Source organism: Streptomyces sp. 378 (genome assembly GCF_030124145.1).
GTDB lineage: Bacteria > Actinomycetota > Actinomycetes > Streptomycetales > Streptomycetaceae > Streptomyces.
Map to the genome: position 1 here is coordinate 56,191 of NZ_JASKMS010000001.1, position 228,352 is coordinate 284,542.

General features: G+C 71.0%; 205 protein-coding genes, 2 tRNA genes and 6 pseudogenes (2 of these 213 running past the window's edge). 80 read left to right on the plus strand and 133 right to left on the minus strand.

Annotation, left to right across the window (positions count from 1 at the left end; genetic code table 11):
* The 5 genes from folP to QNO09_RS00275 form a co-directional block, all read left to right on the plus strand.
* Positions 1-320, plus strand: partial view of a dihydropteroate synthase gene (gene folP, locus QNO09_RS00255; protein WP_283967941.1) — the 3' end only. It extends 568 nt beyond the left edge of the window; 320 of the gene's 888 nt are visible here — the last part of the coding sequence; its start codon lies off the left edge, out of view; its stop codon occupies positions 318-320.
* Positions 317-823 carry a nuclear transport factor 2 family protein gene (locus tag QNO09_RS00260; RefSeq protein WP_283967942.1) on the plus strand — a complete coding sequence of 169 codons (507 nt, stop codon included), beginning with the start codon at positions 317-319 and terminating at the stop codon, positions 821-823. Before folP ends, QNO09_RS00260 begins: the two co-directional genes overlap by 4 nt.
* Before the next feature lie 236 nt (positions 824-1,059).
* On the plus strand, positions 1,060-1,419 hold the full coding sequence (folB, locus tag QNO09_RS00265) for a dihydroneopterin aldolase (RefSeq protein WP_283967943.1): 360 nt from the start codon (positions 1,060-1,062) through the stop codon (positions 1,417-1,419).
* Positions 1,416-2,027, plus strand: coding sequence for a 2-amino-4-hydroxy-6-hydroxymethyldihydropteridine diphosphokinase (gene folK, locus QNO09_RS00270; RefSeq protein WP_283967944.1), 612 nt, complete (start codon positions 1,416-1,418; stop codon positions 2,025-2,027). Before folB ends, folK begins: the two co-directional genes overlap by 4 nt.
* 59 nt (positions 2,028-2,086) lie before the next feature.
* Entirely contained in the window at positions 2,087-2,575 is a 489-nt protein-coding gene (locus QNO09_RS00275; RefSeq protein WP_283967945.1) for a DUF3180 domain-containing protein, read from the plus strand.
* A gap of 20 nt (positions 2,576-2,595) precedes the next feature.
* On the opposite strand, the gene folE is transcribed toward QNO09_RS00275, so the two are convergent.
* From folE to dacB, 6 genes are all read right to left on the minus strand, one after another.
* A complete protein-coding gene (folE, locus tag QNO09_RS00280) occupies positions 2,596-3,201 on the minus strand; it encodes a GTP cyclohydrolase I FolE (RefSeq protein WP_283967946.1) in 606 nt (201 codons plus the stop codon).
* Between the two features lie 126 nt (positions 3,202-3,327).
* Positions 3,328-5,367, minus strand: a complete 2,040-nt coding sequence (gene ftsH / locus QNO09_RS00285; protein WP_283968389.1) for an ATP-dependent zinc metalloprotease FtsH — start codon at positions 5,365-5,367, stop codon at positions 3,328-3,330.
* Positions 5,368-5,553: 186 nt separating this feature from the next.
* On the minus strand, positions 5,554-6,114 hold the full coding sequence (gene hpt / locus QNO09_RS00290; protein ID WP_175437120.1) for a hypoxanthine phosphoribosyltransferase: 561 nt from the start codon (positions 6,112-6,114) through the stop codon (positions 5,554-5,556).
* Between the two features lie 62 nt (positions 6,115-6,176).
* Positions 6,177-7,214: a tRNA lysidine(34) synthetase TilS gene (tilS, locus tag QNO09_RS00295; protein WP_283967947.1), complete on the minus strand. Its 1,038-nt coding sequence runs from the start codon at positions 7,212-7,214 to the stop codon at positions 6,177-6,179.
* A 196-nt stretch (positions 7,215-7,410) separates the two neighbouring features.
* Entirely contained in the window at positions 7,411-8,538 is a 1,128-nt protein-coding gene (locus tag QNO09_RS00300; RefSeq protein WP_283967948.1) for an Rv3626c family coenzyme F420 biosynthesis-associated protein, read from the minus strand.
* A 92-nt stretch (positions 8,539-8,630) separates the two neighbouring features.
* Positions 8,631-10,217: a D-alanyl-D-alanine carboxypeptidase/D-alanyl-D-alanine endopeptidase gene (dacB, locus tag QNO09_RS00305; protein ID WP_283967949.1), complete on the minus strand. Its 1,587-nt coding sequence runs from the start codon at positions 10,215-10,217 to the stop codon at positions 8,631-8,633.
* Between the two features lie 79 nt (positions 10,218-10,296).
* Here dacB and QNO09_RS00310 point away from each other — a divergent pair, with 79 nt between their 5' ends.
* Together QNO09_RS00310 and QNO09_RS00315 are read left to right on the plus strand one after the other, a co-directional pair.
* On the plus strand, positions 10,297-10,788 hold the full coding sequence (locus QNO09_RS00310) for an inorganic diphosphatase (RefSeq protein WP_007452023.1): 492 nt from the start codon (positions 10,297-10,299) through the stop codon (positions 10,786-10,788).
* A 120-nt stretch (positions 10,789-10,908) separates the two neighbouring features.
* Complete coding sequence (locus tag QNO09_RS00315) at positions 10,909-12,606, plus strand: threonine/serine exporter family protein (protein ID WP_283967950.1); 1,698 nt, start codon at positions 10,909-10,911, stop codon at positions 12,604-12,606.
* Positions 12,607-12,642: 36 nt separating this feature from the next.
* Here QNO09_RS00315 and QNO09_RS00320 read toward each other — a convergent pair whose 3' ends face one another.
* A complete protein-coding gene (locus tag QNO09_RS00320; RefSeq protein ID WP_283967951.1) occupies positions 12,643-13,512 on the minus strand; it encodes a DedA family protein in 870 nt (289 codons plus the stop codon).
* Between the two features lie 144 nt (positions 13,513-13,656).
* Between QNO09_RS00320 and QNO09_RS00325 the strand changes: the two genes are divergently transcribed.
* Positions 13,657-14,022 carry a YbjQ family protein gene (locus QNO09_RS00325; protein ID WP_283967952.1) on the plus strand — a complete coding sequence of 122 codons (366 nt, stop codon included), beginning with the start codon at positions 13,657-13,659 and terminating at the stop codon, positions 14,020-14,022.
* 19 nt (positions 14,023-14,041) lie between these two features.
* Here the strand turns inward: QNO09_RS00325 and QNO09_RS00330 are convergent, their stop codons facing one another.
* The gene (locus QNO09_RS00330) at positions 14,042-14,803 is read right to left on the minus strand and encodes a MerR family transcriptional regulator (RefSeq protein WP_283967953.1); all 762 of its coding nucleotides are present in this window, start codon (positions 14,801-14,803) and stop codon (positions 14,042-14,044) included.
* A 102-nt stretch (positions 14,804-14,905) separates the two neighbouring features.
* Here QNO09_RS00330 and QNO09_RS00335 point away from each other — a divergent pair, with 102 nt between their 5' ends.
* Together QNO09_RS00335 and gad are read left to right on the plus strand one after the other, a co-directional pair.
* A complete protein-coding gene (locus QNO09_RS00335) occupies positions 14,906-16,192 on the plus strand; it encodes an ion channel protein (protein WP_283967954.1) in 1,287 nt (428 codons plus the stop codon).
* Between the two features lie 35 nt (positions 16,193-16,227).
* Positions 16,228-17,634, plus strand: coding sequence for a glutamate decarboxylase (gene gad / locus QNO09_RS00340; protein ID WP_283967955.1), 1,407 nt, complete (start codon positions 16,228-16,230; stop codon positions 17,632-17,634).
* On the opposite strand, the gene QNO09_RS00345 is transcribed toward gad, so the two are convergent.
* The 16 genes from QNO09_RS00345 to QNO09_RS00420 form a co-directional block, all read right to left on the minus strand.
* Positions 17,631-18,233, minus strand: coding sequence for a PadR family transcriptional regulator (locus QNO09_RS00345; RefSeq protein ID WP_283967956.1), 603 nt, complete (start codon positions 18,231-18,233; stop codon positions 17,631-17,633). The two genes, gad and QNO09_RS00345, sit on opposite strands and share 4 nt — an antisense overlap.
* Before the next feature lie 24 nt (positions 18,234-18,257).
* A complete protein-coding gene (locus QNO09_RS00350; RefSeq protein ID WP_283967957.1) occupies positions 18,258-18,806 on the minus strand; it encodes a DinB family protein in 549 nt (182 codons plus the stop codon).
* A gap of 150 nt (positions 18,807-18,956) precedes the next feature.
* Positions 18,957-21,242 (minus strand): ATP-binding cassette domain-containing protein, encoded by a 2,286-nt coding sequence (locus QNO09_RS00355; RefSeq protein ID WP_283967958.1) that lies wholly within the window; start codon positions 21,240-21,242, stop codon positions 18,957-18,959.
* Between the two features lie 53 nt (positions 21,243-21,295).
* A complete protein-coding gene (locus QNO09_RS00360; RefSeq protein WP_283967959.1) occupies positions 21,296-21,778 on the minus strand; it encodes a glutathione peroxidase in 483 nt (160 codons plus the stop codon).
* Positions 21,779-21,938: 160 nt separating this feature from the next.
* The gene (locus QNO09_RS00365; protein ID WP_283967960.1) at positions 21,939-22,769 is read right to left on the minus strand and encodes an ABC transporter permease; all 831 of its coding nucleotides are present in this window, start codon (positions 22,767-22,769) and stop codon (positions 21,939-21,941) included.
* Complete coding sequence (locus QNO09_RS00370) at positions 22,766-23,755, minus strand: ATP-binding cassette domain-containing protein (RefSeq protein ID WP_283967961.1); 990 nt, start codon at positions 23,753-23,755, stop codon at positions 22,766-22,768. The genes QNO09_RS00365 and QNO09_RS00370 overlap by 4 nt, the downstream gene beginning before the upstream one ends.
* Before the next feature lie 74 nt (positions 23,756-23,829).
* Positions 23,830-24,813 carry a dTDP-glucose 4,6-dehydratase gene (rfbB, locus tag QNO09_RS00375; protein ID WP_283967962.1) on the minus strand — a complete coding sequence of 328 codons (984 nt, stop codon included), beginning with the start codon at positions 24,811-24,813 and terminating at the stop codon, positions 23,830-23,832.
* A 21-nt stretch (positions 24,814-24,834) separates the two neighbouring features.
* Positions 24,835-26,115 carry an activator-dependent family glycosyltransferase gene (locus tag QNO09_RS00380; protein ID WP_283967963.1) on the minus strand — a complete coding sequence of 427 codons (1,281 nt, stop codon included), beginning with the start codon at positions 26,113-26,115 and terminating at the stop codon, positions 24,835-24,837.
* A gap of 34 nt (positions 26,116-26,149) precedes the next feature.
* Positions 26,150-27,400, minus strand: a complete 1,251-nt coding sequence (locus QNO09_RS00385) for a cytochrome P450 family protein (RefSeq protein WP_283967964.1) — start codon at positions 27,398-27,400, stop codon at positions 26,150-26,152.
* A gap of 146 nt (positions 27,401-27,546) precedes the next feature.
* Positions 27,547-28,599, minus strand: coding sequence for an acyltransferase domain-containing protein (locus tag QNO09_RS00390; RefSeq protein WP_283967965.1), 1,053 nt, complete (start codon positions 28,597-28,599; stop codon positions 27,547-27,549).
* The gene (locus QNO09_RS00395) at positions 28,596-29,630 is read right to left on the minus strand and encodes a ketoacyl-ACP synthase III family protein (RefSeq protein ID WP_283967966.1); all 1,035 of its coding nucleotides are present in this window, start codon (positions 29,628-29,630) and stop codon (positions 28,596-28,598) included. The genes QNO09_RS00390 and QNO09_RS00395 overlap by 4 nt, the downstream gene beginning before the upstream one ends.
* Entirely contained in the window at positions 29,627-30,871 is a 1,245-nt protein-coding gene (locus QNO09_RS00400) for a ketosynthase chain-length factor (RefSeq protein WP_283967967.1), read from the minus strand. Before QNO09_RS00400 ends, QNO09_RS00395 begins: the two co-directional genes overlap by 4 nt.
* Positions 30,868-32,136 (minus strand): beta-ketoacyl-[acyl-carrier-protein] synthase family protein, encoded by a 1,269-nt coding sequence (locus QNO09_RS00405; protein WP_283967968.1) that lies wholly within the window; start codon positions 32,134-32,136, stop codon positions 30,868-30,870. The genes QNO09_RS00400 and QNO09_RS00405 overlap by 4 nt, the downstream gene beginning before the upstream one ends.
* Positions 32,133-32,468 (minus strand): antibiotic biosynthesis monooxygenase family protein, encoded by a 336-nt coding sequence (locus QNO09_RS00410; RefSeq protein WP_030545954.1) that lies wholly within the window; start codon positions 32,466-32,468, stop codon positions 32,133-32,135. Before QNO09_RS00410 ends, QNO09_RS00405 begins: the two co-directional genes overlap by 4 nt.
* Positions 32,469-32,602: 134 nt before the next feature.
* Positions 32,603-33,514: a hypothetical protein gene (locus QNO09_RS00415; protein ID WP_283968390.1), complete on the minus strand. Its 912-nt coding sequence runs from the start codon at positions 33,512-33,514 to the stop codon at positions 32,603-32,605.
* Between the two features lie 115 nt (positions 33,515-33,629).
* Positions 33,630-34,193 carry a PadR family transcriptional regulator gene (locus tag QNO09_RS00420; RefSeq protein WP_283967969.1) on the minus strand — a complete coding sequence of 188 codons (564 nt, stop codon included), beginning with the start codon at positions 34,191-34,193 and terminating at the stop codon, positions 33,630-33,632.
* Positions 34,194-34,436: 243 nt separating this feature from the next.
* On the opposite strand from QNO09_RS00420, the gene QNO09_RS00425 reads away from it, so the two are divergent.
* The 4 genes from QNO09_RS00425 (at position 34,437) to QNO09_RS00440 (ending at position 38,837) form a co-directional block, all read left to right on the plus strand.
* Positions 34,437-35,729, plus strand: coding sequence for an activator-dependent family glycosyltransferase (locus QNO09_RS00425; RefSeq protein ID WP_283967970.1), 1,293 nt, complete (start codon positions 34,437-34,439; stop codon positions 35,727-35,729).
* A gap of 71 nt (positions 35,730-35,800) precedes the next feature.
* Positions 35,801-36,427: a dTDP-4-dehydrorhamnose 3,5-epimerase family protein gene (locus QNO09_RS00430; RefSeq protein WP_283967971.1), complete on the plus strand. Its 627-nt coding sequence runs from the start codon at positions 35,801-35,803 to the stop codon at positions 36,425-36,427.
* A gap of 8 nt (positions 36,428-36,435) precedes the next feature.
* A complete protein-coding gene (locus QNO09_RS00435) occupies positions 36,436-37,398 on the plus strand; it encodes an NAD-dependent epimerase/dehydratase family protein (RefSeq protein WP_283967972.1) in 963 nt (320 codons plus the stop codon).
* Positions 37,395-38,837 carry an NDP-hexose 2,3-dehydratase family protein gene (locus tag QNO09_RS00440; RefSeq protein ID WP_283967973.1) on the plus strand — a complete coding sequence of 481 codons (1,443 nt, stop codon included), beginning with the start codon at positions 37,395-37,397 and terminating at the stop codon, positions 38,835-38,837. The genes QNO09_RS00435 and QNO09_RS00440 overlap by 4 nt, the downstream gene beginning before the upstream one ends.
* Positions 38,838-38,914: 77 nt before the next feature.
* Here QNO09_RS00440 and QNO09_RS00445 read toward each other — a convergent pair whose 3' ends face one another.
* The 3 genes from QNO09_RS00445 to QNO09_RS00455 form a co-directional block, all read right to left on the minus strand.
* A complete protein-coding gene (locus tag QNO09_RS00445) occupies positions 38,915-40,024 on the minus strand; it encodes a DegT/DnrJ/EryC1/StrS family aminotransferase (protein ID WP_283967974.1) in 1,110 nt (369 codons plus the stop codon).
* The gene (locus tag QNO09_RS00450; protein WP_283967975.1) at positions 40,021-40,749 is read right to left on the minus strand and encodes a class I SAM-dependent methyltransferase; all 729 of its coding nucleotides are present in this window, start codon (positions 40,747-40,749) and stop codon (positions 40,021-40,023) included. Before QNO09_RS00450 ends, QNO09_RS00445 begins: the two co-directional genes overlap by 4 nt.
* 299 nt (positions 40,750-41,048) lie before the next feature.
* Positions 41,049-41,828 carry a cyclase family protein gene (locus QNO09_RS00455; protein WP_283967976.1) on the minus strand — a complete coding sequence of 260 codons (780 nt, stop codon included), beginning with the start codon at positions 41,826-41,828 and terminating at the stop codon, positions 41,049-41,051.
* A 148-nt stretch (positions 41,829-41,976) separates the two neighbouring features.
* Here QNO09_RS00455 and QNO09_RS00460 point away from each other — a divergent pair, with 148 nt between their 5' ends.
* Positions 41,977-42,402, plus strand: coding sequence for a nuclear transport factor 2 family protein (locus QNO09_RS00460; protein ID WP_283967977.1), 426 nt, complete (start codon positions 41,977-41,979; stop codon positions 42,400-42,402).
* 55 nt (positions 42,403-42,457) lie between these two features.
* On the plus strand, positions 42,458-43,189 hold the full coding sequence (locus tag QNO09_RS00465; RefSeq protein ID WP_283968391.1) for an SDR family NAD(P)-dependent oxidoreductase: 732 nt from the start codon (positions 42,458-42,460) through the stop codon (positions 43,187-43,189).
* An 87-nt stretch (positions 43,190-43,276) separates the two neighbouring features.
* Here the strand turns inward: QNO09_RS00465 and QNO09_RS00470 are convergent, their stop codons facing one another.
* The 5 genes from QNO09_RS00470 to QNO09_RS00490 are packed head-to-tail and all read right to left on the minus strand — an operon-like array spanning position 43,277 to position 49,205.
* Positions 43,277-44,635 carry a nuclear transport factor 2 family protein gene (locus tag QNO09_RS00470; protein ID WP_283967978.1) on the minus strand — a complete coding sequence of 453 codons (1,359 nt, stop codon included), beginning with the start codon at positions 44,633-44,635 and terminating at the stop codon, positions 43,277-43,279.
* 8 nt (positions 44,636-44,643) lie between these two features.
* A complete protein-coding gene (gene fabG / locus QNO09_RS00475; RefSeq protein ID WP_283967979.1) occupies positions 44,644-45,429 on the minus strand; it encodes a 3-oxoacyl-ACP reductase FabG in 786 nt (261 codons plus the stop codon).
* 7 nt (positions 45,430-45,436) lie between these two features.
* The gene (rfbH, locus tag QNO09_RS00480; RefSeq protein ID WP_283967980.1) at positions 45,437-46,738 is read right to left on the minus strand and encodes a lipopolysaccharide biosynthesis protein RfbH; all 1,302 of its coding nucleotides are present in this window, start codon (positions 46,736-46,738) and stop codon (positions 45,437-45,439) included.
* Positions 46,739-46,749: 11 nt separating this feature from the next.
* A complete protein-coding gene (locus tag QNO09_RS00485; protein WP_283967981.1) occupies positions 46,750-48,069 on the minus strand; it encodes an activator-dependent family glycosyltransferase in 1,320 nt (439 codons plus the stop codon).
* Positions 48,066-49,205, minus strand: a complete 1,140-nt coding sequence (locus tag QNO09_RS00490) for a cytochrome P450 family protein (RefSeq protein ID WP_283967982.1) — start codon at positions 49,203-49,205, stop codon at positions 48,066-48,068. Before QNO09_RS00490 ends, QNO09_RS00485 begins: the two co-directional genes overlap by 4 nt.
* Before the next feature lie 209 nt (positions 49,206-49,414).
* Between QNO09_RS00490 and QNO09_RS00495 the strand changes: the two genes are divergently transcribed.
* The gene (locus QNO09_RS00495; protein ID WP_451520768.1) at positions 49,415-50,422 is read left to right on the plus strand and encodes a Gfo/Idh/MocA family protein; all 1,008 of its coding nucleotides are present in this window, start codon (positions 49,415-49,417) and stop codon (positions 50,420-50,422) included.
* A gap of 411 nt (positions 50,423-50,833) precedes the next feature.
* Here QNO09_RS00495 and rdmE read toward each other — a convergent pair whose 3' ends face one another.
* From rdmE to QNO09_RS00520, 5 genes are read right to left on the minus strand one after another with little or no spacing between them, the layout of a single operon-like run.
* Positions 50,834-52,429, minus strand: coding sequence for an aklavinone 12-hydroxylase RdmE (gene rdmE / locus QNO09_RS00500; RefSeq protein ID WP_283967984.1), 1,596 nt, complete (start codon positions 52,427-52,429; stop codon positions 50,834-50,836).
* A 43-nt stretch (positions 52,430-52,472) separates the two neighbouring features.
* Complete coding sequence (locus tag QNO09_RS00505; protein WP_451520769.1) at positions 52,473-53,186, minus strand: class I SAM-dependent methyltransferase; 714 nt, start codon at positions 53,184-53,186, stop codon at positions 52,473-52,475.
* Positions 53,187-53,218: 32 nt separating this feature from the next.
* Positions 53,219-54,115 carry an anthracycline biosynthesis tailoring methylesterase RdmC gene (gene rdmC, locus QNO09_RS00510; RefSeq protein ID WP_283967986.1) on the minus strand — a complete coding sequence of 299 codons (897 nt, stop codon included), beginning with the start codon at positions 54,113-54,115 and terminating at the stop codon, positions 53,219-53,221.
* 4 nt (positions 54,116-54,119) lie between these two features.
* Complete coding sequence (locus tag QNO09_RS00515) at positions 54,120-55,223, minus strand: methyltransferase (protein ID WP_283967987.1); 1,104 nt, start codon at positions 55,221-55,223, stop codon at positions 54,120-54,122.
* A gap of 41 nt (positions 55,224-55,264) precedes the next feature.
* A complete protein-coding gene (locus QNO09_RS00520; RefSeq protein WP_283967988.1) occupies positions 55,265-55,702 on the minus strand; it encodes a SnoaL/DnrD family polyketide biosynthesis methyl ester cyclase in 438 nt (145 codons plus the stop codon).
* A 186-nt stretch (positions 55,703-55,888) separates the two neighbouring features.
* Between QNO09_RS00520 and QNO09_RS00525 the strand changes: the two genes are divergently transcribed.
* On the plus strand, positions 55,889-56,746 hold the full coding sequence (locus tag QNO09_RS00525; protein ID WP_283967989.1) for a class I SAM-dependent methyltransferase: 858 nt from the start codon (positions 55,889-55,891) through the stop codon (positions 56,744-56,746).
* 359 nt (positions 56,747-57,105) lie between these two features.
* On the opposite strand, the gene QNO09_RS00530 is transcribed toward QNO09_RS00525, so the two are convergent.
* Together QNO09_RS00530 and QNO09_RS00535 are read right to left on the minus strand one after the other, a co-directional pair.
* On the minus strand, positions 57,106-57,876 hold the full coding sequence (locus QNO09_RS00530; RefSeq protein WP_283967990.1) for an AfsR/SARP family transcriptional regulator: 771 nt from the start codon (positions 57,874-57,876) through the stop codon (positions 57,106-57,108).
* A 254-nt stretch (positions 57,877-58,130) separates the two neighbouring features.
* On the minus strand, positions 58,131-58,385 hold the full coding sequence (locus tag QNO09_RS00535; protein WP_283967991.1) for an acyl carrier protein: 255 nt from the start codon (positions 58,383-58,385) through the stop codon (positions 58,131-58,133).
* A gap of 286 nt (positions 58,386-58,671) precedes the next feature.
* On the opposite strand from QNO09_RS00535, the gene rfbA reads away from it, so the two are divergent.
* Complete coding sequence (gene rfbA / locus QNO09_RS00540) at positions 58,672-59,547, plus strand: glucose-1-phosphate thymidylyltransferase RfbA (protein WP_283967992.1); 876 nt, start codon at positions 58,672-58,674, stop codon at positions 59,545-59,547.
* A 61-nt stretch (positions 59,548-59,608) separates the two neighbouring features.
* Here rfbA and QNO09_RS00545 read toward each other — a convergent pair whose 3' ends face one another.
* From QNO09_RS00545 to QNO09_RS00565, 5 genes are all read right to left on the minus strand, one after another.
* Positions 59,609-60,463 carry an aldo/keto reductase gene (locus tag QNO09_RS00545; protein WP_283967993.1) on the minus strand — a complete coding sequence of 285 codons (855 nt, stop codon included), beginning with the start codon at positions 60,461-60,463 and terminating at the stop codon, positions 59,609-59,611.
* Positions 60,464-60,489: 26 nt separating this feature from the next.
* Positions 60,490-62,097 (minus strand): FAD-binding oxidoreductase, encoded by a 1,608-nt coding sequence (locus QNO09_RS00550; RefSeq protein WP_283967994.1) that lies wholly within the window; start codon positions 62,095-62,097, stop codon positions 60,490-60,492.
* A gap of 180 nt (positions 62,098-62,277) precedes the next feature.
* Positions 62,278-62,727, minus strand: a complete 450-nt coding sequence (locus QNO09_RS00555; protein WP_283967995.1) for a nitroreductase family deazaflavin-dependent oxidoreductase — start codon at positions 62,725-62,727, stop codon at positions 62,278-62,280.
* A gap of 255 nt (positions 62,728-62,982) precedes the next feature.
* A complete protein-coding gene (locus QNO09_RS00560; protein WP_283967996.1) occupies positions 62,983-64,446 on the minus strand; it encodes an aldehyde dehydrogenase family protein in 1,464 nt (487 codons plus the stop codon).
* Positions 64,447-64,561: 115 nt separating this feature from the next.
* On the minus strand, positions 64,562-65,386 hold the full coding sequence (locus QNO09_RS00565; protein ID WP_051715698.1) for a Sco1979 family transcriptional regulator: 825 nt from the start codon (positions 65,384-65,386) through the stop codon (positions 64,562-64,564).
* Here QNO09_RS00565 and QNO09_RS00570 point away from each other — a divergent pair.
* Both QNO09_RS00570 and QNO09_RS00575 read left to right on the plus strand, forming a co-directional pair.
* Complete coding sequence (locus QNO09_RS00570; protein WP_283967997.1) at positions 65,385-65,555, plus strand: hypothetical protein; 171 nt, start codon at positions 65,385-65,387, stop codon at positions 65,553-65,555. The genes QNO09_RS00565 and QNO09_RS00570 overlap by 2 nt on opposite strands.
* Positions 65,556-65,729: 174 nt before the next feature.
* Entirely contained in the window at positions 65,730-66,245 is a 516-nt protein-coding gene (locus QNO09_RS00575) for an ATP-binding protein (RefSeq protein WP_283967998.1), read from the plus strand.
* An 86-nt stretch (positions 66,246-66,331) separates the two neighbouring features.
* Here QNO09_RS00575 and QNO09_RS00580 read toward each other — a convergent pair whose 3' ends face one another.
* The 5 genes from QNO09_RS00580 to rpmG form a co-directional block, all read right to left on the minus strand.
* The gene (locus QNO09_RS00580) at positions 66,332-66,547 is read right to left on the minus strand and encodes a DUF397 domain-containing protein (protein ID WP_283968392.1); all 216 of its coding nucleotides are present in this window, start codon (positions 66,545-66,547) and stop codon (positions 66,332-66,334) included.
* 1,127 nt (positions 66,548-67,674) lie between these two features.
* Complete coding sequence (gene rpsR / locus QNO09_RS00585) at positions 67,675-67,908, minus strand: 30S ribosomal protein S18 (protein ID WP_283967999.1); 234 nt, start codon at positions 67,906-67,908, stop codon at positions 67,675-67,677.
* Positions 67,909-67,912: 4 nt separating this feature from the next.
* Entirely contained in the window at positions 67,913-69,106 is a 1,194-nt protein-coding gene (locus tag QNO09_RS00590; RefSeq protein ID WP_283968000.1) for a CobW family GTP-binding protein, read from the minus strand.
* A 4-nt stretch (positions 69,107-69,110) separates the two neighbouring features.
* Positions 69,111-69,359 carry a type B 50S ribosomal protein L31 gene (locus QNO09_RS00595; protein WP_283968001.1) on the minus strand — a complete coding sequence of 83 codons (249 nt, stop codon included), beginning with the start codon at positions 69,357-69,359 and terminating at the stop codon, positions 69,111-69,113.
* 2 nt (positions 69,360-69,361) lie between these two features.
* Positions 69,362-69,526, minus strand: a complete 165-nt coding sequence (gene rpmG, locus QNO09_RS00600) for a 50S ribosomal protein L33 (protein WP_003991959.1) — start codon at positions 69,524-69,526, stop codon at positions 69,362-69,364.
* A 63-nt stretch (positions 69,527-69,589) separates the two neighbouring features.
* Here rpmG and rpmB point away from each other — a divergent pair.
* The 4 genes and pseudogenes from rpmB (at position 69,590) to QNO09_RS00620 (ending at position 71,476) form a co-directional block, all read left to right on the plus strand.
* Positions 69,590-69,827: pseudogene (gene rpmB / locus QNO09_RS00605) on the plus strand (50S ribosomal protein L28).
* A complete protein-coding gene (rpsN, locus tag QNO09_RS00610) occupies positions 69,827-70,132 on the plus strand; it encodes a 30S ribosomal protein S14 (protein WP_283968002.1) in 306 nt (101 codons plus the stop codon). The pseudogene rpmB and the gene rpsN overlap by 1 nt, the downstream one beginning before the upstream one ends.
* 131 nt (positions 70,133-70,263) lie before the next feature.
* On the plus strand, positions 70,264-70,770 hold the full coding sequence (locus QNO09_RS00615) for a hypothetical protein (protein WP_283968003.1): 507 nt from the start codon (positions 70,264-70,266) through the stop codon (positions 70,768-70,770).
* 172 nt (positions 70,771-70,942) lie between these two features.
* The gene (locus tag QNO09_RS00620; protein ID WP_283968004.1) at positions 70,943-71,476 is read left to right on the plus strand and encodes a DUF4232 domain-containing protein; all 534 of its coding nucleotides are present in this window, start codon (positions 70,943-70,945) and stop codon (positions 71,474-71,476) included.
* Positions 71,477-71,513: 37 nt separating this feature from the next.
* Here the strand turns inward: QNO09_RS00620 and QNO09_RS00625 are convergent, their stop codons facing one another.
* Positions 71,514-72,614, minus strand: coding sequence for a DUF2786 domain-containing protein (locus QNO09_RS00625; RefSeq protein WP_283968005.1), 1,101 nt, complete (start codon positions 72,612-72,614; stop codon positions 71,514-71,516).
* A gap of 96 nt (positions 72,615-72,710) precedes the next feature.
* On the opposite strand from QNO09_RS00625, the gene QNO09_RS00630 reads away from it, so the two are divergent.
* Positions 72,711-73,451 carry a Clp protease N-terminal domain-containing protein gene (locus QNO09_RS00630; RefSeq protein WP_283968006.1) on the plus strand — a complete coding sequence of 247 codons (741 nt, stop codon included), beginning with the start codon at positions 72,711-72,713 and terminating at the stop codon, positions 73,449-73,451.
* A 128-nt stretch (positions 73,452-73,579) separates the two neighbouring features.
* The gene (locus tag QNO09_RS00635) at positions 73,580-75,286 is read left to right on the plus strand and encodes a bifunctional 3'-5' exonuclease/DNA polymerase (RefSeq protein WP_283968007.1); all 1,707 of its coding nucleotides are present in this window, start codon (positions 73,580-73,582) and stop codon (positions 75,284-75,286) included.
* On the opposite strand, the pseudogene QNO09_RS00640 reads toward QNO09_RS00635, so the two are convergent.
* Both QNO09_RS00640 and QNO09_RS00645 read right to left on the minus strand, forming a co-directional pair.
* Positions 75,285-76,589 (minus strand): annotated as a pseudogene (locus QNO09_RS00640) (AfsR/SARP family transcriptional regulator); the annotation flags it as partial. The gene QNO09_RS00635 and the pseudogene QNO09_RS00640 sit on opposite strands and share 2 nt — an antisense overlap.
* Positions 76,590-76,822: 233 nt before the next feature.
* Positions 76,823-77,716, minus strand: a complete 894-nt coding sequence (locus tag QNO09_RS00645; protein WP_283968008.1) for a glycosyltransferase family 2 protein — start codon at positions 77,714-77,716, stop codon at positions 76,823-76,825.
* 207 nt (positions 77,717-77,923) lie between these two features.
* Between QNO09_RS00645 and QNO09_RS00650 the strand changes: the two genes are divergently transcribed.
* The 7 genes from QNO09_RS00650 to QNO09_RS00680 all read left to right on the plus strand — a co-directional run bounded on the left by QNO09_RS00650 (position 77,924) and on the right by QNO09_RS00680 (position 86,004).
* Positions 77,924-78,805, plus strand: a complete 882-nt coding sequence (locus QNO09_RS00650; RefSeq protein WP_283968009.1) for an AraC family transcriptional regulator — start codon at positions 77,924-77,926, stop codon at positions 78,803-78,805.
* Between the two features lie 919 nt (positions 78,806-79,724).
* Positions 79,725-80,882: a radical SAM protein gene (locus QNO09_RS00655; protein WP_283968010.1), complete on the plus strand. Its 1,158-nt coding sequence runs from the start codon at positions 79,725-79,727 to the stop codon at positions 80,880-80,882.
* Between the two features lie 2 nt (positions 80,883-80,884).
* Complete coding sequence (locus tag QNO09_RS00660) at positions 80,885-81,799, plus strand: phosphotransferase family protein (RefSeq protein WP_283968394.1); 915 nt, start codon at positions 80,885-80,887, stop codon at positions 81,797-81,799.
* Positions 81,778-82,881, plus strand: a complete 1,104-nt coding sequence (locus QNO09_RS00665) for a GNAT family N-acetyltransferase (RefSeq protein WP_283968011.1) — start codon at positions 81,778-81,780, stop codon at positions 82,879-82,881. Before QNO09_RS00660 ends, QNO09_RS00665 begins: the two co-directional genes overlap by 22 nt.
* Positions 82,878-84,113: an MFS transporter gene (locus QNO09_RS00670; protein WP_283968012.1), complete on the plus strand. Its 1,236-nt coding sequence runs from the start codon at positions 82,878-82,880 to the stop codon at positions 84,111-84,113. Before QNO09_RS00665 ends, QNO09_RS00670 begins: the two co-directional genes overlap by 4 nt.
* Entirely contained in the window at positions 84,113-85,312 is a 1,200-nt protein-coding gene (locus QNO09_RS00675) for a GNAT family N-acetyltransferase (protein WP_283968013.1), read from the plus strand. Before QNO09_RS00670 ends, QNO09_RS00675 begins: the two co-directional genes overlap by 1 nt.
* Before the next feature lie 11 nt (positions 85,313-85,323).
* Entirely contained in the window at positions 85,324-86,004 is a 681-nt protein-coding gene (locus QNO09_RS00680) for an HAD family hydrolase (protein ID WP_283968014.1), read from the plus strand.
* A gap of 625 nt (positions 86,005-86,629) precedes the next feature.
* On the opposite strand, the pseudogene QNO09_RS00685 reads toward QNO09_RS00680, so the two are convergent.
* A pseudogene (locus QNO09_RS00685) lies at positions 86,630-86,841 on the minus strand (hypothetical protein); the annotation flags it as partial.
* A 102-nt stretch (positions 86,842-86,943) separates the two neighbouring features.
* Between QNO09_RS00685 and QNO09_RS00690 the strand changes: the two are divergent.
* Together QNO09_RS00690 and QNO09_RS00695 are read left to right on the plus strand one after the other, a co-directional pair.
* Positions 86,944-87,222 (plus strand): hypothetical protein, encoded by a 279-nt coding sequence (locus QNO09_RS00690; RefSeq protein WP_283968015.1) that lies wholly within the window; start codon positions 86,944-86,946, stop codon positions 87,220-87,222.
* On the plus strand, positions 87,219-87,611 hold the full coding sequence (locus tag QNO09_RS00695; RefSeq protein WP_283968016.1) for a type II toxin-antitoxin system VapC family toxin: 393 nt from the start codon (positions 87,219-87,221) through the stop codon (positions 87,609-87,611). The genes QNO09_RS00690 and QNO09_RS00695 overlap by 4 nt, the downstream gene beginning before the upstream one ends.
* A 1,362-nt stretch (positions 87,612-88,973) precedes the next feature.
* Here QNO09_RS00695 and QNO09_RS00700 read toward each other — a convergent pair.
* The 10 genes from QNO09_RS00700 to QNO09_RS00745 form a co-directional block, all read right to left on the minus strand.
* A complete protein-coding gene (locus QNO09_RS00700) occupies positions 88,974-90,134 on the minus strand; it encodes a hypothetical protein (RefSeq protein ID WP_283968017.1) in 1,161 nt (386 codons plus the stop codon).
* Between the two features lie 117 nt (positions 90,135-90,251).
* Positions 90,252-91,907: an amidohydrolase gene (locus tag QNO09_RS00705; RefSeq protein WP_283968018.1), complete on the minus strand. Its 1,656-nt coding sequence runs from the start codon at positions 91,905-91,907 to the stop codon at positions 90,252-90,254.
* Entirely contained in the window at positions 91,904-92,917 is a 1,014-nt protein-coding gene (locus QNO09_RS00710) for a methyltransferase (protein WP_283968019.1), read from the minus strand. Before QNO09_RS00710 ends, QNO09_RS00705 begins: the two co-directional genes overlap by 4 nt.
* Positions 92,914-94,227, minus strand: a complete 1,314-nt coding sequence (locus QNO09_RS00715; RefSeq protein WP_283968020.1) for a tryptophan 2,3-dioxygenase — start codon at positions 94,225-94,227, stop codon at positions 92,914-92,916. The genes QNO09_RS00710 and QNO09_RS00715 overlap by 4 nt, the downstream gene beginning before the upstream one ends.
* Positions 94,224-94,613, minus strand: coding sequence for an adenosylmethionine decarboxylase (speD, locus tag QNO09_RS00720; protein WP_283968021.1), 390 nt, complete (start codon positions 94,611-94,613; stop codon positions 94,224-94,226). Before speD ends, QNO09_RS00715 begins: the two co-directional genes overlap by 4 nt.
* Positions 94,610-95,824, minus strand: a complete 1,215-nt coding sequence (locus tag QNO09_RS00725) for an ATP-grasp domain-containing protein (RefSeq protein ID WP_283968022.1) — start codon at positions 95,822-95,824, stop codon at positions 94,610-94,612. Before QNO09_RS00725 ends, speD begins: the two co-directional genes overlap by 4 nt.
* Positions 95,811-97,040: an MFS transporter gene (locus QNO09_RS00730; RefSeq protein ID WP_283968023.1), complete on the minus strand. Its 1,230-nt coding sequence runs from the start codon at positions 97,038-97,040 to the stop codon at positions 95,811-95,813. Before QNO09_RS00730 ends, QNO09_RS00725 begins: the two co-directional genes overlap by 14 nt.
* On the minus strand, positions 97,037-98,458 hold the full coding sequence (locus QNO09_RS00735) for a coproporphyrinogen-III oxidase family protein (protein ID WP_283968024.1): 1,422 nt from the start codon (positions 98,456-98,458) through the stop codon (positions 97,037-97,039). The genes QNO09_RS00730 and QNO09_RS00735 overlap by 4 nt, the downstream gene beginning before the upstream one ends.
* Before the next feature lie 8 nt (positions 98,459-98,466).
* Positions 98,467-99,639, minus strand: coding sequence for an ATP-grasp domain-containing protein (locus tag QNO09_RS00740; protein WP_283968025.1), 1,173 nt, complete (start codon positions 99,637-99,639; stop codon positions 98,467-98,469).
* A gap of 47 nt (positions 99,640-99,686) precedes the next feature.
* Positions 99,687-100,943: an ATP-grasp domain-containing protein gene (locus QNO09_RS00745; RefSeq protein ID WP_349636939.1), complete on the minus strand. Its 1,257-nt coding sequence runs from the start codon at positions 100,941-100,943 to the stop codon at positions 99,687-99,689.
* Positions 100,944-101,076: 133 nt separating this feature from the next.
* Between QNO09_RS00745 and QNO09_RS00750 the strand changes: the two genes are divergently transcribed.
* The 5 genes from QNO09_RS00750 (at position 101,077) to QNO09_RS00770 (ending at position 105,952) form a co-directional block, all read left to right on the plus strand.
* Positions 101,077-101,799, plus strand: coding sequence for an AlkZ-related protein (locus QNO09_RS00750; protein ID WP_283968027.1), 723 nt, complete (start codon positions 101,077-101,079; stop codon positions 101,797-101,799).
* 266 nt (positions 101,800-102,065) lie between these two features.
* The gene (locus QNO09_RS00755) at positions 102,066-102,254 is read left to right on the plus strand and encodes a hypothetical protein (RefSeq protein WP_283968028.1); all 189 of its coding nucleotides are present in this window, start codon (positions 102,066-102,068) and stop codon (positions 102,252-102,254) included.
* Between the two features lie 1,041 nt (positions 102,255-103,295).
* Positions 103,296-103,526 carry a FitA-like ribbon-helix-helix domain-containing protein gene (locus tag QNO09_RS00760; protein WP_283968029.1) on the plus strand — a complete coding sequence of 77 codons (231 nt, stop codon included), beginning with the start codon at positions 103,296-103,298 and terminating at the stop codon, positions 103,524-103,526.
* A complete protein-coding gene (locus QNO09_RS00765; RefSeq protein ID WP_283968030.1) occupies positions 103,523-103,945 on the plus strand; it encodes a type II toxin-antitoxin system VapC family toxin in 423 nt (140 codons plus the stop codon). The genes QNO09_RS00760 and QNO09_RS00765 overlap by 4 nt, the downstream gene beginning before the upstream one ends.
* Before the next feature lie 837 nt (positions 103,946-104,782).
* Entirely contained in the window at positions 104,783-105,952 is a 1,170-nt protein-coding gene (locus tag QNO09_RS00770; protein WP_283968031.1) for a hypothetical protein, read from the plus strand.
* 24 nt (positions 105,953-105,976) lie between these two features.
* On the opposite strand, the pseudogene QNO09_RS00775 reads toward QNO09_RS00770, so the two are convergent.
* From QNO09_RS00775 to bldG, 14 genes and pseudogenes are all read right to left on the minus strand, one after another.
* Positions 105,977-106,078 (minus strand): annotated as a pseudogene (locus QNO09_RS00775) (IS982 family transposase); the annotation flags it as partial.
* Positions 106,048-106,392 (minus strand): UPF0158 family protein, encoded by a 345-nt coding sequence (locus QNO09_RS00780; RefSeq protein WP_349636940.1) that lies wholly within the window; start codon positions 106,390-106,392, stop codon positions 106,048-106,050. The gene QNO09_RS00780 and the pseudogene QNO09_RS00775, both read right to left, overlap by 31 nt.
* A 497-nt stretch (positions 106,393-106,889) precedes the next feature.
* Positions 106,890-108,980 carry a hypothetical protein gene (locus tag QNO09_RS00785; RefSeq protein WP_283968032.1) on the minus strand — a complete coding sequence of 697 codons (2,091 nt, stop codon included), beginning with the start codon at positions 108,978-108,980 and terminating at the stop codon, positions 106,890-106,892.
* Between the two features lie 669 nt (positions 108,981-109,649).
* Positions 109,650-109,723: transfer RNA gene (locus QNO09_RS00790), tRNA-Thr, on the minus strand.
* A 106-nt stretch (positions 109,724-109,829) separates the two neighbouring features.
* Positions 109,830-111,452: an alpha/beta hydrolase gene (locus tag QNO09_RS00795; protein ID WP_283968033.1), complete on the minus strand. Its 1,623-nt coding sequence runs from the start codon at positions 111,450-111,452 to the stop codon at positions 109,830-109,832.
* Positions 111,453-111,576: 124 nt separating this feature from the next.
* Positions 111,577-112,782 (minus strand): DNA polymerase III subunit delta', encoded by a 1,206-nt coding sequence (locus QNO09_RS00800; protein ID WP_283968034.1) that lies wholly within the window; start codon positions 112,780-112,782, stop codon positions 111,577-111,579.
* A 131-nt stretch (positions 112,783-112,913) separates the two neighbouring features.
* On the minus strand, positions 112,914-116,171 hold the full coding sequence (gene tmk / locus QNO09_RS00805) for a dTMP kinase (protein WP_283968035.1): 3,258 nt from the start codon (positions 116,169-116,171) through the stop codon (positions 112,914-112,916).
* 154 nt (positions 116,172-116,325) lie between these two features.
* Positions 116,326-119,181 (minus strand): type I DNA topoisomerase, encoded by a 2,856-nt coding sequence (topA, locus tag QNO09_RS00810; RefSeq protein WP_283968036.1) that lies wholly within the window; start codon positions 119,179-119,181, stop codon positions 116,326-116,328.
* Between the two features lie 246 nt (positions 119,182-119,427).
* The gene (locus QNO09_RS00815) at positions 119,428-119,625 is read right to left on the minus strand and encodes a hypothetical protein (RefSeq protein ID WP_283968037.1); all 198 of its coding nucleotides are present in this window, start codon (positions 119,623-119,625) and stop codon (positions 119,428-119,430) included.
* Positions 119,626-119,871: 246 nt separating this feature from the next.
* Positions 119,872-121,401: a DUF7059 domain-containing protein gene (locus QNO09_RS00820; RefSeq protein WP_283968038.1), complete on the minus strand. Its 1,530-nt coding sequence runs from the start codon at positions 121,399-121,401 to the stop codon at positions 119,872-119,874.
* 366 nt (positions 121,402-121,767) lie between these two features.
* Entirely contained in the window at positions 121,768-122,358 is a 591-nt protein-coding gene (locus QNO09_RS00825) for a small secreted protein (RefSeq protein ID WP_283968039.1), read from the minus strand.
* 193 nt (positions 122,359-122,551) lie between these two features.
* Positions 122,552-124,957, minus strand: a complete 2,406-nt coding sequence (locus QNO09_RS00830; protein ID WP_283968040.1) for a sodium-translocating pyrophosphatase — start codon at positions 124,955-124,957, stop codon at positions 122,552-122,554.
* Between the two features lie 274 nt (positions 124,958-125,231).
* Complete coding sequence (locus tag QNO09_RS00835; protein WP_283968041.1) at positions 125,232-125,669, minus strand: ATP-binding protein; 438 nt, start codon at positions 125,667-125,669, stop codon at positions 125,232-125,234.
* Positions 125,670-125,786: 117 nt separating this feature from the next.
* Complete coding sequence (bldG, locus tag QNO09_RS00840; RefSeq protein ID WP_003991900.1) at positions 125,787-126,128, minus strand: anti-sigma factor antagonist BldG; 342 nt, start codon at positions 126,126-126,128, stop codon at positions 125,787-125,789.
* A gap of 78 nt (positions 126,129-126,206) precedes the next feature.
* Between bldG and QNO09_RS00845 the strand changes: the two genes are divergently transcribed.
* The gene (locus QNO09_RS00845) at positions 126,207-128,717 is read left to right on the plus strand and encodes a DEAD/DEAH box helicase (protein WP_283968042.1); all 2,511 of its coding nucleotides are present in this window, start codon (positions 126,207-126,209) and stop codon (positions 128,715-128,717) included.
* Here the strand turns inward: QNO09_RS00845 and QNO09_RS00850 are convergent.
* The 7 genes from QNO09_RS00850 to ssd all read right to left on the minus strand — a co-directional run bounded on the left by QNO09_RS00850 (position 128,626) and on the right by ssd (position 133,719).
* Positions 128,626-129,069 carry an Rv3654c family TadE-like protein gene (locus tag QNO09_RS00850; RefSeq protein WP_283968396.1) on the minus strand — a complete coding sequence of 148 codons (444 nt, stop codon included), beginning with the start codon at positions 129,067-129,069 and terminating at the stop codon, positions 128,626-128,628. The two genes, QNO09_RS00845 and QNO09_RS00850, sit on opposite strands and share 92 nt — an antisense overlap.
* A 44-nt stretch (positions 129,070-129,113) precedes the next feature.
* On the minus strand, positions 129,114-129,473 hold the full coding sequence (locus tag QNO09_RS00855; protein ID WP_283968043.1) for a TadE family type IV pilus minor pilin: 360 nt from the start codon (positions 129,471-129,473) through the stop codon (positions 129,114-129,116).
* Positions 129,460-129,669, minus strand: a complete 210-nt coding sequence (locus QNO09_RS00860; RefSeq protein ID WP_283968397.1) for a DUF4244 domain-containing protein — start codon at positions 129,667-129,669, stop codon at positions 129,460-129,462. The genes QNO09_RS00855 and QNO09_RS00860 overlap by 14 nt, the downstream gene beginning before the upstream one ends.
* Before the next feature lie 70 nt (positions 129,670-129,739).
* Positions 129,740-130,531, minus strand: coding sequence for a type II secretion system F family protein (locus QNO09_RS00865; RefSeq protein ID WP_283968044.1), 792 nt, complete (start codon positions 130,529-130,531; stop codon positions 129,740-129,742).
* A complete protein-coding gene (locus QNO09_RS00870; RefSeq protein WP_283968398.1) occupies positions 130,528-131,382 on the minus strand; it encodes a type II secretion system F family protein in 855 nt (284 codons plus the stop codon). The genes QNO09_RS00865 and QNO09_RS00870 overlap by 4 nt, the downstream gene beginning before the upstream one ends.
* A gap of 1 nt (position 131,383) precedes the next feature.
* Positions 131,384-132,610 carry a TadA family conjugal transfer-associated ATPase gene (locus QNO09_RS00875; protein WP_283968045.1) on the minus strand — a complete coding sequence of 409 codons (1,227 nt, stop codon included), beginning with the start codon at positions 132,608-132,610 and terminating at the stop codon, positions 131,384-131,386.
* Positions 132,607-133,719, minus strand: a complete 1,113-nt coding sequence (ssd, locus tag QNO09_RS00880) for a septum site-determining protein Ssd (protein ID WP_283968046.1) — start codon at positions 133,717-133,719, stop codon at positions 132,607-132,609. Before ssd ends, QNO09_RS00875 begins: the two co-directional genes overlap by 4 nt.
* A 575-nt stretch (positions 133,720-134,294) precedes the next feature.
* Between ssd and QNO09_RS00885 the strand changes: the two genes are divergently transcribed.
* Positions 134,295-135,128: an HAD family hydrolase gene (locus QNO09_RS00885; protein ID WP_283968047.1), complete on the plus strand. Its 834-nt coding sequence runs from the start codon at positions 134,295-134,297 to the stop codon at positions 135,126-135,128.
* A gap of 335 nt (positions 135,129-135,463) precedes the next feature.
* Here QNO09_RS00885 and QNO09_RS00890 read toward each other — a convergent pair whose 3' ends face one another.
* Positions 135,464-136,288 (minus strand): Fic family protein, encoded by an 825-nt coding sequence (locus QNO09_RS00890; protein ID WP_283968048.1) that lies wholly within the window; start codon positions 136,286-136,288, stop codon positions 135,464-135,466.
* An 89-nt stretch (positions 136,289-136,377) separates the two neighbouring features.
* Positions 136,378-137,643: a polysaccharide deacetylase family protein gene (locus QNO09_RS00895; protein WP_283968049.1), complete on the minus strand. Its 1,266-nt coding sequence runs from the start codon at positions 137,641-137,643 to the stop codon at positions 136,378-136,380.
* Positions 137,644-137,935: 292 nt separating this feature from the next.
* Here QNO09_RS00895 and QNO09_RS00900 point away from each other — a divergent pair, with 292 nt between their 5' ends.
* From QNO09_RS00900 to QNO09_RS00925, 6 genes are all read left to right on the plus strand, one after another.
* On the plus strand, positions 137,936-140,305 hold the full coding sequence (locus tag QNO09_RS00900; RefSeq protein ID WP_283968050.1) for a bifunctional SulP family inorganic anion transporter/carbonic anhydrase: 2,370 nt from the start codon (positions 137,936-137,938) through the stop codon (positions 140,303-140,305).
* Positions 140,306-140,873: 568 nt separating this feature from the next.
* A complete protein-coding gene (gene acs / locus QNO09_RS00905) occupies positions 140,874-142,829 on the plus strand; it encodes an acetate--CoA ligase (protein WP_283968051.1) in 1,956 nt (651 codons plus the stop codon).
* Between the two features lie 196 nt (positions 142,830-143,025).
* The gene (gene nhaA, locus QNO09_RS00910; protein WP_283968052.1) at positions 143,026-144,462 is read left to right on the plus strand and encodes a Na+/H+ antiporter NhaA; all 1,437 of its coding nucleotides are present in this window, start codon (positions 143,026-143,028) and stop codon (positions 144,460-144,462) included.
* A gap of 121 nt (positions 144,463-144,583) precedes the next feature.
* On the plus strand, positions 144,584-145,072 hold the full coding sequence (locus tag QNO09_RS00915) for a phage holin family protein (protein WP_283968053.1): 489 nt from the start codon (positions 144,584-144,586) through the stop codon (positions 145,070-145,072).
* Complete coding sequence (locus QNO09_RS00920; protein ID WP_283968054.1) at positions 145,069-146,007, plus strand: alpha/beta fold hydrolase; 939 nt, start codon at positions 145,069-145,071, stop codon at positions 146,005-146,007. The genes QNO09_RS00915 and QNO09_RS00920 overlap by 4 nt, the downstream gene beginning before the upstream one ends.
* Before the next feature lie 129 nt (positions 146,008-146,136).
* Positions 146,137-146,319, plus strand: a complete 183-nt coding sequence (locus tag QNO09_RS00925) for a hypothetical protein (RefSeq protein ID WP_283968055.1) — start codon at positions 146,137-146,139, stop codon at positions 146,317-146,319.
* A gap of 286 nt (positions 146,320-146,605) precedes the next feature.
* On the opposite strand, the gene QNO09_RS00930 is transcribed toward QNO09_RS00925, so the two are convergent.
* From QNO09_RS00930 to nth, 3 genes are all read right to left on the minus strand, one after another.
* Positions 146,606-147,805, minus strand: coding sequence for a MarP family serine protease (locus QNO09_RS00930; protein ID WP_283968056.1), 1,200 nt, complete (start codon positions 147,803-147,805; stop codon positions 146,606-146,608).
* A gap of 13 nt (positions 147,806-147,818) precedes the next feature.
* Positions 147,819-148,514 (minus strand): NUDIX hydrolase, encoded by a 696-nt coding sequence (locus tag QNO09_RS00935; protein ID WP_283968057.1) that lies wholly within the window; start codon positions 148,512-148,514, stop codon positions 147,819-147,821.
* A 148-nt stretch (positions 148,515-148,662) separates the two neighbouring features.
* Positions 148,663-149,541: an endonuclease III gene (nth, locus tag QNO09_RS00940; RefSeq protein WP_451520742.1), complete on the minus strand. Its 879-nt coding sequence runs from the start codon at positions 149,539-149,541 to the stop codon at positions 148,663-148,665.
* Between nth and QNO09_RS39820 the strand changes: the two genes are divergently transcribed.
* Together QNO09_RS39820 and QNO09_RS00945 are read left to right on the plus strand one after the other, a co-directional pair.
* Entirely contained in the window at positions 149,489-149,902 is a 414-nt protein-coding gene (locus tag QNO09_RS39820) for a hypothetical protein (RefSeq protein ID WP_502962225.1), read from the plus strand. The two genes, nth and QNO09_RS39820, sit on opposite strands and share 53 nt — an antisense overlap.
* 193 nt (positions 149,903-150,095) lie before the next feature.
* A complete protein-coding gene (locus QNO09_RS00945) occupies positions 150,096-150,770 on the plus strand; it encodes a Crp/Fnr family transcriptional regulator (protein WP_283968059.1) in 675 nt (224 codons plus the stop codon).
* A 75-nt stretch (positions 150,771-150,845) separates the two neighbouring features.
* Here the strand turns inward: QNO09_RS00945 and QNO09_RS00950 are convergent, their stop codons facing one another.
* The 4 genes from QNO09_RS00950 to sp36 all read right to left on the minus strand — a co-directional run bounded on the left by QNO09_RS00950 (position 150,846) and on the right by sp36 (position 153,255).
* A complete protein-coding gene (locus QNO09_RS00950; protein ID WP_283968060.1) occupies positions 150,846-151,676 on the minus strand; it encodes an MBL fold metallo-hydrolase in 831 nt (276 codons plus the stop codon).
* The gene (locus tag QNO09_RS00955; RefSeq protein ID WP_283968061.1) at positions 151,673-152,542 is read right to left on the minus strand and encodes an NUDIX hydrolase; all 870 of its coding nucleotides are present in this window, start codon (positions 152,540-152,542) and stop codon (positions 151,673-151,675) included. The genes QNO09_RS00950 and QNO09_RS00955 overlap by 4 nt, the downstream gene beginning before the upstream one ends.
* 93 nt (positions 152,543-152,635) lie before the next feature.
* Positions 152,636-153,097 carry a RidA family protein gene (locus QNO09_RS00960; RefSeq protein ID WP_283968062.1) on the minus strand — a complete coding sequence of 154 codons (462 nt, stop codon included), beginning with the start codon at positions 153,095-153,097 and terminating at the stop codon, positions 152,636-152,638.
* Positions 153,097-153,255 (minus strand): Sp36 family protein, encoded by a 159-nt coding sequence (sp36, locus tag QNO09_RS00965; RefSeq protein WP_093708112.1) that lies wholly within the window; start codon positions 153,253-153,255, stop codon positions 153,097-153,099. The genes QNO09_RS00960 and sp36 overlap by 1 nt, the downstream gene beginning before the upstream one ends.
* Before the next feature lie 221 nt (positions 153,256-153,476).
* On the opposite strand from sp36, the gene bagA reads away from it, so the two are divergent.
* Positions 153,477-154,454, plus strand: coding sequence for an ATPase BagA (gene bagA, locus QNO09_RS00970; RefSeq protein WP_283968063.1), 978 nt, complete (start codon positions 153,477-153,479; stop codon positions 154,452-154,454).
* 49 nt (positions 154,455-154,503) lie between these two features.
* On the plus strand, positions 154,504-155,913 hold the full coding sequence (gene bagB / locus QNO09_RS00975; RefSeq protein ID WP_283968064.1) for an ATPase BagB: 1,410 nt from the start codon (positions 154,504-154,506) through the stop codon (positions 155,911-155,913).
* A 220-nt stretch (positions 155,914-156,133) separates the two neighbouring features.
* On the opposite strand, the gene wblA is transcribed toward bagB, so the two are convergent.
* Positions 156,134-156,472 carry a transcriptional regulator WblA gene (gene wblA / locus QNO09_RS00980; protein ID WP_283968065.1) on the minus strand — a complete coding sequence of 113 codons (339 nt, stop codon included), beginning with the start codon at positions 156,470-156,472 and terminating at the stop codon, positions 156,134-156,136.
* 408 nt (positions 156,473-156,880) lie between these two features.
* Here wblA and QNO09_RS00985 point away from each other — a divergent pair, with 408 nt between their 5' ends.
* A complete protein-coding gene (locus QNO09_RS00985; protein WP_283968066.1) occupies positions 156,881-159,175 on the plus strand; it encodes a transglycosylase domain-containing protein in 2,295 nt (764 codons plus the stop codon).
* An 81-nt stretch (positions 159,176-159,256) separates the two neighbouring features.
* On the opposite strand, the gene QNO09_RS00990 is transcribed toward QNO09_RS00985, so the two are convergent.
* Positions 159,257-159,721 carry a GatB/YqeY domain-containing protein gene (locus QNO09_RS00990; protein WP_031105819.1) on the minus strand — a complete coding sequence of 155 codons (465 nt, stop codon included), beginning with the start codon at positions 159,719-159,721 and terminating at the stop codon, positions 159,257-159,259.
* Positions 159,722-159,890: 169 nt separating this feature from the next.
* Here QNO09_RS00990 and QNO09_RS00995 point away from each other — a divergent pair, with 169 nt between their 5' ends.
* From QNO09_RS00995 to QNO09_RS01015, 5 genes are all read left to right on the plus strand, one after another.
* Positions 159,891-160,829, plus strand: coding sequence for a metallophosphoesterase (locus QNO09_RS00995; RefSeq protein ID WP_283968067.1), 939 nt, complete (start codon positions 159,891-159,893; stop codon positions 160,827-160,829).
* A 353-nt stretch (positions 160,830-161,182) separates the two neighbouring features.
* Positions 161,183-161,953, plus strand: a complete 771-nt coding sequence (locus QNO09_RS01000; RefSeq protein ID WP_283968068.1) for a Pr6Pr family membrane protein — start codon at positions 161,183-161,185, stop codon at positions 161,951-161,953.
* Positions 161,954-162,000: 47 nt separating this feature from the next.
* Positions 162,001-162,074: transfer RNA gene (locus QNO09_RS01005), tRNA-Pro, on the plus strand.
* A gap of 252 nt (positions 162,075-162,326) precedes the next feature.
* Positions 162,327-162,503 carry a hypothetical protein gene (locus tag QNO09_RS01010; protein WP_283968069.1) on the plus strand — a complete coding sequence of 59 codons (177 nt, stop codon included), beginning with the start codon at positions 162,327-162,329 and terminating at the stop codon, positions 162,501-162,503.
* A gap of 185 nt (positions 162,504-162,688) precedes the next feature.
* On the plus strand, positions 162,689-162,880 hold the full coding sequence (locus QNO09_RS01015) for a hypothetical protein (RefSeq protein ID WP_283968070.1): 192 nt from the start codon (positions 162,689-162,691) through the stop codon (positions 162,878-162,880).
* Between the two features lie 88 nt (positions 162,881-162,968).
* Here the strand turns inward: QNO09_RS01015 and QNO09_RS01020 are convergent, their stop codons facing one another.
* Positions 162,969-163,439, minus strand: coding sequence for a DUF5615 family PIN-like protein (locus tag QNO09_RS01020; RefSeq protein ID WP_283968071.1), 471 nt, complete (start codon positions 163,437-163,439; stop codon positions 162,969-162,971).
* The gene (locus QNO09_RS01025) at positions 163,436-164,080 is read right to left on the minus strand and encodes a DUF433 domain-containing protein (RefSeq protein ID WP_283968072.1); all 645 of its coding nucleotides are present in this window, start codon (positions 164,078-164,080) and stop codon (positions 163,436-163,438) included. Before QNO09_RS01025 ends, QNO09_RS01020 begins: the two co-directional genes overlap by 4 nt.
* 167 nt (positions 164,081-164,247) lie before the next feature.
* On the opposite strand from QNO09_RS01025, the gene QNO09_RS01030 reads away from it, so the two are divergent.
* From QNO09_RS01030 to QNO09_RS01045, 4 genes are read left to right on the plus strand one after another with little or no spacing between them, the layout of a single operon-like run.
* Complete coding sequence (locus QNO09_RS01030; RefSeq protein WP_283968073.1) at positions 164,248-165,888, plus strand: TIGR02677 family protein; 1,641 nt, start codon at positions 164,248-164,250, stop codon at positions 165,886-165,888.
* On the plus strand, positions 165,885-167,210 hold the full coding sequence (locus QNO09_RS01035; protein WP_283968074.1) for a TIGR02678 family protein: 1,326 nt from the start codon (positions 165,885-165,887) through the stop codon (positions 167,208-167,210). Before QNO09_RS01030 ends, QNO09_RS01035 begins: the two co-directional genes overlap by 4 nt.
* On the plus strand, positions 167,207-171,463 hold the full coding sequence (locus tag QNO09_RS01040) for a TIGR02680 family protein (RefSeq protein WP_283968075.1): 4,257 nt from the start codon (positions 167,207-167,209) through the stop codon (positions 171,461-171,463). The genes QNO09_RS01035 and QNO09_RS01040 overlap by 4 nt, the downstream gene beginning before the upstream one ends.
* Complete coding sequence (locus QNO09_RS01045; protein WP_283968076.1) at positions 171,460-172,731, plus strand: TIGR02679 family protein; 1,272 nt, start codon at positions 171,460-171,462, stop codon at positions 172,729-172,731. The genes QNO09_RS01040 and QNO09_RS01045 overlap by 4 nt, the downstream gene beginning before the upstream one ends.
* Positions 172,732-172,915: 184 nt before the next feature.
* Here the strand turns inward: QNO09_RS01045 and QNO09_RS39825 are convergent.
* The 11 genes and pseudogenes from QNO09_RS39825 to QNO09_RS01095 all read right to left on the minus strand — a co-directional run.
* Positions 172,916-173,185, minus strand: a pseudogene (locus QNO09_RS39825) (helix-turn-helix domain-containing protein); the annotation flags it as partial.
* 84 nt (positions 173,186-173,269) lie between these two features.
* Complete coding sequence (locus tag QNO09_RS01050) at positions 173,270-173,803, minus strand: Pycsar system effector family protein (RefSeq protein ID WP_283968077.1); 534 nt, start codon at positions 173,801-173,803, stop codon at positions 173,270-173,272.
* 75 nt (positions 173,804-173,878) lie between these two features.
* A complete protein-coding gene (locus tag QNO09_RS01055; protein ID WP_283968078.1) occupies positions 173,879-175,327 on the minus strand; it encodes a DUF4407 domain-containing protein in 1,449 nt (482 codons plus the stop codon).
* Positions 175,320-176,390, minus strand: a complete 1,071-nt coding sequence (locus QNO09_RS01060; protein WP_283968079.1) for a hypothetical protein — start codon at positions 176,388-176,390, stop codon at positions 175,320-175,322. The genes QNO09_RS01055 and QNO09_RS01060 overlap by 8 nt, the downstream gene beginning before the upstream one ends.
* Positions 176,387-178,651 (minus strand): hypothetical protein, encoded by a 2,265-nt coding sequence (locus QNO09_RS01065; protein ID WP_283968080.1) that lies wholly within the window; start codon positions 178,649-178,651, stop codon positions 176,387-176,389. Before QNO09_RS01065 ends, QNO09_RS01060 begins: the two co-directional genes overlap by 4 nt.
* Positions 178,644-179,435, minus strand: coding sequence for a hypothetical protein (locus QNO09_RS01070; RefSeq protein WP_283968081.1), 792 nt, complete (start codon positions 179,433-179,435; stop codon positions 178,644-178,646). The genes QNO09_RS01065 and QNO09_RS01070 overlap by 8 nt, the downstream gene beginning before the upstream one ends.
* Positions 179,436-179,524: 89 nt before the next feature.
* Positions 179,525-180,166, minus strand: coding sequence for a Crp/Fnr family transcriptional regulator (locus QNO09_RS01075; protein ID WP_283968082.1), 642 nt, complete (start codon positions 180,164-180,166; stop codon positions 179,525-179,527).
* A 298-nt stretch (positions 180,167-180,464) separates the two neighbouring features.
* On the minus strand, positions 180,465-180,875 hold the full coding sequence (locus QNO09_RS01080) for a Pycsar system effector family protein (RefSeq protein ID WP_283968083.1): 411 nt from the start codon (positions 180,873-180,875) through the stop codon (positions 180,465-180,467).
* Between the two features lie 64 nt (positions 180,876-180,939).
* The gene (locus tag QNO09_RS01085) at positions 180,940-181,650 is read right to left on the minus strand and encodes a TIGR03943 family putative permease subunit (RefSeq protein WP_283968084.1); all 711 of its coding nucleotides are present in this window, start codon (positions 181,648-181,650) and stop codon (positions 180,940-180,942) included.
* On the minus strand, positions 181,647-182,672 hold the full coding sequence (locus tag QNO09_RS01090; RefSeq protein WP_451524823.1) for a permease: 1,026 nt from the start codon (positions 182,670-182,672) through the stop codon (positions 181,647-181,649). Before QNO09_RS01090 ends, QNO09_RS01085 begins: the two co-directional genes overlap by 4 nt.
* Before the next feature lie 578 nt (positions 182,673-183,250).
* The gene (locus QNO09_RS01095; RefSeq protein ID WP_283968086.1) at positions 183,251-185,110 is read right to left on the minus strand and encodes a S9 family peptidase; all 1,860 of its coding nucleotides are present in this window, start codon (positions 185,108-185,110) and stop codon (positions 183,251-183,253) included.
* Positions 185,111-185,212: 102 nt separating this feature from the next.
* Here QNO09_RS01095 and QNO09_RS01100 point away from each other — a divergent pair.
* Positions 185,213-185,572 (plus strand): annotated as a pseudogene (locus QNO09_RS01100) (class I SAM-dependent methyltransferase); the annotation flags it as partial.
* Between the two features lie 58 nt (positions 185,573-185,630).
* Entirely contained in the window at positions 185,631-186,425 is a 795-nt protein-coding gene (locus QNO09_RS01105) for an SURF1 family protein (RefSeq protein ID WP_283968087.1), read from the plus strand.
* A 196-nt stretch (positions 186,426-186,621) separates the two neighbouring features.
* Here QNO09_RS01105 and QNO09_RS01110 read toward each other — a convergent pair whose 3' ends face one another.
* The 4 genes from QNO09_RS01110 to QNO09_RS01125 all read right to left on the minus strand — a co-directional run bounded on the left by QNO09_RS01110 (position 186,622) and on the right by QNO09_RS01125 (position 191,253).
* The gene (locus QNO09_RS01110) at positions 186,622-187,671 is read right to left on the minus strand and encodes a hypothetical protein (protein ID WP_502962233.1); all 1,050 of its coding nucleotides are present in this window, start codon (positions 187,669-187,671) and stop codon (positions 186,622-186,624) included.
* Between the two features lie 128 nt (positions 187,672-187,799).
* Positions 187,800-188,375 carry a SigE family RNA polymerase sigma factor gene (locus QNO09_RS01115; protein ID WP_283968399.1) on the minus strand — a complete coding sequence of 192 codons (576 nt, stop codon included), beginning with the start codon at positions 188,373-188,375 and terminating at the stop codon, positions 187,800-187,802.
* A 524-nt stretch (positions 188,376-188,899) separates the two neighbouring features.
* Entirely contained in the window at positions 188,900-189,976 is a 1,077-nt protein-coding gene (locus QNO09_RS01120) for an aspartate-semialdehyde dehydrogenase (RefSeq protein WP_283968089.1), read from the minus strand.
* The gene (locus QNO09_RS01125) at positions 189,976-191,253 is read right to left on the minus strand and encodes an aspartate kinase (RefSeq protein ID WP_031140483.1); all 1,278 of its coding nucleotides are present in this window, start codon (positions 191,251-191,253) and stop codon (positions 189,976-189,978) included. Before QNO09_RS01125 ends, QNO09_RS01120 begins: the two co-directional genes overlap by 1 nt.
* A 233-nt stretch (positions 191,254-191,486) precedes the next feature.
* On the opposite strand from QNO09_RS01125, the gene QNO09_RS01130 reads away from it, so the two are divergent.
* Together QNO09_RS01130 and QNO09_RS01135 are read left to right on the plus strand one after the other, a co-directional pair.
* Entirely contained in the window at positions 191,487-192,197 is a 711-nt protein-coding gene (locus tag QNO09_RS01130) for a response regulator transcription factor (protein WP_283968090.1), read from the plus strand.
* Positions 192,194-193,588 (plus strand): sensor histidine kinase, encoded by a 1,395-nt coding sequence (locus QNO09_RS01135; protein ID WP_283968091.1) that lies wholly within the window; start codon positions 192,194-192,196, stop codon positions 193,586-193,588. The genes QNO09_RS01130 and QNO09_RS01135 overlap by 4 nt, the downstream gene beginning before the upstream one ends.
* Before the next feature lie 6 nt (positions 193,589-193,594).
* On the opposite strand, the gene QNO09_RS01140 is transcribed toward QNO09_RS01135, so the two are convergent.
* The gene (locus QNO09_RS01140) at positions 193,595-194,119 is read right to left on the minus strand and encodes an SgcJ/EcaC family oxidoreductase (protein WP_283968092.1); all 525 of its coding nucleotides are present in this window, start codon (positions 194,117-194,119) and stop codon (positions 193,595-193,597) included.
* A 172-nt stretch (positions 194,120-194,291) separates the two neighbouring features.
* Between QNO09_RS01140 and QNO09_RS01145 the strand changes: the two genes are divergently transcribed.
* Positions 194,292-195,128, plus strand: coding sequence for a PhzF family phenazine biosynthesis protein (locus tag QNO09_RS01145; RefSeq protein WP_283968093.1), 837 nt, complete (start codon positions 194,292-194,294; stop codon positions 195,126-195,128).
* Between the two features lie 4 nt (positions 195,129-195,132).
* On the opposite strand, the gene QNO09_RS01150 is transcribed toward QNO09_RS01145, so the two are convergent.
* From QNO09_RS01150 to QNO09_RS01160, 3 genes are all read right to left on the minus strand, one after another.
* Positions 195,133-195,792 carry a DUF5063 domain-containing protein gene (locus QNO09_RS01150; RefSeq protein WP_283968094.1) on the minus strand — a complete coding sequence of 220 codons (660 nt, stop codon included), beginning with the start codon at positions 195,790-195,792 and terminating at the stop codon, positions 195,133-195,135.
* Positions 195,785-196,384, minus strand: coding sequence for a recombination mediator RecR (gene recR, locus QNO09_RS01155; RefSeq protein WP_248510666.1), 600 nt, complete (start codon positions 196,382-196,384; stop codon positions 195,785-195,787). The genes QNO09_RS01150 and recR overlap by 8 nt, the downstream gene beginning before the upstream one ends.
* 94 nt (positions 196,385-196,478) lie before the next feature.
* On the minus strand, positions 196,479-196,820 hold the full coding sequence (locus QNO09_RS01160; RefSeq protein ID WP_078885280.1) for a YbaB/EbfC family nucleoid-associated protein: 342 nt from the start codon (positions 196,818-196,820) through the stop codon (positions 196,479-196,481).
* Between the two features lie 276 nt (positions 196,821-197,096).
* Here QNO09_RS01160 and QNO09_RS01165 point away from each other — a divergent pair, with 276 nt between their 5' ends.
* Positions 197,097-197,855: an SLATT domain-containing protein gene (locus QNO09_RS01165; RefSeq protein WP_283968095.1), complete on the plus strand. Its 759-nt coding sequence runs from the start codon at positions 197,097-197,099 to the stop codon at positions 197,853-197,855.
* Between the two features lie 6 nt (positions 197,856-197,861).
* On the opposite strand, the gene QNO09_RS01170 is transcribed toward QNO09_RS01165, so the two are convergent.
* The 4 genes from QNO09_RS01170 to QNO09_RS01185 form a co-directional block, all read right to left on the minus strand.
* The gene (locus QNO09_RS01170; RefSeq protein WP_283968096.1) at positions 197,862-199,415 is read right to left on the minus strand and encodes a substrate-binding domain-containing protein; all 1,554 of its coding nucleotides are present in this window, start codon (positions 199,413-199,415) and stop codon (positions 197,862-197,864) included.
* Positions 199,416-199,545: 130 nt separating this feature from the next.
* On the minus strand, positions 199,546-201,933 hold the full coding sequence (locus tag QNO09_RS01175; RefSeq protein ID WP_283968097.1) for a serine/threonine-protein kinase: 2,388 nt from the start codon (positions 201,931-201,933) through the stop codon (positions 199,546-199,548).
* Positions 201,934-202,012: 79 nt separating this feature from the next.
* Entirely contained in the window at positions 202,013-202,489 is a 477-nt protein-coding gene (locus QNO09_RS01180; protein ID WP_283968098.1) for a MarR family winged helix-turn-helix transcriptional regulator, read from the minus strand.
* A complete protein-coding gene (locus QNO09_RS01185) occupies positions 202,486-203,115 on the minus strand; it encodes a type 1 glutamine amidotransferase family protein (RefSeq protein WP_283968099.1) in 630 nt (209 codons plus the stop codon). The genes QNO09_RS01180 and QNO09_RS01185 overlap by 4 nt, the downstream gene beginning before the upstream one ends.
* A gap of 161 nt (positions 203,116-203,276) precedes the next feature.
* Here QNO09_RS01185 and QNO09_RS01190 point away from each other — a divergent pair, with 161 nt between their 5' ends.
* The 3 genes from QNO09_RS01190 (at position 203,277) to QNO09_RS01200 (ending at position 206,225) form a co-directional block, all read left to right on the plus strand.
* Positions 203,277-204,632 carry an aspartate aminotransferase family protein gene (locus tag QNO09_RS01190; protein ID WP_283968100.1) on the plus strand — a complete coding sequence of 452 codons (1,356 nt, stop codon included), beginning with the start codon at positions 203,277-203,279 and terminating at the stop codon, positions 204,630-204,632.
* A gap of 118 nt (positions 204,633-204,750) precedes the next feature.
* On the plus strand, positions 204,751-205,452 hold the full coding sequence (locus QNO09_RS01195; protein WP_283968101.1) for a GntR family transcriptional regulator: 702 nt from the start codon (positions 204,751-204,753) through the stop codon (positions 205,450-205,452).
* A gap of 122 nt (positions 205,453-205,574) precedes the next feature.
* A complete protein-coding gene (locus QNO09_RS01200) occupies positions 205,575-206,225 on the plus strand; it encodes a putative DNA-mimic protein (protein ID WP_283968102.1) in 651 nt (216 codons plus the stop codon).
* A gap of 9 nt (positions 206,226-206,234) precedes the next feature.
* On the opposite strand, the gene QNO09_RS01205 is transcribed toward QNO09_RS01200, so the two are convergent.
* Both QNO09_RS01205 and QNO09_RS01210 read right to left on the minus strand, forming a co-directional pair.
* The gene (locus QNO09_RS01205; RefSeq protein ID WP_283968103.1) at positions 206,235-206,528 is read right to left on the minus strand and encodes a hypothetical protein; all 294 of its coding nucleotides are present in this window, start codon (positions 206,526-206,528) and stop codon (positions 206,235-206,237) included.
* A gap of 135 nt (positions 206,529-206,663) precedes the next feature.
* Complete coding sequence (locus QNO09_RS01210; RefSeq protein ID WP_283968104.1) at positions 206,664-207,947, minus strand: adenylosuccinate synthase; 1,284 nt, start codon at positions 207,945-207,947, stop codon at positions 206,664-206,666.
* A gap of 185 nt (positions 207,948-208,132) precedes the next feature.
* Between QNO09_RS01210 and QNO09_RS01215 the strand changes: the two genes are divergently transcribed.
* The gene (locus QNO09_RS01215) at positions 208,133-209,011 is read left to right on the plus strand and encodes a diacylglycerol kinase family protein (protein WP_283968105.1); all 879 of its coding nucleotides are present in this window, start codon (positions 208,133-208,135) and stop codon (positions 209,009-209,011) included.
* 50 nt (positions 209,012-209,061) lie between these two features.
* On the opposite strand, the gene QNO09_RS01220 is transcribed toward QNO09_RS01215, so the two are convergent.
* Positions 209,062-209,559, minus strand: a complete 498-nt coding sequence (locus QNO09_RS01220; protein ID WP_283968106.1) for a GbsR/MarR family transcriptional regulator — start codon at positions 209,557-209,559, stop codon at positions 209,062-209,064.
* 73 nt (positions 209,560-209,632) lie between these two features.
* Here QNO09_RS01220 and QNO09_RS01225 point away from each other — a divergent pair, with 73 nt between their 5' ends.
* Both QNO09_RS01225 and QNO09_RS01230 read left to right on the plus strand, forming a co-directional pair.
* A complete protein-coding gene (locus tag QNO09_RS01225) occupies positions 209,633-210,538 on the plus strand; it encodes an ABC transporter ATP-binding protein (protein WP_283968107.1) in 906 nt (301 codons plus the stop codon).
* Positions 210,535-212,133, plus strand: a complete 1,599-nt coding sequence (locus QNO09_RS01230; RefSeq protein WP_283968108.1) for an ABC transporter permease — start codon at positions 210,535-210,537, stop codon at positions 212,131-212,133. The genes QNO09_RS01225 and QNO09_RS01230 overlap by 4 nt, the downstream gene beginning before the upstream one ends.
* A 26-nt stretch (positions 212,134-212,159) precedes the next feature.
* On the opposite strand, the gene QNO09_RS01235 is transcribed toward QNO09_RS01230, so the two are convergent.
* From QNO09_RS01235 to QNO09_RS01270, 8 genes are all read right to left on the minus strand, one after another.
* Positions 212,160-213,380 carry a cytochrome P450 gene (locus QNO09_RS01235; RefSeq protein WP_283968109.1) on the minus strand — a complete coding sequence of 407 codons (1,221 nt, stop codon included), beginning with the start codon at positions 213,378-213,380 and terminating at the stop codon, positions 212,160-212,162.
* 53 nt (positions 213,381-213,433) lie between these two features.
* A complete protein-coding gene (locus QNO09_RS01240) occupies positions 213,434-214,099 on the minus strand; it encodes a response regulator (RefSeq protein ID WP_283968110.1) in 666 nt (221 codons plus the stop codon).
* Entirely contained in the window at positions 214,096-215,442 is a 1,347-nt protein-coding gene (locus QNO09_RS01245; RefSeq protein ID WP_283968111.1) for a sensor histidine kinase, read from the minus strand. The genes QNO09_RS01240 and QNO09_RS01245 overlap by 4 nt, the downstream gene beginning before the upstream one ends.
* 267 nt (positions 215,443-215,709) lie before the next feature.
* The gene (locus QNO09_RS01250) at positions 215,710-216,393 is read right to left on the minus strand and encodes a response regulator (RefSeq protein ID WP_283968112.1); all 684 of its coding nucleotides are present in this window, start codon (positions 216,391-216,393) and stop codon (positions 215,710-215,712) included.
* Positions 216,390-217,769: a sensor histidine kinase gene (locus QNO09_RS01255; RefSeq protein ID WP_283968113.1), complete on the minus strand. Its 1,380-nt coding sequence runs from the start codon at positions 217,767-217,769 to the stop codon at positions 216,390-216,392. Before QNO09_RS01255 ends, QNO09_RS01250 begins: the two co-directional genes overlap by 4 nt.
* Entirely contained in the window at positions 217,762-219,150 is a 1,389-nt protein-coding gene (locus QNO09_RS01260; RefSeq protein ID WP_283968114.1) for an acyltransferase family protein, read from the minus strand. Before QNO09_RS01260 ends, QNO09_RS01255 begins: the two co-directional genes overlap by 8 nt.
* Complete coding sequence (locus tag QNO09_RS01265; RefSeq protein WP_283968115.1) at positions 219,143-220,126, minus strand: alpha/beta hydrolase; 984 nt, start codon at positions 220,124-220,126, stop codon at positions 219,143-219,145. The genes QNO09_RS01260 and QNO09_RS01265 overlap by 8 nt, the downstream gene beginning before the upstream one ends.
* Positions 220,127-220,534: 408 nt before the next feature.
* Entirely contained in the window at positions 220,535-221,401 is an 867-nt protein-coding gene (locus QNO09_RS01270) for an alpha/beta hydrolase (protein WP_283968116.1), read from the minus strand.
* Between the two features lie 281 nt (positions 221,402-221,682).
* On the opposite strand from QNO09_RS01270, the gene QNO09_RS01275 reads away from it, so the two are divergent.
* Genes QNO09_RS01275 through QNO09_RS01295 form a run of 5 tightly spaced genes read left to right on the plus strand, consistent with a single transcriptional unit; the run spans position 221,683 to position 226,309 of the window.
* Entirely contained in the window at positions 221,683-222,693 is a 1,011-nt protein-coding gene (locus QNO09_RS01275) for a Bug family tripartite tricarboxylate transporter substrate binding protein (protein WP_283968117.1), read from the plus strand.
* Positions 222,690-223,223, plus strand: a complete 534-nt coding sequence (locus tag QNO09_RS01280) for a tripartite tricarboxylate transporter TctB family protein (RefSeq protein WP_283968118.1) — start codon at positions 222,690-222,692, stop codon at positions 223,221-223,223. The genes QNO09_RS01275 and QNO09_RS01280 overlap by 4 nt, the downstream gene beginning before the upstream one ends.
* Positions 223,224-223,233: 10 nt before the next feature.
* Positions 223,234-224,736 (plus strand): tripartite tricarboxylate transporter permease, encoded by a 1,503-nt coding sequence (locus QNO09_RS01285; RefSeq protein WP_283968119.1) that lies wholly within the window; start codon positions 223,234-223,236, stop codon positions 224,734-224,736.
* Positions 224,737-224,753: 17 nt separating this feature from the next.
* Positions 224,754-225,149, plus strand: coding sequence for a universal stress protein (locus tag QNO09_RS01290; RefSeq protein WP_283968120.1), 396 nt, complete (start codon positions 224,754-224,756; stop codon positions 225,147-225,149).
* Between the two features lie 2 nt (positions 225,150-225,151).
* Positions 225,152-226,309, plus strand: coding sequence for a DUF475 domain-containing protein (locus tag QNO09_RS01295; protein WP_283968121.1), 1,158 nt, complete (start codon positions 225,152-225,154; stop codon positions 226,307-226,309).
* A gap of 243 nt (positions 226,310-226,552) precedes the next feature.
* On the opposite strand, the gene kynU is transcribed toward QNO09_RS01295, so the two are convergent.
* Together kynU and QNO09_RS01305 are read right to left on the minus strand one after the other, a co-directional pair.
* Entirely contained in the window at positions 226,553-227,746 is a 1,194-nt protein-coding gene (kynU, locus tag QNO09_RS01300) for a kynureninase (RefSeq protein ID WP_283968122.1), read from the minus strand.
* A protein-coding gene (locus tag QNO09_RS01305) for a tryptophan 2,3-dioxygenase family protein (protein ID WP_283968123.1) crosses the window boundary here: on the minus strand, positions 227,739-228,352 show its 3' portion. The gene runs 217 nt beyond the window's last position; 614 of the gene's 831 nt are visible here — the last part of the coding sequence; the start codon falls outside the window, past its right edge; the stop codon is at positions 227,739-227,741. Before QNO09_RS01305 ends, kynU begins: the two co-directional genes overlap by 8 nt.

Here is a 228,352-nt window from a genome sequence, read left to right on the forward strand (position 1 = left end):
CCGGCCTCGGCTTCTCCAAGGACGCCGAGCACGACCTCGCCCTCCTCGCCCACCTCGACCGGGTCCTCGCCCTCGGCCACCCGCTGCTCGTCGCCGCCTCCCGCAAACGCTTCCTCGGCCGGGTCCTCGCCGCCCCCGACGGCCCGCCACCCCCCGCACGCGAACGCGACGCGGCCACCGCCGCCGTCTCCGCACTCGCGGCGCACGCCGGAGCATGGGCGGTCCGCGTCCACGAGGTACGCGCCACGGCGGACGCCGTCCGGGTCGCCCGCGCCCTCACCGCAGCACGCGGAACGAGCAGCGCGGAAGGAACCCGGTGAGCGCCCCGCACACCGACGTCGAGCAGGTCGAGGCCGCCAACACCGCCTTCTACGAGGCACTGGAACAGGGTGACTTCGAAGAACTCGCGTCGCTCTGGCTGACCCCCTCCGACCTGGGCGTCGACGAGACCTACCACGACCCGGCCGACACCGGCGTGGTCTCCTGCGTGCACCCCGGCTGGCCCGTGCTCACCGGCCGCGGCGAGGTCCTCCGGTCGTACGCGCTGATCATGGCGAACACCGACTACATCCAGTTCTTCCTCACCGACGTGCACGTCTCGGTCACCGGCGACACCGCCCTGGTGAACTGCACCGAGAACATCCTCAGCGGCGGCCCCGCCCCCGAGGGCGCCGGCGAGGAGCTCGGCCCGCTCGTCGGACAGCTCGTGGTCGCCACCAACGTGTTCCGGCGCACGCCCCAGGGGTGGAAGATCTGGTCGCACCACGCATCCCCCGTCCTCGCCGAAACCGACGAGGACGAACAGGACGACACCCCCACCTGAGTGGGTACGCGCCAGGAAGTGGTTGGAAGCACCCAGCCACGGGTAGGGGCGGCTACCAGCCTGTGAGCCGACGGGTTCCCCCGGGAAAACGCCGGATGAACCCTGCCGGACCCGGCCGAATCCCCCACCCCGTGACCCGGCCCCGTCGGTGCGCGCAGGTAGATTCGACCGAGGCCGGTGTGCCGACCGCACACGGCACCGCCCGGCCCTGACCGACGATTGCAGGAGTGATTCGCGTGGATCGTGTCGCGCTGCGCGGCCTGAAGGCCCGCGGGCACCACGGGGTGTTCCCGAAGGAACGCGAGGAGGGCCAGACCTTCATCGTGGACCTCGTCCTCGCCCTGGACACCCGCCCGGCCGCGGCCGACGACGACCTGGCGAAGACCGTGCACTACGGCATCGTGGCCGAGGAGGTCGTGGCCGCCGTCCAGGGCGAGCCCGTCGACCTCGTCGAGACCCTCGCCGAGCGCATCGCCCAGGTCTGCCTGAAGCACGAGGTGGTACAGGAGGTCGAGGTCTGCGTCCACAAGCCGGACGCCCCGATCACCGTCCCCTTCGACGACGTGACCGTCACCATCACCCGGAGCCGAGTATGACCGCGCCCTTCATCAAGGGTCCGACCGACCCGACCGTACAGCCGGTGCCCGCCGCCGTCGTCGAGAAGGTCGACGCCGCCGACACGACGCTGTCCAACCCCAAACGGGCCGTGGTCGCCCTCGGTTCCAACCTCGGCAACCGCCTGGAGACCCTCCAAGGGGCCATCGACGCCCTGGAGGACACGCCCGGCGTCCGCGTCAAGGGCGTCTCCCCGGTCTACGAGACCGAGCCCTGGGGCGTGGATCCCGGCAGCCAGCCCGCCTACTTCAACGCCGTCGTCGTCCTCAAGACCACCCTCCCGCCGTCCTCGCTCCTGGAGCGCGCACACGCGGTCGAGGAGGCCTTCCACCGCGTCCGGGACGAGCACTGGGGCCCCCGCACCCTCGACGTCGACATCGTGTCCTACGCCGAGGTCGTCTCCGACGACCCGCGGCTCACCCTCCCCCACCCCCGCGCCCACGAACGCGCCTTCGTCCTGGCCCCCTGGCACGACCTGGACCCCGAGGCGCAGCTGCCCGGCCACGGCCCCGTCGCCGGTCTGCTGGACTCCGTCACCCGCGACGGCGTGACACCCCGCGCGGACCTGGAACTCCGGCTGCCCGAGTAGCCGTTAAGGTCAAGACGGCCGCGAACCGGGCCGGAAGCCGGGGGAACCGAAGGGACACCGTGAGAGAGCTGCGTATCCGGGTGCTGGCCGGCGTCTTCGTCGTGGCCGCAGTCCTGTCCTGGGCGGGCGCCCGCCTGTGGAACTCGGTCGGAACGCTCCCCAGCGTCCCCCTGGCCGCCCCCGTCGTCCTCGCCGTGATCGCCGTGATCCTGCTGGCCACCGCGCTCTCGATCCGCGCCCGGCTCAAGGCCCAGCGCGAGCGCCGCCCCGAGGCCAAGGGCGTCGACCCCCTCATGGCGGCCCGCGCGGTCGTCTTCGGCCAGGCCAGTGCCCTGGTCGCCGCCCTCGTCTCCGGCATGTACGGCGGCACCGGCGTCTTCCTGCTGGAGTCCCTCGACATCCCCGCCCGCCGCGACCAGGCCGTCTACGCCGGCCTCTCCGTCCTCGCGGGCATCGGCGTCATAGCGGCAGCGATCTTCCTGGAACGCGTGTGCAAGCTCCCGGAAGACGACGAGAACGACGGCACGGGGGTGGCCCCGACGGTCTGACGCGGGGCTTCGGCGGGGCGTCAGCGGGCCATGATGAGGCTCATCGCCTCGTTCCGCGTCGCCATGTCCCGCAGCTGTCCCCGCACGGCCGACGTCAGCGTCTTGGCGCCCGGCTTGCGGATCCCCCGCATCGACATGCACATGTGCTCGCACTCCACGACGACGATGACCCCGCGCGGCTCCAACATCTCCATCAGGGAGTCCGCGATCTGCGTGGTGAGGCGTTCTTGTACCTGGGGGCGCCGGGCGTAGACGTCCACGAGACGGGCCAGCTTGGACAGCCCGGTGATCTTGCCGTTGGTGGCCGGGATATACCCGACGTGTGCGACTCCCCGGAACGGTACGAGATGGTGCTCACAGGTCGAGTACACCTCGATGTCCTTCACCAGCACCATCTCGTCGTGCCCGATGTCGAACGTCGTCGTCAGCACGTCCTCGGGCTTCTGCCACAGCCCCGCGAATATCTCCTTGTACGCCCGCGCCACCCGCGCCGGCGTCTCCCGGAGGCCCTCGCGGTCCGGGTCCTCACCGACCGCGATCAGCAGTTCGCGTACGGCGTTCTCGGCGCGCTTCTCGTCGAACTCGCCGATCCGGCCGTCGCCGTCCAGCGTCACGGGGTCGGTCATCTGGTGCCTCGTTCCTGTGTCTTCACGGGGCGGCCTGCGGAAATGGCGAAAAGCCGCGCCCCCCAGGCTAAAACCTGGGGGGCGCGGCATCCATTCCGGGGCCGTGGGCCGCCGGGAGAGCCGGGATCAGCTCTCGGGGCGGTCCTCCGGGGTCCGCTCGGGCGCCGGGGCGGGCTCCGCCGCGGTGCTCTTCGCGGTGGAGATGGCCGGCGTCGCGCCGTTCGCACCGTTCGTCAGGGCCAGCTCCTTGGGGGAGAGGACCGGCGGGCGGGTGGACGGCGTGCGGCGGGAGGAGCCGGTCCAGGCGGGCCTGGGCGGGCGCTTGACGATGGGGGCGAAGATCTCGGCGATCTGCTCCTTGCCCAGCGTCTCCTTCTCCAGCAGCTGCAGCACGAGGTTGTCGAGGACGTCGCGGTTCTCGACCAGGATCTCCCAGGCCTCGTTGTGCGCGGTCTCGATGAGCTTCTTGACCTCTTCGTCCACGAGCGCGGCGACCTCTTCCGAGTAGTCGCGCTGGTGAGACATCTCACGGCCGAGGAAGGGCTCGGTGTTGTCGCCGCCGAACTTGATCGCGCCGAGACGCTCGGTCATGCCGTACTGCGTGACCATCGCGCGGGCCAGACCGGTGGCCTTCTCGATGTCGTTCGCGGCGCCCGTGGTGGGGTCGTGGAAGACGAGCTCCTCGGCCGCGCGGCCGCCCAGCATGTAGGCGAGCTGGTCCAGCATCTCGTTGCGCGTGGTCGAGTACTTGTCCTCGTCCGGCAGGACCATCGTGTAGCCGAGAGCACGGCCTCTCGACAGGATCGTGATCTTGTGGACGGGGTCGGAGTTCGGCGAGGCCGCCGCGACCAGGGCGTGTCCGCCCTCGTGGTACGCGGTGATCTTCTTCTCCTTGTCCGACATGATCCGGGTCCGCTTCTGCGGGCCCGCGACCACACGGTCGATCGCCTCGTCCAGCATGTGGTTGTCGATCAGCTTCTGGTCGCTGCGGGCCGTCAGCAGGGCGGCCTCGTTCAGCACGTTGGCCAGATCGGCACCCGTCATGCCGGGCGTACGGCGGGCGACGGCCGACAGGTCGACGTCGGGCGCGACCGGCTTGCCCTTCTGGTGGACCTTGAGGATCTCCAGACGGCCCTGCATGTCCGGGCGGTCGACGGCGATCTGCCGGTCGAAGCGGCCGGGGCGCAGCAGCGCCGGGTCGAGGATGTCGGGCCGGTTCGTGGCGGCGATGAGGATCACGCCGCCCTTGACGTCGAAGCCGTCCATCTCGACGAGGAGCTGGTTCAGGGTCTGCTCGCGCTCGTCGTGACCGCCGCCGAGGCCGGCGCCGCGGTGGCGGCCGACCGCGTCGATCTCGTCGACGAAGACGATCGCCGGGGCGTTCGCCTTGGCCTGCTCGAACAGGTCTCGGACTCGGGAGGCACCGACACCGACGAACATCTCGACGAAGTCGGAACCGGAGATCGAGTAGAAGGGAACGCCCGCCTCGCCCGCGACGGCGCGTGCGAGCAGGGTCTTGCCGGTGCCTGGGGGCCCGTAGAGCAGGACGCCCTTGGGGATCTTGGCGCCGACGGCCTGGAACTTGGCCGGTTCCTGGAGGAACTCCTTGATCTCGTGGAGCTCCTCGACGGCCTCTTCGGATCCGGCGACGTCGGAGAAGGTGGTCTTGGGGGTGTCCTTGGTGATGAGCTTCGCCTTGGACTTCCCGAAGTTCATGACCCGGGAGCCGCCGCCCTGCATCTGATTCATCAGGAACAGGAACACGACCACGATCAGCACGAAGGGCAGCAGGGAGAGCAGGATGCCGACGAACGGGTTCTGCTTGGACGGCGAGACGGTGTAGCCGTCCGGGATCTGCTCGTCCTGGTACTTGTTCTGCAGCGTATTGGCGATGGCAACGCCTTGATCGCCGATGTAGCTCGCCTGGATCTTCGAGCTGCCCTCGATCTTTACGCCGTCTTTGAGCGTGGCCTTGATGGTCTGCTCGTCACCGGTGGTCAGCTTGGCCGACTCGATCTTGTTCTGGTTGATCGCCTGGACGACCTGGCCGGTGTCCACCGTCTTGTAGCCGCCGGACGAGCCGACGACCTGCATCAACACGACCACGGCAAGGACGGCCAGCACGATCCACATGACCGGCCCACGGAAGTATCGCTTCACGTCCATCCATACGGAGCGGTGCCGCCCCGTCCCTCCTGCCATAGTGAGTTTGATAAAGACTGTTCTTCGGACGGTACCCCAGCATTGTCACCTGAAGCCGCGAGGGACAACTGGCGATCCGCCTACGCATGCTCCAACGGCGGGAAGTCCGCTGGGGTTCCCGATCACCGGCACGGCACCCCGGCCGGGGTGTCAGCCGCCGTACACGTGGGGCGCGAGCGTACCGACGAACGGGAGATTGCGGTACTTCTCGGCGTAGTCGAGGCCGTAGCCCACGACGAATTCGTTGGGGATGTCGAAGCCGACCCATTCCACGTCGATGGCCACCTTCGCGGCCTCGGGCTTGCGCAGCAGCGTGCACACCTTGAGGGATGCGGGCTCGCGCGAGCCGAGGTTGGAGAGCAGCCAGGACAGGGTCAGGCCGGAGTCGATGATGTCCTCCACGATCAGGACGTGCTTGCCCTTGATGTCGGTGTCGAGATCCTTGAGGATCCGCACCACACCGGAGGACTGGGTGCCCGCCCCGTACGAGGATACGGCCATCCAGTCCATGGTGACGGGGGTGGACAGCGCCCGCGCGAGGTCGGCCATGACCATCACCGCGCCCTTGAGGACTCCGACGATCAGAAGGTCCTTGCCCGCGTACTCCGCGTCGATCTTCGCTGCCAGCTCGGTCAGCTTGGCGTCGATCTCTTCCTTGGTGATGAGCACCTTCTCGAGGTCGGCACCCATGTCTTTCGCGTCCACCCGCATCACTTTCGGTCGTCCCACCGGCCGAACGGCCCCTCCTGGCGACTGCGGGGAGGGGTCGTGGTTCAGCCTTGCCGAATCACCAGTCTGCCACCCTGCCGCTGTGCCACGACTTTGCCGGGGAGGTTGATGGCTCCCTGACCGCGCCAGCCGGTGATCAGCCGGTCGACTTCCTCGATGTGGCGGGCGAACAGCGATCCGGCGGGCGCACCGGCCGCGATGGCGGCCCGGCGCAGGACGCGGCGGCGTACGGCGGGCGGCAGGGCGTAGAGCTTGGCGCATTCCAGGAGTCCGGCGTCGTCGCGGACGGTGGCCTCGGCCTGACCGGCCCAGGAGTCGAGGGCGTCGGCGTCGTCGCGGGAGAGCCGGGCCGTGCGGGCGAGGGCTTCGACGACGCCTTTGCCGAGGGCCTTCTCCAGGGCGGGCAGGCCTTCGTGGCGCAGCCGGGAGCGGGTGTAGGCCGGGTCGGCGTTGTGCGGGTCGTCCCAGACGGGCAGGGACTGGACCATGCAGGCCTTGCGGGCGGTCTGCCGGTCGAGTCCCAGGAAGGGGCGGCGGTAGCGGCCGCCGGCCCCCGAGACCGCGGCCATGCCGGACAGGGAGCGGATGCCGGAGCCCCGGGCGAGGCCGAGCAGGACGGTTTCGGCCTGGTCGTCGCGGGTGTGGCCGAGCAGGACCGCGGCGGCGCCGTGGCGTTCGGCGGCGGTGTCGAGTGCGGCGTAGCGGGCGTCGCGGGCGGCGGCTTCGGGTCCGCCGGCGCGGCCGACGGTGACGGCGACGGAGTCGACCGGGTCGAGGCCGAGTTCGCGCAGGCGCTGGACGACCTCCGCGGCGCGGGCGTCGGAGCCGGGCTGGAGTCCGTGGTCGACGGTGACGCCGCCGGCCCTGATGCCGAGCTTGGGGGACTCGAAGGCGAGGGCGGAGGCGAGGGCCATCGAGTCGGCGCCGCCGGAGCATGCCACGAGCACGAGCGGCGGCTGCTGCGGCTCGTGCGGGGAGGCGTGCGGGACCGCGGCGGGGGCGCGGTGGTGTTCGGTGAGGAGGTCGTGGAGGACGCGGCGGACCGCCAGGCGTATCGCCGCGACCGCAGGATGGGGACCCATGTCCGGTTCCCTTCATGAAGTTTTCGGGGGGTGAGCCCGCGTGACGGTCACGCAGAGTGTGTAGATGGTGACAGAACCGGGCCGTTCCCCGAGCATTGCACGCCTACCCCTCCGTCACGGTCCCTCGGACGGGTGATTGGAGGGGCGTTCGCCTGCCGTCGGCCGATTTCCTTTCACGACCGTGCCGCGATGTTCACTACTCCGCCCTGCGATGCACCCGCGCGACCCAGTCCGCCGGTTTGGCGATCTCCGACTTGGTGGGGAGGGTGTTGGGCGAGGTCCACACACGGTTGAAGCCGTCCATGCCGACCTCGTCGACGACGGCCCGCACGAAGCGTTCGCCGTCGCGGTACTGGCGGAGCTTGGCGTCCAGGCCGAGCAGCTTGCGCAGGGCCAGGTCCAGGCGGGAGGCGCCCTTGGCGCGGCGCTGCTGGAACTTCTCGCGGATCTCGCCGACGGACGGCACGACGGACGGGCCGACGCCGTCCATCACGAAGTCGGCGTGGCCCTCCAGCAGGGACATCACGGCCGTGAGGCGGCCGAGGATCTCACGCTGGGCGGGGGTCTGGACGATCTCGACGAGGGAGCGGCCCCCGTCGTCCTCCTCGGCCTCGGGGCGGCCCCCGGCGAGGGTCTGGGCGGCTTCCCGGACGCGTTCCAGGACGGTCATGGGGTCGACGTCGGTCTCCGCGAGGAACGACTGGATTTCACCCTCAAGGTGGTCCCGCAGCCAGGGCACGGCGGTGAACTGGGTGCGGTGCGTCTCCTCGTGCAGGCACACCCAGAGCCTGAAGTCGTGCGGGTCGACGTCGAGTTCGCGCTCCACGTGCACGATGTTCGGGGCGACGAGCAGCAGCCGGCCGCCGCCGTTCTCGCCGGAGGGGAGTTCGCGGGTGGCCGGGGCGAAGGTCTCGTACTGGCCGAGGACGCGGGAGGCCAGGAAGGACAGCAGCATGCCGAGTTCGACGCCGGTGACCTTGCCGCCGACGGCGCTCATGACGGAGCCGCCGGGGGTGTCGCCGCGCCGTTCCTGCATCTTGTCGAGCAGGGGCCTGAGGATTTCCCGGAACCCGGCGACGTTGGCCCGGATCCAGCCCGCCCGGTCGACGACGAAGACGGGGGTGTCGTGCCCCTCCTCGGTGCCCAGCCGGGTGAATCCGCGGACGTGTTCCTCCGAGGTCTTGGCGTGCCGGCGCAGTTCCGCGACGACGGCCCGGGCCTCGTCGCGACTGACCTCGGGGCCCGGCCGCACGAGCCGGGTCGCGGTCGCGACCGCGAGATTCCAGTCGACCATGCCGGTTGAAGCGCCACCGATGCTCGTCATGCGTCAACCGTACGTGAGCGCCGCCCGCTGGGGCAGGGCGGCGAGGGCCGGGTGACGCCGGGTCCGTCGTCCGGTGCCCGGCGCCGGGGCCGTCATCTGCAGCCGCACGCCGCCAGGGCGCTGGCCACTCGGTCCAGGGCCTGCTGGGTCGCCTGCGGCCGGCCGGGGTCGGTGTCCGCGGCCAGGAACGCGAAGGCCAGCAGGCGGCCGTCCTCGTCGACCAGGGTGCCCGCGAGGGCGTGGACGCCCGAGAGGGTGCCGGTCTTGGCGCGCACGACGCCGGCCGCGCCGTCCGCGTAGCGGCTGGTCAGGGTGCCGGTGAAGCCGGCGACGGGGAGGCCGGTGAGGGCCGGGCGGAGCTCGGGGTGGGCGGGGTCGGCCGCCTTGGCGAGCAGCGCGGTGAGGAGGCCGGGGGTCAGTCGGTCGGCGCGGTTCAGGCCGCTGCCGTCCTTGAAGGCGGCGTCTTTCAGGGGGAGGCCGAGCTTGCGCAGCCGGGAGCTGACGGCCTTGCCGACGCCGGCGAAGTCGGCCCGCTCGCCCGTGGCGATCGCCGTCTGGCGGGCGAGGGCCTCGGCGATGTCGTTGTCGCTGTTGGTCAGCATGCGTTCGACGAGGGCGGAGAGCGGGGGCGAGGAGACCGCGGCGAGGGTGTCGGCGCGGGTGGTGGCCTTGGACGGGCCGGGGGCCGTGGTCTTGACGCCGTGGGACTTCAGGAAGTCCCCGAACCGGCGGGCCGCGTCCGCCGCCGGGTCCCGCACGCGTTCGGCCGGTCCGCTGGTCGAGTCGTTCGTGCGGCCCTCGTCGGCCATCAGGGGGGTGACGCGGGCGAGGTTGCCGTCGACCCCGATCGGGTGCATCTCGTCGCCCGCGTAGAGGGTCGTGTCGTAGGACAGGGTGACCTCGCGGACGCCCCGGTCGGCGAGGGCGGCGGCCGTGTCGGCGGCCAGGGTGCGCAGGCTCGCCGAGTCCCCGGCCTTCTCGCGGGCGGTGAGCGTGGGGTCGCCGCCGCCGACCAGGACGACTTCCTTCGTGTCGGGTTCCAGCGCGGCGCGGGTGGTGAGGCGGTGGTCGGGGCCCAGGGCGGACAGCACGGCGACGGCTGTGGCGATCTTCGTGGTGGAGGCGGGGGTGAGCCCGGTGTCCGGGTTCTTGCCGTACAGGCGCCTGCCGGTGGTGACGTCGATGACCGAGGCGGCGGGCCGGGGGCCGAGGGCCGGGTCCTTCAGCAGGGGTGTGAGGGCTCCGGCGAGGGCCTTGCCCTCCGGGGCGGACTTCACGGTGCTGACGCCGCCGAGGCCGGTGAGCACCGGTCCGGCGCTGGGGGCGGGCCGGGGCCGGCCGGGCGCGCCGGGGGCGCTGCCGTGATCTGTGCCACCCGGGCGGCCCAGGGCCACTGCCCGGTCCCGCTCGGCCGTACGCTGACCCGAGGAGTCCCAGGGACCGGCGGCGGTCACGGCACCGGCGGCCAGTGCGAGCCCGGCGGTGGCGGCGCCCGCGGTGTACTGCCAGGACTTCGGCCGCGTGACCCGCGCGACCTGCGCTTTCCCGGTTCGTGTGAGCCGTGCGAGCCGTGGTTTCGTGGCCGCTGCGGCCCGGGCCAGGCGCGGTCGTACGGCATCCGCGAGCCGCACCACATGCGGTCTCGCGGCCCGCCAAGGCCTCAGCTCTGGCACGACCACCAGCCCCTTTCGCGATCACACACCTGCGTGAGGGACACTTAACCACCAGAACTATGTGTTGATCATGGAGGAGCCACCGGTGGAGTTCGACGTCACGATCGAGATTCCGAAGGGTTCGCGCAACAAGTACGAGGTGGACCACGAGACCGGTCGTATCCGCCTGGACCGGCGACTCTTCACCTCGACCGCCTACCCGACCGACTACGGTTTCGTCGAGAACACCCTCGGCGAGGACGGCGACCCGCTGGACGCGCTGGTCATCCTCGACGAGCCGACCTTCCCGGGCTGTCTGATCCGCTGCCGCGCGATCGGCATGTTCCGCATGACGGACGAGGCGGGCGGCGACGACAAGCTGCTGTGCGTGCCGTCGACGGACCCGCGTGTGGAGCACCTGCGGGACATCCACCACGTGTCGGAGTTCGACCGCCTGGAGATCCAGCACTTCTTCGAGGTCTACAAGGACCTGGAGCCCGGCAAGTCCGTCGAGGGCGCCGACTGGGTGGGCCGTACCGACGCCGAGGCCGAGATCGAGCGGTCCTACAAGCGTTTCAAGGACCAGGGCGGTCACTGACCTCCGACTCCTGTTGCTGATGGGCCGCACGCATGCGCGTGCGGCCCGTTCGTCCGTCTGTGCACATACTGAGGCTGTGGGGGGTACGAGGCTGACGTGTCGTACAGGGAGCGCCAGGCAGTGACGGACGCGGAGGACCGCAAGCCGAGGTCGGACGAGGTGCGGAGCGCGTTTCTGCCTCCGGCCGGGACCGGCGTCGACGGTGACATGTCGACGACGTCGGAGTTCGCGATCCCCGAGGGCCTGGCCCTGCACAGAGCGGTCGGTGCGGAGTCCGAGGCGACGTCCGAGTTCGCCCTGCCGCAGGGGCTGGACGTCCAGGCGGCGCCCCCGGTGGAGCAGGAGGGGTCGGCGTTCACCCCGCCGAGCACCTACAGCGCGAAGCACCCCCCGACGGCTTTCACACCGCCGAGCGGGATGCCCGTGGTCAGCCTGACCAAGGACGTGCCCTGGCAGGACCGGATGCGCACGATGCTGCGCATGCCGGTGGCGGAGCGGCCGGCGCCGGAGTCGATCCAGCGCGGCGGCGACGAGAGCGGGCCGGCGGTGCCGCGCGTGCTCGACCTGACGCTGCGTATCGGCGAGTTGCTGCTGGCGGGCGGTGAGGGCGCCGAGGACGTGGAGGCGGCGATGTTCGCCGTCTGCCGGTCGTACGGGCTGGACCGCTGCGAGCCCAATGTCACCTTCACGCTGCTGGCGATCTCGTACCAGCCGTCCCTCGTCGAGGACCCGATCACGGCGTCGCGGACCGTGCGCCGCCGGGGCACCGACTACACGCGGCTGGCGGCCGTGTACCAGTTGGTGGACGACCTCAGTGACGGCGAGACGGCGGTCTCGCTGGAGGAGGCCTACCGGCGGCTGGCGGAGATCCGCCGTAACCGGCACCCCTACTCCGGCTGGGTGCTGACCGGTGCGAGCGGGCTGCTGGCCGGTGCGGCCTCCGTGCTGGTGGGCGGCGGCCTGATCGTGTTCGTCGCCGCGGCGCTGGGCGCGATGCTCGGTGACCGGCTGGCGTGGCTGTGCGCGGGGCGCGGACTGCCGGAGTTCTACCAGTTCACGGTGGCCGCGATGCCGCCGGCCGCGATCGGGGTCGCGCTGACGCTGGGCCACGTGGACGTGAAGGCCTCCGCGGTCATCACCGGTGGGCTGTTCGCGCTGCTGCCCGGGCGGGCGCTGGTGGCGGCTGTGCAGGACGGTCTGACGGGCTTCTACATCACCGCGTCCGCGCGGCTGCTGGAGGTCATGTACTTCTTCGTGGGCATCGTCGCGGGTGTGCTGCTGGTGCTGTACTTCGGCGTGCAGCTGGGGGCGCGGCTCACCCCCGACCAGGCGCTCGGGGCCTCCGACGACCCGCTGATGATGATCGGCGCGTCGATGCTGCTGTCCCTGGCGTTCGCGGTGCTGCTCCAGCAGGAACGATCCACCGTGGTGTGGGTGACGCTGAACGGAGGTGTCGCGTGGGTCGTGTACGGCGCGATGCACAACGTGGGGGACATCTCGCCGGTGGCGTCCACGGCGGCGGCCGCGGGGCTGGTGGGGCTGTTCGGGCAGTTGCTGTCCCGGTATCAGTTCGCCTCCGCCCTGCCCTACACGACGGCGGCGATCGGGCCCCTGCTGCCGGGTTCGGCCACCTACTTCGGGCTGCTGGCCATCGCGCAGAGCGAGATCGACGAGGGGCTGGTGTCGCTGTCGAAGGCGGTGGCGCTCGCCATGGCCATCGCCATCGGGGTGAATCTCGGGTCGGAGATCTCCCGCATGTTCCTGCGGATCGGGTCCGCGGAGAAGCGGCGGGCCGCCAAACGGACCAGGGGTTTCTAGCCGTCGGCGGCCGTGGGGCCGGTGGAGTGAGGCGGTTCAGTAGCCGCCGTTGTACGGCTGCTGCGGCTGGTGGCCGCCGCCCTGCTGCGGCTGGTGGCCGTAGCCCGGGGCCTGGGGGTACTGGCCGTAGTACTGCTGGTCGTCGTAGCCGTTCCGGTTGCCGTACGGAGGCTGCTGCGGCTGGTGGTGGGGCGGCTGGTCATGCGGGGTGATGCGGCGGAGCTGGGTCGTGGCGTCGTCCATCACGGGGGGCTGCTGCCGTTCCAGGGGCGCCTGCGCCGCCGCGCGCTTCTTCTTCGAGCGGTCCCGCAGGTACTCGACGATGATCGGGACGACGGACAGCAGGACGATCAGGATGAGGATCGACTCGACGTTCTTCTTGATGAAGTCGATCTGGCCGAGCCAGTACCCCGCGAGGGTGACGCCGGTGCCCCAGGCGATGCCGCCGATGACGTTGTACGTGAAGAACGTGCGGTACTTCATGCGGCCGGCGCCGGCCACGATGGGGGCGAAGGTGCGCACGATGGGCACGAAGCGGGCCAGCACGATCGCCTTGGGGCCGTACTTCTCCATGAACTCGTGGGCCTTGTCCAGGTTCTCCTGCTTGAAGAGCTTGGAGTTGGGCCGGTTGAAGAGCCTCGGGCCGAGGACCTTGCCGATCGTGTAGCCCACTTGGTCGCCGAGGACGGCGGCGATCACGATCAGCGTGCAGACCAGCCACAGCGGCTGGGTGATGTAGGTGCCCTCGGCGACGAAGAGGCCCGCCGTGAACAGCAGGGAGTCACCCGGCAGGAAGGCGAAGAGACCGGACTCCGCGAAGACGATGAGCAGGATGCCGGGCAGGCTGAACGTCGAGATCAGGTAGTCCGGGCTGAGCCACTCGGGGCCGAGCGCAAGCGTGGTCACGGGGATGTGGCTCCTGCTGCTGTGGGATATGGGCGGGGCTGGCTGCCTCAAGGTATCAACGCAGCCGTCATGGCCCAGGTTCCACCAGGTTCCTTGGGCGTACTCAGGATGCACTGTGTGGGGTCCCGGTCAAAGCTGTGCACCATGGGCATCGATGAATACGGCGGCGGACAGGGCCCGGAGCCCGACGTTCTCGTCGTCACCACGAACGACATTCCCGGCTATCACGTGCGCGAGGTGATCGGCGAGGTCTTCGGCCTGACCGTGCGCTCCCGGCACCTGGGGAGCCAGATCGGCGCCGGGCTGAAGTCGATGGTCGGCGGCGAACTGCGCGGGCTCACCAAGACGCTCGTGCAGACCCGCAACCAGGCCATGGAACGGCTCGTCGAACAGGCACGCGCGCGTGGCGCCAACGGCGTGCTCGCCTTCCGCTTCGACGTGACGGAGGCGGCGGACGTGGGCACCGAGGTGTGCGCGTACGGCACGGCGGTGGTCCTGACCCGGGAGTGAGACACCCCCGGGCCGGGGATCAGGCGGTGTGACGCGCGGCGTTCGCGGCGATCGCGTCCTTCAGGTGCTCGGCGAGGCCCGGGCGCATCGCGTCGTAGAACGCCTTGAAGCGCTCGTCCGAGACGTACATCTCGCCGAGGCAGCGGTGCAGCTCGTAGGAGCACTCGTAGAACCACGTGCAGATGTGCTGCCGGTGCTCCTCCGCCAGGGTCATGGCGGCCTCGCCGGTGGGCGGCTCGTCCGCCGCCATCAGGGCGCCGTAACGCTCCCCCCAGTCGGCGGCCTCGGCCTGGACGCGCTTCCAGTCCTCCTTGGTGTAGCTCGCGGTGCGGCGCTGCGACTCGGCGTACTCGTCCGTGCCGCCCCAGCGCTCCTCCACCTCGTCGGCGTACTGCTCCGGGTCCTTGCCCCCGAAGACCTCGAACTTCTCCTCGGGCGTGAGGTTGAGTCCCATCTTGCGTGCCTCCATGGCGTGTTCCACGGCCGCCGCCATCTTGCGCAGCTTCTCGATCCGGGCGGTCAGCAGCTCGTGCCGGCGGCGCAGGTGCGCGCGCGGGTCCACGTCCGGGTCGTCCAGCAGGACGGCGACCTCGTCGAGCGGGAAGCCGAGCTCCCGGTAGAACAGGATCTGCTGCAGCCGGTCGAGGTCGGCGTCGTTGTAGCGCCGGTGGCCCGCACGGCTGCGCTCGCTCGGAACGAGCAGGCCGATGTCGTCGTAGTGGTGCAGCGTGCGCACCGTGACCCCGGCGAAGCCCGCGACCTGTCCCACGGAGTAGCTCACGTCCGCTCCCTTCTTCTTCCGTGCTCCACGGTCGGGCCTCACGCCACGTGAGGTGCAAGCACGTTCCCCGTTTGTCCCCTTTAGTGCGTTTATGGTGTGCGCGTGGTCCAGGATTCCGCGCGGCAGGCGCCCTCCGTCACCCCCGCGACTCCCGCCCGCGCCCTGCTGCCGACGATCCTGCCCGCTCTGGCCGTGGGGATCCTGTCCTGCCTGGTCCTGGTGGGGGTGGAGGTGGCCGCGGAGGAACTCCAGGACGTGCTCTGGGGGCCGCTGCCGGACGCGCTGGGCTTCGGCCGGTATTCCGTGGCGTGGATGTTCGTGATGCTCTTCGCCACGGGGGTCGCGGTCGGGCTGGTGGTGTGGAAGGCGCCGGGGCACGCCGGTCCGGATCCGGCGACCGTCGGACTGGACGCCCCTGTGCTGCCGCCCGTGGTACTGCCGGGACTGCTGCTGGTGACCGCGCTGATGCTGGCCGGCGGGCCCAGTCTCGGCCCGGAGAATCCCGTCATCACCGTGAACGTCGCCCTGGCGGCCTGGCTGGGCGCCCGGCTCGTGCCGCGGGCGCCGGGCCGCGTCTGGCCGGCGCTGGCCGAGGCGGCGACGATCGGCGCCCTGTTCGGCACGCCGGTCGCGGCCGCCCTGGTGATCTCGGAGGCGCTGGCCCTGCGGGAGACCCGCGGGCTGCTGTGGGACAACGTCTTCGCGCCGCTGACCGCCGGCACGGCCGGTGCCCTCACCGCCACCCTCATCGACCATCCGAGCTTCGATCTGGACCTGCCCTCCTTCGGCCGGCCCGGCTGGGGCGACCTGCTGTCGGCGATCGTGGTCGCCTCCGTGGGCGCCCTGCTCGGCATGGCCGTCGTGCGGGCCTTCCCGTACGTGCACGGCGTCTTCCACCGGCTGCGCCACCCGATGCTGATGCTCCCGGCGGGCGGCCTCGTGCTGGGCGCCCTCGCGGCCCTGGGCGGTCATCTGACGCTGTTCAAGGGACTGGACGAGATCGCCGAACTCGCGCGGGACCCGGACGGCCGGTCGGCCGGGGAGTACGCCCTGCTGACGGTCGTGAAGCTGGCCGCGCTGCTGGTCGCGGCGTCCTGCGGCTTCCGGGGCGGGCGCATCTTCCCGGCGGTGTTCGTCGGCACCGCCCTCGGCCTGGGCGCCCACGCCCTGGTGTCCGGAGTGCACCCCTCGATCGGGGTCTCCGCCGCCGTGCTCGGGCTGCTGCTGGCCATCACCCGGCAGGGCTGGGTCAGCCTGTTCGTCGCCGCGGTGCTGGTCGACTCGCCGGGGATCATCGCCGTGCTCTGCGTCGCCTCGCTGCCCGCCTGGCTGCTGGTGACGGGCCGGCCGCAGATGCAGCTGCGCCACGACGGCACGTCCGTCCGCTGAAGCCACCCCTCCCCCACCACCCCCTGGAGGCACCCATGCCGCTCACCGAAGGCTTCCCCCGGCCCGGCGACCGCCGCCTGTCCGTCAACCCCTTCTACGGCCCCGCCAACCCGCTCGGCGACATGGCCGAGGCCCCGCCCACGCACCGGCTCCCGGCCCAGCCCATGGCCCCGGCGACCGCCCACCAGTTGGTGCGTGACGAGCTGATGCTCGACGGCAACGCCCGGCTGAACCTCGCCACCTTCGTCACCACCTGGATGGAGCCGGAGGCGGGGGTGCTGATGGCGGAGTGCCGGGACAAGAACATGATCGACAAGGACGAGTACCCGCGCACCGCCGAACTGGAGCGGCGCTGCGTGGCGATGCTCGCCGATCTGTGGCACGCGCCCGATCCGGCGAGTGCCGTGGGGTGTTCGACGACCGGGTCGAGCGAGGCGTGCATGCTCGCCGGGATGGCGCTCAAGCGGCGCTGGGCCAAGCGCAACGCCGACCGCTACCCCGAGGCCCGGCCCAACCTGGTGATGGGCGTGAACGTGCAGGTCTGCTGGGAGAAGTTCTGCAACTTCTGGGAGGTGGAGGCCCGGCTGGTGCCCATGGAGGGCGAGCGGTTCCACCTGGACCCGCAGGCCGCCGCCGAGCTCTGCGACGAGAACACCATCGGTGTCGTCGGCATCCTGGGCTCCACCTTCGACGGCTCCTACGAGCCGATCGCCGACCTCTGCGCGGCGCTGGACGCGCTGCGGGAGCGCACCGGGCTCGACATCCCCGTGCATGTCGACGGGGCGTCGGGCGCCATGGTCGCGCCGTTCCTCGACGAGGACCTGGTGTGGGACTTCCGGCTGCCGAGGGTGGCGTCGATCAACACCTCGGGGCACAAGTACGGGCTGGTCTACCCGGGCGTCGGCTGGGCGCTGTGGCGGGACGCGGAGGCCCTGCCGGAGGAGCTGGTGTTCCGGGTGAACTACCTGGGTGGCGACATGCCGACGTTCGCGCTCAACTTCTCCCGGCCGGGCGCGCAGGTCGTGGCCCAGTACTACACGTTCCTGCGACTGGGCCGGGACGGCTACCGGGCCGTCCAGCAGGCCGCGCGGGACGTGGCCACGGAGCTGGCCGGGCGGGTCGCGGCGCTCGGCGACTTCCGGCTGCTCACCCGGGGCGACCAGTTGCCGGTGTTCGCCTTCACGACGGCGCCGGACGTCACGGCGTACGACGTCTTCGACGTCTCCCGGCGGCTGCGCGAGAGCGGCTGGCTGGTGCCCGCGTACACCTTCCCGGAGAACCGTCAGGACCTGTCCGTGCTGCGGGTGGTGTGCCGCAACGGCTTCTCCGCCGACCTCGCGGAGCTGCTCGCGCAGGACCTGGAACGGCTGCTGCCGGATCTGCGCCGGCAGCCGCGCCCGCTGACCGAGGACAAGGGGGCGGCGACCGGCTTTCACCACTAGGCGGTGTCGTCGGGCGGCAGCACGCCGGCGAACGGGTCGCCCTCGCCGGCGAAGGTGTAGGCGCCGGCGCGGACACGTTCGATGAGATCGCGGGTCCACTCCGCACCCGCGTCGGCCGAGTGGACCCAGAAGTTCATGATCTCGCCGATGTGGCCGAGCTGTTCCGGGCCCTGCGCGGGCAGGTAGTCCTTGACGACGGTGGCCCGCCACTCCTCGATGGCGCGCACCCGCTGTTCGAGCAGGCCGAGGGCCTCCTCACGGCCGAGGTCGACCATGAAACCGAGCGCGGTGGTGAGCACGTCCGGCTTCTGGTCGTAGGCGGTGAGGGACTGCCGGAGCAGCCTGAAGTACTCCTCGGTGCCCTGCTCGGTGACCTCGTACTCCGTGCGCGGCGGGCCGCCGGCCGTGGACGGGGCGATCTCGTGTGGCCGCAGCATTCCCTGCTTCGCCAGCTGCTTCAGGGCGTGGTAGATCGAGCCGGGCTTGGCGTTGGACCACTCGTGCGCGCCCCAGAACTCCAGATCGTTGCGCACCTGGTAACCATGGGCCCGCCCGTGCCGGCGGACCGCGCCGAGCACCAGGAGACGGATCGCTGACATGGGGCCAGCGTAGAACCGGGGAGGTCAGCCCCAGCTGCCACCCTGTTCTTTCGCCACCAGTTCGAAGGCGGTCGCACCGTCCAGGGACTCGCGGACGATGTCGGCGTGGCCCGCGTGCCGGGCCGTCTCGCGGATCAGGTGCAGACACAGCCAGCGCATCGAGAGCTGCTCGTCCTTCGGGTTCCAGGGCGTCTTCGGCAACAGGAAGGTGTCGTCGAGGCTGGGCACCGAGCGGATGAACGCCTCCGTGTCGGCGGCCACCTTCTCGTAGTACGCCAGGCACGAGTCCACCGTCTCGTCGCCGACCAGCCGGAAGCACTCGTGCCAGTTCGACTCGTCCCGGTGGACGGCCGGCGGCTCGCCCTTGGCGCGTGCGATCCAGCCCTGCTCGACCTCGGCGACGTGCTTGAGCAGCCCGGCGAGCGACAGCTCACTGGCGCTCGGAGTGCTCACGGCCTGCTCGTCCGTCAGCCCGAGCAGGGACCGGCGGATGCCGCCGCGCTGCTCGGCGAGGAAGGAGAGCAGTGCTCCGCGCTCGTCGCCGTGTGCCTCCGCGGGAACGTGCTTGACCATGACCGCCGCCTTTCGCCCACTCGGACCCCGCGTCGGGGGCCCTGCTGTCTGACACCGACCACGCTACGGACCCTTGCGGTCAGCTTCTGTCCGCAAGGGCCCGCGGTGTCTGCGCGACGGGTCTGTGGCGACGACCCGGGCGGGACTCCTCTACCGGTCGAGGTACAGACTCAGGTGCTGACCGGTGTGCGAGTGGACCGCCCGTGCCAGTTCGGCCGGGGTCCCCGTGAAGACGATCTCGCCGCCGGTGTTGCCGCCCTCGGGCCCGAGGTCGATGACCCAGTCGGCCTGGGAGATCACGGCCAGGTCGTGCTCGATGACGATGACGGTGTTGCCCCGGTCGACGATCCGGTTCAGCAGGCCGACGAGGTTGTCGATGTCGGACAGGTGGAGGCCGGTGGTCGGCTCGTCGAGGATGTAGACCGTCCCCGAGCCGGAGAGCCGGTCCGCGAGCTTGAGCCGCTGCCGTTCACCGCCGGACAGGGTGGCCAGCGACTGGCCGAGTCCGAGGTAGCCGATGCCGGTCTCGATCAGGGCGTTGGCCTTGGCGCGCAGCGGCCCCGAGAGGAAGAAGTCCCCCGCCTCCTCGGCGGACATCGCCAGGACGTCCGCGATGTTCTTGCCGCGCACCCGGTGCTGCAGCACCGACTCCTTGAAACGGCGGCCCTCGCAGACCTCGCAGTGCGTGGTGACCGGGTCCATGTAGGCGACCTCGGTGATGAGCAGGCCGCGGCCCTCGCACTCCTCGCACGCGCCCTTGGAGTTGAAGCTGAAGAGGCTGGCGTCCTCGCCGCTGGCCTTGGCGAAGAGCTTGCGGATCGGGTCCATGAGCTTGAGGTAGCTCGCCGGGGTGGACCGCGAGGACCGCGGGATGGGCGACTGGTCGACGAAGACGGACCCCGGGTACTGGGCGCGGAAGGCCTGGGCGATCAGGGAGCTCTTGCCCGCGCCGGCCACGCCGGTGACGGCCGTGAGGACCCCGGTCGGAATCTCGGTGGAGACGTCCTTCAGGTTGTTCACCGTCGCGTTCCGGATCGGGAGGGTCCGGCCCCACGGACGGGGTGTCTCCTTGATCCCGCCGGTGCGCCGCAGCCCCTGTCCGGTCAGCGTGTCGGTGACGCGGAGCTCCTCGTAGGCACCCTCGAAGACGATGGTCCCGCCGTGCACGCCGGCCCGCGGCCCGATCTCCACGACGTGGTCGGCGACCGCCATGACGTCGGGATCGTGCTCCACGACGAGGACCGTGTTGCCCTTGTCGCGCAGTGCGCGCAGCAGGTCGTTGAGCCGGCTGACGTCCCGGGGGTGCAGGCCGACGCTGGGCTCGTCGAAGATGTAGGTCAGGCCGGTCAGTTCGCTGCCGAGGTGGTTGACGAGCTTGAGCCGCTGGCCCTCGCCGCCCGAGAGCGTGGAGGTGGCCCGGTCGAGGGTGAGGTAGCCGAGGCCGATGGCCTGGATCTGCTCCAGGGTCTCGATGATGGTGGTGACGAGCGGCGTGTCGAGCCGCTCCCGGAGCGCGGAGACCACCCCGATGAGGTCGCTGACCTGCATCTGGCACCAGTCGGCGATGTTGTGGCCGTCGATACGGGTGGCGAGCGCCTTCTGGTTGAGCCGGGCGCCCTCGCACGTGGGGCAGACGCCCTCGGTGAAGAACTCGGCCGCCTTGTCGCGGGCGGCCTTGCTCATGCCGCCCGTGTCCCGCTTGAGGTGGCGGCGGACAAAACTGTCCACCAGGCCCTCGTAGCGCAGGGCCAGCACGTTGCCGTTGGGATAGGTCACCTCGACCGTGCCGCTGCTGCCGTGCAGCAGGGTGTGCATCTCCTCGTCCGTGTAGTCGGCGAGCTTCTTGTCGACGTCGAGGCGCTCGTAGTTGGCGTAGAACTGCCAGTTCGCGCTGCCGACGGTGTAACCGGGGAGGAGGATGGCGCCCTCGGCGATCGACTTGCCGAGGTCGGTCATGAGTTCCGGATTGGGGCGCCGGGCGCGGCCGAGGCCCTCGCACTCCGGGCACATGCCCTTGGGGTCGTTGAAGGAGTAGAGCCAGGTCTGGCCGAGGCCGTCGTTGCCGTGGTTGGCGAACAGCACACGCATCACGGTGTAGACGTCGGTGACGGTGCCGACGGTGGAACGGGCGTTGCCGCCCAGGGGCCGCTGGTCGACGACCACCGGGGTGGTCAGCCTGGTGACCGCGTCCACGTGCGGGCGTTCGAACTTGGGCAGGTCGTGCCGGATGTTCCAGGGGAAGGTGGCATTGAGCTGCCGCTGGGCCTCCACGGCGACGGTGTCGAAGACCAGGGAGGACTTTCCGGAGCCGGAGACGCCGACGAAGACTGTGATCCGGTTCTTGGGGATGACGAGGGAGACGTCCTTCAGGTTGTTCTCTCGGGCACCGACGACCTGAATGCCCTCGTCGGTTGCGGTAACCGGCGTCTGGTTCACAAATCATCCTCTCTGCATCGTGTGAGTCGTCGAGGAGCTGAGACTCGACGGGCTCAGTGCAACTGCGCGCGTACGGCGCGCAGGAGTTCGGGGTCCTGGGGGTCGACCGTGGGGCCGAAGCGCCCCACGCATGCGCCGGCGGACGAGACGAGGAACTTCTCGAAGTTCCAGCGCACGTCCCCGGTGTGGCCCTCCGCGTCGGCGAAGGAGGTCAGGGCTGCGTAGAGCGGGTGCCGGTCCGCTCCGTTGACGTCGGTCTTCTCGGTGAGCGGGAACGAGATCTGCTGGACGGAGCAGAAGTCGGCGATCTCCTCCGGGGTGCCCGGCTCCTGCTCGCCGAACTGGTTGCAGGGCACTCCGATGACGCTCAGCCCGTCCTCGCGGTGACGGCGGGCGAGCGTCTCCAGTCCGGCGTACTGGTCGGCCAGGGCGCAGCGGGAGGCGACGTTGACGATGAGCAGGGTCCGGCCGCGGTGCCGGGACAACAGATCGGCCCGGCCGTTCAGTTCCGCGATGTCGATGTCGAAGAGGGTCATGCGGTGCACGCTAGGTTCGGCCGCTCCGGACGTGGTCGACATCGCTTCGCGGGAACCTCGCGCACCGCTCGACGAAACGCCCGCCGGGTGGCGGGCGGGCTGGGGGGTGTGAGCCGGCCCGGGGGATGTAGCCGGCTCACACCCCGGCACGGGGCCGTCCCTACCGGCTCAGGGCGCGGTACTTGCGGACGGCCAGCGGGAAGAACACCAGGAAGATCGCGAGCGGCCAGACGAACGACATGAGCATCGCGTGTTCGGCGATCCACGAGGTGCCCCCCACACCCGGGTTGCCGAACAACTCACGGGTGGCGTGGGCGGTCGACGACAGCGGGTTCCACTCGGCGATCGTCGCCAGCCAGCCCGGCATCATCTCCGGGGAGGCGAAGGTGTTGGCGACGATGCCGAGCGGGAAGAGCAGGGTGTAGACGGCGGAGGCCGCCTCCGGGGTGCTGATGATCAGCCCGAGGTAGATGCCGACCCACAGCAGGGCGAACCGGAGCAGCAGCAGCAGCGCGAAGGCGCCCAGCGCCTGCCCGATCCCGTCGTTCCAGCCCCACCCGGCGATGACCCCGCAGCCCATGAGGATCATCAGGACCACGGTGCTGTACAGCATGTTGACGATGCTCTGCCCGATGACCACCGATGCGGCGGACATGGGCATGGAGCGGAACCGGTCGGTGACGCCCTTGGAGGCGTCGGCGGTGACGCCGGCCATGGTCTCGCCGATACCGAAGGCCATCGACATGACGAACATGCCGGGCATCAGGAACTCCATGTAGTCCCCGCCGCCCTCGACCTGCATGCCGCTGCCGAAGATGCCGCCGAACAACAGCACCATCAGGATCGGGAAAGCGAGGCCGGCCAGGATCTGGGTGGGGTTGCGGGCCCAGTGGGACAGTCCGCGGAGGGTGAGCGTCCAGGAGTCCGCGAGGACCCAGCCCAGTTTGGCCAGTGGGTTCCTGGGCAGTTCGGGCGCGATGATCGCGGTCATGACTGGGCGACCTCCTTGAGGCTCGGCTCGGCGGACGTGGCCGCCCCGTTTCCGGTCAGGTTCAGGAACACCTCGTCGAGTGTCGGCCTGCGCAGGGCGATGTCCTCGGCCTCGATGCCGGCGTCGTCGAGCTCGCGGGTCACGGCGGTGAGGGCGGCGACCCGGTTGGCGACGACGGCGCTGACGCGCCGGTTGTCGGCGTCCGTCTCGGGCTCGGAGCGCAACAGGGCGCCGATCATGCGGGCGGCGCGCTCGATGTCGTGGGACCGGCGGAGCACGACATCGATCCGGTCGCCGCCCATCTTGTTCTTGAGCTGGTCGGGAGTGCCGGACTCGACGACCCTGCCGTTGTCGATCAGGGCGATCCGGTCGGCCAGTTGGTCGGCCTCCTCGAGGTACTGGGTGGTCAGCAGGACGGTGCGGCCCTCGGCGATCAGGCCGCGGACGGATTCCCAGACGTCGTTGCGGCCCCGCGGGTCGAGCCCGGTGGTGGGCTCGTCGAGGAACAGCACGGACGGGGCCAGGATGAGGCTGGCGGCGAGGTCGAGCCGCCGCCGCATGCCGCCGGAGTACTGCTTGGCCGGCTTGCCGGCGGCGTCGGCCAGGCCGAAGCGCTCCAGCAGCTCGTCGGCCCGGCTCTGCGCGTTGCGCTTGCCGATGTGGTATAAGCGCCCGAACATCACGAGGTTCTGACGCCCGCTCAGGTCCTCGTCCACCGCGGCGTGCTGACCGAGGAGCCCGATGCTGTAGCGGACCTGGGCCGACTGGGTGGCGACGTCGTAGCCGGCGACCCGGGCCATTCCCTCGTCGTACTTCAGCAGGGTGGAGAGGATGCGGACCGCGGTGGTCTTTCCGGCGCCGTTCGGGCCGAGAAGCCCGTAGACGACCCCTCGGGGTACCTCCAGGTCGAGTCCCGCGAGGGCCTCCTTGTCGCCGTATTTCTTCTTCAGAGCTTCGGTCTGGATCGCCAGGTCGGCGCCGCCCATGCCCACCCCTTCTTTCGGGTGCTCAAATTTGGGTACCCGGCGAGCATAGTGAGGGCGGGCCGGATATTCAAGTTTTAGTACCCCCCGTCGGCGTCCTCCCCCCGGGCGTCCCAGTGGTCACGGTGGGCGGCGTACCACTCGACGGTCTCGCGCAGCCCGTCCGCCAGCGACCAGCGCGGCTCGTACCCCAGTTCGCGGCGGATCTTCGTGTCGTCCACGGCGTACCGGAAGTCGTGTCCCTTGCGGTCCTCGACCCGCTGCACGAGGTCCCAGCCGCGACCGCACAGCGCGAGGAGGCGGCCGGTCATCTCCTTGTTGGTCAGGTGGGTGCCGCCGCCGATGTTGTAGACCTCCCCCGGCCGGCCCCCGTCCAGCACCAGTCGCACCGCACGGCAGTGGTCGTCGACGTGCAGCCACTCCCGCAGGTTCGAGCCGTCCCCGTACAGCGGGACCGGCCGTCCGTCGAGGAGCCGGGTGACGAACAGCGGGACCAGCTTCTCGGGGTGCTGGCCGGGGCCGTAGTTGTTGGCGCACCGGGTGATGCGCACGTCGAGACCGTGGGTGCGCCAGTACGACCGGGCGATCAGGTCGGCCGCCGCCTTCGACGCCGCGTACGGCGAGTTGGGGAGCAGCGGCTCGTCCTCCGTCCAGCGCCCCTCGGCGATGGAGCCGTACGTCTCGTCCGTGGAGATGTGGACGAAAACGCCCGTCCCGTGCCGCAGCGCCGCTTCGAGCAGGGCCTGCGTGCCGAGCACGTTCGTGCGGACGAAGGCCTCGGCCCCCGCCACCGAACGGTCCACATGCGACTCGGCGGCGAAGTGCACCACCGCGTCGTGGCCCGGGAACACCTTGTCCAGCAGTGTGGTGTCGCAGATGTCGCCGTGCACGAAGTTCAGCCGCGGGTGGTGCGGGGGCAGGTTGTTCAGCGTTCCCGCGTAGGTGAGCTTGTCCACGACGGTCACCCGGTCCCCCTCGTGGCCGGGGTATCCGCCGCCGAGCAGTGTTCTGACGAAGTGCGAGCCGATGAAGCCGGCCGCGCCGGTCACCAGGATGTTCACGCTTCTCCCGTCCTCGTCACGTCAGCGCGCCGCGGCCGGCGATCGGTGACGTGCCGTCAGCTTCTCCAGAGTGGGCACCACTTCGTTGGGACTCGGCGCCGACAGCATGGCCAGACGCAACCGCCGCGCCCCCTCCGTGAACGAGGGGTCGTCGAGCACCCGCATGAGCTTGTCGCGCAGGATGTCGACGGTCAGACCCTCGGAGTGCAGGTGCAGCCCCGCGCCCAGCTCCTCCACCCGCTGGGCCCGGTAGATCGCGTCCCACATCCAGCCGAGCGCCACCTGCGGCACCCCGTGCGCGGCGGCGGTCGCCCAGGTGCCCGCACCGCCGTGGTGCACGATCGCCGAGCAGGTGGGCAACAGGGCCAGCAGAGCCACGTGGTCCACCACCCGGGTGTTGTCCGGCACCCGCGACACATGGGCGAGTTCCTTCTCGCTCAGCGTCGCCACCACCTCGACGTCCAGGTCGGCCAGCGAGGCGAAGACGTCGTTGACGTCGACGGCGTTGGGGAACTCCGTGTCCCGGATGGTGAGCCCGAGGGTGAGGCAGACACGGCGGCGCTCCGGCGGCCGGCGCAGCCAGTCCGGTACGACGGCCGGGCCGGGCCCGTTGTACGGCACGTAGCGCGTGGGCACCGTCGGCAGACCGAGCTCCATCCGCACACCGGGGGGCATCTGGTCGACCGACCACTGTCCCGTGATCACGTCGGGATCGAACGTCGCGCCGTGCCGGTCGAGGGTGTACGCCAGCCATTCCTCCAACGGGTCGTCGCGAAGTTCCCCGGGCAGTTCCGCCTGACGGCGGCGCAGCGTCAGATAGGTGTGGGCGAAGAGGTCGGGGAACGCCAGCAGCCGGGCGTGGGCGGCTCCCGTCGCCTTGGCGGCGACGGCCCCGGCGAAGGTGAAGGGTTCCCAGAGCACCAGGTCCGGCTGCCAGAACCGGGCGTAGTCGACGAGCGCGTCGATCATCGTGTCGTTGTTGATCTGCGCGTAGAAGGTCGCCGTCAGTATCGCGTTCGACGCCCGCAGGTAGTCGAGGCTCAGCCGCTCCGGACGGTTCTCGAGGTAGTCGCGGTCCATGTGGTGCATGAGCATCCCGGGACCGACGGTGGGGATGACGGCGTCCATCCGGTGGTTCTCGCCCACCGGAACGGCCGTCAGACCGGCCCGGGTGATGCTCTCGACCGCGGCCGGCTGGCTGGCCACCCGGACCTCGTGCCCGGCGGTCCGCAGTGCCCAGGCGAGCGGGACGATGCCGTTGAGATGGGCGTCCTGTGCGAAGGCTGTCAGCAGTACACGCACCGAGGTGCTCCTCCCCTGGTGATGGTCGGTCCGGTCATGCGACCGGGAAGCGCAGGACACCGCGCAGCACCGCCGAGCGCATGCGGTGCAACACCTCGGCGCCCGTGCGCAGGCCGGGCCGGAGCTCGGCGAGAACGCGGACCGCTGCTTCCGTCTGGACCCGGACCAGCGCCTCGGTGACCGGCGCCGCGGGACCGCCGAGGAGAGTGAGTGAACGGTCACCGTCGGCACGGTCGGGGACGAAGGCGTCCGGGTCGGCGAAGGACTCCGGGTCGCGGTTGGCCGCGTCGACAAGCACCACCACGCGCCGGCCCTCTTCGACGGTCTTGCCGTCGAGCTCGATCCGCTCGCGCGCGATACGGCTCTCGAACCTGAGCGGCGGAGCCAGGCGCAGGGCCTCCCGGACCGCGGCCCCGGCCAGTTCCGGGTTCTGCCCGATCCGCTCCCACTGCCCGGGGTGGTCCAGGAGGACCTGCACCGCGTTGCACACGGCGGTGGCGGTGACCTCGACGCCCACCACCACGGCGAGCGCCCCGATCGCGACCGCGTCCTGCGGCGAGGCGCCGGAGAGAGCGGCGAGGCCGGTGGCGCGGCCGGCGTCGACCAGGCCGGTCAGCTCGGCGGACAGGTCCGTCACGGCTGTGAGCAGCGCCCGGGCGGTCGCCAGCTGCTGCGGGCAGTGCCCGGCGTCCAGGGCGGTGGCAAGGCCGGCGTGCAGGTCGGCGAGGCGCTCGCGGGTTTCCACGGGCAGGCCGAGCACGTCGGCCACCGCACGCAGGGCGGCGGGGACGGCGAAGTCCCGGTACAGGTCGAACCGTTCGCCCCTCGCGGCCAGCGTCTCGCGGTAGACCGCCTCGATCTCCGGCAGCCGGGCCTCGAGCGCCTCGGCCGACAGCAGCGGAGCCGCCGCCTCGGCCAGCTTCCGGTATGCGGCCGGGTCGAGGTTGAGGTGGGCGTCGTCCAGGGGGACGACGTGGCACAGCAGCGGGTTCTCCCAGACGTCGACGCCCGGGTGGTGCTGGGGCCCCTCCTCGGCATGGCGCGGGGAGAACCGCGCATCGCCGAGGATGCGAGCACCGAGTTCGCGGCCGGCCGTGACCCACGCGCCGATGCTGCTCTCGTGCAGGCCGAGTTCACGGGCACGCGCCCCGTGGCCGAGCGGCTCGTCGTCACCGGCGCGAAGGATCATGGCGAAGGGGTCGCCCTGGGCGCCGAAGATGAACTGGACGCCTCGGATGGTCAGCAGATGCCGACCCAACTCGCTGTTGGTCTGCTCAGTCAGCATGACACCGTCCTCGAGAGAAGAATCCTGACAGGTGAGGAGAGGTCCGCCGGTTCGGACGAGAGGTCCGCGGATCCGACGGACGGAAGAAGGGGCGGAGCGCCAGGGGCGACGCTAGGCCGCGTGCCTACAAAGGCACTCGACACGCGCTACACCGCCCGTGCGGCCGGTAGTGGAGCGAGCTGCCGCAATGCCTCGGCGGCGGCGCGCACGGCGGCCACGTCGTCCTCGGCCGTTCCCGGCCGGGCGGGCAGCAGCGGGACGATGGCCGAGCCGCCGGACCGCACGGCCGGGTGGCGGCGGGCCAGCTGGGACAGCCCCTGTCCCGGACCGGCCTCGACGAGCACCAGGTCACCCTGCGCGAGGAGCGCGTCAAGGGCGGGCCAGAAGAGCACCGGCGCGACCGGCTGACGGGACCAGAAGGCCGGGTCCTTCGCCTCGGCGGGCGTCAGGAACCGTGCTGTGTACCCGGACATGACCGGGATGCGGGGCTCACCGACGGGGAGGGTGGCGATCCGCTCTTCGGCGCCGCTCATGGCCGGGGCCAGGGCCGGACTGTGGAACGCCGTGGCCGCCGGTACGCGCTGGAGCACGAACCCGGCTCCGGCCAGTGCCGCCGTGACGGTGCCCAGCGGGTCGTCGAGTCCGGCGAGGACCGTCTGGCGTGCCGCGTTGACGGCACCGACGACCACGCCGTCCGTGAGGAAGGGCTCCACCTCCTCCGGGCCGGCGGCGACGGCGACCATCCCGCCGGGCGGCGCGTCCGCCAGCCGCGAGACGCGGTCGTGCACCATGGCCGCGGCGTCCCGCAGCGTGAAGACGCCGGAGAGGACCGCGGCCGCCACCTCGCCGATGCTGTGGCCGAGCAGAGCGACGGGCCTCACGCCCCAGCTGAGCACGAGCCGCCCGAGGGCGTAGTCCACCGCGAACAGCAGCGGCTGGGACCGGGTGACGTGGTCCATCACCGCGGGGTCGTCGGTCCCCAGCCAGTCCTCGCGCAGGCCGGTGCCGGCCTCGCCCGGCCCGCCGAGGTCCGTCAGCGCGGTCAGCGCCTCGTCCATCGCCCCGGCGAAGACGGGCTCGGCGGCTACGAGTCCCGCGGCCATGCGCAGGTGCTGGGATCCCTGGCCGGGCAGCAGCAGGGCGACCGGGCGGGCCGCGGCCTCGTCCTTCCCGTCCGCGGTCGGACGCACGCCGTTCATCGGTTCCTCCAGGAAGGTGCTTTCAGGATCTCGACCACGGCGCAGGACCAGCTGAAGCCGGCGCCGACGCCGAAGAGCAGGCACGTGTCACCTGGTCCGAGCGACCCGCTGGTGACCAGGTGGTCGAGTCCGGCGAAGGGGTCTCCGGCGCCCAGGTGCCCGATCGTCCGGCTCCAGGACCAGGTGCTGCGTGCGGGGTCGATCCCGAACTTGGCGAAGTAGGCGACGTGGAGCCTGCGGTGGCCCAGGTGCGGCAGGACGAACCGGTCGATGTCCGCGAGGCCGAGCCCCGCGTCGGCGAGCGCCTGCTTGACGACGGCCTCCTGCGCGGCGGCGACCCGGGCGACGGTCGGGGTCACGCCGTGGCGGGCCAGGAAGTCCCGCTTGTGCGCCTCGAGATCGACGACCTCGCGGTGGCTGAACGGGGCGGGCCCGAACGGGTCGTCGCCGCGGTGCATGCCCTCCAGGTCGGGCGCGGAGACGGTCGCGATGCTGCGGACCCGGGCGAAACCGGAGTGCCGTGAGACCACGAGGGCGGTGCCGCCGTCGCCGTAGACGGTTCCCGGGTCACTGCGCCATCGGTCGAACCCGGGCAGGCAGAACCGGTCCCCGGTGGTCAGCAGGGCCGCCACCCTGGCCGGGTCGGCGGCCAGGTAGGCCCAGGCCAGGTCGAGTGCCGCCATGCCGCCGTTGGAGACCTGCCGGATCTCCATCGCGGGGCACTGGTTGCCGACGGCGGTGCGCTGGACGTACGAGGCGGGAGCCCACAGGTCGAAGCCCTGGTAGTAGAAGCTGGCGTGCAGCACCAGGTCGATGTCGCCCGGTTCGGTGGCGGCCCGCTCCAGTGCGGTCCGGGCGGCCCGGGCCGCCATCTCGGGGGCCGGGTCGTCCGCGGAGACGGTCACCGACTCCATCCGGGTGGAGCGGGCGACGACCACGTCGCAGCGGCCGTCCGCGACCGCGTCCGCGACCTGCTCGACGGGAGGCAGCCACGTCCCGGTCGCTCTGATGTACAGCTCGCCGCCGTTCACGCCGCCGCCCTCCCCCCGGACCGGGCAGCGACCGCGTCGGCGGGCGCGGGGGCCCGTACGACCATGGCGCTGTTGAAGCCGTGGTGGCCGCGGGCCAGGACCAGTGCCGCGGTGCCGGAGACGGGCCGGGGCCTGCCGACGACGAGGTCGAGACCGTAGGTGTCGGGAACCCGCGTGACGTTGACCGTCGGCGGGGCGAGCTGTTCGCGCAGGGTCATCAGGGCGGTGACCACGTCGAGCGGACCGGCACCGGAGTAGAGCCGGCCGGTGGCCGTCTTGGGCACGGTGACCGGGACTCCTCCCGCGCCGAAGACCTCGGTCAGCGCGGTGGCCTCGGCCGCGTCGAGTTCGGGCACGCCCGCACCGTCGGCGAAGACGACGGCGATCTCCTCCGGCCCCGTTCCGGCGTCGGCGAGCGCCTGCTCGACGGCCCGGCGCAGAGCCGGGGGCCGCCCGGATCCGGGGCGGGGGTCGAAGGTGGCGCCGAACCCGGCGATCTCGCCGTAGTGACCGCGTCCCCGCTCACGGGCCCGATCGCCGCTCTCCAGGGTCAGGAGAGCGCCGCCCTCGCCGGGCAGATGACCGGAGGCCCGGTCGTCGAAGGGCCGGTAGGTGTCGGCGGTGAGCCGTCCACCGGCCAGCTGGGCGGCCATGCCGTACGGGCACAGCGAGCAGTCCATACCGCCGGAGATCATCAGCTGCGCACCGGCCCGGATCTGGCGTCGGGCGTGGGCGAGGGCGTCCAGACCGCCGGCCTGCTCACCGACGAAGACGCCGGTCGGCCCGTTCATGCCGTGCCGGATGGAGATCTGGCCGGTGTTGACGGCGTAGAACCAGGCGAACGACATGTAGGCGCTGACCTTCTTGGGGGACTCGCCCCACAGGTGCTGGAGCTCGCGCTGGCCGAAGCCGAAGCCTCCGGAGGCGCCGGCCGTGATGACCCCGCGATCCAGTGACGGCACGGAGTCGAGGTCGATGCCGGCGTCGGCGACGGCCCAGTCGGCCGCGGCCAGGGCGAACTGGGTCATGCGGTCGGTCTGCGGGATCAGCCGGCCGGGCAGGTGGTCACCCGCCTCGAACCCGGTCACCTCACCCGCCCGGCGCGTCGGATAACGGCTGGGGTCGAACGCCTGGAGGCGTCGGATGCCGTCCTCGCCGCGCAGCGTCGCCGCCCAGTAGGCGTCCAGTCCGATACCGGTGGGGGCGACGACACCGATGCCCGTGACCACGACGGGGGTCATGCGGCCCACCCCTCGGGCCGGCGCAGCACCATGGCGCTCTGGAAGCCGCCGAAACCGCTGCCCAGGGTGAGCGCGGCCGACATGTGCTGCTCCCTGGCGTGCAGGGGAACGTAGTCCAGGTCGAGCTCGGGGTCGGGGTCGGTCAGGTTGGCGGTGGGCGGGATGACGCCGTGTTCGAGGGCCAGCGCGGTGGCGGCGATCTCGATGGAGCCGATGGCGCCCAGCGAGTGCCCGATCATCGACTTGATGGAGCTGACCGGGACCCGGTGGGCATCGGCTCCGAGACTGCGTTTGATGGCCGCGGTCTCGTGCACGTCGTTCTGCTTGGTGGCGGTGCCGTGGGCGTTGACGTAGCCGAGCGCGTCGGGCCCGAGCCGGGCCTCGTCGAGGGCGGCGTCGACGGCGGCGGCCAGCTCGCGCCCGTCGGTGCGCAGTCCGGTCATGTGGTACGCGTTGCCCCGGGAGGCGTAGCCGGCGATCTCGGCGTACACATGGGCCCCCCGGCGCCGGGCTGCTCCGAGCTCCTCGAGGACCAGGACGGCGGCACCCTCGCCGAGGACGAAGCCGTTGCGGGTGCGGTCGAAGGGACGCAGCGCGGTCGCCGGGTCGTCGTTGCGCGGCGAGGTGGCCCGGATGGCGTCGAAGCAGGCCACGGTGATCGGGGAAATGGGGGCGTCGGTGGCTCCGGCGATCATCACGTCGGCGGTGCCCTCGCGGATGAGGGCCGCCGCGTGCCCGACCGAGTCGAGGCCGGAGGTGCAGCCGGCCGAGACGACGGTGCAGGGGCCTTCGGCGCCGGCCTCCCAGGCGAGTTCGGCGGCCATGGAGCTCGGGACGAAATGGTCGTACAGGTGCACGCCGGCGGCGGTGTGGTCGACCAGCCACTCCCGTCCGCCGTCGCTCAGGGCCACGTACTCCTCTTCGAGCTTCTGGGTACAGCCGACCGCGCTGCCGAGACTGACACCGGTGCGGTGGGCGGTGTCGGGATCGGGTTCGAGACCGCTGTCGGCGACGGCCTCGCGCAGCGCGACCAGGGCGAACTGTGCCGCCCGGTCGAGCCGTCCGACGTCCTCGGGGCTCAGACCGTGCTCCGCGGCGTCGAAGTCGCACTCGGCCGCGATCCGGGAGCGGAAGGGCGCCGGGTCGAAGAGGCTGATGGTCCGGGTCGCGGTACGGCCGCCGGTGATGGTCTCCCAGAACTGCTTGGTGCCGATGCCGCCGGGGGCCACCACTCCGATGCCGGTGATCGCGACCCGCCGGGTCATCGTGCCTCCCCGGTGGCGCTGTGGCGCTCGAGGTACAGATTCGAGCTGCTGCTGCTGATCGCCCGCAGCGCCTCGGCGTGCGGCCGGAAGTCGGCCTGGCCCACGGCGGCGCGGAAGGAGCCGACGTCGGCCCAGCGGGCGATGTTGACGTAGGCCTGCGGCTGTTCCAGATGGCGTACGAGGCTGTAGCCGAGGAAACCTGGCTGGCGCTCCATGAAGCGTGCCGTGCGGGCGAAGACGTCCTCGAACTCCTCCGGGGTGGTGCGGAGGGTGAAGCTGTTGACGAAGGTGGCCGGGCCGCCGGAGGCGGGGCCGGGCTGCTCAGCTGACATGGGATCGGTGCTCCTCATCGTCCGGGCGTCCGGCGACGCGTACGCCGAGGTCAGACTGAAACCCTCGGTGGCGTGCCTCGCGACGGCCTAGAAGACGGCTGGATACCGCTCCCCGGTGGATACCGCTCCCCGGGTCAGGGGCCGACGCGCCCCAGTCGCACGGGGATGCCGACGTCGCGCTGCCAGGCGTGGCCGAGTCCGGCGGCGGCGGCGATGGCGCCCCAGCCGGCCAGCTCACCGCCCCGGTAGTGGACGATGTCGGAGCCGTACCGCCGGGGCAGGGCCCGGCCCGCGACGATCTCGGCGAGCAGCAGGGACTCGTGCCGGGGACCCGCGGAGCGGCCCCAGGGGGGAGCGAGGCTGATGTGCCGGACGTGGGGTTTGGAGGTGGCGGGCGTGGCCGTGGCGGTCTGGTCGATCAGGAGGGCCCCGGCCGCGAGCCATTCGGCCCGGACGGATGGATGGCCGCCGGTGACGGCGACGACGTCGGCGCCACCCGCGGTGGTGCGGGCGTCGTCGCAGACGCGCACCCGCAGGCCGGTGCGCAGGGCGGCCGCATCGGCGAAGTCCCGGGCCCGGCGCGGCTCCCGGTCGACGACGTGCACCTCCGAGAGCGACGGCAGCGCGCGATGCAGGACGAGGAGGCAGGACCAGGCCGGTTCGCCGGTGCCCAGGAGGGCGAGCAGGGAGGGCACCGGCGGGGCCAGGTACCGCGCGGCGAGCCCGGACGGGATGGCGCTGCGCCATCCGTCCAGGGCACCCGCGTCGACCAGGCCGAGGAGGGACCCGTCATCGGCGAGCAGCAGTTCCACGCGCGGGGCGGACGCGTCGGCGCCGGGGTCGAGACGGACGGCGAAGCAGCGGCCGAAGGGGCCGGGCGCGTGCGGTCCCACGGTCATCCGGCAGCGTGTGGCGGGGAGCAGGACCAGGGTCTCGGGGCCGAGCGCCGGCCCGCGGCCGAGGAGCAGTCGCTGGACGTCGGAGAACCGCTCCTCCATGAAGGCCTCGTCGTCGAAGGCGTCGTCCACGTCCTCCGAGGTCAGCATGATCGGCACAGCGGACGTCCTCTCGGGACGGGCGTGATGGGTATGCAAACTTGAGTATCACGGGACGCGTGCCGACATCCACCAAAGTGCCGTCAACGGCCGGAAGGGTGCCATGTCAGGCGCCCTTCTCCTCCCCGGCCATGACGTAGGCGCCCGCCTCCAGACGCTCGATCAGGGCCTCGGTCCAGGCGGCCTGGCTCGCGGCGCCGTGTTCCCAGAGGCCGAGGAGCTCACGGATGTGGGCCCGCTGCGGCCGCTCCCCCGCCGTCTCGTCGACCTTGGCGATCAGCTCCCCCTGCTCGGCCGAGAGCGACGCGATGCGCTCGCGCAGCAGGCGGATCGCCTCCTCGCGGCTGAGCGCGGGCAGCAGGACCAACGCCGCCCCCAGCATGTCCGGCCGGTTGTTTCCCTGGCGCAGCGCGTCGCGGAGCAGCCGGAAGAACTCCTCCTCACCGGGGGGCGCGATCTCGTAGTCGACCCGGCCCGGCCAGTCGGGGATGTCGGTCGACTTCAGCAGCCCGTCCTTGGCCAGCTGCCTGAGCGCGTGATAGATCGAGCCGAACTTGATGTGCGCCCATTCGTCGGCACCCCAGGACAGCAGCTCGGAGCGGACCAGATAGCCGTGTGCCCGGCCGTGCATCCGCACGACTCCCAGAACGAGCAATCGCGTGGCGGACATCGTCTCCCTGCTGAATCTCCCTCACGGCCCGGCCTGCAACCGGTGCTCCGCGCATCGACCGGGCCTCGCCGGCTGGTCCCACGGTAGTACATGACCTGCTGTTCTCCGCGGGCGCGGGAGGGACGGAACGCGCGCAGCGCCCCCCTGTCGAGTGCCGCTGCAACGACTCTCGACTTCCCTGCGAGGTCACGGCTCGAGGGTGGAGGCCCATCGCACACGGTCATTCGCCGAACAGGGGTTGGGATGCGGGTACTCTTCACCACCTTCGCCGCCAAGTCGCACATGCACGCCCAGGTGACACTCGCCTGGGCCCTCAAGGCAGCGGGCCATGATGTCAGGATCGCCAGTCATCCCGATCTCGCCGACGAGATCACCCGTACCGGGCTGACCGCCGTCGGTGTCGGGGAGGAACTGCATCTCGACGAGCAGATGCAGGAGACCCAGGAGAACATCGGCCAGGACGTCGACCAGCTGGAGAGCCAGGCGCAGGTCGGTCTCGACATGAGCGAGGTCCGCCCGGAGCGGCTGACCTGGGACTACACACTCGGTGTGTTCACGGCCATGACCTCGGTCGTCTTCCAGAACTGCTGTTCCGACCAGATGGTCGACGAGCTGGTGGAGCACTGCCGCTCCTGGAAACCCGACCTGGTCCTGTGGGACACCATGACCTTCGCCGGCGCGATCGCCGCCATGGCCACCGGGACGGCGCACGCCCGGCTGCTCTTCGGCCTCGACCTGGCGGGCCGGATGCGCGAGACCTTCCTGGAGCAGCTGGCGGCGCGCCCGCCGGAGCTGCGGGACGATCCGCTGCGCGAGTGGCTCACCTGGAGCCTGGAGCGGCACGGCGCCTCCTTCGAGGAGGCCGCGGTGACGGGCGACTTCACCGTCTGCCCGCTGCCGGCGTCCATGCGGTTCCCGGTGGACCTGCACTACGTCCCGGTGCGGTACGTGCCCTACAACGGCCAGTCCACGGTGCCGCGGTGGCTCCAGGAACCGCCGAAGCGGGGCCGCCGGGTGTGCATCACCCTGGGCGTGGCGCACCGCGAGGTGCTGGGTGCCGACCGGGCTTCCATCGGCGACCTGCTGGAAGCCGTCGCGGGTCTCGACGACGTCGAGGTCGTCGCCACGCTCAACGAGAGTCAGCTGAAGGACTTCGACACCCTCCCGGACAACGTGCGGGCCGTCGACTTCGTCCCGCTCGACGCCCTGCTGCCCACCTGCGACGCGGTGATCCACCACGGCGGGTCGGGCAGCTTCGGCACGGCGATGATCCACGCCGTGCCCCAGCTCATCGTCGTCGACGGCGTCTGGGACACCATCAACAAGGCCCGCTACCTGGAAGAGCACCAGGCCGGGCTGTACGTGCCCGGCAAGCTCAGCGCGAAGGGACTGCGCGAGCTGCTCGTCCGCCTGCTCGAGGAACCGGTCTTCAAGCGCAACGCCGAAGCACTGCGGCGTGAGGCGCTGGCCGCTCCCGCACCCGCACAGGTCGTTCCCACGCTGGAGCGCCTGGCCGCCGAGTACCGCCGCCGGTGACCGGCGCGACACGCGCACCAGGGCCGCCGGCCCAGCCGCACCCCACTACCACCCGGACGGTGAACCAAGCGATGCAGATCCGTAAGCTCAAGGTCGAGGGAGCGTACGAATTCACCCCCCGTCAGTTCCGTGACCATCGCGGGCTGTTCGTCTCGCCCTTCCAGCTGGAGGCGTTCCAGCAGGCCCTGGGACGGCCGCACTTCCCGGTGGCGCAGACCAACCACAGCATCTCCCGGCGCGGCACGGTCCGCGGCATCCACTTCACCGTCACGCCGCCCGGCACCGCGAAGTACGTGTACTGCGCACGCGGCCGGGCCCTCGACATCGTGGTCGACCTGCGGGTCGGCTCGCCGACCTTCCGGCAGTGGGACGCGGTCGAGATGGACCAGGTCCATTTCCGCGCCTCGTACTTCCCGGTCGGCGTCGGTCACGCCTTCGTGGCGCTCGAGGACGACACCGTCATGTCCTACCTGCTCACGGGCCCGTACGTGGCCGAGAACGAGCTCGCCGTCGACGTCTTCGACAAGGACCTGGGCGTGCGCGTCCCTTCGGACCTGGACACGGTGCAGTCGGACCGGGACCGGGTCGCGCTGTCCTTCGCCGCGGCACGGGCCCAGGGTCTGCTGCCCGACTACGCCGAGTCCGCGGAGGTCGAGGAGCGCCTGTGGCAGCCCTCCGGCATCGGCGTCCAGCGCTGAGCCCGGTGATGTCCACCAGGAAGCAGGACGAGACGGCCGCCGGCGCCGTGGCCGTGCTGGGTGCCACCGGGTGCGTCGGCCGCAGTGTCTGTGCCGAGCTGCTGCGGACCGGGCACCGGGTGCTCGCGGTGGCCCGGCGCCCGGCCCCCCACACACGGGCGCACGCCTTCGTTCCCCTCGATGTCGTCGACACCACGCCCGAGCAGCTCGCCGCACTCCTCGACGCGCACCGGGTCAACACGGTCGTCAACGCCACCGGCGGCTGGGGCGCCACTGTGGAGGAGATGCGCCGCGCCCACATCGACCTCCTGGAGCGCCTGGTCGACGGGTGCGCCGCGACATCCCGACGACTGCGGATCGTCCAGATGGGGTCGATCCACGAGTACGGACCCGTGCCCGACGGTGTCCTCATCGACGAACACCGCGAACCCGGCCCGCTGACCCCGTACGGGCTGACCAAGCGCACCGGCTCCGAGCACCTGCTCGCCCAGACCCGGGCGGGCAGGGTGGACGGGGTCGTGCTGCGCGCGGTCAACGTCTGCGGACCGCACACCACGTCGGCCAGTTTCCTCGGTGCCGTCGTGGCCCGGCTGCGCGCCCTCGGTCCCGGCGACGAGCTCACCCTCGACGTCGCCGACGCCCGGCGGGACTTCGTCGACGTGCGGGATCTGGCCCGGGCGGCCGTCGCCGCGGTGCACGCAGCCGTCACCGGCCTGGTCGTGAACATCGGGCGCGGTGAGGCGGTGCCCATGCGCGACCTGGTCGAGTCCCTGTTCGACGCGGCCGGCGTGGACGCCACGTCGGCACGGCTCAACTCCGCCGAGGTCGCCAGCAAGGGTGGCGGCTGGACCTGCGCGGACATCCGGTTCGCCGCCCAGGTGCTCGGCTGGCGGCCCACGATCTCCCTCGGCGACTCCGTCCGGGCGATGTGGGAAGCGGCAGCCGGCACCACCTCCCTGGAGGTCTCATGACCGACTCGCGTGCCCACACCTCCACGTCGACCCGCGATCCCGTCGAGCGGCGGATCGACGCGTCGGCGCGACTGCGGACCGGCCCTCTCGGCGACCTCTCCGACTTCACGGACTGGTTCGCCGACTACGGCCGGCGGGCCTACACCCATGTCGACCGGGTCCCCCTGCACGCCCTGGAGGGCTGGGAGACCGACCCGGACACCGGCGACCTGCGCCACCACACGGGCCGGTTCTTCACCGTGCACGGACTGGAGGTCGAGCGTCCGGGCGCGCCGGTCCCGCGGTGGACCCAGCCGATCATCAACCAGCCCGAGATCGGCATCCTGGGCATCCTCACCGCCCCCGTCGACGGGGTGCTGCACTGCCTGATGCAGGCGAAGGTCGAGCCCGGCAACGCGGAGGGGCTCCAGCTCTCCCCGACCGTCCAGGCGACCCGCAGCAACTACACCCGGGTCCACCAGGGACGCCCGGTGCCGTATCTGGAGCACTTCCTGGACATCCACAGCCGTCCCGGGGTGCTCGCCGACGTACGGCAGTCCGAGCAGGGGTCGTGGTTCTACCGCAAGCGCAACCGCAACGTGGTCGTCGAACTGCCGGAGCCGGTGGAAGCCCTCGACGGCTACCGGTGGATGCCGCTGGGCCAGATCCATGAGCTGATGGGGCGCAGGGACACCGTCAACATGGACGCCCGGACCGTGCTGTCGTGTCTGCCGTTCACCGGGGCGGGTGTCGACAAGCCGGACAGCGACGACTTCCGGTCCGCGCTGGTGCGCTCGGGCGACCCCGGGTCGCGCGCTGTGCACAGCGAGGCGGAGGTCCTCGGCTGGATCACCGACCGGCGCACGAGCAACGACATCGCGGTCCGCCGGGTCGCGCTCGGCGAGCTGCGGGACTGGAACCGCACCGACGAGCGCATCCGTCACGAGGCGGGCGCCTTCTTCGACGTCATCGGGGTACGGGTGGACGCCGGCGGCCGAGAGGTCCACCAGTGGAGCCAGCCGATGATCGAACCGGTCGGAGAGGGCGTCATCGCCTTCCTCGTCCGGCGGTTCGAGGGGGTGCTGCACGTCCTGGTGCACGCGCGCGTGGAGCCGGGCTTCGCCGACGTGGTGGAGCTGGGCCCGACCGTGCAGTGCGTCGCGGAGAGCTACGCGCAGCTGCCCGGCGGGACCGCCCCGCCCTTCCTCGACGAGGTGCTCGGGGCGCCCGCGGAGCGCGTCCGGTTCGACACGGTGCTCTCCGAGGAGGGCGGCCGCTTCTTCCAGGCGCTCAACCGCTACCTGATCGTGGAGACCGACCAGGACGTGCCCCGCGACCATCCCGACCATCGCTGGATGACGCTGCACCAGCTGTCGGACCTGCTGCGGCACAGCCATTACGTCAACGTCCAGGCCCGCAGTCTGATCGCCTGCCTGCACAGCCTTTACCACAGGGCCTGACGACAGACCGGGAAACACCGTGTCCCGGTGAGGCCGGCGCCTCACCGGGACACGGTGTTTCCCGCACGCGCACGGCTTCAGAGGCCGGCGATCACCTCACGGAGCGCCTCGATCACCTTCTCCTGGACGTGCTGCGGCAGCGAGGGGTACATCGGCAGGGAGAAGATCTCCTTCGCCAGCCGCTCGGTCACCGGCAGATCGCCCGCACGGTAGCCGAGGTGCGAAAAGCCGCTCATCGTGTGCACCGGCCAGGGGTAACTGATGTTCAGCTCGATGTCGTACGCCTTGAGCCGCTCGATGATGCGGTCCCGCTCGGGGTGGCGCACCACGTGGACGTAGTGGACGTGATCATTTCCCACCGCGTTCGCGGGGAGGACCAGGCCGGTGTCCCCCAGCCCCTCCGCATAGCGTCGCGCCACGCGCCGCCGGCCCTCGATGTAGGCGTCGAGACGCCGTAGTTTGCGGCGGAGGATCTCGGCCTGGACCTCGTCGAGGCGACTGTTGTGCCCGGGGGTCTGGACAACGTAGTACCTGTCCTCCATGCCGTAGTAGCGCAGCCGTCGCAGATGCGCGTCCGTGCCGGCGTCCCGGGTGACCACGGCGCCGCCGTCGCCGTACGCCCCGAGCACCTTCGTCGGGTAGAAGGAGAAGGCCGCGGCGTCTCCCATGGTCCCGGCCAGCCGGCCGTGGTGCCGGGCGCCGTGGGCCTGGGCGCAGTCCTCCAGGACCTTCAGCCCGTGGCGCTCGGCGAAGGCGGTCACCGCGGCCATGTCGACGCACTGCCCGTACAGGTGCACCGGCACGATGGCCGTGGTGCGCTCGGTGAGCGCGTCGGCGAGCAGGTCGGTGCGCATGAGGTAGTCCTCCTCGCGCACGTCGACGAAGACCGGCCGGGCCCCGACGGCGTCGATGGCCAGGACGGTCGGGGCCGCCGTGTTCGACACGGTGATCACCTCGTCGCCCGGTTTCACCCCGAGCGCCTGCAGGCCGAGGACGATGGCGTTGGTGCCGTTGTCCACACCCACGCAGTGCCTCTGCCCGTGGTAGGCGGCGAACTCCTGCTCGAAGCGGGAGACGCTCTCTCCGAGGACGAGCTGACCGGACTGGAACACCGTGTCGACGGCGTCGAGGAGTTCCTCGCGCTCCTCGACGTACTCCCGCAGATAGTCCCAGACGTATGTGGTCATCGTCCGGACACCTCCCGCTCCTTGACTCCGACGAAGAGGCCGCGGCCCGTCGGCGGACCCGGCTGGTACGTGACGGAGCAGCCGGCGTCCGTGAACGCCTGCTCGTACTCCTCGCGCGTGAAGAGGGTCAGAACGTCGATCTCGGTGAAGGTCCTGATGCCCGACGGTTCCCCGACGAGGAAGCGCACCTCCATGCGGGTGGCGCGCCCCTGGAGGGTGGAGTGGGAGATCCGGGCCACGGTCCGGTCGCCCTCGCGAGCCAGGTCCCCGGCCACGAACCCTTCCTCGAACTGTTCGGGGAACCACCACGGTTCGATGATCAGCGCGCCTCCCGGGTCGAGATGGCGGGCCATCGAGGCCACGGCGGAACGCATCTCCTCGACGCTGCCCAGGTAGCCGATGGCGCAGAACATGCAGGTGACGACGGAGTACCGGCGGCCGAGGTCGAAGTCGCGCATGTCGCCCTCGTGGATGGTCAGGCCGGGCCACCGCTTCAGCGCCAGGTCACGCATCGGCGCGGCGATCTCCAAGCCCTCCGCCGTGGCGAAGAGCTTGCTGAACGGGCCGAGATGGGCGGCGGTGCCGCAGGCCACGTCGAGCAGTGTGTCGGCGCCCGGGGCGTGCCGGCGTGCCACGGCCGCGATGTCCTCGGCCTCCGCCGCCCAGTCCTTGCCCCGGCTGCGGTACACCGTCTCGTAGACCTCGGCGAGGTCCGTGCTGTACATGGTTTCTCCTCGGGTCGGCTGCTGTCTTGGGCGCCAGGCGGCGGTGGGCCGTGCTGGTCCTGGGAGGGGTGGCGAACGACACCCCCTGGGCCCCTTCTGATGGATCTCCGTGGGAGAAGGAGCGGCGTTCGGTGCGTGCTCTGGGGGTCCCCCCTGGGGAGTGCCGCGTGGAAGCCCTCGTAGCGGAGCTACTTGGGCTTCACGCGGTGCGGCGGTGGGGGCCCCTCCCGTTCGAGCGAAGCCGAGAACGGGGGAGCGTGCCGGGCGTCGCGACGCCGCGGAGATCCATCAGAAGGGGCCTAGTCGTCGACGAGGGCGACCGCTCGCGCCCAGCCGGCCCCGGCACCGGCCACCTTCACCGGGAAGCAGGCCACCTGGAAGCCGTACGGCGCGGGCAGTTCCTCCAGTCCCGCGAGCCGCTCGATCTGGCAGTACTCCCGGTGACGTCCGGCGAAGTGAGCCGGCCAGAGCACGGCGGGATCCCCGGTCCGCCGGTATTCGGCGATGATCGTGGCGAACGGCGCGTCCAGACTGAACGCGTCGGTGCCGACCACGCGGATGCCGGCGTCGAGCAGGAAGGCGATGGCGCTCGCGTCGAGTCCGACGAAGTCGGTGAAGTACCGGCTGGTGCCCGACCATGCGGCGGCGCCGGTGTGCAGGATGACGATGTCGGACGGGGCGAGTGTGTACCCGATCCGGTCCAGTTCCTTGCGCAGATCGGCCGCGTCGACCACGCCCGCCTCACGGCCCCGGACGTCCAGGACCACTCCGGGGGCGAGGAACCACTCCAGCGGCATGGCGTCGATGTGCCGGGGCACACCTGTGCCGTACGTCGTCCGTGAGCCGTAGTGCGAGGGCGCGTCGACGTGCGTGCCGGTGTGGGTGGTCAGACTCAGCCGGTCCAGCGAGAGGAACTCGCCGTCGGGCAGGTCGTCGGGGTCGAATTCGATACCGAAGTGCTGCCGCATCTCGTCGCGCATGTGCAGCGCGCCCTCACGCGGGGACATCACCTCATGGACAACCGGGTCCGGTTCGAACGAGCCGGAGTCCACCGGCGAGGACAGGTCAATGATGCGCACGGTCACCTCCTGGACGACCCGGCCAGCCTGGCCGCAGCCGCTCGGAAGGCATTGGAATCCCGCTCGACGACCGCCGCCGTCTCGAGCGGGATTCGACAGGGGTGCGTCAGGGTCGGGCAGGGAGGACCGTCGTCACGGGAGGCCGTTCATGGACAACGCGAACAGCGCACACAGCACGGACATCCAGCAGTTCTACGCCCGCCACATGCAGCTGCTCGACAGTGGTGAGGCCGAGGCGTGGGCCGGCACGTTCACGTCCGACGCCACCTTCGCCGCCCCGTCGATGACCGAGCCCGTCCGGGGCCGGGACAACATCGCCGCCGGCGCGCGGGCGGCGACCGAGGGACGGGCCGCGGCCGGGGAGGTGCACCGTCACTGGGTGACGATGACGACCGCCCGCGGCACCGCCGACGGCTTCGAGACCGTGTCGTACGTGCAGATACTGGCTACCGCGCGCGGTGGCGCCCCGCGGGTGCACCTGTCCTGCGTGATGCGCGACCGGCTGGCCCGGCAGAACGGTGAACTGCTCGTGGCGGAGCGGCGCATCACACGGGACGACCGGCCGGGCGACTGACCTCGACCGCGCTTCGAGCCGTCGTCAGTAGCGTCCCGGCATGACTCCTAGGACTGTGATCATCACTGGTGGTGGCACCGGGATCGGCCGTGCGACGGCCCGCCGTTTCGCCGGGCAGGGCGACCGTGTCCTGGTCGTGGGCCGCACCGCCGCCGCCCTCGACGAGACCGCCGACGGCCACGACGGAATCCGCACCCTGGTGGCGGACATCACCGAACCGGCAGCCGGTGAGGTGGTGGTGGAGACCGCGCTGCGGGCGTTCGGACGTGTCGACGTGCTGGTCAACAACGCCGGGACCGGCACGTTCGCGCCGCTCGCCAAGCTCGACCGGGCCGCGACCGAGCAGCAGGTCGCCATCAACCTGATCGCACCGGCCTTCGTGGCACAGGCCGCGCTGGACGCCTTGGAGGTGACCGGCGGCACCATCGTCAACATCAGCTCCGCCGGGTCGCTGGGCATCCAGGCATTCCCCGACAACTCGGTCTACTGGGCCACGAAGGCGGCGCTCAACCACTTCACGCGCACCTGGGCCGTGGAGCTCGCGCCGCGCGGTATCCGGGTGGTGTCGGTGGCCCCGGGCGTGACCGACACCGGCATCGGGGAGCGGGTCGGCATGTCGGCCGAGGAGTACCAGGGGTTCCTCCGTCAGCTCTCCGAGCGGATCCCCCTCGGGCGGGTGGCCACGCCCGAGGACGTGGCGTGGTGGGTCACGGCTCTGGCCGACCCCGGCGGCCGTTACATGACGGGCGCGGTCGTCCCGGTCGACGGCGGCCTCTCCCTCACCTGACCCCTCTGGGAGAGGGGCCCACGCACGCCTGCGGGCCGCACCGTTCTCCGGTGCGGCCCGCAGGCGTGCGTGCGGTCGAGTGAACGCTCAGACGCCGTCGTGCTCGACCCTGCGGTGGCGGACCAGCCAGCCGGCCCCGTGCGGCACCAGTTCGTCCTCGCACACCGCGCTCAGGTGCAGCCTGGTCTGCCCCCCTGCCGGGGTCACCAGGACCTGGGCGTAGCAGCGGGTGCTCAGGGAGCCGTCGGGCCCGGGCACCACGGTGAGCATGGAGAACACGTGCCGCCGCTGCTCCGGGGTGTCCGCCGTGCGTTCCAGGTTCCGGCGTACGGCCGTGGCGACGGCCTCCCGCCCGCGCAACGGCTCGGGGACCGTGTTCTGCGCGAAGACGCCGTCCTCGGTGAACGTCCCCGCCCACTCCTCGGCCTGCCGCTCGTCGAGGAGCCGCATCTGCCGCGCGTAGAACTGCTGCACGGCGACGTACGTCTCGGCGGAGACCGGCTCGGCGGCGTGCAGCCGCTTCGCGTGCTCCGCGGCGCACCGCAACGTGGTGAGACTGTTGCGCCCGAGTGCCTCCCGGATCATGGTGCGGGCGGCGGCCACGTCGGCCTGCGGGCCGAGGACGGTGGTCACGGCGTCCGGCTCGATCCGCACGGTGTGCCGGGAGGTGACCGTGCAGCCCCGCCCGTCCTCCTCGAAGATCCATTCGCCGGTGTGCGCGGCCATCAGCGCCGGCGTCCGGATCTGCTTGTACACGATCCGCTCGGCGGGGAAACAGACACGCACCGAACGGGTGGTGTGGGTCTCGCCGTCGGCGGTGAGCGTGTCCATCTCGAGGATCTGCTCGTTCGGGGTGTCCTCGGTGAGGACGACCCGGGCGACGTGCGGCAGCCGCTCCCTCCAGCGGTCGGCGGCGCGGATGAACTCATAGGCGTCCTTCGCCGAGCCTTCCACGTGCACGCTGTCGTCGAACGTGAAGGTGAGGCCCGGGGCCGCGTCCTCGACGCCCCGGCGCAACGCCTCGAGTTCGGCGCCGCTGTTGGTGTCGATCGCCCGGCGGATCCACTCGACGTGCTCCGGGGCGTCGTCGACGGCGGTGAACGCGTGTGTGAACCGCACCCGGGTGTGGTCCGCGCCGAGCGGCTCCAGCCGCCACTCGCCGCTCATGCTCCGCACCGGCTCGCGGGACACTTCCTGACGAAACGTCACTCGCAGTGCCGCACGGTCCAGTTCGCGGCGCGAGGTCCAGCTCTTGACCTCCCCGTTGGCCGTCGCCCAGATCCTCAGCCGCTCCTGCCGGTCGTCGCCCTCCAGACGCTCGACATGGACGCTGGGCGGGAAGTGCACCGGCCAGCGCGAGGCTTCGGCGACGAGGTCGAACACCGCTTCGGCGGGCGCTCGCACGTCGATCTCGTGAACGGTGTGGTGCACGGTCTCGTCCGGCATGGCTCTCCTCAGTAGTTGCCCAGCCCGCCGCAGACGTTGATCGCCTGCGCGGTGATGGATGCGGCCGTGTCGGTCACCAGGTAGCCGACCAGGCCCGCCACTTCGTCGGGTGTGCTGTAGCGGCCGAGGGGGATCTTGGCCTGGAACCGGTCGAGCACCTCCTCCTCCGTGGTCTCCCAGGCGGCGGCGTAGCCCTGCCGGACCCGCTCCGCCATGGGGGTCTCCACATAGCCGGGGCACACCGCGTTGACCGTGATGCCGGTCTTGGCCAGCTCCAGGCCCAGGGCCTTGGTGAAGCCGACGACCCCGTGCTTGGAGGCGGAGTAGGGGGCGCCGAGCACCACGCCCTGCTTGCCGCCGGTGGAGGCGATGTTCACGATCCGGCCCCAGCTCCCCTCCCGCATGCGGCCGGTGGTCAGCACCGTGCGGGTGACGCGGAAGACGCTGTCCAGGTTGGTGGCCATCACGTCGTCCCACAGTTCGTCCGTGATCGTGTGGGTCTGGCCGCCACCACTGCGGCCGGCGTTGTTGACGAGCACCTCGACGGGCCCGTAGCGCTCCACGGCGGCGGCGACCAGGGCCTCGATCTGCGCCACGTCGCGTACGTCGCAGGCGGCACCGTCCACGTCGTGGCCCTCCGCGCGCAGCTCCTTGACGGTGAGCGCGACCCGGTCGGCGTCCCGGGCGCAGAGGAACACGCGGTGGCCGGCTGCGGCCAGCGACCGTGCGACGGAGAGGCCGATGCCGCTGGTGGCACCGGTGACGACGGCGACCCGGCTGGCTTGTGCGGACATGGTCTGATCAGCCCCTTCGCGTGCAGAACTCGGTGATGGACTCGACGACGTAGTCGAGCATTTCGCTGGTGAGCCCCGGATAGACGCCGATCCAGAAGGTGTCCTCCGTGACGGTGTCGCAGTTGGTCAGCTCGTCCACGACCCGATAGCGCACGTCCTGGTAGGCGGGGTGGCGGGTGATGTTCCCGCCGAACAGCCGGCGGGTGCCGATCTTCCGGCCTTCCAGGAAGTCGACCAGGTCCCTGCGGGTGAAGCCCGCGCCGGGCAGCACGGTCAGGGCGAAGCCGAACCAGCTCGGATCGCTGCCCGGCGTGGCCCGCGGCAGCAGCAGTCCGGGCACGCCGGCCAGTCCGTCGTGCAGCCGCTGCCAGTTGCGCCGCCGGGCCGCGCCGAAGTCGTCCACCTTCTGCAACTGGCTGAGCGCCAGGGCTCCCTGGAGGTCGGTGGCCTTCAGGTTGTAACCGACGTGGGAGAAGATGTACTTGTGGTCGTAGCCGGCCGGGAGGGTGCCGAGCTGGTAGTCGAACCGCTTCAGGCAGGTGTTGTCGGTGCCCGGTTCGCACCAGCAGTCGCGGCCCCAGTCGCGCATCGACTCCACGATCCGGGCCAGTTCGAGGCTCGACGTGAGAACGCAGCCGCCCTCGCCCGCGGTGATGTGGTGGGCGGGGTAGAAGCTCACCGTCGACAGGTCGCCGAAGGTACCGGTGAGCCTGCCCCCGTAGGTGGAGCCGACGGCGTCGCAGTTGTCCTCGATGAAGAACAGGTCGTGGCGGGAGGCCAGTTCCGCCACCTCGGCGACCGGGAACGGGTTGCCGAGAGCGTGCGCGATCATGATGAGCCTGGTGCGCGGGGAGATCGCTGCCTCGATCTGGGCCAGTGAGGCGTTGTAGGTGCCCAGTTCCACGTCGACGAAGACCGGTGTCAGACCGTTCTGGACGAGCGGGTTGATCGTCGTGGGGAAGCCGGCGCCCACCGTGATGGCCTCGTCGCCGGGGCGCAGCCGCAGGTCCTTCAGCTTCGGCGAGGTGAGCGCGCTGACCGCCAGCAGGTTGGCCGACGATCCCGAGTTCACCATGTGCGCCTTGCGCAGCCGGAAGTAGCGGGCGAAGTCGCTCTCGAACTTCCGGGTGCGCACACCGGCGGCGATCCGCATCTCCAGCGCCGCCTCGACCAGAGCGTGCCGGTCCTCCTCGTCGAGGACCGCACCCGAGGACAGGATCGGCGTGATCCCCGGTTCGAAGGCGCGCGTCCCCTGTTCCTTGTGGTACTTGCGCGCCAGTTCCAGCACCAGCGCCTTGGTGTCCGTCACCTCTGAACCCCTCACCCTCGGTCGTGGACTGAGCCGTTCGTGCCGTACGCCGCCCGTCCGGCAGGGGGATCGCCGCGATGTTCGGCGACCAGCCGCTCCAGCACCGGGACGACCTCGTTGGGGCTGGGCACGGCGAGCAGTTCCTCTTGGAGCCGCCGGGCCCCGTGGGCGAACGACGGCTCGGTGATCAGTCGCTGGACCTGCTTGCGCAGCACATCCGGAAGCAGGTCGGCGCTCGGCACGCACAGGCCGGCGCCGATGTCCTCCAGGCCACGGCCCATGACCTCGGTGTCCCAGCCGAAGGCCAGGATCAGCTGGGGCACGGCGTGCAGTTCGGCCGTCGCCTTGGTGCCGACGCCCCCGTGGTGCACGACCGCGTCACACGTGGGCAGCAGATCGTTGAGCGGGACGAAGTCCACCAGGCGTACGTTGTCCGGCAGGTCCTTCGCCGCCTCACGGGTCGCCTCGTCGACGGTGGCCACGATCTCCGCGTCCAGCTCCGCGAGATGGGCCAGGAGTCCGGCCAGGTCGACGCCGACGTCCGAGGCCGAGGAACCGAGTGTCACGCAGATCCGGCTTCGCCCGGGATCGGCCCGCAGCCAGTCCGGCACCACCGCGGGGCCGTTGTACGGCACGTGCCGCACCTGGACGGTCGGCAGTTCCAGGTCGAGCTGGGTGCTGGGCGGCGTGGTGTTGACCGTCCACTGGCCGGTGACCATGTCCTCGTCGAACCCGGCGCCGGATCCCAGCCGCAGCAGCGTGCGTTCCAGCCACTCCGCCGTGGGGTCCTCGCGGTGCTCCGGCTCCTGCTCGGCGGCCAGCCGCAGGAACTCCTTGCGGGCCCGCACGCTGATGTCGGGGCCGGAGACCAGCCGGCAGTGTGCCGCGCCGGTCACGCGCGCCGCGATGGCCCCGGCGAGGGTGAAGGTCTCCCAGACGATGAGGTCGGGCTGCCAGGAGCGGGCGAAGTCCACCAGGGCGTCGACCATGGTGTCGTTGTTGAGCGCGCCGTAGAGCGTGGGCACCATGACGCTTTCCAGGCCCAGCAACTGCTCGTAGGTCCACGGGTGTTCGCCTCGGGCGGCGTAGTCGAAGCCCTGGACGTGGGCCGAGGCCTCGTCGTGGAGCTTGCCGAGCAGCCCCAGGTCCTCCAGCGCCCCGAGCGACCACTCGACGGGCACGGCGGTCAGTCCCGTGCCCGTGATGACGTCGGTCAGCTCGGGCTGGCTGGCGATCCGCACCTCGTGGCCCGCGGTACGCAGGGCCCACGCCAGCGGCACGAGTGGGTAGTAGTGGGTGTGGTGGGCCAGTGAGGTGAACAGAACCCTCATCGCGTCTCCTCCTCGCCGAGTCGGACCGGCAGCCTGACCAGGCGCCGGGTCAGGGGCGCCCTGCGCGCACGCACCGGCGAGCCGTCCGGCCGCAGCAGCGGGAACCGCGCGGCCAGCGCCGCCAGGGCCTGCTCGGCCTGTGCCCGTGCGGCCGGGAGCACGGTGGCGCAGGCGGCCACGGGCAGCGGGGCCGGATCGCCGCCGGTCCCGGTGATCACGACGGTGACGGGGTCACCGGTCTCGATACGGTTGCCGGCCACCTCGGCCGGGGCGAGGGCCACCAGGGGGTGCGCCCGCCACAGCGGCCGGTCGCGCAGGGCCTCCACGACCACCCGGGCCGCGTGCGCGGGATCGGAGCGCAGCAGTTCCCACTCCCGCGGCCGGTCGAGGAGCGTCTGGAGGGCGTTGCCGAGCAGGTCCGCCGCGGCCCGCGCGCCGGCCACGGCGAGCACCAGGCCGGCCTCCGCCCGGTCGCCCCCGGCGAAGAGCTCCCGCAGTCCCCGGACACCCTCCGCCAGGCGCCGCGTCACCTCCAGCGTCTGTGGGCAGAGCAGCGCGTCCACGGCCGGGGTCACCGCGGCGATGTCGACGGCGAAAGCCGCGTGCCGCTCTTCGGGGACGTCCAGGAGTGCGGCGTACACCGCCGCGGTCAGTGGCTGGACGAAGTCCGCCACCAGGTCGGCCCGGCCCGGTTCGAGCCGGGCCGCGGCCTGTCCGGCCCGTTCCCGTAGCGCCCCGGTGTGCCCGCGCACGGCCCTCGTCCCGCCCCGCAGTGCCAGGTCCCTGGCGAGCTCCGTCGTGCGCTGGCGTGCCGGGTCGGGCAGCCAGGTCTCCGCCTGCGGCACGGCGGCGGACACCGCCAGGTCCGGGCAGCCGGACAGCTGCCGGAGCGCCGCGGGGCCGGTGACGACCCAGGTGTCGAGCCGGCTGCGCCACACCGGCCCTCGCTCCGCGATCGACGCGAGCACTCCGCCCGCGTCGTCCGTGCCGCCTTCGCCTGTCTCGAATCCCCGCACCAGCCGCGCGTACGGGTCGCCCTCCCCCGGCACGAACGGCTCGCCGTTGATCGCGTAGAGCCACTGTGCCGCGTGGACGAGTTGCAGTTCGCGTCCCAGGGCATGCGTCGCCGCCGTCACCCCGCCACCTCCGTCATCCGATTCCCTCGGCAAGGTACGGGGCCGTATTAGAAGAACACTCGAACTGCCCTATTCCGCCTGCCCTTTTACGCATCCACCGTTCCTCAAGCGGTGCTTGATCTGCCGCCCGTACGGTGGGCAACCCACTGGACTCCCGCAAGGTGATGAGGACCCCTATGCCAGAGCACCGTCAGCAACGGGCGCTCCGAATGGGCGTGATCGGTACGGCGAACATCGCGATGCGCCGGATCATGCCCGTTCTCGCCGCGCATGACCACGTCGACCTCGTCGCGGTGGCCAGTCGTGACAAGGCCAGGGCCGAACGCGTGGGAGCCGCATTCGGCTGCGGTGGTGTGGGGGATTACGCGGAACTCGTCGAGCGGGACGACCTGGACGCCGTCTATATTCCGCTGCCGCCCGGCATGCATCACGAGTGGGCGCTGCGGGCTTTGCGGTCGGGAAAGCACGTGCTCGTCGAGAAACCGATGTCGGACGCGTACGAGAAAACGCTCGAGCTGATGTCGACCGCGTCGGAACTCGGACTCGTGCTCGCTGAGAACTTCATGTTCCTGCACCATTCCCAACACGCCGCGGTGCGCGCGATGCTCGGCGAGGCCGTCGGAGAACTGCGGCAGTTCTCGGGATCGTTCGCCGTGCCGCCACTGGCGCCGGAGTCGTTCCGGTACCAGCCGGCGCTGGGCGGGGGCGCGTTGCTCGACGTCGGGGTGTATCCGCTGCGGGCGGCCCAGCTGTACCTGACGGGGGAGCTCGACGTGCTCGGCGCCTGTCTGCGCGTGGACGAGGCGACCGGCGTGGATGTGGCGGGCAGTGTGCTGCTGAGCGACGACCGGGGGGTGACGGCCCAGCTGGACTTCGGCTTCGAGCATTCCTACCGCTCGGCCTACGCGCTGTGGGGCAACCGGGGCCGGGTGAGCGTCCGGCGTGCCTTCACACCGCCGGAGCAGCTGAAGCCGGTGGTCAGGATCGAACAGCAGGACGTGGTGACGGAGCGCTCGCTGCCCGAGGACAACCAGGTCTTCAACGCGATGGACGCCTTCGTCCGCGCGGCCCTCTCGGGCGGCGGCCCCCTCACCGACACGTCCGCGATCCGCCGCCAAGCCCTCCTGGTCGACCGCGTCCGCCGGGCGGCCGCACTCATCGGCGACCCGAAGTCCCGCCCGCACGACGTCCTGTCGCAGGAGCTGGACCTGGCCTGACGCACGGCGGGCGCCCGCACGGTCCGACGGCTGGGCATGACGCCGGAGGGCCCCGCGGGCGCCACCGGCGTGAGCCGCCGGGTCCGAGGCGCTCACCCGCTGTGGGGATTCCGCCGACGGGGACGCGGCCGTCACGGCTGCCGGCGGCATGCCCGCCGCACCCGGCCGCTCCACGATCTGCCGGCCGCCCCTGATGCCCTGAGCTCCGATCACCACCGCCGGCCCGTGACCGCCTCCGGCACCCTGTGGGTCGCACCGGCTCCCTCTGCCGTACGCCCCCACCGGCGAACGTCCGCCGTACCCGCTCCCGATCCACCCGCGCCGGTTCCGGAACCCCCACAGGCCGGCGCACCCCGCCGAACACTCCGGCGGGGTGCGGGGTCGGGGCCCCTGCCGCGTGCCGACCCCGTGTCAGCGAGAGAGGATTTTGCGCAGAACACCGCCGAGGGTGTTCGCCGCGTCGGCCGCCGGTTCGTCCGTGCGCCAGGCGACGATGCCGTCGGGGCGGACCAGACTCGCGCCGGCCTTTCCGATGCCGTAGCGGTCGGCCACCGCGTCCTCCGGGTCCGTGAGGCCGGCGCCGATCCGGTACGCCCGGACGGGGATGCCCAGTTCCGTCGCGACCGTCTCCGCCGCCGCGACCCAGTCGGACCCCAGCTCGCCGGCCAGCAGGGTCCAGCCGTCGCCGAACAGGTCGACCGTGGAGAGCCGCTCGCCGTGCCGGGACACCATGACGTGCGGTCCGCGGAAGCCCGGGCGACCGCTCGGGTCCAGCGGGTTCTCCACCCGCGCCGGGTCGACGTCCGTGGCCAGAACCGCCGAGGAGCGGTAGCGGAAACCGAGCAGCGTCTCGGCGTACCCCACCGACTTGTCCCACACATCCGCCATGTGCGGCGCCATCCGCTGCGCGTAGATCGCCAGCGCCTCGGCCACGACCAGCTCCGCGGCGACCTTGCGCTCGTCCTCGTAGGTGTCGAGGAGCCCCGGCCCGGCCTGCCCGTGCAGCACCGCCGCCAGCTTCCAGGCGAGGTCGAACCCGTCGGCGACGGCCGCGTTGCCGCTCATGCCCCCGGTGGGCGGGGTGACCTTCGCCGCGTCCCCGGCCAGGAACACCCGCCCCTCGCGCCAGCGTTCGGCGATGCGGGCCGCCATCTCCCAGCCCTGGATGTCGACGAGCTCGGGCCGCACCTCGGGGGCGTCCAGCGCGAGGCCGATGAGTTCGATGCAACGCTGTGGTGTGAAGTCCTCGGGACTCTCGCCCTCGTCGGGGTCGTACTCGACGAAGAGGGTGTGCCGATCGGGCCGGTCCGTGGGACCGAAGGTGCCGGTGAACCGGGGGTGGTGCAGGTAGTACCAGCCGGTCGTGCCCGGCTCCATGATGCCGGAGAGGTCCGCGTCGAAGATGATGCCGACCATGTGGGTCAGCGTGCCGTGCCCGAACCGCTCGATGCCCAGCGACTCCCGCACCAGGCTGCGGTTGCCGTCGGCACCCACGAGATACCCGGCGCGCAGGTCGTACTCGCCCTCGGGCCCCTCCAGCCGGGCCGTGACACCGTCCTCGTCCTGGTGGAACGACATCAGCCGGGTGTCGAAGCGGATGACGCCGCCGTGGCGCTGCGCCTGTGCGAGCAGGATCGGCTCCAGCTTGTCCTGGGACAGCATCGCCCAGCCGGCCGGCGTGCACGGATCGGTCGCGGCCACCATGTCGTCGAAGCTCTCCGACACGGTCCGCAGGATCTCCCCCCGCACGCTCTGCGCGAGCCGGATGACGAAGTCGCCCTGGGCTCCGCGGATGTCGTCGGCCCGGGTCACCTCGTCCGCGACGCCCCCGATGCGCAACAGCTCCATGGTCCGCGGATTCTGCCCGGCGGCCCGCGGGTAGGGGGAGAGGCCTGACCTGCGCTCCACCACCAGCACCCGGACACCCTGCCGGGCGAGGAACATCGCCGTCGACAGGCCACCGAGCCCCGCACCCACCACCAGAACGTCGACCTCGTGGTCGTTCATGTCGTTCCTCTCTCGTCGTTTCTTGCGGGTTCCCGTCGCTGCTTCACCCGAGGACGCCGACGAACAGGCCGCGGCCCGACGGTGCCTCGGGCAGGTACTCGACAGCGAAACCGGCCTGCCTGAACGCCTGTTCGTACTCGGCCCGGCTGAACAGGGAGATGATGTGCGTGTCGACGAAGTGCCGGGCTCCGGCGCCGGGTTCGGCGACCACGAAGTGCACGTCCATGTGCGAGGTGCGGCCGCGTCGGGCGGAGTGCGAGACCCGGGAGACGGTGACGCCGTCGACGGTCACGACGTCGGCCGAGACATGGCCGTCGGCGAACGTCTCGTAGAACCACCACGGGTCGACCACGGCCACCCCGCCGGGCTCGAGGTGCCGGGCGAACATGCTCAGCGCCCGGCACAGTTCGGTGACCGACGACATGTAGCCGATGGATCCGAACATGCAGGTCACCACGTCGAAGGTGGCGTCGAGACGGAAGTCGCGCATGTCCCCCGGGTGCACGGTCAATCCGGGCAGCGCGGCGCGGGCCGCCTCGGCCATCGGCGCGGACAACTCCAGTCCCTCGACATGCGGGAAGAGCTCGGCGAAGTGCCGCAGATGCCCGCCGGTGCCGCACGCGATGTCGAGCAGCCGCCGGGCGCCGGGCCTGCGCTGCCGGGCGGCGGCGGCGACCGCCTCGGTCTCGGTGCGGTAGTCCTTGCCGCGCTCCCGGTGCACCAGGTCGTAGACGCGGGCGAGATCGGCCCCGTACATCGTCTCGCCCGCCCGCTGTTCGTCCGCGACGGTCATGACACCGAGCGGGCGTGGGCGAGGATGACCTCGGCCAGCGGGCCGTGGACCGAGGACGGCAGGGCGTGTCCCATGCCCGGGATCTCCACCAGACGGGCGGTGGGAATGAGCCCGGCGAGGTGCTTGCCGTGCGGTGCGGGTGCGATGGGGTCGTGCTCGGCCTGGATGACCAGGGTCGGCACGGTGACGTCACTCAGTTCGGCGGCCCGCGCCGGCGGCGGCAGGGTCAGTGAGTAGTGCGCGTACGGTTCGGTGAGGGTGCCGCCCGCGTGGTCGATCGCCCGTTCCTCCCAGCGCGCGTACTCCGCGTCGTCGAACGGCACGCCGGTTCCGGAGAGGATGCGCCACTTGCTCACGCGCTTGACCACCTCGGCGGCGCGCCCCTCGGCGGGCTGGTTCATCAGGGCGAGCGCGTCCAGGAACGGCTGCCGGGGCCCGGGCAGGCCGTCCGGTGTGGGTTCACCGCGCATCACGCGCTCGATGTTGCCGTCGAAGTCGATGTCGAGCCCGCCGCCCAGCATCATGGTCAGGCTGCTCAGCCGATCGTGGTGGTCCAGAGCGATGACCTGGGTGATGGTCGCCCCCATCGACAGGCCGACGACATGGGCGCGGTCGACGCCCCAGCCGTCGAGGACGGCGACCGCGTCGGCGGCCAGTTCGCCGAAGCCGTAGGGGTGGGCGGCGAAGTCGCGGGTGGTCGAACGGCCGGTGTCGCGGTGGTCGTAACGGATGACGTGGAGACCGCCGTCGGCGAGCCGCTGGGCGAACTCGTCGGGCCAGCCCAGGGCGGAGAGGTTGCCGCCCATGACGAGCAGCAGCGCCGGGTGCGCCGGGTCACCGAAGTCGTCGCTCCACAGCTCGACGTCCCCACTGGGCACGATGCGTTCGGACATGTGTCTACTCCTGTGCTGGGAGGACGGGGTGGGCCGCCCCGGGAGCGGCGGTGAACTCGAGGACGGAGAAGTCGAACGGGAGGGTCGTGGAACCGCTGGTGCGCTCCGAGGCCAGAGTGAGGCCGGCCGATGCGGCCAGGGCCACCACCTCGTCCCGGGTGCGCACCCGGCCCCCCATGAACGTCAGCATCCGCAGGTCGAGCAGGGTGCTGAAGAAGCGGTCGGCGCCGTCCCCCTCGACGTCGGCCCGGTCGAGGACGAGGAGCCTGCCTCCTGGTTCCAGCGCCTCGACGCACCGGCGCAGGATCGTCAGCGCGTCCTCGTCGGACCAGTTGAGCAGGACGAAGGACAGCACGACGAGGTCGGCGGTGACGGGCAGCGGCTTGAAGAAGTCGCCCTCCGCCACGGTGACCCGGTCGGCGAGTCCGGCGTCCGTGAACGTGCGCCGGGCGCGCTCGGCGGGGCCCGCCAGTTCGATCAGGGTGCCCCGCAGATGCGGGGCCCGCTGGGCGATCGCTGCGAGCAGACCGCCGTTGCCGCCGCCCACGTCGAGGACGTGCCGCACCGCCGACCAGTCGTACGCGCCGGCCGGGGCCTCGTAGGCCAGGTCCTCGTCGCAGGACATCAAGGCATCGAAGGAGTCGGCCAGCGCCCGGTCCTCCGAGAGGTCCTCCCAGAAGGGCCGCCCGTACCGCCCGGAGTAGGCGGGGCGGCCGGTGCGGACCACGTCGAGGAGCCCGGTGAAGGCCAGGTCGGCGTGGGAGACGGCCCCGTTCAGGTCCAGCCAGGCCCGCTGCTGCGCCGGATGGTCGTCGGCGAGGAGCAGCCCGAGGCGGGTGGGGCGCAGCGGCCGGTCAGGCTCTCCGCCCTCCAGGACGCCGACCACGACCAGGTGGCGGACCAGGCGGGCGAGCGCCTGGGGGTGGGTGTCCGTGCGGGCGGCGAGGCCGGCGACGGTGTCGGCTCCGGCCAGGAGATGGTCGACCAGGCGGAGCGTCGCGGCGACCCGGACGGCCATCGGGGTCACCAGATTGCCGAGGTTCTTCAGGAGTACGTCGAGGTCCTGGTCGGTCGGTTCCAGGGGTTCCCCGGGTGAGGAAGTGCTCACCGTGTTCCTTCCCTTGGGCGTGGGCGTGCCGGACACGCTGCTCAGGGCCGCCAGCCCTCCTCCGTGGGCCAGGGCTCGCCGAGCTGGCGGTAGGTGCCGAGGTAGTCCGGCCAGTCGCGGTGGTCGCGGATCTTGCCGTCCACGATCCGGATGAGGTGGATCTGCTCACCGGAGAACTTGCGCCCGGTGGCGGGCATCCCCACGAGTTCGCCCACCTGGCGTCCGTACAGGGCGAGTTTCGCCCTCACCCAGCTGCCCTTTTCCTCGTATCCGATCTCCTCGAGATGCGCATCCTCGGAGAAAGTGAGCTTCAGCCACTTCACCGCGAGTGCGAACGCTTCGGGACCACGCAATTCCGGCATGTGTTCCAGGGCACCGGGATTGAGGTACTCCTCGTGAATGAACTCGGCCACGTCGTCCGTCTGCCCGGTGTTGTAGCTGTTCACCATCCGGCGAACAATGTCGATGTGATCGCTCACGGTCGGCACTCCCTGTCGGTCGTCGATGCGTTCATCCTGACTTGCACGACTCTCCGCAACAATCCTTTTCCACACAACTCGACCGGTCGACAAGCCGGTTTCGAGCAGCTGCCGAGCGCATTTCGACCCATATTTCAGACGGACGGGCCAGGGTGGTCCGGTCGGCTTTCGTCACGCGGAGGAGCCATGGACAATACGAAGTACAAATCGACGGTCACCGAGGCGTTCAACGATGCCGCCGCGACCTATGACCAGTTGGGCGTCGAGTTCTTCACACCGATGGGCCGACGACTCGTGGAACGGGCCGATCCACAACCCGGACAGCGCGTTCTCGACGTGGGGTGCGGTCGCGGCGCGTCGCTGTTCGTGGCGGCGGAACGGGTCGGCCCGTCCGGTCATGTTCTCGGCATCGACATCGCGCCCGCCATGGTGGAGGAGGCCCGCCGGCAGGCCAGGGCGCTCGGCACCCGGCATGTCGAGGTCCGGGTCATGGACGGTGAGCAGCCCGACCTCCCGCCCGCCTCGTTCGACGTGGTGACCGGCAGCTACAGCCTGATCTTCCTGCCGGACGCACCGGCCGCGCTCCCGCGGTACGCGACCCTGCTGCGACCGGGCGGCCGGATCGCCTTCACCAGCCCGGTCTTCACGGAGGACACGTTCCCCTTCCTGCCGCCCGTGTTCACGGAGCTGATTCCGGAACGGCTGCTGCGCAACCTGCCGACCGACTGGCGGCCGGAAGCGCTGAAGCGGCGGTTCAACAGCTGGCTGCAGGACACCGGCGACCTGACCCGCACCATGGTTCGCGCCGGGTTCGAGGAGGTGGAGGTCATCGACGAGCACATCCCACTGCGCGCGCCGGACGGCGAGACCTGGGTCGACTGGTCCCACACTCAGGGAATGCGGTTGCTGTGGCAGCACCTCCCGGAATACGAGAGCCGGCAGCTGCGCCACCGCCTGACCACCGAACTGGACCGCCTGCGCGGCGACGGCCCGCTCCATCTGCCCACGCCCGTCAGGTTCGTCAGCGCGTCGACCCCGGCCTGAGCGGCCACCGCCCGGTCCGGCGGTGGGAGAACGCGGCGGGCCCGGTCACCGGGCGAGGACCCGCCCCGCCCGGAGGACCGGTCCGTCGGACTCCGGGGCAGGGCTCCGCTCTCCAGGAGCGCTCGCCGGACTCCCGGCGGCCGGGCGCCCGCGCCACCAGGGGTGGTCTGTCGCCCCACGGGCGACCACCCGCCGCCGCAAAGACCTGCCCCCGCGGCGCAAAAGGCCCGGCTGCCGCACCGCGCGACGACCGCCCCACTCACCACGGAACACCCGGCGACCGCGCCGCGAGACCCCCACCGCGCCACGGAACACACGGAGCCCGGTCCGCCGCCGGACGGACCGGGCTCCACCCGGTGTCAGTAGATCCGCACCGCCCCGGAGGACGACATGCGCACGATGTCCCCGGTCGGCCTGCGAAGGTTGCCCTGCGCGTCGATCGACTCCGCGTTGAGGATGGAGCGGTGCAGTTCCTGGGCCATCGGGCCCGGCTCGAGGCCGAGATGGTTCACCAGGTTGACCCGCAGACGCTGGAAGAGCTCCAGGGCCTGCGCCCGCCGGCCGTTGAGGTAGAGCGCCCGCATGTACTGGGCGTGCAGCCCCTCGTGGTACGGGTTGTCGGCCGTCAGCGCCGCGAGCTCGGTGAGCACCTCCCGGTACATGCCGAGCCGCAGCTGGGTGTCGACGAGGTACTCCAGGACGACCAGCCGGGCCTCCTCGAACTGCTGGCGCCGCCCCTCGAGGATCCGCCCGGCGACAACGTCGACGAGTGCGGGTCCGCGCCACAGCTGGAGCGCGCTGGAGAGGGTGGACAGCGCGGCGTGGTCGTCCCCCGACGACAGCGCCCGCCGTCCGTCCGCGACCAGCTCGTGGAACCGGTGGACGTCCAGATCCCCCTCGGTTGTCCGAAACAGATAGCCCCCGGACCGGGTCACGAGGATCTCGGAGGCGACCTGACGGGCGGTCATTCCCGTCGCGGACGCCAGCAGCTTGCGCAGGTTGAGGATGTAGGTCTGCAGCGTGGTCAAGCAGCTGACCGGAGGTTCCTCGTCCCACAGTTCGCGTATCAGTGACGATACGGGCACGACCTGGTCGGCGTGCACCAGGAGTGTGGCCAGAACACTTCTCATCTTTGGTGCGCTCGGAGTGTGCAGGTCACCTTCGACCTGCACGGAAAGCGGGCCTAAGACACCCAGCTTCACGACGTTCCCCCATAGATCGCAGAAAGCTACTGGTCTACCGAGCATCAACGCCTCAGGCGGTTCACAAGTTCCCCACGGGGGGTCCGGCGTTTCGCCGGAAAAGCAAGCGCCTGCTGCGCATGCGCGTAACTGATTGCGCAATCAACAAATCGACCTGGGTGTGACGAGCGCCACAGAGCGATTCAGGCCACTTTCAGAAGACCGTTGACCACGGCCAGAAACCCGGCCGGGGTCGTCACCTCGGAAAGCCCCTCTTCAGGGATGTCGACGTCGTACTCGCTCGAGACCCGGGCAGCGGTCTCCAGGAGGGCCAGCGAGTCGTACCCGAGGTCGGTGAATTCCATGTCAACTGCGTTTTGCGCGCTGGTCACAGACTCCTCTTCCCCCGCGCACTCACGCAGGATGGCAAAGAGTTTCTCGCTCGTCAGTTCCGCCACGACGGTTCTTCCTCCCCTTGCAGTCGTTTCCTCGCGCTCCTTCGGTGCCGGCCGGCGACGTCGGTTATCGGTCGGATGATGCATCACCGCGGTCGACTACGGCCACCAAGTGCACCCTATGCAGATTCGGAAGGAACAGACTCGAGAACCGATCGAGCGGACTCGAACGGAAGGTGACCACGGAGCCGTCACCTCGTATCGCGGTCAATATCGGCAAGACGATTGTTGTCCGCCGGGAGGCTTCCGGCCTACTGTCACTGAGAATGCCCAGACAAAGGAGGAGCCAGTGAAAGGAATTGTGCTGGCGGGCGGCTATGGAAGCCGTTTACACCCGATCACCCTGGCTGTTTCGAAGCAGTTGCTTCCCGTCAACGACAAGCCGTTGATCTACTACCCTCTCTCGGCCCTGATGCTGGCCGACGTCCGGGACATCCTCATCATCGCCCTGCCCGGCGACATCCCCCAGTTGCGCAGGCTGCTGGGCGACGGCAGCCACCTGGGGATCTCCCTGACGTACGCCGAACAGCCCGTCCCCAACGGGCTGGCGCAGGCCTTCCTCACCGGGGCCGACCACATCGGCGGCGACTCGGTCGCCCTCGTCCTCGGCGACAACATCTTCCACGGAAACGGTTTCTACGATCTCCTGGCGGCGCACTCCCAGAACATCGACGGGTGCGTCCTCTTCGGATATCCGGTCACCGATCCCGAGCGCTACGGCGTGGGGGAGGTGGACGAAACAGGCCGGCTCGTCTCACTGGCGGAGAAGCCCGAAAAGCCCCGCTCAAATCTCGCCATTACCGGTCTCTACCTCTATGACAACGACGTCGTGGAGATCGCTCGTCACATACGCCCCTCAGCCCGCGGCGAACTGGAAATCACCGACGTCAACCGGACCTACTTGGAACAGGGCAGAGCCAAACTCGTCACGTTCGGCCGCGGCTTCGCCTGGCTCGACGCCGGCACCCCGCAGTCGCTGCTCCAGGCCGGTCAGTACGTGCAGACCCTGGAGGACCGGCAGGGCGTCCGGATCGCCTGCCTGGAGGAGGTCGCCCTGCGCATGGGCTTCATCGACGCCGACGCCTGCCACCGGCTCGGGGCGAAGCTGTCGCGGTCGGGGTACGGCGAGTACGTCATGGCCGTGGCGAACGAGATGAGCGCCTGACCCGCCCCGCGGACGGCCGGGCCGGGGATGGTGGCCCCCGGCCCGCTCGTCGCCCGGTTCCTCACGTCTCGTCGAGCAGGGCCACCTGCTCGCCGTCGAGGGCGATGTCCGCCGCCGCCATGTTCGCCCGCAGGTGGGACAGCGACGCCGTGCCCGGGATCGGCATCACGACCGGCGAGCGGTGCAGCAGCCAGGCGAGCGCCACCTGCGTCGTCGTCGCTCCCACCTGCGCGGCGACCCGGGCCAGGGCACTGTCGCGGGCCGGCCGGGCGGTACCGGCGAGCGGCTTCCACGCGATGAAGGCGATGCCCTCCTGCTCGCAGTGGGCCAGCTCCTTCTCGTACCGCCGGTCGAAGAGGTTGTACTTGTTCTGCACGCTCACGATGCGCGCGACCCCGCGGGCCTGCTCGATCTGTTCCACCGTCACCTCGGAGAGCCCGATGTGCCGGATCTTGCCTTCGTCCTGGAGCTGTTTCAGCGCTCCCACCTGGTCCTCGAGTGGCACCTGCGGGTCGACCCGGTGCAGCTGGAAGAGCTCGACGCACTCCAGCCGCAGCCGGCGCAGACTCAGCTCGGCCTGCTGCCGCAGGTAGTCGGGCCGGCCGAGCACTCGCCACTGGTGCGGGCTCGGCCGGACCTCGCCCGCCTTGGTGGACACGACCAGGCCCGGCGGGTAGGGGTGGAGCGCCGTGGCGAGCAGTTCCTCGTTGGCCCCGAGTCCGTAGACGTCGGCGGTGTCGATGAACGTGACGCCGAGGTCGACCGCACACCGTGCCACCTCGGCGGCCTTGTCCGGCCGGGCGGGCGGCCCCCAGTGGTGGGGACCGGTGAGCCGAAGCGCCCCGAAACCGAGCCGGCCCACGGTGAGGTCGTCTCCCAGGGTGATGTGTGTACCGACGGCTCGGCCGGGTCGCACGGTGACGGTTTCCTTTCAGCCGGGGATCAGGGGAGCCGGACGGAGAGCGGGTGGCGGAAGACGCCGCGCGGGTCCCACTTCGCCTTGACCTGCTGGAGGCGGCGGTATCCGTCCTTGTAGTAGAGGGTGTGCCAGGGCACGCCGGAGGTGTTCCAGCGCTCGTCGGCCAGGTCGGTGTCGGGATAGTTGATGTAGCAGCCGTCGTGCTCGTCGTTCGGCACGGGCACCCCGCCGGTGTCGCGGAAGACGTCCCGGTACAGCTCGCGGATCCAGTTCAGGTGCCGGCCGTCGAGGTCCGGGTCCATCCAGGTGACGGAGAACCACGCCTTGAGGATCGAGTCCCGTTGGGGCAGAGCGGTGGCCCCGGGCGCCACGGTGTTGACCTTCCCCCCGTACGAGTAGAGATCGACGGCGCCCCAGCCGTCGAACGCGGGATCGGTCAGGTGCTTGTGGACGGTCGCGATGCGCTCGGGGGACCATGCCCGCCTGAGATAGGCGCTCTTGGACTTGTGCCGGTCGTACCCGCCGGTGTCGAAGCGTGCGCCGAGGGTGGCCTGGAGCCAGAGGTCGTCCTGGTGCTCGACGGTCGGTTCGAGGCCGGTGCCCGCGTTGACGGCGGCGACGTAGCGCTCGATCAGTTCGGCGGCGTCGGCGCGGCCACCGTCGAAGCGTGCCTCCAGCGACACGGAGCCGACCGCGTGCGTGTTGAGGTGCAGGGTGCTGTAGAGGCTGCCGTAGCGGGGATCGGCGTGGTTCTCCTCGTACCACCGGCTGTAGTTGGTGACGAGCCGGGTGAACCGGGTGAGGTCGAGGTCGGCCCAGGACCACGTCACGAAGGTGGAGCGGAGCCGGGTGGGCGGCTTGGGCAGCAAGGCCGAGGGGTCGTCGCCCGAGGCGCCGGGCGTACGGAACAGATAGCGGGTGACGATGCCGAAGTTGCCGCCTCCGCCCCCGGTGTGCGCCCACCAGAGATCGTGGTTGGGGTCGTCCGGCTCCCGGGTGGCGGTGACGGTGCGCGCCTTGCCGTTGGCGCCGACGACGACGACCTCGACACCGTGGAGATGGTCGACGACGGTTCCGTCCCGACGGGTCAGCGGCCCGTATCCGCCACCGGCGACGTGCCCGCCGGCTCCGACCTGGGGGCAGACCCCGGCGGGCAGGGTGACACCCCAGTCGTAGAACAGCGTGCGGTAGACCTCGCCCAGCGTGGCGGCGGGCTGCACCGCGAACGCCCGGTGCTCCTTGTCGAAGTAGACCGCGCGCATCGGCGAGGTGTCGATGAGCACACGGACGTCACGGTGGTCCGCGAAGTTCTCGAAGCAGTGCCCGCCGCTGCGGACCGCGATCTGCTTGCCGGCCGCCACGGCGTCGGTGACCACCTGGTCGATCTGCTTGGGCGTGTGCACCACGTGCACGAGCTCCGGCGCCCCGACGAAGCGGCCGTTGAATCCCCTGCTGACCAGTTCGCCGTACCGGGGATCGGCGGCGGCGACCGTGGTGAGCGACGACTCCGGCACGCACACGGCTTTGCTCCGCGCCGCCTCGGCCGGTGTCGCCGCGGCCCCCGTGACGGCCACCGCGGCGGCACCGGCCCCCGTCGTTCTCAGAAACCCGCGACGACTGAATCCGCCCATGGCACACACCCAACCCTTCGATGAGAAACGAGCGGGTGGAACGGCACGATGACGCGTCCCCCCTCACGGCACGGCCCCCTGCCGTCCGCGCGCGGGACCCGGCGAACCGGGCCCCCGACCGACGCGCACTCCCCCGAGCATCGCCGTAGCCGCCTCCTCACCGGAGGCGCCGGGCACCCGTCATCCTCGTTTGGGCCCCTGTGGCTCCAGCACGACGACGGGGATCTTCCGGTCGGTCTTCTTCTGGTAGCTCTTGTACTGCGGAAAGATCACGGTCATCGCCTCCCACAGGCGCGCCCGCTCCCCCTCTTCCGCCTCCCTGGCGACCGCCTCGAACGTCTCCGCCGCCACCTGAACCGACACCCGGGGCTCCGCCAGCAGGTTCAGGTACCAGTGGGGGTGGTGGTCGGATCCGCCGTTGGACCCGACGACGACGTAATTCCCCTGGTCCTCCCCGTAGATCAGCCCGGTACGCCGCAGCGCTCCGGACTTGCGTCCCCGTGTGGTCAGCACCAGTGTCGGCTTCCCGTACCAGATGTGCCCGCTCGCACCCTCGCTGGATACGTACCGGCGCACATGCGTGGCGACCCAGCCGGTCGGGCTGTCGAGCACCTCGTTCTGTTCGTCCATGCACTCACTCCGTCCGTCGGGAGGCACACCGTACCACCGGATACTTAAATTTGAGTATCGCGCATCGCTTCCCCTGAAACCACTTTGTTACAGGGGAAGTTGAGCTGCCCGACGGTTTCCGGTGGGCGTGACGGACGCGCTTAGAGCATGTGCGACGGCCCCGCCGCACGCAACGAGTTCCGGACACCGGCCACATGCCTTCGAGTACTTCTCGAGTGGCCCACGACCGGCCCTCATGGCCTCACGGCCACGCCTCTAGAACGGGAAGCCGCTCCGGCCGTGCTGCACCGAGATCCACTTGGTGGTGGTGAAGGAGTCCAGCATCGTGTCGCCGTTGAGCCGGCCGAGGCCCGAGTGCTTCTCGCCGCCGAAGGGGACGATCGGCTCGTCGTGGACCGTGCCGTCGTTCACGTGGAACATGCCCGTGTCGATCTGCTTGGCGAAGTTCACCCCGCGCTCGATGTTCCCGGTGTGCACGGCGCCGCTCAGCCCGTACGGGGTGTCGTTGACGAGGCGTACGGCCTCCTCCTCGCCGTCGAACGGGACGAGGAACGCGACCGGGCCGAAGACCTCCTGCCTGAGCAGCGCCGAGTCGGCCGGGACGCCGGTCAGCACGGACGGCTCGACGAGGTTGTCGGTCCGCCCGCCGCGCACCAGGGCCGTGGCGCCCTCGGCGAGGGCCTGCTCGACCACACCGGAGACGGCCTCCGCCTGCGAGGAGTTGATGACCGGGCCGATGACGGTCTCCGGGTCGCGCGGGTCGCCCGCCTTGAGGGTCCTCACCTTGGCGACGAACTTCTCGGTGAACTCGTCCGCGACCGCCCGGTCCACGAGGATCCGGTTGGCGGCCATGCACACCTGGCCCTGATGGACGTACCGGCTGAAGACGGCCGCGTCGACCGCGTAGTCGACGTCGGCGTCGTCGAGGACCACCAGCGCGCTGTTGCCGCCCAGTTCGAGGACACAGCGCTTGAACGACCGGGCGCACACCGTCGCCACGTGCCGGCCGACCTGGTCGGAGCCGGTGAAGGAGATGACCTTGGGGACCGGGTGCTCGATGAAGGCGTCGCCGATCTCCGCGATGTCGGTGATCACGACGTTCAGCAGACCGCCGGGCAGCCCCGCGTCCTCGAAGAGCTTCGCGACCAGGGAGCCGCCGACGATGGGCGTGTTCTGGTGCGGCTTGAGCACCACGGCGTTGCCGAGCGCGAGCGCCGGGGCGACGGACTTGATCGACAGCAGGAAGGGGAAGTTGAAGGGGCTGATCACGCCCACGACACCGACCGGCACGCGGTAGACGCGGTTCTCCTTGCCCTCCACCGGCGAGGGGATGATCCGGCCCTCGGGGGCCAGCGCCAGATGGACCGCCTCGCGCAGGAACTCCTTGGCGAGGTGCAGCTCGAAGGCGGCCTTCAGGCGCGTGCCGCCGAGCTCGGCGATGATGGCCTCGGAGATCTCGGCCTCGCGCTCCTCGATCAGGCGCAGGGCCTTCTCGAAGACCGCCCGGCGGGCGTAGGGGTTGGTCGCGGCCCACTGCCGCTGGGCACGGGCGGCGGCCCGGTACGCCTGATCGACCTCGTCGACCGTGGCTATGGTGATCGACGCGAGCTTCTCGTCGTCGTACGGGTTGAAGTCGATGATGTCCCAGGAACCGGTACCCGGGCGCCACTCACCGTCGATGTACTGCTGTGCAAGGTCGGTGAAGCAGGACGACGACAATGTGATCCCTCGATCCCTAAGCAGACCCCTGATCGCGCCTTCACGATCTGATCACGCGTCATCGTACTTGCGTTTGAGGCGAGTTGGAGGGGTCCTTCGGGAGAGGAGGGATCCTTCAGGAGAGCTGGAGGAGTCCTCGCAGGAGGTCCCGGCTCTCCGAGGGGCCCGGGCTGTCGCTCTGCAGCTCCTTGAGGGCCTTCTCGTACTGGGCGACGTCCTCGGCCTTGTCCAGGTACAGCGCGCTGGTGAGCTGCTCCAGGTAGACGACGTCCGACAGGTCCGACTCCGGGAAGCTGAGGATCGTGAACGCGCCACTTTCGCCGGAGTGGCCGCCGAGGCTGAACGGCACCACCTGGAGCCGTACGTTGGGCCGCTCGGAGATCTCGATGAGGTGCTGGAGCTGGCCGCGCATCACCTCGCGGTCGCCGTACGGGCGGCGCAGGGCGGCCTCGTCCAGGATGATGTGGAAGTCGGGCGCGCGCTCGTCCACGAGGTACTTCTGGCGCTCCAGGCGCAGCGCCACGCGGCGCTCGACGTCGGCCTCGCTCGCCCCCTGCATGCCCCGCCGGACCACCGCGTGGGCGTACGCCTCGGTCTGCAGCAGTCCGTGCACGAACTGCACCTCGTAGGCCCGGATCAAGGACGCGGCGCCCTCCAGGCCGACGTAGGTCGGGAACCAGCTGGGCAGCACGTCCGAGTAACTGTGCCACCACCCCGCGACATTGGCCTCTTTCGCCAGGGACAGCAGGGAGGCGCGCTCCTGCTCGTCGGTGATGCCGTACAGGGTCAGCAGGTCCTCGACGTCTCTGGTCTTGAAGCTCACCCGGCCCAACTCCATCCGGCTGATCTTCGACTCGGAGGCGCGGATCGAGTAGCCCGCCGCCTCGCGCGTGATGCCCCGAGCCTCACGCAGTCGCCTGAGTTGTGATCCGAGCAGCATGCGCCGCACCACCGATCCCGGCTCTCCCGCGCTCACGTTCGCCAGCCTCCCCAACGTCTTCAAGGGCCGCAGTCTGCCACTAAAACACTCCGAGCAGTACTCGTCCGGTTACGGAAACGGAATCGAGTCGGTCGACGCTCGCGCGCGGGAGCAAGAAGAAGGCAAGTGAACGACCGGAGAGAGACGCGAAGATGACGGAAAAATTGGCCAACAAGCGGTACGGGACATCGCATTCCGGTCACGTGCACGTGCATCTGCCCTTGCATCTGCTGTACGCATCCGAAACCATGGTGCCGCACCACCGCCGCATCGCACCGACCGCGAATTCCCGGGAGTGCCTCGCATGGGGACGAATGGATCGACCATGCTCGAGCCGTTAAGGCAGGGCCTTCCGCCGCTGGATCCCGCGGCCGTGTCCGACGCCGCCTCCTGCGCTCTGCCCGCCCGCTACGAAGCGGTGCGCGAGGCGCGGCGGTTCACCCGCAGAACCCTCGACCAGTGGGACCTGGGCGACCGGTTCGACGACGTCTGCCTGGTGGTCTCGGAGCTCGTCACCAACGCCCTGCGACACGGCCTGCCGGCCGGCAGCGCGTGTGTCAGCGGGCGGGAGCCTCCCGTGCGGCTGCACCTGATGCGGTGGACCGAGCGACTGGTGTGCGCGGTGCGCGACCCCAGTCACGACAGTCCGGTCGCCCGGGAGACCGACGACTTCTCGGCCGAGTCGGGCCGCGGACTGTTCCTCGTCGACTCCTTCAGCGACAGCTGGGGCTGGCACCCGCTGGCGGGCGCGCTCGACGGCAAGCTGGTGTGGGCGCTGTTCCGGCTGCCCCGGGCCGGTTCACGGCCGAACGGGGAATGAGCAACCGCGGCGCTTTTTCGCGCCGCGGTTCTACGCGCGTCACCGCGCGACGGACGTCGGGGGCCGCCTTGCCGGAGTCAGGGCCGTCATCCCACCAGGTGGTCGAACTCGCCGTCCTTCACGCCCAGGAGCATCGCCTCGATCTCCGCACGGGTGTAGACCAGAGCGGGACCGTCGGGGAAGCGTGAGTTGCGGACGGCCACGTCCCCGCCCGGCAACCGGGCGAACTCCACGCACGACCCCTGCGAGTTGCTGTGCCGGCTCTTCTGCCAGGCCACGCCGTGCAGCCCGGCGGCCGCCATACCGTTGTACACGTCGTGGTCCACAGGTCGCTCCCCGGTGGTGCACTGGCTGGTGTGGCCATTGATGCAGTGGTCAACTGACCCGGATCATAGCCCTGTTCACGTGCAGTTGCATGGGCAGATGCACGTGCACGCGCGGTGGTCTCCTGGTTACAGCTTTGACGACCGCTTTACCGAAGTTCTTGACTGTTTGACGGCTCGGCCCCACCTCCCGTTCCCGAACGCCTGCGCCGGGTCGGTGGGTTCGGCGGAGGTTCCGTGGAGGCGGAGCATCCGCTCACCGGCCGGACGCGGGGCCGCGCCGGGCCCCTGCCGGAGAACCGGGAGCTGGGGCGCGGGGCCCGGGAAGGGCCGTTCGATCGGCCGACCCGCATCCGGAAGACGGCCGCGGCCTGCGGGGACGGCGAGAAATGGGCCTGTCGCAGGAGGTCCGGGTCCTCTTCGCGTCCCATGCCGTGCTCGGCCCATCGCCGGACAGGCACGCGGCTCCCGGCCCACCTCCGGACACGCGCGCGGCTCCCGGCCCGTCCGACCAGGCGGCGCGCTCCTCGGCTCGCCCCGGGGGGGACGACCTCCGTGAGGCAGCCCCGACCGGCCAAGAGCCCGGCCCCGGCCACCCGCCATCGCCCTCCGCCGCCCGACGTCCGGCGGCGACGTCCGGCTCGGTCGGCGCACGGGCAAGAGGTCTCCGGGCCGTCAAGCGTGGGGAAACTCACCCGGGCCGGACGGGCTCGGCGGCCGACGGGGGCAGCAGAGCTGCTCACTCATGGGTGCCGGCCGCCGCCCGGGCGGGGAGCCCCGGCGCGCACTCGCCGGTCTCGACAGCCCGACGCGGAGCCCGGCGCAGGCGGACAGCCGACGGGGTGCGGTTCGGCGCCCGCAACGTCGTCCGGGCCCCGCTCGGCGCGACGGCCGGCCGGACGCATGCATGCGTGCGTGCATGAGCAGGAGGCCCCCGGCCGTCGGGCGCGGAGAGCCTCCCCCGGGGCCGGGCGGGCTCGGCGGCCGACCAGGGCGGAAGGGCCACTCGCACGCACCTGGCAGCCGCCGCCCGAGAGGGAAGCCCCGGCGCATATTCGCCGATCTCGACAGCCCGACGCGGAGGGCCTCGCCGGGGCCGGGCGGGTTCAGCGGGCGGAGTAGGGCAGCAGGGCCATCTCGCGTGCGTTCTTGATGGCCTTGGCCAGTTGCCGCTGCTGCTGGGACGACACCCGGGTGACGCGACGGCTGCGGATCTTGCCGCGGTCGGAGATGAACTTCCGCAGCAGTTCGGTGTCCTTGTAGTCGATGTAGGTGATCCGGGCCTGGTCCAGGGGGTTGGGCCGGTCCTTGACGGGCTTGCGGTCGGGCTTGCGCGGCATGGGGTCAGACCTCCAGGAGGGTGTCGAAGGCGTGCGGCAGTCGCTGCCAGGCATCGCGCCCGGCGGCGTACTCGGCATCGGTGAGCAGGCAGGACTCCAGCAGTCGCTCCAGGCCGTCCCGGTCGAGGCCGGGTGAGGTGAAGACGAGGTGCTGGCCGCGGTCACCGTGCTCGGGGTGCCAGTCCAGTGCGGCGGCGGCGCGGCGCACCGGCGGGACCATCTCCCAGGCCGCGTCCGGCAGGGAGGCCAGCCACGGGCCCGCGCTCTCCACGCACAGGGCGCCGCCCGCCGCGTCCCAGTGGAACAGCGTGTCGGGCTTGTCGGCGAGCCAGAACCGGCCGCGGCTGCGGGCGGCCGCGCAGGTCAGGTCCTCCAGTGCGGCGTAGAGCCGCTCCGGATGGAACGGGCGGCGCCGGCTCCAGACCAGGGTGGAGACGCCGTGCGCGTCGGCCTCGGCGGGCAGCAGGGCGCAGGCCGGGTGCTGGGCGGCGGCGGCCGCCTCGACGTCGAAGCCGGCCAGGGCGGCCTGGGCCAGGGACGAGAGCGGGCGTCGGCGTGGGGTCGGCACCGTCAGACCGTCGTCGGCGGGGTCCTCGGTGGCCTCTTGCCCGATCGGAGCCTGGCGGGCCGTCGGATGCAACTGCGCGAGCAGCTCGCGGTCCTCGTCGTCGGCCTCCGGGGAATCGGCGACCGCGAGGACGGGGGCGTACTCCAGCTGACGCGCGAAGGTGTCGGCGACCGTGCGCTGGTCGGTCGCGGCGGCGGCGAGACCGCCGTCGGCCAGGTCGTCGCCGTTGCCGAGGTACGGCAGGACCAGGGCCGGGTCGACGGCGGTGATCACGCCGCTGACGGTGAGTCCGCCGGCCGTGACGACCTCGGCCATGGCCTTGGGCTCGACGGAGTCCCACAGCTCGACGACCGCGAGCCGGGTGACTCCGGCGTCCCGCAGCCGTTCCAGCTCCGGCACCAGGTCCTCGCGCAGGGCGCAGCACGCGCAGTCGTTGACGAGCGGCGCCTCCCCCGCGTCGAGGAGTCCGGAGGCGTCCCTGACGGTCCGTACGACCGTGCCCGCGACGGCCGTCGACAGGTCGTGGTGGAGGACGACGCTGCCGGGCACGTCGGCGAGCAGCCGTGCGACGGCCGCCTTGCGGGCGTCGGCGTGCAGCCCGCCGACGATCACGACGGGGAGCTCGGGCACCGGCTCAGCCCTTCTTTCCGTACCGGCGCTCGAAGCGCTCCACGCGGCCGGCGGTGTCCAGGACGCGGGCCGTGCCGGTGTAGAAGGGGTGGCTGACGTCGGAGATCTCGACGTCCACGACCGGGTACGTCCGGCCGTCCTCCCACTCGATCGTCTTCTCACTCGTCATGGTCGAGCGGGTGAGGAAGGCGTAGTTCGCGGCACGGTCGCGGAAGACGACGGGGCCGTACTCCGGGTGGATTCCCTTGCGCATGGTCAGCGCTCCTCTCGGAAGTCGACGTGGCGGCCGGCGACGGGGTCGAACTTGCGCAGGGTCAGTCGGTCCGGGTCGTTGCGGCGGTTCTTGCGGGTCACGTAGGTGAAGCCGGTCCCGGCGGTGGACCGGAGCTTGATGACCGGCCGGAGTTCGTTGCGTGCCATGCCGCCATAGTACTGAAAATGACTTCCATTTCCATCGCCTGGTCGGAGAGGTACGTCACCCCCATGTCCGCGCACCGCATGCCGACCGGCACCCGGCCCGGGCTTCGGCAACCGCATCTCGCACTCCCACCGGCGCACGTCGCGCCGGTTCGACCCCAACATCCAGTCCAAGCGCTCCTGGCTGCCGAGCGAGGGCCGGCACGTCCGGCTCCGGCTGAGCGTCAGGGGGATCAAGACCGTCGACACGATCGGGGTCGAGGCGGCCGTCGCCCGGATCCGCGCCCGGGGAGTGAGGGTCTGATGGCCAAGAAGAGCAAGATCGCGAAGAACGACAGGCGGCAGGAGATCGTCGCGCGTCACGCCGCCCGGCGGGCCGAACTGAAGGAGATCATCCGGCGACCCTCGTCGACGGAGGCCGAGCGGCTAGCCGCGCAGGCGGAGTTGCGCAGGCAGCCGCGCGACGCGAGTGCCACGCGCGTGCGCAACCGCGACCAGGTGGACGGCCGACCGCGCGGCTACTTCCGGGCGTTCGGGCTGTCCCGGGTCGGTCTGAGGGAGCAGGCGCACGCGGGCTATCTGCCCGGCGTGCGCAAGTCGTCCTGGTAAGAGGCGTTTCCGAGGGCCCTTGACGTGCCCTGGTAGCTTGCTGCGATCGTTCCGGCCAGGAGGCCGGCCAGTGCCGCCTGAACCGGCCGGCCGGTCGGCCGGCTACAGCTTGGGGGCTTGCAGTGTCATCGGTGATCTTCTCGCGCCGCTCCGGCGCCGTGCGTGTCGCGGCGGCCGCCGCGGGGCTGGCGGGCGCGCTCGCGCTGACCGCGTGCAGCAGCGGCGGCGACTCGGGCGACGACTCGGCCTCCAGCCCGGCCCCGTCCCTGTCGGCGTCCGCCGGAACGGACGGCGGCTCGGACGACACCGGCTCCGGTGGGCCGGCCGGCGAGCTGGAGGGCAGCTGGCTCGCGACGACCGGCGGCAAGGCCGTGGCCCTGGTGATCACCGGCAAGCAGGCCGCGCTGTTCGCCACCGGCGGGAGCGTGTGCAGCGGCACGGCGGCTGAGGAGTCCGGGATGCGGATGATCCGCCTGAAGTGCACGGACGGTTCCAAGGACCGGGCGTCCGGCACGGTCGACTCCGTGAACGGGAGCAGCTTGAAGGTCACCTGGGAGGGCGGCCTCGGCGCGGAGACGTACACGAAGGCGGAGGGCGGCAAACTCCCGACGGGCCTGCCGACGGCGAGCCTCGGCTGACATCTGGCCTCTGGCCCCCTGGCCTTTGATGGGCGGGCCGCGACCGCCGGCGGGCGATGCCGCCCGTCCGGCGTTCGGGGGAATCGTAGGGGGTGCGTGCCCCTGGGGCAGGCGCGTGCGTGATGATCCAGGGGCCCGGAGCCGCTTTCGTTCGACACGCCCAGAGGACCCCATGCGCACCTACCCCCTCACCCTCACCCTGGCCGCCGCCCTCGCCGCGACGGTTGTGCTGACCGGCTGCAGCGACGACAAGGCCGGTGGCGACGACGTCAAGAACGCGGACCGCCCGAGCGACTCGGCCTGCGCGCTCGGCGACATGGGCGTGGAGGTCGGCGCCGGCGCCGCCCCGGCCGCCGGCGACACCGGCACCGTCACCGTCACGCTCACCAACAAGGGCGCTCAGTGCACGCTGAAGGGCTTCCCCGGCGTGGATCTGATGTTCGAGGACGGCACGACGTCCGTCTCCCCGGACGAGGGCGCGAAGGCCCAGTCGCTGACCCTGGCGAAGGACGGCACCACGTCCTTCACGATCACCTATGTCCGGGGCGAGGCGGGCTCCGCGAAGAGCCTCGACGTGCACAAGGCGTCCTTCACCCTGCCCGGCGACACCAGGACGGCGCACGAGCTGGAGTGGACGTACGGCGAGGTCGCCCGGACGGAGGGAACGCAGGCCTCGGTGAGCGGCTTCGAGACCTCGGGCGACTGACGGAAGATCGACTGACAGAAGACCGGCGCGGAGGAGATCAGCGCAGCGGCGGCCGGTGCCGGACCTGGGCCCGGTCCGCCGCCTGCGCGCCCTCCGTCCAGCCCGCCGCGTCGCTCACCCCGCGCAGCCGGGTCGTGGTCGTCTGCGGGAACATCCGGTCCAGCCGCCCGGTGACCGCCACCCCGCGGGAGGCGAGGACCGGGAGCAGGTCGTCGGTCACCTGGGTCTCGGCGGCCGCTGTCAGACGGGTGCCGATGCGGTGGGCGTAGGCCGCGAGGAAGGACTGCCGGAACGTCTTGGTGCGCTTGCGGCCACCGGTACGCTGCGCGGCTTCCGCCTTGGTCATCGCGGATGTGGCCTGCACGAGGAGTGAGGTGTAGAGGAGTTCGACCGCCTCCAGGTCGGTTTCGAAGCCGACGACGGTGGAGAAGCCGAAGGGCTCGTTCCACACCGCCCGGCAGTGGTTGGCATCGGCGACGGCGTCCAGCAGTACCGCCTTGGCCTGCTCGTACGGCGGCTCGACGCCGATCCGGCAGGCCCCGGGCGTGTGCGGCGAGGGCGCCCGCGCCGCGAGCAGCGCCTCGTCGACACTGTGCCGGGCCATCAGCTCCTGCGCCTTGGCACTGAGCGCCTCGGCCTCCTCCGGGAAGCCGGTCGCCTCCGCCTTGGCGAGCAGGGCGCGGATGCGGGTGAGCATGCGGGACTCGGTGGGCGCCTCCCCGGGCGCCTCGTCGAGCGCCTCCAGCGTCGGCAGCCGCAGCAGCAGCCGGTACAGCTCCAGCACGGCCGTGGCGTGCGAGAAGCGGTCGGTGCGGGGCGGGGCGTCGGCGGGCAGGTCCGCGAGCTGGGCGTTCCAGCGGCGGCCCCGGGGCCCGTCGGCGGGTGCCTGTGCGCGGATCAGCGCTGCGGCGAGCAGCACGTGCACGCCGTCCAGCTCGCGCCGGACGATCCGTACGACGTCGGCCGGCTGCCAGCCGCGCCGCCAGGCCGCCGCCACGAACTCCTGCCCGCACAGGGCGAGTTCGGCGTCCGCCGCCGGGTCGGAGGCGAGCAGGGACGCGCCGGTGTCGAGGGCCGTCTCGCCGGTCGCGTAGAGGGCCGCCGCGAAGGCGCGGTCGACGGTGCTGGACGAACTCACGGGCCGATGGTGCCACGCCGTCGTGGAGGAAACGGAACCCCCGACGACTGTCAACCCGAGGTTGACAGTCAGCGAGGCGCAACCTACGGTTGACACATGACGAACCCCGACACCACGTCATCCATCCGTCTCGACGACCTCATCGCGGCCATCAAGAAGGTGCACGAGGAGCCGCTGGACCAGCTCCAGGACGCGGTGATCGCCGCGGACCACCTGGGCGACGTGGCCGACCACCTGATCGGCCACTTCGTCGACCAGGCCCGGCGGTCCGGCGCGTCCTGGACCGACATCGGCAAGAGCATGGGCGTCACCCGGCAGGCCGCGCAGAAGCGGTTCGTGCCGAAGGAGTCGGCCGATCTCGACCCCAGCCAGGGCTTCAGCCGCTACACCGTGCGCGCGCGGAACGTGGTCATGACCGCCCACAACGAGTCCAAGGCCGCGCGCAACGCCGAGGGCGTGCCCGAGCACCTCGTCCTCGGACTGCTGGCGGAGCCCGAGGGCCTCGCCGCGAAGGCGATCGTCGATCAGGGCGTCTCCCTCGACGCCGTCCGCGAGGCGGCGACGGCGGCTCTCCCGCCCGCCGTCGACGAGGTCCCGGAGCTGGTGCCGTACGGCCAGGCGGCCAAGAAGGTCCTGGAGCTCACCTTCCGCGAGGCCCTGCGCCTGGGCCACAATTACATCGGCACCGAACACCTCCTGCTCGCCCTGCTGGAGCACGAGAACGGCGAGGGCGTCCTCAGCGGCCTCGGCGTCGACAAGGAGCGGACGGAGCGGTACGTCGCGGCGGTGCTGGAGAAGATCGTGCAGGCGCAGAAGCAGGTGCTGGACGAGTCCTGACGGGGCCTGCGCCGGCAGAGCGTCACCAGCGGAAGACAGCCCGGCAGGGCGTCGGCCGGACCCCCGGCCACGACCACCGGAACCTAGGCATCAGCGGCGATGTCAGACCCCCCTGGCACACTCGCGGCATGGCCGACCGGTGGGCACTCGCACCGGCCGAGGACGGTGGCGTGGACATCGCCCCCCTCGGCCCGGACGGGCTGCCCTCCGGCCCGGTGCGGCGGGAGGCGGATCCCGCCGAGGCCGTCCGGAGCCGTCCCGGTGTCTCACGCTGGGTGTGGCGGTCCACCGCCGAGGTCTACCCGCGCCTGCTCGCCGCGGGGGTGCGAGCCGAGCGGTGCTACGACATCGAGGCCGCCGAGACCCTCCTCCTCGGCCACGAGGGGCGGTACGGGGAACCACGCTCGGCCGCGGCCGCCCTGGCCCGGCTGCGTGGCGGCCCTGTACCACCCGATCCGCGGCAGCGTTCCGCCGAGCCGGGTTCCCAGTCCTCCCTGTTCGAGCCCCAGGGCGTCCAGCTGCCCCTGCCGGACCTCCTCGCGGTCTACGCCGAGCAGCAGCGGCGGCACGAGAGCGCCGAGCACCCCGATCGCATGCGGCTGCTGACGGCCGCCGAGTCGGCGGGCATGCTGGTGGCCGCCGAGATGAACCGCGCCGGGCTGCCCTGGAGCGCCGAGGTGCACCGCGCGCTGCTGCACGACCTGCTGGGCGAGCGTTACGCGGGCGGCGGCGAGCCACGCCGGCTGGCCGAGCTGGCCGACGAGGTGTCCGCCGCGTTCGGCAGACGGGTCCGGCCCGACCTGCCCGCCGACGTGGTCAAGGCCTTCTCCCAGGCCGGTGTCAAGGTCGCCTCGACCCGCCGTTGGGAGCTCGAATCGGTCGACCACCCTGCCGTGAAACCCTTGATCGAGTACAAGAAGCTGTACCGCATCTGGGTGGCCCACGGCTGGTCCTGGCTGCAGGACTGGGTCCGCGAGGGCCGCTTCCGGCCCGAGTTCCTCGCGGGCGGCACGGTCACCGGGCGCTGGGTCACCAACGGCGGGGGCGGGCTCCAGATCCCCAAGGTGATCCGGCGGGCGGTGGTCGCCGACCCCGGCTGGCGGCTCGTCGTCGCCGACGCCGACCAGATGGAGCCGCGCGTCCTCGCGGCGATCTCCCGCGACCCGGGCCTGATGGAGGTGGCCGGCCGCGAGAGCGACCTGTACCAGTCCGTCTCCGACCGCGCCTTCTCCGGTGACCGCGCCCAGGCCAAACTCGCCGTGCTCGGCGCGGTCTACGGCCAGACCTCCGGTGACGGCCTGAAGAACCTCGCCGCCCTCAGACGCCGCTTCCCCCAAGCGGTGGCCTACGTCGACGACGCGGCCCGGGCCGGTGAGGAGGGCCGGCTCGTGCGGACCTGGCTCGGCCGGACCTGCCCGCCCGCGGCCCGGGGGACGGACGACGCGGCCGAGGAAGCCGGCATCCCCTCCGGCTCCGTCGCCCCCGAGGACGGCGACCAGCCCGGCACCGGCGCCCCGTGGGTGCCCGGCTACGCCTCCACCAACGCCCGCGCCCGCGGCCGCTTCGCCCGGAACTTCGTCGTCCAGGGCAGCGCCGCCGATTGGGCGCTGCTGCTGCTCGCCGCGCTGCGCAAGAGCTGCGCGGAGCTTGCGGCCGAGCTTGTCTTCTTCCAGCACGACGAGGTGATCGTGCACTGCCCCGAGGAGGAGACGGAGGCGGTCGTCGCGGCGATCCGCGAGGCGGCGGCCCTGGCCGGGCGTCTGACCTTCGGTGAGACGCCGGTCAGGTTCCCGTTCACCACGGCGGTGGTGGAGTGCTACGCGGACGCCAAGTGATCAGACGATCCAGGGCGGCCTCGGTGCGGGCTTCGCCGATGCCGGTGAGGCGGGCGAGCAGAGGGGCGCCGTACGCGGGCAGGTCGAGCGCGCCGATGCCGCGCAGGGTGCGGGCCGCGTCCCGGTCGGCCTCGCGCTCGGACGCGGCGAGCGCGTCGTAGGCGACGGCCAGGGAGCGCCGGACGCTCAGGTCGTCGTAGTCCAGGTGGTGCAACCGTCCGTCGGCGGCGGCCAGTTGCCCGGCGAGGACGTCGGGGGTCAGGGCCCGGCGGGCGGCGAGCCGCGCGGCGACGACGCGCAGGGCCAGCGGGAGACGGCCCGTGAGCCGGACGAGGAGACGGGTGGCGTCCGTGCCGTCCAGGCCGTCGCGGTCCGAGGCGGCGCGCAGAAGTTCGGCGCCTTCCTCGTCCGACAGCGGGGCGAGTGGGAACCGGGCCGCGCCGTCGAGGGCGGTCAGCGGCGAACGGCTGGTGACGATCACCCCGCATCCGGGGCCGCCCGGCAGCAGCGGCCGTACCTGTGCGGCGCTCGCGGCGTCGTCCAGCACCAGCAGCGTCCGGGTCGGCGCGAGCAGCGAGCGCAGCAACGCGGAGGCCGCGTCCACGTGGTCCGGGATGCGGCGGGGTTCGGTGCCGAGGTCACGCAGCAGGGCGGTGAGCGCCTGACCGGGGGTGAGGGGGGTCATGCCCGGGGTGGCGCCGTGCAGGCCGAGGTGGAGCTGCCCATCGGGGAAACGTTTCGCCAACTGATGGGCGACATGCAGCGCGAGCGCGCTCTTGCCGACACCGGCCATACCGCTGATGACGACGGTGGGATGCGCATCGGGTGCCGTGAGAACGCGGCACAGGGAATCGCGCACGGCGGTGCGTCCGACGAAGTGGAGTGGCGGCGGAGGCAACTGGGCGGGCGACGGACCCGGTTCACGGGGCTGCGCCGAACCGCCCTCCCCCACAGCTTCCCGCAGCGCTTCCCCATGCGCCTCCCGCACCCCCGGCCCCGGCTCGACGCCGAGTTGGCCCACGAGACGGGTGCGCAGATCGCGGTGGACGGCCAGGGCCTCGGCCTGTCGGCCGGTGCGGTACAGGGCAAGCATCAGATGCCGGTGGAACACCTCCCGAAGCGGATACTCGCCGGTCAACGCGGCAAGCTCCGGCACCAGTTCACGCACCCGCGGGCCACCCAGTGCCAACTCGGCGTCGTAGCGCCACTCCAGAAGCAGCAGCCGGGCCTCGCGCAGCCGCTGCGCGAAGGCGTACCCGCCCACCTCGGAGGGCAGTCCGGCCAGCGGCGCGCCCCGCCACAGCTCCCGCACCTCGGTTCGGCGACTTCCGGCCGATCGGCGGACGACGCAACGGCGAACCGTTGGCCACATGTTAGCGATCGGTTGGCAAAGCCTGATGTGATCACTGCATCGGATCTGGCCCGGCGGTACGCGCGTCTGGACGCGCGAACTCGGGGGAGTGTCGCCGCCGCGGCCGGGTCCGGGTCCCGGTCGGCGGAGGTGAACGGCCGGGGCCTCTCCCTCTCTCCGGCACGTCAGATGACGGGCGGCCGCCCCAGCCGGGTGAGCCGCCACACCGTCCGCCACCGCATGGGCCGCCGCTCCCCCGCCGGCTCCCGTACGCCTTCCACGAAACCGCCGCACCACGCGCGCAACCCGGCGCCCGACCTGTTCCGGGCCAGGGTGAGCAGCACCCACACGCCCAGATGGACCGGGACGAGCGGGAGCGGAAGCCGGCGACGGGCCAGCCAGACCCGGTTGCGGGCGTTCACCCGGTAGTAGATGGCGTGCCGGGCGGGCGAGGTCTTCGGATGCCGCAGCAGCAGCTCCGGCGCGTACAGGATCCGCCACCCGGCATCCACGGCGCGCCACGCGAGGTCGGTCTCCTCGTGCGCGAAGAAGAACTCGGCGGGCCAGTCGCCGATCTCGTCGAGCATCGCCATGCGCAGCGCGTGCCCGCCACCGAGGAAACCGGTGACGTAACCGCCCCTGCCGGGCTCCGCGTTGCCGATCCGGGGCACGTGCCGCTGCTGCGTCTCACCGAGCTCGTCGACGATACGGAAGCCGACGATGCCGAGCCGCTGGTCGGCGGCGTACAGGTCGCGCACCCGGCGCAGCACATCGGGGTCGACGAGCAGACCGTCGTCGTCCAGGTCCACCACGACGTCGATGTCGCCGAACTCGCGCAGCCGCGCCAGGGCCGCGTTGCGCCCGCCGGGGCAGCCGACGTTCTCGTCGAGCTCGACGGCGGTGACCTCGCCGGGCAACGACAGCCGCCCGGCGAAGTCGGGCAGCGGGCATCCGTTGCCGACGACGACGATCCGCTCGGGCGGCACGTCCTGCTTGGCCACGGACTCCAGCAGGGCGTCGACCTCTTCGGGCCGGTTGCCCATCGTCACCACGGCGACGGCGATCCTGGGCGCCCCCATGTCCTCACCTCATCCGGTCGGCAACTGACGGGTCGACGGGCGATGCTAGCCGTTCACGGCGGCGACGACCGGCGTACGCCCGCCCGACGGCGGTTCGCCCTCGCCGATCAGCGCGGGCGGCCACCCGACCGCAGCGGGCACGGGATGTCGGGTGCTGCGGGACCCGCGCTGCCTAGCGTGAGGGCACGAAAAGGAAGGACACCGGACGTGCTGGACCGGCTCAACCAGGCGATGGACCGGATCGAACGGAACCTCGACGGAACCGTCGACGCGGCGGACCTGGCGCGTGCGGCGTACACCTCGGAGTACCACCTGCGCCGCATGTTCTCCGCCCTGGCAGGCATGCCCCTGTCGGAGTACATCCGCCGCCGCCGGCTGACGGTCGCGGGCGCGGAGGTGCTGTCGGGGGACGCGACGCTGCTGGAGATCGCGGTCCGCTACGGCTACGGCTCGGGCGAGGCGTTCGCGCGGGCGTTCCGCGCGATGCACGGCGTGGGCCCGGGCGAGGCCCGGCGCACCGGCGCCGCGCTTGTCTCCCAGCCCCGGTTGACCTTCCGCCTCACCGTCGAAGGGAGCCGCAGCATGCACTACCGCGTCATCGACCGCCCGGCCTTCACCGTCACGGGCTTCAAGACCCGGATCCCGCTCATCCACTCCGGCCCGAACCAGGCGATCATCGACTTCGTCCGCGGCCTCGACAAGCCGGCCGTGGAACACCTGGGGAAACTGTCCGACCAGGAGCCGCGGGGCGTCGTCGCGGTCTGCGACGACCTGGACCCCAGCCGTGCGGAGGGCACGGAACTCGACTACTACCACGCCGTGATCACCTCGGCCCCCGCCCCGGCCCCGGCGCCCGAGGGCACCACCACGCTCCCGGTCCCGCCGGGCACCTGGGCGGTCTTCACCACGTCGGGCCCGGCCCCCGAGGCCGTCCAGGAACTCTGGCGCGACGTGTTCACCGAGTGGTTCCCGTCCAACCCCTACCGCACCCGCCCCGGCCCCGAGATCCTCCGCACCGCCCTGACCGACGACGGCACGAAGGCCGACGCCGAGCTGTGGCTCCCGGTGGAACGGGAAAGCACCCGCTGATCCATGCGAAAACCCCAGGCCGGATCCCATCCGACCTGGGGTTTCAGTGGAGCCGCCTTCGGGATTCGAGGGCCTGCAAGATCGTGACAGTGGGTGCGCTTGGCCTTGCTGAGCCCGACGGCGACCACGTGGGGGCCGGTCAGGGTCGCCTCGGCATAGAGCCCGTCCTCCTCAGCACTCTCGATCCTGCAATTCTTCTTCCCAAGCGCGCTGAGGGGTTCGCCGCCGACGCGGATGCCTTGGAGGTGGTGCACCAGCGTCGCGAACGAGCCGGGATCGTGCAGCTCCGTGACCACCTCAGCCCGGGTTGACTGCGGCGGGCCGGGGACCGAGATTTCCCGGATCCAGTTGCGGATCTTGTCTCGTCAGGGTCATCACGCACTCCGAGTCGTTCTTCTTGTGGCTGATCCTCGCCGTTACGGCATCGCCCGCCACGACCTCCACACGATCTGCCACCGTTCCCCGCAGTGTCCGCCGCACCGGTAATGCGGACCTCGTCGCGGACCAGGCTCGACAGACCGTCACCGCCCGCCAGTTGCACCCCTGTCATTCGCGAGCCGGGCTGAGTCATGCGCCGCCGCGAGGATCGCGCCTGGGGCACGAGGAGATGCCCTCCCGAAGTTCCCTGTCAATCCCGCCTGTTGAAGGCGTAGCTGCTCCCGTCGAGGATCACGTGGTGGATTCAGGACCAGTACAAGACGTACATGCCCTGGGTGTCGGCCACACCGTTGCTCAGAGTGTGCCCCACGGCTAGCGTTGCGTGCCCGCGATCCCGCGCGCGACCGACGAAGGGGGAACCTTGTCCGTCCACTTTCCAACAGCCATTGGCTCAAGGCGAATTCGCGCTTCCAGCGGCGGTGGACCGTCCAGAGCGGTCCTGGTCCAGTTCAGTGATCTCTTACTGACCGAGGACAGCACCATGCGGGACTATTACCGACGCTCGTATGCCCGCATGCGCGGCTACTACATGCCGCCTCACTTCATGGAGATCCCATACTGGATACCCATCGTTGCTTCTATGCTCCCCGACGAACACTTCCGCAAAGAACTGATGATCGTCGACGATCTCGATGTGGCTCACCAGAGGATCGCTGAGGCGGCCGAAGGTGATCTGTTCTTCTTCTCGGCCCTGGATGCCAACGTGGAGCAGCTGCTCCACCTAGCCCCCACCGGAGCGACGATGATTGTCGGCGGCTACGTCGACCCGGATGTGTTCGCCGAATTTCCCAACGTGAGCTTCCTTCGTGACGTCACGCACCTGCCCGTTGCACTGCCTCGGGCCCGGCCACAGACCACGCTCGACTACCGGCTCTTCAACGGGCTCAAGTGCATCCCGAGGTTCAGCATGAGCAGCGGATGCTCGTTCCGCTGCAAGTTCTGCACCGTTCCCACCCAGGTCGTGCCGGCCGCCCCCGAGGGATACGAAGCTGAGATAGCCGCCTTCGCACCGCTGGACTTCCGGCTGGCCTTCGTCGACGACAAGTCCTTCGGGGACCCGGTGGCGAACAACTGGCGGGATCTGGGCACGGTGCGGGACATCTTCATCACCGTCCATGAGAACTTCGAGGGATTCATCATCCAGACACCGCCTTCCCTGGCTGCCAGGCCCGGTTTCCTCGCCGACTGCCGCGACATGGGGGTGCGTTACGTCGAGTTCGGCGTCGAAACAGCCAACGACAGTCTCCTCAAGTACCTTCGCAAACCGTTTCGCACCAAACACCTATACGCGGCGAGCGAGATAGTTCGAGACCTGGGCCTCTACGTGATCCCGAACTTCATCATGGGTATCCCCGGCGACGACTACAAGGGCACAGTTGAGTGGGTCCAGGAATTCGTGGACATCATGCCCGCTGTCAACGTCAATTGGCTTGCTGCACACTTCGGAAACGAACGAGGGGATCTCGACCTTCCCGTAGAGACGTTCGGGGACCGGGATCAGAACACAGTCACCAAGAGTTGGCTCGCTGACGACGATGTCGCGGCTGGGCTGGCAGCGGTTCAGGACATCTACGCCATCACCGAGGATTACTGGCGCGATCGCGTGGCCTATCCCAGCGAACAGGTGACAGTGCGGTGACGATGGAGATGGAAACTGCGCGGACCACCCCTCTCGAACGGGAAATCCACCGCGCCCTCGGCGACAGCAACATCCGCATCTCTCCATGGCGGGAAGGAGTGGACTACTTCGCCGACCTTGCCCGCCACCATGACGGCAGGATCGTCGGAGTCGTGCGCTCCCCCCGCCACGAGATTCTGCCGACCGACTATGAGGGCACAGTCGATTTCGCCGACATCCTCGCCAAGGAAGTGAACGTCCTCGGCCTGCTGTGCGAGGCAGGAGTACCCGCTCCGTCCGTCCTTGCCTGGCGGCGGCGCAGAAACTCGCAGGGCATTTCCTGGATGCTGTGCGAACACATCGACCACCAGCCGACAAACGAACTGAACGAGGACCAGCAGCACGAGCTCGGCCGGATCACGCGAGCGATCCACTCCATCCGCCCAGGTATGACGGTCGGGCGCCCACAAGAGTCGTGGCCTCCCTACGTTCTCGGGCGAATCACAGACCGCCTGCGTGCCGCAGAGAAATACTGCCCTCAGCTGTCGGTAGAGGCGCTGCTGTCCCGGTGCGCGGCCGAGGTGCCGAGCGGCGCGAGGCAGACGGATGCTCTGCTGCACCTCGATCTGAGGCCGCCCAACCTTTGCGTACGAGACGGGCGGATCACGGCAGTGATCGATGTCGCGAACGCCATCACGGGTGACCCCTGGCTCGAACTGGCGCGGATCCGCTTCTGCGGGCTGTTCACTGAGGCTTTCCGGACCGGATACGGACTCAGTGACGCCGATGTCGGGCGCCACGAAAGGCTCTTGGACTTCTATGAACTGGACATCGCAGCGCTGCTGACCGTGGTCGCGGCCGAGGAGATAGACGATGAAGAACTGCTGAAGTCGTCCCGTGATCGACTGGAGCAACTGTGCGCGCAGATCATCCGCTGAGTCCGCCGTTCCAGTCGATTCAGTCGTTCCCCGCCTTCGACCGCGTCACAACGGAAGACCTGGCTCCTGCCCGGACGCTGTACTCCAGCGCCGCCTGGCTGAGACTCCTCGACCGGCACGGGCACGGGTACACGTACGTGCTGCTTCGCCAGGGGCGCGATGTGGCGCTCTGCCCCGTGACCGAGGGCGTCGGTGTGCATGCGCGGCGCTACCACCCGGACTTCCTTCTCGCTGACTGCGTCCCGGCCGAAGCATGCGTCGTCGTCGGTCCTCGTACGGGCTACCGCAACGAGTTGCTCTCAGGCGTGCATCCCTTCTCGACCGGCGCCCTCGTCGGAGGGCTCCAGGAGGCCGCGCCAGGGCGTGTCATTCTTTTGCCGTACTTGTCTGCTGCTGACGCTGCAAGGTTCACCGCGGCGGGGCACCCGGCGGGCCTAGTGGCATGGGAGGGGTGGCTCGACGTTCCCGACGGCGGGTTCGACAGCTACCTCGATTCGGTTACCCAGAGCCGCAGACGCCAGATCAAGGCGGACCTGCGGCGGGTCGCCCTCAACGGCCTGACATTCCAGGTGAGTCCGCTGGACGAGCACGCACCTTTCCAGGACATCGCACGTCTTCTGGTCCAGCACGAGAAGAAGTACGACCCGTCTTACGATCGCCCGCCTTCCGAGTTTCTTCCCTATCTCACCCTGTGCGCGGACGTGCCGGGGGCCTACGTGATCCTTGCCCATCTGAACGGGCGGGCCGTGGGCTGTCATGTCGTCTTCCGCTACGGTGACGTGCTGTGGGTGCGCCTCTTCGGCGTTGACGAATCCCTGGAGGAGACCCGGAGTTCGTACTTCAGCCTCATGTTCTACGAACCGCTGAAGCTCGCCCACAGTCTCGGCGCCTCGGCTGTGCACCTCGGGATCGCGGCCTCGGACACAAAACTACGGCGCGGAGCACGCCTTGAGCCCCTATGGACCGTCGCGCTGGTCGATGACGACGGCGTCGGGGAACAGGCACGCCGGGGGCTGCGCTCACGCTCGTGCGATCTCCCGGACCCCCTGCCCGCGTCCATCGTCCGTCCGGACGCGCCATGACCGTCGCCGAGCATGCCGGCTTCCGTGCGCTCTTCGCCCCAGGGCCCTTCCGCCGGTTCTTCGCCTCACGTGCCATCTCCCTGATCGGCGATGCAGTAGTACCCACGGCACTGGCTCTCACGATGACCGAACTCGGCTATTCTCCAGGCTGGTTGGGGGGTATGTTGGCCGCTGCCATCCTCCCCAAGGTCATCTTCCTGGTCTTCGGCGGCATCGCCGCCGACCGTATGGCCAAGCGGCCCCTCATGGTCGCCTCGTCGATCGCCTGCGGATCGGCTCAGCTCATCACCGTGGCCCTACTGGTCAGCGGGGCAAACCTCTGGTGGGCTTTGGTCTGCCAGGCCGTCTACGGGGTGTCCGTCGCAGCCGGCTACCCCGCCACCTTCGGCTACCTCCCGCACTGCGTCACGCCCCAGCACCTGGGCGCCGCGAACGCATTGATGGGCGGGTGGACCGGTGCTGCCGCGTTGCTCGGCCCCGCGATCACCGCCGCCTGCTTCGCCCTGGGCGATGCGGCCTGGGCCCTCGCATTCGACGGAGTCTCCTTCCTCCTGGCGGCCGGCCTTCTGTGGGGTCTTCCTCGCGGCACGGCCGTCACGGACGGCGCTGACCGTGGGGGGATCTCCGCCCTCAAGGACGGCTGGCGGGCAATGCAGGGACTTCCCTGGCTGCTCCGCATGACCATCGTCGACAGCAGCATCCTCCTTCTGGTGTCCGCACCGTTCATGGTCTTGGGACCCGCTCTCGTGTCACAGCGCATGTCGGCAAATGCGTGGGCACTGCTCATGCTGCTCTTCGCGGCCGGTGAACTCGCCGGCAGCCTCATCAGCGGCAGGATGACCCTGCCCCGGCCCATCCTCGCGGCCGCACTGAGCCTGCTCGCCATGGGGCTTCCCCCACTGTGCCTCGCTGCCGGTGCCGGGCTCATGCCGCTGTCGGCGGCGCAGGTACTCGCCGGTGCCTCGGTCGGGGCCTATGGGGTCCTGGTCACCACGGCCGTTCAGCGGTCCGTTCCCCGGGAGCACCTGTCCAAGGTCGGCGCCCTGTCCTCCATCGGATCCTTCGCCTTCCTTCCCATCGGCTACATGATGGCGCCGCTGATCGCAGCGCTGACAGGGCCCGCACCCCTGCTGTGGGCAGCTGCTGTCTGGACCGTCGTGTCGGTGACCGCACTCGCCTCTGACCGGAGGCTGCGTGGGTTCCGCGGCCCTGGGGGAGCACTGACGCACTGATGCGGGCCACGATCTGGACGACCGTTCGCGAAGCCATGGCGCATAGCGGCGATGCGCGGGGCGGCAACAGCGGCCTGCATCGGTCGCTGCCGTGGCTGGAAGCGGAGGAAGGCCGCATCAGCCACGGTCAGACGTACATCTGCGCGGCCGGAGCACTCGCCAGCTGCTACCCCGTACCCCACACCGCCGTCCACCGCACCTACGCAACGTGGGACATCGTGTGCGGGTCGCCCGTGACGGAGCTGATACTCCAGGCTCCTCAACCGCAGCGGGAAGCCGCCGAGGCGGAGCTCGCATCCGTACGCTCCCACCTGCCGGCCGAAGCCACGGACACGCTCGCCGTGATCACGCCCGGATGCGTCTTTCCTGGTGTATCCCTTCCTTCGGAAGTCAACATCGACAACTTGGGTGCCCTGATCGGCGCAGTGGAGGCGCATGCCCAGGACCTTGGTTTGCCCGTGGTCGAGTTCGGACATCTCCGGGACGACACTGCTGCGGACCGCGCGTTGCACAAAACGCTCCGGGCCCGCGGCTACAGCGCGGTGACAGTGGGGGCGGACGCGGTCCTGGACACATCGCCGTACACGGACCTGGACGCGTACTTCTCCGGCTTCCGCTCCCACCGCCGCAAAGTCATGCGCAAGGAGCGCAGACTCTTCGAGGGCACCCACGCCACCGTCCGTGTCTCCGGTCCCGAGGGCCTCACCGACGACCTCGCGACACTCCAACTGGCCCGTTACCGCCAGTACGGCCAGCAGGCCGACAGAGACGCGGTTCAGGACCGCTTCGCGCGAGCCGCCAGGATTCCGGGACTGAAGGTTCTGCGTGCTGACGCCGGGGAACACTCCCTCTCCGCACCGGCTGGCCCCTTGGGCTTCATTGCGTTCTACGAGGATCACAAGACTCACAGAATTCTGACTCGGCTCGGGGCTTTCAGCGGACACGGAGCTGCCTACTTCAACATCGCCTACTACGAACTCGTCGCGTATGCCACGCGGGTAGGGGATATGCATATCCACTACGGAGACTCCACCTACCTGGCGAAGACCATCCGAGGGTGCAGCCTCACTCGCCTCACCTCCTACTTTCGCGCCACCGACGAATCACTGCACCACGTGCTCTCACGGGCGGGACGGTTGCGAACGGCTCTGGAAGAGCAGCAACTTGCCCGTGCCACCTCAGAAGGGAAGATCCGTTGAAGCCTGACGGTGTGCTGTTCGACGCTGCAGGGACCCTCTTCGACCTGGTGCCCCCCATCCACGACGTCATCGCATCGACTGCGGCGCGCCACGGCCACCCGTGCGCCCCAGCCCGCGTGGAACGTGCCCTCGACCACGTGGGCGGCACTCTCGGATGGCCTGATGACGAATCCGATTCCGCCGGCCGCACGCGCGCGTGGACGGTCTTCGTCCGAAGGATCATCGACGAAGTGGATTTGCCTGCCCCCGACGCGGCCCTCGGCGAGATCTCCGAAGAGGCCGCGGCGACGATCCTGGAACCAGCGAACTACCAGGTCTTCCCCGATGTCGCACCCCTGGTTCAACGTCTTCGGGCGGCAGATATTCGCATGGGAATCGTCTCCAATTTCGACGACCTGCTCTTCGATATCCTCGACCACACCAGGCTCGGGACATCGTTTGCCACGATTCTGACGTCCTACCGCACCGGGTTCAGCAAGCCGGACCCCCGCATCTTCCACCTCGCCGCGCGAGCCATTGGGACCGACCCCGCAGCCACCCACTACGTCGGCGACTCGGTCTACTCGGACATGGGCGGCGCCCATGCGGCAGGACTGCATGGCATCCTCATCGACCGAGACGACAAGCACTCCACATACTCGGGCGAGAGGATCGTGTCCCTGATGGACCTGCGATTGGACCTTGACCGCTGAAAGGCACCTTGTCGGCTCCTGCTTCACGCCACCGGACGTAGGACGGTCCGGAGGTGTCGGGCCAGCCGCTGGTGCTGCCGATGCCGGACGTCAGCGCCACCCATCGAGGGTCGCGGCATCCCGGCCGTGTGACGCGCCATGCCCGGGAGCAACACAAAAGGCCAGGTCACGGGCTATGTGACCTGGCCTTTGCCGGAGCCGCCTTCGGGATTCGAACCCGAGACCTACGCATCACGAGGTCGTGAGAGATCGTGACGAGCTGTGCCACGCGATCACATCAGATCCTGTTTTCGCAGATCAGAGCACTGATCACAGTCCCGCTGCTCGTACGCTGTGTTGCACCGTCCACAGGCGTCCGCACTCCCCTTGCGCTCCCCGCCCCTTGGGCAGGGCGATGAACCGGCCTACAAGCTCGGTGGCGACCCCATGGTCGCACGGCTTGTCGAGATCCCACACACGAGACCGATCGCCATCATCCGCGGTCTTCGCGCCCACACGCCTCACGCCGACGAGCACAGCGGCACACGCAGCAGCAACAGCAGCTCAACGAAATGAGGCCTGCCTCCGCCTCGGGCGTGACAGCCGTCGGCTCATCGACGCCTGCGGGCTCCGGTACGTCAATGTGGAGCAGTTTGAGCAGGTCGGCGGTGACGACCCGGAGGCGTTGCCCAGCCGCAGAACCGTGCACGGATACCGGCCACGCTTGGCGAGGTCGTACCCGGTGGTGCGACTGAGGGACAGCACGCGGTTCGCCGTCTCCAGGTCCACGGCCGCGGGCAGCGCGAGCAACTCCTCACGGGTCAGCCCACGGGACGCATCGTCACGCTTGGTGATCACAGAAGATCTGTACCCGCGAGTCAATCCGCCACCTGCCTCCGGGCAAGCCGCACCGTGCAGAATCACCCCATCCAATAACAAGAGTTTTGTTAATGTGGCTACATGGTCACCACCCCCGAGCCCGCTCCCGGCGAAGGCCCCGTCCGCCCGGTCTCCGTCTCGCTCCACGAAGGCACCATCGCCGCCCTCAAGGCACGCACCGGCAAGCGCGGCATGTCCGCGTATGTCGAAGCCCTCATCCAGCGCCAACTCGAACGCGACCGGCTACGCGAACTCATCGATGACGCCGAAGGCGAGCACGGCCCGGTCGACCAGGCCGCGGTCGAGGCCAAGCGAGCGATCCTGCGCGGCGGCACGGCAGGCTCGGTGGACGCGGCGTGAGCGGCACCCTCGTCCTCGACTGCGAAGGCCTGTCCAAACTCGTACGACGCACCCCCGAACTCACCGAATGGCTCGCCGCCGCCGAGGCCGAGGACATCCGCGTCATCACCAGCTCCGTCACCCTCGTCGAAGCACGCGACCCCAGAACCAACCAGGCCCGCTTTGACTACGCCGTCTCCCGCGTCAACATCGTCCCGCCCACCGAAGCCATCGCCCGCCACGCGAGCAATCTCCTCGCCGCAGCAGGACTGCACGGCCACAAATACGCCCTCGACGCGATCGTCGCCGCCACCGCACTCGCCTCACCCGCCCCGGCTACCGTGTTGACCTCGGACCCCGAAGACCTCCACATGCTGTGCGGGCACGGCGTCCGCGTGGTCAAAGTTTGAACCGCACCGCACCTCATGCCCGAAATACCTGCGCTGGCATCCGGGGCTCCAGCCCGCCGTCAATATCAGGTATCCGCCTTCTGCCGAGGAGCGCGTTCGGGTTGCCATCCACTGATCCCGCAGTTCGGCGACGTGGCGGAAACGGTCTTCGCCGATGAGCAGATTCGTGGTGCGCAGCGAAGTGCCCAGCTCTGCACGTCGGTTCACTCCATTCCATACCGGTGATCGACGCAGTGCAGACACAGCGCTTCGCAGTTGCTCAAGTTCCTTCAACCGCAGGATCGCCTGAGCGTTCCAGTCTTCCTGATCGACGAGTTCGGCCAGCGGATTCCAGAGTCGGAGACTGCTCTGCTGCCACGGTCGGCCGTTCACGTCGGACTCGTTACCTGACGAGGGTCATCGATCCGCGGCGGAGGATTCGTCGCACACTGCCGCTGCCGACCAAGCCCGGTGGGCAGCAGGTCGGTACGCCCAGCGGAAGACCGAGGACCAGTGTTTCGACCGGTCGCCGGCAGAGAAGCGGCTCAGAGCTTCAGTCCCACCACTCACTGTCCGACATCGACAACCCGAGCCTGCTCAGCCCATCCTGCTCGGCCAACCACCGAACGCACTGCCTCAGGCACGAGTGGTGCACCCATGCGCTCCCCTCGCGGCCAGAGCTGACCAGGCGTCAGTCGATCCGCGAAAACAGGAGGCCAGAGCACTTCAATACCCACGGTCCAACGGATCGCCTCGACACCGAACCTCTGACCTACGCATCACGACTGCACAGGTCGACGCCCGCGCTCCAGCCCGGAGCGGGCAGCACGAAAAACATAAAACCCCAGGCCAGAAGCCTGACCTGGGGTCCCACTGGAGCCGCCTTCGGGATTCGAACCCGAGACCTACGCATTACGAGACCATGAGCGATCGTGTTGCGTGGTGCCTCGTCATGCTGTCCAGTGACGTTCTGCCTGATCAGAGCACGTGCGACAGGTTGACCCGTGCTCTTTCGTGATGCACCGTCCAAAGGCGTCTGTCCACCGGCTGTCCACCGGCACGTGGGCCACCTGCCTGCCAGCGAGACCGCCCGTGGGCTGCCAGCGAAGCTGTCAACCGGTCGGAGAGACGAGCGAAACTCGCTGTAGATCCTTTACAAGCACCCCTCCGGTGGGTTCCGGCACCGCGTCCTCCTACCCTACTTGCGATCCGTTCATCCAGGATCTCGGCAGCCCAGGCGCGCACCCGCCTACAACAGGGCGGTCGCCGCGAACGGCACCCTCTCCTTCTGCTTTTTCGCCTCCCGGCAGGACGCGCCCCCGGCGTACGACTTCGAGGTGAACGGCCACAACTGCGTGAAGGTCTGGTCGGAGCCGCCCGGCCTTACACCAAGCCCTGGACGGCTCGCAAGGAGTTGTTCTCCACCAGGAACCGGGCGAGAGCCCGAGTGTCCGGGTCGACGGGCACTTCGCACTCCGCTCCGTACGGCAGGTCGGCGAGACCGACCAGCCAGGGCAGTACGGAGGCGGAAAAGACACCGCTCCTCCCGTGGGCGGCCACCTGCACGGAGCCCCGCGTCTCGTGCCACAGACGGCGCGCGTGGCTGGAGACCGCCACCCGGCGCGGATCGGTGGTCTCCTTGCACTCCGGATCCGCCCCCGCGAGCCCGTAGGCGGAGGCAGCGGCCAGCGCCAAGGCCAGGTCGGCCCCGCCGCCGAGGAAGTCCCGGTAGCCCTCGAGCCATTCGATGCTTACCCGGCCGTCGGGCTCCGCGGCGAAGGGATAGGTCCCCTCCCCGGGAATGAAGGACCTGGTGTAGCGCGCGATGTTGACGGCAAAGGCCGGGCCGACAGTCTCGGCCACATGCCAGGTTCCCGGGTCCCAGGTGAAGAACTCACCGGCCGAAGCGATCAGCGAAGTGCCGCAGTCGACCACCTCGGGCACCTGCAGGGAGGGGAGGTACTCCTCCGGGTCGATGGCGTTGTCGCCTTCCGCCGCCCGCCAGCCGGCGGTCTTGGGGATCCAATCCTCGCCGTGCCAGAAATGCATGTACTTGCGTCCCTGGAGCACGAAGTGGCTGTTGCCGCACTGCTCGCGGTGAATGCCGCCAGGGGTGGCTCGGTACTCGCCCAGAAACACCTCGATGTCTATGTTTCCGCGGACCAGCCCGTGCTCCTCGAAAACGGGGCGGCCGAAGGCGGAAACCAGCAGGTCGAACAAACTCCTCTCGTGCGTGGGCAGTTCACGTGCGTAGAGCAGAATCGGGGTTTCCGCGCCGAACTTCTGCTGCATCCTGGTCAGCCACTCGTCCGGCGACTCGCTACCGTCCGGAGCCGGCATCACGGCATGGTCGGAGAGTACGTCGCCGCCCACGGTGATCTTTATCAGCTCGCGTTGGTCGTCGCCCGCTATGACAGCGCGCACGGCGCCGATCACTCCCTTCCAGACGATTTCGGGGGTGACCAGCCCGCATTCCCATCCCTCGACCCGGGTGCTGACGCCGGTCGTGGGGGACTGCACGATACTCAATTGGGTCGTCGTCATGACTGCTTTCCTCTCTCCAGGATGTACGACCCACGGAGCAGCGCTCGGAGCGAGCGGCGCACGGCAGGACGGAACTCATCGCGGTCAAGTGATGGATTTCTTCGTGCTGTTCGGCCGTTAAGCGGCCCCGCACGCCCGGGGAATCTGCATCTGCCCCGCCAGCCGGTCGTGGACGCGTCGGCCGCCGGCGATCGTGAGGTCCACCTGTGCCTCGCACAGGGCGTCCGGTCCTTCCCGCAGCACATCGACGTCGAGGACCGCGACGTCGGCAGGGGAGCCCGGCGCCAGGGTGGCCGGACGCCGGTGCAGATGGCCCGAGCCGACCGTGTATGCCCGGAGGATCTCCGGCACGCCGATTCGCTCCTGCGGGTTGAACGGGACCGGCCGGTAGTCCGGTCCCATCCAGGGGGCGCTGGCCAGAGCCGGCAGCCGGGTGGCCGCGACGTAGGCGCCCCAGAGCGGGTTCGGGCTGCTGACGGGCCAGTCGCTGCCGGCCGCCAGCCGCGCGCCGGCCCGCGTCAGACCGGCGAAAGGGTACTGCCGGTCCACGCGGCGCGGGCCGAGCATCGGCTCGTAGGTCTTCCGCATGTGCGGGATCTCCGCCGCCCACAGCGGCTGCACGTTCGCCGTCACGTCGAGTTCGGCGAACCTGGGCAGGTCGGCGTCGTCGACGAGTTGTACGTGGGCGATGTGGTGCCGCTGTCCCGAGGAGGGGCCGGCCTCCTCGACGGCGTCGAGGCACTCGCGCACAGCCCTGTCTCCCACGGCGTGGAAGTGCACGGAGAACTCAGCCCGGACCAGCGCGGTCACGGCCTCGCGCAGGTCCGTGGCATCCAACCGGCCGGGTGGGGTGACGGATCTGTCGAGATACGGCGAGAGCAGTGCCGCCCAGCCGTTCTCACAGATGCCGTCCTGCATGATCTTCACATGGTCGGCGGGGAGCCCCACGGCGCGGGCCTGTGCTCGTCGTTCACACAGGTCCTCGATCTGTTCGGGCCCGCGGTCAGGGTCCCACCACAAGGCCAGCGACACGGAGCCGGTCACCTCGCCCCGGCTGGCCAGTTCCAGGTAGGCGGGGAGCGGGTCGGGCAGGCCGAGGTAGGGGCCGACCAGAGCGTCCTGCCATGCGGTGATGCCGTGCCGGTGCAGCTGACGCTGGGCCGTGAGCAGCGCGTTCTCCTGCGCCACCCGGTCCGGCGGGGGGACGTGCCGCCCCACCAGGTCGGCCGCCATCTCGTGCAGCAGCCCCGTCGGCCGACCACCGAGGTCCCTGCCGATGGCGCCGAACGGCGGGTCAGGCGTGTGCGCGCCGACACCGGCCCGGACCAGTGCCGCGCTGTTCACGCACGCGTCGTGCAGGTCCGAGCCCAGGAGATGGACGGGTCGGTCCGGTACGACCGCATCGAGCAGTTCGGCCACCGGTGTGCCATGGGGCAGGAAGGCCGAAGTGAGGCCGCCCCCGACGATCCACGGGAGATCCGGGTGACGCCGGGCGTACGCACCCACCCGTATCAGCGCGTCGTCGAGGCCGACGGCGTCGCTCAGGTCGCACCAGGACTCAAGCAGTCCGGCCGCCATCGGATGCACATGGGCGTCCTGGAAGCCGGGCATGACCAACCGGCCCTCGGTGCACACCACTTGGGCGTCCTCGCCCACCATGGTGAGCACGTCCCGCGCAGAGCCGGTCGCGAGTACGCGGTCCCCACGCAGGACGATGGTGTCAGCGTGCTCATGACCCAGCACCCGGCCGCCCGTGAGAACGATGTCCGTCATGTCCGGGCTTCCAGTACCGAGGACCGCGGTCCTTCGGCGACGGATGCGAGGCGGAATCCGCCCTGGGCCAGCAGGCTCTCCCACTGGGGCCGAGTCCGCTCCTGGCCGCCGAGCAGCACCAGCATGTGTAGATCGAGCAGCCCCGCTGCGCCGGCCCCGGCGTTCTCAGGGAGCACATGCTCGACGATCAGCAGGCGGGAGTCGGCGTCCATGGCCTCGCGGCACCTTTGCAGGATGAGCACGGCGTCACGGTCCGCCCAGTCGTGGAGAATCTGCGACAGGACATAGACGTCGGCGCCCTGCGGGATTCGCTCGAAGAAGTCGCCCTCGGCGACGGTAGCCCGGTCGGCGACTCCGGCGTCGGCGAGCGCCGGGGCCGCGGCGGCCACCACATGCGGCAGGTCGAACACCGTCCCTCGCAGATGGGCGTTGCCGGTCAGCAGCCGGCTCAGCAGAGCGCCGGTGCCCCCTCCGATGTCCACGACGGTGTCGACGCCGGACCAGTCGAGGCCCAGCAGCGGCAGTAGCCGCAGCTCGACGAGTCCGGCCTGCCCTTCGTCGAAGCGCTTGGCGGCGTCGGGATGTTCGGTGAGCCACTCGAAGTAGGGCTGACCGAAAACAGGGGGGAACGCGGCGTCCCCCGTGCGCAGCGAGTGGTCCGCGGCCTCCCAGACCCGGTAGGCCTCGCCGCCCATCAGCTCGACCAACTGGCGCAGCGAGCCCGGGGTGTTTGCGCATAGCAGGGTGCCGAGGGGGGTGAGACCGAAGACATCCGGCGCCACTTCGTCGAACAGGTCCTCTCCGGCGAGCACCCGGAGGAACCGGCCGAGTGCTCCGGGATGCGCCCCCACCGCCTGCGCGAGTTCGGCCACCGGCAACGGTGCATCCGCGAGGCGGTCAGGGACGCCGAGTTCGCAGACCGCGGAGATGGACCGGGACACCAGGTATCCCATGATCTTGCGGCGGAGCAGCTCGTTGTGCCGGGCCGCAGTCGCGTCTTCCGTTGTCAACGTTCCCCCTTCCCCGTCAGCGCCGGGAACAGCGGTGTCTCGGAGGTGGTCTTCAAGTAGGAGGCCCCAGCGGTGCCGCCGGTCCCGGGAACCTCGCCGATGATGCGCAGCGTGATGCCCCAGTGGCTGCGCTTCATCCCGCGCCACGACGTGTCCAGGCGCCTCATTTGCTCGGCGAGCTGATCCGCGCCGGGGCGGGTGCGGACGTCGGTCCAAACCTCCTGAAGGGTCGGTCCGGTCCACAGAGCATCCGCGGCACCGCACGGCGGGTGGGGCGCGCACGCGGCTTCGATGCGCCGGTAGGAGAGGGACTGGACGGCACTGCGGCCGCTTGTGTACCCGCGGATCACCGCGAACGCCTCGACCGGCATGGTGCCGAGCAGCCGGAACAGGGCCGGGAGCACGGTCATCCGGTCGGTGACCGCCGCCAGGGCATCGACCGCCTCGTCGAGCCGCCCCTCGAGGAGGGCGTCGCGCGATTCGGTGACGGCAAGTCCGATCTGCTCGTACAGCGCCTCGAACACCTGGATGGAACGGATGAACATGATCTCGTCGTGCAGGCGCGTGACAGGAAGCAAGGAGCGGGCGACGGTCTGCGCCAGCGTGGGGCGCACCAGCTCCAGGACCGTCTTCGCGGCGCGTTCCGATGCCTCGGCCAGCGGCTCCAGAGGGTCCTGCGTCCGCGCCAGAGCCGCGGCCACGTCAGCGGTGACGGACGGGTCGAGCGGGTGGCCGGGGGCAAGTTCGCCGGACAGGACCAGCAGTCGCGCCGTCGCCCGGAGACGAGTGCGGACCGCGGGCGCCGGTGTCCCCAAGCCGGCTGCCGCTGCCTCCGTGCGAAGGAGGTCGCCCAGGACCGCCACGGTGAGTTCGTCCAAGCGGGAACGGAGCCGGTCCCGCCCGCCGCCATGCGGCGGGGCCGTATCGGCATCCTCGTCGTGATCGGCTTCTGCCGCCAGAAGGTGCGGACGCAGGCCCGCGTAGGTGACGTATCCTCCGGTCTCCTGGTCGCAGGTCATCGGTAGCCAAGCCGCCAGGAAAGCGTCATGCCGATCGGCGGGAACCGAGGAAAGACGCCGGACCAGGGCCGGATCCGCCTGAGTGCGCCCCACCGCCTGGAAGTGGGTGACCACTTCCGTGTAGGGGAATAAGGAGAGGAATCGATTCTCCCAGGCGTCCAGGGCCGCATGTGCGTCCGAGCCGACCCGCTGACGGCCGGTGGCGTCCGCGGCGGCCTCACAAGCCGCCCCCAGACCCGTGCCACGCCGGACGAGTTCCTCGTGTGCCGTCCGGACCTCCTCGCCGATCATGCGGCGTACCCTGCGGAAGCCAGGACGCGGACCGGTTCCCCGCGACTCATCACGCTGGTGCGATGCTCGCACGGCCCGAGCGCTTCGAGGACCACGTCCACGATGCGCCGCGGATCGCAGCGCGTGCCGCAGGTGAAGGCGTCCAGGAACAGCGACCCCTGCTCGGGATAGGTGTGCACCGACACGTGCGACTCGGCCAGGACGTACACCGCCGTGACGCCGACGGGTTCGAACTCCTTGGTCTGCATCCCGCACAGTTCCGCCCCACTGGCCTCAATGCCCTTCTTGATGGCCTCGAGAATCAGCTCGTTGTCGTTGATCCGCTCGGCGGCGATGCCCACGATGTCGCACAGCACATGGGTTCCGGAGAAGGCGAACACACTCATACCGACCACCTCAGAGCGTCCGAGGCCCATTGCGCACACTCGTGCAAAGCGGCTTCCACCGCCGCGTTGTCGGTGCCGCGTACGACGAACGACACGACCGCGTCCGTCGACGCCGTGGCCGCGGCGTGGGCGACGGGGAGCTCGTCGGGCCGGTGGCACTGGACCACCGAATCGGGCAGGCGGATGTCCGTGATCTCCTCCAAAGTGCCCCGGCGCGGGGGCACGAGGAGCCAGCCGTAGCACTCGGGACCACGGGAGACGGGGACGTCGCCGCAGCTCACTCCGGCCTGGTCCCGGAACCAGAGCTCAACGGGGTTGAATCCTGTGCTGAGGGTGAGCGTCTCGTACACGTGCCCGCCGCCCAGGCGCGCCCCGATCTCGCAGAAGTACAGCTCCTCCGTGTCTTCATGGAGGAACACCTCGAGGTGGAAGGGAGTGAACCCGGTCGAGGGCAGAGCGGCGACGGCTCTCGCGGCGAAGTCGACGAGGCGCTCCCCGAGCGGGTCGTGCTCGTCGAGCTGAGCGCTGCCCAGGCTCTCTCCGTCCGCGAAGGACAGACATGAGTTGACATAGCGTGAGGGAAGGGCGAAGAGCACCTTGCCCTCCCGCATGAAGCCGTCGACATGGTGGACGGCACCGGGCAGGTAGGCCTCGATCAGAACATCGTCCGGATCACGGCCAGACAGCTGGGCCGTCAGCTCACCGACGTCGTGGACCACGGCGACGCCACGCGATCCGTAGCCCAGCCGCGGCTTGACGACCACCGGCCAGCCGCCCCACTCTGCGAACTCCTCGGCGTCGGCGCGCCCGGCGGGGGCGAGGAACCGGGGCGTCGGCACGGCCGCGGCCACGGCGGCCTTCATGGCGTGCTTGTCCCGGAAGACCAGCGCGTCCGCACCGGAGAGTCCGGCAATCCCGTGCCGGTCGCGTGCCCGGGCGAGCCGCAGGATGTCGTCCTCGGTCCCGTGGACGACGGCGGCCACTGTGCACTCGGCGCACAGCCGGTCGACATGGGCGATCACGGTATCGGAACCGGAGTAGTCGGCGACCGGTATCACCTCGCCGAACTGGCCGGCGTATCCCGGCCCGGCCTCCTCGCTGGTGATGAGCACGACCCGGTCCGCCACCTCGGCCAGCCACTCACTCACCGGCGTGACCTGGGCTGGAATCCGGTGCGCCACCAGGATCAGGCCGTCGTCATGCGTCCGCACCGACGCTCACCTCCTTTCGTCTGTTGCTCGCCGCGGTCTTGCGCCTGGACATCAGCAGCGGCGCGCTCACGAATATCGACAGGGCCATCACCACGAAGTAGATGGCGTCGCTGCCCAGCAGGAGTCCGCCGACGAAGGGGCCGGCGAAGAACCCGAGGTAGCGGATTTCGGCGACGCCGAAGTAGGTGCCCTTGCGGTCGTCGCGCGCGATCTCGTGGACGGCGATGTCGGGCAGCGGCAGCAGCACGCCCTCACCGACGGTCCAGAAGACGATGCCCAGGTAGAGCAGGAACAGGCCTTCGGTAGCGGCTGCGTAGAAGCACAGGAACGACAGGGCGAATCCGACGCAGCCGATGACGACCATGAGGTTTGGCTGCACCTTGCGGGACAGCCACACGATGGGCACCTGGAGCAGCAGCGCCAGGACGGCGTTAGCTATGAAGAGGCCTGCGAAGTAACGCACGGCGTCCTCGCCCCACTCGCCCGCCATGTACAGCGGAATCATCGACTCGAACTGGGAGAACACGAAGAAGATGACCAGCCCGGCGGCCGTCGCGGCGAGCAGCAGCCGGTCGCGCAGAGCGGCACGGAGCGGGAAGCGCGGGCCTCCGTCCTCGGCGCCGCCCTCCAGCGCCGCGAGCCGCTTGCGGCGGGCCAGGATCAGCAGCAGGTAGCCCGTGTAGAACAGGGCTGGAACGGCGAAGAACGCGACGGCGCTGATGCTGTAGAGGACTCCACCGATCGCCGGACCGACGATGCCGCCGAAGCACAGGACCATGTAGCGCACGCGGAAGATACGGCCGTCCTCGTCGGCCGCGAGCGACATCAGTTTCTTGCCGCCGGGCTCGACGAAGAGGCGGGCCACGCCCAACCCAAGGAGCAGGGAGACGATCGCGGGCGCCCCGTCCACCACAGTGAGTCCCGTGTAGATGCCCACGTACGCGGAGAGCCCCAGGACCATCATGGGCACGGTGCCGAAGCGGTCGACGAGCATGCCGCCCACCACGCCGCCGACCGAGGCGATGAGCGCGATCGATCCGACGACGGCCCCGATGGCCACCTCGGACAGCGAGGTGCGGGAGGCCAGATAGAACGATGCGAAGGGCATGGCCGCGAAGAACGCGATGGCGTTGAGGAGCGAGCCGGCCGCGAGCAGCGCCTGCAGACCGTCGAGCCGCCACAGTGGCGGAGGCTTCTTGTCCGAAGGCTTGCTCACCGGGCCGACGCCATCGGGAGCAGGGGAAGCATGCGGTCGTCGCCGTCGGTGAGGCCCTTGGTCCTGCGCTTGAGAGCGGTGAACTCGTCGAGCACCGTCTGGTCCGAGGCCGGCGAGAGGTAGTACATCATGTTGGCGTACCAGACCCAGCCCAACTCGGTGATCCGGAACTCCGCCTCGTCCTCCTCCAGCATTCCCTCGGAGACCAACAGGGCCAGCTTGCCGGTGAGTTCGTCGGGGATGTGCTCCCAGGCGATGCGGCTCTTGTCGAGCCAGCCGAAGTAGGGCAGATGCAGGATGACTCCCCGCTCGTAGGGCATGCCGTCGCCGACGGTGATGTTGATCTTCACGTCGTCGTTCTCCAGCAGGTTCTTGACGTACGTGACGCGGTTCTCGTCATTCATCACGGTGTAGTTGGCGACCTGCGAGATGGCGCTGTTGCCCAGACCGATCAGCTCGTCGTCGTGATAGGACCAGGTGTGGGTGTTGTACAGGTTGAGGTAGTCGCGCGAGATGAAGGGCGTCGTCGGCCTTTGCCCCTCCGGCAGACGGAAATAGCCATGCCCGTTGTGCTGCTGGAACCCTGAGGCTCGCATGTACTGATTCAGGTAGATGGTCATGGCCATCTTGTCGATGAAGCTCAGCGGCTTGAGGCCGCGCGCCGCATACGAGTGGTGGAGCGGTGCCTGGGTGACGACGTTGCTGATGGGATACAGCTCCATCGTCGGGGTGCCCATACTCGTGGCGTATTCGATGTCACGGGAGAACTGCTCGAACGTCTGTCCGTGCATTCCGTAGATCATGTCGAAGCTTGTGTGCTCGAAGTGCCGTTTGAAGAGCTCGACCGCGGCGTACTCCTGCTCGATCGTCGCGGTGATGTTGAACAGCTCGCGGTACAGCGGGTCGAAGCTCTGCAGGCCGAACCGGACCTTGTCCACGCCGATGTCCCGCATCGCCGCGCACTTCTCCTCGGTCACGCTCTTGACCTCGGCCTCGAAGGTGAACTCCTGGAGCTGGGAGAGGTCGAAGTGGTCGCGCACGGCCTGGCCGATACGGGTGATCTGGCCGGCGGTCAGCGTGGTCGGAGTGCCGCCACCGAAGAAGATCGCCCGGATCGGTATCGAAGTGGCCTCGGCGTAACGGCCCTTGAGCGCGATCTCCTTGAGCAGGGCCTGAACGTACGTCTCGATCTGCTCGTCGCCGGTACTTCCCAGGCCCCGGTTGAGGGTGCAGAAGGTACATATCGTGTCGCAGAACGGTATGTGGAAGTAGAGCGCGCGAGACCGCACCCCCTCTGTCCTCATCCCGGAGTGGAATTCGTGGTGCGTGACCGTGTCCAGCTCCTGACCCTTCATCGGGTAGAGCCAGTTGTAGAAGGGGAGCTGACGGTCGAACTTCATCAGGGTCTTGCCGGGCATGAGGTTGATCATTTGAGTTCCAATCGCACGGTTTGACGGACAGTGCGCAGCCGGGCGTCGACCTCGGCCGCGTCCCGGCCGTGGACGAGCACGAAAGCGGTGAGGGATCCGAGATCGCGGGTGAGGGGCACGAAGTCGCCGGGAGTGACGCAGGGGTGAACGGCGTCAACCCCGGCGGTCAGCCGGATCTCGTCCAGGCCGGCCAGCTCCGTGAGCACTCCGGGCCGGTCGTCGTTGCGCAGGCAGCAGATGCCCAGTGCCGCGTCGAATCCGAGGTCGCGTGAGAGCAGCCCCGTGTCCTCGCCCAGGTACGCGGCGAGGGTGTCGTCGTAGGGACGGATGGTGCTGTGCAGGCGCCAGTGGTCGGTCATGTGCGCGCCGGGAAGGCGGCTGGCCAGCTCCATCAGGCAGGGTCCGGCGGCATCCGTCTTGATCTCGGTGTGGCTGGGACCCAGCCGCACCTGGTAGGCGTCCAGCGCCTCCAGGACGAAGCGTTCTGCGACCGGCCAGTCGGGGTCGTCGGGGCGGAGTTGGACTAGGTCCCAGTACGGCTGGTCGTAGTCGCCGCTGTCCGGCTGCCGGTACTCCCACATGTCCAGCACCCGGTGGCGGCCGTCCTGGCTGAAGCAGTTGACGGCGATCTCCCGGCCGCGCACGTACTCCTCGACCAGCCATTCCTCGTTCGCACCACCGAACAGGTCACGGGCCGGAAGGTCGCCCACGGCTGCCGGATCCGGAAGGACCGTCACCCCGTGCGAGCCCGCACCACGCTGCGGCTTGGCGATGGCCGGTAAGCCGATCCGCGCCGCCGCCTCGGCGACCCGGTCCCGGGAGACGACCTCGAAGGCCGGAACCCGGATGCCCGACTCCACGGCGTGTCTTCGCATCGCCGCCTTGGAGCGCCGTGCCGCCGCGGTGACCGCCGGATTCCCCGGCACCCCGAGCAACTCGCTCAGCCGGTCCCCGACCTCCACCGACGGCTCGGTGGTCGGGACGACCGCGCGGACCGGCCCCGTCAGCCGCCCAGCGGCCTCATCCGCGTCGGCAGCCTGCACGACCTGCTCGTCGTCACGCCGGTAGTCGGGGTCGTAGGACGCGAGCAGGGTCTCGTCCAAGGTGTACAGCGAGATGGTCGGCAGAGCCCGACGGCGGCAGGCGTCCTTGAACGGGTGCCCGGTCATGGCCGGGTCCACCAGGACGACGCGTCCCCCGTGAGCCGAGGACCGGCTCACGCCGTCACCGCGATGCGCAGTTCGTCACGCACGCGAGCCAACACCACATCGAGTTCCCGCCGGTCGGGGGCCTGGTAGACCACCATGCCCACCCGGTCCATCGAGGAACGCAGTTCGTGGACCTCGTCGCCGGGCGCCACGTCGATCTCGATCTTCACCACGCCCGGGAGCTTCTCCACCCGCTCCACGCCCTCCACGGCGCTCACCGTGCCGGCCGGAGGCGTCGGGAACCAGACCGAGGCCATCCGTGGCGGGGTCCCGGCCGCGCCGGGCGGCAGGTTGAGCGGGAGTCCACAGGCCGCCGCGATCGCGGCGTCGTAGAGGTCGACGTCAGTGGCAGCCTGGATGACGTCCATCAGGTAGTCGCCGGGCGTGCGGGTGGCGATCTCCACGATCTGCGGGCCGTCGGAGCGAAAGATGAGCTCGAAATGAACGACGCCAGTCCGCATGCCCAGCGCCCCGATCACCTGGCGCAGCAGGGTCGAGATCGCCTGCCGGTCCGCCGCGTCGAGACCGGCGGGGACGTGGTGGGCCAGCTCGACCCGGTAGGGCGCCACAGTGGTGGTCTTCGCGGTGACGCTTTCGAAGACCGGTGTGCCGTCGACGATCAGGGCCTCGACGCTGAACTCCGGACCGTCGAGGTACTCCTCGACCAGGAACGAGGCATTCGCGGGCTGCTCGTTCGCCCAGGCCCGCAGTTCGTGGTGATCGGCGGCGATCCGCACGCCCAGACTGCCCATGCTGGACAAAGGTTTCAGCACCACCGGGTAGCGGCTGGCCGCGAACGACTCGGCAACCCGCGCGTCCCGAGCATGCAGGTACTCGGGCTGGTTGAGGCCGGCCCGGCCGAACGCCTCGCGCTGCATCAGCTTGTTGCGGGAAATGACCGCGGCCCGTACCCCGGGCCCCGGCAGGCCCAACTCCTCGGCCAGCATCGCGGCCGCGACGATGTGCGGCTCCGAGAAGCCCAAAACACCGGCCACCGGTCCATCGGCCAGGGCAGTGGTGGCCGCGGCCAGCCAGCCCTCGTCGTCCGTCGCCGTCACCGGATACCCCTGGTCGCCCGGGCCCAGAGCGGCCTTGGTCTCCTCCCATCCCAGTGCGGCGGAGGTGTCCAGGACTGACACGTCCAAGCCACGCGCGTGGGCCCGACCCAGATAGGGGCGGCCCATCCAGCCACACCCAACCATCAGTAACTTCCCCATGAATTCCCCCAGTTGTCGGGTCTGGTGGACCGCGGCGGGCCCGATCATTCATCAACTCGGAGCCGAGAAGCAAGGCTTGTTTTGCCTCGGTGTGGCGCGTAGGTTGAAATTGAAAATGTCCACATGCTGGACGCAGACAGGCGGCCGGAAGTCCGGTATGGACCGCACGGGGGGATCACGAGTGGCAGACGGCACCGTCGTCGAGGCGCGCCGGGAACGCTGGTGGCAGGACGGCCCCCCGCTGCGCTCCCTGGAGGAGGCGCGGGAGTACATCGAGGATGTCGGCATCTCGCTGCTCTTCGGCGGAGCTGCCGCTCGCTACCCGTCGCTTCGCGAGGCCTCGCGCGACGAATCCCTCCCCCGCCTTCCCTCAGGATGGGGACAGGACCTGGAAGCGATGTGGACTTGGAAGGACACCCTCCCCGTCCAGGGCCGCGCCTGGCTGGGCCGCTACCTGTCCGGCAAGCAGACCCTGCTCTCCGGCCAATTACTCGCGGACCTCTACGAGTTCAAGGGCAAGGAGGACGACGTTCTGTCGGTGGCCGGCCTCTCCGAGGAGGCTGGCCGACTGGCGGGCCTCCTGCTGGACGAAGGGCCGATGGCGACCCGCGCCCTGCGCGATGCCGTCGGAGTGACAGGCAAGAGGTTCGACCAGGTACTGACCGAGCTGGGCCGTCGCCTTCTGATCACCAACTACGGTGTCGAGGAGGGTCCCGGCTGGGCCAGCTGCGTCATCGAGCTGACCGCGCGGGTATTTTCCGTGCCGTCGCACGGCAGCCGCGCCGAGCGCGACGCGCGGGCGGCGGCCCTTTTCGTGGACACGATGGTCGAGGCGAAGCCTGCTGCTCTGTGCCGCGCCTTCGGATGGTCGCGGGAGAGGGCAGTTGCGGCCCTGAAGTCCTGAGGCGCGAGACGACCTCTCACCGTCCAGAAACCGCGGCGCCGGGCCGGCGCCTGCGTGACCGGCCCGGAGTCCAATACCGACGTCAGCCTGTACGGGGCACCCGGTGACATCCACCTCCGCGTAGGCCGACCGCCGACGTTGTCCGCCTACATCCGGCTGATCGTCCAGCCGGCAGCGGGTCAGAACGGAAGCCTGGCACTCCGATAGTCGACGCAGACGCGAACGTCCTGGTATCCAAGCTGGGCCCGACTGCCGGAGCCGAAGAGTTGGACCTCAGCACCTCCCCGGAGGGCACCGCGACCGGACGCCTCCAAGCCGACACCACCGACTACAAGGTCAGCGTCACGGCCCCCATGGCCGACGCGTGCCAGATCAACGCCTCGATCATCGATGCGGAGATCGCCCAGGGTCTGGCCGACTCCCAGGCCTCAACCTGCGGGTCTTCCAGCCGCTGATCGAAACGACCGCCGGCAGCAACGACGCCAACTGGGGCCCCACCGACCCCACGACCGTCGTCGGCGGCCCGACCCTCCCGGTCCGCGCCAAGCTGTTCGTGGACCCGAGCAGACGTGAGACCTGTCAGGACTGGACAGTCCCGCCGCTACCGATCGTCCCGTCGAAGACGGTCGCACTTCACCCGTCGCCCCTGGGGCAGCGACAAGGCCCTGATGGAGTGTCACGCACACCTGTCCACCGGTTGTCCACCGAAGCCCATTGCGTACGCCTGGCCCGACCCTCCCATATGAGCAAAAGCCCAGCTCAGAGACCCAGGCCGTCTATGCAGTCACGGAAGCCACACCTCCGACCTACGCATGACGATGCGCAGACTACGAGTGTCCGATTGGCCAGGATTCCAAGGTCAACGAATACAAGAAACCCCAGGTCAGAGGACCAACCTGGGGTTCACCATGGAGCCGCCTTCGGGATTCGAACCCGAGACCTACGCATTACGAGACCATGAGTGATCGTGTTGCGTAGTGCCTCGTCGTGCTGTCCGGTGACGTTTTTCCTGTTCAGAGCACGTGCGACAGGTTAACCCGTGCTATCCCGTGATGCACCGTCCAAAGGCGTCTGTCCACCGCCTGTCCACCGGCGGGCTCTCGCCGGGCCCGCCGGCGAGACTGGAGCCGGGCTTGCAACGAACCGGTCGACCGGCTGGCGGGACGAGCGGAGGCCACTGTGGGACCTCTACAAGCCATCCACCAGTGGGCTCCTCCACGGATGCGCCCTCGGTAGCACCTCACTCTGACCGCTACCCACCTGCATGGTCCGGGCGCGGAAGTTGTTCCGCCAGGGGTTGCCGTCGGCGTGCTGGTTGATCCAGCCCAGGCCGCCGGTATGGAGCCGTCTACGGGCGCAGCGCCGCGTCCGTCGACGAGCCCGACAAGCGGCAGCGTTCGGCTTTGCCGCATCCCCACGGTTGGGCCAGTACCACTGCGGCAGTACGACCGGCGCTGGTGACTGCATATTGCCTGCATGGCTGCTAAACTGAAGGCATGACCGCGATCACGATCCGGGATGTCCCGGACGACACAGTCAACGCCCTGAAGGTCCGCGCCGCACAGGCGGGCAAGTCGCTCCAGGCGTACGCCCTGGACCTTCTCTCCCGGGAAGCCGCCAAGCCCACCCTCGCGGAGATGGCCACCCGCCTGGAGCGTGAAACCCGCACCGAGCTCAGCACGACCGACATCCTCGACGCCATCGAGGACGGGCGGAACCGACGTTGATCGTCGTTGACTGCTCCAGCCTCGTGCACTTCCTCCTCGACCATGGCAAGACCGGAACCGCAATCCGTGAGCGGGCGGGCCGCGCCGACACCCTCGCAGCGCCCGGCTTGCTGGACTACGAGATCACCTCGGCCGTCTTCGGGCTGGCCCGCGGCCGTCGAGGGGACAAACCGAAGATCACGGAAAAGGAGGCCCTGAAGGCGATCACCGACTACCAGGCCCTCGCCCTCGACCTGCACCCCACGCTGGTCCTGTGGCAGCGCGTACGCGAGTTGTCGAACAACCTCTCCGTCTACGACGCGCATTACGTGGCCCTCGCAGAGAGCCTCGGTGTCCCACTGATCACCAGCGACGCCAGGATCGAGCGCAGCGGGGCAGCACGCTGCACGATCGAGACCTTCGAGGCATCCAGCACCTGACCCCGTCAGCACCAACGCGCACGGTTCCACCACCCATGAACGGTCCGTGGTGTCCCAGAGCTATCACCGCACCGGGTCTGGCCTTGGCGTCTGCCGCGCCAATCAGATTCGGACGCTCCCAGAAGGCGATGAGGGTCAGATCCGTCTTCGATGCGCGGTAGGCGCACTCGTGCCCGGCGAGCTCGACGACCAGTTCTCTCTCCCCCCGTGTGCGCCGAAGGCAGGGAGAGCACCAGCGTGCCCACCATGGCGTCGTCCTTCTCCGAATCCTGGTGCGGAAGGAAAAACTGGCCCTCGCCGTACACCAGCAGCGCCTGCGGCTCAGCCCGCAGCCGGGTCGCAGCGGGGAGCCCGAGAGCATCCTGGAAGTGCTCCAGCGCGCTACTCAGCAGCGACGACCAGGAAGGACCGGTAAGACTGAGCTGATCGGCGAGATCTGCCAGGTGTCGCGCACACTGGTGTCGCTCAGCGTCTCCTCGCCCCGCCCGAACAACGCCGGTCGTGCCACCGAGATCAGCCGCTTCACCCGGGGCGCCCGCAGTGGAAGGCGTACCGGCCCGACCCCGGCCACCTCAAGGCCCAGGCCCGCCGCAGGCGCCTCCAGCCGGGCACTGAAAGCCCCCGCCGCCTTCGCCCCGCCGAGCAGCCCAGCCACCAGTTCCCTCGGTGCCGCCACCACACGCCTGCCCTCCGGCCCCTGCGGGCCCGTCCTTCTCGGCTCGATCCGACGACCCCGACGGCGGCGCCAGGACCGTAACCGTTGATGGACCCTGAACGAGGGATCACATCCAGGTCCCTTGAGATGAGCCGCAGCGCCCGTCGGTAGTCTGCACGACCGTGAGCGAGTACCAGTACTACGAGTTCCAGGCCATCGACCGACCCTTGACCAAGGACGAACTCGAGCAGGTACGTGCCCTGTCGAGCCGGGCCACGATCAGCGCGACGCACTTCGTCAACGAGTACCACTACGGCGACTTCCGCGGCGATGAGCGCAGACTGATGGAGCAGCTGTACGACGCCCACTTGTACTTTGCCAACTGGGGCTCGCGGCGCCTGATGCTGCGCCTGCCAACCGCGCTGCTGCCCGCCCGCAACGCCGAACCATACTGCGCGGAAGACGCCTTGACCTGCTGGACCAGGAACGGACATCTGCTGCTCGACTTCGCCTGCTCGGCCGAGGACGGCGGCGAGTGGGACTTCGAGACCTCCTTCGCCCTCGCCTCGTTCACCACACTGCGTACCGAACTCGCCGCGGGCGACCGGCGCCCCCTCTATCTGGCCTGGCTTTCCGCGCTCACCCGCTGGGAGTTGGAGGAGGACGTCGATGAGGACGAGTACACCTCCACCCTCGAGCCGCCCGTACCCGCCGGCCTTGCCCACCTCACCGGACCGCAGCAGGCACTGGCGGACTTCCTGCACATCGACCCGCACCTGCTCACCGCGGCTGCCCGCGCCAGCGGCGCCGCCCCTTCCCAGGCAATCGACAAGGACGTACTCGCCGCCTGGATCCGCGCCCTGTCGCAAAACGAGAAGGACACCCTGCTGCTGGACGCCGCCCTGGGCACCGCCCCACAGCCGGGCCCGGCACTCCTGGCCCGCCACCGCGCCGCGTCCCGCGGTACAGCCGAACCGTCCACCGGCGCCCGGCGCCGCTCAGCCGCAGAGCTCCTCGACGCCGCCCACGAGGTGCGCAGCGAGCAGACCCGGCAGCAGGATCAGGCCCGCGCCCAGGCCCGCCAGGCCCAGCAGCTGGCCCGCGAGAGCCACCTGAACCACCTGGCCGAGAACGCCGAGCAAGCCTGGCAGGACGTCGCCAACCTGATCGGGAAGAAGCAGCCCAGCCCCTACGACACAGCTGTCACCCTCCTGAAGGATCTCCGCGAGATCCACGACAGGGCGGGCACCCCCGGTGAGTTCGCCCGGCGCCTCCATGACCTGCGCGAGCAGCACCGTGGCAAGTCCTCACTGATGCGCCGCCTCACCGACGCCGGCCTGACGCCTCGCTGAGATGACTGATTCCAATCCAAGGGGTCAGTGATCACAGGCGGCCGGTGAGCGCAGGACTGCCTGTCCGGTGTGGTCGTCGTGCCAGATCGCGACGGTCAGCGCGAGGATGCGCTGCATGACGCGGACGGGCGATAGCCCCCCTCCACCAGCCAGGCGCGGGCCCGGCCGCGCTGTCGCTCATCGCTGAGCCGGTGGTACCGGCGCCAGGCGCGCTCGTCCCGGGCGAGGACGTCCTTGAAGCGTCGGAAGGCGCCCCGCCCGGTGATGGCGATCCGCAGCCGGTCGGCGAGGGCGACGTCGCCGAGCTCGTCGATGAACAACTCCATGTCCCGGTAGCTGGCCCGGGAACCCAGAGCGGGCACGTACAGCCATCGCTCGGGATCATCCGCCTCCTCGACCCCGGACCCAGGCTCCAACTCGTCGTGAACGCCGGCCAGCACTCCCCGGTGGACAGATCGATCCGGCCACCCGACTCAACCGGGTCGCCCTCCAGCAGCATGGCCAGCATCTCCAGATCGACCGCGAGCGGGCGGAGGAGGGGGATCGCCGCATCTCCCATGGCCGTTCGCAACTGGTGCGCCAATTCCTCGTCACCCTGGAAGCCGCGCTCCTGGAGTTCGCCGACAAACGAGGCCACCGTCTCCGCAGCCCCTGGCAGGCCTCTCGCCGCTGCCCCGGCCACACCATCGCCGGCCAACTGCAGCACCTCACGCGCGGGACCACGACGCAACGCGGCAAGCAGCGCCACCCCGTCCTGAGCCTGGAGCGCGCCTCGTACGGCTCGCAGCCCGTCCTCGTTCCAACCCTCGGCCACGGCTCCGACGGTAGCGCGCGCCACCGGGACGTACGACGCCGGGTCCACCGGTTTCCCACCGCCAGATGCCGTGCCGGTGCCGGTCTCACCTGGCGCCTTCATGAGCAGGCAGTCATGCCCTGGTCAGCGGTGCCGCTTGCGGCCACTCTTGCCGGCGGTGCGCCGACGCTTCCGGGCGCGGCCGAGTCGGGCGGCGGGAGTAGGCAGTGCCCGGGCCGCGAGCTGCCCGAGCTCTTCGAGTCCGGCCCGGTCCGGGTGCGCGGAGTCCAGTGCGGCGGCAACCGCGTCCCTGGTATCGCGGCCCTGGGCACGCAGCACCTCCACGGCGCCGTCCCCGCCGCCCGCCAGTTCCACGAGCTGAAGCAGGTTCTCTGCGATCAGCAGCAGATGCTCGGCATCGGTCATGTCCTCGGGGGACAGCAGCTCATGGTGCGCCAGCGCGGTCAGCACGAGCGGCGCCAGCGCCGCGTCGCCGCGCAGCCCGCGCAGCAGCCGCTCGCCCTCGCCGTCCGGCAACGCCGTCAGCAGTACAGCGAGCATCGCCTGCGCCCGCACCCGGAAGGGCATGGACCGTACCGCTTCGACGAGTTGCCGCAGCGCGGCATCCCGCTCGCCGCGGGCCGCGATCCAGTCGGCCAGCTCCACGCGGGCGGCATCCGGGTCGTAGTCGTCGGCGAGCACACCCAGCAGGCCGGCCGCCGACGCCTGGGCCAGCTCGCCGACCAGCGGTGCGTCCCGGCCGACCGCCAGCAGCCGCTGCCGTACCGCCCGGGTACCCAGCTCGGTGAGACGGAGGAGCTCCACCGGTCCGGCAGTCAGCTCCTCACGCAGACGGCGGTCACGCTCCTGTGCCGCCGGGTCCGGCGCCACCCCTGGGGCGCCCAGCAGCTCCTCGAGCTCCGGCGGCATGCCCTCGGACAACTCGGGTTCAGCGGAAAGGTCGACCTCGAGGAACACCGGATCTGCCATCCCCCACTCACGCTCGATCGCGCCCAGGTCCACCAGCGTGTCAAGCACCGTGCGCAGGTCCCGGTCGGCGTGCTCGAACCACATCCGGTGCTGGACGTCCGACCCGCCGTCCAACTGGAAGCGGACCCGGTAGGCCAGGTGAACGGAGTCACGCAGCCGCGGCCAGGGCATCGGGTACGGCAAGCTGTAGAGCGTGTTCAGCACGTCCTCCAGCACGTCCTCGTACGCATCGAAGAGCATCGACTCGACGTGCCAGCCACTGCGCGCCCCGATCAGGGCCTGCCGCAACTCAAAACACGCCTCGAAAGCACGGAGCCACAGCTGAAGCGGATCGGCCAGCACCGGTCGGGCCCTGGCCACCGCATACAACCGCCCCTTGGCCACCCGGACCAGCCGCGCCCTCTTCGCCCACTCCACCAGCAGCCCCAGCCGCGGCAGATCGGCCGAAGAGCGCGCCCCCTCGGCCTTGTCGCCGGTACCCAGCACGTCCACCAGCTCGCGGGCATCGGCCATCCGCAGCCGCCCCGCCGCCGTCACCGCGCGGCCGTCGCGCCCCGCCCACTCGGCGAGCCCGCGCAACTGCCCCACGATCGTCGAGGCCTCGGCCCGTCGGCGCAGCTCGTCGTCCGGGGGCAGCACCACGGGCAGTTGCGGCTCGGCCCGAGCCACACTGGACAGAGCACGGCCGGTCAACCGCCGTTCCATGACCGTGTCCAGGGCCTGCTGGTCGTAGGCGACCTCCCCGCGCTGAGCACGCTCCGCGAACCGCTGCAACGCCGCCCCGTCCAGGACATCCACGCCCTGCTCGGCGGCTGTCATCGCCCAGAACTTCGCCAAACCCCAGCGGGTACGGTCCGCCATCGCCCCCGGAAACAGCTCCGCAACCGCGTCGACCGCGGCGAGGGAGTCCTCAAGTGCGGGGCCCCGCGGATCCGCCAACCGCGCGGCGTGAAGAAAGCGCAGCAGCGTACGCAACGTGCCCGGGGCGTCGCCGCGTTCCTCCCCGGGAAGTTCAGTGATGGTCTCCGGCAGCCAGCAGAGCAGCAGCTCCTCCACATGCCGCGGCTCCCACAGCCCCAGCCGACCATCCGCAGTCGCCCGGTGGCGGTAGTCCAGCGCCGACTCGGCCATGAACCCGTCCATCGGCAGCCCCTGCTCCCCGGCCCACCGGACCAGCCGGTCGACCAGCAGCCCGCACGCCGCCTCGAACTCCTCCTCGGCCCCGGCTTCGAACCGCATCCGCATGAAAACCCGCCAAACCTGTCCTCAGCACTCCCTGCCGCGCCACGCTACCGCCGAACCGCGACGCACAACGCCGCCGGGGACGAGCGGCCAGCTACCCGCCAGGGGTGCGGTCACGTGTTGTCGCGGCATGACTACGTTTCGCTAATCCGATCAGTGAGCCGAGGGGGCGACGTCGGCACGCTTCAAGGCAACGGGGCGCGATGGAGGACCCGGGTTCGGAGGTATGCGAGGACCCTTTCCGCCGACTGGCGAGAGACCCACCGTCGGATGCCCGACCACCGAGACTGGCCCGAGGGGCCGACTGCCGACGGATCGCCCGAGCCGGATGTGAGATCTGTCGGGACCGGACAGTCCCCGCGATGCCGGTCGTTCCATCTGAGACCGGTGGATTTCACCCGTCGACACAGGGGCGGCGAGAGTCTCCTGATGGGGTGTCACGCACGGCTGTCCACCGGTTGTCCACCAGTACCCTTTGCGCCAGCGTGATCCATCCCCTATGAGCGGATAAAAGACCAGGTCAGAACCTTTGATCGTCGACCTCGTCACAGAAAACGAACCTCCGACCTACGCATTACGATGCGCAGACCACGAGTGCCGATTGGCCAGGATTCCAAGGTCAACGAATACAAGAAACCCCAGGTCAAAGGCTTGACCTGGGGTTCATCGCGGAGCCGCCTTCGGGATTCGAACCCGAGACCTACGCATTACGAGTGCGTTGCTCTGGCCATCTGAGCTAAGGCGGCGCGCTGTCCGCACTATGGTGCGATCAGCAACGACGGTAAGTCTACACAGTTTCCGAGAGTGCTCCGCACCAGCCCCGGAGGCGGGCCTTCCGGGGCTGGTGCGGGGCTATGAGCAGCGTTTTCCGTCTTTGGGCGGGGTGCCGCTGAGGAGGTAGGCGTTGATCGTCCGGTCGATGCAGGAGCTGCCGCGGCCGTAGGCCGTGTGGCCGTCGCCCTCGTAGGTGAGCAGGCGCCCCGAGGAGAGCTGGCCGGCCAGGGCACGCGCCCAGCGGTACGGAGTCGCCGGGTCCCGGGTGGTGCCGACCACGACGATGGGCGCCGCGCCCTTCGCCTCGATGCGGTGCGCCTCGCCCGTGGCGTGCACCGGCCAGTACGCGCAGTTCAGAGCCGACCAGGCGAGGCCCTCACCGAAGACCGGCGACGCCTTCTCGAACGCGGGCAGCGCCTTGCGCACCTCCTCGGGGGTGGCGAAGGAGGGCGGCAGGTCCAGGCAGTTCACCGCCGCGTTGGCGAACATCAGGTTGCTGTAGGCGCCGTCGGCGTCCCGCTCGTAGTAGCCGTCGGACAGGACGAGGAGTCCGGAGCCGTCGTTCTCCTTCATCGCGGTCGTCAGCGCCTCGCGCAGCTGGTCCCACGAGCCCTCGTCGTACATGGCCGCGATCACGCCGGTCGTGGCGAGCGACTCGGTGAGCCTGCGGCCGTCGGCGTCGCCGGTGGCGGCGGGGCCGGTGTCCAGCTTGTCGAAGAACGCCTTGAGGTTCTCGCCCACCTGCTCGGGCGAGGTGCCCTTGCCGCCGAGCGGGCAGTCCGTCTGCCGCACGCAGTCCTTCGCGAACGACCGGAACGCCGTCTCGAAGCCCGCCGTCTGTTCGAGGTTCAGTCGCCGGGCCGGCAGCGACGGGTCCATCGCGCCGTCCAGCACCAGCCGGCCCGCCCGGTCCGGGAAGAGCCCGGCGTACGTCGCCCCGAGGAAGGTGCCGTACGAGGCGCCGACGAAGTTCAGCCTCTTGTCGCCGAGTGCCGCCCGCACGATGTCCATGTCCCGGGCCGCCTCCACGGTGGACACGTGGCGCAGCAGCCGGGGCGCGTCCGCGCCGCAGCCCTCGGCGAACGTCCGGAACGCCGTGACCAGCCCGTCGACCTCCTTCCCGTCGTCGGGCGTGGAGTCCGTCTGCGTGTGCGTGTCCATGGCCGGCCCGTCCAGACACTCGACGGGCTCGCTTCGGGCCACGCCGCGCGGGTCCACCGCCACCATGTCGTAGCGGGCACGCACCTCGGCCGGGTAGCCGATGCCCGCGTACGCCTGCACGTAGCCGATCGCCGAGCCGCCCGGCCCGCCGGGGTTCACGAGCAGCGAGCCCAGCCGCTTGCCCGGGCCGGTGGCCTTCTTGCGGGTGACGGCGAGACGGATGTCGCCGGAGGACGGCTTGGCGTAGTCCAGCGGCGCCTTGAGGGTGGCGCACTCGAAGCCCTGGACGCCGCAGGCGCGCCAGGCCGGCTTCTGCCCGTAGTACGACGAGAGCGCCGCGGGGGTGGCCTGTGGCAGGGCGACCAGCGCGTCCTCCGCCGCCGCGGAGGCGGAGGACGTCGTCGTGCTCCCGGAGGAGCACGCGGAGACGAGCAGCGCGGCCGTGGCGAGGAGACCGGCGGCGGTCTTGGCCCGGCTTCGCGTCCTGCGGTGGAGGCCGCCGGAGCCGGAGGCCGAGCGGGGGATGCGCCTTGTGTCCATCCAGCGAGCGTAACTCTGGGCGACGAATTGAGTGCCCTGCGTACACGCCATGCCTCGTACGAGTTACGGCGTCAACCCGGCGTGCGGCCCGTGCGGCGGCCGACGCTCTCGCCCTGCCGGCCCCTCAGCCCGCCCTGAGCGCCATCGTCATCGCCTCCACCGCGAGCAGCGGCGCCACATTGCGGTCGAGGGCGTCGCGGCAGGCGACGATCGCCTCGATGCGGCGGAGCGTGGACTCCGGGGAACCGGAGCGGGCGAGGCGCTCCAGTGCGTCCTCGGCGTCCGCGTTGGCGATGGCCACGCGCGAGCCGAGCTGGAGGGCGAGGACATCCCGGTAGAAGGCCGTGAGATCGGTCAGGGCCAGGTCGAGGCTGTCACGCTGCGTGCGCGTTCTGCGGCGCTTCTGCTTGTCCTCCAGGTCCTTCATCACGCCCGCGGTGCCGCGGGGCATGCGCCCGCCCTGGACAGCGCCGAGAGCGGCCTTCAGTTCCTCGGTCTCCTTGGAGTCCATTTCCTCCGCGAGCTGCTTGGCGTCCTCGGCGGCCGCGTCGACGAGCTCCTGGGCGGCCTTGAGCGCACCGCCGATCTCCTCGACGCGCAGCGGCAGCCTGAGTACGGCGGCTCGGCGCTCCCGCGCGGCCGGGTCGGTGGCCAGGCGACGCGCCCGGTCGACATGGCCCTGGGTCGCGCGGGCGGCCGCGGCGGCGACGTCCGGCTCGATGCCCTCACGGCGGACGAGCATGTCGGCGACGGCGTCGACCCTGGGGGTGCTCAGGTTCAGGTGGCGGCAACGGGAGCGGATGGTCGGCAGGACGTCCTCGATGGAGGGGGCGCACAGCAGCCAGACCGTGCGCGGAGCGGGCTCCTCGACGGCCTTGAGGACGGCGTTGGCCGACTTCTCGTTCAGCCGCTCGGCGTCCTCGACGAGGATGATCTGCCAGCGGCCGGTCGCCGGCGAGGTGAACGACTTGCGGACGGTGTCGCGCATGTCGTCGGCGAGGATCTGCGTGCCGACGGCGGCGACGGTGGTGACGTCGGCGTGCGTACCGATCAGTGCCGTGTGGCAGCCGTCGCAGAAGCCGCAGCCCGGGGAGCCGCCGAGGGCGCGGTCCGGGCTGACGCACTGGAGGGCCGCCGCGAACGCCCGCGCCGCCTGGTTGCGTCCGGCCCCGGGTGGGCCCGTGAACAGCCACGCGTGCGTCATCTTCGACGCCTCCGGCGGCGGGGTGCCGGTGGTGGCCGCGGTGACCAGGGCGTCGGCGTCCCGAGCGGCGGCGGCCAGCTGCTCGCTCACCCTCTCCTGCCCGACGAGGTCGTCCCACACGGTCATGGGTCACGCCGCCCTTCCGTCACGTTCCGTGTTGCGAGATCCATTGTGGGGGCGACCACTGACAACGCCTGCCGCCCCCACCTGGCCCCGCGGTGGCGGGTTCGGGCTCCCGCGTCCGTCCGCCGGAGGCGTCAGCGCCCCCGGCCGCCCCTGCCCCGGCGTCCGCGCCCCTCGTCGGGCTCGTCGTGCGGTCCGAGCAGCTCGTCCGCCAGCGAGGGCAGGTCGTCCAGCGGCGTCTCCTCGGCCCAGTCGGACCGGCGGCGGCGCGGCGCCCCGTCGGCGTCGACCTGGGGCATCTCCCGCGTCCGGTCCTCGGTGCCCTCGGGCCGGGCGGCCGGGGCGTCCTCGCGGAAGTACCCGGGCGGAACCCGGTCCGCCGACTCGTCACCTCGTACGGGCGGCAGCACGGCCGTCTCCTCGGCGTCCCCCGGGCGGACCGGAGGCAGTACCGCCGTCTCCTCGGCATCCGGGCGGACCGGGGGCAGTACCGCCGTCTCCTCGGCCGCACCGGCGTCCCGGTCGCGCACCGGCGACAGGACCTCGGTCTGGTCACCGGCCGACGGAACCGGCGGCTTCGGCAGCTCGGCGGTCACCTCCGCGTCGGAGGCACCGGAGGTCCGGCCCGCACCACGCTGTTCGTCCCGCACCGGGCGCAGCACCGTCGTGTCGTCACCCGCGCCACCGGGGGCCACCGCGGGCGTCGGCACGGTCGCCGCGTCCTGAGCCGGAGCCGCGGAACCCGTGGCGCGCTTCGGGGCAGAGCTCTTGGGGCCGGCCTCGGCCGCGGCGGCCGCCGCCTCCGCGAGCCGTCGTGCCTCCTCGGCCCGCAGCAGGGCCTGCTCGGCCTTGCGCTGCTTCTCCAGGCGGAGCGCCTCGGCCTCGGCACGCAGGCGCGCCTCCTCCTCGGCCTGCTTGCGGCGACGCTCCTCCTCGGCCTGGCGGCGGGCCTCCTCCTCGGCGCGGGCCTTCTCCTCCGCGAGAAGCCGGGCCCGCTCCTCCTCGGCCTTCCGGCGGGCTTCCTCGGCGCGGCGCCGGGCTTCCTCCGCCTGCCGTTCGGCCTCGCGGCGCTGCGCCTCCTCCAGCTCGCGGCGCTTGCGCTCCTCCTCCTCGGCGCGCAGCTTGGCGAGCTGCTCCTGGCGCTCGCGCTCCAGGCGCTCCTCCTCGGCCTTGCGGGCGGCCTCTTCCTCGGCCTTGCGGCGGGCTTCCTCCTCGGCCCTCCTGCGCGCCTCCTCCCGGGCCTCGATCTCGGCCTCGGACAGCGGCAGCACCTGGTCGAGCCGGTGCCGGATAACGGTCGTGACGGCTTCGGGCTCCTGCCCGGCGTCCACCACCAGGTACCGCCCGGCGTCGGCCGCGGCCAGGGTGAGGAATCCGGCCCGCACGCGCGCGTGGAACTCGGCGGGCTCGGACTCCAGCCGGTCCGGCGCCTCGGTGAACCGCTCGCGGGCGGTCTCCGGCGCGACGTCCAGCAGCACGGTCAGATGCGGCACCAGCCCGTTCGTCGCCCAGCGGTTGATGCGGGCGATCTCGGTGGGCGACAGGTCACGGCCGGCGCCCTGGTAGGCGACGGACGAGTCGATGTACCGGTCGGAGATGACGACGGCTCCGCGCTCCAGGGCGGGCCGTACGACGGTGTCGATGTGCTCGGCCCGGTCGGCCGCGTACAGCAGTGCCTCCGCGCGGTGGGACAGGCCCGCGCTCGACACGTCCAGCAGGATCGACCGCAGCCGCTTGCCGACCGGCGTCGCCCCCGGCTCGCGTGTCAGCACGACCTCGTGGCCCTTGCCGCGGATCCACTCGGCGAGCGCCTCGGCCTGCGTGGACTTGCCGGCTCCGTCGCCGCCCTCCAGGGCGATGAAGAAGCCGGAGGCCGCGGTCCCCGGCTCCGGGTCGTCGCCGCCGAGCAGCGCGTCCTTCAGGTCCTGCCGCAGGGGCACGCCGGAACGGTCGTCGACCTTGGCCAGCACCAGCGCGGCGACCGGCAGCAGCAGGGCGCCGGCCAGCATCAGCGTGAAGGCCGCGCCGCCGTGCGCGAAGACGAACTTGCCGCTCTCCAGCCGGTGCGGGCCGATCACCGCCGCCACCAGCGGGGCGATCACCGCGCCGAGCGCCACGCAGACCCGGACGACCGCGTGCAGGTGCTCCGTGGTGCGGGGGCGCCGGTACTCCTCGGTCTCCTGGTCGAGCAGGGTGTGGCCGATGTTGGCGGACATGCCCGCGCCGACGCCGGCGAGCGCGAGGATCAGCAGCACGGTGGTGACGTCCGGGACCAGCCCGGCGGCCAGCAGGGCGACACCGGTGAAGGCGATCGTCAGCGCGAGCAGCCTGCGGCGGGACAGGGCGGGCAGGAGGGCGGGCGCCGTGCGGATGCCGACGACGACACCGCCGGTCAGCGCGGCCACGAACAGGCCGTAGAGCACCGGGCCGCCGCCCAGGTCCTTGGCGTGCAGCACGGCGACGGCGACCGCGGCCGACACCGCGGCGGCGACGGCGGCGCAGGCGAGGACCAGCAGCGGCATCGCGCCGGTGCGGCCCTTGTCGGTGCCGGTGCCGGTCTTCGGGCGGCGCAGCCCTTCGAGCGGTGACCGTGCGCGCGGGGTGCGCGTGCCGGGCAGTTCCAGGAAGGTCAGCACGGACAGGGACGCGGCGAAGAGCCCGGCCGCCACGTAGGAGGCGAGGGCCGCCTGGTGCTGGCCGAACCAGTCGATACCGGCGCCGAGAAGGTTGTTGAACAGGGACGCCACGACCAGCGCGACGGCCGCGAGGGGGATCGCCACGAAGCCGGTGCGCAGGGACAGGCGGCGCAGGGCGTCCATGTGGTCGGGCAGGGGCCGGACCGTCGCGCCCTCCGGCGGCGGGGCGGGCAGCAGCGCGGGAGCCGCGCTCTCGCGGCACACCGTCCAGAACCGCTCGGCGACCCCGGTGACGAAGGCCGTGACGAGAAGGACGGCCAGTGCGTCCTCGGGCGTCCAGTCGATCCACAGGGGCGCGACGATGAGCAGCGCCGCGCGCAGCCCGTCGGCGCCCACCATGGTCCAGCGGCGGTCCAGGGGGCCGTCCTGCGAGGTGAGGGCGGTGAGCGGGCCGAGCAGCACGGCGCCGAACAGGAGCGTCGCGAGGATGCGCACCCCGAAAACGGTCGCCACTGCGAACGCCACGCCGCGATAGCCGCCCCCGAACGAGTCTTCGGCTACGGCCGCCTGGAGCGCGAGGACGACCAGCACGAGAAGGGCGAGGGTGTCCCCCACACCTCCCACGAGCTGTGCGCTCCACAACCGCTTCAGCTGCGGTCGGCGCAGCAGGGCGCGGACGGCCCGCTCGCGGGAGTCGGCGACCAGGGCATCGTCGGGGGCGGGCTGAGGGGCCGTTGGGTGGTCGGCTCGCGTCATGCGTTCAGCCTATCGGGAGCCACCGTCACCCTGGAGGGCGCGGCCTGGCATGCGCACGCCCCGACACCGAAGTGTTGCCGGGGCGTTCGCTTTCCGAACCCAGGGCGAAGATCCGGGCGCGATGGTCCGGATTCCGAACAGGGCTCGAACGACCTCAGTCCTCCGTGGACTTGGCGGCCGTCGCCGTCTTGGCGGCCGTCTTCTTCACGGCGGTGGTCTTCTTCGCCGTCGTCTTCTTCGCGGTCGTGGTCTTCTTCGCCGCGGTCTTCTTGGCCGTCGTCGCCTTCTTCGCCGGCGCCTTCTTGGCCGCCTTCTTCGCGGTCTTCTTCGCCGGCGCCTTGGCGCGCTTCTCGGCGAGCAGCTCGAAACCGCGCTCGGGAGTGATCTCCTCGACACTGTCGCCGGAGCGCAGGGTCGCGTTGGTCTCTCCGTCGGTGACGTACGGGCCGAAGCGGCCGTCCTTGACCACGACCGGCTTCTCGCTCACCGGGTCGGTGCCCAGCTCCTTCAGCGGCGGCTTGGCGGCCGCCCGGCCACGCTGCTTGGGCTGGGCGTAGATCGCCAGCGCCTCCTCCAGCGTGATCGTGAAGAGCTGCTCCTCCGCCTGGAGCGAGCGCGAGTCGGTGCCCTTCTTCAGATACGGGCCGTAGCGACCGTTCTGCGCGGTGATCTCCTGGCCCTCGGCGTCGACGCCGACGACACGCGGCAGAGACATCAGCTTCAGGGCGTCGTCGAGCGTCACCGTGTCCAGGGACATCGTCTTGAACAGGGACGCCGTGCGCGGCTTGACCGCGTTCTTGCCCGTCTTCGGGGTGCCCTCGGGGAGGACCTCCGTCACATACGGACCGTACCGGCCGTCCTTGGCGACGATCGTGTGGCCGGTGGCGGGGTCCGTGCCCAGCTCGTAGTCACCGCTCGGCTTGGCGAGCAGTTCCTCCGCGAGGTCGACGGTCAGCTCGTCCGGCGCGAGGTCCTCGGGGATGTCGGCGCGCTGGTGCTGCTCGGTGTCCTTCTCGCCGCGCTCGATGTACGGCCCGTAGCGGCCGACCCGCAGCACGATGTCGTTGCCCACGGGGAACGACGACACCTCGCGCGCGTCGATCGCGCCCAGGTCCGTCACCAGTTCCTTGAGGCCACCGAGATGGTCCCCGTCGCCGTTGCCCGCGTCGGCGGCGGCTCCGGTGACCCCCGCGGCCAAGCCGCTGTCAGGCCCTGTCTCGCCGAAGTAGAACCGCTTCAGCCACGGCACGGACTGCGCCTCACCGCGAGCGATGCGGTCGAGGTCGTCCTCCATCTTGGCGGTGAAGTCGTAGTCGACGAGCCGCCCGAAGTGCTTCTCCAGGAGGTTGACCACGGCGAAGGACAGGAAGGACGGCACCAGGGCCGTGCCCTTCTTGAAGACGTAGCCGCGGTCGAGGATCGTGCCGATGATCGACGCGTACGTCGACGGGCGGCCGATCTCGCGCTCTTCGAGCTCCTTGACCAGGGACGCCTCGGTGTAACGGGCCGGGGGCTTGGTGGCGTGCCCGTCGACCGTGATCTCCTCGGCGCTCAGGGCGTCGCCCTCGGAGACCTGCGGCAGCCGGCGCTCGCGGTCGTCCAGCTCGGCGTTCGGGTCGTCGGCACCCTCGACGTAGGCCTTCAGGAAGCCGTGGAAGGTGATCGTCTTGCCGGAGGCGCTGAACTCGACGTCCCGGCCGTCGGCCGCCGTGCCGCCGATCTTCACCGTGACGCTGTTGCCGGTGGCGTCCTTCATCTGGGAGGCGACGGTCCGCTTCCAAATCAGCTCGTACAGCTTGAACTGGTCACCGGTCAGTCCGGTCTCGGCGGGAGTGCGGAAACGATCACCCGAGGGGCGGATCGCCTCGTGCGCCTCCTGCGCGTTCTTGACCTTCCCGGCGTACGTCCTGGGCTGCGGCGGCAGGTAGTCGGCGCCGTACAACTGCGTGACCTGGGCGCGGGCGGCGGAGACCGCCGTGTCGCTCAGGGTCGTGGAGTCCGTACGCATGTAGGTGATGTAGCCGTTCTCGTACAGCTTCTGCGCGACCTGCATCGTGGCCTTCGCGCCGAAGCCGAGCTTGCGGCTGGCCTCCTGCTGCAGCGTCGTCGTACGGAACGGGGCGTACGGCGAGCGGCGGTACGGCTTGGACTCGACGGAGCGGACGGCGAACCGCGTCTGCTCCAGGGCGGCGGCCAGGGCGCGGGCGTTCGCCTCGTCGAGGTGGAGGGTGTTCGCGCTCTTCAGTTGTCCCAGGGAGTCGAAGTCGCGGCCCTGCGCGACCCGCCTGCCGTCGACGGTCTGCAGGCGCGCGACCAGCGACGACGGGTCCGACGAGTCTCCGGCGCGGCCGGTCGCGAAGGTGCCCGTCAGGTCCCAGTACTCAGCCGAACGAAACGCGATGCGCTCGCGTTCCCGCTCCACGACGAGTCGTGTGGCCACCGACTGGACACGGCCCGCGGACAGCCGCGGCATGACCTTCTTCCACAGAACCGGCGAGACCTCGTAGCCGTAGAGGCGATCGAGGATGCGGCGGGTCTCCTGTGCGTCGACGAGCTTCTGGTTGAGCTCGCGCGGGTTGGCCACGGCGGCCTGGATCGCGGCCTTGGTGATCTCGTGGAAGACCATCCGCTTGACCGGGACCTTGGGCTTGAGCACCTCCTGGAGGTGCCAGGCGATGGCCTCGCCCTCGCGGTCCTCATCGGTGGCGAGGAAGAGTTCGTCGGACTCCTTCAGCAGGTCCTTGAGCTTCTTGACCTGCGCCTTCTTGTCGGCGTTGACCACATAGATCGGCTGGAAGTCATGTTCGACGTCCACACCGAGGCGGCGGACCTCGCCGGTGTACTTCTCGGGCACCTCGGCGGCGCCGTTGGGAAGGTCGCGGATGTGCCCGACGCTCGCCTCGACAATGTATCCGGGACCGAGATAGCCCTTGATCGTCTTCGCCTTGGCAGGCGACTCGACGATGACGAGTCGGCGGCCGCCCTTCGCGGTCTCGCTGGTCGGGGACAACTTCGCTCTTCTCTCCGGTCGACGCTGGGGCCTCCCCGGAGTCGCTTACCGGGGCTGGGTACGTGGTGACGCTGCGGAGTGTGACGGTACATCCCGCCCCCGTGTCAAACGGGAAAAGCCCGCAACGGCCACTCGAACGGTAACCCGACTACCACCAATCCTGCCGCCCGGAGTGCCCGGAGCAGGCCGGGCCCTGTGCGGAGTGCGACCCGCCGGTCACCGGCGGGCACGTCCGCGGCGCGAGCCTCAGAGGCGGCTGAAGCACCACGTTCCGATGGCCAGGGCGAGCACCGCGACGGCCCCCGCGAGCGTCGCGGACGGGACGGGCCTCACCCCGTGGGCGACGGGCCTGTGGTTGCGCACGCGGGTCGCGGTCCACACCAGCAGCCCGCCTCCGAACAGGGAGAACACCGCTCCCGCGAAGATCGCCGCTTCGCTCTCCATGGCCCGCCGTGCCCCTTTTCTCCTGTCCGCCCAGTGTCAGCCCCGGGAGGCTGACACGCGCGGGCGGCGGGTAGGCGAACCCGAGGTGAACACGGGCGCCGCACAGCAGTGGATCAAGGGCGTCCGGTTCCTCGCGGCCCGTCTCGAACGAGGTGTCCAAATCGACTCGAATTTGTTGGCGAGCCTCCTCGACGGACCCGGTGAAGCGGCTCTCGGCGAGGAATCTCTCCCGGCCCGGCCGCCCTCTCAGCGCACCGGCTCCAGGTATCCCTGCTCGACCAGCAGCCGGATCTGGGCCGGTGTGCGGTCGCGCAGCAGCACCGGGTCCTCTCCGATCAGCTGGGCGATGGCGTCGAGGATGCGGCCCGCGCTCATCGTGCCGTCGCAGACACCCGCGAAGCCCGCGCCGACCGTGTCCACCCGGGTCGCCCGTCGCATGCCGCGGTTCTGGCGCAGCACGACGTGCTCGGGGTCCTCGGCCCCCGGCAGCCCGACCTGCTCCTGGACGACCTCCGCGGCGAGCCGGAAACGCCCTTCGAGCAGCGCGGCGTCGTCATGGGCGCGCAGGTGGTCGAGCCGGTCGAAGTGGGCCCGGATCGTGTCGCCGAGCGGCTGCTCGACCGGGTGCGGCCACTCCTCCACCGTGATCGAGGGCACGGTCGCGCTCGTCTTGCGCAGGGTGATCCAGCCGAAGCCGACGGCCTTCACCTTGCGCGCCTCGAACTCGTCGAGCCATGCGTCGTACCGCGCCCGGTACTCCGCCGTGTCGCCCTGGTGGTCGCCGGCGTCACGCAGCCACAGCTCGGCGTACTGGTTGACGTCCTGCACCTCGCGCTGCACGATCCACGCGTCGCAGCCTCGGGGCACCCAGGACCTGAGCCGGTCCTGCCAGTCCTCTCCCTCCACGTGCTGCCAGTTGGCGAGAAACTGCGCGAAACCGCCCTCGTTCAGATACTCGCCCGCTTGCTGAACGAGCGTGCGGCACAGATCGTCCCCGCCCATCCCGCCGTCGCGGTAGGTGAGCCGCGCACCGGGAGAGATCACGAAGGGCGGATTGGAGACGATCAGGTCGAACGTCTCGTCGCTCCGGACCGGCTCGAAGAGGGATCCCTCGCGCAGCTCGGCGGCCGCGGTGCCGGACAGCGCCAGCGTGAGGGCGGTGATGTGCAGGGCACGCGGGTTGAGATCGGTGGCCGCCACGCGCGTGGCGTGCTGCGCCGCGTGCAGGGCCTGGATGCCGGAACCGGTGCCGAGGTCGAGCGCGGCGGCGACGGGCGTGCGGACGGTGATGCCGGCGAGGGTCATGGAGGCGCCGCCGACCCCGAGGACGACCCCTTCGTCACGTCGGCCGATGCCGCCGGCGCCGCCGACCGCGCAGCCGAGGTCCGAGACGATGAACCAGTCCTCGCCACCGGGCCCGCCGTAGGGCCGGACATCCACCGTGGCGGCGAGTTCGTCCTCGCCGGACCGGGCCAGCCAGCCGCTCTCCAGGCAGGCGTCGACGGGCAGGACGTCCGCCACTCGCGCGTGCGGCACGGGCTGCTGGAGCAGGAACAACCGGACGAGCATCTCCAGCGGCGTGTCCCCGCGGGTCACCCGGAGCGCGGGCACGGTCTCGCTCCGGGCCAGCGCCGCGTACGCGGGGGCGCCGAGCAGGTCGAGCAGTCCGTCGGCGGTGAAGGAGGCCGCGAGCAGGGCGTCCCGGAGCCGGGCGGCGACATCGGGGCGGTCGGATGCGGGCAGCGGGGGCAGGGGTGATGGGCTGGCGTTACTCACGCCCCCATTGTGGCCGCCGTGACGGGCGTCGCACGTGCCGTGCCGGGATATCGCACGGGTGCTTGCGGGAACACCCGGACACGGCCGCCGTGACCCGGGGTCGCACGTGCCGTGCCGGGGGTACCGCACGGGTGCTTGCGGGAACACCCGGGCACCGTCCGCGGCAAGCGCGACGGCGACGGGCCTGCCGTGCGCTTGTGCGGCCGGGCGCGTACGTGCCACCCCGGCACATCAGGTGGCCCGCCGGTGCGGGTCACCATCGGGTGAGCCGTCGTGCTCCCACGTGCCGCCGGGCACATCAGGTGACCCGCCGGTGCGGGGTCACCACCGGGTCAGCCGTCGTGCTCCCGCGTGCCGCGCGGTCCCTCAGCTCTGGGTGGCTCCCGACGACGCCGTGGCCGCCTTGCAGCTGGACTGCCGGGCCATGGCCTGGCCGACCTCGCCCTCCTCCAGGTTCCTGAGGGCGTCGTTCCCACTCTGGCTCAGCTTGTCCAGCTCGGTGGCGATGTCCTTCAGGCCGTCGGCGAACTTGCCCTGGTCCTTGGTGTCGAGCCCGTCGACCTGCTTCTTCAGGGAGGCGTACGAGGTGGAGATCGCGTTGAGCTCCTTGACCGCGTCCTGCTGCTTCTTCTCGCCGTTCTCGACGTCCGGCGCCCCGGCCTTGTCCACGGCGGTTCCGATCGCCTTGTAGGCGTCGGACATGTCCTGGAAGGCCTGCGCGTCGGTCTTCTGGACGTCCTCCGGCGTGCTGTTGTCGGAGGTCTCCTTCTGGATCGCGGCATTGGCCGACTCGATCTTCTTGGCCTGCGGCTGCACGGAGTCACAGACCTGCTTGGCCCAGGAGTCCAGCTTGTCGTTGCCGTCGTCGCCGCCGCAGCCCGACAGCGCCAGTACCAGTACCGCACCGCCGGACAGTGCGGCCGCGAGCTTCTTGTTCACCGGTTTGGTCCCTTCCATGGCTCTCGGCCCCGGAACATACACGCCAGATGCACGGCAACCGCACGCCGAACGTCCATTAAGACCGTTTCATAACCTATTGCACCAAGCGAGAGAAGGCTCACGCGTGATCCTGTACCCACAAGGTGCGGGCGGGCGACGCGCCAACGCGCACCGCCCGCCCGCACCTTGAGCTGGGGCTCTGAGAACCTCCCTACGAAACCACCGCCGTATCGGCCGACTTGGGCTCCGTCCCGGCGTTGTCTTCGTCACCCATGGCGATTCCTCGCCGCTTCGACACGTACACCGCCCCGGCGATCACGACGAACGCCAGGGCGGCGATCAGGATCCGCACCCCGATGCTCTCGTCCGGGCCGTAGGAGAACTTGATCACCGCCGGCGCGATGAGCAGCGCCACCAGGTTCATGACCTTCAGCAGCGGGTTGATCGCGGGGCCCGCGGTGTCCTTGAACGGGTCGCCGACCGTGTCGCCGATCACTGTCGCCGCGTGGGCCTCGCCACCCTTGCCTCCGTGGTGGCCGTCCTCGACGAGTTTCTTGGCGTTGTCCCAGGCGCCACCGGAGTTGGCGAGGAACACCGCCATCAGCGTGCCCGCGCCGATCGCGCCCGCCAGGAACGCGCCGAGCGGGCCGACGCCGAGCGTGAACCCGATGAAGACGGGCGCCAGCACGGCCAGCAGACCGGGGGTTGCGAGCTCGCGCAGGGCGTCCTTGGTGCAGATGTCGACGACCTTGCCGTACTCCGGAGTCTCGCTGTAATCCATGATCCCGGGCCTCTCACGGAACTGCCGCCGCACCTCGTAGACCACGGAACCCGCCGACCGCGACACGGCGTTGATCGCCAGCCCCGAGAAGAGGAAGACGACCGCCGCGCCGGCGATGAGACCCACCAGGTTGTTGGGCTGCGAGATGTCCATCATCAGACTCATCGGGGCACCGTCCCCGCTGAGTCTCTCGCCCACGTCCCGCGCGCCGGTGAAGATCGCGTCGCGGTACGACCCGAACAGCGCCGCCGCCGCGAGGACGGCCGTGGCGATGGCGATGCCCTTGGTGATCGCCTTGGTGGTGTTGCCGACCGCGTCCAGGTTGGTGAGCACCTGCGCGCCCGCGCCCTCGACGTCACCGGACATCTCCGCGATGCCCTGCGCGTTGTCGGAGACCGGCCCGAAGGTGTCCATCGCGACGATCACACCGACCGTGGTGAGCAGGCCGGTGCCGGCCAGTGCCACCGCGAACAGCGCCAGCATGATCGACGTGCCGCCCAGCAGGAACGCCCCGTACACCCCGAGGCCGATCAACAGGGCGGTGTAGACGGCGGATTCGAGACCGACGGAGATACCGGCGAGGACGACGGTGGCCGGGCCGGTGAGCGAGCTCTTGCCGATGTCCCTGACCGGGCGGCGGGTGGTCTCGGTGAAATAGCCGGTCAGTTGCTGGATCAGGGCGGCGAGCACGATGCCGATGGCCACCGCGACCAGCGCGAGGACCCGCGGGTCGCCGTCCTTGCCCAGGATCGCGGTGTCGGTGACCCCGTCGAGCTCGGAGTAGTTCCCGGGCAGATAGACGAAGACGGCCACCGCCACCAGCACCAGCGAGATCACCGCGGAGATGAAGAACCCGCGGTTGATGGCGCTCATGCCGCTGCGGTCGGCCCGCCTGGGCGCCACCGCGAAGATGCCGATCATGGCGGTGATCACGCCGATCGCGGGCACCAGCAGCGGGAAGCCGAGCCCGGCGTCACCGAAGGCGGCCGAGCCCAGGATCAGCGCGGCCACGAGGGTCACGGCGTACGACTCGAAGAGGTCGGCCGCCATGCCCGCGCAGTCGCCGACGTTGTCGCCCACGTTGTCGGCGATGGTCGCGGCATTGCGCGGGTCGTCCTCCGGAATGCCCTGCTCGACCTTGCCGACCAGGTCGGCGCCGACGTCGGCGGCCTTGGTGAAGATGCCGCCGCCGACACGCATGAACATCGCGATCAGCGCGGCCCCGAGGCCGAAGCCCTCGAGCACCTTCGGCGCGTCGGCCGCGTACACCAGCACCACGCAGGAGGCGCCGAGCAGGCCGAGGCCCACCGTGAACATGCCGACCACGCCGCCCGTACGGAAAGCGATCTTCATCGCCTTGTGCGAGACGGTGGTCAGATCCTTTTCCGGCGCGCCTTCCGCCGGGGTGGCTTCACGCGCCGCCGCGGCGACACGCACATTGCTGCGTACGGCGAGCCACATGCCGATATAGCCGGTGGCCGCCGAGAACGCCGCTCCGATCAGGAAGAACACCGAACGTCCGGCACGCTGATTCCAGTCGTCCGCGGGCAGCAGCATGAGCAGGAAGAACACGACCACGGCGAATACGCCGAGCGTGCGCAGCTGACGGGCCAGATAGGCGTTCGCGCCTTCCTGGATCGCCAACGCGATCTTCTTCATGCTGTCGGTGCCCTCGCCGGCCGCGAGTACCTGGCGCACCAGGACGCCCGCGACCGCCAGTGCCGCCAGTGCCACGACCGCGATGACCACGATGAGCACGCGGTTGCCATCGGTCAGTACAGCGGCTGCGAGGTCGGTGGGATGGCCCGACTGTGGTGAGAGGGAAAGCCCCGCCATTCGTCCTCCTTGACGCTTGGGCTGAGCTCAAGATGTGGACGGGATTCTAGGTACCGGAACCTGATCAAAACAGAGCGCGATAAACGGAATTGGTCTTCCGAGGTAATGCCCTGAAAGCATTCTCATGCTGCCGTAGAGCGCGCGAATGATCGTGAACGAATTCACGCGATGAACGACACAGGAACCACTGTAAAGGCGAGCACTGACACCCGCACATGACGAAGGGCCCCACGGGTGGGGCCCTTCGTCAAGAACGGGATGTGCGGTGGCGGGGTCAGACCAGAATCGTCGGCGGCGGTGTGGTCGGCCAGGTCATCTTGATCAGCCCGCCGTGCTCGCCCGCGCTGACCTCGACGTCGTCGACGAGTCCACTGATGACCGCGAGGCCCATCTCGTCCTCGTCGGCCTCCCCGCCGGAGTCGCCGGGTCCGCCGCCGGGTCCGCGCTCGCCGGAGACCGCGTGCGGGGCCGCGTCGCCGACCTCGATGGAGAACTGCTTCTCCTCCTCGATCAGCAACACCTTCACCGGTGCCGAGATCCCACCGGTCTGGTGCAGCCCGACGGCCCGGCTGCACGCCTCGCCGACGGCGAGCCTGACCTCGTCGAGGACGGCCTCGTCCACTCCGGCCCTGCGCGCCACCGCTGCCGCCACCAGCCGGGCGGTCCTGACGTGCTCGGGCAGCGCGCTGAAGCGGAGCTCAACGGTGGCCATGCATCCCCCTCGCAACTACGGGCGTGCTGTCGGGAGGCGCCGGGCCGGCGAAACCCGGGCCCCCTCGCTTGTCACTTCTGCCGAATGCCGGCCCGGGCACATGGCCCGGGACCGGCGTCAGTCGGTGGCCGCAACCGCTTCCTCGACCGAGGTGTGAATCGGGAACACCTTGGTCAGGCCGGTGATACGGAAGATCTTCAAAATGCGCTCCTGGTTGCAGACCAGGCGCAGGGAGCCCTCATGGGCCCGCACACGCTTCAGGCCGCCGACCAGCACGCCGAGCCCGGTGGAGTCGAGGAAATCCACGCCCTCCATGTCGACGACAAGGTGGAAACTGCCGTCGTTCACCAGCTCGACCAACTGCTCGCGCAGCTTGGGCGCGGTATATACGTCGATTTCGCCACCGACCCTGACGATCGTGCGATCGCCCATGGTTTCGGTCGACAGGGACAGGTCCACGGATCCTCCAGCACCTTGCTATCGAGCGGTCGCCCTAGGGGCATTCGGCTTCAGCCCCTGGACGCTTCGCCAGCCGCGATGGCATTCAATCACTTACCGGCAGGCGTGCACGACGCCTTGGCTCCATTGTCCGTCACGCCAGTGACACACTCGGTGCCGATGGCCAAGAATCACCGATCCGATCGAACCCCGACGGACCCCGCCTCCCGGCCCGCGCCGAGCGCGGTCCTGGACCGGCTCGCGTCCGGCCCGGGCAGGGCTTCGCGCATTACTCATACGGAGCACTTGCCCCCGCGCGCGGGTCGGCATGCCGTCTGGCCGGACCGGATCCGCGCGGAGGTCGTCGCCGCCGTGCGGGCCGCGGGCATCGAACATCCCTGGGCCCACCAGGCACGCGCCGCCGAGCACGCCCTGGACGGCGACTCGGTCGTCGTGGCCACCGGCACGGCCTCCGGCAAGTCCCTGGCCTACCTGGTGCCGGTTCTGTCCACCCTCCTGGAGGGCGCGGAGGCTCCGAACGGCCGCGGCGCGACCACGCTCTACCTGGCTCCGACCAAGGCCCTCGCGGCGGACCAATGCCGCTCCGTGAAGGAACTTTCACATCCTCTGGGCAATTCGGTACGCGCAGCCGTGTACGACGGCGATACTCCGTTCGAGGAACGCGAGTGGATCCGCCAGTACGCCAACTACGTCCTGACCAACCCGGACATGCTGCACCGCGGCATCCTGCCCTCCCACCCCCGCTGGTCCTCCTTCCTGAAGTCGCTGAAGTACGTCGTCATCGACGAGTGCCACACCTACCGCGGCGTCTTCGGCTCCCACGTCGCCCAGGTGCTGCGCCGCCTGCGCCGCCTGTGCGCCCGCTACGGCGCGTCGCCGGTGTTCCTGCTGGCCTCCGCGACCGCCGCCGAACCCGCGGTGGCCGCCCGCCGCCTCACCGGCGTGCCGGTGCTGGAGGTGGCCGACGACGCCTCCCCACGCGGTGAACTGGTGTTCGCCCTGTGGGAACCGCCGCTGACCGAACTGCACGGGGAAAGGGGCGCCCCGGTCCGCCGTACGGCCACCGCCGAGGCCGCCGACCTGCTGACCGACCTCACCGTGCAGGGTGTGCGCTCGGTGACCTTCGTCCGCTCCCGGCGTGGCGCCGAGCTGATCTCGGTCATCTCCCAGGAGCGTCTGGCCGAGGTCGACCGGTCGCTCGCCCGGCGTGTCGCGGCGTACCGGGGTGGCTATCTGCCGGAGGAGCGCCGCGCACTCGAACAAGCCCTCCATTCGGGTGAACTGCTGGGCCTCGCGGCGACGAACGCCCTCGAACTCGGCATCGACATCTCCGGCCTCGACGCGGTCGTCATCGCCGGCTACCCGGGCACGCGTGCCTCCCTGTGGCAGCAGGCGGGCCGGGCCGGACGGTCCGGGCAGGGGGCGCTGGCCGTTCTGGTCGCCCGTGACGACCCGCTGGACACCTTCCTCGTCCACCACCCCGAGGCCCTGTTCGACCAGCCTGTCGAATCGACCGTCCTCGACCCCGACAATCCCTACGTGCTGGCCCCGCACCTGTGCGCCGCGGCCGCGGAGCTGCCCCTGACGGACGAGGACCTCGACCTGTTCGGCCCCGCCAGCGAGGGCCTGCTGCCCCAGCTGGAGGCCGCGAAGCTGCTGCGCCGCCGCACCAAGGCCTGGCACTGGACCCGCCGGGAGCGCGCCGCCGACCTGACGGACATCCGCGGCGAGGGCGGACGCCCGGTCCAGGTCGTCGAGACCGGCACCGGCCGGCTGCTCGGCACGGTGGACGCCGGCGCCGCGCACTCGACAGTGCACGAGGGGGCGGTCCATCTCCACCAGGGCCGTTCCTACCTGGTGCGGTCGCTGGATCTGGAGGACTCCGTCGCCCTCGTCGAGGAGGCCGCCCCGCCCTACTCCACGGTCGCCCGGGACACGACGTCGATCTCCGTCCTGGAGACGGACGTCGAGATCCCCTGGGGTGACGGCCGCCTCTGCTACGGCTCCGTCGAGGTCACCAACCAGGTCGTCTCCTTCCTGCGCAGACGGCTCATCACCGGCGAAGTGCTCGGCGAGACCAAACTCGACCTCCCTCCCCGTACGCTGCGCACCCGCGCCGTGTGGTGGACCGTCACCGAGGACCAGCTGGACCGGGCGCGGATCAACCCGGAGATCCTCGGCGGCTCCCTGCACGCCGCCGAGCACGCGTCGATCGGGCTGCTGCCCCTCTTCGCGACCTGCGACCGCTGGGACATCGGCGGCGTGTCGATCCCGCTCCACCCCGACACGCTCCTGCCCACGGTCTTCGTCTACGACGGCCATCCGGGCGGCGCGGGCTTCTCGGAGCGCGCCTTCCGCACCGCCCGCACCTGGCTGTCCGCCACCCGCCAGGCCATCGGCTCCTGCGAGTGCGAGGCCGGCTGTCCGTCCTGCATCCAGTCCCCCAAGTGCGGCAACGGCAACGATCCGCTGCACAAGAGGGGGGCGGTGCGCCTCCTCACGGTGCTGCTGGAGGGGGCTCCCGAGGAGAAGGAGGGCGCTGCGCAGGAGACGGAGACGGCGGACGGGGCAGCTGAGCAGCCGACGTGAGGTCCGGCAGGGCCGTCGCAGGCCCCGCCCGCGCCCTGACCTCCGCCGTGAACGGCCCCCGTCCCGACGCCGCCGTGACGTCCGAGATCTGTCCGGTGACCTCGCACCGCACCAACCGCACGCCCTGTGCCCGGGCCACCCGGCCGGCCCGGGCACAGGCAACCGCACCGCCCTCGGCCCAGTGATCCGCTGCGGCGAGCGCCGCGAGATCCGCACCGCCCGCCGCACGATGCCGGATCACGACGGCCTGGCCGAGCGCGAGGACCACACCGAACACCACGCACAGGACGGCGACGGCCCCCACGCTCCAGACGGTGGCGGACCCGCGGTCAGACCCGGCGCGCCGGCCCATGGCCGCCGCCCTCAGGCCGGATCCGGCCCTCGCCCGACGGCGCCTCACGTGCCCACCGCCTCCTCCACCGACGCCACGGCCTCCTCGCGCACGGTGAAGGACAGACCACGCAGCACCGGCGGCTCGGCCACGACGACCACCCGGACCTGCTCCGCGTCCCGGCTGACGGTCACCTTCGCACCGGGCGGCGCCGCCTCACGGGTCAGCTTCACGACCGCGCCGGGCGGGTCCTGGCGGGCCGCCGCACGCGCTCCCGTCCGCGCCGCGTCCACACACTGGATCTGCGCGGCCACGGCCAGCAGCCCCCACACCAGGGCCATCGCGAACATCACCAGCACGGGCAGCACCACGGCCGACTCCGCCGTGACGAACCCCCGGTCGGCGCCCCGCTCACATTCGCGCATTGAGGGCTCCCTTCACGATGGCTTGCAGCTCCGCGCTGACCGGCCCGCTCGTGACGACCTTGTACAGCACCACCGCGAACGCCACCGCGGCGATGATTCCCATCGCGTACTCGGAGGTGACCATCCCCCTGTCGCTCCGCGCCGTGCGCATCCCGCTCACCAGGACACGCAGCCGTGCCCGTACCACCTGATACATCTCAACCCCCGTGGGAAAGAGTCCGAACTTCTGCTTTTTGCCGCTCACTTGCTTCCGGTCCGTCTTCGCGTCATCCACCACCCCCTGCGAGCACCCCGCCCGCGAGCCCGATCACCACGGGCAGCACGCCGACCGCGATGAACGCGGGCAGGAAGCACAGCCCGACCGGCGCACTGACCATCACGCCCGCCCGGCGGGCCCTGACCGTCGCGGCGCGGCCCCAGTCGGCACGGGCCTCTGCGGCGAGCCGTGCGACCGGCACGGCGGCGGGCAGCCCGGACACATCGGCCCGTTCCAGCAGCGCGGCCAGGGCTCCGGCGCCCGGGAGGGCCCCCAACCTCCGCCAGGCCGCACCCGGTTCCCCACCCAGCCGCACCTCCGCCGCACCCCGTGCGAGGGCGTCGCCGACGGGGCCGCCGAGGGCCTCGCCCACCGCCTGCGCCGCGATCACCGGGCCGGCACCCGCCGCGATGCAGGCCGCCAGCAGGTCGGCGGCGAGGGGCAGTTGCCGCGCCGCCTCGGCGAGGTCGGATGTGCGCGGATCCGCGCCGACCGTCTCCCGCCTCAGCCGCCACCGCCACACACCCACCGCGCCTGCCAGCCCCACGGCGACCCCGGCCAGACCCCCGACCAGCGCCCATCCGGCGCACGCCACGCCCGCCGGGGGCAACCAGGCCCGGGCAATCCCGTCCAGGGCCAGGCGTGGAACAGGCGCCGGCACCTCCCGGGCCCTCACCAGGCCGGCCAGTCGCCGACGCGTCCTCCGGCGACGCCGGGACGTGATCAGCCACCGCGCCGACCCTGCGCAGACCGCCACGATCCCCACGGCCACCCCCAGCCTGTGGACAACTTCTGTGCTCATGCCGCTCCCTCCGCGCTCCGTACGATCCGCCCCACCCACCACAGCCCCAGGCCCTCCATCACCCCGCCGGTCGCCAGGCAGCCCAGCCCCGCCCCCGTGTGCAGCAGGACGTGGAGGGGATCGGCGCCCAGCGCGGTGCCGATGGCGAGGCCCAGGGCCGGCAGCCCGGCGAGCATCACCGCCGTGGCCCGAGCACCCGCCAACTGGGCACGCAGGTCGGACCGTTGATCCCGCTCGGCGCGCAGGGCGGCGGCGAGCCGGTCGAGTCCGGCCGCAAGTCCCGCGCCCTGGTCCACGGCGACCCGCCAGCACGCCGCCAGGCCAAGCAGCCCCTCGGCACCCGGTTGCCGTGCCGCCGTCGCGAGCGCGTCCGGCACATCACCGCCGAACCGCGCCGCCGCCAGCACCGTCACCTGAGCGTCGGCGAGTCCGTAGCAGTCCCGCGCGGCCCGCAACAACGCCTCGCCCGGCTGGCGTCCGGCCCGCACCTCCCCGGCGAGCGTGCCGCACAGGGCGATCACCGCGTCGGCCCGCTGTTCCCGGTCCCGCCGCGCCCCGCCGGCCAGCCGGGCCCGCCTCAGCAGCGGCACCCCGGCCGCCCCCAGGACGACCGGCAGCACCGACGCCCCCGGCACCGCCAGCACCAGCCCGGCCACCGCCGACCACCACTCGGCTCCCAGCCTCCCGCGGAGGCGCCGCAGCCCACCGGTCAGCCGCCGCCACCCAGCCGGTCCCTGCGCGACGGCCCCGCCACCCGCGAGCAGCAACCGTGCCCGCCGCGCCGCCTCCTCCCGCTCGGCCAACAGCCACACGGCCGCCCCCATGCACACCACCGCCGCACCCGTCGACATCTCAGGCACCCCCGTCACGACCGGCCCCCTCCACCGCGGCCTCGTCCGGCCTGCTCCCGCTCGCCTCACCCCGAAGAAGCCCCCGCAGCCGCTCCCAACCCCGCTCCCGCACGAACGCCTGCGCTCCCCACCGCAGGGCCGGCACTGTCCGCACCAGCCCCGACGGGTCCCGCTCCAGCACGTGCACCTCGGCGATCCGTCGCCGCCCGGAGCGGTCGCGCACCAGATGCAGCACCACGGAGAGCGCGGCCGCCAATTGGCTGTGCAGCGCGGCCCGGTCGAGTCCGGCGGCCGTGCCGAGCGCCTCCAGCCGGGCCGGTACATCGGCGGCGGCGTTGGCGTGCACGGTCCCGCAGCCGCCCTCGTGGCCGGTGTTCAACGCGGCCAGCAGATGCACCACTTCGGGTCCGCGCACCTCACCCACGACCAGCCGGTCGGGCCGCATCCGCAGCGCCTGACGCACCAGATCCTCGAGGGTGACCAGGCCCGCGCCCTCCTGGTTGGCGGGTCTGGTCTCCAGCCGCACGACGTGCGGATGATCGGGTCGCAGTTCCGCCGAGTCCTCGGCGAGGACGATCCGCTCGTCCGGCCCCACCAGTCCCAGCAGGGCACTCAGCAGCGTGGTCTTGCCGGTGCCGGTTCCTCCGCTGACCAGAAAGGACAGCCGGGCGTCGAGCAGCGCCCGCAGCACGCGGTCCCCGCCCGGCGGCACCGTGCCCGCCGCGACCAGCTCGCCGAGGGTGAAGGCACGGGGCCGCACGACCCGCAGCGACAGGCAGGCGCAGCCGACGGCCACCGGCGGCAGCACCGCGTGCAATCGCGTTCCGTCGGGCAGCCGGGCGTCGGCCCAGGGCCGGGCGTCGTCCAGTCGGCGTCCGGCCACGGCGGCCAGACGCTGGGCGAGACGCCGCACGGCCGCCGCGTCCGGGAACCGCACCGGCGTCAGCTCCAGTCCGCCGCCCCGGTCCACCCAGACCCGGTCCGGGGCCGACACGAGCACGTCCGTCACCGACGGATCGGCGAGGAGCGGCTCCAACGGTCCGCTGCCGACCAGCTCGGACCGCAACTGTGCGGCGGCCCCCAGGACCTCGGCGTCCCCGAGGACCCGCCCCTGTTCCCGCAGGGCCTGCGCCACGCGTGCGGGGGTCGGCTCGGCCCCGCTCTCGGCCAGCCACCGCCGCACACCGTCGAGCAGCGCCGCGCCCTCGTGAGTGGCCAGGGTGCTCATGCCGCACCCGCCTCGACGAGCGCCCGCTCCCAGAACCCCTTGCAGAACCGGGCGAGCGGTCCTCGAGGAACGGCGCCCGGTGGCGCCGCGCCCTCGTCCGGGCGCGTCAGCCCCGGCTCGTCCGGTACCTCGCCGACCAGGGGCAGTCGGAGCAGCCGGGCCACCTCGCGGTCGTCGAGCCCCGGTGGGTACGGCCCGCGGACCGCCACGCGCAGGTCCCGCAGGACCATGCCGACCGCGGAGGCCACCCGCCCCGCGGCCGCGACGGCCCGCAGCTCGGCGGGCACCACCAGCAAGCCCAGGTCCAGCTGCGAGAGGACCTCGGCGACACCGTCGTCGATCCGGCGGGGCAGGTCGACCACGACCGTGCCTCCCCGGCGCCGGGCCGCCGCGAGCACCGCGCGCACCGCCTGCGGCGGGACGGCGATCCGGTCGCCGCGGTCCCAGCTGAGCACCCGAAGCGAGTGCAGCTCGGGCAGCGACTCCTCCAGGGCTCCCCCGCCGACCCGTCCGCGTGAGGAGGCGAATGCGGGCCAGCGCAGCCCTTCGGCCGTCTCACCGCCGAGGAGCACGTCGAGTCCGCCGCCCAGCGGATCGGCGTCCACGAGGAGGGTGCGCAGTCCCTCCCGCGCGGAGGAGACGGCGAGGGCGCAGGAGAGCGTGGAGGCTCCGGCCCCGCCTCGGCCGCCGATGACACCCACGGTGAGGGCGGGCCGGCCGACGCCCTCGGCCACGTCGGCGATCCGGTCGACCAGCCACTGCTCGCCGTCGGGCAGCATCAGCACGTGCTCGGCGCCGATCTCGACGGCCCGTCGCCACACCCCTGAGTCGTCCTGGTCCCGGCCCACGAGGACGACGCCCCTTCTGCGCGCGGCCCCGCGCACCCTCCGCGCCGCGTCGTCGCCCACCAGGATCAGCGGCGCGGCCTCCCAGCCGCCTCTGCGCTCCGGCACCCCGTGATGCACCTCGGGTGTGGCGCCCGCCGCCGCGCACAGGCGGAGCAGATCGTCGAGGAGTTCGGTGTCCTCGGTGACGATCAGCGGTCCGCCCTGCCGGCCTCCGGCGGTTGGCGGCGGGTCGTGCGTGACGGTTCCGGCCACGGTTTCCATCCCCCTTCGCTGCGTGACTCGCACGGCCCCTGCGGCCCCGCGATTCCCAAACGTGGGAAGAACCGGCGAGTGGCCTCCCTGTGAACGGCCGACGGAAACCGGCCAAACGCTCCCGGGTACTCGGAACCGGCCATGAACTCGCCGCGAGCGGGACGCGCAGGAATCACGGTGCAGCGAACCCGGAAATCGTGTGGATCTTGGTGGAAAACTGTGGATGCGCCGGGGGTTGTGAATATCGCCTTCACCCATACCGGTGAGCCGCTCAGACCCTCTGTGCGGCTTCCACAGAGCAGTCCGATCGCCACACAGCGTCACAAGTCATGCGCATGTCAAGAACGCGTCCGGGACTCTGCCGGACCGGCTGTCAGGCCGTGAGAAGAAGGAGAAAACCCACCCGGACATGCGACGACCCCCGCCGGGGGGGAGAGCGGGGGTCGTCCCCACGGCCGACTCGGGGGGGGGAGGAGTCGGGCCGGGTTAGCACGGTCGCGAACGATCCGTGACTTCCATGGTGTACCCGAGAGCCTTCTCAGGCAAACCCACGCGCCCCACCTTACGCCGAATGGGCTGCCCCTATGCTCTGGGACGTGGAAAACCACTCGTTGCCCCGCACAGCCGCCTTCTTTGACCTGGACAAGACGGTCATTGCGAAGTCGAGCACGCTCACGTTCAGCAAGTCGTTCTACCAAGGCGGTCTGATCAACCGCAGGGCCGTCTTGCGTACCGCATATGCCCAGTTCGTCTTCCTCGCCGGCGGCGCCGACCACGACCAGATGGAGCGCATGCGCGCATATCTGTCCGCCCTGTGCCGCGGCTGGAACGTGCAGCAGGTCAAGGAGATCGTCGCCGAGACGCTGCACGACCTGATCGACCCGATCATCTACGACGAGGCGGCCTCCCTGATCGAGGAGCACCACACCGCCGGACGCGATGTCGTCATCGTGTCCACCTCGGGCGCCGAAGTGGTCGAGCCGATCGGCGAGCTGCTCGGCGCGGACCGCGTCGTCGCCACCCGCATGGTCGTGGGCGAGGACGGCTGCTTCACCGGCGAGGTGGAGTACTACGCGTACGGCCCCACCAAGGCCGAGGCCGTCAGGGAACTGGCCGCGTCGGAGGGGTACGACCTCAGCCGCTGCTACGCCTACAGCGACTCGGCGACCGATGTGCCGATGCTGGAGTCCGTCGGCCATCCGCACGCCGTGAACCCGGACCGGGCGCTGCGCCGCGAGGCCCTCGCACGCGGGTGGCCGATCCTGGACTTCCACCGCCCCGTCCGGCTCAAGCAGCGCATTCCGGCGTTCTCCGTACCGCCGCGTCCGGCGCTCGTCGCGGTCGCCGCCATAGGAGCCGCCGCAGCCACCGCGGGACTCGTCTGGTACGCGAACAGGCGCCGGGCGACGGTCGCTTGACCTGGTACGACGCACGGTCCTATGTGAACCCAAAAGTAAAGAAGTGCAGTCTGGACTTCCGCTCACTGCGGGGCAGGAGTACAAAGGACTCAACGGCCCGCGAGACCAAGGACATCCGAGAGGATCACCTTTTTAACGCATTTGGCCCCACGGACCGAGCATGAACACCGGGCACCCACGCGACGTCGACCCGTCGAATACGGGCCAGCCGCACCAGGGACGGGCAAAGCTCCCGACCTGATGGGCATATATCGAGGACGCTTGGTAACCCGGTGCTCATGCCAGCGGCGGTACGAGAACTCGTACCGCCGCATCATTTTTCCCACCGGGCGATGTCAGGCCGCTCCGCGTTGCAGCGCCTCGCACACCGCCATGGACTCACGGGCCCCCAGTTCGACGGCCCTGCCGCAGTGGGCGATCCAGGCGGCCACGCCCTCGGGGGTACCGGAGACGTACCCGCCCAGGGCCTTCAGGTAGGCGTCGCGTCCCAGCTCGGCGTGGCCGACCTCGGCCGCGCAGACCGACTTCGGGTCCAACCCGCTGCCCACCAGGACGATGCGTTCGGCCGTGCGCGCGACCAGGCCGTTGTGGGACGTGAAGGGGCGCAGCGCGAGGAGTTCGCCGTGCACGACGGCGGCCGTCACCAGCGCCGGTGCGGAGCCGCCGGCGATGATCAGTCCGGCCAGCCCGTCCAGCCGGCCGTGCGCCTCCGCGGCGCCCGGCAGCGGCAGCCCGACGACCGGTTCGTCGACCGGCTCGCCCTCCTTGCGGGGCCGCCCCACCTCGTCGCCCTTGCCGGCGGCCGCCACCAGGTGCAGCCGGGCCAGCACGCGCAGGGGCGACTGCCGCCAGATCGACAGCAGCTGGCCCGCCTCGGCGGTGAGCCGTAGGGCGGCACCCACGGTGCGGGCCTCGTCGTCGCCACTGAAGTCCGTACGCCGGCGCACCTCCTCCAGGGCCCAGTCCGCGCCGGACAGCGCGGCCGAGCCCCGGGCGCCTCGTAGGGCGGCCTCGGAGGTGATCGCGTTGCTGCGCCGCCGCATGACCCGGTGCCCGTAGACCCGGTCGACGGCCTTGCGTACGGACTCCACGGAATCGGCCACTCCGGGCAGCGCCCCCAGAGCCGCGAGGGGATCGGCGGTCGCGCCTGCTGTACTCATGAGTACGACCCTACGCACCCCGGGGCCCCGTCCCGCCGCGGAGTGGCCTTCTTCACGCGCGCGTGCGCCCGGCCACGTCCGCCCGAGGACTACCCCTTGGCCGCCGGAGCGCCGGGCACGCCCTTGGGCGCCGGGGCGGGACGGTCCGACAGGAAGGCCGCCCAGCCCTCCTTGGGCGCCTGGCCGACCGGCAGGCCACGCAGCTTCTCCAGCGTCTTCGGGTCCTGCGCGTCCAGCCAGTCCACGAGCTGCCGGAACGACACGCAGCGCACCTCCTTCTTGGTGCACACGGTCTCGATGACCTCCTCGACGGCCCGCATGTAGGTGCCGCCGTTCCAGGACTCGAAGTGGTTGCCGATGATCAGGGGGGCGCGGTTGCCGTCGTAGGCCCGCGCGAAGCCCTTGAGCAGGCCGTCGCGCATCTGGTCGCCCCAGTAGTCGAACTTGGCGGGGTTGCCCTGGGTGGTGGTGCCCGATTGGTTGACCATGAAGTTGTAGTCCATGGCGAGCTGCTCGAAGGAGTGGCCGGGGAACGGCACGAGCTGCATGGACACGTCCCACAGGCCCTGCTTCTTCTTCGGCCAGACCTGGTCGTTGACACCGCTGGTGTCATATCGGAAGCCCAGGTCACGGGCGGCCCTCATGAAGTTGCGCTGGCCTTCGAGGCAGGGGGTGCGGGCGCCGATGAGCTCCTTGTCGTAGTCGAAGGGCAGCGGGGAGGCGTCCTTCAGGCCGGTGTTGGTCTTCCAGGTCTTCACGAACCGCTTGGCCTGGGAGATCTCGTCCTTCCAGTCCTGCACGGACCACTCGCCGACACCGCCGCCGCTGCCGCAGAAGTGGCCGTTGAAGTGGGTGCCGATCTCGTTGCCCTCCAGCCACGCCAGGCGCAGCTGCTTCACCGTGGCGGCGATGCCCCGACGGTCGTTGAAGCCGATGTCGGAGCGGCCCGGGGAGTGCTGGGGCGGGCGGTACTGGTCACGCTCGTCGTTCGGCAGCATGTACACGCCGCTCAGGAAGTACGTCATGGTCGCGTTGTTCTTCTTGGCGACCTGGCGGAAGTGGGAGAACAGCTTCTGGCCGTCCTCGCCCGCGCCGTCCCAGGAGAAGACGACGAACTGCGGGGGCTTCTGGCCGGGCCGCAGCCGTTCGGGCCTGGGCAGGTGGGGCTGGGCGCCGGTGTAGGCGGTGGAGCCGTCTCCGATCAGCCGGACCGCGCTCTTCGGCGCCTGGGCCGGCGTCGGCTTCTGCGGGTCGGGGTCGTCCTGCCGGGGGGTGCCGGTCGCGCAACCGGCGAGCGATGCGGCGCAGACCGCGGCGATCACGGAGCCCGCGGCGATCCTGGGGGTGGCGGCCATGTTCCGCCCACCTTCTTCCTTCTCTCGGGTGCGGACAGCGCCGCCACATTCACACGGGACCGAGAAGGAATTAGTCCGACAAGCCGATCAAATAGGCACTTCACTCTTCAGAGTGATCTATTCACCCATTTGCCCGTAAAATCTATGCTCGCCCTTTACTCTGCATTACGATCCGTTTACCGAGCGTTGATTCATCCCGCCGATTCACGCCGTGACCGCCGCGACCGAACCCCGCCCTGAGCGGGACCCCCCAATGACGCGACCGCCGCAGCCCCGGAGGAGACGGGAAACCATGTCAGCATGCGTCCCCACACGCGCCGCCGACCCGAACCGAACCGAGCGCACGCATCCGCCCCACAGTCCGCCGCCGGCCGGGCCCCGCCGATTCCGCATCGCGGGTGCCGATGTGTCGGCCTCGATCGCGGTCTTCCTGATCGCCCTGCCGCTGTCCCTGGGTATCGCCCTCGCGACCGGCGCCCCTCTGCAAGCCGGCCTCGTCGCCGCCGCCGTCGGCGGACTGGTCGCCGGGCGGCTCGGCGGCTCCCCGCTCCAAGTGAGCGGACCCGCCGCCGGACTCACCGTGGTGACCGCCGACCTCATCCAGCGCTACGGCTGGCGGACGACCTGCGCCATCACCATCCTGGCCGGCCTCGCGCAACTCGGCCTGGGCTGCCTGCGGGTGGCCCGTGGCGCTCTCGCCGTCAGTCCCGCCATCGTGCACGGCATGCTCGCCGGGATCGGTGTCACCATCGCCGTCGCCCAGCTGCACATCGTGCTCGGCGGCACACCGCAGAGCTCCGTCCCGGACAACCTCCGCGCGCTGCCCGCCCAGTTGGCGGACATGCGCCCCGCGGCCGTGTCGGTCAGCGTGCTGACCCTGGCGCTGCTCCTGCTCTGGCCGAGACTGCCCGGCCGGGCCGGACACCTGCTGCGCAAGATCCCGGCCGCGCTCATCGCCGTCGCCGGGGCCACCGCGGTCGCCGCCCTCGCCGGTCTCCGGCTGCCCAAGGTCGACCTGCCGTCCTGGAGCAACCACGCCTTGGCCGGGCTGCCCGAGGGCCCCGTGCTCGGCCTGGTCGCCGCCGTGCTCACGACCACGCTGGTGTGCAGCGTGCAGTCGCTGCTCGGCGCGGTCGCCGTGGACAAGCTGGTGGCCGGCCGCCCGGGCCTGTCCGCCCGCGTCGGGCGCTCCAACCTCGACCGCGAACTGCTCGGGCAGGGCACGGCCAATATCGTCTCCGGCTCGCTCGGTGGACTGCCCATCGCCGGTGTGGCCGTGCGGAGCTCGGCGAATGTGCACGCGGGAGCGGTCAGCCGGAACTCCACGATGCTGCACGGCGTTCTCGTAGTGATCGCCACGCTGCTGATGGTCCCCATGCTGGAGCTCATCCCGCTCGCCTCGCTCGCCGCCCTGGTGATGGCCATCGGCATCCAGATGGTGTCCCTGAACCACATCCGCACGGTGACGCGCCACCGGGAAGTGTGGGTCTACGCCGTCACCACCCTCGGCGTGGTCTCCTTCGGCGTCCTGGAGGGCGTGGCGCTCGGCATCGCCATGGCCGTCGGCGTCGCCCTGCACCGCCTCACCCGCACCCGCATCACGCACGACGAAAGGGAAGGAGTCCATCACGTCCACGTCAGAGGACAGTTGACGTTCCTCGCGGTGCCACGGCTCAGCCGGGCCCTGCATCTCGTGCCCCACGGTGCCGACACCATCGTGGAACTGGACGGGTCGTTCATGGACCACGCGGCGTACGAGACCTTGCAGGACTGGCAGAAGACGCACACCGCGCAGGGCGGCACCGTGGAGATCACCGGCCGGCACACCGGCACCCGCATCTCCGATCCCCGATCCCTCACCGACTGCCGTTGCCGGCCCTGGACACCCTGGCGCAACCACCAGTGCGACGGACCGCAGTCCGCACCCCCCGCCGAGAAGACCCCGGACGGGTCGGACCGCTCCGAGCCGGACCCGACGGGCACCGGCAGAGCCAGCGGGCATGAACTGGCGCGTGGCATCAGCGCGTTCCAGCGCAACACCGCCCCCCTGGTGCGCAACGAGCTGGCCCGGCTGGCGCGTGAGGGGCAGCGGCCCTCGCAGCTCTTCCTGACCTGCGCCGACTCCCGACTGGTCACATCGATGATCACCTCCAGTGGTCCGGGCGACCTCTTCGTCGTGCGCAACGTGGGCAACCTCGTCCCGCGACCCGGCGCGGAGAGCGGCGACGACTCGGTGTCGGCCGCGATCGAGTACGCCGTGGACGTCCTGCGGGTGCGGTCCATCACGGTGTGCGGGCACTCGGGATGCGGCGCCATGCAAGCCCTGCTCAACTCCGAGCCCGGAGGCGCCCGGACCCCGCTGAAGCGATGGCTGCGGCACGGGCTGCCGAGCCTGGAGCGCATGGCCGCCGACACCGCGTCCTGGACCAGGCTCGCCGGGCGCTTCCCCGAGGACGCGGTCGAGCAGCTCTGCCTCACGAACGTGGTACAGCAGTTGGAGCACCTGCGTGCCCACGACTCGGTGGCCCGGGCCCTCGGCGAGGGCACCCTGGAGCTGCACGGGATGTACTTCCACGTGGGCGAGGCCGAGGCGTATCTGCTGACCGAGACGGACGCCGGCGGCGTCTTCGACCGGGTACGGGAGCCGGACCTGACGGCGTGAGCCCAACGCCGGGTGGGGCTCTGTCCCCGCCCGGCACCGGCTGAGGGCGCGCCCCCACCGGCACCGGCTGAGGGCGTGCCCCCACCGGCACCGGCTGAGGGCATGTCCCCAACCGGCACCGGCTGAGGGCGCGCCCTCCGGTCGGCAGTGGGGCACACCCGACCGGCAGCGGGCACACCCGTGGGTCCACCCTGGCCCGACCGCACCCATCGGCGCTCCGGACGGTCGCCCCCACCTCCGGCCCGGCCGGACCGGACGGCCGGAACGTCCGGGCCGCCGAGCCCCGCGGGGATTTCCGCCGAACCTCGCAGGACTACCGCCGCGGCTCTCCCGCCCCGCCGCGACTCCTACCGTTCCGCCGCGGCTCCTCCTCTGCCGCGCTCCGATGACGGGCAGCACACGCGGTGAACTTTCCCTGGTCGGCGTCCGTGCCTACGGATGACCCCCGCCGCCGACAACACCGTCCCACAGGTCTAAACCAATCGGCGGTCGGCCCTTGTCATCGCACCCCCGGGTCTGATGAGCTGTGGCCTGGGACACAACGGACACCCTGGGAAAGGCAGATGCCGTGAGCAACGAGAGCCTGGCCAACCTGCTCAAGGAAGAGCGCAGGTTCGCACCCCCCGCCGACCTGGCCGCGAACGCCAACGTCACCGCGGAGGCGTATGAGCAGGCCAAGGCTGACAGGCTCGGCTTCTGGGCCGAGCAGGCCCGCCGGCTGACCTGGGCCAAGGAGCCCACCGAGACGCTCGACTGGTCGAACCCGCCGTTCGCCAAGTGGTTCCAGGACGGCGAGCTCAACGTCGCCTACAACTGCGTCGACCGGCACGTGGAAGCCGGGCACGGCGACCGGGTCGCCATCCACTTCGAGGGCGAGCCCGGCGACAGCCGCGCCATCACCTACGCCGAACTCAAGGACGAGGTCTCCAAGGCGGCCAACGCCCTGCTGGAGCTGGGAGTCCAGGCGGGCGACCGGGTCGCCGTCTACATGCCGATGATCCCCGAGACGGCGATCGCGATGCTGGCCTGCGCCCGGATCGGCGCCGCGCACTCGGTCGTCTTCGGCGGTTTCTCCTCGGACGCGCTCGCCACCCGCATCCAGGACGCCGACGCACGCGTGATCATCACCTCCGACGGCGGCTACCGCCGCGGCAAGCCCTCCGCGCTGAAGCCGGCCGTGGACGAGGCCGTCGAGAAGGCGGGCACCGTCGAGCACGTCCTGGTCGTGCGGCGCACGGGCCAGGAGGTCGCCTTCACCGAGGGCCGCGACGTGTGGTGGCACGACCTGGTGGGGCGGCAGAGCGCCGAGCACACCCCGCAGCCGTTCCACGCCGAGCACCCGCTGTTCATCCTCTACACCTCGGGCACCACGGGTAAGCCGAAGGGCATCCTGCACACCTCCGGCGGCTACCTCACCCAGACCGCCTACACCCACCACGCCGTCTTCGACCTCAAGCCGGAGACGGACGTCTACTGGTGCACGGCCGACGTCGGCTGGGTCACCGGCCACTCGTACATCGTCTACGGCCCCCTGGCCAACGGCGCGACGCAGGTCATGTACGAGGGCACGCCGGACACCCCGCACCAGGGCCGTTTCTGGGAGATCGTGCAGAAGTACGGGGTCACGATCCTGTACACCGCGCCGACCGCGATCCGTACGTTCATGAAGTGGGGCGACGACATCCCCGCCAAGTTCGACCTGTCCAGCCTGCGTGTGCTGGGCTCGGTGGGCGAGCCGATCAACCCCGAGGCGTGGATCTGGTACCGCAAGAACATCGGCGGCGACCGCACCCCGGTCGTCGACACCTGGTGGCAGACCGAGACCGGCTCCATGATGATCACCCCGCTGCCGGGCGTGACCGCCACCAAGCCCGGTTCGGCGCAGACACCGCTGCCCGGCATCGCCGCGACGGTCGTCGACGACGAGGCCAACGAGGTTCCCAACGGCGGTGGCGGCTACCTGGTGCTGACCGAGCCGTGGCCGTCGATGCTGCGCACCATCTGGGGCGACGACCAGCGCTTCCTCGACACCTACTGGTCGCGCTTCGAGGGCAAGTACTTCGCCGGTGACGGCGCAAAGAAGGACGACGACGGCGACATCTGGCTGCTCGGCCGGGTCGACGACGTCATGCTCGTGTCCGGGCACAACATCTCCACCACCGAGGTCGAGTCCGCGCTGGTCTCCCATCCCTCCGTCGCCGAGGCGGCCGTGGTCGGCGCGGCGGACGAGACGACCGGACAGGCGATCGTCGCCTTCGTGATCCTTCGCGGTACGGCCACGGAGACCGAGACCCTGGTCGGTGAGCTGCGCGCCCACGTCGGCAACACCCTCGGCCCGATCGCCAAGCCCAAGCGGATTCTGCCGGTCGCCGAGCTGCCCAAGACCCGCTCCGGCAAGATCATGCGCCGGCTGCTGCGGGACGTCGCCGAGAACCGTCAGCTGGGTGACGTCACCACCCTGACCGACTCCACGGTCATGGACCTCATCCAGGCCAAGCTGCCCGCCGCCCCCAGCGAGGACTGATCGCGGCATCGGAATGACGGGACCGGCGGAGGGCATCCGATCATGGGGTGCCCTCCGCCGGGGCATCCCGGCGCCGAGGACCGCCGGATGCGCACAGCCGTGCGTTTACTAAACTGAGCAGAACAAGTGCTCCATGGTGCGCCGGGAAGTCTGGTCGGCATGTGCTCCGTCCTGCCCACCCGACCGGAGGTTCTCTGTGACCGCGCCCCGCTCCACCACCACCCGCAAGGTCCTCGGCCGGCTGTCACTGCCCGAGCGGACCTACGTGACGGACGCGCTGCGCACCGAGACCGTCGGCGGGGTGCTGCTGCTCGCCGCCGCGGTCGCGGCGCTGCTCTGGGCGAACATCCCCGCCCTGCGTGACAGCTACCAGAGCGTCTCCGACTTCCATCTGGGCCCCGCCGCCCTCGGCCTCGACCTGTCGATCGCGCACTGGGCCGCCGACGGGCTGCTGGCGGTCTTCTTCTTCGTCGCGGGGATCGAGCTCAAGCGGGAACTCGTGGCGGGTGACCTGCGCGACCCGAAGGCCGCCGCGCTCCCGGTCGTCGCCGCGCTGTGCGGCATGGCCGTACCGGCGCTCGTCTACACCGTCACCGCCGTCGCCGGCGGTGGCTCCCTGGCCGGCTGGGCCGTGCCGACCGCCACCGACATCGCGTTCGCGCTCGCCGTGCTCGCCGTCATCGGCACGTCCCTGCCGAGTGCGCTGCGGGCCTTCCTGCTCACCCTCGCCGTCGTCGACGACCTCTTCGCGATCCTGATCATCGCGGTGTTCTTCACCGCCGACCTGAACTTCGCCGCCCTCGGCGGTGCCGCCGCCGGTCTGCTGCTCTTCTGGCTGCTGCTGCGCAAGAGCGTCCGCGGCTGGTACGTGTACGTGCCGCTCGCCCTCGTCATCTGGGCGCTGATGTACAACAGCGGCATCCACGCCACCATCGCCGGTGTCGCCATGGGCCTGATGCTGCGCTGCCACCGCCACGAGGGCGAGGACCACTCCACCGGCGAGCGCGTCGAGCATCTCGTACGGCCGCTGTCCGCGGGGCTCGCCGTCCCCCTGTTCGCCCTGTTCAGCGCGGGGGTCTCAGTGTCCGGCGGGGCGCTCGCCGATGTGTTCACCCGGCCCGAGACCCTCGGTGTCGTCCTCGGGCTCGTCCTCGGCAAGGCATTCGGCATCTTCGGCGGGACGTGGCTGGCGGCCCGTTTCACCCGGGCGTCGCTCAGCGACGACCTCGCCTGGGCGGACGTGTTCGCCGTGTCGGCCCTGGCCGGCATCGGCTTCACCGTCTCGCTGCTCATCGGCGAACTCGCCTTCGAGGGCGACCAGGCGATGACGAACGAGGTCAAGGCCGCCGTCCTGCTGGGGTCGCTGATCGCCGCGACACTCGCGACCGTCCTGCTGAAATTGCGGAACGCCAAGTACCGCAGGTTGTGGGCGGACGAGGAGCGCGACGAGGACGCCGACGGCATCCCGGACGTCTACGAGGAGGACGACCCGGCGTACCACCTGCGGCTCGCCGCGCTGTACGACCGCAAGGCCGCCGAACACCGCAGGATCGCCCAGGAGAAGGCAGCCGCGCGCCACGGGCTTGCCGAAGTGCCGGGCGGGGCAGGCGAGGACCACGACCGTCCGGCATGATCTGACGAGACGGTACAAGAGACGGGACCGTACGCAGTCATGCCGTGCGCAGTCGGACGACCGCGCACGAGTCGGACAGAAGACGCGGACATCGGACCGTACGCAGAAGAGGGAGACCGCGATGAGCGCACCCGACGGCAGCCCGGTCGGCGCCGAACGCAGCATCGGCCAGCTGTTCGCCTCGGCGACGGCGGAATTGTCGGCGCTGGTGCACGACGAGATCGCACTGGCGAAGGCGCAGCTCAGACAGGACGTGAAGCGCGGCGCGACCAGCGGCGGGGCCTTCTCGGCGGCCGGTGCGGTGCTGATCTTCTCCCTGCCGATGCTGAACTTCGCGCTGGCATACGGCATCCGCACCTGGAGCGACTGGAACCTCGCGGTCTGCTTCCTGCTGTCGTTCGCGGCCAACGTGCTGGTCGCGCTCGTCCTCGCGCTGATCGGCGTGGCCTTCGCGAAGAAGGCCAAGAAGAGCAAGGGCCCGCAGAAGGTCGCCGCGTCGATGAAGGAGAGTGCGGTCGTGCTGCAGAAGGCCAAGCCGCACCCGCGGCCCGAGCTCCCGAAGGACCGGGTCCCCGAGGCCATCGAGGCTGTGGCACGCTCGTCCTCATGACGGACCCCGCCACACCTTCGGAACCCCCGGCTCCGGCCGTCCTGCTGGACGGCCCCTGGAGTCACCGCGATGTCGCCGCCAACGGCGCCCGCTTCCACATCGCCGAGCTGGGTGACGGGCCGCTGGTGCTGCTGCTGCACGGCTTCCCGCAGTTCTGGTGGACCTGGCGGCACCAGCTGGTGGCGCTCGCCGACGCGGGCTTCCGGGCCGTCGCCATGGACCTGCGGGGCGTCGGCGGCAGCGACCGCACACCGCGCGGCTACGACCCCGCCAATCTCGCGCTCGACGTCACCGGCGTCATCCGCTCCCTCGGCGAGCCGGACGCCGCGCTGGTCGGCCACGATCTGGGCGGATACCTCGCGTGGACGGCGGCCGCGATGCGCCCCAAGCTGGTGCGGCGGCTCGCGGTCGCGTCCATGCCGCACCCGCGGCGCTGGCGCTCGGCCATGCTGAGGGACGTCAAGCAGACCCGCGCCGGTTCACACATCTGGGGGTTCCAGCGGCCCTGGATCCCGGAGCGGCAGCTCACCGCCGACGACGGGGCGCTCGTCGCGGAGCTGATCCAGGAGTGGTCCGGGCCGCGCCCGCTCGAGGAGGAGGCGCTGCAGACGTACCGCCGCGCCATGTGCATCCCCTCCGCCGCACACTGCGCGGTCGAACCGTACCGCTGGATGGTGCGCTCCCTGGCCCGCCCGGACGGCATCCAGTTCAACCGGCGGATGAAGCGGCCCGTGCGGGTGCCGACGCTCCATCTGCACGGCTCGCTCGACCCCGTGATGCGCACGCGCAGCGCGGCCGGGTCCGGCGAGTACGTCGAAGCCCCCTACCGCTGGCGGCTGTTCGACGGCCTCGGACACTTCCCGCACGAGGAGGACCCGGCCGCTTTCTCCTCGGAACTCATCAACTGGCTGCGGGATCCCGAACCCGACCGGTGACCGGCCGGCCCCACCCGCCCCACCGGCACCTGAACGCTTGTCCTACGAACGGCCAATTGCCCGGCGCATAAGCCAATTGGACGCCCCTGGAGCGATTATCGACCATGGGGCGGGGGCACACGTCGGGGTATGGGCTGGACGCACGACTACAGTGACGCAACCCGCAATCGCCGCTCGGCGGGCGGTGCGAACCCCCACCGGCGAAGCGGCGCACCGCAGATGGCGACCGCGGACCCCCGGGTCGGGATTCCGCGTATCCTCCGCCGCCGGGCCCGCTGGGTCTCCGTACGACTGCGTCCCACGCGCGACTGAGGCGTCACTCACGCGAGTGACGCCCCGACACCTCCCGCTTCCAGACCGCTCGTAGGGCCTGTCACGGGAGTGGCGTCGCCGCCCGACGGGCGGCCGCGCGGCGTCCGGTGGGTGCTCTCGGCGTGCCGCCCGGAATCCCTTGTACTCGGAATTCCTTGTACTGGGCATTCCTTGTACTGGCCGTACTCGGGCTGTCGGGCGGTGCGGCGCGTGGGGGCACCCCCCGCTCGCAGAGCTTGGGGAGCATGCCGGGCGTCGCGCGGCAGACGCCGCTCTCGCAACGGGCCTAGAGGGCGCAGCTGTCGCTGCCCACCTGCTGGTCGGCGGTGCGCCCCTTGGCGATGTCCTCCTGGATCTCGTCCACGGTCAGCGCGTATCCCGTCTGGGCGTCGTCGAGCGACTTGGCGAAGACGACGCCGTAGACCTTGCCGTCGGGCGTGAGCAGCGGACCACCGGAGTTGCCCTGGCGGACGGTCGCGAAGAGGGAGTAGACGTCGCGGCGGACCGTGCCGCGGTGGTAGATGTCCGGGCCGTTGGCCGTGATGCGGCCCCGCACACGCGCGGCCCGCACGTCGTACGCCCCGTTCTCCGGGAAGCCGGCGACGATCGCGCTGTCACCGCTGCTCGCGTCCTTGTCGGTGAACCGCAGCGCGGGCGCCTTGAGATCCGGCACGTCGAGGACGGCGATGTCGCGCCGCCAGTCGTAGAGCACGACCGTGGCGTCGTACTTCCTGCCCTCGCCGCCTATCTGCACGGTCGGCTCGTCGACCCCGCCCACCACGTGTGCGTTGGTCATCACGCGGCGGCCGGAGAAGACGAAGCCGGTGCCCTCCAGGACCTTGCCGCAGCTCGGGGCCGTGCCCACGACCTTGACGATGGAACGCTGGGCACGGTTCGCCACGGAGCTGTTCGCCAGCGCCGGGTCGGGCGGCTGGACGTCGGTGATCGGCTCGTTCGAGAACGGGCTGAAGACCTGCGGGAAGCCGTTCTGCGCGAGGACGGAGGAGAAGTCCGCGAACCAGGTGGCCGCCTGGTCCGGCAGCGCCTGGGAGACGCCCAGGAGCACCTTGGAGCTGCGGACCTCCTTGCCGAGGGTCGGCAGCGTCGTGCCCGCCAGCGCGGAGCCGATCAGCCAGGCGACCAGGAGCATCGCCACGACGTTGACCAGCGCGCCGCCGGTGGCGTCCAGGGCCCGGACCGGGGACCAGGTGATGTGCCGGCGCAGCTTGTTGCCGAGGTGGGTGGTGAGGGCCTGGCCGACGGATGCGCAGACGATGACGACGACGACCGCGACGACAGCGGCGGTCGTGCTCACCTCCGCGTTGTCCGTCAGCGCGTCCCAGATGACGGGCAGCAGGTAGACCGCGACGAGACCGCCGCCCAGGAAGCCGATCACCGACAGGATGCCGACGACGAACCCCTGGCGGTATCCCACGACCGCGAACCACACGGCGGCGACCAGCAACAAGATGTCCAGCACGTTCACGGAGGCCACCCTGTCATGCGCGCCAGTCGAGCGGGACCTGCTTCTCCCGGTCCCAGGGCCGCTCCCAGCCCGCGAAGTGCAGCAGCCGGTCGATGATTCCGGCCGTGAAACCCCAGACAAGGGCCGATTCGACCAGAAATGCCGGGCCTCGGTGACCGCTGGGGTGAACGGCCGTCGCGCGGTTGGCGGGATCCGTGAGATCCGCCACGGGGACGGTGAAGACGCGGGCGGTCTCGTTCGGATCGACGACTCCGACCGGGGTCGGTTCACGCCACCAGCCCAGCACCGGTGTGACGACGAAGCCGCTGACCGGGATGTACAGCCGGGGCAGGACGCCGAACAGCTGGACTCCCGAGGGGTCCAGGCCGGTCTCCTCCTCCGCCTCGCGCAGGGCGGCCCGCAGCGGGCCGTCGCCGGACGGGTCACCGTCCTCCGGGTCGAGGGCACCGCCCGGGAAGGAGGGCTGGCCGGCGTGCGAGCGCAGGGAGCTCGCACGCTCCATCAGCAGCAGCTCCGGTCCGCGCGCGCCCTCACCGAACAGGACCAGCACCGCGGACTGGCGCCCGGCCCCGTCCGCCGGCGGCAGGAACCGGCTCAGCTGCCCGGGCCGGACCGTCTCCACGGCGTGCGCCACCGGGTGCAGCCAGCCGGGCAGCCCGTCCTTGCTCAGTGCCACCGGGCCGCCCTGTGTGTCGCTCGCCCGCGTCATCGCCACCCCCGTCGTCCTGCCGCATCCAACGCGCGGCGGGCCCGAGATCGTTCCACGAGCGCCCTCGATCCCCTGAAAGGGCGGCGCGTCGGGCTCGCCGGGGGGCCTGCCGGAGGGCTCGGACGGCGCACCGGGGGGCTCGGGCAGCTCATCCGGCCCCCAGCGGCGGCGCCGGTGTGCCGCCCGCGTCCAGATAGGCCTGCGGAGGCTTCAGACGCTGGCCGGGGAAGCCGCCCTTCTCGTACTTGAGGAGCTTCTTCGCCTTCTCCGGGTCCGTCTCGCCCTCGCCGTACGCCGGGCAGAGCGGGGCGATCGGGCAGGCGCCGCACGCGGGCTTGCGGGCGTGGCAGATACGGCGGCCGTGCCAGATCACGTGATGCGAGAGATCCGTCCAGTCGCTCTTCGGGAAGAGCGCGCCGACGGCGGCCTCGATCTTGTCCGGGTCGGTCTCGGCGGTCCACCGCCAGCGGCGCACCAGTCGCTGGAAGTGCGTGTCGACGGTGATACCGGGGCGCCCGAAGGCGTTACCCAGCACGACGAACGCGGTCTTGCGGCCGACGCCGGGCAGCTCGACCAGGTCCTCCAGCCGACCGGGCACCTCACCGCCGAAGTCCTCCACCAGAGCCTTCGAAAGGCCTATGACCGACTTCGTCTTGGCCCGGAAGAAGCCGCACGGGCGGAGGATCTCCTCCACCTCCTCGGGGTTGGCGGCGGCCAGGTCCTCCGGGGTCGGGTACGCGGCGAAGAGGGAGGGTGTCGTCTGGTTGACGCGCAGGTCGGTCGTCTGGGCGGACAGGACGGTGGCGACGACCAGTTGGAAGGGGTTCTCGAAGTCCAGCTCGGGGTGCGCGTACGGATAGACCTCGGCGAGCTCGCGGTTGATGCGGCGGGCCCGGCGGACCAGAGCGGTGGGCGACTCGTCGCTCGGCGGGTGGACGACGGCCTTGGCGGGCGCGGCGCCCTTGATACGGGCGGTGGCCTTCTTCGGCGCGACCACGACCTTCTTGGCGGCGGGCGCCTTCCTCACGGCGGCCTCCTTCGAGGCCTTCTTCGCGGCGGAGGCCTTGGACGCGGTCTTCTTCGTCGCCGCCGTCTTCTTCACGGTCGCCGTCTTCTCCGCAGACGGGGCCTTCTCCACAGACGCCGTCTTCTTCACGGAAGCCGTCTTCTCCGCAGACGCGGCCTTCTTAGTGGACGCCGCCCTCTTCGCAGACGCGGCCTTCTTCGAGGAAGCCGTCTTCTTCACCGGTTCCGTCTTGTTCTCTTTCGCCGTTTTTCTACCGCCATCGGGGCTCTGTTCGCCCACAGCGGAATCGCGACGTACAACCACCCGCGCAGCCCCCTCGGCCTGTGCTCTCACCGGCGATTTGGACACCCGGCCAGCCTAAGGCCCGGCACCGGCATCCGCCCCGGCCCCTGAAGATCGGCGCCCAATTGGACCCCTGCCGCGTACCCCGGGACACGTGTGCGGCATCCTTGTGACAGATCACACTGTTTGGACCGCCCGACAAAATGGGCACTACGGTCCCTCGGTACACGGGGGAGCAAGATCCCCTGAGCAGGTCGAATAGGAGAGAACTCGTGGACGACGTTCTGCGGCGCAATCCGCTCTTCGCGGCGCTCGATGACGAGCAGTCCGCGGAGCTCCGCGCCTCCATGAGTGAGGTGACCCTCGCCCGCGGTGACTCGCTGTTCCACGAGGGTGACCCCGGTGACCGCCTGTACGTGGTCACCGAGGGGAAGGTGAAGCTCCACCGCACCTCCCCCGACGGCCGCGAGAACATGCTCGCCGTCGTCGGCCCCAGCGAGCTCATCGGTGAGCTCTCGCTGTTCGACCCGGGCCCGCGCACCGCGACCGCCACGGCTCTGACCGAGGTCAAGCTCCTCGGCCTCGGCCACGGCGACCTCCAGCCCTGGCTGAACGCCCGCCCCGAGGTGGCCACGGCGCTCCTGCGCGCCGTCGCGCGCCGGCTGCGCAAGACCAACGACGCGATGTCCGACCTCGTCTTCTCGGACGTCCCGGGCCGTGTCGCCCGCGCCCTGCTCGACCTGTCCCGCCGGTTCGGCGTGCAGTCCGAGGAGGGCATCCACGTCGTCCACGACCTCACGCAGGAGGAGCTGGCCCAGTTGGTCGGCGCGTCCCGCGAGACGGTCAACAAGGCCCTCGCGGACTTCGCCCAGCGCGGCTGGCTGCGCCTGGAGGCCCGCGCGGTGATCCTCCTGGACGTGGAACGCCTCGCCAAGCGCTCGCGCTGACGCGCGCACCGCTGCCGTACGTCATCGGGCCCCCTCTCCTCACGAGACGGGGCCCGACGTCGTGTCCGGGGGCGGTCAGATGAGCCCGTGCTCCTCGAGGTAGTCCATCTGGGCGCGTACCGACAGTTCCGCCGCCGGCCACAGGGAGCGGTCCACGTCGGCGTAGACGTGGGTGACGACTTCCGTGGGGGTGCGGTAGCCGTCCTCGACGGCTGTCTCGACCTGGGCGAGGCGGTTGGCGCGGTGGGCGAGGTAGTACTCGACGACGCCCTGGGCGTCGTCGAGGACCGGGCCGTGGCCGGGCAGGACCGTGTGGACGCCGTCGTCGACCGCGAGGGAGCGCAGGCGCCGCAGGGAGTCCAGGTAGTCGCCGAGGCGGCCGTCCGGGTGCGCCACGACCGTCGTGCCGCGACCGAGGATCGTGTCGCCGGTGAGAACCGCCCGGTCGGCCGGGAGGTGGAAACAGAGGGAGTCGGCGGTGTGGCCGGGGGTCGGTACGACGCGCAGTTCCAGCCCGCCGGTGGTGATCACATCCCCGGCGGCCAGGCCCTCGTCGCCCAGGCGCAGTGCCGGGTCGAGGGCACGCACGCGCGTGCCGGTCAGTTCGGCGAACCGGACGGCGCCCTCGGCGTGGTCGGGATGGCCGTGGGTCAGCAGGGTGAGGGCGACGCGCTTGCCTGCCTGTTCGGCCGTGGCGACGACCCGGCGCAGGTGCGTGTCGTCCAGCGGGCCCGGGTCGACCACGACGGCGAGGTCCGAGTCGGGCTCGGCGAGGATCCAGGTGTTCGTGCCGTCCAGGGTCATCGCCGACGCGTTGGGCGCCAGGACGTTCACGGCCCGCGCGGTGGCGGGCCCCGAGAGGACCCCGCCGCGGGGCTGGCCTGGAAGGGCTGCTGCGTCCGTCATGCGGTGGCTCCACCGGTCGGGATGTGCTTGGTGAACTCGTCGTGGCCCGGCCAGGACAGCACGATCTCGCCGTCCACCAGGCGGGCGGTGGCCAGGACGGGCGTGAGGTCACGGCCCGGGGCGGCGTCGAGCGCCCGGGCGGCCGTCTCGTACGCCGTCAGCTGGCGCAGGGTCGCGATGGTGGGCGGCATCATCAGCAACTCGCCCTTGTCGTAACCGGCCGCCGCCTCGCGCGGGGCGATCCACACCGTGCGGTCGGCCTCCGTCGAGGCGTTGCGGGTGCGCTGCCCCTCGGGGAGCGCGGCCACGAAGAACCAGGTGTCATAGCGGCGGGACTCGAACTCCGGGGTGATCCAGCGGGTCCAGGCGCCGAGCAGGTCCGAACGCAGGACCAGCCCGCGGCGGTCCAGGAACTCCGCGAAGGACAGGTCCCGGGCGACCAGGGCGGCACGGTCCGCCTCCCAGTCGGCGCCCGTGGTGTCACCGACGACCGAGTCGGGGGCCGGCCCGGCGAGCAGCACACCCGCCTCCTCGTACGTCTCCCGTACGGCCGCGCAGACGATCGCCTGGGCCGCCGTCTCGTCGACGCCGAGCCGGTCCGCCCACCACGCGCGCGTGGGGCCCGCCCAGCGGACGTGATGGTCGTCGTCGCGCGGATCGACCCCGCCGCCCGGATAGGCGTACGCGCCTCCGGCGAAGGCCATGGAGGCGCGTCTGCGCAGCATGTGGACGGCGGGGCCGCTGCCGGTGTCCTTCAGGAGCATGACGGTGGCCGCGCGCTTCGGCGTCACCGGGGTGAGGGTGCCGGCCGCGAGTGCGCGGATGCGGTCCGGCCACTCCGGGGGGTACCACTGACCGTTCGCCATGGGCGCGAGGCTATCCCGTGACGGGCGGATGTTCGAGTGGTCCCGGGGACGGATTCCGCAGCTCGGACCGTCGAAGAGAGTGCCGGGCGGGTGCTACGCGAGCTCCACCTGGATCTCGACCTCGACCGGCGCGTCCAGCGGCAGCACGGCCACGCCCACCGCGCTGCGCGCGTGCACACCCTTGTCGCCGAGCACCTGGCCGAGCAGCTCGCTCGCGCCGTTCAGCACCGCGGGCTGGCCCGTGAAGTCCGAGGCCGAGGCCACGAAACCGACGACCTTCACCACGCGCGCGATGCGGTCCAGGTCACCGGCGACGGACTTGACGGCGGCCAGTGCGTTCAGCGCACACGTGCGTGCCAGCTCCTTGGCCTCCTCCGGGGTGACCTCCGCACCGACCTTGCCGGTGACCGGAAGCTTGCCGTCCACCATCGGCAGCTGCCCGGCGGTGTAGACGTAGGGGCCGGACTGCACGGCCGGCTGGTACGCGGCCAGCGGCGGGACCACGTCGGGCAGGCTCAGACCGAGCTCGGCCAGCTTCGCCTCGACGGCGCCCACTACTGCTTCGCCCGCTTCAGGTAGGCCACGAGCTGCTCGGGGTTGTTCGGCCCGGGCACGACCTGGACGAGCTCCCAGCCGTCCTCGCCCCAGGTGTCCAGAATCTGCTTCGTGGCGTGGACGAGCAGCGGCACGGTTGCGTATTCCCACTTGGTCATGCGGCCGACTCTAGCCGCTGCCGCAGGGGGTCACACGGCCGCCCACGGCCCCGGTCGTCCACAGGCCACGGCCGTGGGCGGCCACGGGCCACGGCCCCGGTCGTCCACAGGCCACGGCGGTGGTTGTCCACAGGCCCCGGCCGCGGTCGTCCACGGGCCCCGGCCGCGGTTGTCCACAGCCTCCCGCGTAGCCCGGGCGCGAACTGGTTAGGCTCGAATACGTGAGCAGGCTCCAGGTCGTCAGCGGCAAGGGCGGTACCGGCAAGACCACGGTGGCCGCGGCCCTAGCGTTGGCCCTGGCCACGGAGGGGAAGCGGACGCTTCTCGTCGAGGTCGAGGGCCGTCAGGGCATCGCGCAGCTCTTCGAAACGGAGGCGCTGCCTTATGAGGAACGGAAAATCGCGGTAGCACCCGGGGGCGGGGAGGTGTACGCACTCGCCATCGACCCCGAACTGGCCCTTCTGGACTACCTCCAGATGTTCTACAAGCTGGGCAGCGCCGGACGGGCCCTGAAGAAGCTCGGCGCGATCGACTTCGCCACCACCATCGCGCCCGGCCTCAGGGACGTCCTCCTGACCGGAAAGGCCTGCGAGGCGGTGCGGCGCAAGGAGCGCAGCGGCCGCTTCGCGTACGACTACGTCGTCATGGACGCCCCGCCGACGGGGCGGATCACCCGCTTCCTGAACGTGAACGACGAGGTCGCGGGCCTCGCCAAGATCGGCCCGATACACAATCAGGCGCAGGCCGTGATGCGGGTGCTGAAGTCGCCGGAGACGGCCGTGCACCTGGTGACGCTGCTGGAGGAGATGCCCGTCCAGGAGACCGCGGACGGCATCGCCGAGCTGCGTTCGGCCCGGCTTCCGGTGGGGCGGATCATCGTGAACATGGTCCGCCCGGAGGTGTTGGACGAGACCGACCTGGAACTCGTACGCACGGTCCCGCGTTCCACTGTCGCGCGGTCCCTGTCGGCCGCCGGGCTCGGCGGGGCGCGGCGCGGCGGGCACGCCGAGCGGCTGGTGGACCCGCTGCTCGCGCAGGCCGCGGAGTACGCCGAGCGGTACACGCTGGAGCACGAACAGCGTGCGGTCCTGACCGAGCTGGACCTGCCGCTGCACGAACTGCCGCTGTTCGCCGAGGGCATGGATCTGGCGGGGCTGTACGAGCTGGCCCGCGAGCTGCGCGAGCAGGGCGTGTCATGAGCCAGGACAGACGGTCAAGGCCCGTCATGAGTCGGAAGCAGGGGATGTCATGAGCCGTCCGGACCCGGCGCACACCCACGACCCGGCCCGCCCGCACCTCGCCCCCGCACACCTGCTCGACATCGATCCGCTGCTGGAGGACCCCACCACCCGGATCGTGGTCTGCTGCGGCTCGGGCGGGGTCGGCAAGACCACCACCGCGGCGGCGCTGGGTTTGCGCGCGGCCGAGCGGGGCCGCAAGGTGGTCGTCCTGACCATCGATCCGGCCCGCCGGCTCGCCCAGTCCATGGGCATCGACTCGCTGGACAACACCCCGCGCCGGGTGAAGGGCATCGACGACTCCGCGGGCGGCGAGCTGCACGCGATGATGCTCGACATGAAGCGCACCTTCGACGAGATCGTCGAGGCGCACGCGGACGGTGAGCGGGCGGCCGCCATCCTGGGCAACCCCTTCTACCAGTCGCTCTCCGCGGGCTTCGCGGGCACGCAGGAGTACATGGCGATGGAGAAGCTCGGGCAGCTGCGCGCCCGGGACGAGTGGGACCTGATCATCGTCGACACCCCGCCGTCCCGCTCGGCGCTGGACTTCCTGGACGCGCCCAAGCGGCTCGGGTCGTTCCTGGACGGCCGGTTGATCCGGCTGCTGACGGCACCGGCGAAGCTGGGCGGTCGCGCCGGGATGAAGTTCCTGAACGTCGGGATGTCGATGATGACCGGCACCCTCGGCAAGCTGCTCGGCGGTCAGCTCCTCAAGGACGTCCAGACGTTCGTGTCGGCGATGGACACGACCTTCGGCGGCTTCCGCACCCGCGCGGACGCCACGTACAAGCTGCTCCAGGCGCCCGGCACGGCGTTCCTCGTGGTCGCGGCCCCGGAGCGGGACGCGCTGCGCGAGGCCGCCTACTTCGTGGAGCGGCTGGCCGCGGAGGACATGCCGCTCGCCGGTCTGGTGCTCAACCGGGTGCACGGCAGCGGCGCCGACCGGTTGTCGGCCGAGCGGGCGCTCGCCGCCGCGGAAAATCTTGAAGAGCCCCGCATTGTGGATCAGGAGGGCGGGAAAGCAGTACTTCGTAACTCCCCCGACACACACAACAGTTCAGACTCTCCCACGCCCGGAACACCAGCTCAGGCTCCGGCATCGGCTCCCGAGGGTGGCTCCCCCACCGAAGACGCCGAAGCTACCGAGCACGCGGAGGACCCCGAGCGGTCCGTCGACCAGCTCACGGCCGGCCTGTTGAGGCTGCACGCCGATCGCATGCAGCTGCTCTCCCGTGAGCAGCGCACGCGTGACCGCTTCACCGCGCTCCACCCCGAGGTGGCCGTGACGGAAGTGGCCGCGCTGCCCGGCGACGTGCACGACCTCGCGGGACTGCGCGCCATCGGCCACCGGCTCGCGGCCGACGAGCGCGAGCTTCCCGACCCCGCCGACCGGCCCGAACCGCCCGAGGCGAGCGCCTGAGGGCAACCCGGCGAGGGCGTAGGGCCCGTGAGCGACGACTGAAGGCTCGCAGTAGGTGGCAAGACTCACAGGCAATGGCGAGGCTCACAGTCGATGGCGAAGGGCCCGGCAACGGGCCCTCGGACCTGGACCTGAGGAGCTCCCGGAGGGGAGTCCCTCCCTGCGGGAAGTCCTGAGCTCACCGCCGCCTGGATCTGGTCGCGGAGGGGAGTCGGAATCCTCAGCTCACCGCCGCGAAGTTCTCGTAGATCTCGTCGTCGTCGAGGGGCATGACACCGCACCCCCGCTCGTACTCCGTGCGCGCCGTCTCCAGGAGCCGACGCCAGGAGGTCACGGTGGGACGCCTGCGCAGCAGTGCGCGGCGCTCCCGTTCCGTCATGCCTCCCCACACGCCGAACTCGACGCGGTTGTCGAGCGCGTCGGCCAGGCACTCCGTGCGCACCGGGCATCCGGTGCACACCGCCTTGGCCCTGTTCTGCGCTGCTCCTTGAACGAACAGTTCATCCGGATCGGTAGTGCGGCAGGCCGCCTGCGCACTCCAGTCGGTTACCCAGCCCATACCGGCGCCGTCCTCTCCCGAATCGAGGCTCCCCCACGGCGGCAGCGGCATATTCACCGCCGCCAGTTGAGGACGTTACGGAAGGTGGGCACAGCGCAACACCCCCTTCGGGCCCAATCTTGAATGGCCCGAACGGACTATGGGTAAGCGGCAGATCACCCGGGGGAGTGAGCTGGCGACATATGCAACCTTCCCGACAAACCGGGACAGTTCAGTTGCGTCACAACGGACGCCGCATGACACACGAGGCGGATTCGGACACGGCCCCACCAAAAAAGTTAGGGAACACCCGGAACGATTCGGGGTCGCCGGACGTATTGATACGTGACCTCGCTGCTGTGACAGTTGAGAGCAGCTTAGGCCAAGGCCTATACGCCTGTCCGGCGAATGAGAACGTAGGCTGCCCTCATGCCAAAAAAGCGTTCGGGCGGTGGTCTGTCTCCCACGCAGCAGGCCGCCAAGTTCCTCGGTGTCAGCGTCCTCGCGGGGGCCGTGCTGGCCGGCATCGCGCTCCCGGCGGTGGGCGCGCTGGGACTGGCGGCCAAGGGATCGGTCGAAAGCTTCGACGATCTCCCGGCCACCATGAAGGCACCGCCGCTGAGTCAGCGCACCACCATCCTCGACGCCGACGGCGGCCCCATCGCCACGGTCTACTCACGCGACCGCACGGTGGTCCCCCTCAAGGACATCTCGCCGTACATGCAGAAGGCGATCGTCGCCATCGAGGACTCGCGCTTCTACCAGCACGGCGCGGTCGACCTGAAGGGCGTCCTGCGCGCCCTCAACAAGAACGCCCAGACCGGCGAGGTCTCCGAGGGCGCCTCCACCCTGACGCAGCAGTACGTGAAGAACGTCTTCGTCGAGGAGGCGGGCGACGACCCGACCAAGGTCGCACAGGCCACCCAGCAGACGATCGGCCGCAAGATCCGCGAACTCAAGTACGCGATCCAGGTCGAGGAGGAGCTGGGCAAGAAGAAGATCCTCGAGAACTACCTGAACATCACGTTCTTCGGCCAGCAGGCCTACGGTGTCGAGGCCGCCGCCCAGCGCTACTTCTCCAGGTCCGCCAAGGACCTCAGCCTGGAGCAGTCGGCCCTGCTCGCCGGCATCGTCCAGTCGCCCAGCCGGTACGACCCGGTGAACGACGAGGCGGAGGCCACCAAGCGCCGCAACACCGTGCTGCAGCGCATGGCGGCCGTCGGAGACATCTCCAAGGCGCGGGCCGCCGAGGCGATGAAGGCACCGCTCGGCCTGAAGGTCAGCAAGCACAAGAACGGCTGCATCACCGCCGTCAAGGGCGCCGGCTTCTTCTGCGACTACGTGCGCGAGGTCTTCCTGAACGACCCGGTCTTCGGCAAGACCAAGGAGAAGCGCGCGAAGATCTGGAACCAAGGCGGTCTCACCATCCGCACGACCTTGGACCCGCAGGCCCAGAAGGCGGCGCAGGCCTCCATCAAGGATCACGTCTACCAGAGCGACGACGTGGCCACCGCCGCCACCCTCGTCCAGCCCGGTACCGGCAAGATCCTCGCCATGGGCCAGTCGCGTCCCTACGGCGTGAACACCAAGAAGGGCGAGACGACCCTCAACCTGTCCGTCGACGGCGACATGGGCGGCGGCATGGGTTACCAGCCCGGTTCGACGTTCAAGCCGATCGTGGCCGCCGCCGCCCTCGAGGACGGCATGCCGGCGAACAAGGTCTACTCCTCGCCGTACCGGATGCCGTACCCGAGCCCGGTCTCGGCCTGCGACGGCAAGCGGTGGGTGAACGACCCCGACGACCCGGCCAAGCTCGAGAACGAGAACTCCTCCGAGGTCGGCCCCTACGACATGCGGGAGGCGACCGCCAAGTCGGTCAACACCTACTACGTGCAGATGATCAGCGACATCGGCATCTGCCCGGTGACGACGATGGCGAAGAAAATGGGCGTCGTGCGGGCCGACGGCGACAAGATGCCGCAGGTGCCCTCCATCGCCCTGGGCACCCAGGAGATGTCCCCGCTGACCATGGCGAACGCGTACGCGACCTTCGCCTCGCGCGGCATGTACTGCACGCCGGTCGCCATCGAGTCGGTCAACCGGCGCGTCGGCGACAAGACCACGTCGTTCAAGGTCCCGAAGTCGACCTGCTCGCGCGCGATGTCGGAGGACACGGCCGACACCATCAACACCCTGCTGAAGGGCGTCGTCGACGACGGTACGGGTAAGAAGGCCGGTCTCGGCAGCCGCCCCAGCGCCGGTAAGACCGGTACGACGGACGAGCGCTACGCGGCCTGGTTCGTGGGCTACACGCCGAACATGGCCGGTGCCGTGTGGGTCGGCGACCCCGCGCACAAGCGGAAGATGATCGGCATCACCATCGGCGGCCGGCCGCACAGCAAGGTCTTCGGTGGCGAGGTTCCCGGCCCGATCTGGCGCGACATGATGTCCGGCGCACTGGAGGGCAAGCCCGTCGAGGACTTCAACGACGTCCACATCCCCGACAGCAGGCCGCGGGACCGCGGCGACGGTGACCGCGAGGACGGGGGCGGCGGCCGCGACGACGGGGGCAACGGCGACAACGACGGCTTCATCGGCGGCCTGGTCGGCGGCAACAACGGCGGAGGCGGCGGCGGCGAGCCCACGCCTTCGTTCTCCATCCCGGAGGGCTTCTTCCGGGGCCAGGGCAACGGCGGGAACGGCAACGGCGGCCGGTTCGGCTGAGCCGCGGCAGTGACAGAACGGCCCCCCTTCCTCCCCGTGCGTGCGGGGCGGAAGGGGGGCCGTCTTCGTCCGGCTGAGAGATCAGCCGGCCAGCAGCTTCTTCACCGCGGCGGCGACACGGCCGCCCTCGGCCTGGCCCGCCACCTTCGGGTTCACGATCTTCATGACCGCGCCCATGGCCCGCGGCCCCTCGGCACCGGCCGCCTTGGCCTCCTCGACGGCCTGGGCGACGATCTCCTGGAGCTGCTCGTCGGACAGCTGCTGCGGCAGGTAGGTGGCGAGCACCTCGCCCTCCGCCTTCTCCCGCTCGGCCTGCTCGGCACGACCACCCTGCGCGAAGGCGTCGGCCGCCTCGCGCCGCTTCTTCGCCTCCCGGGTGATCACCTTCTGGACCTCGTCGTCGGAGAGCTCGCGCTTCTCCTTGCCCGCGACCTCCTCCTTGGTGATCGCGGCGAGCGTCAGCCGGAGCGTCGAGGAGCGGAGCTCGTCGCGCTCCTTGATCGCAACGTTGAGGTCTTCCTGCAGCTTCGACTTGAGCGTGGTCATGGGGTCGATTGTCGCAGGTGCGGGACGAGCGGCGCCCCTCGATTTGCGCGGCGGCCACCGAAAGCCCCGGTGCCGTCAAGGATTTCGGGCGGCGCCCGGGCACGGGCAGCAGCCGGGCACGGGCAACGGCCGGGCACGGGCAACGGCCTGCATCTGACACGATGGTCGTATGCGCGCGCGATACGGAGTCCCCCTGGGAATCACGGCGGCTGGTGCCGCCGGTCTGTTGTACGCCGCGGGCTTCGAGGCCCGCTCCTTCCGCCTCCGCCGGGTCACCGTCCCGGTCCTGCCTCCGGGAATGCGCCCCCTGCGTGTGCTGCAGGTCTCCGACATCCACATGGTCGGCGGGCAGCGCAAGAAGCAGCGCTGGCTGCGGTCCCTGGCGGGTCTGCGCCCCGACTTCGTGATCAACACGGGCGACAACCTCTCCGACCCGGAGGGCGTGCCGGAGGTCATGGACGCGCTCGGACCTCTGATGGAGTTCCCCGGCGCCTACGTCTTCGGCTCCAACGACTACTACGGCCCCAAACTGCGCAACCCCGCCCGCTACCTGCTCGAGAAGGCCCAGGGCCGCCACGGGCTCAACGGCAACGCGCCGGCCGAGGGCGTGGTGCACAACCCGTGGGAGGACCTGCGCGACGGTTTCGACGCGGCGGGCTGGCTGAACCTGACGAACGCGCGCGGCGAGCTCAAGCTCGAGGGCGTTTCGGTGGAGCTCACGGGCCTGGACGACCCGCACATCAAGCGGGACCGCTACGCGCGGGTGGCGGGCGGCCCCTCCGAGGCGGCGGACTTCTCGATGGGCGTCGTGCACGCCCCGTACCTGCGCACCCTGAACGCCTTCACAGCCGACGCCTACCCCCTGATCCTGGCCGGCCACACCCACGGCGGCCAGCTGTGCATCCCCTTCTACGGCGCCCTGGTCACCAACTGCGACCTCGACACGGACCGGGTGAAGGGCCTGTCCACGCACACGGCGGAAGGTCGCACGTCATACCTCCACGTCTCGGCGGGCTGCGGCACGAACCGCTACACACCCGTACGGTTCGCCTGCCCTCCGGAGGCCACGTTGCTGACGCTGGTCGAGCGTGAGGACGTGGGGAGGTAGGGCGGGCGAGGGGTCGAGCGGAAGCGCGACGGGTTCTACGGGTCTACGGGTCCTACGGGGGTAGGGGGACGATCCGTGGGGGTAGCGCGGCGATCCTCCACGGAGTGGCGCGAGGGCCCGAGGCCAGGCGACGATCCCCACGGGGTGGTGCGAGGGGCTGAGGCCAGGCGACGATCCCCACGGGGTAGCGCGCGGGCCCGAAGGGAAGCGCGCGGGCACCAGCGGAGGTAGACGAAGGAGCCCGGGCCGACCCGACGGGCGGACACCAGAGATTGCGCGAGGGGGCCCGGCCGGGTACCCCACACGGCCCCGCCCAGATCGCCCCCTTTGTCCGTTCCTGCCAGCGTGAGGGCATGACCGCCCCGATACCCCGGGACATCCCGGACCTCCCCGCGATCCCGTCCCCGTCGGCACTGAAGCCCACCCCCGTGCCCGCCACGGCCGTCGTCACCCCGGTCCGCCGCCCCGCGGCCGCGGCCTACCGCCTGCTGGTCGCCCTCGTGGCGGCCGCGGGCGTGACGCTGGAGCTGCTCCTCGGCGACCCGTCCCGGGCCCTCAGCCACTTCGCGATCCAGAGCAACATGCTGCTGGCGCTGGTCATGACCCTCTCCGCCCGCCGCGCGTGGACGGCCCGTCGCCCCTTGCCCGGTGCCCTGCTGGGCGCGACGCTGCTCTACGTCGTCATCGCGGCCCTGGTGCACCACCTGCTGCTGGCGAACCAGGCGAGCCCCTTCTCCCTCACGGGCGAGGCAGCCGCCCCGACAGGCTGGCAGGCCCTCTCCCACGGCCTGCTGTACACGGTGACCCCGATAACAGCGGTACTGGACTGGCTCCTGCTCACGTCCCCCGGCCGCCTGCACCTCCGCCAGGCCAGCACCTGGCTCCTCTACCCCCTGGCCTACCTGGCCTTCTGCCTCGTCCGAGGCGAGCTGCTCCTCCCGGGCACCCAGGACCGCTATCTCTACCCGTTCCTGGACGTCGGCCAGGACGGCTTCAAACGCGTCCTCGGCAACGCCCTCCTCCTGGGCCTCTCCTTCTACGCCCTGGCCGTGCTCCTCGTGGCTCTCGACCACACCCGCCCGAACCCGCTCCGCCACCTCGGCAAAACCGGATTTCGTCTCTAGCCACCGGTGGGCTAAAGTAAACGTCGTCGCCGCGACAGCAGCGACATCGGGGTGTAGCGCAGCTTGGCAGCGCGCTTCGTTCGGGACGAAGAGGTCGTGGGTTCAAATCCCGCCACCCCGACAGCTGAAACACCAGGTCAGGGGCCTGATCCGCTTTGCGGGTCGGGCCCCTTCTGGGTTTCTGGCGCACTCTTGGGAGCCATTTGGGAGCCGGACCCGAAAGAGGGATCAGTCCCCCTGCACAGCTCCACCGAGGGAACCGCCGTCACGTGTCGCTGCTCGGCTCCTGCGCCCAGGCGTCGTCATCCCAGCACCAGCAATCCTTCGGATCGCCAAGCGCATGCGGAACATCGACGCCCCCCCAAGGCACGGCGTGATCACGAAGGAAGTCCACACCTTCCGCACCCGCACCGAGGCACGCATCAAGATCGCCACCTGGATCACCGACTTCTACAACACCAGGCGGCTACACAGCGTGTGCGGGTTCAAAAGCCCGATCGACTATGAACGCGAGTACCGGGCCACCCTCGCCGAGGGACTGGCCGCATAGATCGTCTCCACGCTGCGAGGGGATTGGCATCCTGGCCTTCACGGGAGGAGAGCAAGAAAGACCTCGATACTTGGGATCTCACTCTCCGTTGCGACCACGTGGTGCCCTACATTCAGCATCGCGAGAACAGCCGCGTTTCCACCCGCGTCGTCGACTGCCCAGAATGCGGAGAACGTCGCGGACTAGTGAGCAGTGAGCGGGTAGGGCCCGCCTACCGCGACGACGGGACCACCCGTGAGCGCGCAGTAGCCGACCGAGAGCGGCTCGCACGGGACCTGGCAGCCGCCAAGGCGAAGCTGACCCGTCAGCAGAAGAATGCGGCGGCGACCCAACGGCGCATCGCCGAGCTCCAGGAAGAGCTCGGCAGTGAGCCCTGATGACACGAAGCCCAGTCAGCGACACCGAGTCATTCCCTGGTCCCGCTTGCAATGTGTTGTCGGCTGGGAGCCCTCGTGTGTCGAGGTGTCAGGGCTTGGCGGCCGAATCACGCCCCGGCCAATGCTTCGGCGGAGTGACGGCCGGGTCCGTGATCTGGAGTCGCTTCTGCCGGGTCGGGTCGATCGACGTCAGGGCGACGAGACGCTGACCGCTGGCTGCTTCGAGTTCAGACAGGGCGTGGGGAAGGGCCGCGCAGACGGTGGCGATCGCCGTGCCCAGGCCCACCAGGCCACCGTGTTTGTTGTTCTGGCGGTACTCGATGCGATGCAAGCCCGACTGTGCGATGGCCGCCACTTCGAGGGGCCGGCTGAGCTGCTTGGTGTCGTTGGTGATGACGACCTCGAAGCCGTCGGCCTTGGCCTTGGCGTACAGCTCGATGTCCTTCGTGCCCGTCCAGCCCTTGAGATCGTGGACGTGGACGACTTCATGCGCCTTCAGCAGGATGCGCACGATCTCGGCCATCGGGCGGGGCACGTTCTCGTCGAGCAACAGTTTCAAGCGACGGCCTGCCGGGGCTCGCTGCTGCCATAGCTGTCCACGTACTCACTGAAGTCGGCCGCATCGCGGGCCGCCTCGGCCGTCACGCCTGGGTAGAACTCAGCGATCTGGTCCGGTGGGACGCCGTCCCTCACGAGGGCTGCGACATCTGACGCGGGGATCCTGGTGCCTTGGATGACCGGTTCGCCACCTCGGACCGACTCGTCGACCGCGACATGCTCACGGGGGGTGAGCAAGGCAGGAATACTGCGGCCATCCTTGTAGAAGGGCGCGAGAACATCCACCATCTGGTGGATGACCACGTTGCCCCCCTTGATCAGGTCCACGGCGTGGTCGGGCTCGGCCAGGTAGATGGTGTCCGGACCCGCGACGAGTTTGTACGAGGAGAGGTGCTCCCACTCGCCGAGGTCTTCCCGGAGCGTATTCAAGGCACGGCGGATCTTCTGCAACGAAGCCTCTTCGCGCAGCTGCACACAGATGCGGAGTGCGACAACGTCGCGGAACGAGTAGAGGATCGGCCTCTCGCTGGAGATCTCGGGCACGAGCACGGCGCCCTTGGGCCCGGAGGCTCGGCGCCAGTGGGACAGCTGGCGCAGCGTGGCGCCGGAAAGAGCCGCGGCGAGTTTGGGTTCGTACGACATCGCGCGCCTCCTTCCGCCCCTGCCGATACGGGCCTGAACGTACCCCATTCTCCTGGAAGCAACTCAGCGCAGAAGCCGAAGGGCCCATTCAGGGGGCCTGGCACACGTCCGTGGCATTTTCGGCCACTCACCGGCGGCACCCGGCTGCGCCGCGTAACCTCACGGATATGGGGGCATCAGCATCCGGTGCAGGTCAGGACGCCGACGAGGAGGCTCGGCGGCGTCTGGACGCGTACACGTACCTCAGCGCGCGCGAGCGGCTGGAGCACGTCGCGATCATGCGAGTCTTCTGCGGCACGCTGCTGGCGGATCTTGCCGTGGCGGACATCATGGCGAAGCTGCGTCATGGCGGTGGTCCCGCCGCGGGGCTCGACGCCGACACCCTCACGGTCCGGCTGGAACAGCTTGTGCAGTGGGGAAACCTGTTGCGCAGCAGCCACACGGTGAAGGCGTCCAGCATCAGCGAGTACCAGCGTTCCCGCTCGCGCTACCAGCTGTCGAAACTGGGCGAACGCATCCAGCGCGATGCCGACGGGGTCCTGGCCGAGGCCGACGCCGCCCGCGAGGTGAGCAACGAACTGCTGGCCCTGGTCGAGCGCGGGCTGCGGGAGCTGGCCGGCCTCGTGACCGCGCCGGGCGGCATCGAGCCGCAGGACGGACTAGAGCGGATCGGCACGCTGTTCGTGCAGTTCACCGAGTTCGCGGACTCCATACGCGACTTCTACGCCTATCTCGGCCAGGTGCTGTCGCGCTACGACCTGGACAGCGCCGAGTACCAGGGCTTCAAGGAGCTGCTCCTGGACTACGTCGAGGCGATCACGGAGGACGTGGCGTTCCGCGCGCCCCGGATCTCGGCCGCACTGGACACCCTGTGGCCCCACATCCCGGCTCTGCTGGATCGGCTGGACGCCCACGCCCAAGGGCTCACCGGGCTGTCGGCGCAGGGCGAAGGACGCTTGGAGGTCCGGGTACAGCGCAGCCGGGGCCGCGAGCTCGCGGACTGGGAGGGCCTGCGCGGCTGGTTCAGTGACACCGACGGTCAGGGCAGCCAGGTCGACCAGCTGCGGGACGCCACGTTGCGCGCGTTGCAGTCGCTGCTCGCCAACGCCAAGCGGATGCTGCGGTCGGCCACCGGGGAGATGTCCCGGCGTAAGGATCTGCTGCGGCTGGCCCGCTGGTTCGAGGAAGCGGCGCCGCAGGACGCGCACGACATCGCCGTCGCCGCTTTCGGTCTGTACGGCGCCCGCCATCTGGGCATACCCCCGGCCACCGACGAGGTGGTGCCCGCCTACACGAGCTGGTGGACCGGTCCCGTGGTCGAGGTGCCGGTGGCCCTGCGGGAGAGGGGCAGCCGTGCCCAGCGGGGCCGGGCCTCCGCGGTGGAGGACCACTCCGCGCAGAAGGAGCGGCTGCGGGAGGCCGCCCGGCAGCGGGCGGCGGCTAGGACAGCGGCGGCGGACGAACTACGCAGTGCGTCGGGTCGGTTCACCGACGTACGACTCACCTCGGCGGCACTCGGGCTGCTCTTGGAACTACTGGCCACGGCACTCGGAAACGCTCAGCTCAGGCGACTCGCCGATACGGACGGTGCGGGGCCTGAGGGCTTCAGCCTCGACTCGGCGCGCAGCGAGGACGCCGAACTGGGCATCCGGCTCACCGTGCTCCGGACGGCGGGCGCGCGGACGGTGCTGTACTCGGCCGACGGTGACCTGCTGCTGGACGACCTGGAGCTGGACATCAGCCGTATCGCCACCGCGATCGACGGTGAAGGCGTTGTCGACGGCGAGGCTGAGGTGAGCGTGTCATGACCCTTCCCTCGACTCACGACGTGGCCCTGGCGGCCGAACGCCGTACCGCCGCCCGACTGCTGCTCGCACACCCCCTGATCGCGTCCAACGGCCCCCATGCCGACCTATTCCCACTGATCCGCAGGCACGCCGACTGGCTGGGCAAACGGTTCCAGCAGGTGCTCGGCTACCGCCTGCTGGTCGACAGCTCCTTCGCCCGGCTGTTCAAGGCGGGGCTGGGGACGGGATCGGGTCACCGGCTGGAGCGCTCCACCGGCACGCCCTTCACCCCGCACACGTACGCCTGCCTCGCGCTGGCCCTGTCCGTGCTGGTCACCGCGCCCGAGCAGATGCTGCTGTCGCACCTGGTCGCCGACATCAGGGCCGCTGCCGCCGACACGGGGATCGAGCTGGAGGAGACGGGCCGGGCGGCCGAGAAGCGGACCCTGGTGGCGGCTCTGCGCCAGCTCGTCGAGTGGAATGTCCTCATCGAGACCGAGGGCCAGGTGGCCGCGATCGCGCAGGAGGCGGGCGGAGAAGCCCTGATCACGGTGGACCGGGAGCTGGCACGCGTGGTCGTCGCCGGCCCGCTCGCGCAGGCCCGGGACGGCGCCGACCTGGTTCGGCGGGCGGCGGACCCGGGGTTCAGCGGGCCGCGCACCTATGTGCGCCGGATGCTCGTAGAGACACCGGTCGTCCATCTCGACGAGCTGACTGACGCCGAGCGCGACTGGCTGCGCACCCGGCAGCGCCGGGAAGCCCAGGCTTTCTCCGAACTCCTGGGTCTGGAGATGGAGATCCGCGCCGAGGGCGTGGCCCTGGTGGACCCCGAGGAAGAGCTGACGGATCTGCACCTGCCGGGCACCGGAACCGTCGCACAGGCCGCGCTGCTGTTGGTGGAACGGCTCGTGGAACGGCTTCGGCCGCAGGAACCGGGGCATCCGGCGACCGGCGGGACGCTCGTCATCGGGGTGGCCGTCCCGGACGGCCTGGTGGACGAGGTGCTCGCCGAGCTCATCGCCGAGTACGGGCAGCGCAGCAACTGGCAGCGCGGCTACCTGGAGGACCTTCCCTCCCTGCGGGAGGCCGTGCTGGACCTGCTGGTCCGCATGCGGCTGATGGCCCGCACCGGGCGACTGCGCGCCGAGGGAGAAGGGCTGCCGGAGGGGTACGTCAAGGAGGCGCCGGAAGGACGCACGGTGACCGATGTCCATGGCGCACGGCCCGGCGGCGACGGCTGGGTGCTGCTGGCCGCGGCGGCGCGCTACGCCACCCTCGTGACCGTGCGCCCGGCTGCCAAAGCTCGCCAAGGAACCGATGTGCAAGAGGAGTTGCCGCTATGACCACCGAAGCGCGTGGCCTCGTTCCGCTGCCGCGTTCCGGCCCCGCGGCAAACACCGCCCCCGCGACGACCACCGGCACCCGCTTCCGACTGCACCGGGCAGGCATCCAGAACGTCTGGCAGTACGACGCTCAGGAGTTCTCCTTCGGCGACGGACGGCTGCTCCTGCGCGGCAAGAACGGCGCGGGCAAGTCCAAGGCCCTGGAGATGCTGCTCCCGTATCTTCTGGACGGCGACTCCCGGGCGCTGGACGCGACCGGCACCGGCCGCACCACGCTCCCCTGGCTGATGCTGGACGGGTTCGAGCAAACCAATCGTCTCGGGTACCTGTGGGTGGAGTTCCAGGGCACGGCCGAAGACGGCGGCCACCGTTTCCTGACGCTCGGTGTCGCCATCCGTGCCTCGAAGTCGACGCAGAAGGCGCTGCCGACGTTCTTCGTCACTCCGCTACGGATCGGCGAGGATCTGCACCTGGTCGAGGGCGGAAGGCCGCTGCCGGTCGACCGGCTCAAGGAGATCGTCGGATCCGACAACACGACCGAGCGTGCCGTCATGCACCGCTCCCGGGTGGCCCGGGACCTGTTCGGCATCACCGACGCGACGCGCTACCGCAACCTCACGCAGCTCCTCCACAGGCTGCGGCGCCCCACGGTCGGGGACCGCATCGAGCACGGGGGCCTGGCCTCCCTGCTGAGCGAGACCCTGCCGGGGCTCGACGAGGACGTGGTCGAGAAGGTGGCACGCAACCTGCACGACCTCGACGCCGTACGGGACGAACTCGGCCGCCTGGAACGCACCGACACGGCACTGCGCACGTTCCTCGCCAGTTACCGCGGCTACCTGGCCGGAGTCCTGCGCGCCTCCGCGCAGCGAGTCAGTCACGAGCTGGGTGTCCTCGCGCAGCGGCGCCGGGCGGCCGGAGACGCCGCACAGCGGACGAGCGACCTGCGGACGCAGGAGGAGGAGTCGGAGGGCCGGCTCGAGACCCTGCGCGAGGAGGAACAGGCAGCCAGGACCGATCTCGCCGCCCTGCACGCCAGTCACGCCTACCGCAGCCTGCACGAACTGTCGGAGCGCCGCGGCACGGTGGAGGCGCTGCATACCGCCGCCGTGGCCGCGTTCACCACCCTGCGCAACGCGCACGACGCGGAGGAGAGTACGGCGGAGCGGCTGGCCGAAGGGGTCGAACACCTGGGGAGTCGGTTGGCCGAGCTGGGAACCGAACACCGGGAGCTGCTGACGCAGGCGGAGAAAGCCGGGCTCCCCACCGGTCATCTCGGCGAGGCGGTGGCTCTGCCACGCACCGTCCTGTCCCCGTCCACCGAGAAGGAGTTGACGACTCCGGACGGGGAGACGCGCACCGTTCGGCACCGGTCGGCAGCTCGCGCGGACACAGCCACCACCCGGGAAGGACTGCGCTCCTGGCAGAACCAGCTGGAGGACGCGGAGGCGGTCGCGAAGAACCGGGCCCGGATGGTCCAGGAAGTGACCCGCCTCATCTCGCGGGCGGATGCGGCCCGCGCCGGAGCGACTCAGGCCGATGCCGAGCGGGAACGGCTGGAGGGCGAGGCGGAAGAGGCCGCCGGCCGTCTCGACGTCAGCCGCCAGAACGTGGCCGAGGAGAGCAGCGTCTATGCGGGCAGTGTCGCCGAGTGGACAGCGCACACGCGGACCGTGCTGGGGCCCGACTGCCCGCCGCTGGACGCCGTCCATTCCACGGTCCGCCACGAGACCTCCCCCGACGCACCGTTCGCGGACCGCACGCTGCCGCCCGACATCGACAGCCAGGCATGGCGAACCGCTCAGGCCGCACTCGAACCGTACGGCGAGGAACTCACCGGACGCCGGGACGCACTGGCGCTCAGCGTCGGCCGACTCGATGAGGAACTCGACCGCCTGACGGAGCAGAAACGGGACTGGGAACAACGTACCGACCCTGAGCCGTCGGCCCCGCACCATCGCGTCGCCGAGAGGACGCCGGGCAGCGGAGCCCCCTTCTACCGGCTCGTGGGCTTCGCGGACGACCTGGCACCGGTCGACCGGGCCGGTCTCGAAGGGGCGCTGGAAGCGAGCGGAATCCTTGACGCGTGGGTAAGCGCGGACGGCGTCCTTCTCGACCCTCGCACCCGGGACACCGTCCTCCAGCCCGGTCCCGCCCTGTCCGACGGACCGACTCTCGCTTCGGCCCTGCGCCCGGCCCCTGAACCGGGGTGCGGTGTGACGTCTGAGCGCGTGGAGGGTCTGCTGGCCGCGATCGCGCTCACACCGGCAGCGCAGGCCGCCACACACAACGCGGTTTACTACGACGGCAGTTGGCGTCTGGGCGTGCTCAGCGGCCGTCACGACAAGGGCGACACCGAGTACGTGGGGGCCGCCGTACGCGCCGAGACCCGGCGGCGCATCCTCGCCGAGCTGGAGGAGCAGATCGCGCAGACGGAACAGCGGCTCGCCGGCGTACGCGAGGAACTCGCCGTAGCCGATGCCATGCGTCGGGCTCTCACACTCGCGGAACGAGACTTCCCCCGGGCGCAAATTCTCGCGAACGCATGGAGCAGGGTCGAATCAGCCGACAAGGCCCTGCGTGACCTGACCGTCAAGGCGATCCAGGCGGCACGGCAGGCCGAGGAGGCCCGCGCTCTCGCGGTGTCGGCGCGTGCCGAGGCGGACGCCACCGCGACCGCCCACGACCTCCCCGGCACCCCTGACGCATTGGACCGCGTACGCACCGCGCTGGCTGCCCTGCTCAGCGGTGTGGGACATCTACGCAGGGCAGTCGGCGGCACGGGCGAGCGGCTCGGCGCGAATCAGACGGATGCCGAACGGTACGAGCGTGCCCGTGAGGATCGCCTGGCCGCGGAGGAGAGCTACCGGGTCCATCTCACCGGACTGCGCACCGCGGAGCAGGACCTGCGGACCCGCGAGGAGGCCATCGGGTCGTCCGAGGAGGAGATCCTCACCCGCGAGCAAGAGACCAAGCAGCGCATTGCGAACGCCGTCCGGGCCTTGCCTGGGGCACAACGAGCCCGCGACGACCTCCACGACCTGCGCGTGCGGGCGGAAGAGGACGAGAAGCGTCTGCGCGGGACCCTGGCGGACCAGGAGACGGAGGTCATCGACACCGGCAGCGCTCTTCGCGGTGCTCTCGGCCGACCGGAGGTGGTGCTCGGCGCCGGCCTTGACCGGTCCTCGCTGCCCGAGTACGTGTCGGACGATCCCAACGTGGACGTTCGCAGCCGTCTGCGAGCGCTGCGGGCCCTCGCCGACGCCGTGGAACAGGCCCTCGGCCGTCCGAGGGGCGAGGTGTCGGACAGCGCCCTGCTCATCCGGCACACCGCGCTGCGCGACCAACTGGCCGGCGGATACGACGCACAGCTGGAGGAACGCGACGGGATCAAAGTGTGCCGCCTGGTCGACGACCACGGGTCTCATGACGTCGCGGCCGTGGGCGAGCGGATCGCAGTCCAGGCCGCGGAGGCCCGAGGACGGCTCACCGAACGCGAACGCGAGGTGTTCCAGCGGTTCCTGACCGGCGAGCTCGGCGACCATCTCTCGACACAGGTCATCACCGCGGCGAACCTGGTCGCGGCTCTCAACGACACCCTGCGGACCGTGCGCACCTCCCACGGTCTCGGCGTCGAGCTGCTGTGGAAGCTGGACGAAGACGTGGACGCGGACGTCCGGGCAGCCGTGGACCTGCTGCGCAGCCCGTCGAGCCTCCGGACACGCGACGAGACCGAGCGGCTCCGCGAAGTCCTGCAACGCCGGATCGAGGACGCCCGACGCGCCGATCCTTCAGCCGGTTACGCCGCCCATCTGCGGACCGCGCTGGACTACCGCGACTGGTTCCGCTTCCACACCTTCGTGGTCGAGGACGCAGCTCCGGGCCGCCGTAGGAAATTGACCGGCCGGACCGGTCTCAGCCAGGGCGAACAGCGGGTGCTCTCCTACCTCGTGCTCTTCGCCGCGGCTGCCGCCCACTTCACCAGCCTCGCCGAATCGGCGCCGCACGCGCCACGGCTGATCCTCCTGGACGACGCCTTCGCGAAGGTTGACGAACCCACCCATGGCCGACTGGGCCGTATCCTCGTCGACCTCGATCTCGACTTCGTCCTCACCAGCGAGCGACTCATGGGTAACTGGCCCGAGGTTCCGTCCCTGCACATCTACGAGTGCTTCCGCGATCCCCACGTCCGAGGCGTGGCCACCCTGCACTACACCTGGAACGGCCGCCACCGGCGTCTGGTGTCCGTGTGAGCGCACTGCCCACCGCGACGCGCGAATGGCTGACGGGTCCCGGGCTCACCCGGCTCTGGGAGAGCGTACGCAAACGACTGGAGAGCAACGGTGTACAGGCCACCGGCTCCCTCCGGCTCACCGCGACGAACCCCCAAGAACGCAACGACCTGTCCCTCCTGCTGGGCAAACCCGTCACCGGTGCCGCCGTGACCGTACGGCTCGACGTGCTCGACGCACGGCTGCGCGCCTCGGCCGCCGGACTCGGACTCAGGCAGACCCTGGAGGAACTCGGCCCGCCCCTCACCGACCGCCGTGCCGCCCGCGCGGACGCGACGGCACGGCGGGAGCAGGTGTGGTCGTCCCTCGCTTCGTCACTGGACGCCTCCCCGCTCGCCGACCAGGAATGGCCCCGGCAGTGGTACGACCTACTGCGCCGGTCCGGCGTTCCGCGAGGAGTGACGCCCGAAACAGCGGTATGGACACTCCAGCAGGCGGTCCAAGTCCTCACCACTCTCCTCGAACCCGAGCGGGGCGGGACACTCGGCCGGGGAGAACTCGCCGCCATGGCGACCGGCTCCGCGCACGGCCTCGACGACGGCACCTGGCTCGCCCGCCTCGTCCAACGCGGTGTCGCCCTCGCCCACGGCACCGAGTTCCCCGACGACGCTGCCGGTCGACGCGCACTGTGGCGGCTGGTGTCCGTCACGCCGGACGAGGTCTCCAGCACGGTGCTGACCTATGGGCTGCGCCCCGCCGGCGAGGGCTGGCGGGAGCGTGCCCTACGTGAGCGGGCCGAGCATCACGCCGAAGCACACTTGACGCCGCGCGACCTGCGCTCCCTGTGTCTGCAACTCCCCGCCGGAACACTCATCCACATCTGTGAAAACCCACGTGTGGTCGAAGCCGCAGCGGACGCGGCATGCGTCCAGCCCCTGGTGTGCACGTCCGGCAGCGCCGCCACGGTGGTCTTCACACTCCTCGACGCCCTCGCTGTCACGGGCTGCCGCTTCGCGTACCACGGCGACTTCGACTGGCCGGGGATCGCTCTCGCCAACCGGGTCATCCGCCGCTACGAAGCCCAGCCGTGGCGCATGGGCACCGCGGATTACGAGCACCTGGCCGCTCGCAGCCAGGCCGAGGGCATCCCACAACTGGCGCTCGACGGCCAGCCGGTCAACGCGGACTGGGAGCCGGACCTCGCTCCTGCCATGACCGCCCTCGGCGTCGCACTCCATGAGGAGGCCACTCTCGACCTTCTGGTGGACGACCTGTCACGTCGGACGTAGGCACGTCGGCGCCATGCCGGGCTCTGGGAGCCAGCCTGTCCCGAAGGCCCCGGCCTGAGTCGGTTCCCGACTCGGACACCGCTCCGGAGTCGGAAGCGGCAGCAGAGTCAGCGCCACGCCGTCCCCCGGAGCCCTGTGACGGCGGCGTGCCTCCACCCTGGCGCCAGGCCGAGTAGAGGACTGCCGCGGCGGAGGTGCGGTCCGCCTCACCCAGGTACCGAGACGGCCCGGAAGGCGCTGCCATCGCGTTGATCGGTGGCAGCGCCTTCCGGTTTCCGTATGCGTGACGCCCGTTGCGCCACTTCTGGCCGGTCCGCACGTCGATCCCGACGATCCGGCATGCTTCCCGGTTGCTCACACCCTGCCGCATGAGCCGGGAGTATGCCTCCCGCTCCCGGGTGAGCTTCTTTCTGCCCTGAGGCTTCGTCCGGTCCTTACGGATCTCGAAGTCCATCGCACCCCTTGAACTGGGGTGTTGCAACGACTCCTAGAACCCAAGAGTGGATCAGGCCCCTTTCGGGTCTCTGTGGATGTCCGGCTACGTCGACGCTCCTGTCACTATGCCCAGCAGCGTGAGTGTGACGAAGGCCGTGCCCCACGCCAGTGCGTGGCGTATGCAGCGGTATTTGGTCCAGGCGGTCTGGGACAGGATGGCCAGTTGGCTCAGATCCCGGGAGACCGGGTCGGTGTGGCGGACCGTCCGTTCCAGGTGGGCGACCGACATCGCCAGCGTCGCGTCGCCGAAGTAGTGGGATCGGAGATGTCGGGGGTTTCCCAGCCGCGGGGTCACGGCCAGGCCCAGCAGGACGAGTGCCGGCACGCAGGCGGCGCAGCCCGCCCAGAGGAGGAACTGCGCGACCGGTGCGTACAACCGCGGGGCGATCACGCCGCTGCCGATCGCGCCGAGCAGGGCGGTCAGGGCCGCGCCGAGGGACGCCAGCATCAGACCGGCCTTGTTGTCGGCTCTCACCAGCTCCTCACGAACCTCGGCCAGCAGGATTCTGGCGAGTTCCGCCCCTCGGCCGGCCCCGGTGTCGGGGTCCGGGCCTGCATCGCCTCCGGGTGGGGTCATGTGTCCCTCCTCCTTTCCGTCGGTGCCGGGGCGGCCGCCCCGGCGTGCGGGGCGGCCGTAGTGCGGGCGGGTGCGTCAGACCGTCGACGACCGGCGGATCTCGTCCTCCAGCGCGTTCACGGCCTGCCTGACCCGGATGTTCATCGCCGCCGTGTGCTCCCTGGACTCCGCCTCCGACTCGGCGCGGTGACGCCGGACGTCCTGTTCGATGGCGTCCTGGGCGATCTCGAGGTCCGCCATGGCCCGGCGCTCGGCGAGCCGGACCTCCTCGCCGTGGATCTTGACCGCGCTGTTGCTCTCGCTGCTGAGCATCCGGTCGTACGCGGTGTCCCCGCTCAGGTACTTCACCAGCACGGGGAGCATGTCGAGGAGAACGAACAGCAGGCGGACCAGCCAGATGCCCACGAACAGCACCGCGTTGCCGGCGGCCAGTTCGTCGAGCGCCCGGATCCGTTCCAGGACGCCGATCTCCTTCTGCTTGGCGCGCTCCTCCTCCAGCCGCCGCTCGATGCCGTCGGCGCGAGCCTTGAGAAACGCCCCGCGCGACGAGGTCAGCTCGCCCTCGATCTTCGAGATGCGGTTGTTCATGCCGGTGAGGCGCTTCTCGTTCTCGCTCGTGCGGTGAGTGGTCCGGTAGTCCTGTGCCTTGTCGCGCAGGCGCAGGCACTCGGAGGTCCGCTGGTACAGGCCGCTCGCGGCCATGCGGACCAGCCTGCGGCACTCGTCCCGCACCTCGGAGTCGATGGCCTCCAGCCTGGAGGTGTCCCGGTCCACTCGCTTCTGCAGGGTCGCGGCGTCCGAGCGCAGGGCGGCCAGTTCCTCGCCCCGTTCACCCGGCGTCGCGCCGAAGGAGAGGACGTACGTCCCGTCGCAGCCCTGGGGCGTGACGGGCCGCGTCGTGGACGGTACGGGGTTGCAGCGGACGAGGTTCGTGCGCAACCGGTCGACGGCATCCGTGCGTTCGTCCGCCACGCGTTCCTCGATGGCCGTCTGGAAGATGCGCAGCACCAGCGGCTCCGCGATCACCACACCGAGCAGGAGCGCGATCAGCAGGCGCGTGACGAGGGGGCCGGCCCGTCGGCGGGCGTTCGGCTGGGGCGTGACCAGCCAGCGGTCGAGGTTGAGGACGAACAGCATCCAGATGACCGTCGGGACCAGGGCCACGAGGGAGACCCTGCCGAGTGCCTCGGTGGCGAAGTTCCACATGGAGAACGCCGCTATGACGGAGGTGCCGAGCACCACCCCGCCGAGGGCCGTGTACTTGCTCCGCTCGTACCTGACCCTGGCCAGCAGTTCCTCGTCGACACCGGTGAGGGCACGCAACCGTCGTGCGGCGTCGAGGTCGACGGGGCGGCGGGTGGTGCGGACCCGGGGCCGGTTCCCCGTGCTGCGAGCCGGGGGCTCCGCCCCGGTGCCACGCGACGCGGCTCGGCGGGCCTCGGGACGGGAGGCGGTCGCGTCGCCGGTTCTCGTGCCGTCCGGCGGACCGGGGTTCGTCACAGGGTCCGTGAGGAAGTCAGTCAACGAGATCGTCCTCGTCCCTGACGAAACCGCCCTGCGCTTCGTGCGATCCGCCCCGGCCGGCTGCCGGGCGGGCCGGGCGTCCCTGGCCCGACTCCACCATGCGGGCGGTGTCGGCGGCGGCGATGCCGGACACCGCCTGGCCGCCCGTCTCCCGCAGGACCTGGTCCAGGACCTGGTGGTAGTCGACGTACTCGCTGGTTCCCATCTGCCGCAGCAGCGTCAGCAGCATGTCGCGGCGGATCTGTGCCTCCGCCGTCTCCCGCGCCTGCGCGTGGGCCCGGTCGGACGTCTCGGCCGTGTGGCGGCGGGCCGACTCCTCATCGGTGAGCCGGTGGATGCGGGCGGCCGCCTGCGTGACGTCGATCTCCTGCCGGGCGATGCCGAAGGCGTCCACGTGGTCGGATCCCTGGGAGAGCAGTTCCGCGATGCGCCGGGCGTCCTCGGTCTCGAAGTCGCGCTGACCCCGCTGGAGTTCCCAGGCGCGCCGCTCGTCGCGCACCTTCTGCTCCCAGTCGCGCAGATCGTCCGAGGCGTGCACCTCGGCGCTGACGAACTCCACGCTCATGCCCGCGACCCGCGGCGGCACGATCGCGCTGTAGGCGGTCATACGGTGACTGACCTCGGTCCGTACGGCGTTGACCTCCTCGACGCGGTGTCCGGCGCTCACCCTCGGCAGGTCGGCGTCGCCCATCAGGTAGGCGCGCAGCGGCACGGTGACGTCGATGATGCCCTGCCGGGCGATGACGGTCGGGTCGGTCACCTGGCAGGTGAAGGCCGCCCGCACCGTGAAGTTGTCCGCCTCGCTCACCGACGGGAGCGTGCGCTCCACCTCGACCAGACGGGCCCGGGTGTCGACCAGGCTGACCGAGGAGGCGTCGAGCACGTCCGGGTGGGACGCGTCGAACACCATGCCCTCGGGGAACGTGCGGTAGTTCCCGCCGACCCTGAAGACGTGGACCGCGCCGGGCGGCAGCGGCGGCACGTCCTCGCGGCGGCGGCGCCGAGACCACCAGGTGCCCTGGACCGTGGCCAGGATGTGCTCGGCGATGACCGGGTAGTTCACTTGCTTCGGCCTCCTTGTGCGGAAGGGAAGGGAGGGGTGGATATGAGGGAGGCGGCGGAGCGCCGGGGGCCCGCCGGCGGCCGGCCGCGCAGTGAGCCGAGGAGCACCTGCGCCAGTTGGCGGGCACCGGGGATCGCGTAGTCGGGGTGCTTCAGGGCGATGGACAGGTGGTGGCACAGCGCGGCCCACTGGCGTGCCGTCATGGTCTTGCGCATGGCCTCACCCAGTTCGTGCACGGCGCCGGTGACGGACGGGTCGTCCCGCAGCTGCACCAGCGTCCGGCACAGCGCGCTCACCGCCCGGCTCCGGTTGCCGCTGTGCAGAACGTCGGCCCACAGGGAGCCGAGGTGGCGGGCGCTGTCCGGGACGGTGCGCAGGAGGGCCGCGGTGACGGGCTCGGCGGTCTCCAGCCGGACGGCCTCCAGGAGCTGGACGCTGATCCGCAGCGCGACCGACCGCTCCCGCGAGCCCTGCGCCGACCTCACGATCACGGTCCGCACGTACCGGAGGATGAACAGGGCGCCTTCGGGGTCGTGTTCGGCGGTCTGCAGCAGCAGGACCAGCGAGCGGCGGGCCGAGAACGCGACCCGCTCCCCGCGCAGGCTCAGGAACCACAACTGGTTGAGCGCCTCCAGACGGTAGAGGGAGCCCAGGCGGCCCGTCAGTGCCATGGCCGCCGTCACGGCACGGCCCTGGCCACTGTTGTCCGTCCAGCTCAGGACGATGTTCAGGGCCTGCGACGCCAAGTGCTCGACGTCGCACATGAACTGGAGCGTCAGCGCGGCGGTGACCCGCTGGTTGGTGAGCCCTTCGGACCACACCTTCAGCAGGTTCTCGTCGACCTCGACGAGGGCGTGTCGGGCCAGGAGCGCGACGCCGCGGGCCACTTCGGTACGGGTGTCCAGGTCGCCGTTCAGGGCGAGATCGCCCAGCCACAGGCGCAGCGGGTACCACAGCTCGTAGCCGTACAGGTCGTGCAGCTCCGCGATGACGAGCTCCCGGACGCGCGGTGAGGTGAAGACCAGACGCCGTTCGCTGCGCCGGGCGTCCCGGCCCGGCCCGGGGCGGTGCTCGGTGGTCACGAGTTCGACCGCCCGCTCCTTCCACCGGGCCCGGGACTGCCGGGCGACGGCGCCGCCCGGCGGCTTCACCGCCTCGTCGTCCGGCTCGGCGACGGGGGTCTCACCGCTCTGCTCCCAGTTGCGCACCTGGGCGGCGAGGGCGGCGCACTCCTTCTCGAACGTCCGCTCGGGGATGCCTTCCAGGAAGGCCAGTGCGGCGAGCGGGAGCAGGTCGTCCGCGGACGGTTTGCCGCGGAACCACTCCTCGACCCGCTCCCGGCACGTGTCCCGCAGGATGTCCAGTGCCCTGTCCGCACCGTCCCGGGACAGGGCCAGGGCCGCCTCGACGACGTCCCTCGGCCGCCTCTGCTCGCTGACGCGCTGCTCCAGTTCCCGTTCGGTGTCCGGCGTGAGGCCCGGGTCCGGCAGCTGTCTCCGGCAGTGGCCGAACAGCTCCACGGGGTCCGGGGCCCGCCACGGCACGCAGTGGTCCCGCAGCGCCAGTCGCCGGCGGGTCGTGTCGCCCGCCGTGATCACCAGGTACGACCCCTTGCGGCCCAGTTCCTCGCTCAGCCGCCTGATGTCGTAGGCCTGCACGGCGTGGTGGGCCGGCTCCCCGACGTAGTCGAGGATGACGTACCCCTGCCCTCGCCTGAGGTCCTGTGACGCGGCGAGGTCGGCGAGGGCGTTGGCGGGTGAGAGGCTGCGCAGCCTGGCGTCGTCCCCCAGGATCTCTCTGAGCAGGGCGAGCGCCCCCGCGCCCCGGCCGCAGCTGTCCTGGCCGGTCAGCACCACGAGCGCGTTCTCGCGCAGCTTGCCGAGCGCCTCGTCGAAGCAGGGCCGTGGGGGCAGGTGGAACCGCAGGGCCCGGTCCGCCTCCTCGGGCTCGATGGTGCCGGGGGCGAGGCCCGGGGACGAGGGGGCACCGAAGCCGAACGCCGCTCCGGCGGCGTCGACGACGCCGTAGAAGTTGTTGTTGACGAGCTGGTGGACGCGGCGGAGGTCGTCGTAGCCGCGGTCGTCCTCCTGCCGTTCGTCCGGCTCCCCGCGCTGTTCGGAGGGCTTGTCCGGACCCACACCCTCGTCACCGGCCTGCCGTGCGCTGCCGGTGTCGTCCGGAGGGGTCGGCTCGGCGTCCTCGTCGGGGGCGGCGACGGGTGGAACGTCCAGTCCGCCGTCCGCGTCCGTGCCGTCAGCCACCGGCACTCCCGAAGCCGAAGACGGCCCCGCGGGCGTCCACCGGGCCGGCGATGTTGGTCACGTTGAGGTGGTCGCTCTGATACGCGTTGCTGATCGCCGGTCCGCCCGCGGCGGCCGGCTCCGGCCGGCCCGCCGCGGGCTCCCCCGGCACCGGGGCCGCGTGCTTCCCCCGCTGCGCGGCCCCGGGCTCACGGGAGGCTACGGCCGGCGGGGGCACCCACAGCCAGGCCGTGGCCTCGTACTCCTTCACCCGCACGGTGACGCGGGTGAAGTCCGCGGTGGACAGGGTCGTGTGTCCGCCCGCCACGGTGGACCGGAACACGTCGTCGGACAACAACAGCGCCAGGTCGGCGTCGGGGTGTGCGGACAGGGCGTCGTAGAGCGGACGCCCGGTCAGCAGGCGTGCGGTGGCCACCACGGCCGTGCCGGCGAAGCCGTTGTCGGCCAGCTCCACCAGCCCCTGGTGGACGACCGCCCGCAGCCGCATCCGGGCCTCGGGGACCCGCTGGGAGTTGTATTCGCGCAGCTCGGCGACGAGATGGCGAATGTAGTCGTCGACCAGACGCGGCTCGGTGCCGTCCAGAGGACGCACCGCGAGCTGCTCGTCACCCTTGCGCTGGATCTGCCACTGTGCGCGGTCCAGGCCGGCGCCCCTGGCGGCGGCGTCGAGAATTCGCGGCAGATCATGCTGCGCCTGGGACTGTCTGCGGTCGTTCTTTCCACCGTAGGCCTCTGCGTCCACGGCTATGCAGGCGCAGGGACAGAAACCGGACCACTCCACCACCGGATCATTCCTCTCTCATGCCATGAGCGGACACCGCTCATGAAGTGCTGCACGAGAGGCTAGGAGAGGGGGTGAGAGGTGATCCCGTACTAATACGGGTTGTCGGCCACGACTTTGGCGAATTCAAGCAGTTTCGGGACGTCACAGATGGTTATGTTTCGGTAACTGCGTTCCACCAGTCCCTGTGCTGTCAGTGCGGCCAGGCTCTTTTCGGCCGTGTTGAGCTTCAGACCGGCCAGCGAGGCGAGTTCCCTCTGGGTGAGCGTCACCCCGAGGTCACACCGCCGGCCGTCGCCGTCCGGAACGGGCTGGGCATAGGCCTGACTCAACTCGGCCAGGACGCGGGCCAGACGGGTGAGGGAGTCGTAGGCCTGGAAGTCGACCCGTCGCCGGTTGGCCCAGCGCAGCCGGGCGGACAGCATGTGGAGGATGGCCCGCATGGCGTCCGGGTGGCGGCCGAGGAAGGTCTCCAGCGCCCGCACCTGGATGATCCGCGCGGTCACGTCGCTGCACGCGATCACCGTGCCGGACCGCGGGCGATCCTCGAAGGCCGCCATCTCACCCACCAGGTCCCCCGCTATGCGGACGGCGAGCAGCATGTCGTAGCCGCTCTCCGCGCTGGCGACGACCTTGACGACACCACTCGTGATCAGCAGGACGTGCCGGCTCTCGTCGCCCTGCTGGAGCAGCGCGCGATGCGGCGGATAGGTGATCGAGGTGCCCTGCCTCATAAGTTCTTCGCGTGTCGTATTCCGCAACCGGCCAAGAAAGGTGGACGGCGGCCACGCGTGATTCACCAGCACCTCCGACGGTCTCACTCCGCGGCGCACCGCGCCGTTCAAGCCTGACCATGCTGCCGTCGGGGCGTGCTCCGGCAAACAGACGGGAAGAGATGTGGCCTGATTTCTCGCGTCCGAGCCTGAATTGACCGAACGGGCGTTCCTTACGGAGACGACCGGCCGTAATACCGGCGAGTAGATGGACTGGTGCCGGTTCGTTTTCAACGCCCGGTGTGTGGCCCGTTCGGCGCTAGGACAGCAGCCCGGCGAGCGTCCCCGCCACAGTGAGGGCCAGGAAAACCACACCCCACGCCATCGCCTGGCAGGTGCGGCGGCGCTTGGTGGAGGCGGTGTGGGTCAGGAGCTGGGGTGGGGATCCGGCGGTCGTGGCCGGGTGGGGCCTTCTCGCCAGGCTGAGGAGGACCAGGGACGGGGCGCAGGCCGCGCAGCCGGTCCAGAGGAGGAGTTGGGGGATCGTCGCGTACTGGGTGGGGGTGATGACGCCGGCGGTGATCGCGGTGAGGAGGGCGGTCAGGGTCGCGCCGAGGGTGGCCAGGGTAAGGCCCGCTCGGTGGTCGGCCTTCGCCAGTTCCTCGCGGACCGCCTCCGGCGGGAACGGCCGGTCCAATGGCGCCGTGTGCTCGCTGTGGAGTGTGGTCATGCGTATCCCTCGCTGATCAGCGGTTCTTCACGGGTACCCCGAAGGGCCGGTGCCAAGCCGCAGTTCAGGCGTTCCACGTCTCGTCGTACGGATCGTGCGGGGTGGGGACCGGTCTGGCCGTCGCGACCTGGAGGTACGGGATGGGGCCGTTGTTGACCGGGTCCTTCGTACGGCGGGGGGTGTACCTGCCGGTGACCTCCAGCCAGGTGTCCGGTCGCAGGACCGGGGGGATGTCGCCCGTCAGTGCGATCTTGACCGGCTGTGCGTCCGCCGCGCAGCAGTTGAGGCCCATGCGGACCAGATAGGGGGTGCCCGTCCGGTCCAGGGTGATGAAGCCGGTGATCTTCAGCTCGCGGTCGCGCAGGGAGCGGCCGTCGTCGTAGATCGCGCGGCCGGCGTAGTCGGCCACGGCGAGGCGCAGGGGTGCGTCACCGGTGGGGAGGGCCGGGAAGCCCAAGGGCTTCGTCAGGGCCGTACCGGTGTGGGCCGCACTGTAGGAGCCCAAGGCCGGCGGGGCGACCAGGATCAGGGCGAGGACCGGGAGCGTGAGGAGCCAGGACACGCGGGGTTCGCGGTGGTGGTGGTCGTGGGCGTGGGCGCTGCGGCGGTCGTACCAGAGCGTTGCCGCCGCCGTGGTGATGAGGACCGCGCCCGCCATAAGGACCAGGGGGCGCAGGCCCTCCTTGACGTAGCGCAGGTAGAGGTCGGTCGTGCCGGCGTGCAGGAGGGTCGCGCCGAGGAGGAAGAGGAGGGCCGTCTGGGCCAGTCGGTTCACAGCAGGACCGTTCCGGTCAGGGCCGATACGGCGACGGCCAGGGCGAAGGTGGCGGGGGCGAAGCGCAGGGCGAAGGCGCGGCCGAAGGTGCCCGCCTGCATGGCGAAGAGTTTCAGGTCGATCATCGGGCCGACCACCAGGAACGTCAGGCGGGCGGTCAGGGAGAACTGGGTCAGGGACGCCGCCACGAACGCGTCCGCTTCCGAGCAGAGGGAGAGCAGGACGGCCAGGACGGCCAGGACCAGGACCGACAGCACGGGGTGGCCGGCCGCGAGGCCCAGCCAGTCCGCCGGGACCATCGCCTTCAGGGTCGCCGCGGCCATCGCGCCGATCACCAGGAAGCCGCCCGCGTGCGTCACGTCGTGCCGGACCGAGCCCCAGAAGGCCGGTCCCCTGCCCTGGCCCTCGTACGACGTCCGCTCCGGGGGACGCAGCCAGTCGGCGCGGCCGAGGCGGTGCCAGAGCCAGCCCATCGAGCAGGCCACCAGCAGGCTCGCGACGAAGCGGGCCAGGACCATCTCCGGGTTGCCGGGGAACGCCACGGCCGTGGCCGTCAGCACGATCGGGTTGATGGCGGGCGCCGAGAGGAGGAAGGCCAGGGCCGCTGCGGGTGTGACGCCTCGGCGGACCAGAGCGCCGGCCACCGGGACGGAGGCGCACTCGCAGCCCGGCAGTACCGCGCCCGCCGCGCCCGCGACGGGGACCGCCAGGGCGGGGTGTTTCGGCAGGGCCCGGGCGAAGAACGACGGCGGCACGAACACCGCGATCGCCGCCGACAGCAGCACGCCGAGCACCAGGAACGGCAGGGCCTGGACCATGACGGCGACGAACACCGTCATCCAGCTCTGCATCACCGGCGCGGCCAGGGCCCCGCGGATCGGGTCCTGGAACATCACCGCCGTGAGCAGCAGAAGGGTCAGCAGGAGGGGGGAGTCGAGGCGCCGGCCCTCTTCCGCGCCGCCGCCCGCCTCGGTGTCCTCGTGCTCGGCGCTGTCGTGCGGGGCGGTCTTCGTGGTGGCCACGTGCCCGGTACCTCCGGTGGTGCGCGAGGGCATTGCCCATTCCCTCCCCTGGCGTACGGACGGGGACGGCCGGGCGTTCAGGCAGCACCGTCCCCTTCTGGAACCGGTCGTCCCGGTGAGGCGGTCCTCCCCTCGCGGGGAGCGTTCCGAACCAAGGTCATACCGGGCGGTCCGCACAACCCGGACCGGCGGCATCACTACCAGGCCGGCCGCACAACCCAAGCCGACGGCATCAATTCCGGGCCGGCCGCACACCCCAGCCCGACGGCATCAGTACCGACCCGGCCGCACAACCCAAGCCCGCGGCATCAATTCCGGGCCAGCCGCACAACCCAGCCCGACGGCATCAGTACCGACCCGGCCGCACAACCCAAGCCCGCGGCATCAATTCCGGGCCAGCCGCACAACCCAGCCCGACGGCATCAGTACCGACCCGGCCGCACAACCCAAGCCCGCGGCATCAATTCCGGGCCAGCCGCACAACCCAAGCCGACGGCATCACTGCCCACCCGGCCGGCCAGCCGGGTCGGCGGTATCACCACCGGCCCGGCTGCGATGCCGTCGGCGCCCGGCCCGGGTTACGGACGTGAGCCCAGGTGCCGCTCGGCGAACTCCAGCTCCAGCCTGACCTGCTTGATCCGCTCGTCCACCACCAGGGAGCCGTGACCGGCGTCGTAGCGGTACACCTCGTGGACCGCGCCGCGCGCCTCCAGGCACTTGACGTAGTTCTCGATCTGGCGGATCGGGCAGCGCGGGTCGTTGACACCGGCCGAGATGTAGACCGGGGCCTTGACCTGGTCGACGTAGGTGAGGGGGGACGAGGCCTCGAAGCGCTCGGGGACCTCCTCGGGGGTGCCGCCGAGGAGGGTGCGGTCCATCGCCTTCAGCGCCTCCATCTCGTCGTGGTACGCCGTGACGTAGTCGGCGACGGGGACCGCCGCGATGCCGAGGGCCCACACGTCGGGCTGGACGCCGAGGCCGAGGAGTGTCAGGTAGCCGCCCCAGGAGCCGCCGGTGAGGATCAGGCGCTCGGGGTCGGCCAGGCCGGAGCCGACGGCCCACGCGCGGACGGCGGCGATGTCCTCGAGCTCGATGAGGCCGACCCGGTGCTTCAGGGCGTCCGTCCAGGCACGGCCGTAGCCCGTGGAGCCACGGTAGTTGACACGGATCACCGCGTAGCCGTGATCGACCCAGGCAGCCGGGGCCGCTGCGAAGGAGTCGCTGTCGTGCCAGGTGGGGCCGCCGTGGATGTCGAAGACCGTGGGGAGCGGGCCGGTGGTGCCCTGCGGCTTCTGGACCAGGGCGTGGATGCGCCCTCCCGGCCCCTCCACCCACACGTCCTCCACCGGCACCGAGCCGGGGGACTTCATGCCGGGCGGGTCGAGCACGACGCCGCCCGTCGTGGAGCGGACCGCCGGCGGCTCGGCGGCCGAGGACCACAGGTACTCCACGCTGCCGTCGGGCCGGGCCGTCGCGCCGGAGACCGTGCCGGGCGGGGTCGGGATCTCCGTCAGGGCGCGGCCGGCCAGGTCGTAGCGGAAGAGCTCGCTGCGGGCCTCGAAGCTGTGCACGATGAGCAGACCGCTGCCGTCCGGGTACCACTCGGCGCTGACGTCGCCCGGCAGTTCCAGCGCCAGGTCCGTCTGCTCGCCGGTGGCCACGTCCCACACCAGGGGCTCCCAGCGGCCGCGGCGCTGGTGGCCGATGAGCAGGCGTGTGTCGCCGTCGACGGGGGCGAAGCCGAGGACCTCCAGGCCCAGCTCGCGGGTGCCGCCCTCGGTGTCGTCGAGGTCGGCGACCGCCGTGCCGTCGGGGCGCAGGACGCGCAGCGCCGAATGCATCGCGTCGCCGTGCTCGGTGTGCTCGACGGCGATGAGCGAGCCGTCGTGGGAGAGGTCCCCGACGCCGGCCGATTCGCGGTGACGGTAGATCTCCACCGGTTCCCCGCCGCTGCGCACGAGGTGGATGGTCGTGCCGTCCTCGTCCGTGGAACGGCCCACGACGGCCGTGCGCCCGTCGCGCCCGAGGGCGAGGCCCGCCGGGTAGGAGGCCTCCAGGCCCGCGGCGGCCGGTTCGTCCGGGCCGCCCTCGAAGGCCTGGCGGCGCCAGACGCCGAACTCGTCGCCGTCCTTGTCGTCGAACCACCAGATCCACGCGCCGTCCGGGGACAGCACGCCGTCCGTGGTGCCGTTCGGCCGGTCCGTCACCTGGCGCTGCTCGCCCGTCGACCGGTCCCAGGCGTACAGCTCGTACGTCCCCGTGGCGTTCGAGACGAACAAGGAGCGGTCCGGTGCGTCCTCCGCCCAGTCGGGCAGGGACACCCGCGGCGCCCGAAAGCGCTTCTCCCACTCCGGCATCCGTTCCTGCTGTCCCTGCCGTACGTCCTGCTCGTGCTGGTCCCGCTGATGACGCGCGTCGGACGCGTTGCTCTCAGTCATGGCCCCATAGTGCCCGTCCCGGCCGACCATCCGCTGGCGAGGTCCCCAGCCTGTGGATAACCTCCACCGGTCCTCCCTCGGAGCAGGTCAGGAGTCACACTCCTGTACTCCCCCACCCCGGCCGACCGGAACGAGGCCAACCGCGCCCCGGTCAGGCCCCCTGCGCGACTTCGAGCTCCCGAAGTGGGCGAGGTCGGCAACCGCTCTCTGCTGCACCTGCAGTGCCCCATCCGGCCCGACACGCTGCCCTGGGCCCGGCACGGCGCCGCCCGCGTCGTCGGGCTCGACTTCTCCGAGCCCGCGATCGGCCTGGCCCGAGGGCCGGCCCGAGACCTCGGCCTCGCCCCGTACCGGGCGGCGTTCGTCGCGGCGGACGTGCCGGACGTGCACGACGCGGCGGACGCGGTCCCGGCCCCGGCCCCGGCCCCGGCCCCGTACGGCATCGTGTACACCGACCTCGGCCCGCCCCGGCGCCGACCCCGCGGGCCGGGGCCGCCCGGGAGCCCCGTACCGTGGGGGTGTGTACCGGTTTCTGCTGACGCCCCGATGGTGGGGGATCAACGTCTTCGTGCTGTTGTCCATCCCCTTCTGCATCTTCATGGGGTCCTGGCAGCTGGGCCGGTTCGAGGACCGTGTGCAGGACCATCGCGCCGCGACCGAGCAGGTCTCCGAGGCCCGGCGCGAGGCGCCCCGACCGCTCGCGGACATGCTGCCGGTGGACAAGGCGACGTCCGGGAAGCTCGTCACCGCGACCGGACGCTACGGCAAGCAGTTGCTGGTGCCCGGGCGGGAGCTCGACGGCAGGCAGGGCTTCTACGTGCTGACGCTGCTGCGGACCGGCTCGGGCCAGGCGCTGCCGGTGGTGCGGGGATGGCTGCCCGGTTCCGCCGGCACGGCGAAGGTTCCCGCCCCGCCGGCCGGTGAGGTCACCGTCACCGGGGCGCTGCAGGCGTCGGAGACGCCGGGGGACAACGGGGTCAGTGCGCGGGGCGGGCTGCCCGCCGGGCAGACGTCGGCGATCAGCGCGGCGTCACTGGTGAACCTGGTGCCGTACGACGTGTACGACGCCTGGGTCACGTTGTCGAAGGCCGACGCGGGGATGACGGCGGTGCCGGCCGCCGCGCCACCGGACTCGGGGCTGGATCTGAAGGCTTTCCAGAACCTGGGCTACACGGCCGAGTGGTTCGCCTTCGTGGGCTTCGTGATCTTCATGTGGTTCCGACTGCTGCGGCGTGAGGTGGAGTTCGCGCGGGATGCGGAGCTGGGGCTGGTGGCGGACGAGGAGCCGGTCGCCGTGGATGCCGCCGTGAGGTGAGCGGCATGGTGTAGAGCTCCGCCCGGCGGGCCCACAGCCCGAACCACGGGGTCTGCGTCTCCGCCCGGCCCGCGGCCGGTGCGGAACGGGCCGCCGGTGCGGAACGGGCCGCCGGTGCGGAACGGGCCGCCGGTGCGGAACGGACCACCGGGGCGCCCGCCCCGACCCGCCCGCACGCAGGCTCACGTCCGGGCGGTTACGACCCCGCCAGCACTCCCGTCCAGTACACCGTCCCCGCGCACGCGTTGGACACCGTGACCGAGGTACCGCCCGAGCCTGTGCCGGGGGTGTAGGCCACCGCGACGCTGCCGTCGACCGTGCCGTCCTCCGTGGCCAGCTGGGGGGCCGTGCCCGTGCCCGTGTCGCCGCCGGTGGAGGTGCCGGCCGTGGTCGACGGGTCCTCCGACGGGGTCGGGTCCGGGCTCGGGTCGGGACCACCGACGCTGCCACCGGGGGTGGGGCAGGTCTCGGAGGGGACCCAGGCGAACCTCACGTCGTAGCCGAGGCCCGGCTGGAGCACCAGCTGAGCGGCCTCCAGGGACGGGTCGGGCAGGAGCCCGGCCGCCGCGTCCCCGGCGGTGTGCCGGACGGCGCCGACCTTGCTCATGTCGGCCGCGCCCTGCGGCAGCGCGCTGACCGAACCGGGGCCGGTGACCGTGCAGGCCGCGCCGGAGACATTGACGACGCGGAAGGAGCCGGAGACCACGCCCGTGGAGTCCGGGGCGTTGCTGCTTCCGGAGGCGGGGCCGAGCTGGGCCGGGGTGCACACCGGGATGCCGGCGGCGGCGGTGGAGGAGGGGGCGGCGGTACCGCCCTGGGACGCGCCGGTGGGGGCGCCGGGCCCCTGGCCCTTGTCCTTCTCCTTCTTGTCGCCCTTCTCCTTGTCCTCGGTCTTGCCGGAGGAGCCGCCCGAGGTGCTCTCGCCGCCGTCCGGGTCCTTGCCCTCGCTCGCGCCGCCCTGGGCCTCGGAGGCGTGCCCGGCGACGGACGGGTTGGCGTCGGAGCCGGTGGCGTTGGAGACGTGGACGAGGGCGGGGACGGCGGTGCCGATGAAGAGGGCGGCGGCCGCCATGCCGACGACGGCCTGCCGCTTGCGGGCCCGCCGCTGCGGCACCGCCTTCCGCAGGTAGTCCAGGGTGCCGTCGCGCGGTTCCACCTCCTGCACCACTTGGTGCAGCATCGTGCGCAGGTCCAGCTCGTCCGAGTCGAACCCTTCGGGGTTCTGATCGTCGGGGCCGTGGTTCACAGTTCCGTTCCCAGCGTGCGATTGCTTCGGATCTTGCCCGTGCGGCCTGGTCGGCGCCCGCCACCCGTCGAGGCGCTCGACGGGCTCGGGGCGGTCGCGTCCCTTGCCGCCCGCGCCGTTGCCGTCACTCATACCGGGGCCTCCATGGCGACCCTGAGTGCCGCGATACCGCGCGAGCCGTACGCCTTGACCGAGCCCAGCGATATGCCGAGCGTCTCGGCGACCTGCGCCTCGGTCATGTCCGCGAAGTACCGCAGCACCAGCACCTCGCGCTGGCGGCGCTGCAGCCCTTTCATCGCCTTGATCAGGGAGTCGCGCTCCAGCTGGTCGTAGGCGCCTTCCTCGGCGCTGGCCATGTCGGGCATGGGCTTCGACAGCAGCTTCAGGCCGAGGATGCGGCGGCGCAGCGCGGAGCGCGAGAGGTTGACGACGGTCTGGCGCAGGTACGCCAGGGTCTTCTCGGGCTCGCGGACCCGCTTGCGGGCGGAGTGGACACGGATGAACGCCTCCTGGACGACGTCCTCGCAGGAGGCGGTGTCGTCGAGGAGGAGCGCCGCGAGACCCAGCAGCGAGCGGTAGTGCGCCCGGTAGGTCTCGGTGAGGTGATCGACGGTGGTACCGGCCGCTACGCCGTCCTCCGCGCCGTCGCGCTGGTTGGGTATGCGGGCCGGCCGCGCTGCGGGCACGGGCGCGATCACCGGCATGCCACCGGGCGTACCGGCCATGCGGGGTCGGAGAGCCGCCGGACGGGGCGGTCGAAGGACCGTGCCGCGTGCCGCGCTGAAGTCGAGTACCTCTGCCACGCCTGTTGGACACGCGTACCCCTGTGAGGGTTGTACGTGCCGGGCATCGCTTTCACGCCGACCGTCGCCGTCGCCGGTCTACCCGCGTCAGGCAGCACAACCGATGGTGCATTCAATGCCCTCATGCGTCCCGCTCTTCCCCTATGTCCATATGTGACCGGACGTCCCCACGCCCGGTGCCAGGCGTCCCCACGCCTGATGAAGCGCTCCCACGGTCGAAGGGTGACCGCAAAGACGCTCCCCGCCCTTCGCACGGTTGCGGAGAGCGGGGAGGTAAATCCTCTGATGCCGAAGCGCCCGGGACAAGTGATCCGCTCCATCGACCGGCTCACATGTCGTCCGCAGATCCTACAAACCGCCTATGACATCGGCCGGGGAATTTTCGGCACGACGAAACCTCACGAAAACCGGGCGGACCACCGGGTTCAGGACACCTCGGCCGCGACCAGCTCGGCGATCTGCGCGGTGTTGAGGGCGGAGCCCTTGCGCAGATTGTCCCCGCACACGAACAGTTCGAGCGCCGTGGGGTCGTCCAGCGCCCGCCGGACCCGCCCGACCCAGGTCGGATCGGTGCCGACCACGTCGGCGGGGGTGGGGAACTCCCCGGCGGCCGGGTTGTCGCACAGCACGACCCCGGGCGCCGTGGCGAGGATCTCGCGGGCCTTGTCGACGGTGACCTCACCCTCGAAGCGGGCGTGCACGGTCAGGGAGTGCGTGGTGATCACCGGAACCCGGACACAGGTGACGGCCACGGGGAGGCCGGGCAGGCCGAGGATCTTGCGGGACTCGTCCCGCACCTTCAGCTCCTCCGAGGACCAGCCGTCCTCCTGGGCCGTACCGGCCCACGGCACGACGTTCAGGGCGACCGGCTCCGGGAACGGCCCGGTGTGGTCCCCGACGGCCCGGCGGACGTCACCGGGGCTGGTGCCGAGCTCCGTGCCCGCGACGAGGGAGAGCTGCCGGCGCAGGATCTCCACGCCGGCGCGCCCGGCGCCGCTGACGGCCTGGTACGAGGAGGCGACCAGCTCGCGCAGCCCGAACTCGGCGTGCAGCGCGCCCAGGGCGACGATCATGGAGAGCGTCGTGCAGCTGGGGTTGGCGATGATCCCGCGCGGGCGCATCCGCACGGCGTGCGGGTTGACCTCGGGCACGACGAGCGGCACGTCCGGGTCCATCCGGAACGCCCCGGAGTTGTCGACGACCACCGCGCCCTTGGCGGCGGCGAGGGGCACCCACCGCTCGGCGACCTCGTCGGGGACGTCGAACATGGCGACGTCGACCCCGTCGAAGACCTCCTCGGTGAGCGCCACGACCTCGGTCTCCTCGCCGCGCACGGCCAGCTTGCGGCCGGCCGAGCGCGGGGAGGCGACGAGTCGGATCTCGCCCCAGATGTCCGCCCGCTGGGACAGGATCCGGAGCATGACCGTGCCGACGGCTCCGGTCGCTCCCACCACGGCGAGCGTCGGGCGTCCGGACCGGCCGGTTCGGTCGGGTCCGGCCATCAGCGGCCGGTGCCTCCGTAGACGACGGCCTCGTCGCTGTCGGAGTCGAGCCCGAACGCGGAGTGCACCGCGCGGACGGCCTCGGGCACGTCGTCGGCGCGCGTGACGACCGAGATGCGGATCTCCGAGGTCGAGATCAGCTCGATGTTGACGCCCGCGTCGGACAGGGCCGTGAAGAAGTCGGCCGTGACGCCCGGGTTGGTCTTCATGCCGGCGCCGACGAGGGAGATCTTGCCGATCTGGTCGTCGTAGCGCAGCGAGTCGAAGCCGATGCCGGCCTTGTTCTTCTCGAGCGCGTCGATGGCCTTGCGGCCCTCGGTCTTCGGCAGCGTGAAGGAGATGTCCGTCAGACCCGTGGAGGCGGCGGACACGTTCTGCACGACCATGTCGATGTTGATCTCGGCGTCGGCGATCGTGCGGAAGATCGAGGCCGCCTCGCCCGGCTTGTCCGGCACACCGACGACCGTGACCTTGGCCTCGGAGGTGTCGTGCGCGACACCGGAGATGAGAGCCTGCTCCACCTGCTTGTCCCCTTGCGTAATCGGCTCGCTGCTGACCCAGGTGCCCTGAAGTCCGCTGAAGCTGGACCGGACGTGGATCGGGATGTTGTACCGGCGGGCGTACTCCACGCAGCGGTGGAGCAGCACCTTCGACCCGGACGCCGCCAGTTCGAGCATGTCCTCGAAGGAGATCCAGTCGATCTTCCGGGCCTTCTTCACCACCCGCGGGTCGGCGGTGAACACACCGTCGACGTCGGTGTAGATCTCGCAGACGTCGGCGTCGAGGGCGGCGGCGAGGGCCACCGCCGTGGTGTCGGAGCCGCCGCGGCCGAGGGTGGTGATGTCCTTGGTGTCCTGGCTGACGCCCTGGAAACCGGCGACGATCGCGATGTTGCCCTCGTCCACCGAGGTCTTGATCCGGCCCGGCGTGACGTCGATGATCCGGGCTTTGTTGTGGACCGAGTCGGTGATGACACCTGCCTGGCTGCCGGTGAACGACTGGGCCTCGTGGCCCAGCTTTTTGATCGCCATGGCCAGCAGGGCCATGGAGATCCGCTCTCCGGCGGTCAGCAGCATGTCGAGCTCGCGCCCGGCAGGCATCGGGGAAACCTGCTCGGCGAGATCGATCAGCTCGTCCGTCGTGTCGCCCATCGCGGAAACCACGGCAACCACCTGGTTGCCGTTCTGCTTCGCTTCCACGATCCGCTTGGCGACGCGCTTGATGCCCTCGGCATCGGCTACGGAGGAGCCTCCGTACTTCTGCACGACAAGGCCCACGTGCGCTCCTCGCTCAATCCGTCTCTGTCCGCTCATACGCATTCGTACCGCGGTCGGCTCAGTTTAACGAGCGTCCGAAAAACCCCTCCGCGATATCGCATGGTGAGATCCGGGCGCGCCCGTCCAGAGTGGCTCATGCCCATCTGGGCACGGGCCACTCGGAAAGTGCCCGGCGTCACAATCCGCGTCCGGGCGAGCCCGGTGACGCAACTCTCAAGCACTAGGGTTCGGCTGTGCGCGTACTCCTGGTGGAAGACGATGAACCGGTCGCCGAGTCCCTGCGCCGTGGCCTGAAGCGCTACGGCTTCGAGGTCGAGTGGGTCACCACGGGCGGGGCGGCCCTGCGGCACGCGGGGCCGTACGACGTCGTCCTGCTGGATCTCGGCCTGCCCGACACCGACGGCCTGGACGTCTGCAAGACGCTGCGCGAGCGCGGCGACGTGCCGATCATCGTGATCAGCGCCCGCAGTGACGAGACGGACCGGGTGGTCGGCCTGGAGCTCGGCGCGGACGACTACGTCTCCAAGCCGTTCGGCGTCCGGGAGGTCATCGCGCGTATAAGGGCCGTCATGCGCCGCACGCGGCCCAGCACGCCCACGGGCACACCCGACGCCGGTCCCGACCGCTACGGCACCCGCCTGACCGTCGACCGCAGGGCCGCCCGGGTGCGCCTCGACGGCGAGGAGGTCGCCCTCGCGCCCAAGGAGTACGACCTGCTGGCCTTCCTCACCGAGGAGCCCGGGGCGCTGATGTCGCGCGAGCAGATCATGGAAGCGGTCTGGGACGCGAACTGGTTCGGGCCGACGAAGACACTGGACGTGCACGTGGCGGCGCTGCGGCGCAAGCTCGCGGGGGCGATCACCATCGAGGCGGTGCGCGGGGTCGGCTTCCGGCTGGAGATCACCCAGGACCCCGGCCCCGACGGGAGCGGCGCCGCCTCATGATCCGCCAGCTCGTCCGCAGCTACGTCCTGCTCGTCGCGGTCGCGATCGCGCTGTTCACCGTGCCGGTGGCGTTCACGCTCACGAACCAGCTGCGCCAGGACACCAGGTCGGCCGTATTGCGCGAGGCCGACGCCATGGCCCTGCTGCTGGGCGACGGCCGGGCCGCCTCCTGCGAGGCCCTGGAGCAGATGGCCAGGGCCTACGACGACGAGATCCAGGTGACCCGCACCGCGGACTGCGCGGCGGACCTGCCGCGGCCGACGGCCGACGCGGCACTGACCCGCGCCCTGAAGGACGGCACGCCCACGACCGACTGGGGCTCCTCCTTCATCTGGGGCCCCGAACTGGTGATCACCGTGCCCGCCCGCGCGGCCGGCACGGACCGCGTCGTCGGCGCCGTGCGCATCGTCTCCTCGACCGGCGAGATGACCGGCCGCCTCTGGCAGATCTGGGGCTTCCGGGCGGTCCTCGCCGTACTCGTCCTCGCGGTGGCCGCGCTGCTCGGCGTCGTGGTGGCCCGGCGGCTCACCCGGCCGCTGCGCCAGCTCAACGACATGGCCAGCAGGTTCAGCGACGGCGATCTGACCGCCCGCTCCCCCGTCACGGGCCCGCCCGAGACCCAGACCCTGGCGCGCACCCTCAACCAGGGCGCCGAACGCCTGGACACGCTGATCGCGGCCCAGCGCATCTTCGTCGCGGACGCCTCCCACCAGCTGCGCACCCCGCTGACGGCGCTGCGGTTGTCCCTGGACAACATCGCGGACGGCGTGGACGACGAGTTCGTACGGGAGGACGTGGAGCAGGCGACGGCGGAGGTCGTGCGGATGAGCCGGCTGGTCAGCGGGCTGCTGGTGCTGGCCCGGGCCGAGGCGAAGGTGACCGCGGCCGAGCCGCTCCCGCTGATGGACATCGTGCGGGAGCGGCTCGCCGTGTGGAGGCCGGCCGCCGACGAGCGCGGAGTCACCATCGCGCTCGGGGGGAGTGCCGACGGCCGGCTGTCCGTGCTGTCCAGCCCGGGCCATCTGGACCAGATGCTGGACAACGTGCTCTCCAACGCCCTGGAGGTCTCACCCGACGGCGGGACGATCACCGTGCGGGTGGAGCCCCGGGGCGAGGTGGTGGGGGTGTCGGTCCTGGACGAGGGGCCCGGCATGTCGGACGCCGAGAAGTCCCGGGCCTTCGACCGGTTCTGGCGCGGACAGGGCCTGACCGGCAAGTCCGGCTCCGGCCTCGGTCTCGCCGTCGTCAAGCAGCTGGCCACGGACGACGGCGGGACCGTGGCGCTGACGGACGCCGCCCCGGTCCCGGCTTCGCTCGACCGGGGGCATCCCCGGGGGCGCGGCCTGTGCGTGACGATCACGCTCCGGGCGGCCCACCGGGGCGGCGGTTGACCCGGCTCAGCCCTGCGGCATCTTCGACGAGTGGTGGTTCACGATCAGCCACCTGCCGTTCGGCTGCTTCTCGTAGGCGTAGGTGTAGCGGGCCTTGACGGTGCTCTTCTCGCCCGTGTCGTGGTCGGTGAGCGCGAACTCGTACACACCGGTGTCGATGACGGTGTCACGGTCGAGGACGTTGACGACCGACTCGACCTTCGTCCCGACCGGCTTGTTCCGCAGGAAGTGCTCGAAGTAGTCGACGATCCCGGCTCTGTCCGCGCGGACCTCGTTGGAGACGGTCGGCAGCAGGACGGCGTCCTTCGCGTACAGGTCGGCGACCTTCTGCGGGTCGCCGGTCCCCAGCGCGGCGTTCCAGCGGTCGAACAGTCCGAGCACCTGCGCCGTGGACACCGGCTTGGCGTGCTTCGCGCCCTTGCTCCCGGAGTCGGCCCCGGCGACCCCGGCACCGAGGGCGAAGGTGCCCGTGGCCAGGACCGCGGTGGCGGTGACGACGGCTATGCGACGGCGGACGGGGCGGCGGTTCATGACGTCTCCAGTGCGATCGAGGGGAGTTGACCTGCCTCCGCGTGCTCTGCGGTGGAAGTGACTCCAGCCTCGCGTTTCACCTGCCAGGGGCCGTACAGCCCGCGTACAGGGCCCGTACAAGGAGCCCCAAAATCACGCTGCGTGACACGGCGCCGGACGCTACCGTCGGGGCATGGAGATACTGCGCTACGTGGCGTTCAGCACGGATCCCGAGGGCGGCAACCCGGCGGGGGTGGTGCTCGACGCAAGCGGCGCCGACGACGCGGCGATGCTGGCGGCAGCGGCCGAACTGGGTTATTCGGAAACGGCGTTCGCGGTGCAGTCCGGCGACGGCTCCCTGGACGTCCGCTACTTCAGCCCGCTCGCCGAGGTGCCGTTCTGCGGCCACGCGACGATCGCCACGGCCGTCGCCCACGCGGAGCGGCACGGCACCGGGCGACTTCTGCTGCGCACCGCGGCGGGCCCGGTCACCGTCACCACGGACCGCTCCGCGGACGGCACCCTCGTGGCGACCCTGGTGAGCGTCACGCCGCGCACCGTCCCGCTCGCGGAGGCCGACCTCGCCGCGCTGCTCGCGATCCTCGGCTGGTCCGCCGAGGACCTGGACCCGGCCCTGCCGCCCCGCGTGGCCTTCGCCGGTGCCTGGCACCCGATCGTCGCCGCCGCGAGCCGGGAGCGGCTGGCGGACCTGGACTACGACATGGCGGCGCTCACCGCCCTCATGGCCCGCAGGGACTGGACCACGATCGACCTGGTGCGGCGGGAGTCACCCACCGTCTACCACGCGCGCAACCCGTTCCCGCCCGGCGGGGTGGTAGAGGACCCGGCGACGGGAGCGGCGGCGGCCGCGTTCGGCGGCTATCTGAGGGAACTCGAACTCGTGTCCGTGCCCGCGACGCTGACGGTCCATCAGGGCGCGGACATGGGCCGCCCGAGCACGATCACGGTGTCGGTGCCGGCGGACCCGCACAGCGGAATCGGCGTCACCGGCACGGCCGTTCGCATCTGACCGGCTACTTCGCCGGGCGCAGACCCAGGGGCCCGGCGATCTCCTCGGCCATCACCCGGCCCGCCTCGATCTCCAGGGTGTCGTCGCCCATGCCCTGGTCCGTGTCCAGGCCGTCGAGTTCGGCGAGGGGCTGGTCGAGGCGGACGTGGGCGAGGACCGACTGCAGGGCGCGCAGGGTGGCCGACGCGGTGGAGCCCCAGTTGGAGAAGTAGGAGAACTGCCACCACCACAGGGCCTCGCTGGTACGGCCCGCGCGATAGTGGGCCATGCCGTGCCGCAGGTCGGCCATGACGTCGGCCAGGTCGTCGGAGATCCGGGCCGGCACGGGCGCCTTGCGGGGCTCGTAGGGGTCGAAGACCTCGGAGTAGACGTCGATCGGCTCCAGCAGACGGGCCAGGTTCTCGCGGAGCGCGTCGACGTCCGGCTCTGGGCCCGAGTCGGGTTCGTAGCGCTCGTCGGGCACGATGTCCTCGTGCGCGCCGAGCCGGCCGCCGGCCAGGAGCAGTTGCGAGACCTCCAGCAGGAGGAAGGGCACGGCCGATTCCGGCTCGTCGCCCTTGGCGACCTCCGTGACGGCGACCAGGAAGCTCTCGATCTGGTCCGCGATCTGGACCGCGAAGTCGTCCGGGTTCTGGTCGGTCGCGTGCAGCGTGGCGTCAGACATCTAGGAGTCGTCTCCCCTCGAAGGCGCGGCCGAGTGTGACCTCGTCCGCGTATTCCAGGTCGCCACCCACCGGGAGGCCGCTGGCCAGGCGGGTGACCTTCAGGCCCATGGGCTTGATCATGCGGGCGAGGTACGTCGCCGTCGCCTCGCCCTCCAGGTTCGGGTCCGTGGCGAGGATGAGCTCGGTGACCGTGCCGTCGGCGAGACGGGCCAGCAGCTCCCTGATGCGCAGATCGTCCGGGCCCACCCCGTCGATCGGGCTGATCGCGCCGCCCAGCACGTGGTAGCGGCCCCGGAACTCACGGGTGCGTTCGATCGCCACGACGTCCTTCGGCTCCTCGACCACGCAGATGACGGCCCGGTCGCGGCGGGTGTCGCGGCAGATGTTGCACAGCTCCTCCTGTGCGACGTTGCCGCAGGTCGCGCAGAAGCGGACCTTCGCCTTGACCTCCATCAGGGCCTGCGCGAGACGCCGTACGTCCGTCGGCTCGGCCTGGAGGATGTGGAAGGCGATCCGCTGCGCGCTCTTCGGACCGACGCCGGGCAGCCGTCCCAGCTCGTCGATCAGGTCCTGGACCACGCCTTCGTACAACGGACTGCCCTTCCTGGGTCTTCGGGGTCGGTACGCACCGTCCCGTACGTACCGTAGTTGTCAGCCGCCTGTCCGAGGAAGGCGGTGCGCCGGGTCAGAACGGCAGGCCGGGGATGCCGCCGCCGCCCAGCCCCTGCGCGAGCGGGCCCAGCTTCTGCTGCTGGAGCGCCTGCGCGTTCTCGTTGGCCGCCTGGACGGCCGCCACGACCAGGTCGGCGAGGGTCTCGGTGTCCTCGGGGTCCACCGCCTTCGGGTCGATCTTCAGGGCGCGCAGCTCGCCGGCGCCGGTGACGGTGGCCGTCACCAGACCGCCGCCCGCCTGCCCGTCGACCTCCGTCTGCGCCAGTTCCTCCTGCGCCTGTGCCAGGTCCTGTTGCATCTTCTGGGCCTGCTGGAGCAGCTGCTGCATATTGGGCTGGCCACCACCGGGGATCACGATCAGCTCCTTGCTCGGTACGGGTTTTCCCGTTCGGCACGAGCCTACGTGGTCGGGGCTGCCGTCGCCCCAGCACTCTTTCGAGTGAGTCCCCCTCGCGCCCTATACCCGATCAAGGAATACTTCCGGGCGGAAAAGAGGCGAAAGCTACATCTTCGCCACCCATTGGGAGGTAGGAAGGGTCGGGCGCGTTCGGGAGGCGGCCTTTCGTCCCTCGCGCAGCGTGATCGGTGAGTGAACCGTGCGTGGTCATTCGTGGTCGGTGAGGAGTGCCGGGTGGGTCAGCCGGAGATGCAGCCCGAGGGGCCGCCTCAGGACGGGCGGGGCGAGCAGGCGGCGGCCGGGCTGCGGCCGGGCGATCTGACCGGGCGGGTCTTCCCGCTCGGGGACTGGGGCGAGCCGGCGGTCCGGCTGGACGAGCTGTACCGGTGGGTGGAGCGCGGGGCGCTGCGGACGGCGGCCTGGTACCTCGTGGACCGGGTGTGGAAGCGGCGGTGCGCGCGGGTGCTGCGCTGCGGGGCCGCGGCCGGGGCGGTCACCGGGGTCGCGCTGCCCCTGCTGGATCTGACCGGCGTCGCGAACGGGATCGCGCCGTGGGGGTGTCTGGCGCTGCTGCTGGGCGCGGCGTGCATGGCCGTCGACCGGTACTTCGGGGTGACGTCCGGGTGGATGCGGGACGTGGCCACCGCGCAGGCCGTGCAGCGGCGGCTCCAGGCGCTGCAGTTCGACTGGGCGGCGGAGAGTGTGCGGGAGGTGCTGGGGCCGGCGGAGGGGACGGCCGGCGAGGCCGCTGAGCGGTGCCTCGGGGTGCTGCGGAGGTTCTCCGAGGACGTGACGGAACTGGTGCGGGTGGAGACGGCGGACTGGATGGGGGAGTTCCGGCCGGGGGGTGCCGCGCCGGTGGGGTTGCAGACGGTGGTGTTCCCCGGACCGGTGCGCGGCCCCGAGGCGGGGGTGAACGGGCGGTTCGCCGTGCCTCCGGCGGGGGGCGCACGGCCGAACATGCCCCGGCAGCGGCCGCCCGAGCCGCGCTGAGGAGCCTCACCTCGCGCCGTCGCGCCCGCACAGGGTGAGCCCTTCCGGGCTCCAGCACGGCAGGTGGCCGTGGGTGCGGATGACGTCCTGGCCGTTGCCGCGGGCCAGGTACGTGAGGAAGCTCGACGCGAGGGAGTCGGCCGGGGGGCGGCCGTAGGTGTAGGCGTACTCGATCTCGCGGTACGGGTAGTCGCTGGTGCCGTGCTCGATGGCGTCGACCGAGGCGGGATCACCGTCCAGCCGCAGGGAGTGCAGGCCCTCGGCGCGGGCGGCCAGGTTGAGTTCGCTGTAGCCGATGGCGCCGGGCAGGCCGGCGACCGTGGCCAGGACCTGTTCGGTCGAGTCGAGTTCGCAGCGCAGGACGGCTGCCGTCGGGTCGTCCTTGTGGACGCAGTCGACGGAGGAGTTGGCGATCTCGCCCCGGCCCAGCACCCGGCGCTGGAAGACCTGTCTCGTCCCGGAGTTGGCGTCCCGGCTGACCAGGCGCACGGGCAGGTCGGGGCCGCCGAGCTGCCGCCAGTTGCGGATCTCGCCCCGGTAGAGGCGCCTGACCTCGTCGGTGGACAGGTCCGTCAGCCTCACCTCGTCGTTGACCACGAGCGCGAAGACGGACACCGCCACCCGGTTCTCCCGCAGGTCGGGCAGGCCGGGGGGCTTGGGGCCGTCCGACAGGGCCACCACCGGCGGGGAGCCCCTGGAGTCCCCTCTCGCCCGGGCGCCGGCGGCCGTGAGCTCGCGTATCCCGGCCGTCGAGCCGTGGGCGTCCACGTCGATGACCGGATCGCCGCCGCAGTCCCGCTCGTACTTCGCGGCCACCTCGCGCAGGACGGGTGCGAACGCGGTCGAGCCGGTGAGGGTGAGGGTGCCGCTCGCGCAGCCGATCGGGGGCGGGGTGTCGTCCTGGGCGACGACGATCGCGGCCAGGGCGATCACGCTCGCCGTGAGGGTGAGGGTGATCAGCCGTGCGGGCCGGCTGAACAGCGGGGGCTTGTCGTCGGGCGTGGCGCTGCGGTTGGGGTGCACCTCGCCGTCGCGCAGTCCGCCGACCAGCCGGATCTCGTCGCCGACGTCCCCGCCGGACAGGAGCACGAGCAGCTTGAAGTGGTCGCCGCGGTTGAGCGGCACGCGCGGGATGCGCAGGGTGTTCCCGTCGTAGGCGAAGCCGCGGCCGGCGGTGAAGTGGTCCATGAGGTGATCGGTGTCGGACGGCTGGGTGACCGAGACGCCGCGGACCGTCCGGCCGGTGAACACCGCGGTCAGACCGTGCAGTTCGGGGCCGGTGTAGTCGTCGTGGTCGATGCCCTGCGAGCCGTCGTTCTCGATGCGCAGCAGGACGAGCGTCGCGTCGGACATGTCGGGAGCCTCGTCGAACAGGCCGAGGCGGCGGTTGGCGCGGCCCGAGCGCACGTCGTCGCCGATGGGGTTGTCCATCTGGACGCGATAGCCGATCAGCTTGCGGCGCGGCACCCGGCGTTCGTACCAGACCATCACGCCCGAGGCGATGACGCCGAGGAGGGCCGTGGCCACGGCCACGAGGTTCTCCGCGCTCAACCACTCCATCGTGGGTGCCCCCGCAGCCGCCCGGACGATTCGATCGTCCGGTCACCGTACGTCCGCGCGAGCGCCCATCCGGTTTTCGTCGGCCGGAATTCGCCCGACGTTCAACGACCTTCTGTCCCAGAGGAGTTGGTCACTGCTTCGTGTACGTCAGCCGTTCCCCGCTGCTGGTGTTCACACGCTGGAGCGTGCCGTCCGGGAGGAGGGTGATCTCGGTGGCCGCGCCCGGGGTGCACGCCGTGCGGGGCTGCCCGACCTTCACGCTGGACGGGCCGATCCTCAGCGCACCGTCGGAACCGGGCTGCGCGGTCAGCCGCCCCTCGAACACGCAGTGGTAGGTGCCGCCGCCCTTGGTCGGGCCGTCGGCCACGAGGGACAGGACCGTGTCGCCGGGTCCGCCCTGCTGGATGGTGAGCGAACGGCTGTGCTCGCCGTCGGCGTTGTCGATGGTCGTGGCCCAGGTGGCGAGGTACCCGGTCGGGATCGTGCCGTTGGCCGGGGAGGGGGAGGTGTCGGGCTGCGAGGTCGTCGGGGACGGGCTCGGGGTGGTCGGGGGCGCGCCCGTGCTGTGCGTGGGGCCGGGGCGGTCGTCGGCCCGGTCGTCACCGCCGCCCTGCATCAGCGCGTACACCGACCCGCCCGCGGCGAGCGCGACGCCCAGGGCGATCACGACCAGCATTGCGGTGGAACGACCGCCTCCGCGCGGCGGTGGCTGCGGGGGGCCGTAGGGCGGGGTCGGGCCGTAGGGCGGGGTGGTACCGAGACCGCCGTAGGCGGGATGGGGCGGGGCGACGCCCGGGGCACCGGGCTGGGGGTGCTGCTGGGGGTAGCCGTACGCCGGGTACGCGGCCGGGGCCGGCTGCGTCCGCGGGTGGGACGGGGCCGCGGTGGCCGGGAGTTGCCGGGGCGCCGGGGGCGCGCTCTGCCCCGCGACCATGGTGGGCAGGTGGTTCACCGGCGGCCCCTCCCCCGGCAGGCCCGGCGCGGGCGGCCCCGGGGTCGCGGCGGGCGCCGCCGCGCCGACCGCGGGCAGCGCCGGGCGTGGCGACGACTCGTCGGCGGCGGGCGCGTGTTCGGGGGTCGGGCCGGGACCGCCGGAGGGGGCGGACGGCATGGTAGGACCGGGACCGGGGGGTCCGGCAGGGGCGGGCGGTGCGACGGCGCCTGCCCCTGGGGCCCCGGCCGGGACGGGCGGAGCTGCGGGACCGGGCACGGAACCGGGGACCCCGGAGGGCCCGAGCGGTGGCACGGCGCCGGGGGCGGAACCGTGCTGACCGGCGGGAACCGGCACGGAACCGGGGACCCCGGAGGGCCCGAGCGGTGGCACGGCGCCGGGGGCGGAACCGTGCTGACCGGCGGGAACCGGCACGGAACCGGGGACCCCGGAGGGCCCGAGCGGTGGCACGGCGCCGGGGGCGGAACCGTGCTGACCGGCGGGAACCGGCACGGAACCGGGGACCCCGGAGGGCCCGAGCGGTGGCACGGCGCCGGGGGCGGAACCGTGCTGACCGGCCGGCTCGGCTCCGGGACGCTCGGCGGTACCGGCCGGCAGGGCCACGGCACCGCCCTGCTGCCCCGCGGGGGTGCCGCCCCCCTCGCCTTCCGGATCCTCCGCGTCCAGCAGCCGTACGGCGTGCCGCCCCAGCTGGGCGACCAGTGCGCTCGGCAGCCACGGGTCGAGGGCGCGGCCGTCGGAGACGGTGTCGTCGGCACCCGTGCGTTGCAGGACGCGGTCGAGGGAGGGCCGGGCGGCGGGGTCCTTGCGCAGGCAGTCGCGGACGAGGTCGGCGATGCCCTCGGGGACGCCTTCCAGGTCCGGTTCCTCCTGGGCGACGCGGAACATCAGGGCGTGCACGCCGCTGTTGGCGGTGCCGAAGGGCAGGGCGCCGGTCGCGGCGTAGGCGAGGACCGAGCCGAGGCAGAAGACGTCGCACGCCGGGGTGATGCGGTCGCCGCGCACCTGCTCGGGCGCCATGAAGCCGGGCGATCCGACGAGCGCGCCGGTGCGCGTGAGCCCGCCGTCCGTCACCGTCTCCAGCGCGCGGGCGATGCCGAAGTCGATGACGCGCGGGCCGTCGATGGTGACCAGCACGTTGGACGGCTTGAGGTCGCGGTGGACGATGCCGGCGGCGTGGATGTCCTTGAGCGCGTGCGCGAGCCCGGCCGCGAGGATGCGGACCGTCCGTTCGGGCAGGGCACCGTGGTCGTGCCCGACGACCTGCTGGAGACTCGGCCCGGCGACGTACCCCGTGGCGACCCACGGCACCGCCGCCTCGGTGTCCGCGTCGAGCACCGGCGCGGTCCAGTGGCCGCCGACCCGCCGAGCGGCCCGCACCTCCTGCCGGAACCGCTCCCGGAACTCCTCCTGCGCGGCGAGTTCCTCACGGACCAGCTTCACGGCGACCGTGCGGCCACGCTCCGAGCGGGCCAGATAGACGTGCCCCATACCCCCGGCACCGAGGCGTGCCAGCAGCCGGTACGCGCCGATACGCGGCGGATCCCCGGGCCCCAGCTTCTCCATCGCTCAGCCGCCTTCCCCCCACATGCGAGCAACGGATCGAGAATAGTGCGGGTCGGGGCCGGGGTGGTCCGGACGAGGTCTACGGTTCCGTAACAGGCGGAGGGTGGGTGCCGGGCAGTCCCACCTGGTCGAGTGCCTGCGTCAGCCGTTCCAGCGTCCGCACCGCCTCCATGAGCTCCGTCTCGCCGAACGCCTCGGCCAGCCGGTCGGCGAACGCCGCGTGCCCGGGGTCGATCCGGGCGATCGCCGCACGGCCCTGGCCGGTCGGCGCGAGGAGCTTGGCGCGGCGGTGCGCGGGGTTGGGCCGGTACTCCGCCAGGCCCTGCTCGACCAGCAGGTCGGCGATGCGCTGCACGCTCTGCCGGGTGATGCCCATGGCGCGGGCGATGCCGGAGACGGGCAGCGGTTCGCCGAGGACCGCGCCGAGCACCTGCCACCAGGCGGCCGTGAGCCCGGCGGGACGGGCCAGTTCCTCCGCGACGGCGAGGAACTGGCCGTTGAGCCGGAACACCCCGAGGGCGCTGCGGCTGAGCAGGTCCTGACGCTCGCGGCTCACAGCGCGCCGGCCTTCTCCAGCACCTCGTACGCCTGGGCGTCGGAGTCGTGGAACAGCCGGTACCAGGCGTCGAGCACCTCGGCGTCGTAGACCCCGAGCAGGCGGAGGATCTCGCGGGCGAAGGCGACGGGTTCGGTCGGGCCCGCGGTGACCAGGCCGCCGTCGGTGACGGCGTCGGCCTCGACGTAGCGTCCGCCGCCCGCGTAGCCGGTCGCGGCCAGGTAGAAGGAGACCGCGCTGGTGTGATCGCGGTCGTCGAGCAGGCCTTCCCGGGCGAGGCCGGCGGTGGCGCCGCAGATCGCGGCGACGGGGACGCCCGCGCGGAGGAACTCCCCGGCCTTGCGGGCGAAGGGGGCGAGGTCGCCCGAAGCGTCCCAGAGGTCGGCGCCCGGGAGGATCAGCAACGCGCTGTCCTCGGGGCGCAGGTCGTCCAGCGCGAGGTCGGGCCCGATGCGCAGACCGCCGACGCTCCTCACCGGGGCCGTGGACGGGCCGACGGTGCGGATCTCCCGGCCGGCGCGGGCGAGCTGGGCCGTGGCATGGCCGGTCTCCCAGTCGGCGAGGGTGTCGTAGACGGCGAGATGGACGGGCTTGCCGTGCCGGGCGGTGGTGGTGGTGGCGTTCATGGCTCCTCCTCGGTCCCATGCGCTTATGACAGCATCCTGTCGATTAGACAGGACACTGTCAACAGCGCCCGTACCGTCTGGACAACCTGTCGCGGAAAGCCGCCGACGCCAGACAGGCCGCCGATTTCACCGCCCTCTCCCCCGCACCTACGCTCGCCCGCATGACCCCTCAGCCGAACCCCGAAGCCGGCGCCGCCGTGAAGGCCGCCGACCGCGACCATGTGTTCCACTCCTGGTCCGCTCAGGAGCTCATCGACCCGCTCGCCGTCGCCGGTGCCGAGGGGTCGCACTTCTGGGACTACGACGGCCGGCGCTACCTCGACTTCTCCAGCGGGCTCGTCTACACGAACGTCGGCTACCAGCACCCGAAGATCGTCGCCGCGATCCAGGAGCAGGCCGCGAGGATGACGACCTTCGCCCCCGCCTTCGCCGTCGAGGCACGGTCGGAGGCGGCCCGGCTGATCGCCGAGCGGACCCCCGGCGATCTGGACAAGATCTTCTTCACCAACGGCGGCGCCGACGCCGTCGAGCACGCGATCCGGATGGCCCGCCTGCACACGGGCCGCCCCAAGGTGCTCTCGGCGTACCGCTCGTACCACGGCGGTACACAGCAGGCCGTGAACATCACCGGCGACCCGCGCCGCTGGGCCTCCGACAGCGGCACGGCCGGGGTCGTGCGCTTCTGGGCGCCCTACCTCTACCGCTCCCGCTTCCACGCCGAGACGGAGGAGCAGGAGTGCGCGCGGGCGCTGGAGCACCTGGAGACGACGATCGCCTTCGAGGGGCCCTCGACTGTCGCGGCGGTCATCCTGGAGACCATCCCGGGCACGGCCGGGATCATGGTCCCGCCGCCCGGTTATCTCGCCGGGGTGCGGGAGATCTGCGACCAGCACGGGATCGTCTTCGTCCTGGACGAGGTCATGGCCGGGTTCGGGCGGACCGGTGAGTGGTTCGCGGCGGACCTGTTCGGCGTCACGCCCGACCTGCTCACCTTCGCCAAGGGCGTGAACAGCGGATATGTGCCGCTGGGCGGGGTGGCGATCTCCGGCGCGATCGCGGAGACCTTCGGCAAGCGGCCGTACCCCGGCGGCCTGACGTACTCCGGGCACCCGCTGGCGTGCGCCGCCGCCGTCGCGACGATCGGCGTGATGGCCGAGGAGGGCGTCGTGGAGAACGCGGCCCGGCTGGGCGAGTCCGTCGTCGGGCCGGAGCTGCGGGCGCTCGCCGAGCGGCACCCGAGCGTCGGCGAGGTGCGCGGCGTGGGCATGTTCTGGGCGCTGGAGCTGGTGCGCGACCGCGCGACGCGGGAGCCGCTGGTGCCGTACAACGCGGCCGGTGAGGCGAACGCGCCCATGGCCGCCTTCGCCGCCGCCGCGAAGAAGGGCGGGCTGTGGCCGTTCGTGAACATGAACCGGACGCACGTGGTGCCACCCTGCAACATCAGCGAGGCGGAGCTGAAGGAGGGCCTCGCGGCGCTGGACTCGGCGCTCTCGGTGGCGGACGAATACACGCGGTAAAGACCTGTAAACTCGTCAGTAACCGACATTCTCGCGCCTCATCCGAACGCGTAAGGTGGCGTGCTCGTAGACATAGACGCGCACGCCACCCGAACGCGACGAGGGAGACGCCCTGACCATGCCCGCCAGCACCGGCAACGGCGCCGTGACGCGCAGCACCCTGCGGCAGCAGATCGCCGACGCGCTTCGTGACGAGGTGCTGGCCGGGCGGCTCCAGCCCGGGCAGGAGTTCACGGTCAAGGAGATCGCCGAGCAGTACGGGGTGTCCGCGACACCGGTGCGCGAGGCGCTGGTCGACCTCTCCGCGCAGGGGCTCCTGGAAGCCGACCAGCACCGCGGCTTCCGGGTCCGCGAGTACTCGGTCGAGGACTTCCGCGGCATGATCGAGGCCCGCGGGCTGGTCATCGAGGGGATGTTCCTCGCGCTGACCGAGGGACGCCCCAACGCGGTGCGGCCGGACGATCCCCGGGCCGCCGCCGTCGTCGCCGGGGTCCGCCGGCGCGGCGAGGAGGCGCAGCGGGCCGCCGCAGCCGGTGATCTCACCGTCCTCATCGGCTACGACCTGCGCTTCTGGCGCGAGCTCGGCGCCTGCTTCGGCAACCCCTACCTCGCCGACTTCCTGCACCGGCTGCGCGTCCAGACCTGGGTCTGCGCGGTGCAGCACCTGCGCCGGCTGACCGATCTGCGCGGCGAGCTGTGGGCCGGTCACACCGAGCTGGTCGAGGCCCTGATCGACCGCGACAACGACACCGCCCGGGCGATCATCGCCGCGTACAACAGGCACTCGCTCAGCCTGATCGAGCGGCTCGCCTCCGGATGACCCGAGTCGTCGCTGTCCGTATGGGTATGGGACATGCACGGCGGGAGCCGTGACCGCGGCGCACCGCTACCCTTCTTGACCATCGTGCTACCCGACCACCCGCGCTGAGCGAGGAGCCTTCTTTGGCCTGTGACCTGTGGCTGGTACCGCTCGTCGACGTGTTGTGCCACACGCCGGACAACCCCTTCGCCGAGGAACTCGCGCAATACAACAAGGTGCTCGCGGAGGCCGGTCTGCCGCCGGTGCCGGTGTACCAGTACATGCCGGGCCTGTCCGGCGAGGTCGCCCCGGTCGCGGGCTTCGACTACGACGCGCTGCACTTCCTGCGCCGCGTCTATCTGCTCCAGGTGTGCGGCCTGCCGGTGACGCCGGTGGACGAACTGGGCGGCGACTACGAGCAGTTGCTGGAGATGTTCGAGTCGACGGCCCAGCAGTCGCACCTGGTCTGGCACTACGACCACGCGGGCGCCTACGTCCCCGTCGACTTCCCCAGTCCGCTCGCCGACGACGATCTCCTCGCGGGCGGCGGCCCGCTGGGCTCCTCGCACGCCCTGCTGCGGGAGCTGGAGCTGGTCGCCCCGGCGCTCGGCATCGACCCGGCCAACCCGCCGGCGGCCCCCCAGCCGCCGCTCGCCCCGACGGAGCTGGAGGAACCCGCCGTTCCCGCCCCGTACGACCCGAGCCCGTTCGCCCGTGAACGGCACGTCTGGCTCGGGCTGCACGCGGCCGTGACCCGCAGCCTCGCCCAGGGGTCGATGATCGTCTTCAGCTGAGCCGGCGGCTCAGCGTCCCAGCTGCGAGAGGCCCTTCTGCACGTCCTCGACGTTCATCACCGGCGTGTAGGTGATCTCCGCGCCGAGGTGGAGGAAGAACGGTTCGCTGAGCACCGGCATCTGCGAACTGTCCTGCATGTCGAAGACCAGGAAAGCGGTGCGCTTGCCGTGGTCGGAGGTGAAGTAGGCCGCTTCGGGCTTGATCTGTTCCAGCGACTCCTGGATCAGCTTCCCCATGGTGCCGTTCCGGATGGCCTCGTTGGCCTTCTCCGTGTCCATGGACGCCTTGAGCAGTACGCGCATCGCACTCACCTTCTTCTGGTCGACGCACGCGGGGGTATGGCTTCAGCGTATGCCCGTTCCCGAGAACTCACCCTGCGAAGGAACGCGGGCCGCCCCCCGTGCGCACAGGGGGCGGCCCGCGGACGCGGAAGCGGGTCAGATGAACGAGTTGATCTCGATCGTCTCGTCCCGGCCCGGGCCGACGCCGATCGCGGAGATCGGGGCGCCGGACATCTCCTCCAGCGCCTTCACGTACGCCTGGGCGTTCTTCGGCAGGTCACCGAAGGTCTTCGCCTTGGAGATGTCCTCGTTCCACCCCGGGAGCATCTCGTAGACCGGCTTGGCGTGGTGGAAGTCGGTCTGGGAGTACGGGAGCTCCTCGACGCGCTTGCCGTCGATCTCGTACGCCACGCAGACCGGGATCTGCTCCCAGCCGGTGAGGACGTCGAGCTTGGTGAGGAAGAAGTCGGTCAGGCCGTTCACGCGGGTCGCGTAGCGGGCGATGACCGCGTCGAACCAGCCGCAGCGGCGGTCACGGCCGGTGGTGACACCGCGCTCACCGCCGATGCGGCGCAGCGCCTCGCCGTCCTCGTCGAACAGTTCGGTCGGGAACGGACCGGCGCCGACCCGGGTCGTGTAGGCCTTGAGGATGCCGATGACCCGGCTGATCTTCGTCGGGCCGACACCGGCGCCGGTGCAGGCGCCGCCCGCGGTCGGGTTCGACGAGGTGACGAAGGGGTACGTGCCGTGGTCGATGTCGAGGAGCGTGCCCTGGCCGCCCTCGAACAGCACGACCTTGTCCTCCTCCAGCGCCCGGTTGAGGACCAGGACGGTGTCGGCGACGTACGGCGCGAGCTTGTCGGCGTAGGCCAGCAGTTCCTCGACCACCTGGTCCACGGCGATCGCGCGCCGGTTGTAGAGCTTGGTGAGGATCTGGTTCTTGGCGTCGAGGGCCGCCTCGACCTTCTGCGTGAGGATCGACTCGTCGTACAGGTCCTGCACGCGGATGCCGACGCGGTTGATCTTGTCGGCGTAGGTCGGGCCGATGCCGCGCCCGGTCGTGCCGATCTTCCGCTTGCCGAGGAAGCGCTCGGTCACCTTGTCCACCGTCACGTTGTACGGGGTGATGATGTGCGCGTTTCCGCTGATGAGGAGCTTGGACGTGTCGACGCCACGCTCGTTCAGACCGCTCAGCTCGGAGAGCAGGACCGACGGGTCGACGACGACGCCGTTACCGATGACCGGCGTGCAGCCGGGAGACAGGATTCCGGAAGGGAGGAGGTGCAGTGCGTACTTCTGGTCACCGACGACCACCGTGTGGCCGGCGTTGTTGCCGCCCTGGTAGCGCACTACATAATCCACTGAACCACCGAGCAGGTCGGTGGCCTTTCCCTTGCCTTCGTCACCCCACTGAGCACCGAGCAGCACAAGTGCGGGCACGCGCGTACACCCCTTCCGGGTGGGGCATGTCCATGGTCGAGGGCGCACGCGGAAGTATGGAGCCGCGTGCACCGCGACCGCCGTTGGCCGCCAACCGTCGGACCGGATGCCCCGGAATAGACGAAGCCCCTGGCGCAATAGCGCAAGGGGCTCTTGCACAAAGATGCTACCCGAGGAAGCGAGGCATGGCCGAGGTGGCGACTTCCGCGACGTCCGAGCAGCTGTTGGTGGTGGTCGACCCGGTCGCCCGTAGGTCGGACGGCGAGTCCGTCAGGATCGCGAAAGACGTGCTCGGCGCGGGTGCCGGCATGAAGCTGTGCCTGCCGGACGGGCCCGAGGAATTCGCGCGGGCACTGGCCCGGCGGGGCTCCCGGCGTCCGGTGGTGGTGGGCGACGACCGGGCCCTGATCCGTGCGGTGGCGCTGCTGCACCGCCACCGGGAGCTGGCCGGATGCGCGCTGTCGGTGGTGCCGGTCGGGGGTGCGCAGTCCCTGGCCCGGTCGCTGGGGGTGCCGGCGGGGACGGTGGCGGCGGCGCGGGCGGTGCTCGACGGGGTCGAGCGGCGGATGGACCTGATGGTCGACGACAGTGACGGGGTGGTGCTCGGGGCGCTGCGGATACCGCCGCTCTCGCCCTTCCCGGCGGCCGAGGATCCGGGAACCGAGGATCCCGAGGGCGCGACGGGCCGTCCGTGGCTGCGGACCTGCCAGTACCTGGTTCGCACCCTGGTCCCGGCCGGCCGCCCGTCCCGGCTCGCCGCCGCGCCCGAACCGGGGCCGTCCCGGCTGCGGGTCGAGGTGGACGGGGAGACCCTCGTCGACCTGAACCAGCCGGTGGAGGCGGTGTCGGTGTCCCCGGGCGCCGCGGGGATCGCGTCGGTGGAGGTCAGGCCGCTGTCGGTGGGGGCCGAGGCCTCTCCGCTGCTCGCGCGGGGGCGGACGGTGACGGTGTCGGGGGCGCACTTCCGCTACCGGGCGGACACGGTGGTGTCGGGGCCGGTACGGACCCGGACCTGGGTGGTGCGGGAAGGAGCCTGGGGGCTGACGGTGCCGGCGGGGCACTGAGCCGCACCGTACGGCTGCGAGGGCGGCCCTCGCCGCGGGGCACACGCTCCTCACTCCCGGCCGAACATCTTCTCCCTGTGCGCCCTCCAGCGCTCCATCATCGCCGCGACCTCGTCCTCGACGAACTCGAAGAACGCGAGCGTCTCGGCCATACGGCGGCCCGCCGGGGTGTCGGCGCCCAGGCTGGTGAGGCCCTCGCGCAGGGCGCCTTCCCAGCGCTTGATGACGGCCTCACGGTTGGTCAGCGCCTCGTACCACTGGTTGCCGTGCACCCGGTAGCGCTCCTTGCGCGATCCGGGTTCCCGTTCCCGCGAGACCATGTGCTGCTGCGCCAGGTAGCGCACCGCCCCGGACACCGCCGCCGGACTGATCCGCAACTGTTCGCCCAGTTCGGCGGAGGTCATCGCGCCCTCGTCCGAGGAGAGCAGCGCGACGAAGACGCGGGCGGGCATCCGCGGCAGGCCCGCCTCCACGAGCTGCGCCGCGAAGGACTCGACGAACCTCGACACCGCCTCGGCGTCCCGCGCGTTCCCGGCTGATCCTGTCATGGGGCCCACCCTATCCAGGATTCAAAAGGTTTCTTATCTTCACAAATTCCTGAAGGAACTGTACGTTCTGAACATGACGAAGGCCATCGCCGTCTCCGGACTGCACAAGTCCTTCGGGCGGACGCGCGCTCTCGACGGGCTCGATCTGGAGGTCGCCACCGGCGAGGTCCACGGCTTCCTCGGCCCCAACGGCGCCGGCAAGTCCACCACCATCCGGGTCCTGCTCGGCCTGCTGCGCGCCGACTCGGGCGCCGCGCGGGTGCTCGGCCGTGATCCCTGGACGGACGCGGTGGAGGCGCACCGCCGGATCGCCTACGTCCCCGGGGACGTGACGCTGTGGCGCAACCTCTCCGGCGGCGAGGTCATCGACCTCTACGGCCGGCTGCGCGGAGGACTCGACGCCAGGCGCCGGGCGGAACTGGTCGAGCGCTTCGAACTCGACCCCACCAAAAAGGGCCGTACGTACTCCAAGGGCAACCGGCAGAAGGTCGCCCTGGTGGCCGCGTTCGCCTCGGATGTCGACCTGCTGATCCTGGACGAGCCGACCTCGGGTCTGGACCCGCTGATGGAGGGCGTCTTCCGGCGCTGCGTCGAGGAGGAGCGCGACCGGGGCCGTACGGTCCTGCTCTCCTCCCACATCCTCAGCGAGGTCGAGGAGCTGTGCGACCGGGTGAGCATCATCCGCAAGGGCCGTACGGTCGAGAGCGGTTCGCTCGCGGACCTGCGCCACCTGACCCGCACCAGTGTCGTCGCCGAGCTGGCGGGCCCGCCGGGCGGCTTGGCGGAACTGCCCGGCGTGCACGACCTCGACGTGCGGGGGCACCGCGTCCGCCTCCAGGTCGACACCGACCGGCTGGACGGTGTCCTGCGGTCGCTGACCGAGTCGGGGGTGCGGTCGCTGACGTCGACCCCGCCGACGCTGGAGGAACTGTTCCTGCGGCACTACCAGGACGAGACGGCCGAGGCGGCGGTCCGATGACGGCCTCCGCGGTGCGGCCCGGCAGCGCACGCCAACTGGCCGGTACCGGAACGCTGTTGCGGTTCGCGCTGCGCCGTGACCGGCTGATGATCCCGGTCTGGGTCGCGGTGAACGCGCTGATGGTCCTCTCCATGCCGGGCACGCTGGAGGGCCTGTACGGCACCCCCGCCGAACGCGCCGACCTGATCCGGCAGGTGGACACCAACTCCTCGCTGCGCGCGATGGTCGGACCCGTCTTCGGTGACTCCCTGGGCGCGCTGACCGCCTGGCGGGCCGGTGTATACGCCGGTGCCCTGGCGGCCGTGACGAGCCTGCTGGTCGTCGTACGGCACACCCGTGACGAGGAGGAGAGCGGCCGTCAGGAACTGGTGGCGTCCGGCATGGTGGGCCGCCGGGCCTCCCTGACGGCGGCCCTGCTGGCGGCGGCGGTCGCGAACGGGGCGCTGGCGCTGCTGCTGACGGCCGGCCTGTCGGGCCAGGGCATCACCGGGGCTCTGGCTCTCGGGCTCGGCATCGCCGCGGTCGGCATGGTCTTCGCCACGATGGCGGCGATCGTCGCGCAGCTGACGGAGAGCGCGCGGCCGGCCCGCGGTCTGACGGCGGCGGTGCTGGGCATCGCGTTCGTGCTGCGCGCGGCGGGCGACTCGGTGACGCGCGACGGCTCGTCGGCGCTGACGTGGCTGTCGCCGCTGGGGTGGCTGGAGAACCTGCGGCCCTACGCGTCCGAGCGCTGGTGGGTGCTGGGGCTGCTCGCAGGGGCGGCGGCGCTCCAGGGCGTGGTGGCCTACGCTCTGGCCGGCCGCCGGGACCTCGGCATGAGCTTCCTGCCGACGCGGCCGGGCCCGGCATCCGGCCGCCTGGGCAGCGCGGGGGCCCTGGCCTGGCGGTTGCAGCGGGGCGGCGTGCTGGGCTGGAGCATCGGCTTCTTCCTGGCCGGGGTCGTCTACGGCGGCCTGGCCGAGGGTGCGGCCGACCTGGTCGGCGACAACGACAACGCCCGGCGGATCTTCGAGCGGATGGGCGGACAGTCCGGCCTCGAGAACACGTTCCTGGCGTCCATGGTCGGCATGCTGGGCCTGGTCGCGGCGCTGTACGTCGTGGCGTCGGTGCTGCGCCTGCACGGCGAGGAGATCTCGGGCCGGGCGGAACCGGTACTGGCGAACGCGGTCGGGCGGCTGAGCTGGGCCGCCGGGCACCTGGTGATCGCCTTCGGCGGCGCCGCCCTGATCATGCTCCTGGCCGGAGGGGGCCTCGCCGTCGGCTACGGCAAGGAGGCCGGCCCCCTCATGGGCGCGTGCCTGGTGCAGCTTCCCGCGGTGTGGGTGATCGGCGGGCTGGCGGTGCTGCTGTACGGGGTCCTGCCCCGGGCGGCCATGGCGGCGTGGGGCGTCGCCGGGGCGGTGCTGCTGATCGGCTGGATCGGACCCGCCCTGGACGTGCCGCAGGCGGTGCTGCACCTCTCCCCGTTCGGGCACCTGCCGAAGCTGCCGGGCGGCTCCATGGAGTGGGAGCCGGTGGCGGCGTTGACCGGGCTGACGGTGGCGCTGGTGGCCGGGGGCCTGGCGGGGCTGCGGAGGAGGGACATGACCATGTGAGCAGTCGACGTCCCCCCTGGCGGTGATCACCCCACCTCGACGGCCAGTCCCTCCAGCCCCCTGATCACGAAGTTCGGCTTCCGCTCCGGCTCGGCGGCGAGCCGGAGCGTCGGCGCCCTTTCCAGCAGCGCCCCCATCGAGGCCGCCAGTTCGATACGGGCCAGGGGGGCGCCGATGCAGTAGTGGATGCCGGCGCTGAAGGAGATGTGGGGGTTGTCCGCCCGGGTCAGGTCGAGGGCGGACGGGTCCGGGAACACCGAGTCGTCGTGGTTGGCGGAGCCGAAGAGCATGGCGATCTCCGCGCCCCGGGGGATCGTCGTGCCGGCGATCTCGATGTCGTCCAGGACCCAGCGTTCGAAGAGCTGGAGCGGGGTGTCGTAGCGCATCAGCTCCTCGATCGCGGAGGGGATCAGCGTGTGGTCCGCGCGCAGCTGTTCGAGCTGGGAGGGATTGCGGAACAGGGCGTACCAGCCGTTGACCGTGGCATTCACCGTGGCCTCGTGGCCGGCGTTGAGCAGCAGGACGCAGGTGGAGATCATCTCCTGCTCGGTGAGGCGGTCGCCCTCGTCGTGGGCCTCGATGAGACCCGAGACGAGATCCTCGCCCGGCTCCTTGCGGCGGGCCGCGATCAGCTCGCGCAGGTAGTCGGAGAACTCCACCGACGCCCGGACCGCCCTCGCCGCCGTGTCCTCGGACGGGTTCAGCTCGTACATCCCGCAGATGTCCGCCGACCAGGGGCGCAGCGGAGCCCGGTCGGACTCCGGGATGCCGAGCATCTCGGCGATCACCGCGACGGGCAGGGGCTCGGCGACGTCCTTCAGCAGGTCGCCGCCACCCGCCTCGACCAGCGCGGAGGCCAGATCGTCGGCCAGGCCCCGCACATACGGCTTCAGCCGCTCCACCGTGCGCGGTGTGAACGCCTTCGACACCAGGCGGCGGATCCGGGTGTGGTCCGGCGGCTCCAAATCGAGCATCCCGTGGTCGTTGAGCGTGTGGAACGGCTCGTGCTCCGACGGGGGCGCGGCGCGGCCGAACTCCTCGTGTGTGAACCGGTGCTGGTACGTCCGGCCGAGGCGCCGGTCACGCAGCAGTGCCGAGACGTCCGCGTGGTGCGGGACGAGCCACTGGTTCGTGGGCTCGAACCAGTGCACGCGGCCCCGGGCACGCAGTTCGGCGTAGGCGGGGTACGGGTCGGCGAGGAACGCCGGGTCCCACGGGTCGAACCCGAGGTCGAAAGCAGCTGCCATGAAGGGACGCTAGCCCGGCAGCCCCCGCTCTGACCAGGGGTGGCGCCCGCTCGTCACCCCGGCGTCACCAACCGCGCCTCGTAGGCGAACACCGCCGCCTGGGTCCGGTCCCTCAGACCCAGCTTCACCAGGATCCGGCTGACATGCGTCTTGATCGTCGACTCGGCGACCACCAGCCGCTGCGCGATCTCCGAGTTCGACAGGCCCTGCGCGATGAGGACCAGCACCTCCGTCTCCCGGTCGGTGAGGTCCCCGTACGCCGCCTGCGCGGACGGCATCAGGCGCGGGGTCGCGGACAGCTTGGAGAACTCGGTGATCAGCCGTCTGGTCACCGACGGAGCCAGCAGGGCCTCCCCGGAGGCCACCACGCGCACTCCGTCGGCGAGCTGACGGGCCGAGGCGTCCTTGAGGAGGAATCCGGAGGCACCCGCGCGCAGCGCCTGGTACACGTACTCGTCGAGATCGAAGGTGGTCAGCACCAGCACCTTCGCCGCGCCGTCGGCGGCGACGATCTCGCGCGTCGCCTCGATGCCGTTCAGCTCGGGCATGCGGATGTCCATCAGCACCACGTCCGGAGCGAGCTCGCGGACCTTGGTGACGGCCTCCCGGCCGTTCACCGCCTCGCCGACGACCTCGATGTCCGGCATCGCGTTCAGCAGGACCGAGAAACCTTCGCGCACCATCATCTGGTCGTCCGCGATCAGGACCCGGATGGTCATGCGTCGTCCTCGTCCGGCAGGGTGACCGGCAGGAACACCGTCACCTCATACCCTCCGTCGTCGGTGCCGCCCGCCGTCATCTCGCCGTTCAGCATCGACACCCGCTCCCGCATGCCCGTGATGCCGTGCCCGGCGCCGGGCGAGGGCTTGATCAGGCTCGGGTTGGGCGGCGGGCCGTTGACTATGCGCAGGCCCAGGCCGCCGAGAACGTACCCGATCTCGACGCGGGCCGTCGCGCCCGGCGCGTGCCGCAGGGAGTTGCTCAGCGCCTCCTGCACGATGCGGTACGCCGACAGCTCCACGCCCTGCGGCAGTTCCCGCACCGCCCCGGTCACCGCCTTGTCCACCGTCAGCCCGGCCTCCCGCACGTTGGCCAGCAGTCCGTCCAGGTCGGCGAGCGTGGGCTGCGGGGCGTCCGGGGCCTCGTAGTCCTCGGCGCGCACGACGCCCAGCACGCGGCGCAGTTCGGTCAGGGCCGCCACCGCGTTCTCCCGGATCGTGGCGAACGCCTTCTCCAGCTCCGGCGGCGGGTTGTCCACCCGGTAGGGCGCGGCCTCCGCCTGGATGGCGACGACCGACATGTGGTGCGCGACGACGTCGTGCAACTCGCGGGCGATGGTGGTGCGCTCCTCCAGCAGGGTGCGGCGGGAGCGCTCGTGCGCGGTGACCGTCAGCTGGGCGGTGACCTCCTGCTCGGCGTGGCGCCGGACGTGCCAGACGGTGACGCAGAGCAGGATCATGGCCGACAGGACCAGCATGGGGCCGGAGTTGGTGCCGTACATGTCGTTCGGACCAGTGCCGGTGTCGGCGACGAGGGCGTACAGCGCGGTCAGCGCCCACATCCACCCCGCCGTGCGCGGCCTGGTGCGTATCGCCACGACCGTCAGCACCGTGAGATGGCAGGCGAAGCTGCCGGCCTGCCACGGCCATTGGCCCCAGCCGCTGCCGAACATGCCGGTGATCGGGGTGGCGGCCATCGACAGCCAGAACGCCCCCACCGGCCGGGTCATGGTCATCAGCACCGGGAGCACGGTCAGCGGCACCATCAGCGGCGCCAGGCCGCCGGTGTCGACGCTGGCGCTGGACAGCAGCAGGGTGATCAGAGCGGCCAGGATGATCAAGGCGTGCGGCGCCCACGCCGCGTACTCCCGCGGCCTGGCCGGCAGCCGCCGGAGGAACCGCCCGCTCGTGCTCCTGCGGGCCAGCGGCCGGTAGGCGAAGGCGTCATGGAAGAGGTCCTGGCGCAGGCCGCGCAGGGAGTCCACGGCCACCCGGTACTCCGGGCTGCGCGGCTTGGCCCCGGCCCCCGGCGGCGGGGTCTGCATGTGAGTCGTCTCGGTCACGTACAGAACGGTAGGCGCACCCCGGGGTCGCGGTCGTCCCCAGTGAGAGGGGTCATAGGGCGTCCCTCTCAGGTACTACGGGGGGGACCGGGGAGGATCGGCCGCTACGGAGGTGACCGGGGAGGATCGGCTCCTACGGGGGTGACAGGGGAGGATCGGCCGCGCGTGGACCGGATGGTGCGCGGCTGCACCCCGGCTCCCGGCGCTACGGAGGTGATCGGGAAGGATCGGCTACCACGGAGGTGACCGGGAGGATCGGCACCGCTCTCAGTACCCCGACGGTCGCACCAGCCCCGACTCGTAGGCGAACACCGCGGCCTGCGTCCGGTCCCGGAGGCCCAGCTTCACCAGGATCCGGCCGACGTGGGTCTTCACCGTCTGCTCGGCCACGAACAGGTGCCGGGAGATCTCCGCGTTCGACAGGCCCTGCGCGATCAGCGCGAGCACCTCCGTCTCCCGCTCGGTGAGGTCGCCGACGCGTTCCTTGAGCGGGACGCGGGGTCTGCCGTCCAGCCGGGAGAACTCGGCGATGAGCTTGCGCGTGATGACCGGTGCGAGCAGCGCGTCCCCGGCCGCGACCACCCGGACCGCCTCGGCGAGCTGCTCCGACGACGCGTCCTTCAGCAGGAACCCGGAGGCCCCGGCGCGCAGCGCGTCGTACACGTACTCGTCGAGGTCGAACGTGGTGAGCACCAGCACCCTGATGTCCGGGTACGCGCTGGTGATGCGCTCGGTGGCCTCGATGCCGCCGATGCCGGGCATGCGGATGTCCATGAGGACGACGTCCGGGGCGGTCTCGGCGGCCTTCGCGACACCGCCCTCTCCGTCCTTCGCGTCGCCGACGACCTCTATGTCGGGCTGGGTGCCGAGCAGCACGGTGAAGCCCTGCCGGACCATCGCCTGGTCGTCGACGATGAGGACCCGGATGGGGTCGCCGGTGCCGCTCGTCATGAGATCCCTTTCCTGGGGGCCGTGATGGGGTCGGTGCCCGGGGCGTCGGCGGGCGGGATGTCGGGGAGGAACGCGGTGACCTTGAAGCCGTCCCAGTGCCACGGGTGCGCCGTCATGGTGCCACCGAGCATCGCGACCCGCTCCCGCATGCCGAGCAGTCCGTGCCCCGCCCCCGTGGACGGCGGCGCGGGCCCGGTCGGACGGCCGTTGACGACCTCCACCTCCAGGCCGTCCGGCTCGTAGGTGAGACGGACCGTGATCCTCGCGCCAGGCGCGTGCCGCAGGGCGTTGCTCAGCGCCTCCTGCACGATCCGGTACGCCGACAGTTCCACGCCGGGCGGCAGCGGGCGCCGCTCGCCGTTGATCTCGGTGAGGACCTCGCGGCCGACGGCCCGGGTGTTCTCCACCAGGGCGTCCAGCCGGTCGAGGTCGGGCTGCGGGGCGTGCGGAACGGCGTCGCCGCCCGGCCCGGCGGACGGCACCCCGGGCCCGGGGTGCTCCGAGCGCAGTACGCCCAGCACCCGGCGCAGCTCGGTCAGCGCCTCCAGCGCGTTCTGCCGGATGCCCGCGAGGTTCTCCCTGAGCTCGTCGGGCGGGTTCTCGACGAGGTGCGGAGCGACCTGCGCCTGGATGGAGATGACCGACATGTGGTGGGCCACCACGTCGTGCAGCTCCCGGGCGATGCGGCTGCGCTCCTCCAGCAGGGTGCGCCGGGTGCGCTCCTCGGCGGTGAGCGTGGTCTGCTCGACGAGTTGCGCCCGGGCCTCGCGACGGCCGCGCAGGGCGGTGCCGAGCACCACGACGACGGCGAACAGGGTGACCGCGAGCACCCCGGTGGGCTGATAGCCGCCCGCGCCCAGCAGCCCTTGGACGACGTAGGTGGGGAGCACGGTCAGCGCGAGCGCCTCGACGGACACCCGGGTGCGCACCCGCAGGGCGAGCAGCAGCAACACCGCCATGTGCCCGATGATCCCCGCCGATGTCCAGGGCCAGGTGAAGTCGGGGGCGCCACCGGCCAGCAGCTGGCGGCGCACCTCGAGGGCGCCCAGCACCATGGCCGCCGTCGACAGCCACCACGCCGAGATGGGCCGCCACAGCGCGAGCACCATTGCACCGCCCTGCGCCAGCCCGAGCGGGAAGGCGATCTGCGGACCCACCCCGCCGTTGTCGACGAGCTGCCCCACCGCGCCGAAGGTGACGCCGAACGCGGCCAGGCACACCAGCCCGTGCGGCAGCCAGCGCAGCCAGGTGGAGGGCGGCAGCGGGTCCGCGCGGGCAGTCCACAGGTCCTGGCGCAGCACCCGCAGCCAGCCCCTGACCCGCGCTCGCAGCGCGCGGCCCACCCCCGTGTCCGTCACGCGGCCCAGCCTAGACATGGCGCGCCTTCGACGCTGTCCCCCGGCCGGGCGGACGGTGCGCCCGCACCACCCGCGACCGGCGGCCCAGGTCGGCACCGCTCTGCTCGATGGAACGGAAGGCGGCCCCGCAGACGGCGAGGGCCAGGGCGAACACGGGCAGCCACAGGAGCCGGGCCCCGACCCAGCCGAGACCGTCGGGCACCGTGTGCAGACCGGGGAGCCGGCCCACGAGGAGGCCGGTGGCCGTCGTGGCCATCAGGGCCGTCTGGTGCCACAGGAAGACGGTCATCGCGGAGACGTTGACGAGGGCCACCGCCGCCCACGCCACGGGCCGGCGCATCGCGTGCCGCAGCCGCTCGCGCAGCAGCAGGGCGAGACCGCACTGGGCCAGCCCGAAGGTGACGACGGCCAGCGTCGGCGGGTCCAGGTTGGACATGCCCTCCCCCGGGACGCCGACCATCGACGCCGGATAGCCCGCCCACGCGACGAGCCCCGCGGTCGCCGCCGCACCGCCGGCGAGCAGCACCCAGCCGGCGCGGCGGTGCTCCAGCTCGCCCCGGGTCCAGGCCGCGCCCAGCGTGTAGGGCACCAGCCAGCCCGCCGCCACGTTCACCCAGCCCAGCCAGGAGGGGCCGCCGAGGCCGAAGCGCAGCAGGTCCACGTGCAGGACGACGGCCAGCGGCCAGAGCGGGTTCAGCCGGGTCAGCAGCGGGGTCGCCGCCGTCAGGGCCGCGAACACCACGAGGAACCACAGCGGGGACAGGGCCAGTTTCACGAGCGTCCGCACCGTCATGAACTCCGCGCCCGACAGCAGCAGCGCGAGCGCGGCGACCGTCCACAGGCCGAGGACGGCGGCGACCGGTAGGAACAGCCGGGACAGCCGGGCCGCCAGCCAGCGGTGGTACGGGACGCCCCGGGTCCGGGCCGAGGCATGGCTGCGCGTCGCCACATGGCCACCGACCAGGAAGAACACCGCGAGCGTCTGGAACAGCCACGAGACGGGCGTCAGCCAGGGCATGTGCTGGAGAGGGCTGGCCGTGCGCAGCGTGCCGCTGTCGGCGACGAGTGCCGTGACCAGCCAGTGCCCGAGGACGACACCGAGGACGGCGGCGGCACGCAGGGCGTCCACGGCCCGGTCGCGGCCGGGCGGGGTGGCAGAGCCTATGCGGTCGGCACCACGGTCGGCACCATGGCGCAGGCCTGCGCGGAGTTCGCGCAGGCTGATGCCGCGAAGGCCGGCAACACGAGGGCCGATGCCGCGGGGGCCGGCGCCACGCGGGCCGGCGCCAGGCGGGCCACTGCCGCTCAGCTCTCTGCCACTCAGCTCCCTGCCGCTCACCTCACCGCCGATCGCCTCACCTCCGCTCACCTCACCGCCACGTACGCCGATGTCAGTCATGAGTCACCGCCTTGGTCTCGCCCAGGACGATCCGGGTCAGGTTGGTCAGGGAGGTCGAGCCGGGCCTGAAGTAGTCGCTGTGACCGCCGTCGCCTGCCGCGAAGACCCGGGCGCCGAAAGCCGGGGAGACGGGGTCGGTTCCGAAGCCGACGGTGGTGCCGAACAGGGATGCGCTGACGTGCGGGATGTTCTCCACCCAGTCCTCGCCGCCCCGGGCCGCCCAGACGCGGGCGCGGGTGCGCAGGCCGGTGGCGGAGGCCGCGCCGGTGCCGGGGCTGCCGACCAGCGCGATGTCGTCGACGGCGAGCCCGGCGGCGGCCCGGCCGCAGACGACCGAGCCGTACGAATGGCACAGCAACGAGATACGCGGTCCGCCGCCGGTCATGGAACGCAGGTCGGCCACCAGGGCCCGCAGCCGCGGGGCCGCCTGCTCCGCCCGGCCGGTCGTCGTGACCGTCGCGCTGACCGTGCCCGGCGTCTCGTAGCCCAGCCAGGCCACGACCGCCGTGCGCGTGCCCCCGGGGGCCTGCCGCACGAGCTGCCCGTACAGGGCGGCGGCGGCCGCGTGGAACCGGCCGTAGGTGTCGAGGCTCGTGTCGGAGCCGGGGACCAGGACGGCGATGCGGTCGGCGCGGGCGAGGTCGCCCAGGACCTCCGTCACCCGGCCTGAGCCGCGGCCGTCGAACGCGAGGAGGTGCCGGGCCGGTCCGGCCAGGGAACGGTCTCTCGCGGCACGGCCCCGGTCATGGTGAGCGGCGGCCATGCGGGCCGCCTCGGCGGCGTTGGCACGGTTGGCCGCGTACGCCTCGTCGAGCGTCGAGGCGCTGAGAGGAGCGAGGGAGGCGGGTGGCGGTGCGGGAATCTCGGGTCGCACCGCCCCGGAAAGAGGGACAACCACCGCACCCGTGACGAGGACGGCGAGCGCGGCCCGGCGCCACCGCCCGACGCGACGGCGGTACCTCGATGCGAACCCCACGGTCGTCCCCCTCCACCGCACCCGGCCATCGGGTCCGTGTGGAAGGGAAATTACGGAGCCGCCCTCGTCGTCCGCGTCCCGCCGCAGGACTCACCTGCGGCCTAGCTCTCAGGTACTACGGGTACGACCGGGGACCGCCCTACGGGTACGGCTGGCAACCGCCCTACGAGTACTCCCCGCGAACGCCCTCGGCGACGGGCCTACGGGCACCGCCCCACGAGCGCCCCACGGGTACGCCCCGCGAAGCTGCACCGGGTACGCCACGACGGCGACCCACACCACCGACACCGCCGACACCGCCCACACCACCAACACGGCCGATCCCGCCAACACCGCCGACACCGCACACACCGCCGACACGGCTACCGCAGCCACCACCGCCACTGCCACCGCCACCAACACGACCCCTCACCAAGCCAGTTGGGCGATCTCCTCCACCACCACCGCGCACGCGTCCGCCGCCGGGTCGATGAGCGGGAAGTGCCCCACGTCCTCCAGCAGCGTCACCCCCACCATCTCCCCGGCCTTGGCCGCCGCCTCCGCGTACGACTCGGCGACCGCCTGCGGCACGTCGAGGTCCGTGCGGCCCTGGACGAGGATCGTGGCGACACCCGTGGGCAGCAGCAGTGCCGGGTCCGCGTACGGCTGCCGCTCGGCGAAGTGCTCGTCCCCGCCCAGGAGTTGCCGTACGGCACCCCCGCACACGTCCAGCTTGTCGGCGATCGCGAGGTCCGCGATCGGGGCGAGGGCGACCACGCCGCGCAGGGCCGCCGCGTTGTCGTCGCGCCAGGGCGAGCCGCCGGGCAGGACGTGCCGGGCCGCGCCCCAGAGTGCGAGATGCCCGCCCGCCGAGTGACCGGTGAGGACCGTACGGCGCGGGTCGGCCCCCGGCAGCAACTCCCGTACCAGGCGGGGGAGGGCGTCCAGCGCGGCCGCGACGTCGTCGAAGGTGTCGGGCCAGCGGCCGGCGACGGAGTCGTCGTCACCACCGCGCCGGTACTCGGCACTGGCCACGGCGAACCCGCGACGGGCGAGGAAGGCCGCGAACGGGCTGATGTGACGCCGGTCGTACGGTGCCCGCCAGGCACCGCCGTGCAGCACGAGGACGACCGGGGCGGGCCCGCCGGGGCCGCCCTGCCCGCGCGGGGCGTAGAAGTCGATCACCTGGTCGGAGTGGTCGCCGTAGGCGGCGGTGGCGTCGGGGGCGACGGGCGCGTGGGAGAACACCGACTTCTCCTCGGCGGCGGCCCGTGCTGCTGCGACGTCGTCCGTCATGCTCCACCCTCTCAGCGCTTGAACGTCTATGGCGGACCAGGTGGGGGGGGTCGGCCATTGGCCGGGACGGTATCAGTGCGCGCGACATGCGCGGACACGGGGATGTCACGCTGGGTGACCCTCGACGGAGGGCGGCACGAACGACAGCCGCGTGACGTCATGACACCCGTGACGTCGGGACCACAATGAACTCAATCTTCAATGGTCACACAACCGAGACAGGATATCTCAGGAATCGCACACTCATGGCTCCGGATCGGCCCAAGCGAAAGAGATGAGCCATGAGAACGCGACGAGCCGCACTTGTCGGAGCTCTTGCTGCCGTATCCATGATCGCGGTCAGCGCCTGCGGCGCCACCGCCGACAAAGAGGAGTCCGGGAGCGGAGGCGGGGCCTCGAAGCCTGTGACCGGCCTCCGCTTCATGGTCCCCAACACCCCTGGCAGCGGGTACGACCTCACCGCCCGCACCGTCTCCCAGGTGATGCAGGACACCAAGGTCGCCTCCGGTGTCCAGGTGTTCAACCTGCCCGGCGCCAGCGGCACGGTCGGCCTGCAGCGCCTGGTGAACGAGAAGGGCAACGGCAAGATGGCCATGCAGATGGGCCTCGGTGTCGTCGGAGCCTCGTACACCCAGAAGTCCAAGGTGACGCTCACCGACACCACACCGCTCGCCAGGCTGATCGAGGAGGCCGGCGCGATCGTCGTGCCGAAGGACTCCCCGTACAAGACGATCGACGACCTCGTCACCGCTTGGAAGAAGAACCCCAAGAAGCTCGCGGTGGGCGGCGGCTCCTCGCCGGGCGGCCCCGACCACCTGCTCCCGATGCAGCTGGCCAAGGCGGTCGGCATCAAGCCGGCCGACGTCAACTACGTCTCGTACGACGGCGGTGGCGAGCTGCTTCCGGCCCTTCTCGGCAACAAGATCGCCTTCGGGGCGAGCGGCTTCGGTGAGTTCCTCGACCAGGTCGAGGCGGGCCAGGTGCGGGTGCTCGCGGTCAGCAGCGAGAAGCCGGTCGACGCGCTGAAGGACGCGCCCACCCTCAAGGACTCCGGCATCGACCTGGTCTTCACCAACTGGCGTGGCATCGTCGCTCCTCCGGGCATCACCGACGAGCAGAAGCAGACCTGGGTCGACGCGCTGACCAAGATGCACGAATCCGACGAGTGGAAGACGCAGCTGGAGAAGAACGGCTGGGTCGACGCGTTCCAGACCGGTGACGAGTTCGGCAGCTACCTGACCGAGCAGGACAAGGCGGTCGCCGACCTGCTGGCAGAGCTCGGGCTGGCATGAGCTCCCAGGCAGAGGAACGGACCGCGGAGGACTCCCGTCCCCGGGAGGGCGGGGACCGCGCACAGTACGGCGTGTGCGCGTTCCTCGCCCTGCTGGGCGCCGCCGTGATCGTGGACGCCCTCGGCATCCCGCACGTCACCAGCGGCATCGACCCGGTCGGGCCGCGCGCGGTGCCCCTGATCCTGGGCGGCCTGCTCATCCTGCTCGCGGTGCTGTACGCCGTCGACGTGGCCCGGGGCGGCCGCGGTGAGCCGGAGGCCGGCGAGGACGTCGACCTGTCCCAGGGGAGCGACTGGCGCACCGTGCTGCTACTGATCGGCGTGTTCCTGGCGAACGCGCTGCTCATCGAGCGGCTCGGCTGGGTGATCAGCGGTGCCCTGCTGTTCTGGGGCACGGCGTTCGCCCTCGGCAACCGGCACTACATCCGCAACCTCCTGATCGCGGTGACGCTGTCCCTGACGACGTTCTACGCGTTCGCGATCGGCCTCGGCGTGAACCTCCCCGCCGGTGTCCTGCAAGGAATCCTGTGAGGCCTGGGCGATGGACAATCTGAACAACCTCATGCAGGGCTTCGCGGACGTCATGGCCCCGATGAACCTGCTGCTCGCCCTGACCGGCGTCGTCATCGGCACCGCGGTGGGCGTCCTGCCGGGCATCGGCCCGGCGATGACGGTGGCCCTGCTGCTGCCGGTGACGTACGGCATGGAGCCGGTGCAGGCGTTCATCATGTTCGCCGGCATCTTCTACGGCGGTATGTACGGCGGTTCGACGACGTCGATCCTGCTGAACACCCCCGGCGAGTCCTCGTCCGTGGTCACCGCGATCGAGGGCAACAGGATGGCGAAGGCGGGCCGGGCGGCCCAGGCCCTCGCCACGGCGGCGATCGGCTCCTTCGTGGCCGGCACGATCGGCACCCTGCTGCTGGTCCTGGTCACACCGTTCGTGGTGGACTTCGCGGTCAGCCTGGGCGCGCCCGACTACTTCGCGCTGATGCTGCTGGCGTTCATCGCGGTGACGTCCGTGCTGGGGTCCTCCCGCGTCAGAGGTTTCGTCTCCCTGGCGCTGGGCCTGACGATCGGCCTGGTCGGCATCGACTCGGTGTCCGGCCAGCAGCGCCTGACCCTGGGCGTCCCGCAGCTGGCCGACGGCATCGACGTCGTCGTGGTGGCGGTCGGCATCTTCGCCGTCGGCGAGGCGCTGTGGGTGGCCGCGCATCTGCGGCGCAAGCCGACCGAGGTGATCCCGGTCGGGCGCCCGTGGATGGGCAAGAAGGACTGGCGTCGGTCCTGGAAGCCCTGGCTGCGCGGCACGGCGTTCGGCTTCCCGTTCGGCGCGCTGCCGGCCGGAGGCGCCGAGATCCCGACCTTCCTGTCGTACGCCACGGAGAAGCGGCTGACCAAGCACCCCGAGGAATTCGGCAAGGGCGCCATCGAGGGCGTGGCGGGTCCGGAGGCGGCGAACAACGCGTCGGCGGCGGGCACGCTGGTCCCGATGCTGGCGATCGGCCTGCCCACGAACGCCACGGCGGCGGTCATGCTGGCGGCCTTCCAGTCGTACGGCATCCAGCCCGGCCCCCTCCTCTTCGAACGGGAGGCGAGCCTGGTGTGGGTCCTGATCGCGAGCCTGTTCATCGGCAACCTGCTGCTCCTCCTGCTGAACCTCCCGCTGGCCCCGGCCTGGGCGAAGCTGCTGCAGATCCCCCGCCCGTACCTCTACGCGGGCATCCTGTTCTTCGCCTCGATGGGCGCCTACGCCGTCAACGCCCAGCCCCTGGACCTGTTCCTCCTCCTCACCCTGGGCCTCCTCGGCTTCTGCATGCGCCGCTTCGGGCTGCCGATCCTGCCGCTGATCGTCGGCGTGATCCTGGGCCCCCGCGCGGAGCTGCAGGGCCGGCGCTCCCTCCAGCTCTCCGGCGGTGAGCTGTCGGGCCTGCTGGGCGGCCCGGTGTCGTACACCGTCTACGCGGCGATCGCGCTGGTCCTGGTGTGGCCGCTGGTCGGCCGGTTCGTCGTACGTCCCCTGCGCGCGCGTAGCGCCGCCTGAGACATCTGGAGATCGAGATGACCATCCTGGTCGGCTACGTCCCCTCGCCCGAGGGCCAGGCGGCTCTGCGCGCGGCGATCGACGAGGCCCGTCGGCGCGACGAGAAGCTGCTGGTGGTGAACACCACCCGGGGTGACGCGTATGTGGACCCGCGCTTCGCCCACGAGCCCGACCTGACCCACGTACGCGAGGATCTCGCGGCCCTGGGCGTCGACTTCGACATCCGCCAGGTCCTCGGGGCCCGTGACGCCGCCGAGGAGATCATCGACCTGGCGGAGCAGACGGACGCGTCCCTGGTCGTGATCGGGCTGCGGCGCCGCAGCGCGGTCGGCAAGCTGATCATGGGTTCGGCGGCCCAGCAGATCCTCCTGGGCGTGGGCTGCCCGGTCCTGGCCGTGAAGGCGGAGGGCTGACGGTGGTGCTGCGTACCTTCGGCTGGTCGTTCGCCGTCACGGCGGGCGGCCTTGCCTTCGCCGCGTGGCAGTGGGGCTGGGAGGCCTTCGGGATCGTCCTGATCCTCTCCATCCTGGAGATCTCGCTGTCCTTCGACAACGCGGTCGTCAACGCCGGGATCCTGAAGAAGATGAACGCCTTCTGGCAGAGGTTCTTCCTCACCATCGGCATCCTGATCGCGGTGTTCGGCATGCGGCTGGTCTTCCCGGTCCTGATCGTCGCCGTCAGCGCCGAGGTCGGCCCCGTCGAGGCGGTCCAGCTCGCCCTCGACGAACCCGGGCGCTACGAGGACCTGGTCACCGACGCCCACCCGGCGATCGCGGCCTTCGGCGGCATGTTCCTGCTGATGATCTTCCTGGACTTCATCTTCGAGGACCGCGACATCAAGTGGCTCGCCTGGCTGGAGCGCCCGCTGGCCAGGCTCGGCAAGATCGACATGCTGTCGGTCTGTGTCGCGCTCGTCGTCCTGCTCGCCACGGCGATGACCTTCGCCACCCACGCCCACGTCAGCACGGGTTACGCGGACAAGTCCGCCACCGTGCTGCTGTCCGGCGTCGCCGGTCTCATCACCTACCTCGTGGTCGGCGGCCTCTCCGGCTACTTCGAGGACAAGCTCGAAGACGAGGAGGAGCAGGAGCAGGAGCAGGAGCACGAGGCGGAGGAGAAGGCCGGGGCCGAGGGCAAGCCGGTCTCAGCGGTCGCCCTCGCAGGCAAGGCCGCGTTCTTCCTCTTCCTCTACCTCGAAGTCCTCGACGCGTCCTTCTCCTTCGACGGTGTGATCGGCGCCTTCGCCATCACCAACCACATCTTCTGGATGGCGCTCGGCCTCGGCATCGGCGCGATGTACGTCCGCTCCCTCACCGTCTACCTGGTCCGCCAGGGCACCCTCGACGACTACGTCTACCTGGAGCACGGCGCCCACTACGCCATCGGTGCCCTCGCCACGATCCTGCTGATCACCATCCAGCACCAGATCAGCGAGATCATCACCGGCCTGATCGGCGTCGTCCTGATCGCCGCGTCCTTCCTCGCCTCCGTGCGCCGCAACAAGGCGCTCGCCACATCCGAGGCGGGCGAGGCCGAGCAGGACGAGAAGGCAGAGGTGCCGTCCAGGGTGTGACCGGGACGTCCTCACGCCGGCGTGGGAACGCGACCGCCGGACCGCGCGGGCGCGTTCCCACGTGCTGTTGGCCGCTGGACCGGCTCCGGCACCAGGAGGGAGGCTCCCGGCACGGCCGCGTGCGGCAGCCGGCCGGTGTCATCTCCCGCCGCGTCCGAGGCGCCCGCCCGAGGCGCCGGGAGGGCGGACAAGGACTACGGCCCCTCTGGCGGCAGGTGCCGTTCGCCGTACGTCACGTGTCACTCACGCCAGCGTCTCCGCCAGCACCCGCGCCGCCCGCTCCACGTCGGCGAAGCCCACGTACAGCGGCGTGAAGCCGAAGCGCAGCACGTCCGGCGCCCGGTAGTCGCCGACCACACCCCGCTCCATGAGCCGCTTCATCACGTCACCGGCCCCGTCACAGCGCAGGGCGATCTGGCTGCCCCGCTCCGCGTGCGGCACCGGCGTCAGGCACTCGACCCGGCCCTCGGGCACGTACTCGGCCACGCAGTCCAGGAAGAAGTCCGTCAGCGCGAGCGACTTGAGCCGCACCGCCTCGACCCGCACCCCGTCCCACACCTCCAGAGCCGCCTCCAGGGCGAGCATGGAGAGGATGTCCGGCGTGCCGACCCGGCCGCGCAGGGCGCCGGGGGCCGGTTCGTACCCGCTGCGCATTCCGAACGGCTCGGCGTGGGAGTTCCAGCCGGGCAGCGGCGAGTCGAAGCGGTCCTGCAGCTCACGGCGCACGTACAGGTACGCCGGTGAACCCGGCCCGCCGTTCAGGTACTTGTACGTGCAGCCGACCGCGAGATCCACACCGTGCTCGTCCAGCCCCACCGGGAGCGCGCCCGCGCTGTGGCACAGGTCCCAGACGACGTAGGCGCCCGCCCCGTGCACGGCGGCCGTCAGCACCGGCAGGTCGTGCAGCCGGCCGGTGCGGTAGTCGACGTGGTTGAGGAGGACGGCGGCGGTGCGGTCGCCGAGCGCGCCCGGCACGTCCGCCGGTGCCACGGGCCGCAGCACGCAGCCGGTCATCCGGGCGGCGGACTCGGCGATGTACCCGTCGGTCGGGAAGGTCGTGGCGTCGACGACGATCTCGTCCCGCTCGGGATCACGAAGCCGCGCGAGGCGCACAGCCCCGACAACCGCCTTGAAAACGTTGACACTTGTCGAGTCGCCCACCACGATCTGCCCGGGCGCCGCCCCGACCAGCGGGGCGATCCGGTCACCGATCCGCTCGGGCGCCGTCCACCAGCCGCTCTCCTCCCACGACCGGATGCGCAGCTCGCCCCACTGGCGGCGTACGACGTCCTCGACCCGGCCGGGCACGGCGGCGGGCAGCGCGCCCAGTGAGTTGCCGTCCAGGTAGACCGTCTCATCGAGGACGAACTCGGCGCGCTTGAGGGCCAGTTCGTCGACGGTGTCCAGCTTCTCCGCGCGCACGCTCAGCTCAGACATAGGACCGCGCCGTCCACAGCTCGGGGAAGACGTTCTTCTGCGCGCGCTTCTCCAGCCACGCCACCCCGGCGGAACCGCCGGTGCCGGTCTTGGCGCCCATGGCACGGCGGGTGGCGACCAGGTGGTCGTTGCGCCAGCGCCACACCAGCTCGGCGACATCGCTCAGCGCCTCGCCCAGCCGGGCGACCTCGTCGCTCTCGTCGCCCGAGTAGACGGCCGTCCAGGCCGCCTCCACCTGCGGCGACGGCTCGTAGCGCTTCGAGACGTCACGCTCCAGCACGGCCTTCGGGATGTCGTACCCGCGCCGCGCGAGCAGCCGCACGACCTCGTCGTACAGGCTCGGCTCGTGCAGCGCCTTCTCCAGCTCGGCGTGCACGCGCGGGGCGCCCCGGTGCGGGACGAGCATCGACGCGGACTTGTCGCCGAGCAGGAACTCCATGCGCCGGTACATCGCCGACTGGAAGCCGGAGCCCTCGCCGAGGGCGCTGCGGTACGAGTTGAACTGGGCCGGTGTGAGCTGGGCGAGCGGCCTCCAGGAGTGGTTGAGCGCCTCCAGCTCGCGTACGGACCTCTTGAGCGCGGCGGTCGCGGTGGGGATGTCGTCAC

Bases quoted from the DNA above. Each gene is read 5' to 3' on its own strand.
- folK (WP_283967944.1), top strand. From the start codon at position 1,416: ATGACCGCGCCCTTCATCAAGGGTCCGACCGACCCGACCGTACAGCCG.
- folE (WP_283967946.1), bottom strand. From the start codon at position 3,201: ATGACCGACCCCGTGACGCTGGACGGCGACGGCCGGATCGGCGAGTTC.
- ftsH (WP_283968389.1), bottom strand. From the start codon at position 5,367: ATGGACGTGAAGCGATACTTCCGTGGGCCGGTCATGTGGATCGTGCTG.
- hpt (WP_175437120.1), bottom strand. From the start codon at position 6,114: ATGCGGGTGGACGCGAAAGACATGGGTGCCGACCTCGAGAAGGTGCTC.
- tilS (WP_283967947.1), bottom strand. From the start codon at position 7,214: ATGGGTCCCCATCCTGCGGTCGCGGCGATACGCCTGGCGGTCCGCCGC.
- QNO09_RS00300 (WP_283967948.1), bottom strand. From the start codon at position 8,538: ATGACGAGCATCGGTGGCGCTTCAACCGGCATGGTCGACTGGAATCTC.
- QNO09_RS00325 (WP_283967952.1), top strand. From the start codon at position 13,657: ATGGGCATCGATGAATACGGCGGCGGACAGGGCCCGGAGCCCGACGTT.
- gad (WP_283967955.1), top strand. From the start codon at position 16,228: ATGCCGCTCACCGAAGGCTTCCCCCGGCCCGGCGACCGCCGCCTGTCC.
- QNO09_RS00345 (WP_283967956.1), bottom strand. From the start codon at position 18,233: ATGTCAGCGATCCGTCTCCTGGTGCTCGGCGCGGTCCGCCGGCACGGG.
- QNO09_RS00350 (WP_283967957.1), bottom strand. From the start codon at position 18,806: ATGGTCAAGCACGTTCCCGCGGAGGCACACGGCGACGAGCGCGGAGCA.
- QNO09_RS00360 (WP_283967959.1), bottom strand. From the start codon at position 21,778: ATGACCCTCTTCGACATCGACATCGCGGAACTGAACGGCCGGGCCGAT.
- QNO09_RS00365 (WP_283967960.1), bottom strand. From the start codon at position 22,769: ATGACCGCGATCATCGCGCCCGAACTGCCCAGGAACCCACTGGCCAAA.
- QNO09_RS00370 (WP_283967961.1), bottom strand. From the start codon at position 23,755: ATGGGCGGCGCCGACCTGGCGATCCAGACCGAAGCTCTGAAGAAGAAA.
- QNO09_RS00385 (WP_283967964.1), bottom strand. From the start codon at position 27,400: ATGCTGACTGAGCAGACCAACAGCGAGTTGGGTCGGCATCTGCTGACC.
- QNO09_RS00390 (WP_283967965.1), bottom strand. From the start codon at position 28,599: ATGAACGGCGTGCGTCCGACCGCGGACGGGAAGGACGAGGCCGCGGCC.
- QNO09_RS00400 (WP_283967967.1), bottom strand. From the start codon at position 30,871: ATGACCCCCGTCGTGGTCACGGGCATCGGTGTCGTCGCCCCCACCGGT.
- QNO09_RS00405 (WP_283967968.1), bottom strand. From the start codon at position 32,136: ATGACCCGGCGGGTCGCGATCACCGGCATCGGAGTGGTGGCCCCCGGC.
- QNO09_RS00410 (WP_030545954.1), bottom strand. From the start codon at position 32,468: ATGTCAGCTGAGCAGCCCGGCCCCGCCTCCGGCGGCCCGGCCACCTTC.
- QNO09_RS00415 (WP_283968390.1), bottom strand. From the start codon at position 33,514: ATGCTGACCTCGGAGGACGTGGACGACGCCTTCGACGACGAGGCCTTC.
- QNO09_RS00420 (WP_283967969.1), bottom strand. From the start codon at position 34,193: ATGTCCGCCACGCGATTGCTCGTTCTGGGAGTCGTGCGGATGCACGGC.
- QNO09_RS00425 (WP_283967970.1), top strand. From the start codon at position 34,437: ATGCGGGTACTCTTCACCACCTTCGCCGCCAAGTCGCACATGCACGCC.
- QNO09_RS00430 (WP_283967971.1), top strand. From the start codon at position 35,801: ATGCAGATCCGTAAGCTCAAGGTCGAGGGAGCGTACGAATTCACCCCC.
- QNO09_RS00435 (WP_283967972.1), top strand. From the start codon at position 36,436: ATGTCCACCAGGAAGCAGGACGAGACGGCCGCCGGCGCCGTGGCCGTG.
- QNO09_RS00440 (WP_283967973.1), top strand. From the start codon at position 37,395: ATGACCGACTCGCGTGCCCACACCTCCACGTCGACCCGCGATCCCGTC.
- QNO09_RS00445 (WP_283967974.1), bottom strand. From the start codon at position 40,024: ATGACCACATACGTCTGGGACTATCTGCGGGAGTACGTCGAGGAGCGC.
- QNO09_RS00450 (WP_283967975.1), bottom strand. From the start codon at position 40,749: ATGTACAGCACGGACCTCGCCGAGGTCTACGAGACGGTGTACCGCAGC.
- QNO09_RS00460 (WP_283967977.1), top strand. From the start codon at position 41,977: ATGGACAACGCGAACAGCGCACACAGCACGGACATCCAGCAGTTCTAC.
- QNO09_RS00470 (WP_283967978.1), bottom strand. From the start codon at position 44,635: ATGCCGGACGAGACCGTGCACCACACCGTTCACGAGATCGACGTGCGA.
- fabG (WP_283967979.1), bottom strand. From the start codon at position 45,429: ATGTCCGCACAAGCCAGCCGGGTCGCCGTCGTCACCGGTGCCACCAGC.
- QNO09_RS00485 (WP_283967981.1), bottom strand. From the start codon at position 48,069: ATGAGGGTTCTGTTCACCTCACTGGCCCACCACACCCACTACTACCCA.
- QNO09_RS00495 (WP_451520768.1), top strand. From the start codon at position 49,415: ATGGGCGTGATCGGTACGGCGAACATCGCGATGCGCCGGATCATGCCC.
- rdmE (WP_283967984.1), bottom strand. From the start codon at position 52,429: ATGAACGACCACGAGGTCGACGTTCTGGTGGTGGGTGCGGGGCTCGGT.
- QNO09_RS00505 (WP_451520769.1), bottom strand. From the start codon at position 53,186: ATGTACGGGGCCGATCTCGCCCGCGTCTACGACCTGGTGCACCGGGAG.
- rdmC (WP_283967986.1), bottom strand. From the start codon at position 54,115: ATGTCCGAACGCATCGTGCCCAGTGGGGACGTCGAGCTGTGGAGCGAC.
- QNO09_RS00525 (WP_283967989.1), top strand. From the start codon at position 55,889: ATGGACAATACGAAGTACAAATCGACGGTCACCGAGGCGTTCAACGAT.
- QNO09_RS00530 (WP_283967990.1), bottom strand. From the start codon at position 57,876: ATGAGAAGTGTTCTGGCCACACTCCTGGTGCACGCCGACCAGGTCGTG.
- QNO09_RS00550 (WP_283967994.1), bottom strand. From the start codon at position 62,097: ATGGGCGGATTCAGTCGTCGCGGGTTTCTGAGAACGACGGGGGCCGGT.
- QNO09_RS00555 (WP_283967995.1), bottom strand. From the start codon at position 62,727: ATGGACGAACAGAACGAGGTGCTCGACAGCCCGACCGGCTGGGTCGCC.
- QNO09_RS00570 (WP_283967997.1), top strand. From the start codon at position 65,385: ATGCGCCGCACCACCGATCCCGGCTCTCCCGCGCTCACGTTCGCCAGC.
- QNO09_RS00565 (WP_051715698.1), bottom strand. From the start codon at position 65,386: ATGCTGCTCGGATCACAACTCAGGCGACTGCGTGAGGCTCGGGGCATC.
- QNO09_RS00575 (WP_283967998.1), top strand. From the start codon at position 65,730: ATGGGGACGAATGGATCGACCATGCTCGAGCCGTTAAGGCAGGGCCTT.
- QNO09_RS00580 (WP_283968392.1), bottom strand. From the start codon at position 66,547: ATGGCGGCCGCCGGGCTGCACGGCGTGGCCTGGCAGAAGAGCCGGCAC.
- rpsR (WP_283967999.1), bottom strand. From the start codon at position 67,908: ATGCCGCGCAAGCCCGACCGCAAGCCCGTCAAGGACCGGCCCAACCCC.
- QNO09_RS00595 (WP_283968001.1), bottom strand. From the start codon at position 69,359: ATGCGCAAGGGAATCCACCCGGAGTACGGCCCCGTCGTCTTCCGCGAC.
- rpmG (WP_003991959.1), bottom strand. From the start codon at position 69,526: ATGGCACGCAACGAACTCCGGCCGGTCATCAAGCTCCGGTCCACCGCC.
- rpsN (WP_283968002.1), top strand. From the start codon at position 69,827: ATGGCCAAGAAGAGCAAGATCGCGAAGAACGACAGGCGGCAGGAGATC.
- QNO09_RS00620 (WP_283968004.1), top strand. From the start codon at position 70,943: ATGCGCACCTACCCCCTCACCCTCACCCTGGCCGCCGCCCTCGCCGCG.
- QNO09_RS00630 (WP_283968006.1), top strand. From the start codon at position 72,711: ATGACGAACCCCGACACCACGTCATCCATCCGTCTCGACGACCTCATC.
- QNO09_RS00635 (WP_283968007.1), top strand. From the start codon at position 73,580: ATGGCCGACCGGTGGGCACTCGCACCGGCCGAGGACGGTGGCGTGGAC.
- QNO09_RS00645 (WP_283968008.1), bottom strand. From the start codon at position 77,716: ATGGGGGCGCCCAGGATCGCCGTCGCCGTGGTGACGATGGGCAACCGG.
- QNO09_RS00655 (WP_283968010.1), top strand. From the start codon at position 79,725: ATGCGGGACTATTACCGACGCTCGTATGCCCGCATGCGCGGCTACTAC.
- QNO09_RS00660 (WP_283968394.1), top strand. From the start codon at position 80,885: ATGGAGATGGAAACTGCGCGGACCACCCCTCTCGAACGGGAAATCCAC.
- QNO09_RS00670 (WP_283968012.1), top strand. From the start codon at position 82,878: ATGACCGTCGCCGAGCATGCCGGCTTCCGTGCGCTCTTCGCCCCAGGG.
- QNO09_RS00675 (WP_283968013.1), top strand. From the start codon at position 84,113: ATGCGGGCCACGATCTGGACGACCGTTCGCGAAGCCATGGCGCATAGC.
- QNO09_RS00690 (WP_283968015.1), top strand. From the start codon at position 86,944: ATGGTCACCACCCCCGAGCCCGCTCCCGGCGAAGGCCCCGTCCGCCCG.
- QNO09_RS00700 (WP_283968017.1), bottom strand. From the start codon at position 90,134: ATGACGACGACCCAATTGAGTATCGTGCAGTCCCCCACGACCGGCGTC.
- QNO09_RS00705 (WP_283968018.1), bottom strand. From the start codon at position 91,907: ATGACGGACATCGTTCTCACGGGCGGCCGGGTGCTGGGTCATGAGCAC.
- QNO09_RS00715 (WP_283968020.1), bottom strand. From the start codon at position 94,227: ATGATCGGCGAGGAGGTCCGGACGGCACACGAGGAACTCGTCCGGCGT.
- speD (WP_283968021.1), bottom strand. From the start codon at position 94,613: ATGAGTGTGTTCGCCTTCTCCGGAACCCATGTGCTGTGCGACATCGTG.
- QNO09_RS00735 (WP_283968024.1), bottom strand. From the start codon at position 98,458: ATGCCCGGCAAGACCCTGATGAAGTTCGACCGTCAGCTCCCCTTCTAC.
- QNO09_RS00740 (WP_283968025.1), bottom strand. From the start codon at position 99,639: ATGACCGGGCACCCGTTCAAGGACGCCTGCCGCCGTCGGGCTCTGCCG.
- QNO09_RS00745 (WP_349636939.1), bottom strand. From the start codon at position 100,943: ATGATCGGGCCCGCCGCGGTCCACCAGACCCGACAACTGGGGGAATTC.
- QNO09_RS00760 (WP_283968029.1), top strand. From the start codon at position 103,296: ATGACCGCGATCACGATCCGGGATGTCCCGGACGACACAGTCAACGCC.
- QNO09_RS00785 (WP_283968032.1), bottom strand. From the start codon at position 108,980: ATGCGGATGCGGTTCGAAGCCGGGGCCGAGGAGGAGTTCGAGGCGGCG.
- QNO09_RS00795 (WP_283968033.1), bottom strand. From the start codon at position 111,452: ATGGACACAAGGCGCATCCCCCGCTCGGCCTCCGGCTCCGGCGGCCTC.
- QNO09_RS00800 (WP_283968034.1), bottom strand. From the start codon at position 112,782: ATGACCGTGTGGGACGACCTCGTCGGGCAGGAGAGGGTGAGCGAGCAG.
- tmk (WP_283968035.1), bottom strand. From the start codon at position 116,171: ATGACGCGAGCCGACCACCCAACGGCCCCTCAGCCCGCCCCCGACGAT.
- QNO09_RS00815 (WP_283968037.1), bottom strand. From the start codon at position 119,625: ATGGAGAGCGAAGCGGCGATCTTCGCGGGAGCGGTGTTCTCCCTGTTC.
- QNO09_RS00825 (WP_283968039.1), bottom strand. From the start codon at position 122,358: ATGGAAGGGACCAAACCGGTGAACAAGAAGCTCGCGGCCGCACTGTCC.
- QNO09_RS00830 (WP_283968040.1), bottom strand. From the start codon at position 124,957: ATGGCGGGGCTTTCCCTCTCACCACAGTCGGGCCATCCCACCGACCTC.
- QNO09_RS00835 (WP_283968041.1), bottom strand. From the start codon at position 125,669: ATGGCCACCGTTGAGCTCCGCTTCAGCGCGCTGCCCGAGCACGTCAGG.
- QNO09_RS00845 (WP_283968042.1), top strand. From the start codon at position 126,207: ATGGCATTCAATCACTTACCGGCAGGCGTGCACGACGCCTTGGCTCCA.
- QNO09_RS00850 (WP_283968396.1), bottom strand. From the start codon at position 129,069: ATGGGCCGGCGCGCCGGGTCTGACCGCGGGTCCGCCACCGTCTGGAGC.
- QNO09_RS00855 (WP_283968043.1), bottom strand. From the start codon at position 129,473: ATGCGCGAATGTGAGCGGGGCGCCGACCGGGGGTTCGTCACGGCGGAG.
- QNO09_RS00860 (WP_283968397.1), bottom strand. From the start codon at position 129,669: ATGTATCAGGTGGTACGGGCACGGCTGCGTGTCCTGGTGAGCGGGATG.
- QNO09_RS00865 (WP_283968044.1), bottom strand. From the start codon at position 130,531: ATGAGCACAGAAGTTGTCCACAGGCTGGGGGTGGCCGTGGGGATCGTG.
- QNO09_RS00870 (WP_283968398.1), bottom strand. From the start codon at position 131,382: ATGTCGACGGGTGCGGCGGTGGTGTGCATGGGGGCGGCCGTGTGGCTG.
- QNO09_RS00875 (WP_283968045.1), bottom strand. From the start codon at position 132,610: ATGAGCACCCTGGCCACTCACGAGGGCGCGGCGCTGCTCGACGGTGTG.
- ssd (WP_283968046.1), bottom strand. From the start codon at position 133,719: ATGGAAACCGTGGCCGGAACCGTCACGCACGACCCGCCGCCAACCGCC.
- QNO09_RS00885 (WP_283968047.1), top strand. From the start codon at position 134,295: ATGCTCTGGGACGTGGAAAACCACTCGTTGCCCCGCACAGCCGCCTTC.
- QNO09_RS00890 (WP_283968048.1), bottom strand. From the start codon at position 136,288: ATGAGTACAGCAGGCGCGACCGCCGATCCCCTCGCGGCTCTGGGGGCG.
- QNO09_RS00895 (WP_283968049.1), bottom strand. From the start codon at position 137,643: ATGGCCGCCACCCCCAGGATCGCCGCGGGCTCCGTGATCGCCGCGGTC.
- QNO09_RS00900 (WP_283968050.1), top strand. From the start codon at position 137,936: ATGTCAGCATGCGTCCCCACACGCGCCGCCGACCCGAACCGAACCGAG.
- QNO09_RS00915 (WP_283968053.1), top strand. From the start codon at position 144,584: ATGAGCGCACCCGACGGCAGCCCGGTCGGCGCCGAACGCAGCATCGGC.
- QNO09_RS00920 (WP_283968054.1), top strand. From the start codon at position 145,069: ATGACGGACCCCGCCACACCTTCGGAACCCCCGGCTCCGGCCGTCCTG.
- QNO09_RS00925 (WP_283968055.1), top strand. From the start codon at position 146,137: ATGGGCTGGACGCACGACTACAGTGACGCAACCCGCAATCGCCGCTCG.
- QNO09_RS00935 (WP_283968057.1), bottom strand. From the start codon at position 148,514: ATGACGCGGGCGAGCGACACACAGGGCGGCCCGGTGGCACTGAGCAAG.
- QNO09_RS00950 (WP_283968060.1), bottom strand. From the start codon at position 151,676: ATGACGGACGCAGCAGCCCTTCCAGGCCAGCCCCGCGGCGGGGTCCTC.
- QNO09_RS00955 (WP_283968061.1), bottom strand. From the start codon at position 152,542: ATGGCGAACGGTCAGTGGTACCCCCCGGAGTGGCCGGACCGCATCCGC.
- sp36 (WP_093708112.1), bottom strand. From the start codon at position 153,255: ATGACCAAGTGGGAATACGCAACCGTGCCGCTGCTCGTCCACGCCACG.
- bagB (WP_283968064.1), top strand. From the start codon at position 154,504: ATGAGCCGTCCGGACCCGGCGCACACCCACGACCCGGCCCGCCCGCAC.
- wblA (WP_283968065.1), bottom strand. From the start codon at position 156,472: ATGGGCTGGGTAACCGACTGGAGTGCGCAGGCGGCCTGCCGCACTACC.
- QNO09_RS00985 (WP_283968066.1), top strand. From the start codon at position 156,881: ATGCCAAAAAAGCGTTCGGGCGGTGGTCTGTCTCCCACGCAGCAGGCC.
- QNO09_RS00990 (WP_031105819.1), bottom strand. From the start codon at position 159,721: ATGACCACGCTCAAGTCGAAGCTGCAGGAAGACCTCAACGTTGCGATC.
- QNO09_RS00995 (WP_283968067.1), top strand. From the start codon at position 159,891: ATGCGCGCGCGATACGGAGTCCCCCTGGGAATCACGGCGGCTGGTGCC.
- QNO09_RS01000 (WP_283968068.1), top strand. From the start codon at position 161,183: ATGACCGCCCCGATACCCCGGGACATCCCGGACCTCCCCGCGATCCCG.
- QNO09_RS01025 (WP_283968072.1), bottom strand. From the start codon at position 164,080: ATGTCGTACGAACCCAAACTCGCCGCGGCTCTTTCCGGCGCCACGCTG.
- QNO09_RS01030 (WP_283968073.1), top strand. From the start codon at position 164,248: ATGGGGGCATCAGCATCCGGTGCAGGTCAGGACGCCGACGAGGAGGCT.
- QNO09_RS01035 (WP_283968074.1), top strand. From the start codon at position 165,885: ATGACCCTTCCCTCGACTCACGACGTGGCCCTGGCGGCCGAACGCCGT.
- QNO09_RS01040 (WP_283968075.1), top strand. From the start codon at position 167,207: ATGACCACCGAAGCGCGTGGCCTCGTTCCGCTGCCGCGTTCCGGCCCC.
- QNO09_RS01050 (WP_283968077.1), bottom strand. From the start codon at position 173,803: ATGACCCCACCCGGAGGCGATGCAGGCCCGGACCCCGACACCGGGGCC.
- QNO09_RS01075 (WP_283968082.1), bottom strand. From the start codon at position 180,166: ATGAGGCAGGGCACCTCGATCACCTATCCGCCGCATCGCGCGCTGCTC.
- QNO09_RS01080 (WP_283968083.1), bottom strand. From the start codon at position 180,875: ATGACCACACTCCACAGCGAGCACACGGCGCCATTGGACCGGCCGTTC.
- QNO09_RS01095 (WP_283968086.1), bottom strand. From the start codon at position 185,110: ATGACTGAGAGCAACGCGTCCGACGCGCGTCATCAGCGGGACCAGCAC.
- QNO09_RS01115 (WP_283968399.1), bottom strand. From the start codon at position 188,375: ATGCCGGTGATCGCGCCCGTGCCCGCAGCGCGGCCGGCCCGCATACCC.
- QNO09_RS01120 (WP_283968089.1), bottom strand. From the start codon at position 189,976: ATGGCCGGACCCGACCGAACCGGCCGGTCCGGACGCCCGACGCTCGCC.
- QNO09_RS01135 (WP_283968091.1), top strand. From the start codon at position 192,194: ATGATCCGCCAGCTCGTCCGCAGCTACGTCCTGCTCGTCGCGGTCGCG.
- QNO09_RS01140 (WP_283968092.1), bottom strand. From the start codon at position 194,119: ATGAACCGCCGCCCCGTCCGCCGTCGCATAGCCGTCGTCACCGCCACC.
- QNO09_RS01145 (WP_283968093.1), top strand. From the start codon at position 194,292: ATGGAGATACTGCGCTACGTGGCGTTCAGCACGGATCCCGAGGGCGGC.
- QNO09_RS01150 (WP_283968094.1), bottom strand. From the start codon at position 195,792: ATGTCTGACGCCACGCTGCACGCGACCGACCAGAACCCGGACGACTTC.
- QNO09_RS01170 (WP_283968096.1), bottom strand. From the start codon at position 199,415: ATGGAGTGGTTGAGCGCGGAGAACCTCGTGGCCGTGGCCACGGCCCTC.
- QNO09_RS01175 (WP_283968097.1), bottom strand. From the start codon at position 201,933: ATGGAGAAGCTGGGGCCCGGGGATCCGCCGCGTATCGGCGCGTACCGG.
- QNO09_RS01185 (WP_283968099.1), bottom strand. From the start codon at position 203,115: ATGAACGCCACCACCACCACCGCCCGGCACGGCAAGCCCGTCCATCTC.
- QNO09_RS01190 (WP_283968100.1), top strand. From the start codon at position 203,277: ATGACCCCTCAGCCGAACCCCGAAGCCGGCGCCGCCGTGAAGGCCGCC.
- QNO09_RS01195 (WP_283968101.1), top strand. From the start codon at position 204,751: ATGCCCGCCAGCACCGGCAACGGCGCCGTGACGCGCAGCACCCTGCGG.
- QNO09_RS01205 (WP_283968103.1), bottom strand. From the start codon at position 206,528: ATGCGCGTACTGCTCAAGGCGTCCATGGACACGGAGAAGGCCAACGAG.
- QNO09_RS01215 (WP_283968105.1), top strand. From the start codon at position 208,133: ATGGCCGAGGTGGCGACTTCCGCGACGTCCGAGCAGCTGTTGGTGGTG.
- QNO09_RS01220 (WP_283968106.1), bottom strand. From the start codon at position 209,559: ATGACAGGATCAGCCGGGAACGCGCGGGACGCCGAGGCGGTGTCGAGG.
- QNO09_RS01225 (WP_283968107.1), top strand. From the start codon at position 209,633: ATGACGAAGGCCATCGCCGTCTCCGGACTGCACAAGTCCTTCGGGCGG.
- QNO09_RS01230 (WP_283968108.1), top strand. From the start codon at position 210,535: ATGACGGCCTCCGCGGTGCGGCCCGGCAGCGCACGCCAACTGGCCGGT.
- QNO09_RS01235 (WP_283968109.1), bottom strand. From the start codon at position 213,380: ATGGCAGCTGCTTTCGACCTCGGGTTCGACCCGTGGGACCCGGCGTTC.
- QNO09_RS01240 (WP_283968110.1), bottom strand. From the start codon at position 214,099: ATGACCATCCGGGTCCTGATCGCGGACGACCAGATGATGGTGCGCGAA.
- QNO09_RS01250 (WP_283968112.1), bottom strand. From the start codon at position 216,393: ATGACGAGCGGCACCGGCGACCCCATCCGGGTCCTCATCGTCGACGAC.
- QNO09_RS01255 (WP_283968113.1), bottom strand. From the start codon at position 217,769: ATGTCTAGGCTGGGCCGCGTGACGGACACGGGGGTGGGCCGCGCGCTG.
- QNO09_RS01260 (WP_283968114.1), bottom strand. From the start codon at position 219,150: ATGACTGACATCGGCGTACGTGGCGGTGAGGTGAGCGGAGGTGAGGCG.
- QNO09_RS01270 (WP_283968116.1), bottom strand. From the start codon at position 221,401: ATGACGGACGACGTCGCAGCAGCACGGGCCGCCGCCGAGGAGAAGTCG.
- QNO09_RS01275 (WP_283968117.1), top strand. From the start codon at position 221,683: ATGAGAACGCGACGAGCCGCACTTGTCGGAGCTCTTGCTGCCGTATCC.
- QNO09_RS01280 (WP_283968118.1), top strand. From the start codon at position 222,690: ATGAGCTCCCAGGCAGAGGAACGGACCGCGGAGGACTCCCGTCCCCGG.
- QNO09_RS01285 (WP_283968119.1), top strand. From the start codon at position 223,234: ATGGACAATCTGAACAACCTCATGCAGGGCTTCGCGGACGTCATGGCC.
- QNO09_RS01290 (WP_283968120.1), top strand. From the start codon at position 224,754: ATGACCATCCTGGTCGGCTACGTCCCCTCGCCCGAGGGCCAGGCGGCT.
- kynU (WP_283968122.1), bottom strand. From the start codon at position 227,746: ATGTCTGAGCTGAGCGTGCGCGCGGAGAAGCTGGACACCGTCGACGAA.